A 230686-nucleotide genomic window follows, 5' to 3' on the forward strand; every position below is an offset into this window, starting at 1 on the left:
TTGTTGGTCTGGTTGCATTACCTGGAACAGCCTTTAAAGGCCGACCTCCAAAATCACCACTTATTATTCGCATCACAATTCCTCTTCATCAACAGGTTCATCTGATAATTCATCAGGATCAATCATTAATTCAAATGACTCACCATCACCACCAACAGTTGTATCAACCTCTGGCCAATGCGACAAACTAACAGAGGAAACAAAACCCAATCTTTCAATCAATTTTGTTTTTGTTTCAATATCTTGCTCATCCATGTAAATCACAGCGTATTTCATTTTCTCAGATATATAGTTAACAACACCAAAACGACGCAATTGACGAGCTTGTCGAACATTTTTTAAATAGACAATCACACTGCGCCTTGGCTTTACAACAAATGTCATTTAATCTACCTCTTCCAATTCCGTTTCGTATTTTATTTGACCAATAATATTTAGTGCAACACCAAACGTTATTCCCCAAGAAAGCAAAGAGGAACCACCGTAAGAAACCATTGGGAAAGTAACCCCAGTAATTGGTAAAATACCAACCACACCACCTAAGTTAATTAGAATTTGGACCACAACATACGTTGCAATACCATAGAGTACTAATCTTTGTTGCATACGATGGGCACGGATCCCCATAATTATTAATCGACAAATGATAACCGCAAAAACGATTAAGACAATACAAATTGTTATAGCTCCGAGTTCTTCACCAACAATAGCCATAATAAAATCAGTATTTGGCTCTGGTAAATAGCCCGTTTTTTGGATACTATTACCCAAGCCACGACCAAACAAACCACCATTACTAATCGCATAATATGAGTTAATTAGTTGATGTCCAGAATCGCCAGCGACCCATGGATTAACGTAGGCTTCAAATCTAGCAATTTGATAATGAAAAAAAGGTAACTTCTCAAGCAATGGCAACGAAAATGGAATGGCAATATAAATTGCGAGCACACCTGCCATTAACACTAAAAGACTACGCATTCTAACACCAGCCATCATTAAAACGATTAGAAATATTAGCAGCAGAATAACAATTCCACCAAAATCTGGCATCAAAAAAACCATCGTCATTCCCAAAAAAGGAATAAACAGATCCTGCATTTTAATCTTGGGAAACCAACCATTTTTATCTGGTTTCTTTCTGGAGAAACGATGAGCAATATACAAAATCATACTAATTTTAAAATACTCAACAGGTTGGATTCCAAAAGAACCGATATATATCCAACCTTTTGCCCCTGAAGTAACTTGTCCAAACAGCAAAGCATAAGCCAAACTTATCAATAAAATAATATTGATTCCTAAAATCGTTCTAATAATAAATTTTGACTGCCAATTTATTTTTAGCGTAAAAATAAAGAGCATTATTATTAAACTCATGAAACCAAATACAGCTTGTTTAATTAGAAAGCTACTGGCAGATCCAATGGCCATGTTAGTACTTGATGTATAAACCATTGCGTCACCAAAAATCATTATTGCGATAATTGGAATTAACAACCATAAATCTAAATAACGAAACTTATTTTTTATTCGTCCCATTAAGCTCAGATGTCTTTTCTCATCACTATGTTGATGAGTCATTTTTACTTCCATATCAATGAGCTCCTTTTATAAATAGCTTTTTCTATTTTATCACATCTGATAACGCCCAACCTTTATTCTTCAAATAGATAACTCATTTCTATCAAAAAATTCATTAAAAAGCGGTTGCTTCCTATCACTAGGTAACAACCGCTTCTTTAATACTATTTTAACTAACCTTGTTGTGACATCTTACGACGCTTTGCCGCCTTTTCACGTTCGTTTGTAACCAAAATTTGCTTACGGATACGAACATTTTCTGGTGTTACCTCAGCGTACTCATCATCATCCAAGAACTCCAATGACTCTTCAAGAGTCATATCACGTGGTGTCTTGATTGAGGCCGTTTGATCCTTATTAGATGAACGGACGTTAGTTTGATTCTTAGCCTTAGTAACGTTAACAGAGATATCGTTGTCACGGCTGTTCATACCAACAACCATACCTTCATAGATATCATCACCTGGGTGAATGAACATCGTTCCACGATCTTCCACACCCATGATTGCATAAGTTGTTGCCTGACCTTGGTTGATTGAAACCAACGTTCCATTACGGCGACCAGGGTTCCAGTTTTTAACAACTGGTGCATATGTCTCAAATGTGTGGTTGTAAATACCATATCCACGAGTCAATGACATGAATTCAGTTGAATATCCAATCAAACCACGTGATGGAACAAGGAACTCCATACGAGTTGTTCCTGTACCAGTTGGCTCCATGTTACGCATTTCACCCTTACGTTGGTTCAATGAGTCGATAACTGCACCAGAATATTCATCAGGTGTATCAACTTGAACTGCTTCAAATGGTTCTGATTGAACACCATCAACATCTTTGATAATAACTTGTGGACGTGATACTTGAAGCTCAAAGCCTTCACGACGCAAAGTTTCGATCAAAATTGAAAGGTGTAACTCACCACGGCCTGAAACCAACCATGCACCAGCTTCATCAGTGTCTTCAACACGCAATGAAACGTCAGTGTGTAATTCACGGTTCAAACGATCTTCAATTTGACGGGCAGTCACAAACTTACCTTCTCTTCCGGCAAATGGTGAATCATTTGTACGGAAAGTCATTTGTAATGTTGGCTCGTCAATGTGAAGTAATGGCAAAGCTTCAGGGTGAGCAGGATCAACAACAGTTTCACCAACGGAAATCTCATCCATTCCTGAAATAGCAATCAAATCACCAGCTTGTGCTTCATCAATTTCAATACGATCTAGACCAATGTAACCAAACAACTTTGTAACACGGAAGTTTTGAACTGATCCATCAACCTTCATAACGGCAACTGAATCACCAACTTTGATTGTTCCGTTAAATACACGACCAATTCCAATACGACCAACGAAATCATTGTAGTCCAAAAGTGACACTTGGAACTGTAATGGTTGATCTGAAGTATCCTGAGGAGCAGGAATTGTCTTGAAGACAGTTTCAAAGATTGGTGCCATTGTGTGTTCTTGCGTTTCAACATCTGGATCATATGAAGATGTTCCGTTCATTGCTGAAGCATAAACAACCGGGAAGTCCAATTGTTCTTCATCAGCACCAAGTTCGATGAACAAGTCCAAGACTTCGTCAACAACTTCTGATGGGCGAGCACCCGGACGGTCCACCTTGTTCACAACAACAATTGGTGTCAAGTTTTGTTCGAAAGCTTTCTTCAAAACAAAACGAGTTTGTGGCATTGTTCCTTCAAAGGCATCAACTACAAGCAAAACTCCATCAACCATACCCATAATACGCTCAACTTCGCCACCGAAATCCGCGTGTCCTGGCGTATCCATGATGTTAATTTGCTTATCTCCAACCTTGACAGCCGTATTTTTTGACAAGATTGTGATACCACGTTCCTTTTCAAGATCGTTTGTGTCCATCGCACGGTCGCTTAATTCTGTACGCAAATCTAGCGTATCAGACTGCTTTAGTAATTCATTAACCAACGTTGTCTTTCCGTGATCGACGTGAGCAATAATTGCAATATTGCGGATATTTTCGCGTTTTGCCAAAATCCTATTCTCCTTGACGCATACGTCACTTTTTTCTGTAATCGGTGTAACAATCGAAAAACAAACCTAATAAATCTAAGTCCATTCCTTTTGAATTAACTTGATATCATCAAATGTTTTCTCTGTTGCCACAAGTACTGAACCTGATACTAACATATTCAAAGGGTGTTCGTCAATCGTTCCAACCTTCAAACCCAAAGATTTTGCAAGTGCAACACCAGCAGCAAAGTCCCACGGACGCATACGGCTAAGATATGCAACCGTTTTCCCTGTCAATACATGTAAATACGAAATTCCTGCTGATCCATACACACGATAACCAAGTGCTGATTTTGCTAGCTCTGTAAATCCCTTTTCTTCATATAACAACCGTGCACCTGATAAAATAATCAATCCATCTTTTAGTGCAGTATCTGTTGGCGCATGAAGCGGTTCATCATTATGAAAGACACCAAAATCAGGACCTCCGTGGACCACATCGTGTTTGGTAATGTCCATGATCCATGCCATCACCGGCTCACCATCTTCATAAACGGCGACCATTGTCGCAAACTCATCTTGTTGCTTTACAAAATTCATTGTGCCATCGATTGGATCAACATACCAAATACGACCTTCTGTTGACTTTACAGCATCCCCAAAACCTTCTTCACCTAAAATTTGAGCTTCAGGATCAAACGTCCGTATATGCTGTACATAGTACTGTTCGACTTCTCGATCAACATTGGTTACTAAATCACGATGACTTGATTTTGTCTCAATCTGCATTCTTTGCTGAACTCGTTTCATGACAAGGTGACTAATATCATCTAGCCAATCCAGCACCGTTTCATCCATCTTTTGTAGTTGTGTCTGATCCATAAAGGCTAGTCCTCCATTTTGAGACGATGACTAGTTGTCTGATGAGCTAATTTTATAGTCTGGTAGATACTGTAGCCAGAGGTTCTTTCAAATTCACGTCCAATTTGTTTTTCTTCACTTTTACTAGGAACAACTAGCTTAAATGCATTATACGCATTTAGAAGTGTATCCCGTTCAATTCCAACTTCATAAGCATTGGCCACTGCTGAATACAGATTACTTGCTGTAATAATGTCTTCTTTATCCCAGCCAGGTAAAATTGGATAGGTGAAATTTTTATCAGAATTTGACATATTCATCACCCTAAGTAACGCGTATTTTCTGTCTCTGCCCATGGTTCAGTTTTATTAATGTGATCATAATATAACGTACCATGTAAATGATCGATTTCATGTTGAAAGACAATTGCTGGGTACCCTTCCAAACGTAATTCTTGTTTATCTCCATTCTCATCTTGGAACTTTACAGTGATTCGATATGAACGTGCAACATACCCAGGCAAATCATTATCAACTGATAAACAACCTTCACCCATTGATAAGGCACCCTTTTTAACAGATTGGCGAGTAATTACTGGATTATAAATTGTCCCTTTGAAGAAGTAATCACTATCCGTTGTTTTTTTATCTTGTAATTCTTCTACGTCATCTGATGGAATTAAGATTGACGTAAACTGTTGTGAAATACCTACTTGTGGAGCTGCCAAGCCAACGCCTGGGCGTAATCCATATTTTTCATTTTCTTTTTCATCCTGGCTGACCACAAGATACTCCATCATATTCTTTGAAGCTTCTTTCACTTCATCAGACAAAGGAAATTCAACCTTAGCAGCACGCTCACGCAAAACCTTATCACCATCACGTACAATTTCATTCATCAAATACATCTTCAGAATCTCCTATTTTTTAAGTTAATTTTAGTATACCAAATTCTAAACGGGTTGATTTAATTTCCTTAAATCTCTTATATACGCAGCAGTTTCCTGATTAACAATATGCGCAATATCAATATGTAATTCTGAAACTCGTGTATCATACCAAACATCTGTTACCAATAAAGCCATGTCTGTCTCAGATGCACTCTTTAAATTATTTTTTTCTGCATATTCTTTTAGTGCATTATTAACTGCCTGCCTCACCACGACAACTTCCTGCATATCCGATACAGGTAACACAAATTCAAAAGCCATCACTTCATGCCCCCAAATGTTTGCGACCAAAGTAGAAGAAATACGTCGTTCAGGAACTAAATACAGTGCATCACCCAAATCACTCAATGCATACGTTAAACCTTTGTTCACTACTTGCTGAGATGCAATAATTTGTCGTTCTGTTAGTCGGCGACCATAGCGTCGATAAATTGTGACTGCGATAATAATACTTATTATAACTACCAGCATCCATAGAATCCACATTATAGGCTCCTCTCAAAAAATTATGTATTATTTTAATTATTAATCATTACTATATTTAGTGTACCTGAATTCAAAGTAAAAAACGATTTATTAAGTATCTGTAACTCAGTATTTAAAGAAACTGATTTAAAACGTACGGATTATGTATCTTATGTATATTTTTGTAAATAGGAAATTTTGCCTTAGTAGCAGACAATGCCTTTTTCTGCTAAACTAACTGTATACGAATAATCGGAATAAAAAATAAGGAGATACTTTATTACTATGATTTTTAAAGTTTACTATCAACCAAATAATTTTCAAAGTCCTGAACGTGAAAACACACATTCTCTATATTTAGATGCACAAGATTTACCAGCTGCTCGTTTAGCTGTTGAATCAAATACTGACTATAACGTCGAGCATATCGAACAATTATCAGAAAAGGCCCTTGCCTACGAGCAACAAGGTCCAGACTTTAAGTTGACGGAGTTTTAATATATGACAACTGATTTAACTATTCGGCCCGATGAAACAGCGGTTTATGCTTTGGGTGGATTAGGTGAAATCGGGAAAAACACGTATGGTATTGAATATGGCGATGAAATCATCGTCGTCGATGCTGGTGTCAAATTTCCAGAGGACGATCTCCTAGGAATTGATTACGTTATCCCTGATTATACCTATCTAAAAGAAAACAAAGATAAAATCAAAGCACTCGTTATCACTCATGGGCACGAAGATCACATTGGTGCCATTCATTTCTTCTTGAATGCTGTCAATGTACCCGTATATGCTGGACCACTAGCAATCGCCCTTATCAAAAACAAATTAGATGAGCATGGTCTTTTAAATAGTACGGAACTTCATGAGATTAATGAAGATACTGTCCTAAAATTCGACAAAATGAGTGTTGAATTTTTCCGCACAACCCACTCAATTCCTGATACATTTGGTGTAGCTGTTCATACTCCTTCTGGAACCATTGTTGAAACGGGTGATTTTAAATTTGACCTGACACCAACAACAAAACAGCCGCCTAATTTACAGAAAATGGCACGTATTGGTTCAGAAGGTGTCTTATTATTGATGTCTGACTCAACCAACGCCGAACGTCCAGAATTCTCAAAATCTGAACGTTGGGTTGGTAAAACAATTGACAAATTGTTTAATGAAATTGATGGTCGAATTATCTTTGCAACTTTTGCATCAAATATGTCAAGAATTCAAATGGCAACAAAAGCTGCTATTGAACACGGTCGTAAAATTGCTATTTTTGGTCGTTCAATGGAGAGTGCTGTAACCAATGGTCTAGCTCTTGGCTACCTGGATATTCCAGAAGACATGCTAGTAGATGCCCATGAAATCAATCGCTTACCACCAGAAGAAGTACTCATTATGTCTACTGGTTCTCAAGGTGAGCCAATGGCTGCTCTAGCACGTATCGCTAATGGTACGCATCGACAGATCTCTATCCAACCAAATGACACCGTCATCTTTTCTAGTTCTCCAATTCCTGGTAATACACAATCTGTTAACCGTGTTATCAACGAACTAGAAGAAGCCGGTGCGAATGTTATTCATGGCAAAATTAATAACATCCACGCTTCTGGTCACGGGGGTCAAGAAGAGCAAAAGTTAATGCTTTCACTTATGAAGCCAAAATTCTTTATGCCCATCCACGGTGAGTACAGAATGTTAAAAGTTCATGAAGGACTTGGCCATGATATTGGTGTCCCTGAAGAGAATACTTTTGTTTTAGACAATGGTGATGTTCTCGCAGTCTCTCCAGATGAAGCTAGAATTGCTGGACATATTCCAGCCCAAGATACTTACGTTGATGGTAATGGTATTGGTGATGTTGGTACAGCTGTATTACGTGACCGACAGATGTTATCTGAAGATGGCTTAGTTGTCGTCGTTGCAACAATTGATTTAAAGAATAAAGAAATTACTGCCGGACCGGATATCTTATCACGTGGATTCATCTATATGCGTGAATCTGAAGATTTAATAAATGAGGGGCGTAAGGTTATCTTCCACGCTATCCTCTCTGCAATGCATGAGCCAACTGCTAACGAACATATTATTCGAAATGCCGTTGTCTCACAATTACAGCGATTCCTATTTGAACAAACGAAGCGTCGGCCACTAATCTTACCGATGTTTATCATGATTTAAAAAATAAAATAAGGCCTCACCTAACACTGACTGTCATAGTCAAAAGTTAGGCGAGGCCTTATTTCATATATAAAACGGATATTTCTTCGAAGTTAAACGCAAACTATTTTTTCTAGCAGGTACAACTTCACCATCCAGATGACTATACTCATCATTTTCAGATTGTAGACCAATCTGTGAAGATTTAAAATGATGCACCTCAGAATATTGATAGTGATTCCCTCGTAGTAAGGCACCAATCAACCAAATTAAACGGCCTAAATTTTTTGGCCGATCAACTAAAATAATATCAAACAAGCCATCCACTGAACTCGCATCGGGCAGTATCTTGATTCCCCCACCGAAGTATGGCTGATTAGATACAGTTATCAAAAAAGCTTTCTCCGTATGAAAGTTTTTCTGCTGATCTTTTAGAGTAAATACAACATCAAAAGCATCTTGCTTAGTAAGGCTCTGAAAAATCGCTAAAAAATAACTCAGGCCACCTAAATGATATTTATTCAACCAACGCTTGATTTTTGATTGGTTTGCAAAAGCCACTGTAGTTGCATCAATTCCAATACCAATGTTATTTACAAAATAACGAACCGTGCCAGTGGACTCATTGATGTATTCACCAACATCTAATAAAGTCACATCTTGATTATTTATTTGCTGATGAATACGTTTAAATGCGGTAATAGGATCGCCTGCTAAATGATGGCTCCTAGCAAAATCATTACCCGAACCTGCTGAAATATATGCAAGTGTTCTTTGTATCCCTTGTGCTCTATTTTTCATCAAACCATTAATGGCTTCATGCAGCGTCCCATCCCCACCAATAATCACAAACTGTGATTGATCTTGATTCAACTGACCCATTTGTTCTTCAATAGCCCCTGATGTTTTAGAAAAAAACACACTATAAGCGATTACCTGCTCATCTAAATAAATTTGTAAATTTCGCCATTTCTTCTCAGCAATGCCATTACCTGCAGTTGGATTAACAAAAAAACGATATACCATGTCGATAGCTACTCCTTCGTAAAATCGCTAACTACTAGTATAACGAATTCTGCAATGTTTGCCTATTAACTCATTATTTCGTGTGAGTACCCCAAAATTTTGTCTTGTACGCATCACGTTCTTGCTTCTCATCAGCATAAATATCTGCATGCTTCTTATAAAATTGTTGATGTTCATCCTCAGCATCCCAAAAAATGTCAGCTTTTTCAATTTGTGTCACAATTGCATCATCACCAAATATACCAGATGCTGCCAATAATGCTTTAGACTTATTAGCAATCTCCTCTTGTTCATCAGAATTCACAAAAATTACTGGTCGATAATTATCACCACGATCTTGAAACTGCCCCATAGCATCTGTGGGATCAGCTGTTTGCCAATATAGTTCAACAAGATCCTGGTATGTAACAACGTTGTTATCAAACCAAACTTTTACCGCTTCAGTGTGCCCCGTTTCATGAGCCTTCACCTGCTCATAAGTTGGATTCTCCAAAAAACCACCAGTATATCCTGAACGAACCTTTAAAATACCTGGCAGCGTTTCAAAGGGTTCAACCATACACCAAAAACATCCACCTGCAAAAATTGCTGTCTCTTCTGCCATTATCTTTTCTCCTTATTTTAGTTTAATATCCCAAGCTGCCTTTTCAGCAGAACCATATAGATCCTTCATGTGAGCTTTTGTTTTGTCCGTTTGATAGGCTTTAACGACTTCACGATATATTTTTTTGTGCTGATTATCCTTACGGGAAACAATTATATTGATGTAACCCTTATTCGCTTTATTAATTGGTTCTGTGTAGAGCGCTTTGTTAATATCGAGTTTTGCATCCAGTGCATAATTTGTGTTAACCACGCCAGCATCAACACCTTTCAATGCTGATGCTGTTTGTTCAGAATTAACTTCTTTAATCTTAAAGTGCTTTTTATTGGTGGTAATATCCTCAACACCTGGTATTTTTTTAGAATGATCATATTTTATTAGTTTTGCTGCTTCTAATACGTCTAATGCTCTTTTCTCGTTGGAACCATCATTTGGGACCACAATTGTTGCATTTTTCGGTAAATCAGCCAAACTCTTATATTTTTCAGAATAAATTCTTATCGGTGTAACATAAGTTTTACCAATTGGCACCAATTTATTACCTAAATGTTTATTCTGTTCTTTGAAATAATTAATTGTTTGCATCGCATTTAAATCAATTGACTTATCAACTAGAGCCTGATTTGGTTTTACATAATCAGTAAATACCTTTAGCTTTACATTAATATGATATTTTTTTGCTGCATTCTTTTTTACATATTCCCAAAGTTGTCTGTCAGAATCGCCCACAAGACCAACAGTTACTGTCTTCTCTTGACTATTTGCAGAAACTGATTGACTAGCCGTGTTTATCATCAAAATAGAAACGCCTAGTGCGCCAACTATTGCTGATACAGTACGTACTTTACCAATATACATATCTTCCTCCATAAAAAAAGTCGTTTCCAGGATATACCTAGAAACGACAAATCGTGTTACCATTCTATTTTTTTCTAATGATTGCTCAATAAAAACTCCGAACGTGCAAGCAGGGTGCGATATGATGCAATGCCTATACGTGTGTCTAATAACGAAGACCAACCCGTGTCTTACTCATGGACTTGCCATTTATAAAACCCAATCACAGGCCATTTTCCATTATCTCCCTCAGACTGCATTTCAGCCAATTGCAGCTCTCTAAACATCGGACGATGATGTACTTTCCTGATCAATTTGTTTCAAAAATATTTTGTGTACGTCAAATATATTAGACGATTCTAATTTTTTAGTCAACAGTTTTATAAACATCAATTTAATTTTTCATTTCATCAATCGCCTTTAAAGCCGTTGCACCAACAAAATTGACGGGCTGAGTAAAATTAGGTTGAAAAAATAAATCAGCCATTGCTAAATCATCAATCGTCATATTATTTTGAATTGCCAAAGATACAACATTTGCTGCTTGCGAAATATCATGTTTTGATATAAATGCTGCACCCACAATTCGATGAGTTTGTTTTTCCCAAGTTAAAGTTGATAGTACTGGCGTTGTTGACAACATAAAATCAGGTCGATAGTTTTCTTCATGGATTGTTTCCTCAACTTCCAAACCATGGTGTTCAGCTGTTGCCTTAGTCATGCCAGTTGCCGACAAGGCAAAGCCATATAATTCAACAGCTGAAGTACCCTGTGTACCTGTATATGCTAATTGATGACCATTTATATTTTGGCCAACCAACATTCCCTGTCGAATTGCGTTTGTTGCAAGTGGCAAATAATCATAAGACTGTGTTGGATTATAGTATACAGTAGTTGCATCGCCAGCAGCATATACATCCGGTACACTAGTCTCCATATACTCATTAGTAATGATTGCACCATTCTTTAACATATCAACTTGACCATTAAAAAGCTGCGTATTTGGCAAAAAACCAATACCTAAGACTGCAATATCCGCCTCATAGCTTCCCTTATCTGTATTGACTCGAATACCTTCATTAGGTAATTCATCAAATGATGAAACCATCTGATTTAGCGCAAGTTCAACTTTGTGTTCTTTAAATGATTTTTCTAAACGCTCTGAAATAACGGGACTAAAATTTTTGGGTAAAACATGATCACAACCATCAATTAATGTAACCTGCTTGTTCGTTACTGAAAATTGTTCTGCAATTTCAGCACCAATATATCCAGCGCCAATAACAATTACACGTTTTACATCATTAGCAATGGCCTTAATAGCCTTTGCATCTTCCCATGATTTAACCATGTAGATACGGTCGCTATCAATCCCGCTAATATTGGGCTTCAACGGCTTTGAGCCAGTTGTAATGACAATCTTATCAAATGTTTCTGACAGCAATTCTCCAGTTAATAGATTTTTAGCCTGTATATTCTTTTTAGCTAAATTAACAGCTACCACTTCATGCTGCATTTTCATTTCTATGCCTTGTGCCGTCATCGAAGTTGGTGTTTCATAGAACATCCGTTGTTCATCTGATACATGATTCCCCAGCCAAAGTGCAATGCCACATGATAAAAATGAAACTGTTGAATATTGTTCAAACACTGTTACCTCAGCATTTGGATGTTGTTTTTTCACCTGAATTGCTGAAAATGTTCCCGCATGAGTGCTACCAATAATTGCAACTTTCATAAGTCTTTCACCAAAAATTCCTTTCAAAATACATTTGTTAATCGTCAAACTATTATTTGTTTTTTTATTCACAATATAAAATCACTGTAAAAACAGTATATATAGGTAAATGTGTGAAAATATAAATTAAAAAGTTATTTATTTCACAAATATATTGTATCTTATTTCACAATAAAGTCAAGAAATATTCAAATCTAAGACACAAAAAAACCATGATGACTTTTAATCATCATGGTTACAACCTCATTAATTGTTTCGCCACTGCCTTACTAACATGACTGCACCAGTAATTGAACCTAGCGTCATCATGATTTGGGCAAATAGTGACTTGTCTGCCATAATAGTCATACTAACAACAAGCGCTAGTACAAGGACCATAAAATAAATACAGGCATCTTCAATCTGTTCGGTTAACATATAATATATTTTCTCCCTTACTTGAACCAAGAATCAACCTTTGATTGATTATTCTTAATCCAAGTGTTTGCGGCTTGCTTTGGTGATTTACCATTTTGAATATCAAGCATGACCTTACCCATATCTTCCTTAGTCCACTTAAACTTCTTTAAGACCTTGTATGCGTCCGGCTTATCTTGCTTCAAATCTTTACGAGTCATTGTATTAATAGACTCAGCACCACCAAATGATTTCTTTGGATCCTTTAGATACTTCAAATCATACTTTTGGAACATCCAATGTGGTTCCCAACCAGTAACAACAATATCTTGCTTTGCCTTAATGGCTTTACCTAGGGCAACTGCCATTGCACCTGATGATGATGGTGTAACTTGCCATCCTTGACTATTTAGACCGTAATCTTTAATAGCCTTCTCAGCGTTCTTAGTAACACCTGCACCTGGCTCAATAGCTGTTACCTTCTTACCGGCTTCATTCTTCAAATCAGCAATTGAATCAACCTTCATGTACTTAGGTACAACTAATCCAGTTGTCGCACCCTTCAAGTTAGGTCCAAGAAGGTCAATATCGTTCTTATACTTCTTATATTGTGCCTTATGCGTATTTGGTAACCAAGCTGATACAGAGGCATCTGCTTGTCCATTCGCAATCGACTGCCACATAATTGAGTTATCTAGTGGTGTTAAATCGACTTGGTATCCATGCTGACGCATTGCTTGCGCCAAGACATTACTTGATGCAACTTCTGAATCCCATTGCACATAAACCAATTTAACTGACTCTTTATGTGAACTTGCAGAAGTTAATGAGGTCACAACACCACCACCAATCATAGCGACTGCAACTGCAAGAGCAGTCCAACCTTTCCAATGGTGCTTTGATGGTGTTGACTTGTCTGCTGGTGTTCGATTAAGTTTTTGTGTAAATCGATCAATAATAATTGCCAATACAACTAGTGAGAATCCATTAACAAACCCTTTACCAATGTCAGCATTTTGTACGGCTGATAGAACACCACGCCCCAATCCTGGCGCACCAATCATAGATGCAATAACCACCATTGAAAGAGCTAACATCAATGTTTGATTAATTCCAGAAAAAATGGTTCCTTGAGCCAGTGGCAATTCAACCTTAAACAACTTTTGTTTTCCAGTTGATCCAAAAGAATCCGCTGCTTCAACTAAGTCGGTCGGTACCTGACGAATACCAAGATTTGACATACGAACTGTTGGTGGTAATGCGAAAATAACAGACGCAAACACACCTGGAACAACACCAATACCAAAGAATGCAACTGCTGGAATCAAATAAACAAAGGCAGGCATTGTTTGCATAAAGTCTAAGATTGGCTGCACGATTTTATTAACCGTTTCATTTTTAGCCATCCAAATTCCAAGTGGCACACCAATAATCACAGATATCAAACTAGAAATAATGACCAAGGTAAACGTGCTCATCAAATCAGACCACAGGCCCTGATTCTCAACAATAATTAACCCAATAAACGTGAAAAATGGGATCCCCCACTTTTTACCAAACATTAGGATTGCAAAGATGGTCATTCCTATAATAAATAACCAAACTGGAATTGCTGATAACGCACCAGTCATTGTATCCATGACGGCGTTACCACCTTTTTGAATCGCATCAAAGAGACCACTCAAATGCGCCGTTAACCAATCAATTCCTGAATCAACCCAAGGACCTAAAGGTATTTTAGGAAATAAACTTGCTAAAACAAACATTTTATACTTCCTCCTTCGTCTCTACTTGATTCGACCCAGATTCAGCATATTTCTTTTCGATTTCTTCTTCAACTGCTTCAGCTTCGTCTGACTGACCATTTTCAGCCAATGCTTCAAGAACACGACCACGAATCAAAATACCACGCAATCGTCCATTTTCTACAACAGCTAATGGCGTTGGCGAATCATAAATAATTGGCATAATGTCCATCACCAACATATCTGGTTCAACAGTCGGAATCTGTGTTGCAACATCAGCCAACGATAGTCCCTCCGTACGAGCTCGGATCGCATCCTCACTAGTAATATAACCGCGGAACTGACGGCGACGGTCAACAGCAATTAGACCAGAAACCTCTTCTGTACGCATCTTCTTTAGGGCAACATTAGGACCATCGACCTCAATATTTGTAAAGAAAGGTGCAATCATAATGTTTTCAGCCGTTAATACCTTTGACCGATCCACATCTTCAACGAAGGCACGAACATAATCGTTAGCAGGTTGTGTAACAATTTCTTCTCCAGTACCCACTTGAACGACTTCCCCGTCTTTCATAATCGCAATACGATCACCAATACGAAGTGCTTCATTCAAATCGTGAGAAATAAAGATAATCGTCTTTTGATATTGCTCTTGCAAATCTAACAATTCATCTTGCATATCACGACGAATCAACGGATCCAAGGCTGAGAAGGCCTCATCCATTAGTAGAATCTCAGGGTCATTAGCTAACGCACGAGCTAATCCGACACGTTGCTGCATACCTCCAGATAATTGATTGGGATATTGATCCTTAAAAGCCAACAAATTTGCATTTTCTAAAGCTTTTTCAGCTTTTTCACGTCGTTCGGCCTTTGGTACACCCTTTACTTCAAGACCATACTCCGTGTTTTGCAAAATCGTACGATGTGGGAATAATCCAAAGCTTTGGAAAACCATACTCATTTTTTTCCGTCGCACATCCAACAGTTTTTCTTTATTTAATTTTGAAACATCTTCATCATCAATATAGATATGACCTGATGTTGGCTCAATTAATCGATTCAATAATCGAATCAATGTTGATTTACCTGATCCAGACAGACCCATGATAACAAAAATTTCACCTTCTTCGACAGATAAGTTAGCGTCATATACACCAACAGTTGCTCCTGTCTTCTTTAAGATTTCAGTTTTTGATTCATGTTGTTCAACCAACTGTAATGCTGGCTTAACACGCTTTCCGAAAATCTTAGTCAGGTGTTCAATTTTTACCTTTGACATATATTTTCTCCTCCTACTTGCTCGAAAGGCTAGTTGCTTTCGCTAAGTGACAATTCTATTGTAAACATAAGGTTGTCACTTTGGTCAAATTGTATCAGCTATACCAATCATATGCAAATATTAAGTATTAATAATAAACAAGTAAATTAAAAACCGTACCAATTATTTTTTTATAATTTTTAATAGCATACGTTTTCTGAAATATATGGTATTCTTTATTTATATGACTAATTTTAGGAGGATATTATGCCAGCAATTAAGCAACCTCGTTATCGGACAATCGCTTTACGAATTGCTGAACAGATTAGTAATGGTCAATTACAAGTAGGTACAAAAATTCATGCGCGATCAACCCTAGCAACCAGTTATGGTGTGTCTTCAGAAACAGCACGCCGTGCAATTAGTATTTTAGAAGACTTAGGTATCGTTGAAACTCATCATGGCAGCGGTGCGATTATCATTTCGCGTGATAAAGCCCAAGAATTTATTAACTCTGAAAGTGATGCACAGAATCTGCAAAACTTACAGACGGATCTGGCGAAACAAATTGAAACGCAACAAGCTGGTCTGGTCACATTAACGCAATCGCTAAACGCGTTTATTGAACAAACACAGTATTACAAGAAACACAATCCATTTCGACCATATGAATTAAAGTTAATTGATGACTCACCTATGTTTGATAAGACAGTCAGTGAATTGAATTTTTGGCATCGAACTGGCACCACACTAGTTGGTATTATACATGAAAATCGCTTAACCCTATCCCCTGGACCATATGCCAAAATACAGAGAAACGATACACTCTACTTTGTTGGTGATGAATTAAGCGTACAAAATGTCTATAATCTCTTTTATGAATAACTGTTCAGTTTACCGCAAACAAAAAATTGCTGGTTAAAATCCCTAATAAGGATTTTAACCAGCAATTCTTTTTTATCCTTCAAACGCAGTGGTAAGTGGTGGTACAACTTGCTTCTTACGAGAAACAACTCCTGGCAATGAAGCGCGACCATCAACTAACTTTACGCCAAATGCAGCTGCAACTTTTTCTTGATCCTCTCCCAGTACAAGAATATCTGAGTCTGAATCCAAGATATTGGTAACAACAAACACGAAAGTATCGTAGCCATCATCTGCTAACTCTGATTCAATTGCGGAAACAATTTCGTCACGACGAGCAAAGACATCATTGACATCAACGGTATTAACTTGACCAATACGGATAGTCTTACCAGCTAACTCAAATGACTTCGCATCACCATCAATTAGCTCTTTTGCTGTCTTAGTTGATAAATCTGTACCAGCTTTTAACATTTCCAAACCATAGGCTTCATAGTCATCCAAGCCCGCAATCTTTGCTAAATCTTCCAATGCTGGCTTATCTAACGGTGTCGTTGTTGGACTCTTTAACAAAAGCGTATCAGAAATAATCGCTGAAAGCATCAACCCAGCAATTTTTGCTGGAATCTCAATATCTGCATTTTTGTACTCATAATAAAGTACAGTCGCAACAGATCCAAGAGGCTTGTTGATGAACCATAATGGTGCAGCTGAAGTAAAATTAATTTTATGATGATCATATACACCGGTCACGGTCACATCAGCCAAATTTGCAACTGATTGACTTGCTTCATTATGATCAACCAAAATTACTTCGTCAGTATCAGCTTTTTCAATGATACGTGGTGCATCTACTTTAAAATAGTTTAATGCATACTCAGTCTCTGCGTTAGGTGTACCTAAGGCGGCGGCTTCAGTCTCAACTTGATATGCTTTATTTAAAAAGTATGCTGCAGAAACAGCAGATGCAATTGTGTCTGTGTCAGGATTTTGGTGTCCAAAAACCAATGTTTTAGTCATCAGATAATTCTCCAATTCATTATTTCTTTATTATTCTAATAATACACCATTTTTAATTGCGAAACATCTAGAAAACATTAATTTTCAACTTTTGTTTCATCATATAATTTGATAGTCGTTGGCTGTCCATCTGTATCCGTATCAATAATGAAGCTGCCATTACTATAACGTTGACTTAACGCATGATCTTTCGGCGACACATCAAATCTTTTGCCTCGACTGGTATAAATTGACAATGCTGATGGCACTTGCTGATCTATGACAATCGTTGCAATAATCTCGTGAGAGTCTTTCTTTAACTCACGCATGATTGCCACACCTTTACGAGCACGACTAGTAATTGGAATCTCACTCACTGGCATCCATTTAAAAGCACCCCGATGGGTAATAATCGCCAACGCTTGTTTTTCTGTAGCAGTAGACATGTTGATAATATTGTCACTATCTGCGAGATTCATTGCCTTTACTCCGGCTGTCCGATTACCAGAAAGTGGCACTTCAGTAACATCGTAACGTAATCCAACAGCATGTTTCGTCGTTAGAATCACTGTCCGATCACTTGCTGCACCAATTGATAGATACTCCAAACCAATGATTGATGAATCATCAGCCTTTAACTTCATATAGACTGTACTACGCTTTTTATACGTACTTCTAGGAGTTAAATCTTCAAAATTAAACTGCTTAATGTAACCATCATTGGTTGCACTCAACCAAGTTCCTTCAAGTGAATTTATATCATTCACAATCTCAACATGAATAATTTCTTCATCAGAAATAAATCCGCTAACCGTCTGTGATAAATGTTCACCAGGTTCTTTCCATTTAAATTCTGGCAACTCATGTATAGGTCGGTAAATCACATGACCTTTATTTGTAAAAATAAACATGTGTTGTAAAGTATTTACACGTTCAATAAATAGCGGTTCATCATCATCACGCAGCCCATTTTCATCCCCTGAAGCCTTAAATGACCGTAATGAGGACCGTTTAACGTAACCCATTTTTGAAACGAGTACTGCAACATCCTCATCGGCTACTGTCACCGTTGAATCATACTTTAATTCCTGAACATCTGCCTCGATTGTCGTTAATCGAGGTGAATTATATTCCTTCTTAATTGACTTCAATTCTTGGCGTAATTCTTGACGTAATACTTTTGGTTCAGACAAAATAGCATTAAAATGCATGATTCTGTCGGAAAGTTCTTCAAACTCCGCCTGCAATTGAGTCACATCTGTATTCGTTAACCGATACAATTGTAAAGTAACGATTGCTTCAGCCTGTTCTAGTGTAAAGTCATATTTATCAACCAAATTTTGTTTGGCATTTTTACGATCTTCAGAACTACGAATCGTTGCAATCACTTCATCAAGAATTGAAAGCGCTTTGATTAACCCGGTAACTATATGTTGTCGTTCTTTCGCTTTACGTAAATCATACTCAGTTCGTTTTGTAATAATTTCAACTTGATGATCTAAAAATGCTTGTAAAGCCGTCTTTAACCCAACTCGTTCTGGACGTAAATTGTGAATTGCCACCATATTAAAATTATAAGTTACCTGCAAATCAGTCTTCTTTAACAAATATGCTAAGATTCCTTGAACATTTGCATCTTTACTTAACTCAATGGCAATTGACAAACCATCACGATCAGATTCATCTCGTACTTCAACAATACCTGATACATCCTTATTTAAACGAATTTCATCAATTTTTTTAACTAAGGTTGCTTTATTTACTTCGTATGGAATTTCACTAATTTGAATCTGTGATTTACCACCCTTTAAGGCTATTATTTCAGTTTTTGATCGCACGACGATTCGTCCACGACCATTTTTATAAGCCGACTTAATACCGTCAACCCCTTGAATAATACCGCCGGTTGGGAAGTCAGGTCCTTGAACAAAGCCCATTAGATCTTCCAAGCTAGCATTAGGATGTGCTAATAAATAGATCAAAGCATCAATCACTTCACCTAAATTGTGCGGTGGAATATCTGTTGCATATCCGGCCGAAATACCCGTAGCCCCATTTACTAATAGGTTAGGAAAGTGAGCTGGTAAAACGGTTGGTTCATATTCGGTATCGTCAAAGTTCAATACCATATCAACAGTTTCTTTATCCAAGTCACGTAACATTTCCCCCGCTAGCTTAGATAAACGTGCTTCTGTATAACGCATTGCTGCAGGCGGATCATTATCAATAGAACCATTGTTTCCATGCATTTCAATTAGTGGTGCACGCAATTTCCAATCTTGCGACATTCGTACTAACGCCTCATAAATTGAAGAATCACCATGTGGGTGGAAATTACCCATAACATTTCCAACTGACTTCGCAGATTTACGGAATTGTTTATCAAAAGTATTGCCATCCTTATTCATAGCGTACAAAATACGACGCTGTACAGGTTTTAACCCATCACGAATATCTGGTAATGCACGCTCTTGAATGATGTACTTTGAATATCGTCCAAAACGGTCACCCATTACCGCTTCTAGACTTAATTCTTGAATATTTCCAGTTTCTACCATTCAGATTACTCCTTTTTGTCTTGCCAGCTTTCTATAATTGGCGCAACAAATTCTTTACTTTGTGAATCAAGTTCTTCGCCTTGAGCAGCTTCGTCAAGCAAGGTATCACCCTCTTCGACTAAATTAAAGGCTACGTTACTTTCAATCCATTTACGACGTGGTTCTACCTTATCACCCATCAATGTTGTCACCCTTTTTTCAGCTAACATCGCATCATCAATTTTAACTCGAATCAATGTACGTTGCGTTGGGTCCATTGTTGTTGCCCAAAGTTGCTCGGCATTCATTTCTCCAAGCCCCTTAAAGCGTTGTAGTGTATAACCGCGACCAACCGTTTCTTCTGCCGTAGCTAACTGACTATCTGTCCACGCATATTCAATTTTTTGTTGTTTTCCTTTACCCTTACGTAACATATACAACGGCGGTAAGGCAATGTATACTTTACCAGCATCAATTAATGGACGCATATACTTATAAAAGAATGTTAGTAATAGCGTCTGAATATGTGCACCGTCATCATCCGCATCTGTCATGATAATGATCTTATCATAATTTGCATCAGCTACTTTAAATTCTGGGCCAACTCCAGCACCAATGGTATAAATAATCGTCGATATCTCTTCATTTTTCATGATATCTTGTAACTTGGCTTTTTCAGTATTTAACACTTTACCTCGTAAAGGTAAAATGGCTTGGAATTTACGATTTCGTCCTTGCTTAGCAGAACCACCGGCAGAATCACCCTCAACTAGGAAAAGCTCATTTTGATTAGCATTTTTCGATTGTGCTGGGGTCAATTTTCCAGATAATAAACGCTCACTTTTACCCTTCTTTTTTCCAGATCGGGCTTCATCACGCGCCTTTCTAGCAGCCTCTCGAGCCTCTCGAGCACGAAGCGACTTTCGAATTAAACTCTGGGAAAACTCACCATTTTCCATTAGATAGAAACCAAGCTGTTCCGTAATGATATTATCAACAATTGTTCTAGCTTCCGGCGTCCCCAATTTTTCTTTTGTTTGGCCTTCAAACTGAAGAATATTCTCTGGAATTCGTAAAGAAATAACTGCAGATAATCCTTCACGAACATCTGATCCTTCAAGATTCTTATCTTTTTCTTTCAAAAGGTTTACTCGTCGGGCATATTCATTAAATGCTTTTGTCCATGCTGATCTTAACCCAGCTTCGTGGGTCCCACCATCTGGGGTACGCACATTATTCACGAAAGACATCATTGTCTCAGAGAAACCATCATTATACTGTGCTGATACTTCAACTTCGACCCCTTGCGCGGTACCTTCAAAATACATGATATCGCCTAGTGTATCCTTATCTTCGTTTAGATAATCAACAAACGCCTTGATACCTTCTGGGAAATGATAAGTTTCTGTTTGTTCTTGTCCTGGTCGTTCATCAGTCAAGGTAATTTTTACATTTCTAAGTAGGAACGCAGATTCACGTAACCTTTCAGCTAATGTATTAAAATTATAAATCGTTGTTGAAAAAATCTTTGGATCTGGTTTAAAAGTAACGGTAGTACCCGACGTTTCTTTTGTTTTACCGATTTTCTTTAGGGTACCATCAGGATGCCCGCCATTTATAAAATGTTCCTGATATTTTACCCCATCACGTACAATTGTGACAACTAAGTCACTAGATAATGCATTAACGACTGATGAGCCAACACCATGCAGCCCACCGGATGTTTTATAACCACCCTGACCAAATTTTCCACCAGCGTGTAAAACCGTCAAGATAACCTCTGGTGTTGGTTTACCAGACGAATGCATCCCCACAGGCATACCACGGCCATGATCTACCACTGTAATGGCATTGTTTTCATGAATGGTTACATTGATTTCATCACCATAACCGGCCAATGCCTCATCAACAGCATTATCAAAGATCTCATACACTAAGTGATGAAGGCCTTTACCATCTGTCGAACCAATATACATTCCCGGTCGTTTGCGAACTGCTTCCAGTCCTTCTAAAACTGTAATGGAATCATCCGAATAATCATTTTTCTTTGTCATGGACGTTTCCCTTTCATATAATTTAACGTGCGTTTTAACGCGTTTCAAATTTCATAATAGCTCAAAACTGACCTCTGACGCAATACTATTAAAAAAATTTAAAGTCTCAAACGTTAGAAACATGCTAGAATAGATAACGTTCTTTAATAAAATAGAACCATGCAATTATTAAAATACATTTAAGGAGATATCGTCGTGACGATTTTTCATTTTATTATTAGTTTTGTGTTGGCTTATTTATTTGGATCAATTCCATCAGGATATTGGATTGGAAAAATTTTTTATAAAAAGAATATATTGGAGTTGGGATCTGGAAATATCGGCACAACGAATACTTTTAGAACACTTGGCACATTTCCTGGTGTAGTGGTCTTGATTTTAGATTTATGTAAAGGAATCTTAGGTGCTTCAATGGCAACTATCTGGGGATCTGCACCACATTGGATGTTTATGGTAGTCGGATTAGGTGCCATTTCGGGACATACATTCTCTATATGGATTGGATTTAAGGGTGGCAAGGCCGTTGCTACTTCTGTTGGGGTGTTATTACTCTATAGTCCAGTTATGTTCCTCGCCGCTGTGATTGCCTTTATAACAGCAATTTTGCTCACTAGTATGGTCTCTGTTGGCTCAATGCTTGGTTTTACAGTCGTTACCCTACTATCAGCATTCTGGCTTCACGATTGGTTTTTAGCAACTATAGCGCTTGTATTAACCGTATTTGTATTCTACCGACACCGTAGCAATGTTAAACGAATTTTAAATGGTACAGAATCAAAAGTACCCTTTGGACTCATCTATTGGTTATCAAAAAAATCATAAAAAAACTCTCTCAAAGCTAGTTAATTGAAATACACATTTTAATGTGTTTTCATTCTAGCCTTTGAGAGAGCTTTTTTATTTAATAATTTTAGAAAAATGATAGTGAGTATGACCCTGTAAATGTTTGTGCAGGCGCCAAACTATTGATTGCATATTTATGATTTATTAGTCCATCAGCGTCAACAGTGTCCGCAATTCCCCACCATGGTTCCAAGCAAACAAAAGGTGCATCCTTACCATAAGGCGTCCAAATACCCAAATACTTGGCATCCTGGACATGCATTGTTATCCCATGTGACTCTCGTAATTTAGCCAATATAATGGATACAGGATTACCATCTAGTCGTAAAATAATGGCATCATCTTTGTAATCATCATATCGTAAACGAAGTGGAATATCTGAATTAAACGTGGTATCTAAATTATTGTCTAAATAAGGACCCACAAGCTTTGAGCGCGCATATTTACGTTTTGGATCGACATTGACATAATAATCTGTAAATTTATCACCTGCTTCAAGTGGTACACGGAAACCTGGGTGACCACCTACTGAAAAGTAAATATCATGAGTATCAGTATTCGTAACAACATAAGTAATTCCCAGCATATCTTGATCAGTTAATCTAAAAATGATATCAAACTGAAAATGAAATGGATAAATTGACTGAGTTTCTTCTGTATCTACTAAACGAAGTCTAGCCATTGTACTGGTTTTTTCCACTAAATCGAATTCATTATCACGAGCAAAACCATGTTGTGTCATAAAGTATGTCTTATCTCGATATTTATAGCGGTCTCCTTTCAGACGACCAACAATCGGAAATAGATTTGGTGCATGTCGACCCCAAAAATTAGGATCCGCTGTCCACATATATTCCATACCAGAGCCCCGTCGCTTAACGCTTGTAAGTTCTGCACCCATTTCTGATATTTTTACAATTATATTTTCATTTTCAAGTTTGACTGACATAACCCCTCCAAAATAACTAGATAATACCATAATGATACCAAATAAAATTGGTCTTTACCAATTTATTATCTGCTTACTCTGAAGCCCTGGGAAAAAAGTTACGATAACTCTTTTGTAAAGCATCTGTCGTCACATGCGTATATATTTGTGTTGTACTTAGACTACTATGTCCTAATAATTGTTGAACAGTTCTCAAATCAGCTTGGTTATTTAAAAGGTCAGTTGCAAAAGTGTGCCTAAACATATGCGCAGTTACTTCTTGTGTCAGTCCTGCCTTTTTCCCAATTTGCTTTAAAATATATTCGATACCTGCCGTAGTAACTGGTGCACCACGTTGGTTCAAAAATAATTTATTGGACGTATCAGCTTGCTTACTTGCTAATACAGGGCGCCCCGTTTTCAAATATTTTGCTAACGCATCGGCCGCATAACGACCAAAAGGCACAATTCGTGTTTTATTTCCTTTTCCAGTAATGGTTACAACACGTGCATGACTATCAACATTCTGTAAAGTCATATTTGCGATTTCTGATACTCGTGCCCCTGTACCATAAAGCATTTCTAACAATAAATGATTTCTAAGTCCTAGTGCGGATTGATCTGTCATCACCACATCGAACATTTTCGTTAATTCTTTTTGATAAAAATAGCGTGGTAAATGTTGTCCTGGCTTTTTTAAAACAATACCAACAAAAGGGTTTTCAGCCACCATTTCATTGTTAATTAAAAATCGATAAAAACTACGCAAAGAGCTAACTTTTCGAGCAATTGTCCTTGAGCCATCCCCTTTTTCGTAAAGTTCAGATAAAAATACACGTACATCAAATGACGTAATATTTGATAAAACGATACTTTTAGTAGCTTGTGTTCCTGACAAAAATGTCAAAAATTCGGCAATATCGCCCTCATAAGCTTTTTGTGTTTCAAGTGAATATTGTCTCTCAATACGTAAATAATCTAAAAAAAGTTGCTTTGCACGCTCAGCTTCATTTACAGTCATAACTTCAACCCCTCACTAAATATGAATGCTATTTCGAAGTTTTTGATGTCTCTACTGAATTTTCTTTATCATTGGTTTCATCTTTAGGTGTTGTACCATCTGGTAACGTTTTTTCCGTTGGCTTGTCCCATGAGACAAAGTCACATTCAGGATAACGTGAGCATCCATAAAACTTGCGACCACGTTTTGTCTTTCGCTCAACGATTTGTCCCATCTTACACTTAGGACAAAGTAGCCCGATCTCTTCCACAATTGTTTTAGTATTGCGACAATCCGGGAAGCGAGAGCAAGCATAAAACTTACCATATCTACCTAATTTCTTAAGCATTGGTGCACCACAAATATCACAATCAAAACCTGCCAGCTCATCCTTTAGGACAATCTTTTCCATCTCTTTTTCAGCTGTCTCTAATTCTTTTGAGAAAGGTGTAAAGAAATCGTCAACTACTTTCACCCAATATTTTTGACCAGCTTCCACATTATCTAAGTCTGTCTCAACTTGAGCCGTAAATTTAATGTTGGTCACATCTGGGAAAAACTCTTGAACAGTATTTTGAACCAGTTCTCCCAGTTCAGTTGGCACAAATTTTTTGGTGTCTAACCGAACATAGGCTCGACGTTGAATTGTTTCTATCGTTGCCGCATATGTAGATGGGCGTCCAACACCATTCTCTTCCAACGCTCTCACCAAGGTTGCTTCAGTGTATCGGGCTGGTGGCTGTGTAAAGTGCTGCTCAGGTGACATTGACACCATATCCACAGCATCGCCAGTTGCCAAGCTAGGTAATTTATTATCTTTATTTTTTGCAGCTGGGTATGCCTTTGTAAATCCAGCAAACTTAGTTTGTGAACCATTAGCACGGAAAGTTACACCATTTTGTTCAATGGTTACTGCCATCGTAGCTAAAATTTCTGGTGTCATTTGACTGGCAACAAATCGTGACCAAATCAACTGATATAACTTAAATTGATCATTCGTTAATTTATCTTTTACAGATGATGGCGTACGGAAAACTGATGTTGGTCGAATAGCCTCATGCGCATCTTGCGCACCTTCTTGTTGCTTTCCCTCGACTGGCTTAGTAGCCGCATACTCTGAACCATACTCATCATTAATAAATGATGCTGCTTCTGTTTTGGCAGTATCAGATAATCGAACCGAATCAGTACGCATATAAGTAATTAATCCAACCGTGCCATTTTTACCACCCAAATTAATTCCTTCATACAGCTGTTGGGCTGCCATCATGGTTTTACGAGTTTTAAAATTCAACTGCGTATTAGCTGCTTGTTGCATTGTTGAAGTGGTAAAAGGTGGTTGTGGATTGCGCTTGCGATCCTTCGTAACAACATTAGTAATATTAAATGGTGCTGTTCGATCTAGCTTTTTCAAAACCTCTTGAACAGCATCGTTATCTGGTAAAGCTGCCTTTTTACCATCAAGGCCATAAAACACAGCCTTAAATTTTGTACGATCTTTTTTGAACATTGTATCCAATGACCAATATTCATCTGGTTGGAATGTCTGAATTTCTTGCTCACGTTTAATGACAAGCCCTAAAGCTATTGATTGTACACGACCTGCAGACAATCCTTTTTTAACTTTCTTCCATAGAATAGGTGATAATGAATACCCAACCAAACGATCTAAGACACGTCGAGCTTGTTGTGCATCGACAAGATCCATATTAATTTTTCTAGGATGTTTAAAAGCGTCTTTCACTGCATCTTTAGTGATTTCATTAAATACCACACGGTTATCGCTTGCATCTACATCAAGATCTAGAATATGTGATAAATGCCAAGCAATCGCTTCCCCTTCTCGATCCGGATCGGATGCCAGATAGACATGTTTAGAAGCCTTTGCTTCTTTCTTTAAAGATTTAATAATATCGCCCTTACCGCGTATATTAATGTACTTTGGCTGGTAATCGTTTTCGATATCCACACCCATAGTTGACTTAGGTAAATCACGAATATGACCAATACTTGCGACTACTTTATAGTTTCGTCCCAGATATTTTTCAATTGTTTTTGCTTTTGATGGTGATTCAACAATCACTAAATTCTTTTTTTGCTTTGCCTTTGTCTTCGCTCGAGATTTAGTTTTTGTCGTCGTTGATTTCACCGCACGCGCCTTTTTTTCTTTAACAGCAGTCTGTGAAGCCATTTGCGTGCACCTCTTTTCTTGTAGTTTAATTTATTATTTTCATTAGTCTAAGTTCCTAACAATATTGTACTATACACTATACAACGAAACTTTGCCAAATACTCATTGTATGATACATACAAAAATTAGTAAAAATTTGCAAATTCTAAAACGATTTGATCAACCGACAAAACCGGTGTCGCACCAGCTAAAATCAGTTCGTTTGTTCCGACAGAATATTGTCCGTCAATCCGTCCAGGTAATGCCATAACTGTGCGATTCTGTTCTAACGCTAACATAGCTGTAATAAGTGATCCAGACCTTTTTTTAGCCTCAATGACCAAACAAACTTGGCATAAACCTGAAATAATTCGATTTCTTTCTGGAAAATGATGTCTTTTTGGTCCTTGCCACGGTAAATATTCAGATAATAATAACCCTAACTGACTAATCGTATTTTGAAGATCTTCACAATGTTTTGGATAGGCATAATCAAATCCCGTACCTATAATTGCAATTGTTTGACCATTTGCTTTGATGGTTTCACGATGCGTCAACTCATCAATCCCTGCTGCCAGCCCCGAAACTGTGGTTAGTCCTGCCGCAGTTAAACCTGGTATCCATGATTTTAAAACACTTATACCATATGTTGTGGCCTGCCTAGATCCTACAATAGCAACTAATGGTTGTACCAATAATGATAAATCGCCTTTATAGAATAAACAAATAGGTGCATCAATACACTCAGATAACGTTATTGGATACGCCGCATCACAAATTGCAATATACGTCTGGTCTTGCAATTTATGCCACTCGACCTGCCAATTCGTTTCTTTAAACCAGTAAGTTGCCTCATTTCGCTGTGATTGCCGCATTTTACTAATAGTTAATATCTGTTGCCAAGATAATTTTGATAATTTATTTTCTTTTAAGTAAATCCAAATGCGGTAACGTCCTTTTATGCTTAATCCTGGAATCATTAATAACCATAATAAAAAATCACGTTGTGCCATTATACGTCTCCTTTATAAAAAGGACACTTGGCAACGTGATTTGTTCATTAATTCAAAAATTTTTTGACTGGCGCAAATGATTTGCGATGAATTGGTGTAATACCTAATGTATTTAATCCCGCTAAATGTTCAGCAGTACCATACCCTGCATTGTGCTCAAATCCATAACCTGGAAATTGCTGTGCAAAATCTTTCATTAAATTATCTCGATAATTTTTAGCCAAAATTGATGCAGCGCCAATCGAAATACTTCGATCATCACCTTTAATTAATTTTTCTTGTGGGATTTCTAAATCAACTGTCATCGCATCAATAAGTAACCCATCAATTGGAACACTCAAGGCTTCTACAGATTGAAGCATGGCCACTCTAGAAGCTTCATAAATATTTAATCGATCAATATCTTTTGCATCTACCACCCCAAATGCAAAATCCACAACTTTTTCACGTATTTCTGTATCAATGGATTGGCGTGTTTTTTCAGAAAGTTGTTTAGAGTCATGAACGATTGTCATATCAAAACTATCATCAATGACAACAGCTGCCGCAACAACTGGGCCTGCCAGTGGACCTCTCCCAACTTCATCGATACCAGCTACAACTTTCCCCTGTTGCCATGCTTTTCTTTCAAAGTTTAATCGCTTATTAAACGCTCTTTGTTGGAATAAAATTTTTTCTTGTTTTTTTTCATATTGACGCAACAACTTTTGTACACCAATGCGCTCATCAGCTTGCCATCGGGCAATATCTTCAGAAGATGGTTGCTGAAATAATAACCGTTTAATTTCAATAATTGTCTCTGTTTTAGTCATCCACTACCTCACCAATATGATCGCTTGGTAATTCTAATGTATATCGCCCTAATTTACCACGTCTTAAGTCAATCAATAATCTTTCAGATGCTCGATCATAATCATCTTTAAATCCTAATTTTTCAGTTATCGTAAGTAAAATATCTACATCAGATTTTTCTTCCCAAATTGATGAATTTAGGTGGTAACGTGTCGTAATCGCCTCTGCATTATAGTCTCTAAAGAATTTTAATGCCGCCAAAGCAATATCATCCAAATTAATTAACTGATCTTTAATTGCACCAGTCATGGCTAGATGTTGGCCAACCCGTTGATCAACAAATTTTGGCCATAAAACACCTGGTGTATCTAGCAGTTCAAGATTGGTTGGTGTCTTTAACCATTGTAGTTTTTTAGTGACACCAGGGCGATCGCCAGTTATTGCAATATTTTTGGTCACCAAATGATTCAGTAACGTTGATTTACCAACATTTGGAATTCCTGCTACTAATGCACGGATTGCTTTATCTTGAACACCCTTTTCTTCCAAATTTTGCCACTTATCTGCCAGTACAACACGTGCTGCTTTCGTAATAATCTGAGGTGTTTTATGTCCTCGCGTATCCAAAGATACAACTGTTAATCCCTGTGATTCAAAATAACTCCGCCAAATACTTGTCCGTTCAGGATCTGCCAAATCCGTTTTTGTCATGATTAATAATCGAGGTTTATCTCCAAGTACATCATCTAACTCTGGATTACGAGATGACAATGGGATACGTGCATCAACCAATTCAAAAACAATATCCACATGCTTTAAATTCTCACGCATAAGGCGAAAGGCTTTGGCCATATGTCCTGGAAACCATTGTATAATTTGAGACATGTTATTCTCCTTTAAATTCTTTTATTCTTCTGACGCTTTATATTCTGACCAGGCTTGATCAAATATTGACATATTGTATAAATAAGTGGCATTTTCTTCCAAATATCTTGAAATTAAGTCAAAGTCATCAGATTGTTTTGGAAACTGTGTATCATAAAAAGCTGCATTGGCAAAATTTTCAACTTCATCACTCGTCACTGGATTACGCTGAGTCATTAGCCATTGGAAAAATGGGCGTCTCATTTGTCCGAAAATCCTCCTCTGAACACAAACTTATCCTTTTCGGGATTAATTTGAACTGCCTTCACATGGACACCTTGTACCTTTGGTGCCTTACCTAAATCAATTAACAACGTTTTTTTCTGTGCATCCAATGTCAACCAATTAGGTAGATCGACTTTTTTACCAAAATAATCCATCACATATTTCATAGGCAAAGGTAATTGTCCCACAGCAACTGAATCTGCATGAAGTAATATCCCACCATGCTTTGTAACTTCTGGTGTCATTCTCATACCGAAATCAACAGATTGACCAAAAAGCTTATATGTACCGTACAACATCATACCTTTCTTTTGCATTTCAAAGCGAAATTGATGACGTAAAGATGGATCAGCGTTAATGTATTTTTCAACAAGAGCATTCAACTCCTTGCGACTAACACTAACCTCAAACGATGCCTGACCAATTTCTGGTCGTGAATCCGTTACATGTTGATGGCTCTGTGGCAGGAATAACAGAACTGTACTTAAAATAACTAATACAAGTATCGTTCCTAATATTCCTTTTAAAAAGCCTCTTTTTTGTGACTGACGAATAATCTCATCTATATTTGACCGTACATTGTCTTGTTTCATCTTATTTTTTCAACCAATCTTGTTCACTTAATGACATTTTTTTTACCAATAAAGCACTCATCTTATCATAACCTAAATTATTTGGATGGTAGTGATCCTGCGTTGTTATATATTGATTTAGTTCTTCATTTTTTCCCGAAGTTAGTGTTTCCGTTACCATTTTATTATTTAATGATCCGCGATTAGCAGCTTCAGATTTCTTTTGTAATTTTTCACGTGATGCTTTGGTTTTATATTGACCAAACGTTAATGTTCTAAATGTAGATACATAATATACACGATCATCTACAGATGCTAAATTTGCATTTATATCATTATATATTTTTACATCATCGTTTAAATCATTCCGGTTAGCTAAATAAACATACAGTGGATTATAATTACCAAATAGATAAATAGGCGCTTGTTTATTTTGTTTCTTTAGGTAATTAATCAACCTCGTTAAATTTTCAGTATAATCTGGCATTGCTTTTTCAACTTGCCTTGTAACAGCAGATTCAGACCTAGCTAATACTGCCTTAAATAAGGTTTGTTGCAAATCATTGCCACCAACTGTCAGAGTGATAACATCTGCATTTTTTATATCTTTTTTAGCCTGGGCATTTGCTTTAATACGCGCTAAAATTTGATCAGAACGATCGCCAGCTTTTCCATAATTTGATGTATCAACTTTCACATTGTATTTTTTTGAAATTTGCTTTGCCGTTCGCTTGGTGTACCCCTGTTGTTTTGTTGTATCACCAACTCCTTCAGTTAGTGAATCGCCAACTGCAACAAAGTTAATGCTATCTTTACTATCTGCATGTACTGTTGTGACCTCGATTAGGAAAAAAGCCAATAAACTGGTCAATACTAAATACATCTTTCTTGGCATAACAGGTGGCTCCTTTCTATCGTTCAATAACAATAACCTAATTAATAATTTTACCATATTTTATGGCAACACGAAAAAAGCGAGATTAACACATCTCGCTAGTTCACATTAATATTACTTATTAATTTAACTGATAACTAAACCCAATTGCGCCATCACCAGTGTGTGTCGCAACAATCGGCGTAGTCTGTTGCAATACCACTTCTACCCCTGGGAAAAGCATTCGTAATTGTTCGCCTAATGTTTCTCTTTCATCTGGAATACCGGCAGTTGAAATTCCAATTGCATGTACACCCTTTGGTGCTGCTTGAAGTACTTCTATAATTTTTTGTATATAGGCTTTAGTTGATTTGGCACCACGACCCTTAGTCTCAACATTAATATTTCCCTCAACAACATGTGCACCGATGCGAATATTTAACATACCTGCTAACAAACCTGCTGTTTTTGACAAACGACCACCGGCAACAAGATTGTCAAGTTTTGAGACCGTCAAATATTGTTCCGTTTTTTCTTTTACTGATTTAATTTCGGCCAATACTTCATCTCGCGATGCACCATTAGCGGCCTTTTCAGCTGCTGCTAAAACAACCATACCAAGTGAGCGATCAATTAAACCAGAATCTATAACCGTTACATCTCCATCAACCATCATTGCAGCTTGACGTGCTGCATCTACAGAACCAGATAGCCCTTTTGTTAAGTGAATTGAAATAACAGATGAGCCATCAGCAACTAATGGTTCGTAAATTTCTGTAAAAACACCTAATGCTGGTTGAGAAGTTTGTGGCAAACTTTTAGATGCAGCCATTTTGTCCATAAATTCAACTGGTGATATGGTAATACCATCTTGATAGGTTACACCATCAACCGTAATTGTTAGTGGAATAATTTTTATATCATATTTTTCAATCTCATGTGGTAATAACATTGCTGTTGAATCAGTAACAATTTTTACTTGGGCCATAATATTTAATTCCCCGTTTTCTTGTAATTCATTATGTTTAATTATCTCATTTTTTTTAGAATTTTTCAATTATCTGATATATAAAAACCGATAATCTGGTTTTTATAACTAAATGACGTTCCTGCTACAAAAAAAGTTGCAGTATTCTATTTTAAAGATTACAACAACTTTCGTGACATTTCTTATAAGGAATCTGGGTCTCGTAGCCAAGCTAAAGCTAATGCACCCTTGCCTAAGTGTGCACCAATAACTGGTCCGATATAACTAAATTCGATACGCATATCTGGATATTCTTTTTGTAGTTTATCATGCCAAGCCTGACCGGCCTCTTTATCATTTCCCTGAATAACCATTGCACGTAGCGGATAATCTGCTGCCTCTTTCGCCTGTGCAAATAAAATTTCTGCACGTTGCATGGCTTTTTTCATTGAACGCACTTTTTCAAATGGCACAATTTGATTGGTCTCGTCGTCAAAAGTTAATAAAGGTTTAATCTTCAACATTGTCCCAATAAATGCAGAAGCATTTGATAGACGACCACCTCGAACTAGATTTTGTAAATCATCAACAATAAAACACTCATCAATTGTTGCTGAAAGTTCATCCAATACTTTAATGATGTTGTCGATAGATTCACCTTTTTTAACTAATTGTGCGGCCTTCATTACTAGGTGTCCCATCAAACGGACCGTTATCTTTGAGTCATAACCATAAACCTTAAAATCATCTATCATGCTATCTAAGCCAGCAACTGTATTAACTGTTCCTGAAATTGTTGATGCTAAGTTTATGACAATTGCACCATCATAACCTTCTTGTTTTAGTGATTCAAATAACGATAGCCAATCGCCAATTGCTGGCTGAGAAGTTGTTGGAAATTCTGAAGCATTAGCTAATTTTTCATAAAATTCTTCTGTTGTAATATCAATACCTTCATGATACGTTGTCCCATCAATGATAACCGGTAATGACATGACCCTAATATCATATTTATCAATTTCTTCTTGATCCAAATATGCTGTTGAATCAGTGACGACTGCAAGTTTCATTTTAATAAAATCCTTTCAAAGTCATTTAACGTGTAGACGCACGCCTAATTTGTTCTTACGTAATTTTTGTGTATGTAATTAACTATTCTAAGAACTTATTCTTGTATATATAATGACTTAATCACTCGATATTAAATCATAACACAAATTAGTAATGTTTTCAGTTCGATTAAATTATTCGCAGTCTAAAAAGGTTTTGTCATTGATTTATTCAAACGATTTAATAGAATTTGTAACATACTAGTTTCTTCTTCTGACCATACTTTAAAAACATTTTCTTGAAAAAATCGATGTTTTTCATTAATTGCCATTAAAGTATCTGATCCGAGAATTGTGAGTTTATATATCAGTTGTCTATGATCCTTGCCAATAGCTTCACTGGCTACCAACTCTTTTTTAACTAATGAGTGTAGTTGTCGTGATAAAGTTGAATTATCAAGGCCCGTATCAACTGATAGTTTATCTTGCGTATCAATTTCATCATCTAAATGCTGTAAGAGCTGCCATTCTGCAATGGTTACGCCATTGTCTTTGGTAATTTTTGTTAAAGCCGTTTTATATTGTTTTTCAGTCTGCCGAAGCGCTTCAAGAATTGTTTTCATTTCAACCTCCACATGATTGCACGCTTGCCAATAACCACCAATTTATAAATCATGATAGTCTTACAATTTTAGATCCATGAACGTCATTTACGCCAAGAACAGCTGCCACCCGAGACGCGTTCATATACGTCACACCACCGCCAGGCATGATGGTCAGCCCTTTGGGGGCCATTGCAATAATTTCCTGTAAATGAGGAATTGTTTCTTCGATACCCGTACGTAATGTCCCCCCATGCGTCAAGACACGAACAACACCATATTGATATAGCCATTGTAAAGCTTGTGACTGACAACTCACGTCAATCGCATCAAAAGCCATGTGGTAAACAACTTTCATTGGTTTCGCCGCTTCAAGTAGTTTTAACATATAGTGACGAGCTAAACGGCCCTTAGCATCAACCACACCAAAGGTAACCATTTTAACACCCAAACTTTTAAAAGTTAGAATAGATTGTCGCATCATTTCAATCTCGGAATAAGTATAATTAAAATCACCTGATCGAGGCCGAATCATCACAACTAAATCAACTTGAGATTTCTCAGCAAGCTGAACTGCCATTGCGACTGTCTTTGGGTCTGGTGTTAAACCACCTAACTCAAGATTAGCATTTAATTCAACACGATTTACCCCAGCAGAGATTGCGGCTTTCATTGTTGGTATATCAGCCAATGCAATTTCTTTTTCCATATATGATCCCTCCAATCTACTCGCCCAGAACACGACCTACCAATTTTAAAAAATGTGATGAAATTCTTTTTATACATAAGATACTAAAAAAGACAGATTAATACACGTTATTAACCTGACTTTAAAGTTTTTTTTAATTATTTTGTCGTAATTTCTGCACTAATTGTGCCTCTGGGGTAACAGTCATTGTTGTTTGTCCTTCAAAAATAACAAAGCCTGGTTTAGAACCATTTGGCTTTCTCAATCGTCCAACCGGTAAATAATCTACTGGAACGTTGGCCGATTCACGTGCTTTTGAAAAATAAGCTGCTAACATTGCCCCTTCAAACAAAGTTTGATCTGTCGGCTCATTATCGTGAATAATAACATGTGAACCCGGAATATCTTTTGTATGCAACCAAATATCAGACTTTGCCGCAGTCTTCATCGATAATCGTTCATTCTGCAAATTATTTTTCCCTACTTCAATCAATGTACCATCAGTGGCATAGAATTTTTCAGGTTGGCTAACTTTTGGTTTCTGTTTCTTTTTACGCTGTACCCGAAGATAACCCTCTTGTGTTAGTTCCTCTCTGATTTCAGCAATATCTTTTGGTGAAGCAATGTCTATCTGTGCTAGTAGTGTTTCAAAGTAATCAACTTCCTGCTGTGCTAAAGCAATCTGTGAATGCAAATATTTTACTGAATTCTTTAATTTGTTGTACTTTGTGAAATACTTTTGTGCATTTTGAGATGGACCAATTTGGTTAGACAAGGTTATTTTCATTAACCTATTGTCATCATAATAATTTGGTAATTCAATCTCTGTCATACCACGTTTAATCTGAGACATATACGTGGTTAACAACTCACCTTTTACACGATATTCGTCAGCATGGTCAGCATTAGCTAGTTCATTCTTTTGTTTTTGAATTTTTTTCTTATTCTTTTTTAATTCATTACGAACAGTTCGCAAAACAATTACCGCTTGTTGCTGTACCCGATCACGCTCAGATTTCTCCGCAAAATAAGCGTCTAAAAGTTCACTTAAAGACTCGTAAGGTGCTTTAATGCCATCAATCGTTACCCAATTAAATGGTGTAAAAGCTACCCCTTTATCCGTACTGATTAACTCTGGTTCAGGTTTGTTAAAATGGTTTAACCACGAAGTTGTGATTGCTAGTGAATCACCCGATTGTTGCAAAACATGTGCCAACTCATTGGCAGAGTCATGGGCGAAACCTTGGAAATGTTGTTGAATTTCCTTTGCCAAGTCATTAGTTTTAGGATTATCTAAAATAATATTGGCCAACCCATCCAAGCTTTCGAATGGATTGATAACATTTTGCTTAGGGGGCAAAATATAAGTTCCTCCAGGCATCAAAGTTCGAACTCGATTTTGATCTGCAGGTACATGTTTAATTAAGTCAATAATTCGTTGCGTTGCCTCGTCTACTAAAAACAAGTTTGAATGACGGCCCATCATCTCTAAAATCAATGTTGTTTGCTCTTCATCACCAAGTTCATCGCGTCCTGACGTCACAAATCGAATAATACGATCATTTTCAACTTGTTCAATTTTAATTAGTTTTGATCCTTCAAGATGCTTACGTAGCATCATTGCAAAATTTGGTGCAGTTTGCGGATTGGTATATTTTATTTTGGAAATCTGTGCACGAGCAAATGCTGGATGGGCACTCAATAAAACTGGAAAATTTTGTCGATTATGTCGAATAATCAAAAAAATTTCATTCGCATATGGTTGATGAATTTTCATGATTCGTCCACCAGCTAATTTATCATTTAACTCATGCACCATTGCATGTGTAAAAAGTCCATCGAATGACATATTATTTATCACTTTCCTTTCTGACTAAAGGTTTAGTAGAAATGCCTGCGCCTCTTTTTCGTCTTCGGCCAATTGATCAATTAGCTCCTGTACATTATTAAATTTCACCTCACCACGTAAGTAATGATGCCATTTAATTTGTACATTTTCACCATAAATAGCACGACTAAAATTAAATAAGTTAATTTCAACTGTTTTGGGTCTATTTTCACCAAAAGTGACGTTATATCCAATTGAAGCCATACCCGGATACCAAGTTTGGTCAATTTTCATTTCTACAACATACACACCAATACCTGGTAATCTCTCACCCGGCGTCGTTTCGATATTGGCAGTTGGATATCCTAATTCTCGTCCTCTCGCCTCACCATGTACAATTAAACCTGTTGTCTCATATGGCCGCATCAATAGGTGTGTTAATGTATCTAAACGACCTTCATCAACCATCTTCCGTGCTGTAGTTGATGCACTCTCTTTCCCATCCACATTTACTTGCTGGACCTCAATCACATCAAAGCGACTTTGTGCATATTGAGGTAAATGTTTCATATCAGCGTTTTTAGGACCATAAGTATGGTCGAATCCAGCAACAACAGCCTCAGCATGTAGTCCAAACATATATTGATCGACAAAAATCTGTGGCGTTAATTGTGCAAACTCAGATGTGAAATTAACAACATAGGTTAAATCAACCCCCAATTCAGCCAATAAAGCCAATTTTTTAGGTAATCTAGTTAAATAAGTAAGTGGCTTATTATATGTTTTAAATACGATTGATGGGTGATGATCATATGTTAAAACAGCTAGCTTGATACCCCTTTTTTTTGCTTCCTCTGCAGCTCGTTTAATAACCATACGATGCCCAGCATGCACGCCATCAAAAAATCCCATTGCTAAAACAACTGGCTCTTTTTTTATTTGATTAACCGCATATGGATGATGCAAATAAATAACTTCCATCAGTAAGCCCTTCTTCTCTTTTTTTGTGTATTAGTGTATTAATCATAACACATGTTATTCTAAGAACATTTCATTCTATTGAAAAAGTACGATAAGTTCGATATTGATTTTTATCAGGTCGCCAAGCAAAAACTGATTTCACATCACCCTTATATGTTAAAACAATTTTTTCTGTCGTTGGTTCATGCAGACTTGCCGGTTGCCCAATCCCATGTTTTACCTTTTCCCATTGTTCATCATTTAATTCGACGTGCGGATATTGTGCGACCGCTGTCTCAAGTGGCATCAGCCAATCACCTAATGACCCTTTTTCTGTCATACGTTGCGCAATTTCATCTAAACGATGTGCTTGAGTAATATCATATCCGCCAGCGCTAATTCTTGTTAACTGGCTCATAACTGAGGGTACTTGTAACTGCCTACCTAAATCAACAGCAAGCGTTCTAATATACGTACCCTTAGATACTCTAGCTAAAAATGAAAATGTTTGTGTGCCTTTTTTTTCATCAAACGTTGTAGCGGATGTCATTTTAAATTCATAAATTACCGCTTCACGCTTTGGCCGTTCAACAGTTTCACCAGCGCGTGCATAATCATACAAGCGACGACCGTTAACTTTAACCGCAGAATACATTGGCGGAATTTGAGTGATATGTCCTGTCAACGTGTGCATTCCCTTATTTATTTCATCGTTTGAGAATGGTTTAACAAGATGCTGAGTTTGTATCACATCTCCATCCATATCTTCTGTCGTTGTTGCAATACCGAGTGTGATTGAACCCGTATATATTTTCCCGGTTTCTTGCAAAAATTCAATCGTCTTTGTCGCTTTACCAAGTGCCACAGGTAAAACACCGTCAACATTAGGATCAAGCGTGCCAGCATGTCCAATCTTTTTCATTTTTAAAATACGTCGTAATTTAAAAACAACATCATGGGAAGTCATCCCTTTATCTTTATAAATTGGTATAATTCCGTCCATACTTCTCACCTTCGATTTTTGTGTAATTATATGTATATAAAAAGGGCTTTTATACCAAAATAAGCTGGTAAAAAATGCCCTTTCATTAATTATTCTCATGCCTATTAATAATAAGTATGATTAGTCTTGGTGTAATTGACGAATTAAATCATCAATTTTATTACCATATTGAACAGATTCATCCTTAACAAATTTTAACTCTGGTGTTTTATAGATACGCAAACGTGAACCTAATTCTTTACGAATTAATCCAGTTGCTGCATCAAGACCTTCTGCAGCCTTTTTGTTAACTGATGCTAATTCTGATAACACACTATAAAAGATTTTTGCTTGTTGCAAATCTCCAGTGACTTCTACACCAGTGACTGTGACACCCTCAATACGAGGATCACGAATTCGCTTTAACAATAAATCATTAATTTCTCGTTGAATTTCTTGTTCTAAGCGACCAACTCGAAAATTCTGTTGTGCCATATTAATTTCCTCCCATCAATATATATACATTGTGAAATTAATTAGCGTGGAATTTCAACCATTTCATACGCTTCGATCATATCGCCAACTTTTTCGTCATTGTATTTTTCAATTGTTAGACCAAAGTCATATCCGTTCTTAACTTCCTTAACGTCATCCTTATAACGACGTAGTGAGCCAATCTTACCATCAAAAATAACGATACCATCACGGATTAGACGAACTGATGAATTGCGCGTGATTTTACCTGACATTACCATACCACCAACAATTGTACCAACCTTTGATACCTTGAATAAGTCACGAACTTCCGCAGTTCCAACAACTTTTTCTTCAAATTCAGGATCTAGTTGACCCTTCATGGCAGCTTCAATTTCATCGATGGCATTGTAAATAACACTGTGCAAACGAATTTCAACCTTATCAGTATCAGCTTGTTGTTTTGCTTGTGGTGTTGGTCGTACATTAAATCCAACAATAATTGCGCCAGAAGCTTCCGCAAGTGTTACGTCTGATTCGTTGATAGCTCCAACGGCTGTATGAATAATATCAACCTTAACACCCTCAACATCAATCTTACGGAATGAACCAGCTAGGGCTTCAACAGAACCTTGAACATCTGCCTTAATAATAACAGGAACAGACTTCATTTGCTTCTCAGCCATCTTATTAAACAAGTCAGACACGGAAACAATATTATTACGATTACGTTCTGCAATCACAGCACGCTTTGCACGTTCCTCACCAGCTGCACGAGCCGTTTTTTCATCTTCAAAGACAACAAAACGATCACCAGCAGAAGGCACATCATTTAATCCCGTAATTTCCACAGGTGTAGATGGCAAAGCTTCTTTAACACGACGACCACGATCATTAGTCATCGTTCGAACACGTCCGTATGTATTACCTACAACAATTGGATCTCCAACATGCATTGTTCCCTGTTGAACCAATACAGTTGCGACAGTACCACGACCTTTATCTAATCGAGCTTCAACAACAGATCCGGCGGCTCTTTTGTTAGGATTTGCCTTTAATTCCAAAACATCAGCAGTCAAAAGAATCATTTCTAATAGCTCATCAATATTTTGTCCAAACTTTGCAGAAATATTAACGAAGATTGTATCTCCACCATATTCTTCAGGCACTAATTCGTATTGCATTAATTGATTGATAACATTTTCTGGATTAGCACCTGGCTTATCAATCTTATTAACAGCAACAATAATTGGTGTTCCTGCAGCCTTAGCGTGATTAATCGCCTCAATCGTTTGTGGCATAACACCATCGTCAGCTGCAACAACCAAAACAGTAATATCGGTAATATCTGCTCCACGCGCACGCATTGCTGTAAAGGCTGCGTGACCTGGTGTATCTAAGAAGGTTACAACGCGATCATTTAACTTTGTCTGGTAGGCCCCAATATGCTGTGTAATACCACCAGCTTCACCTTCTGTAACGTGTGAATTACGTAGGTAATCTAGCAAAGTCGTCTTACCATGATCAACGTGACCCATGATAGTGACAACCGGTGCACGTGGTTCCATGTTTTCGCTGTCTTCACCATCATCTTCAAAGAATTTATCCAAGTCAGCAATGTCTACTTCAACTTTTTGTTCAGCATTGATACCATAATCAGCTGCTAATAATTCAATCGTGTCAGCATCCAATGATTGGTTCTGGTTAACCATAACACCCAACATGAACAACTTCTTAATAATTTCAGTTGCGTCACGGTGGATTAATTTAGCAATATCCTGAACATTCATACCAACAGAATATACTAGCGTTTCTGGAAGTGGCTGATCCTTACGCACTGTTGGTGCTGGACGGTGTTCATTATTGTTATGATTACGCCCTGGGCCTTTCTTACCACGTCGATTATTACGGTTATTATTGTTGTTATTATTAAAACGACGATTTTTATTTTGAGAATTACGGGTATTATTACGTCCAGCATTACCTTCATTATTGCTTTGTTGTTGCGTCTTTTGCTTTGTATGCTGTGGACGAGAAGGTTTACTTTCTTCCTTCTTATTATCCTTGGTATGGTTCACATTTTTTTTCGGTGCTTTTTGCTCAGCTGCTTGGGTCTTTGCTGAGTTATTATTTTTCTTCACAGCGTTAGTCAAAGTTTGAATTGCTTTATCATCTAATGTAGACATGTGATTTTTAACCGACATGTTCGCTTTATTTGCAATTGACACTAAATCCTTTGATGAAACATTCAAATCTTTCGCCAACTCATAAATTCGCTTGGTCATATAACTTCCTCCTAATTATCTAAGTATTCTCGCATTTTTTTAGCAAATCCTTGATCAGCTACTCCAATTACCGTTCGTGCTAATCCAGTTGCATCTGCCAACTCTTGTCGAGTTAATGCTGTCGAAAACGAAACTTTGTAACTCGTTGTTTTATCTGTAAATTTCTTTTTGCTCGTTTGACCACCATCTGATGCAAAAAAAACTAAACTCACTTTGCCAGAACGAATTGCATTCAGAACTAATGATTCACCAGTAACTAACTTGCCCGCACGCCTAGCAAGGCCTAATAAGTTTAATAATTTTTGTTTATTTTGCATCGCCAAAAAGCTCCTTACGTGCTGCTTGATGATCAACATAAGCAATTAACTCATCATAAAACTGCTCTTCAAGTTTTGTTTCAAATACTTTATCAAAGATACGCTTTTTCTTAGCGGTTTCTGCCACATCAACAGATAGAGAGATGTACGCACCACGCCCATTTGCTCGATTTGATGGATCTAAAATGACATTACCTTCTGGTGTTCGTACAATACGCACGAGTTCTTTTTTAGGCACCATTTCTCCGGTAACAATATCTTTACGCATTGGAATTTTACGTGGCTTCATATGCGACCTCCTATTCTTCTGAATTATCGTCTAATTCAACTTCTTCAATATTTTCAGCAACAGAACTATCTGTTGATTGATTTTCTAGTTCAGCGATAACCTCTTCACGTGCTGATTCAGGTTTGATGTCAATTTTAAATCCTGTCAAACGTGCAGCTAAACGTGCATTTTGACCGCGTTTACCGATAGCCAATGATAATTGATAATCAGGCACCAAGACTGTTGCTGCGCGATCATTCGTTGGATCAAAAATCACTTCAACAACTTCCGCTGGGTTCAATGAATTTTTTATAAACTCAGCTGGATCTTCTGTCCACTCAACAATGTCCATGTTCTCACCTGATAATTCAGTAACAACCGATTGCACTCGTGCACCGCGTTGACCAACCATTGTTCCAACGGCATCCAGATTTTCATTATGTGAGTAGACAGCAATTTTTGAGCGATCTCCTGCTTCACGGGCAATAGACTTAATTTCAACAGTACCATCAAAAACCTCAGGTACTTCTGCTTCGAATAGTCGTTTAACCAAATCAGGATGAGTACGAGAGACAAAAACCTGTGGGCCTTTTTGCTCATTTTGTACTTGTGAAACCAAAACTTTGATTTTATCACCCATTTGATAATTTTCACTAGGCATCTGGTCATTTGGCTTCATCGCTGCCATTTGATTACCTGGCAAAATGATATACAGGTAACGTGAGTCTTCCCGTTCAACTTCTCCAGTGATAATTTCATCTTCGTAACCGACAAAGTTATCATAAACAACGCCACGTTCAGCTTCACGTACTTTTTGCATAATAATTTGCTTTGCTGTTTGTGCTGCTAAACGGCCAAAATCTTTTGGTGTGACTTCAAAACGAATTTCATCACCAACTTCGTAAGCCTTATTTAATTCTAAGGCCTCTTCTAAACTAATTTGTTCATAGGGTTCTTCAATTTCGTCTACGACTGTCTTAACCGCATATACCTTAATACTACCCTTTTTCTTGTCGAATTGAACTTCGACGTTTTCAGATTCGTCATAGTTTTTTTCGTACGCCTTTTTTAAGGCCTCTTCCAGTGCTGCAATTAAAACTTCGGCTTTAATACCCTTTTCTTCTTCAAGTGCATCAAGGGCTGATACTAATTCCTTACTCATTTTTTGTTTCTCCGTATTTTTAAAAATCATTTGATTGTCGTGCTTGTGCAACCGCGCGACGTGGGATCAGCAATTCATCATTGGACTCATCAGTAATGATTAGATCTTCTGGTGTAAAATTATTTAATTCACCTAAAAATTCTTTGCGACCATTAATTTTTTGATAAGTTGAGATGTGCACTAATTTATGACGTGCCCATTCATAATCCTCTTCAGTAGTCAAAATACGATCTTGGCTGACAGATAAATTGGCTTTCTGAATATTATCTAAATCAATCTCAATCAATTGGTGCTTTGTTTTTAATGCGACATCTATAGTCAATTTGTCATCTAAAAATGATACCAACTGGCCAGTAAATTTTTCTAAACCTGCAACTGGATTATTTAAAATCACCTCAATAAATTTTCCAACTGCCCAAACAAAGTTTCCTGGTTGCTGTAATTCACGATCAGCACCTGGAGATGAAACATCAAGAAGATAAGCCTGTGGGAATGGATCAGGAGTAATCATATCTAGCTCGTCGCTGATAACTTCCGTTAGCATCACGAGATCATCCATATTAATTTCTCCATCAACACGGTCTACAAGTACTCGAAGAACAAAATCGCTGTCTTGTTTTTCATACAAAACATCCCAAAGATCAAAACCCTTTTTAGCCAATATAGGTTTTAAAATTGCTTGAACATTTTCTGTAACTTTTGCCATTCTAACCCTCCCTTCATGCATCAATATTCGCTCGATTTAATAAACTCCTTAAAAAAATGAGCGGCCGAGAAGAAATCCGGCCACTCAATTAAGAGCATATTCATTAACAAACTTTATAGTATCACGAATTTATCCTGTAGGCAAGTAACAGCTCTTCATATTTCAATGCATCATGAAATGATCAATGAATGCTTTTGCCACATTAAAGTAAATAATAACGGATGTTAAATCAGATAGCGTTGAAATAAATGGTCCAGATGCCACTGCAGGATCAACGCCAACTTTATCCATAATTAACGGAATAAATGCCCCGGCAACATTAGCAACCAAAATAGCAACACTCATTGCTAAACCAACCGCAATTCCCAATAACAGATTGTTTTTCCAAAATAAGATGACTAGGAAAATCGTTACGCCTGCAAGTACACCAATCATTACACCAATCAAAATTTCAATTAACAATGATTTAAAGATTGATTTCTTTTCCTGTAAAGCAATGCGACGAACTGCAACCGCCAACGATTGCGTACCTGCATTTCCTGCTGTACCAGTTATTAAAGAAATAAAAACCGCTAGAATTGATGTCTCTGCTACTAAATAATTGTAGCCATCAATCACTGACGCAGTTCCCATCCCCAAAAAAATCAATCCAATTAACCAAGGTAAACGTTTCATTGCTGACTTAATTGGATTATCTTCTAAAGTGACAACGTCCACACCAGCCAGTCGTGAATAATCTTCTGCAGCTTCTTCATCAATAACATCAACAATATCATCGACAGTAATCATTCCAACCATCTTTTGTTCGGCAACAACAGGAATTGCAACAAAATTATAATCAGCCATAATTTTGGCAACTTCCTCTTGATCATCTGCAGGACTGACAGTAATCAAATTTGTATCCATTACCTCAGCAACTTTTGCTGCATCTGGCCACACAATCAATGATTTCAGTGAGATAACCCCCACCAACACACCGTTGTCGTCTAAAATATAAATATAATTGATTTGTTCTGCTTCTTGGGCGGCTTGCTTAACCTCTACCATGGCTTGACCAATTGATAGCTGTTGGTTAATAGCAATGAACTCGGTACTCATCAGAGATCCCGCAGTATCATCATCGTATTTCAAAAAGCGTTTAATTTCTTCAGCACTTTTTTTCGGCATTAATGATAAATAAAGCGCTAATTGTTTACTGTCTAAGTCAGACATCAAATCAACCGCATTATCGGTGTACATTTCAGCTAACATTTCTGCCGCATAGTGCGGAGACATTTCAGATAAGAGATCATTAAAATCAACGTCTTCAGGCTCAATCTCGTCAAAAATATCCGCAAGCTCCACTGGTTTTAACCAGTCAATAATTTGATGTCTTAACTGCGCTGTTAATGAAACATAAAAGATCGCTTGATCAAATGTATGCAATTCATCAAAACTATTTAAAAAGGCATTTTTGTCGTTATTTTCAATATATTGAACTAAATAATGGGCCTGTTCTGATAACTCATCACGCATTTCTTCCGTCAATTCTTGTAATGTTTCTTTCATTATTCACCACGTCATTTTTTATTTATCTAAGATTTGCTCACCATATCTTCTGTAGAATTATCTGTCAAAATTTGCTTTAAATCTTCAGGCAACGGACTCTGAATATGGCGCTTTATTTCACTAAAAGGATCGTAGAACTCCAACCAATAGGCATGTAATGCTTGTCGTTCGATTCCTCGATCCATAGGACCACCATATATTTCATCCCCAATTAATGGATGTCCGATATATTTAAAATGCACACGAATTTGATGTGTGCGTCCGGTATGTAACTGAACCTTCACTAATGTTTGATTAGGCATCCGATTCACTACCCAATATTCTGTTTGTGATGGTCGACCGTCAGCACGTACCTCACGTCTAATAAAATCATTATCCATCCGACCTATTGGTGCATCAATAAAGCCATGATCATCTGGGACAATGCCATCAACAATTGCATAATAGCGCTTATCTACTGTATGTGTTTGCAACTGCTTATCTAACAGACCGTGTGCAAATCGGTGCTTAGCTAGTAAGGCGACACCAGATGTAAATCTATCTAATCGAGTCACAACATGTGGTACAAGATCTTCTGCCCCTTCTGAAATCAAATAACCTTTGACACGATTAACCATGGTTGTCTCTCGATCAGCTTTTCCAGGAACTGAAGTGACACCTGCCACCTTATCTACCACTAACCAATTTTCATCTTCATACAAAATCTTAATTGGTAAGTCAGAAGCAGCCACAATTGCATTGGATTCTTCTGCTGGCATTTTCACCTCAACCAAGTCACCAGGCGCAACATCATCTAATGTTCTAACTGGTCTATGATTGAGTAGTACTTGGCCACCACCACGTTTAATAATCGCAAACATACGATGTGAAACACCACGCTGTGCTAAAAAGGTTTTGATGCGTAATGTACTATCACTTTGATTTTTCCAACTAAAATGAGCCACTTATCTCACCTCCGTTCCAATAAAACTAGCTTGTACACGGTGCCAAAAATGCATATGCCGATATTCAGCAAATTGAATTTTTTGATCAGCTACCTGGAAAGAAATCCAATCTATATTCGAAGATATTTTATTTAAATGATCATAACTAAACGTCACAGCAGAACCATCGTTTTCTAGTTGTACCTTCACAACCTCGTGACTACCAATAATCAAAGGAGACCCTAATGTACGAAAAACCCTGCTATTTATTGAAGCAATTTCAGCTAATTGAATTGCTTGTAAACTCGGATGCATAACTGCTCCACCAATTGCTTTGTTATAAGCTGTCGACCCAGTTGGTGTCGAAGCTGTCAAACCATCTCCTCGAAATCGTTCAAACAATTCATTTTGAATATATACGTCAGCAACCAATGTACCAAGAGGGCGTTTGATAGCTGCCTCATTTAAAGCTAAAATGTTTTCCTCATGTCCATCTGTGTAATGAATTTTAGCATGCAGGAGAGGATATTTAACTGTTTTAGCGGTTGTTTCTTGATTAACCAAGCTCTCAACCAGCTCATCTAATTCAAAATATTGCCAATCTGCATAAAATCCCAGATGCCCAGTATGCACACCAATAAAACGAATTTTATCCAATTGATCAGTATAATGATGAAAAGCCCCCAACAATGTCCCGTCACCACCAACCGTAATGACAACTTCTGGATTTTCATTGTCAAATATGACTCGCCCCTCACTCCGAGCAATGAGTTTTTCTTTCAGTAAGGAAACTACTGCCCTAGAATGAGGTACATTATTACTATAAACAGCGATCTTCATTTAGCAGCCTTCCTTTTTGCTTTTATAAATTACCATTCGTTTCATTTTCTGATAGCCCATTATGGAGTTCAGAAAATAATTCATCAACTTTTATGCTAAGCTCTGCAGCATTTTTTAATTTTTCTTGCATTTCTTCGGTATATTCACCGTCGTATTTATAATTGATGGCATGTTCAATGGTCGCCCACACATTCATTTGCATCGTTCGAACTTGAATTTCTGCTAATACTTTCTTCTCACCAGTAACTAACTGAACAGGATATTCAATGACAATATGATATGAACGATACCCTGATGGTTTTTCATTCGTCACGTAATCACGTTCTTCCAAAATAACCATATCCTTGCGTTTACGTAACAAGTCAACCACACGATAAATATCCTCGGTAAACTGTGTCATGATTCGAACACCAGCCAAATCTTCCATATCTTGCTCAATACGATCTATGCTAATATGACGTCGAATAAGTTTTTCTTCAATAGCCGGGATTGTTTTCACCCTTCCCGTCACAAATTCAACTGGTGTTTGTATACCTTGTAATTCAAATTCTTGGCGCATGCCACGCAATTTAACCTTTAATTCATCAACTGTTTGAACATAAGGTTGCAGTAATTTTTCCCACTCATCTTGTGTCATTTTTACTCCCCCAAAAAATTTCATAAGTCTCACTATTATTTGTGTCCTGCTATTAAAACTTCAAACTAACACGCTAAAATAACTAACCACTGAGTATCTATAATAGGTTATACAAGCGGAATATTATCGTATTCGTTGTGAAAATTATATAATTAAGTCAGCTTATTATAACAAATAACACAATGCTTTAATTTTACAATTACTAAGGAGTTCTTACCAGTGTTATTTAATAAATAATCCGTATTTGAAAACTTATATTATGCATTTTTTCACTAAAAGGGTTATCCTTAATTCTGTTATAAAAAGAAAGATCATATAGACACACTAGCAATGATAGCGTACTATTGATGGGTATGCATAAAAACGTTTTTGGAGGTTGTCGCTTGTTATGTTAGAAGTGTACCACTTCGTCACTCCCCTCTCAGCTGAAAGTATAGCATCAGAGGAAATGATTATGAGTTATTTTGAAGAAATGAATCAATTTGTTTCCTACAAGCTGATTCCAATTGTCACGATGCAGTCAGTACGAGATACGTACCACGAATTAAAGCGTAATTACAAAAACATTGATTACGCAACTGTTGCAAATAATTTATCACAATTAGTATTAGATACAAAAGCTGTCCAATCTCAAGGAAGAAAAGCTGCCAGGGCATTTTACTTTAAAATGCAGACGCAATTATTAGCAAATAAAACTTACTCTAAAAATTTAGTTTTGTCGACCATTGCTGAATTGAATTTAGATGAAAATATTTTTTTGGAAGATTATAATACACTTTCAACCTTAAATGCTTTGAGAGATGATCAAAATATTGCGGCAAATATGGGTATTGTAACCTACCCTACCATGGTCGTATATAATTCAACTGAAAACAGATACGCCTTTCAAACAACAGATTTTTCATCTCAAGGTTTAGCACACGTCTTCAATTCATCCATGAGTCAAAAAACGACCAATGCGTCACTTCATTTAGTTAACTATGAAGAAAGTACTAATTAAGACAATCAAAAAGTAGATCGCAATAAACAATTTACGATAAATTGTTTATTGCGATCTACTTTTTTAATTTAATTTAAATTAACACACATTCTATCTATCAAACTCAAATTTCAGTCCTGGTACCGGCTGTAAATCACGTGTGTAAAATTGCACAATGAACTTTTTAGGCTCTACTGAAAGGATTGCATATGTTCCCTTGAGGTATGCATATGGTCCTTTAGGAAGGGAAATTGACCCTGGATTAATAAATAACTTGCCATCAATCTTTTCAGCGCCCAACATATGTGTGTGACCTGATGTGACAACATCCACATCTTTATGCGATGCTACTTCTCTCAATTGATTAAGAGAAATTTCAGTATGCACTAAGTGACCATGAGTTTGATAAATTTTAACAGATTCGTCTTCATAGTTACGATCATCAGGAAACATCGGGTCATCATCCATATTACCAATTACTGGAAGTAATGTGTCAAAAAGTTCATCGGACCGTTGTAATTCCGAATCACCATTATAAAACATTGCCCGAACTTTTCCCTTGTAATGCGCAACAATATCAGTCAAAATTTGTCGATCACCATGTGTATCAGATACAATTAAATAATCCATAATTAATCTCCCCACCAATCTTTAAATAACACGATAAATTGTCTTAAAGCATTTCCTCTATGTGAAACACTGTTTTTTTCTGTGGCTGTCAATTCAGCAAAGCTTTTATGCAATGGTTCATAATAGAACAATGGGTCATATCCAAACCCATCGGTTCCTTGTTCTTCAAATAAAATACTACCATTAACTGAGCCATCTGCCACAATTTTTTCTCCTGTTGGCTTTAATCCAACAATTACTGTATGAAATGTCGCTGTGCGATCTGTTTTTTTTACATTAGTTAATTCTGATAGTAACTTTTTATTATTTGCGAGATCATCATGATCACCTGCGTAACGTGCAGAATGGACACCAGGCGCACCATTTAAAGCATCAACACTCAATCCAGAATCATCTGCTACCACCGGCAAGTGATAAGTGTCTGAAATCGTCTTCGCTTTGATAGTCGCATTGTCTAAAAAAGTAGACCCATTTTCATCAATCTCTGGTACATCTTCCAAATCGTTTAATGAAATAACTTCTACACCAAAAGGCGACAAAAATTCACGAAACTCACGTATTTTACCATTATTTTTTGATGCAAAAATTAATTTAGTCATTATCTTGTTCTCCCAAAAATTTTATTTTACAGATATTAGCCGTTCACCTACAATACTTACGTGTTGTACATTCAAATTTGAAATCTGGAGCCAATTTTCTGCAAGAAGATCAAAAGTTTTCTGATCGCCAGTTGTAAAATACTTGTCCAGATTTCTTTTCTGACCATTTGTACTCTCATGTCTAATTTTAAAATCATCCAAAATTTGTGCGACAGCCGTAATTGTGGACGTTCCTGGATCAACCAGTTTTACCTGTTCGCCCACAGCTTCTTGTATAAATTTTGCCAACAAGGGAAAATGGGTACATCCTAATACTAATGTATCAATCCCACTTGCTTTAATCGGTAATAAAACTTTTGTAACTACCTGGTTAACAGTTAGTTCATTCTTTTCCGGTTGCTCTGCAATTTTAACTAAGGTTGGTGTGGCTAATTGCAAAACATGAAAATCAGAATTAATCTTCTTCAAACCATCATAGTAAGCCATTGAATTGACTGTTCCCTGGGTTGCAATAATACCAATATTATTTGACTCTGTTACCTGACTAGCTGCATCCACTCCTGGTTGGATAACGCCAACAACCGGAATTGGTAAGTACTTGATTAAATCATCCAAAGTCGCTGCCGTAGCTGTATTGCAGGCAACAACTAATAGTTTTATGTCTTTTTCCATTAAAAAATCTACCAACTGCCAAGTAAATTTTTTAACTTCATCTGATGTTCTTGGTCCATACGGCATTCGTGCAGTATCGCCAATATAATAGACTTGCTCATCTGGTAATTGTTTTAGAGCTTGTTTGACGACGGACAAACCACCTATACCTGAATCTAAATATCCGATTGCACGATTATCCATATTTTTCACTTCTTTCAAAAAGTTATTTTAAATTATAAAATTCCCGTATCCTTCAATAATATCTACTTATCATTCAGCATATAAGCTAACAGGTCAGACGGTGTTTCAAAAACCATATCTGCCTGATTGTTAAAGACAGATTGATCACGAACTCCCCAAGCAGCCATGCCAAACTTAATGCCTGCATTATGCGCAGCTTGCATATCATGAACAGAATCACCAATATACATTGCCATTGCTTTATCTGCTTTTAGATTATCCAATGATTTTAAAATTGGATCCGCTGCAGGTTTCATATGAGGTGTCTGTCCTGCAAACACAAAGTCATCAAAATATTTCTTGAAATCAAAACTATCACTATGACTATCAAATTCTTCTGGTGTATTTGAAGTCACTATGCCAAGTTTTTTACCGCTTAATTTAAGTTTGGAAAGCATCTCAGTAATACCATCAAATAGTTTAACCTCATGCCAAAAATCATGATAATGGCTTTGCCAAGCTAATTGCATTTCTTCTGGATTTTCAACACCCATTCTAATTAATCCATCTAATGATGGTAATCCAAAAATTTTATACACTTCCTCGTAAGATTTTTCAACCCCGCGGTCACGAAATGTTTGAATAAGTGACTGCATATACATACTTTCTGTACTTAATAACGTACCATCAACATCAAAAATAACCGTATTCATAATTTTCCCCTAAAAATATTTATACTGTATAGTATATAACACTCACAAATTTCATGCATCAACCTAACCTAAACATTGAAAATTATTCAAAATATGAAATTGTTAATATATGATTAATTAGTAGATAGACATGGCTGCTTTTTACGATGCATTTGAGACAAATTTATAATGACACAAGAAAGTATATACATAAAAAAACTCCAATAAACACTTGATAATAAATGTTTATCGGAGTTTCAAAGCGGACGACGGGAATCGAACCCGCATTCCCAGCTTGGAAGGCTGGAGCACTAGCCATTGTACTACATCCGCATTGTGCTAATCGCGGCGGGGGGAATCGAACCCTCGACCTCCCGGGTATGAACCGGACGCTCTAGCCAGCTGAGCTACACCGCGAATGAATATCGGGACGACAGGATTCGAACCTGCGACCCCCTGGTCCCAAACCAGGTGCTCTACCAAACTGAGCTACGTCCCGAAATAATAACAAGTATTAATTTGTTAAATGCACCTAGAAGGATTCGAACCTTCAACCTTCTGATTCGTAGTCAGACACTCTATCCAGTTGCGCTATAGGTGCAATTTCCATATTAGTAATATGGGTCGTCTGGGGCTCGAACCCAGGACCCATGGATTAAAAGTCCACTGCTCTGCCAACTGAGCTAACGACCCAATGGACGTTACAGGGATCGAACCTGTGACCCCCTGCTTGTAAGGCAGGTGCTCTCCCAGCTGAGCTAAACGTCCATTATAATGCATCGCGATGTCCTATCCTCGCAGGAGGCGATCCTCCAACTACTTTTGGCGCTACTGAGCTTAACTACTGTGTTCGGTATGGGAACAGGTGTGACCTCAGTGCCATCATCACGACACGTTTTTTTATTGAGTGAACTTAGTTCCCTCAAAACTGAATCATAATTGCTATTTTTTGCCTTACACCACTTGCTACTTGGTTAAGTCCTCGAACCATTAGTACTAGTCCGCTCCATGCGTCACCGCACGTCCACTTCTAGCCTATCTACCTCATCATCTCTGAGGGGTCTTACTTCATTGCTGAATGGGAAATCTCATCTCGAGGCGAGTTTCACACTTAGATGCTTTCAGCGTTTATCTCATCCGTACATAGCTACTCAGCGATGCTCCTGGCGGAACAACTGATACACCAGTGGTACGTCCACCCCGGTCCTCTCGTACTAAGGGCAGCTCCTCTCAAATTTCCTACGCCCGCGACGGATAGGGACCGAACTGTCTCACGACGTTCTGAACCCAGCTCGCGTACCGCTTTAATGGGCGAACAGCCCAACCCTTGGGACCGACTACAGCCCCAGGATGCGATGAGCCGACATCGAGGTGCCAAACCTCCCCGTCGATGTGGACTCTTGGGGGAGATAAGCCTGTTATCCCCAGGGTAGCTTTTGTCCGTTGAGCGATGGCCCTTCCATGCGGAACCACCGGATCACTAAGCCCTACTTTCGTACCTGCTCGACTGGTAAGTCTCACAGTCAAGCTCCCTTGTGCCTTTACACTCTGCGAATGATTTCCAACCATTCTGAGGGAACCTTTGGGCGCCTCCGTTACCTTTTAGGAGGCGACCGCCCCAGTCAAACTGCCTGCCAGACACTGTCTTCCACCACGCTGAGTGGTGTGAGTTAGAGTGTTCATACAACGAGGGTAGTATCCCACGTTTGCCTCCATCGAAACTAGCGTCCCGATTTCTACGGCTCCTACCTATGCTGTACAAGCTGCACAAACACTCAATATCAAGCTACAGTAAAGCTCCATGGGGTCTTTCCGTCCTGTCGCGGGTAACCCGCATCTTCACGGGTCTTTAAATTTCACCGAGTCTCTCGTTGAGACAGCGCCCAGATCGTTACGCCTTTCGTGCGGGTCGGAACTTACCCGACAAGGAATTTCGCTACCTTAGGACCGTTATAGTTACGGCCGCCGTTTACTGGGGCTTCAATTCGTACCTTCGCCGAAGCTAAGCACTCCTTTTAACCTTCCAGCACCGGGCAGGCGTCAGCCCCTATACGTCATCTTACGATTTTGCAGAAACCTGTGTTTTTGATAAACAGTCGCCTGGGCCTATTCACTGCGGCTCAGCTTGCGCTGAGCACCCCTTCTCCCGAAGTTACGGGGTCATTTTGCCGAGTTCCTTAACGAGAGTTCACTCGCTCACCTTAGGATGCTCTCCTCGACTACCTGTGTCGGTTTGCGGTACGGGCAGGTAAACACTAACTAGAAGCTTTTCTCGGCAGCGTGACATCACAGACTTCCCTACTTTATTTCGGTCCCCATCACAACTTGTCCGTATAAGTGCAAGCATTTGACTCACACTAAGACTTGTTGCTTGGCCCAGCATTTCCAGCCGCTGGGTTCTGTTAGCCTTCTGCGTCCCTCCATCGTTCAAACATGTTCACCTGGTACAGGAATCTCAACCTGTTAGCCATCGACTACGCCTTTCGGCCTCGCCTTAGGTCCCGACTAACCCTGGGAGGACGAGCCTTCCCCAGGAAACCTTAGTCATACGGTGGACAGGATTCTCACCTGTCTTTCGCTACTCATACCGGCATTCTCACTTCTAAGCGCTCCACCAGTCCTCACGGTCTGACTTCATTGCCCTTAGAACGCTCTCCTATCGCGCCACTGATGTGGCACCCGTAGTTTCGGTGGTGTGTTTAGCCCCGGTACATTTTCGGCGCAGAATCACTCGACTAGTGAGCTATTACGCACTCTTTAAATGGTGGCTGCTTCTGAGCCAACATCCTAGTTGTCTATGCAACTTCACATCCTTTTCCACTTAACACACACTTAGGGACCTTAACTGACGATCTGGGCTGTTCCCCTTTCGACAATGGATCTTATCACTCACTGTCTGACTCCCGGACATACGTGATTGGCATTCGGAGTTTATCTTAATTTAGTAACCCGAGATGGGCCCCGCACCAAAACAGTGCTCTACCTCCAACACGCTATCTTCCGAGGCTAGCCCTAAAGCTATTTCGGAGAGAACCAGCTATCTCCAAGTTCGATTGGAATTTCACCGCTACCCACACCTCATCCCAACATTTTTCAACATGTACGGGTTCGGGCCTCCAGTGCGTTTTACCGCACCTTCACCCTGGACATGGGTAGGTCACCTGGTTTCGGGTCTACAACAACATACTAAAACGCCCATTTCAGACTCGCTTTCGCTACGGCTCCGGTCTTTCCACCTTAACCTTGCATGGTATCGTAACTCGCCGGTTCATTCTACAAAAGGCACGCTATCACCCATTAACGGGCTCTAACTTGTTGTAGGCACATGGTTTCAGGAACTTTTTCACTCCCCTTCCGGGGTGCTTTTCACCTTTCCCTCACGGTACTGGTTCACTATCGGTCACTAGGGAGTATTTAGCCTTACGAGATGGTCCTCGCAGTTTCCGACCGGATTTCACGTGTCCGGCCGTACTCAGGATCCTACACGGGAGTTTGCTTACTTTCGCATACGGGGCTATCACCCTGTTTCGCTCAGCTTCCCAGCTGATTCTGCTAATAAACAAATTTGTAACTCCACAACGGTAGTCCTACAACCCCAGAGTGCAAGCACTCTGGTTTGGGCTCCTCCGCGTTCGCTCGCCGCTACTGACGGAATCGATTTTTCTTTCTTCTCCTGTTGCTAATGAGATGTTTCAGTTCACAACGTCTACCTTCGTTTAACTATGTATTCATTAAACGATAACTTGCATCACAAGTTGGGTTCCCCCATTCGGAAATCCCCGGATCACAGCTTACTTACAGCTTCCCGAGGCATATCGGTGTTAGTCCCGTCCTTCATCGGCTCCTAGTGCCAAGGCATTCACCATGCGCCCTTAATAACTTAACCGATCAACTATCGTTGATGATTTCGTTTGAGTATTGTGACTCAATGGTCACAAGCGATTTTAAACTTATTTAAAAAACTCAAAAAATTACGCGGTGTATTTTTTCGGCTCAATTTAATTGATATGATCAATTATAATGAATTTAAAAATTTACAATTATGATTCAGTTTTCAAAGAACTAATTAACAACCAGATGGTTGTTATGGAGAATATCGGGTTCGAACCGATGACCCCCTGCTTGCAAAGCAGGTGCTCTCCCAGCTGAGCTAATTCCCCATGTTTGAATGTTAACCACTCAAAACTAAATATCGTTTCGTTGAATGTGTAGGTTTCCGATTTTCCTTAGAAAGGAGGTGATCCAGCCGCAGGTTCTCCTACGGCTACCTTGTTACGACTTCACCCTAATCATCTGTCCCACCTTAGACGGCTGGCTCCTAAAAGGTTACCCCACCGGCTTTGGGTGTTACAAACTCTCATGGTGTGACGGGCGGTGTGTACAAGACCCGGGAACGTATTCACCGCGGCGTGCTGATCCGCGATTACTAGCGATTCCGACTTCATGTAGGCGAGTTGCAGCCTACAATCCGAACTGAGACATACTTTAAGAGATTAGCGCACCCTCGCGGGTTGGCGACTCGTTGTATATGCCATTGTAGCACGTGTGTAGCCCAGGTCATAAGGGGCATGATGATTTGACGTCATCCCCACCTTCCTCCGGTTTGTCACCGGCAGTCTCACTAGAGTGCCCAACTGAATGCTGGCAACTAATAATAAGGGTTGCGCTCGTTGCGGGACTTAACCCAACATCTCACGACACGAGCTGACGACAACCATGCACCACCTGTCACCTTGTCCCCGAAGGGAACGTCCTATTTCTAGGATTAGCAAGGGATGTCAAGACCTGGTAAGGTTCTTCGCGTTGCTTCGAATTAAACCACATGCTCCACCGCTTGTGCGGGTCCCCGTCAATTCCTTTGAGTTTCAACCTTGCGGTCGTACTCCCCAGGCGGAGTGCTTAATGCGTTAGCTGCGACACTCAAGGGCGGAAACCCTCAAACATCTAGCACTCATCGTTTACGGTGTGGACTACCAGGGTATCTAATCCTGTTTGCTACCCACACTTTCGAGCCTCAACGTCAGTTACAGTCCAGAAAGCCGCCTTCGCCACTGGTGTTCTTCCATATATCTACGCATTTCACCGCTACACATGGAGTTCCACTTTCCTCTACTGCACTCAAGTCATCCAGTTTCCAAAGCCATTCCTCAGTTGAGCTGAGGGCTTTCACTTCAGACTTAAATAACCGTCTGCGCTCACTTTACGCCCAATAAATCCGGATAACGCTTGGAACATACGTATTACCGCGGCTGCTGGCACGTATTTAGCCGTTCCTTTCTGGTAAGATACCGTCACACACTGAACAGTTACTCTCAGTGCCGTTCTTCTCTTATAACAGTGTTTTACGAGCCGAAACCCTTCATCACACACGCGGCGTTGCTCCATCAGGCTTGCGCCCATTGTGGAAGATTCCCTACTGCTGCCTCCCGTAGGAGTATGGGCCGTGTCTCAGTCCCATTGTGGCCGATCAGTCTCTCAACTCGGCTATGCATCATTGCCTTGGTAAGCCATTACCTTACCAACTAGCTAATGCACCGCGGGTCCATCTCTTAGTGATAGCAGAACCATCTTTCAACCAACAACCATGCGGTTGTTGGTATTATACGGTATTAGCACTTGTTTCCAAATGTTATCCCCTGCTAAGAGGTAGGTTACCCACGTGTTACTCACCCGTTCGCCACTCTTTGTCAGATAAAATCACTTCAGAGCAAGCTCGTCAGATCAATTAAAGACAAAGCGTTCGACTTGCATGTATTAGGCACGCCGCCAGCGTTCATCCTGAGCCAGGATCAAACTCTCATTTTAAAAGTTTGAGTATAACTCAATTTTGTTATTTGTTTAACAGAAGTTAAACGAATTTATTAGCGAATTGACTTCGCAAATGTTTTTGTATCAAGTAAATTACTTGATGACCCTACACATTTGTTTCATCGAAACGATATTCAGTTTTCAATGATCAACAGTTGTTGTCTCGCTGACAACTTAATCTATATTACAGACTTAAGATTGATTTGTCAATAACTTTTTTATTTAAATTTATTAGAACTATATTTTAAATAATATAAGCGACAACTTGATAAATAATACACATATTTTTAGGGAAAGTCAATAAAATTTTAGATTATAAATTAATTCCTAAATTAAATATTAGCGCGTCTTAAAAACAGTGCTTTACTAATATACTGCTAACAACATCAGCCGTCAACAATTTTATGAAACCACCCATCAATAATTAGCCACTAAAAAAGCTACCAATCAGCGTTATTAAATGCCAATTGATAGCTATACATTAATGTAATTTATAATTAGTCTACGTGCTTAGCCAAAATGGCTTCAAGCTGATGAGCTGGTGTGAAACCAGTCAAACGCTCAACAACCTCACCATCCTTTTTAACTAGTAAAGTGGGAATTGCCATGATTCCAAATTCTTGAGCTGTCGCTGGATTTTCGTCAACATCCATCTTTGTAAATTTCACGTTATCCATCTTTTCTGACACCGTTTCAACAACCGGTGACTGCATGCGACAAGGACCACACCAAGTAGCCCAAAAATCAGTAATTGTCACGCCTGAGCTTGTTTCTGATACGAAATTATCATCATTTATATCTATTACAGCCATTAAATTTTCTCCCTCTTAACACTTATTTATTGTTAGTATAAACCGTCGTGAGCAATTTGTCGATAGATGTGTCCTAACTAAATTGTACATAAGTTGCTCCTTGATCAGGGCCAGTAAACTTAAATGATTGCACTTGACGATGTGAACGAAGATACTCTTGGACGCCCTGGCGAATAGCACCAGTACCCTTTCCATGAATAATTTCAACGGAAGATAAATTATTTAACAATGCCTTGTCAATAAAACGATCTAATTCAGCCATTGCAGGTTCATAACGAACACCACGTAAGTCTAACTTTGCAGAGGCCTTGGCACGATTTATTGCTTTATTAGTATTGACACTTGAACTATTACGACGCTTCTTTTTGGTTGACTTGGGTTCATTAGTTGACTGGTTAGTTTGCTTTTCAATTTCTTCACTAGTCAACACCATTTTCAGAATACCCATTTGAACCTCAAATTTATGATCTTTCAACTTACGTACAATGGTCCCCTGTTGTCCATATTCACGAACAAGCACCGTATCCCCTACCAAAAGTGGCACTTGCTTTGCTTGTTTAGCTTTACGTAAAATTCGATTGTTTGTGGCAGAAGGTTCTTGATGCATAGCGTTCAATGCACCTTTTGCGTCTATCAACTTATTTTCTTTAATTGTTGCACCATCACGTGCCATCTTATGTAAATCGGCAATAATTTTATCAGTTTTACGACGGGCATCAGCAACAATATGATTAGCCTCTTTTTTTGCCTCTTCAACTGCTTTAGCACGCTCTTTATCGATAGACTCAAGTTTTGACTCATAGTCATTCTTTAATTGACGATTTTCAATGACTTTTTGTGTCAATTCAACTTGCTGTGTCAAAACTGCATTTCTTCTTGCCACTAAATCAGCAATCATGTCGTTTAATTCTTGTGAATCTTCAGTTGTCAATGCAGATGCACTATCAATTATGTTTTTATCTAAGCCTAATTTTTTAGCAATTTCAAGTGCATTTGAACGCCCTGGAACACCAATCAAAAACTTATATGTTGGTCGTAGTGAATCAATATCAAATTCCATCGAGGCATTGATTGTATCCGCTCGATTATAGCCATATACTTTTAGCTCTGGGTAGTGTGTCGTAGCAACAGAATAGGCTCCCGTTTCACCCACAGCATCTAAAATAGCCATTGCAAGAGCAGCTCCTTCTTGTGGATCTGTTCCTGCACCCAACTCATCAAACAAAACCAAGGAATCTTTATCTGTTCCCGATAGAATATCAATTATATTTACCATGTGCGCAGAGAATGTTGATAGTGACTGTTCAATTGACTGCTCATCACCAATATCAGCAAAGATTTCTTTAAATATACCAACACTAGAATATTCAGCCGCAGGAATAAATAGACCTGATTGCGCCATTATTTGCAATAAGCCTAGCGTTTTTAGCGTGATTGTCTTTCCACCCGTATTCGGCCCAGTCACAATAATTGCACTGTAATCTTCACCAATTATAATGTCATTGGGGACAACTTTATCTGGATTTAATAATGGATGACGCGCCTTTAATAAACGTACATGATTTTCTGGACTAAATTCAGGTTCAATCGCTTTTATCACCACCGCATATCGTGCCTTTGCATTCAAAAAATCCAAATGACCAAGGAGCTGTGCATTATTTTCAATACTATCTGCCTCAGGCTCGAGTTGAGCTGACAATTCAATCAGTACTCGTTCCTCTTCTCGACGTTCCTTTAACGTGTATTCTCTCAGCCGATTATTCATATCAACCACATCTGCAGGCTCAATATATAACGTCTGCCCTGTTTGTGATTGATCATGAACCACCCCGCCAAATTTTTGACGATACGTTGCCTTAACTGGCAAAACATACCGATCATTACGAATGGTCACAATTGGATCTGACAAATATTGTGCTGTTTTACCTCGCGTATAATCCTGCATTTTTTGTCTGATTGCATTCTCTGTACCCGTAATTGCTTGTCTAATACGATGAAGCTCAGCTGACGCCTCATCATTTAAACGACCGTCACCATCAATTGCAACATTCACACGTCTTGTCAATTCAGGTAAGATAACTAGTTCATTATAATAGACCGCTAATGCTGGCAAAGCTTCACCACGATCAGCAACTAAATTTTCAAAAAAACTTCGAATTTGTCCTGTCGTAAACAATACACGGCCAACTTGTGCAAGCTCCGTACCACTCAATGCTGCGTGAATTCGTAGGCGTTGCATATGGGGCTTAACATCTGCAAGTTTTGGAATACTGATTCCTCCTTGCCAACGAAGCACACGAGATGCATCAGCGGTTTCAGCTAACCATTGTTGCATTTTTTGTGCATTCGATGTGGGCAGAAGATCTCGCAATTCTTTTTCACCAGCCACAGTTGATAAGAATGGCTTAATTTGTGTCTTAACTGCGTCGTATTCTAGCGTTTTTAAAATTTTTTTATTCATTTTATATTTTTACTACCAACTTTCATGATTAAACTAATTCACTTACAATAACCACCAATCATAAACAGCCTCTGAAAGATAAGGTGTATTATTCATTATTCCCTGGGCAATAGACGAATTTGCCATTTCTTGTGTATACCAAGGAATATTTAATGTTTGTGTTATTTGCAAAACGAAAAAAATTTCAACATATACCACCAACCCCAGAACAATCAAACCACCTAAGCGGTTTAAAGTGCTCAATATTGGAATTTTATTAATAAAGCGTAAACTTCTCTCAATCGCTTTAACGATTGACATACCAATTAAAATAATTATTGTGAAAGCAAACCCTGATGCCAAAAATTCTGCTGGTTGATTGGCTGCTGTCGTTGGTACATTAGTTGCAGTCCAATTGGCAGAAATACTATTAAAAAAGGCACTATACAACCAACTACCTAGTTTGTGCGCTAAAAGAATGGCAAATGTGTAGACAATAAGTCTACCAACAAGCATTGTTAGACTACGAACCATCCCTAATCGATAACCATGGACCATTGCTAAAAAGATTAGGATAACAATAATTAAAGAAACCCATGTCATTACTTTTCTTCATCCCTTTTAATTTGCATATTTAATTGGTCAGATAAAGCGTTAATTGCTAACAATGTTAATAATTGATTATCATCCAGCTTTGGAGCTGCTTGATGCATATGATCCAATTGTTCATTTGCCAGTTCAAACACTGCCTTCATATGTGCTTGAGACTCACTAGATGTAATTGTTAATTCTTTACCTAAAATAGTTCCTTTAAAACGTGTTTTCTCAGCCATGTCATTAGCCTCCATTAATTTATCATTAGTTATTAGTATATCAAAAAACTAACCAGGATACAGCTTAGGGTAAAGACACAATATAAGGTACGAAAAAAGAGAACTAGCTTAATCAACTAGTTCCCTGCTTTCAAATTATTCAAAATCTGATGGATCAAACTCACTGCCGTCTAACATTCGTGCTTCCAGCCAATCCCAAATATTGTCTTTACCATATTTGGTTTCCGCAGAAAAAATTTCAAAATCTGATAACTCTTCATTAAACTGCAAACTCCGCTTGATATCAGCTTCAACTTTATTCCATTTGCCACGAGATATTTTATCAGCTTTCGTTGCAACAACCAATACAGGCAAACCAATATCATCTGAAATTAACCAATTATACATTTCAATATCTTCTCGTGAAGGTAAATGACGTGCATCTACTAATTGAACAATTCCCTTTAATGGCACTCGTTTACGAAGATATTCACCAATCATGATGGCAAAGTCTTCACGTGCTTTTTTTGATACTTTTGCATACCCATAACCAGGAACGTCCACAAAGAAAACTTGATTTTCAACTTTATAAAAATTTAGCGTCTGCGTTTTTCCAGGTTGTGAAGAGGTTCGTGCAAAAGATTTACGGTTAATTAACACATTAGTCAATGATGACTTACCAACATTTGATCGTCCAACAAAGGCAACCTCTGGTAAACCACCTGTTGGGTATTGTGATTCACGAACCGCAGACATCACCATTTCAACTTGATGAACTTCCATCGTCGCACCCCACTATTCTGTAACTAATTCAGGCTCATCTTGGCGTAATACGGCACCTTCTGTGATTACCACACCCGTAACATCTTCACGAGATGGCACATCGAACATAACATCACGCATAACTTCTTCAATAATTGACCGCAATCCACGAGCACCAGTTTCGCGTTCAATAGCTAAATGTGCCATTGCTTTCAGCGCATCATCTGTAAATTTGAGATCAACATCCTCTAGAGCCAACAGAGCTTGGTATTGCTTAACTAAAGCGTTCTTAGGCTCAGTCAAAATACGAACCAAGTCTGACTCAGTTAGTTCTTCTAGTGCTGTTAATATTGGTAATCGACCAATAAATTCTGGAATCAATCCGAAATTCATCAAGTCTTCAGGTAACACTTGCTGCATAATTGATTTATCTGAACTTTGCAATTGTTGTGTTTTGGCATCGGTACCAAAGCCAATAACCTTCGCCCCAAGACGCTCTTTAACCATCTGTTCAATACCAGCAAAAGCTCCACCAACTATGAAGAGAATATTCGTCGTATCAATTTGAATAAATTCTTGATTTGGGTGCTTACGGCCGCCTTGAGGTGGAACATTAGCAATTGTTCCTTCTAGCATCTTTAACAATGCTTGCTGCACACCTTCACCAGACACATCACGAGTAATTGATACATTCTCAGCCTTCTTAGCGATCTTATCAATCTCATCGATGTAGATAATACCAGTTTCGGCACGCTCAACATCATAGTCCGCTGCTTGAATTAACTTTAACAAAATGTTCTCAACATCTTCACCAACATAACCTGCTTCAGTCAATGTCGTTGCATCTGCAATAGCAAAAGGTACATTCAATAATTTAGCCATTGACTGTGCAATATAAGTTTTTCCAGAACCAGTTGGTCCAATCACAGCGATATTTGATTTTTGAAGATCAACACCCTCTATCCCCGTTTCACCCGTTAATTTTGCATTAACACGCTTGTAATGGTTATAGACAGCAACTGCCAAAGTATGTTTAGCATCGTCTTGACCGATAACATATTCATTTAAATTATCAACGATTTCACGCGGTGTCTTCAATGTTAGCGTCCGTGCCATTGCATCCTGTTGTAAATCTTCGTTAATAATGTCTTGGGCTAAAGCAACACATTCATTACAAATGTAAACCCCTGGGCCAGCAATCAACTTTTTGACCTCAGTAGAGGGTTTACCACAGAATGAACAGTATGCAACCCCATTTGAGCTGTCAGTCGTATTAAACACTGTCCAACCTCCTATAACTTCTATCCATTAAATTATAATACTGTAAGTATTGTATCAAACTTCGCTTACCGGAAAAAGACAAAAAAGGTCAGACTTCTACAAAAGTCTAACCTTTTTATTAAAACCAATATTTAGGCTTCAACTGCTTCGGCAACAATTAAGTCAACAACTGACTTAATTGCAATGTCATGTGACAACATGTCATCTGACAATGCATTGCGGACAGCATCTTCTTCCATATTGTAAGCTTCAGCCAATGACTTCACTTCTGCAGCGATTTCTTCATCAGATGGCTTAATGTCTTCAGCTTTAACAATAGCTTCCAATACTAAGTTTGTCTTTACACGACGCTCAGCACCTTCTTCATATTGCTTGTGAAGATCATCTTCAGATGTACCAGTAATTTGGTAATAAAGCTCTGGTGAAATACCTTGTTGTTGCATTGATGCAAACATTTGGTTCATTTGACGATGAACATCTTCATCAATCATTGAAGCAGGAATTTCATCACCAACAACCTTGGCATTGTCAACAGCTGCAGCAACGGCGGCATCTTCCTTAGCTTCCTTAGCTGCTGAAGCCTTTTGATCTGCCAAGCGAGCCTTAACTTTTTCTTTCAATTCAGCTAAAGTCTCAACTTCTTCATCAACATCCTTAGCAAATTCATCATCAAGTGCAGGAATTTCCTTAGTCTTAACTTCGTGAACAGTTACTTCGAAAACGGCTTCCTTACCAGCTAAGTCAGCTGCTTGATAATCTTCTGGGAAAGTAACCTTAACGTCAACTTTGTCTTCAGCCTTTGCACCAACCAATTGTTCTTCAAATCCAGGAATAAATGAACCTGAGCCCAATTCTAATGAATAGTTATCAGCTTGTCCACCATCGAAGTGAACACCATCAACTGAACCATCAAAATCGATGACAACAGTATCACCATTCTTAGCAGCTTCTTCAACTAAGACAAGTTCAGATTGACCTTGTTGCATGTTTGCAAGTTCTTCATCAACATCTGCATCAGAAACTGATGTATCAGAAGCAGGAACTTCAACACCCTTGTATTGACCAAGTTCGATTTCAGGAGCCAATTCAACCTCAGCAGTCAAAACCCAAGTCTCACCCTTGTTCATTGATTCTGCTTCAATTTTTGGTTGTCCAACTGTCATTGCGCCTGTTTCTGAAACGGCTTCTCCATAAACGTCTGGTAGAATCTTGTTCAAGGCATCTTGATACAATGATTCTTCACCATACATTTGGAAAAATACCTGCTTTGGCATCTTTCCCTTACGGAAACCAGGAACACTGATTTGCTTCTTTACTTCGTTGAATGCTGCATCAATTCCCTTTGCGTATACATCAACAGGAACTTCAAACTTAATTGTTCCCTTATTGCCTTCACCCTTAGTGAAAACTGCATTTGCCATGTTTTTTCCTCCAATAGTCGCTAGCTTTACACTATTTACGACATAAATTATCTTTACATACCTAATCAGTATATCGGAAACGCATTATTTTGACAATATTATGCCATAAAACATTCCACTCACCGTAAAGTACTTCATTATAGATTATATAAGATTTTCTCTTAAAATTCAAAAAGAGAGTCATCACATCATTGATGCAATAACTCTCTTTTTATAACCATTAACTAAACGACAAATTGTAGATTAGTCAAGGATTTCTGAAACAGTTCCGGCACCAACAGTACGGCCACCTTCACGAACAGTAAACTTCAATCCCTTTTCAATGGCAACTGGTGCGATCAATTCGATATCGAATGTTACGTTATCACCAGGCATAACCATTTCAACACCTTCTGGCAATTCAACTACACCAGTAACATCAGTTGTGTGGAAGTAGAATTGTGGACGGTAGTTAGTAAAGAATGGTGTGTGACGTCCACCTTCTTCTTTGGTCAAAACATAAACTTCGGCCAAGAACTTAGTGTGCGTTTGAATTGAACCAGGCTTAGCCAAAACTTGACCACGCTCGATTTCCTTACGGTCAACACCACGCAACAATGCACCAATGTTATCACCGGCTTCACCTTGTTGCATAGTCTTACGGAACATTTCGATACCAGTAACAACTGTCTTACGAACATCTTCCTTCAAACCAACAATTTCAACTTCTTCGTTCAACTTGATAGTTCCACGATCGATACGACCTGAAGCAACAGTACCACGACCAGTGATCGTAAATACGTCTTCGACTGGCATCAAGAATGGCTTGTCAGTATCACGAACTGGTGTTGGAATGTATGAGTCAACAGTATCCATCAACTCTTCGATAACCTTAACTTGTTCTGGATCACCTTCCAAAGCCTTCAAAGCTGAACCGCGGATAACTGGAATATCATCCCCAGGGAAATCGTATTCTGACAACAATTCACGAACTTCCATCTCAACTAGGTCAACCAATTCATCATCATCAACCAAGTCAGTCTTGTTCAAGAATACTACAAGGTAGTCAACACCAACTTGACGAGCCAACAAAATGTGCTCACGAGTTTGTGGCATAGGACCATCAGTTGCAGCAACAACCAAGATAGCACCGTCCATTTGAGCGGCACCAGTGATCATGTTCTTAACGTAGTCCGCGTGACCTGGGGCATCGATGTGGGCGTAGTGACGTGCTTCCGTCTCGTACTCGATGTGAGCAGTGTTGATCGTGATTCCACGCTCACGCTCTTCAGGAGCGGCATCGATTGAAGCAAAGTCTTCTTGCTTAGCCAAACCCTTATCTGATAGTACCTTTGAGATAGCGGCAGTCAACGTAGTCTTACCGTGGTCGACGTGTCCAATAGTTCCAATATTAACGTGCGGCTTAGTGCGCTCGTAATTTTCCTTAGCCAAAAGCTTGTCCTCCTATTATTCGCATGTTGATTAGAATCAACCTTATTGCTTAGTATAAGTATACTACACATACCTCATAACTGAAACAATAAGATACGAAAATCTTTTTAATTCTCTATATGAGACTGAAATTATTATATATAACTTCCCTATTTTTGTAAATATTTTTTACTTATTTTTCTCTATATATTCTTGTTTTTTCTAATTAATTAAATTCATTAAACTATTTTGCAATTTATTACGCCAAATAACTTGGTTATCAGGCTCATCGGGCATAGCATATTCAAATGTTTCCGCAACCAATCCAGCGACCCAACTCGTGACGTCTTGAACAATGATTGACAATTGTGGATAAGCGATCATCAACAGTAGATGTACTTGTTCTCTCAGTCCATGAACCATATCTGGTCCAAGTTTTTTAGTATACTTATCTAATTCTTTCAAAATATTAACATACGTTTGGTCTTGTTCTAGTGATTTTAATTCTGCAGGAATGTATGTGTTTAAGTTACCTTTCAAATCCATAAATTCCACTGAATCCGATGTCTTAACTCGCCTTAATTCATCTAGTACAGTAGTTCGTGAAATTTGTGATAAAAAAGGATCACGTAATACAAACTTCGCCCCAATTTCATATTCGCTTAAAGGCAACTTATTCGCGGCTAATAAACGTTTTTGTTGCTCAATCATATCGCCATCACTAAGATGATAAAATTGTCTTACAATTGTTTGAATTGTTTTTTCTTGATTTAATCGATAATGATTCTCCTCTTCAACAACCATGAAGCGAAACTTGTCTTGCAGTCGTTCTGGTAACCAAGTTAAAAATTCCCATGCATTTAGAAAATAATGATTATGAAGGGCCAGGTTTAAATAAGTTTTTGCACTTTGTTCCTCTTTGGCATACGAAGTTAAATATTCATCTGCAATAATCTGTGCTTCCTGATATTGTCCTTGTGCAATTAACGTGGTTACCAAAAGATGATTCACTTCCACAGTTTGTCTTAATTGATACGCCAAAGTCAAAGTATCTAGCGCACGACTTAATGATCCATTGTTAATTTCTTCTTTTGCTTCCAAAACTAATGATGAGTATCGTTCATTGGTATTTTGTTCACTTGTCATATTAAAATTCCTTCTAACTAGTTGGATCTTAAATTCCCTAAAACTAAAAGATTCTTAATCATTTAACTATATTGTTAAACAAAAAAGAATCTCTTCATCTAAATCACAGAATGATTTTTTATTTACTCGGCATCAACAGTTTGCTTTGACTGTTTGCGTTGATTATTATTTTTTCTTTGTCGGCGAGCCTTATTAGGCTTACGATTAAGCGGTTTTGAAGCCGACTTTTTATCAGTATTATTGGCCGTATTCTTTTTATTAGTTTGTTTTTTAACTAATTTTGCACTAACGGCCTTATTTTTGTTACCTTGATGTGCTGATGTTCGTCTGCGACGACGGCCATTCTGATTTGCCTCCATAATAACTGGCAAAATGACTGGCTTCCGTCTTGTCTTTTCATACAAAAACTTTCCCAAAGCATCTCGTACAGAGTTTTTTAAGTTACCCCAGTCAAAGTCCTTTGTATTCTTGACACCTTCTGCGACAGTCTGTTCAACCAGTTCTGCAGCTTCATGCATTAAATCACGCGAAGTTTTGACGTAGACAAATCCGCGAGAATCAATTTTAGCTGGTGCAATCACTTTTTTCTTTTTACGGTCAATCGTGATAACTGCGATAAAGACACCATCCTCTGACAGAATGCGTCGGTCATTTAAAACAATCGAACCTATGTCACCAACCCCTGACCCATCAATCATAGTTGATGTGACTTGAATTGATCCACCAAGATAGAACTTCTCACCATTCCATCGTAGCTTATCACCTTTGGCTAGTAAAAATACGTGATCATCATCATATCCAACTTGTTCCGCTGCTCGATACGCCTCATTCAAGACGCGGTACTCTCCTTGAACAGGGATAACATTTTGAGGTTTCAACAAATTTAGCATTAATTGAAAATCGTCTTTTGATGCGTGTCCTGAAGACTTTTTATCAGTAGAGATCTGTTTGACCATGGCTCCTGCTCTAAACAGCATATCACGTGTTTTCGCAACATACCCCTCCATCGCAGTAGATGGCGTCGTAGTTATAAACACCAAATCACCAGGTTGAATTTTAATATTACGATCATCACCATGAGCAATTCTCTGTAAGTGACGAATTGGTTCTCCCATTCGTCCTGTTTCTAAAATAACTGTCTCATCTGCTGGCAGTTTAGAAAGATTCTTAAGAGAAACAAACATCTCATTTTCAGGTATAGGTAAAATTAACTTTTTTAAACGTAGAGCCGTACGCACAACTTTTTCCAAGTCATTCCCTGAAATGACAATTTTTCGACCCACTTTATATGCAGCATCAATTACCTGTTGAATACGTTGAATATTTGATGCTACCGCAGCAACAATAATTCGGCCAGACTTGTGTAAGTGAAAATTTTCTAAAATATAATCGCCTAGCACTGATTCATGATCTGGCGTCCCAATATGTGCCGTTCCAGCTGCATCAGCTAGCAATGCCACAACACCTTTTTGACCAATTTCTGCTAATCGCAATAAATCCGTTTGATAATATGGTAATGCTGTTGTGTCCAGTTTAAAATCACCTGTGTAGACGACTTGTCCAACCGCGGTTTCAATCACAATTCCCAAAGACTCCGGAATTGTATGTGTTGTCTCAAAAAAAGAAACTGTCACATTTCCAAAACGAACTTCAGAATTACCTCTTACAATATGATAATCATCATAATCTTTCAAACTGGTCTCATTATTAATAGCTAATTTTGCCAATTCAATCGTTAATTCCGAACCAAATACTGGGACTTGTACCTCTGACAATAAGTAAGGTAATGCGCCAATCGCATCAGCATGACCATGTGTCAAAAAAATTCCTGCAATATTATCTGCGTGTTCAACTAAGTATGCATAGTCTGGGATAACAACATCTACCCCTAATAAGTCACTCTCAGGATACTTCAATCCTGCATCTAAAATAAATATATCTTCATCAACCGTCACAGCGTACATGTTCATTCCATTTTCACGCACGCCACCAAACGGCATAATGTCTAATGTAGTTGCCATAATTTTCCTATTCTCGTTTTATTTCACGGGTTTTTATTTTACCCAACGTTAAAATGTTTAATACAATACTACCACATAAGCGCACGCTAGAAAACCTGTAAGTCATCTATCATAATTTTTAAATAGTTTAACTTGAAAATAAAATAGAAAAATATTTAGAAAAGCAGTTAAAGATTATTCTTCATTAAAAAAAGACTAGCAGCGCAAAGCTACTAGTCTTTTTATATTGTCTATTTGTAATATAAATTACTTGTTCAACAATGAAGCCAAACGTGACTTGTCACGTGAAGCTTTGTTCTTAGCAATCAAGCCCTTTGATGCGGCACGATCAATTGCTGATGAAGCTGCAGCGAATAACTCTTGTAAGTTACCCTCGCCAGATTCAGCAGCAACACGGAACTTCTTAACTTCAGTACGGTATGCACTTAGTTGTGAGATGTTACGCTCGCGTTGCACTTTGTTTAAGCGGGCACGTTGGATTGATGACTCAATAATTGGCATCGCTTTTCCCTCCGATGATAAATGTCAAAATAAAAACGTGATTAATATATTATATATTAACGACGCAAACCAAGCTTTTGGATCAACTCACGGTAACGTTGTACATCATTGTTACGTAGGTAACGTAGCAAGTTACGACGGTGACCGATTTTCTTCATCAAGCCACGTTGTGAGTGAAAGTCATGCTTGTGCTCTGACATGTGTCCGTTTAATTCGTTGATGTCAGCAGTCAATACTGCAACTTGAACTTCAACTGAACCTGTATCACCTTCGTGACGAGCGAACTCATTGATGATTTCATTCTTGCGTTCTGCAGAAATAGCCATTGTTGGATATCCACCTTTCATAATATAATAGTCGCCTCAAACAACGTATGACGACGGTGAACCGTCAAACATAGTAAAAGGTCATGTGCTAATGCACTCTTAGTATCATACTAAATTAGTCAATTATATGCAAGTATTTTATTCAGCCATTTGATTTTTGTATTTTAAAATAAACAGTTCAAATAATAATTCTGGATCCCGCGACGTAGATTTTAGCTGTTCTTCCATACTAACTAAACCAAGATAAGCGCTTGCTAAACGTACATAACTAAATTTTCTGACAACACGTTTTGCCAATTTCACACGGTATGGATGGACTTTTAACTCAGAAGCTATCCCTTTTTCACTTTTTTCACTAGATTTAACTTGTAATAGTAAACGAAATTGTCCTACTAATGCACCATGTAATCGCAATGGCTCTTCACCTGTTGATAACAGCTCATGATACAAATTAACGGCACGTGTTAATTGTCCCTTCAATAAACAGTCAATTAAATCAAAAATATTTTCACTTAATGTATGTGTCACTAATTCTTTTACATCTGACACATTAATTTGCTTTTCACTTAATGTATAAAGCATTAATTTGTCTAATTCGGACATTATTTGAGTTAATGAAGAATTCGTCAATCTAATTAATTCTTGCTTTGCTGCAGAATTAATGAAATAGCCAGCTTCATTTACTCGTTGATCCATAAAACGAGTAATATCCTTATCACTTAAATTCACAAACGAAAGATATCTTGCTTGTTCCTTCAACAATTTTGTAACTTTTTTCCGGTTATCTAACTTATCGTAGGGGGCAAAAATAACGACTGTTGTTTGCGGTTCAGGTTGTTTAATATAGTCTACCAAATCCTCAACGTGATGTTCTAAATTACTTTTTTGCCGTTCACCAGTTAAGAAATATGGATTGTCTAGAATTACGACACGCTGATTACCAAAAAAGGGCACTGATTTAGCATCGTCAATTGCCAGACTTAAAGGTACTTCAGTTAAATCAAATTGTGCTAAGTTTAATGCACGATCATCAGGATGAATTATAGTTAAAAACTTTTCTCTGACCAGATTTATTAAATATTGATCCTGGCCTTGGACAAAGTAAATTGGATATAGTTGTCCTGTCTGTACATCGTTAAAAACGTCTGCTAAAGTTACGGTCAAAACAACATCCCCTCTCATTTTTATCTATATTATAAGATAGCACGTCTACCAAGTTCTGCCTACTAATGTTTTAACTTATGTCGGTAGTATATTTGATAACAGTTTAGTAGCCCCCACTTCGCCTTAATCATTCCCTGCTTGGCAGTACTATAGACTTTCAAATGATGATTTTTTGCTGTCATCATCGTTTCTTTGTTTGGATGCCCATAGCGATTATTAATACCCGCAGAAACAATGCCAATTTTGGGTCTTAACCGTTTCACAAACATTTCATCTGTACTCGTCTTTGATCCATGATGGCCAAACTTAAGGATATCCACTCGTGGCAAGTAAAAGTTGTTGATGATGTCTATCTCTCCCTTTTTAGATAAATCCCCCGTCATCATTAATTTAAGTGTCTTAAAATCAATGTATACTGCTATGGAATCGTCATTTTCACCAATTCCTTTAATAATTGGATGACAAACTTGAATATCTTTCGTCACGTGTAATCCGGCCAACACTGGATATACTTTTCCACCTGACCGTACGTACTTTGCAATGCGCTTTTTAAAGCCGGGCTGATGTTCCATGCCCGCAGGTACATAAATTTTTGTCACATCAATCTGCTCTAGAAAGTCTGATATATTCCCTATATGGTCAATATCCTTATGAGTCAATATTAACTGTTGAATCCTATTAATAGCATGACCTTTTAAAAAATGAATCAATTCTTCTACCTGGTAATTACGTGTATTCTTCTTTGTTTGGTCATGTTTCGAAAATCGCATTCTACCACCAACGTCAATCAAAGTAACTTGATTATGTGAAGGTCGTAATATAGTTGTGTCTCCTTGCCCAACATCAAAAAAAGCAACAAAGCCTCCTGGAAAAAAACGTGGCATACCCCATAGTATCGTATAACAACAAACCATTATCAAAAATAATAATCGTTTCTTACAAGTGATTAGCCATATCAATGGCAATATAGTCAAAACAATGCAAAAAATGATCGATGGCCTACCAAATAAACATTCTCCAGGAATTTTGGTACCAAACTTGATACACAACTGCATTAAATTAATAATCCATTCGCAAATATCTTGAAGCCATGCAAAATGACAAATTGTTGCAAAAATCCCCAAAATAATCACGGGTATAATTAGCCAAAAAAATATGGGGACAATCAATAAATTGGCTAACAAACTAATCGGATGCCAGCTAAACGTATGCCACAATAAAGTGGGTAAAATAAAAGTCGATAACCAAATACTTTGGAGCCATGCGGGTCTGTCTTGAAGCCAAAGTAATCCAAAAGTCAGTAAGTAAGATAATTGGCCCCCGAAGTTATGTAAAACACCAGGTTCAATTATCAAGCCACCAATTAATGCTAATTCCCATGCATCTTTTGCATCAATAACTATCCAATGTAAATCACGCCAAGCTTGACTGATACCTAAAAATATTGGTCGAATCAAAGATTGCACACCACCCGCAAACACCCACAAAACAATTAGCATAAATTGTACAATCACAAGTGAATGTTCCCGTTGAATAAATAATTGTCTTGATAGACTTCGCCATAATTGGTAGACAATGGTTACTTGAAATCCTGAAATACTAAACAGGTGCATCAACCCCAACAGTTGAATACCATCATTCTCAATGTAAAATTCCGATCGTGTATACCCTAATAACAAAGTTTCACCAGTAGGCATTTTGACTAAACGATCAATATTAAACTGCCAATAACCAAAGTAACCAAAAATACATATAATTATACAGGTGCTCAACATATAGTGATTAAATTTACGGTATAACAATAAGATAAACCATATCAAAAACGGTAGTGCCCACCAAAAGCGAAACAGAAATATCATATTAACGCATGCTAAGCACATTCCTAATATCAATAAATATCCTGATTTCATACCGTTACCAACGGCTCTAATTTTGCAAATGTCTTTTCACCAATACCATTAACTTGTTGTAAATCAGAGATTGTTTTAAAGCCACCCATTGTTTCACGTTGCTTAATAATGTCCTGTGCACGTTTTTCACCAATTCCTGGCAAATTCTGCAAAGTGGCACTGTCAGCAGTATTTAGATTAATTTTATCATTCGAATTATCTTGGTCGCTGGCTTGCCCAATATGTTGTTCGTTATGAACTGGGTTTCCTGGTAAAGGATACGCTTCTGGTACCTGTTCATTTTCCACTGGAACATAGAGTACTTGACCATTATTTAATGTTGCTGCCAAATTTATTCGAACATTATCAACATTTGGTAGCGGCCCACCAGCACTTCGTAATACTTCTGCAACGATTGGTTCTTTGGCAAAATAATAAACCCCTGGCCGATAGACGGCACCCTTTACATCAATCACAACTTTTTTTGATTGTTTATCATGCAACATTTTTTTGGACTTTTTACTTTTTTTTGCTATATTTTGATGAGCTGAAATTGTCGTGATATCTTTCGATGACATACTAGAACTACTCTGGGAAACTTGCCACCATATTAAAAAACTGATTCCCACAACCATTAAAACACTACTAAAACATATTTGATGTCGATAACGATAATACATTGCTTTAATTTGAATCATTTTCTACCCCTTTTAATAATAAAGACGCAGAATTAACTAGAGCGTACAAAAAAAGATTGAAAACAAAAATGTTTTCAATCATCATGCTTGCAATATTAGCGTAATTTTGGATCATTGAAGATTGTATTCATAACTTCCTCAACCATCGTAAATTCTTCATCTGTTTCAATCGGCTGCAACATACCTTCTTCAGCGTCTTTTTCATAAATAAATGGTAAAACACCAATTTCTTCAGTTTCAGCTTCATCAACTGGCTCTAAAATGATGTATGACCGTTGAAAATCCTCTGAGTCGAATGAAAAAAGCTCTTGAAATTCATGTTCTTGACCATCTGAGTCTGTCAAAATAAAAATTTCCGCATTATCCATTTAATTTCTCCCTAATTAAAATAACTGCTGGGGACATGAGTAACGGTTATTAAATATTGGAAAGGTCATCAACCCACCAATTTAATTTCGGTAGATTGATGACCTTTAACTAATTTTCTTGCTCATCTAAAAATTGATTTAGATGTTCCTCGACCATTGCCCATTCTGCATCATCTTCAATTGGTGTTAGTCCACCTTCTGTTGCAATCTGTGTTTCCTCTGGGTCAAAGATATAAGCTAACATCTCAACTTCTTCATCCTCACCAGATCCAGCTGGGTAAAGAATAATATAAGACTTACCATACTCTTCAGATTTGAAAGTAAATAATACTTCAAATAATTGTTCATCACCATTATCGTCAACTAATGTAATAATGTCTTGTTCTTCATCCATTTTTTTACCTCTTACTTTACCAACGATCCTTTTCGGTCCAAATAATTTTGCAAAATTAAACCTGCTGCCAATTTATCGATAACTTTTTTACGTTTCTTACGAGATGTATCAGCTTCTTCAATCAGCATACGTTCAGCTTCAACTGTCGTTAAGCGTTCATCTTGAAAATCAATTGGTAGACCAAAAGTCTCCTTCAATAACTCACCATAAGCACGTGAAGCATCAACACGAGGTCCAGAAGTATTGTTCATATTCTTGGGTAATCCCAGAACAAATCCAATTGGCTCATACTTAGCTACGAGTTCTTTCATTCGGTCGATACCAAATTCCTTCTCATCTTCATTTATTGGAATAATTTCTACGCCTTGTGCGGTCCAACCTAATTGATCAGAAACAGCAACACCGACTGTGCGCGAACCTACATCCAAACCTAGAATACGTCCCATATCATTTGACCTCTTCCTACGTTGCTTGATGACATTATTTTGCTAAATAATCCGTTACTAATGCCTCAATAATTTCATCCCGTTCAAATTTACGAATTAAATTACGCGCATCATTAACACGTGGAATATATGCTGGATCGTTTGAAATTAAATAACCAACAATTTGATTAATTGGATTATATCCCTTTGATTCTAATGCTGCATAAACTACTTCCAACATTTTTCGGACATCATGTGATTCATTATTACCAAATTTAAATACTGCTGTATTATCCAATGAACTCATTGTACCCAAACCTCCCTTTAAGGTTTTCTATTAATAATAACTAACTTCTTATTTTTCTTGTAACCAGTCAGCTGCTTGCTTAAAGGCGTCTGCGATACCAGCTGGATTCTTTCCACCAGCTTGAGCCATATCAGGACGGCCACCACCACCACCACCAATTGCTGGTGCGATTGACTTTACAAGATCTCCTGCTTTAATACCCTTTTTAACTGCTTCTGGGGCAACTGCAACCAATAGATTAACCTTCTCACCTAAATTAGCAGCCAAAACTAATACATCAGATGGTGTACTTTGCTTCCACGTATCAGCGGTTGAACGCAATACATCCATTGATTCAACTGCCATTTCTGTAGCAATTAGTGTATAATTATTAATTTTTTGAGGATTTGCAAACGCAGCATCAGCTTCTTGATTAGCCAATTTCTGCTCAAGAGAAGCAGCTTGACGTTCTGCCTCTTTAAGTGCTGTTTGCAATCCAGAAATTTTATCATTAATCTCTGAAAGCTGTGGGGCTTTTACTTGTTCTGCTGCTTTAGCCAACCAGCTATCATGCAATTTGAACAATGCCATGGCTCCAGATCCAGTAACTGCCTCAATACGACGAACGCCAGCTCCTGTACCTTGTTCACCAACTATTTTAAACATCCCCAACTCAGCAGTTGAATTAGCATGTGTTCCACCATCAAATTCAGCATTGTAATCACCAATAGAAACAACACGAACTTTTTCACCATATTTTTCAGTGAAGACGGCAACTGCTCCTAGCTTCTTTGCTGATTCAATATCCGTTTCAATCCAAGAAATTGGTAAATTATCAATTATCTTTTGATTGATAATATCCTCAACTTCTTGCAACTTTTCACTTGGCACTGCACCATTATACGTGAAATCATATCGCAAACCTTCTGCAGTTACAAGTGAACCAGCTTGGGTCGTATGCTCTCCAAGAACATTTCGCAAAGTTTGATCTAGCAAATGAGTTGCTGTATGATTTTTCGATACTGCAACATGGTATGGACGGTCAACATCAAGCTTGTATTGCTTGCCAACGAAAAGCGGTGCAATAATTGACAAAGTATGCAAATGTTGGCCATTTGGTGCATTTTGCACATCAGTTACTTTGGCAACTGCTTGACCAGATTCATCATAAATCATACCAAGATCAGCTACCTGCCCACCCATTTCAGCATAGAAAGGTGTCTTTGCAAATATTGCCTGTACTTGGCCAGCATTAGCTTCTTCGACCAATTTATTATCAACAATCAAATTAACTAACTCAGTTTGTTCAACAGTTAATTCAGACCAACCAACATATTGAGATGGCGTCTTTAGGCCAGTCAATAACTCATTTTGAACACCCATTGATGCTTTGTTTGAACGTGCTGAACGAGCACGTTCTTGTTGGGCCTTCATTTGCTCATCAAAGCCATCACGATCAACCTTTAAGCCTTCATCAGTTGCATATTCTTCAGTTAGTTCATATGGGAATCCATAAGTATCATATAACTTAAAGGCAATTGCACCGTCAATAATTCCCTTTTTACTCTTAGCCTGCTCAATCACGTCATCTAATAGTGATAATCCATCAGTTAATGTTTTATTAAAGCGAATTTCTTCAGCTTCAACAATGGAAGCAATATAGTCAGCATTCTTGGCAATTTCAGGATAATAAGAAATCATAATTTCACCAACTACAGGAACCAAATCCTTTAAAAATACTTGGCTAATACCTAATTTACGACCATGTAAAACAGCACGACGTAATAGGCGACGAATGATGTACCCACGTCCCTCATTTGAAGGCAATGCACCATCTCCAATGGCAAAAGTTACGGCACGAATATGATCGGCAATGACCTTGAATGAAATATCTTTCGTATCATCTTCACCATATTTAAATTGTCCTGAAATATCCTCAGTTTTATGAATAAGTGGTAAAAATAAATCAGTTTCAAAGTTAGTTTTCGCATGCTGGAATACAGAAACCACACGCTCCAATCCCATACCAGTATCAATGTTTTTTGTTGGTAATTCAGGATAATCTTTATTATCTGTTAATCCAGGCAAGTGATTAAACTGTGAGAACACTAGATTCCAGATTTCCAAGTAGCGCTCGTTCTCACCCCCTGGATAATTTTCTGCTTCATCAGGATCATTGAATTCTTCACCCCGATCATAGAAAATTTCAGAATCAGGTCCTGAGGGGCCTTCACCAATATCCCAAAAATTATCTGGTTCTTCATAAAGATGATCTTTAGGCAGACCAACTTTATGCAACCAAATATCTTTTGCTTGATCATCGTTTGGATACACAGTTACATACAATTTATCTGGATCCATGCCAAACCATTCTGGACTTGTTAATAACTCCCAAGCCCATGGAATTGCTTCCTCTTTGAAATAATCACCAATTGAAAAATTACCCATCATTTCAAATAAGGTATGATGACGAGCCGTATGTCCGACATTTTCAATATCATTTGTTCGAATTGATTTTTGTGCATTTGTAATTCGATGGTTTTCAGGAACAACCGAACCATCAAAATACTTTTTCAAAGTTGCAACACCAGAATTAATCCAAAGAAGAGTTGGGTCATTTTGTGGAATCAATGATTGTGATGGTTCAATTTTATGTCCTTTACTTTCAAAGAAACGCAAGAATAAGCTACGAACCTCAGCCGATGATAATTCTTTCATCTTTAATGTAAGCCTCATTTCAAAAAAATATTAAATAAAAACAGACAATCATTGCAATAACAGAGACGCAAATACGCGGTACCACTCCGATTGCAATGATTGTCTGTATCATTACCTCTTTAATCGCTAATATCGCTAGCACGCGGTTCGCTTTCGCAAACAATTTTAATTAGGTAGCGTCAGATGACCCTTAGCGCTGCTCTCATCAACCGCAACGTTTCTGTATGCTCTAAGAAATAATCTGACATGTCCTTGTGGGTATTATATCATATCCATTACTGTTTTTCTTACTTTTTACAACTTGAAATAATTTTGTAAATTTAAAATAACAAATTATTTGTCATGGGCGCGTTTTTTTGCTTTCTTTGCTGCACGTAACGTCTCACGTTCAGCAACCCGCTTCTTATATTTTGCGTCTCGGGCAATATTGTTTTTAATTTGACGTTTATAACCTGGTTTTACTCGCTTTTTCTTCTTCTTCACCATACCAATCATTGTTGGATCTAATTTGGCTGTAGTTTTGGTCCGCTGACGACGGCGACGACGATCATATCCAGACTGTAGTTCACCATGGGCATATGTCATTGGCTCAAATTTCACGCCCATATTTTCAACCATCTGTACGCGATCTTCTTCATCTGGATTATAAATTGTGATAGCCGTTCCAGACATACCATTTCTACCCGTTCGTCCAACTCGATGAATGAAGAACTCTAATTCCGTTGGGATACCATCATTAATAATAAGTGACACGCCTGGAATATCAATTCCTCTAGCAGCCAAATCGGTTGCAACAACATATTGATAATCTAAATGTTGAATTTGTTGCATTGTGCGCTTACGTTCACGAGGTTGGATACCACCATGTATTTCAGCCACTTTTAGACCACGACTACGCAAACTTTTAGTTAACTCACGTGCTCGCGTTTTCGTATTTGTAAAAACTAATGCTAAATAGGGATTACCCATCGTCAATAAGTTATAAACTAACGTATCTTTCGTCTCACCCTTTGTTCCAACCAAAATATTTTTAATGGTTGGTGCAATGACTGTCTCAGATGGAATTTCCTCAATTACCGGGTTTGATAAATACTTTTTTAAGAAGGGTTGTAGCTTTTGTGGAATTGTTGCTGAAAAGACCAGCATTTTCAAATCTTCAGGCATTGCACTAGCGATAGCATCAACATCTGGTAGAAAACCTAAATCAAGTGTCATATCTGCTTCATCCACAACTAGTGTGGTTGCGGTATGAATATCTAATTCACCAGCCTGATATAAGTCCTTGATTCGTCCAGGTGTTCCAATAACAACTTGTGGCTGTTTATTCTGTAATTGATGAATCTGACGACTTTTATCCATTCCACCAACATATAAACTGATTCTTGGTTGAGTATCTTCAGTAAAAGTACTTGCTAATTGCTTTGCTGCTTCATAAATTTGTTGCGCCAATTCGCGAGAGGGTGTCGTAATGACTGCCTGAACCTTTTGATTTGTCGCATCATATTGCTGGAAGATTGGCACCAAGAAGGTGTGTGTCTTACCTGAACCTGTTTGTGATTGTCCAACGACAGAACGTCCCTGCAAGATAACTGGAATCAGTCTTGATTGAACAGTCGTTGGTTGTTTAAAATGTATTGCCGTCAAAGCTTCATATATCTCTGGACGTAAATTGTAATCAGTAAATTTCGCCATTATTTTTCTGCTTGCTCCTTTAATAAATTATCTGTCTCATTAATGATGTCATTGATCTCATCAATATTTTTTGCTCTTGCACCAGCTGCAAATTCATGGCCACCGCCACCGTGTCTCTTTGCAATTTCGTTAATAATTACTTGTCGTGACCGTAATCTCACTCTGAAGTAGCCGTCTTCTTGTTGTTCAAACACTGCCCACGCTTTGACAGTATTTACTTTACCCAGTAAGGGTACAATAAATGCCGTACCAAAATCACCTAGTTTAAAATTCTCAACAATTTCATTAGTTAAAATAATATAGTTAAAACCATATTGTGTTGTTACCATGTTTTCATATACAAAACCTGATGCTTTAGCGGCTGGTAGTGAAATAGTATCCATTTGCTGATTAATCTTCACCCAATCAAAATTAAATTTCATTAATTCAGAAACAATGTTCATTGTATCGGAAGTAGTCCCGTATAAAAAGCGACCCGTATCACCAACTATTCCTGAGTATAAAAATGCAGCACCTTTATCAGATAGTTTTAATTCGTTAGAAAATTCTTGATAAAATGAAAAAATCATTGCTGAAGTTGATGACGCATTCTCTATGACCCAAGTATAATCACCATAGGGCTCATCATTAGGGTGATGATCTATTTTCACCAATACTTTTCCGTATTCAAAACGGCGGTCATCAACTCGTGGTGAATTTGCTGTATCTGTTACAATAACTAACGCATCATCGTATAAACTATTAGGGATTTTTTCCATTTGTCCCATCCAAGCCATACTTGGTACAGATTTACCAACAACATGCACTTTTTTTTCAGGAAATGATGTTTTTATCAGCTCTGCTAATCCAAACTGTGATCCAAAAGCATCTGGATCAGGCCGTTGATGACGATGAATAATAATTGTATGTGCAGCTTTTATTTGCGCTAATATTGCTGTTTGCGCTGTCATAAGTAAGTCTCTATTCTATTAAAAATTTTTATTAACTAATAATCGTATTAACGATAAATTTGAAATGACAATATATGTAAGTATATCAGAAAAATCATATGAGTTCCTACTTATATAGAGGTAACACAACATTTTCAAAAGATAATGCTGCTAAATTTGTCATTGTTAACCCAAGTAGACGAATTGCATGATGATAGCCACCAAGTTCATCTAAAATATCTTGAGCGGCATGATAAATTTCATCTTCATCATTTGGAAAAAAATCAAGTCTTGTTGCGCGATGAGTTGCAGTTTGAAACTCATTATCACGAATTTTTAAAACCAATGTTTTACCATGCAATTGTGATTTAATGAGTGAGGCGGTTAACTTAGCAGCTAAATCCTTTAATTCATCCATTATTGCTTGCTCTGTATCTAAAAACGGACCATACGTTCTTTCTTTACTTATTGATTTACGCTCTCTTTGCCAAACAACTGGGCGATCATCAACACCCCTAATTCGTTCATAGAAGATATATCCACTTTTTCCAAATTCATCCGCAAGTTTATTCTGTGTTGTATCATACAAATCTTTGCCATTACGGATGCCCAAGGAAATCATTTTTTCAGCAGTCTTAGCTCCCACCCCTCGCATTTCATTAATCGGTAAGGTATCTAAAAATGATCGAATATCTTCTGGGTTAATAGTTGTCAGTCCACTTGGCTTATTATGTTCTGAGGCTAATTTTGCCAAGAATTTATTAAAAGAAATGCCCACCGAACTTGTCAACTCAAGTTCCTCATAAATGATTTGCTGCAATTCATGCGCTAATTGTATCGCATTATTTATATTTGGTATGTTCTCAGTAACATCTAAATAGGCCTCATCAAAGGCAACTGGTTCAACCTTATTCGTATAGCGCTTAAATATTTGGTGCAGTTGTTGAGAAACACCACGATATTTGGCAAAATTGGGTGTGACAAAAACTGCTTGTGGTGCAAGTTTTAGCGCCTCAGCAGCACTCATAGCTGAATGAACGCCTAAATTACGAGCTAAATAATTTGCGGTTGCAACCACTCCACGACCACCAGTTTTTCGAGGATCATTAGCTAAAATCAAAGGTATAGATTTGTATTCAGGGTTATCACGCATCTCAATTTGTGCGTAAAAGGCATCCATATCAATATGTAAAATTTTTCTATCAGTATTCAAATGAATAGGTATTTCTAGAAAATTAGACATCATATCCCCCTCTTTACATGATAAGCTTACTTATTTTTATCATAAGACATCATTCTATAATTACATAGAAAAAAGCCTAGAATATGGGTAATTATTATAGACTGAAAAAGTCATCAATCTACCAATTTAAAATTGATGGATTGATGACCCTAAATGTGTGCCAAAAAACTGAAGTCTTTCTGTAATCACAATTAACTTTCACACGTCTTTTATGCCACTTTCAGTTTTCAACAGCTATATTTTACAGATTATTTTTCTTCACTCTTTGATTCATCGTTTGATGCATCAACATCAGTGTTTTCTGATTGCTTTTCAGTAGTTGCCTCAGATTCTGATGTTTCAGGTGTTTCTGTTAGTTCTTCTGTAGTCACTGGTGCATTGGCTTCCTTAACAACCTGACGAATTGCTGATAATTCAAACACCAAGATAACACCTTCTGCATCTAAATCAAAAGTACGTGCTTCTTTGTTAACTGCAGCAATAGTACCGTGCAATCCACCAATGGTGATTACTTCAGCACCAGGTTGCACGTCATTAATCATTGCTTGACGCTTCTTTTGTGCCTTTTGTTGTGGACGAATCATAATAAAGTACATTGCGGCGATAAATACAACTAAAATAAGTATATTTGCGTTCATAATAAATTTAAACTCCTTAAGTATATTGACTAATTTTAAAATAATCTGGCATTTGGTTCAAAATAACCGTACTTACGTAGCGTTTCTTCTCTAAACTCAAGTAGACGGTCTTCAGCGATTGCCTGACGCATATCTTCCATTAATTTTAACAAATAACGTAAATTGTGAACGGAAGCAATTGTTTGACCATATAATTCATTTGTCTTGAAAAGATGATGTAAGTAAGCCTTCGTAAAGTGCTGTGATCCATAATCTTCAGTTTCAGGATCAATTAATGAAAAATCATCTTTATATTTTGCATTCTTTATCACCACTCGACCATTTGAAGTCATTAGTGTTCCCTTACGACCGATACGAGTAGGCAATACACAGTCAAACATATCAATACCACGAATTGCTGCATCAATTAATGAATCTGGAGCAGCCACACCCATTAAGTATCGCGGTTTATTCTCTGGTAAAAATGGTACTGTGAAATCAAGTACACGGTTCATCTCCGGCTTTGACTCTCCAACTGACAAACCACCAATAGCATATCCAGGCAAGTCTAATGAAACTAAATCTTGAGCTGATTGCTTTCGCAATTCTTTGAAACCTGCTCCCTGGACAATACCAAATAGTGCCTGATCTTGCTCACGCTTATGTGCTTTTTGAGCTCGCTCTGCCCATCTAGATGTTCGTTCAACTGAATTTTTAACATAGTCATATGTTTCAAAATATGGAATTGCTTCGTCTAGTTGCATCATAACGTCTGAACCAAGGTTATTCTGAATCCTCATAGCAACTTCTGGAGACAGGAACATCTCATCACCATTTAAGTGATTTCTAAAAGTAACCCCTTCTTCAGTAATATGGTTATGGTCTGATAATGACCAGACTTGAAAGCCACCTGAATCAGTCAATATTGGGCCATCCCAATTCATAAATTTATGCAATCCACCAGCTTGAGCAATCAATTCGTCTCCTGGTCTTAACCATAAATGATATGTATTTGATAAAATGAATTGTGATTTAATTTCTTTTAATTCACGTGGGGACACACCTTTTACGGTTGCTTGTGTACCAACGGGCATAAACATTGGGGTCATAACTTCCCCATGTGGTGTCGTAATTTTTCCCAATCGCGCACCGGTATGTTTTTCGACATGAAGTAATTCATACTTCACTGCGTAATCCGACATATCACATTTCCTTTCACTTCTATATAAACAAACTAGTATACATTATATCAGAAACACGGGTTCCATAACGCTTAGATTTATATTTTGTCTACTTATTTTATTTTTAAAATAAAAAAGCTACCAATAATTTGGTAACTTTCTATAAAAATATGTATTCAATCTTCATTATGGACGTTACAGGGATCGAACCTGTGACCCCCTGCTTGTAAGGCAGGTGCTCTCCCAGCTGAGCTAAACGTCCATTATAATGCATCGCGATGTCCTATCCTCGCAGGAGGCGATCCTCCAACTACTTTTGGCGCTACTGAGCTTAACTACTGTGTTCGGTATGGGAACAGGTGTGACCTCAGTGCCATCATCACGACACGTTTTTTTATTGAGTGAACTTAGTTCCCTCAAAACTGAATCATAATTGCTATTTTTTGCCTTACACCACTTGCTACTTGGTTAAGTCCTCGAACCATTAGTACTAGTCCGCTCCATGCGTCACCGCACGTCCACTTCTAGCCTATCTACCTCATCATCTCTGAGGGGTCTTACTTCATTGCTGAATGGGAAATCTCATCTCGAGGCGAGTTTCACACTTAGATGCTTTCAGCGTTTATCTCATCCGTACATAGCTACTCAGCGATGCTCCTGGCGGAACAACTGATACACCAGTGGTACGTCCACCCCGGTCCTCTCGTACTAAGGGCAGCTCCTCTCAAATTTCCTACGCCCGCGACGGATAGGGACCGAACTGTCTCACGACGTTCTGAACCCAGCTCGCGTACCGCTTTAATGGGCGAACAGCCCAACCCTTGGGACCGACTACAGCCCCAGGATGCGATGAGCCGACATCGAGGTGCCAAACCTCCCCGTCGATGTGGACTCTTGGGGGAGATAAGCCTGTTATCCCCAGGGTAGCTTTTGTCCGTTGAGCGATGGCCCTTCCATGCGGAACCACCGGATCACTAAGCCCTACTTTCGTACCTGCTCGACTGGTAAGTCTCACAGTCAAGCTCCCTTGTGCCTTTACACTCTGCGAATGATTTCCAACCATTCTGAGGGAACCTTTGGGCGCCTCCGTTACCTTTTAGGAGGCGACCGCCCCAGTCAAACTGCCTGCCAGACACTGTCTTCCACCACGCTGAGTGGTGTGAGTTAGAGTGTTCATACAACGAGGGTAGTATCCCACGTTTGCCTCCATCGAAACTAGCGTCCCGATTTCTACGGCTCCTACCTATGCTGTACAAGCTGCACAAACACTCAATATCAAGCTACAGTAAAGCTCCATGGGGTCTTTCCGTCCTGTCGCGGGTAACCCGCATCTTCACGGGTCTTTAAATTTCACCGAGTCTCTCGTTGAGACAGCGCCCAGATCGTTACGCCTTTCGTGCGGGTCGGAACTTACCCGACAAGGAATTTCGCTACCTTAGGACCGTTATAGTTACGGCCGCCGTTTACTGGGGCTTCAATTCGTACCTTCGCCGAAGCTAAGCACTCCTTTTAACCTTCCAGCACCGGGCAGGCGTCAGCCCCTATACGTCATCTTACGATTTTGCAGAAACCTGTGTTTTTGATAAACAGTCGCCTGGGCCTATTCACTGCGGCTCAGCTTGCGCTGAGCACCCCTTCTCCCGAAGTTACGGAGTCATTTTGCCGAGTTCCTTAACGAGAGTTCACTCGCTCACCTTAGGATGCTCTCCTCGACTACCTGTGTCGGTTTGCGGTACGGGCAGGTAAACACTAACTAGAAGCTTTTCTCGGCAGCGTGACATCACAGACTTCCCTACTTTATTTCGGTCCCCATCACAACTTGTCCGTATAAGTGCAAGCATTTGACTCACACTAAGACTTGTTGCTTGGCCCAGCATTTCCAGCCGCTGGGTTCTGTTAGCCTTCTGCGTCCCTCCATCGTTCAAACATGTTCACCTGGTACAGGAATCTCAACCTGTTAGCCATCGACTACGCCTTTCGGCCTCGCCTTAGGTCCCGACTAACCCTGGGAGGACGAGCCTTCCCCAGGAAACCTTAGTCATACGGTGGACAGGATTCTCACCTGTCTTTCGCTACTCATACCGGCATTCTCACTTCTAAGCGCTCCACCAGTCCTCACGGTCTGACTTCATTGCCCTTAGAACGCTCTCCTATCGCGCCACTGATGTGGCACCCGTAGTTTCGGTGGTGTGTTTAGCCCCGGTACATTTTCGGCGCAGAATCACTCGACTAGTGAGCTATTACGCACTCTTTAAATGGTGGCTGCTTCTGAGCCAACATCCTAGTTGTCTATGCAACTTCACATCCTTTTCCACTTAACACACACTTAGGGACCTTAACTGACGATCTGGGCTGTTCCCCTTTCGACAATGGATCTTATCACTCACTGTCTGACTCCCGGACATACGTGATTGGCATTCGGAGTTTATCTTAATTTAGTAACCCGAGATGGGCCCCGCACCAAAACAGTGCTCTACCTCCAACACGCTATCTTCCGAGGCTAGCCCTAAAGCTATTTCGGAGAGAACCAGCTATCTCCAAGTTCGATTGGAATTTCACCGCTACCCACACCTCATCCCAACATTTTTCAACATGTACGGGTTCGGGCCTCCAGTGCGTTTTACCGCACCTTCACCCTGGACATGGGTAGGTCACCTGGTTTCGGGTCTACAACAACATACTAAAACGCCCATTTCAGACTCGCTTTCGCTACGGCTCCGGTCTTTCCACCTTAACCTTGCATGGTATCGTAACTCGCCGGTTCATTCTACAAAAGGCACGCTATCACCCATTAACGGGCTCTAACTTGTTGTAGGCACATGGTTTCAGGAACTTTTTCACTCCCCTTCCGGGGTGCTTTTCACCTTTCCCTCACGGTACTGGTTCACTATCGGTCACTAGGGAGTATTTAGCCTTACGAGATGGTCCTCGCAGTTTCCGACCGGATTTCACGTGTCCGGCCGTACTCAGGATCCTACACGGGAGTTTGCTTACTTTCGCATACGGGGCTATCACCCTGTTTCGCTCAGCTTCCCAGCTGATTCTGCTAATAAACAAATTTGTAACTCCACAACGGTAGTCCTACAACCCCAGAGTGCAAGCACTCTGGTTTGGGCTCCTCCGCGTTCGCTCGCCGCTACTGACGGAATCGATTTTTCTTTCTTCTCCTGTTGCTAATGAGATGTTTCAGTTCACAACGTCTACCTTCGTTTAACTATGTATTCATTAAATGATAACTTGCATCACAAGTTGGGTTCCCCCATTCGGAAATCCCCGGATCACAGCTTACTTACAGCTTCCCGAGGCATATCGGTGTTAGTCCCGTCCTTCATCGGCTCCTAGTGCCAAGGCATTCACCATGCGCCCTTAATAACTTAACCGATCAACTATCGTTGATGATTTCGTTTGAGTATTGTGACTCAATGGTCACAAGCGATTTTAAACTTATTTAAAAAACTCAAAAAATTACGCGGTGTATTTTTTCGGCTCAATTTAATTGATATGATCAATTATAATGAATTTAAAAATTTACAATTATGATTCAGTTTTCAAAGAACTAATTAACAACCAGATGGTTGTTATGGAGAATATCGGGTTCGAACCGATGACCCCCTGCTTGCAAAGCAGGTGCTCTCCCAGCTGAGCTAATTCCCCATGTTTGAATGTTAACCACTCAAAACTAAATATCGTTTCGTTGAATGTGTAGGTTTCCGATTTTCCTTAGAAAGGAGGTGATCCAGCCGCAGGTTCTCCTACGGCTACCTTGTTACGACTTCACCCTAATCATCTGTCCCACCTTAGACGGCTGGCTCCTAAAAGGTTACCCCACCGGCTTTGGGTGTTACAAACTCTCATGGTGTGACGGGCGGTGTGTACAAGACCCGGGAACGTATTCACCGCGGCGTGCTGATCCGCGATTACTAGCGATTCCGACTTCATGTAGGCGAGTTGCAGCCTACAATCCGAACTGAGACATACTTTAAGAGATTAGCGCACCCTCGCGGGTTGGCGACTCGTTGTATATGCCATTGTAGCACGTGTGTAGCCCAGGTCATAAGGGGCATGATGATTTGACGTCATCCCCACCTTCCTCCGGTTTGTCACCGGCAGTCTCACTAGAGTGCCCAACTGAATGCTGGCAACTAATAATAAGGGTTGCGCTCGTTGCGGGACTTAACCCAACATCTCACGACACGAGCTGACGACAACCATGCACCACCTGTCACCTTGTCCCCGAAGGGAACGTCCTATTTCTAGGATTAGCAAGGGATGTCAAGACCTGGTAAGGTTCTTCGCGTTGCTTCGAATTAAACCACATGCTCCACCGCTTGTGCGGGTCCCCGTCAATTCCTTTGAGTTTCAACCTTGCGGTCGTACTCCCCAGGCGGAGTGCTTAATGCGTTAGCTGCGACACTCAAGGGCGGAAACCCTCGAACATCTAGCACTCATCGTTTACGGTGTGGACTACCAGGGTATCTAATCCTGTTTGCTACCCACACTTTCGAGCCTCAACGTCAGTTACAGTCCAGAAAGCCGCCTTCGCCACTGGTGTTCTTCCATATATCTACGCATTTCACCGCTACACATGGAGTTCCACTTTCCTCTACTGCACTCAAGTCATCCAGTTTCCAAAGCCATTCCTCAGTTGAGCTGAGGGCTTTCACTTCAGACTTAAATAACCGTCTGCGCTCGCTTTACGCCCAATAAATCCGGATAACGCTTGGAACATACGTATTACCGCGGCTGCTGGCACGTATTTAGCCGTTCCTTTCTGGTAAGATACCGTCACACACTGAACAGTTACTCTCAGTGCCGTTCTTCTCTTATAACAGTGTTTTACGAGCCGAAACCCTTCATCACACACGCGGCGTTGCTCCATCAGGCTTGCGCCCATTGTGGAAGATTCCCTACTGCTGCCTCCCGTAGGAGTATGGGCCGTGTCTCAGTCCCATTGTGGCCGATCAGTCTCTCAACTCGGCTATGCATCATTGCCTTGGTAAGCCATTACCTTACCAACTAGCTAATGCACCGCGGGTCCATCTCTTAGTGATAGCAGAACCATCTTTCAACCAACAACCATGCGGTTGTTGGTATTATACGGTATTAGCACTTGTTTCCAAATGTTATCCCCTGCTAAGAGGTAGGTTACCCACGTGTTACTCACCCGTTCGCCACTCTTTGTCAGATAAAATCACTTCAGAGCAAGCTCGTCAGATCAATTAAAGACAAAGCGTTCGACTTGCATGTATTAGGCACGCCGCCAGCGTTCATCCTGAGCCAGGATCAAACTCTCATTTTAAAAGTTTGAGTATAACTCAATTTTGTTATTTGTTTAACAGAAGTTAAACGAATTTATTAGCGAATTGACTTCGCAAATGTTTTTGTATCAAGTAAATTACTTGATGACCCTACACATTTGTTTCATCGAAACGATATTCAGTTTTCAATGATCAACTTAACATCATTAATGATGTTAAGCGGACGACGGGAATCGAACCCGCATTCCCAGCTTGGAAGGCTGGAGCACTAGCCATTGTACTACATCCGCAAAGTGTTTCTCTGTATCAACAACAATATATATAATACACACTTGTTCTGACAAAGTCAACACTTTTGTTATTTAACTTACCTTTATATCTATTTCTTAATGATGAATAAACATTGCATCACCAAAACTGAAGAAACGATACTTTTCAGCAACCGCATGCTTATAGGCATTTAGAATATTATCACGACCTGTAAATGCGGCAACTAACATTACTAAAGTTGATTTAGGTAAATGAAAATTAGTAATAAAAGCATCAACTACTCGCCACTCAAATCCTGGTTTAATAAATATATCTGTCCACCCAGAATCAGCGTGTAATTCACCATCAAATTTGGCACCAATCGTTTCCAGTGTACGAATTGAGGTTGTCCCAGTAGCCACAATACGGCCACCGTTAGTGCGAACTTCATTCAATGTTTGCGCAGCTTCTTCACTCAATTGATAAAATTCTGAATGCATCTTATGATCGTCAATATTATCTTCCTCAACTGGCCTAAATGTGCCTAACCCAACATGTAACGTTAGCTCAACCAATTTAATTCCCTTGTCAGCAACTTTTTGCAAAAGCTCTGGTGTCCAATGCAAACCAGCTGTTGGCGCAGCTGCTGATCCATTAACTTTTGAATAGACAGTTTGATATCTTTCCTGATCTGCCAACTTTTCCTTAATATATGGTGGTAATGGCATTTCACCCAGTTCTTCTAATATTTCTAAAAAGATGCCATCATAATGGAACTTAATCATACGTCCACCATGTTCTAATTCTTCAATTACCTCAGCCGTTAATTGGCCGTCACCAAACACTATTTTTTGGCCAACTGGATACTTACGTGCAGGTTTAACAAGCGTTTCCCAGACATCATCTTTTTCTTGACGAAGTAATAATACTTCAACATGACCGCCAGTTTCTGGCCGAACACCATAAAGACGTGCTGGTAACACACGCGAATTATTCATCACTAATGCATCACCTGGATTCAGATAGTCTATAATATCGTAAAAATGGCGATCATGAAGTTCACCAGTATCCGCATTCAACTCTAATAATCGCGAACCATCACGCCTTTCTAGAGGTGTTTGCGCAATCAATTCGTGTGGTAATTCATAATCAAAATCATTTAAACTTGTATAATTTTCAGTCATTTATTTGTACTCCTAATTATTTTTATCGGGTAAAGGCAAGTGCAGATGCTCATACGCTGCCAAAGTAACAACACGTCCTCGTGGTGTTCGTTGTAAAAAGCCAATTTGTAATAAATATGGTTCATACACTGATTCAATCGTATCAACTTCTTCACCAATATTAGCAGCGATTGTACCAACACCAACTGGCCCACCTTGATAAAATTTAATCATTGTTTCTAAAATCTTGTGGTCTACTTCATCCAGTCCCATGCCATCTATTTGCAATAAAGCAAGCGAAAAATTGACCATTTCGTCAGTAATTGTTTGTAATCCCTTAACAGTTGTAAAATCACGGACGCGTCGCAACAGGCGATTTGCTATACGAGGTGTTCCTCGCGATCGTCTCGCAAGTTCATACGCACCTTCATCCGCAACCTCAATATTAAAGATATCGGCCGAACGCTTAATTATCTTTGAAAGTTCACCCGGCGTATAGTATGCCATATGTTCAACAATACCAAACCGATCACGTAATGGTTGCGACAACATACCTGCCCTTGTTGTCGCACCAACCAATGTAAATGGCGGTAATGGAAAATGAATTGGATGCGCAGTTGGACCTTCTCCAGCTATAATATCGACATAAAAATCTTCCATTGCAGAATATAACATTTCTTCAACTTGCTTAGGTAAACGATGAATTTCATCGATAAAAAGAACATCACCCGGTGCCAGTTCGTTTAACAACGCCAATAGATCACCTGATTTTTCAATTGCAGGGCCAGACGTTGTTCTCAAACCAACGCCCATTTCATGAGCTACAACCATTGCCAAGGTTGTTTTTCCTAACCCTGGCGGTCCATATAACAAAATATGGTCTAAAGGTTCTGAACGTTGTTTTGCTGCCTCAATATAGACATGCAATCTTTGTTTTAAATCTTCTTGGCCAATATACTGCTGTAATGTACTGGGTCGCAATGTTTGTTCAATCGACTGTTCACCAGTGTCAGTAGACATATCATGTAAAAAGTCCTCTGCCATTTATTTCTCCCCAAAAATTACTGCAACAATCTCAAGCCAGAACTAACATAGGCTGCAGTAGATAAGTTTGTCTGTTTTGTTAACTCTTTTTCAACACGCTTAATATCTTTTTTAGCATATCCCAACGCCTCTAGTGCTAGTAACGCATCAGCTAATTCTGAATCCGTTGCTTCTTCTTGTACCGACATGTTTCTATCGTCAATTGATAGCGTCAAATCCGAAAGTTTATTTTGCAAATCTAACACAATTTGTTGCGCCGTTTTTTTACCAATGCCTGGGAATTTTGTCAAAAAGCCAATATCATTTTGCGTGATAGCGTTAATTAACCCGGTATGATCACTGTTTGCTAAAATTGCTAATGCAGATTTGGGTCCAATTCCTGAAACATTCAGCAGTTTCTGAAATAGATCTTTATCTTCTTTAGTTAAAAATCCATATAAATTCTGATCATTATCGCGAATTATCTGCTCAACATAAACAGTCATTGTACTGTTCAAAGAAAATGTATATGGATTAGCAACTAACACACGATACCCAACTCCCTGTATATCAATCACGATATAGCTTGGTAATATTGCGGTTATCGTACCTTTTAGATATTCGTACATGTTTTTCTCCACTTCTACAAGTCACTGTTTACATTATAGCAGAAAAAAATCACTAACCTTCGATTTACAAAATGATGGCATTTTTAAAATGTGAAATTTTGTACAATAATATTCACATTTTGTTCACATTTCCTGGTTAGTATGTACTTATCGACTTAAAGATAAGTAATGAGCAAGCCTACACTCATCACTTGGTCGTTTCGTCACCCACATGACGAAGAGTTTTTACTTTCCTAGTAAATCTACTCAATTAACATATCTCTTATTAAACCTACAACAAAAAAGAACTGGTTAGTAGCCAGTTCTTTTTTGTTGTTTAATGAAAATATTAATAACGTGCACGAATATCACAAAACGAGTAGAATAAATGGTTATAAAAAACAATTTAATTAGGAGACAATAATCATGTTGAAAGAAAAATTGTCAGAAATGCCTACCTGGCGGCGAAATCTATTCGTACTTTGGTTTGGTGTATTCATGACTGGCATAGGTTTTAGTGAGGTCATGCCTTTTTTGTCTCTCTACGTAGACACTCTAGGTAACTTTACCAAAGACCAATTAACACTTTATAGTGGCATAACTTTTTCCATTACCTTTTTAATGACTGCAATCATATCACCTTTTTGGGGTAAATTAGCTGATAGCAAGGGACGTAAACTCATGCTATTACGTGCATCATTAGGCATGGCTGTTGTGTTCTTCTTAATGGGCGCTGCTCAAAATATTTGGCAACTTATTTTCTTCCGAGCATTGCAAGGGCTATTTGGTGGTTTCATTTCAAATGCGAATGCAATGATTGCTACACAAACACCAAAAGAAAAAGCCGGCTACGCGTTAGGAACCTTAGTAACTGGTGTAACTGGTGGTCAATTACTTGGCCCATTTATTGGTGGTATATTAGCTTCAATTGTAAGTTATCGTTTATCTTTCATTATTACAGGTATCATATTTTTACTAGTATTTGTACTTGTATTAACACTAGTAAAAGAAGAATTCACGCCCGTTGCGCGTGGTGAATCTCTGTCACGCAAAGAAGTATTTAAACAACTAAAACACCCACAATTAACTATCAGTTTATTTCTAACCACTTTTATCATTCAAATTGTTAATCAATCAATCAGTCCTATCGTGGCGCTCTTTGTCCGCGAACTAAATCATGGTGCAGTTGGTACAACATTTTGGGCTGGTGTTGTGGCTGCCATGCCTGGTATAGCAACAATGCTGGCAGCCCCTAGATTTGGTCAATTGGGTGACCGAATTGGTACACATCGGATTATGTTGATTGGCTTTACACTTGCCTTTTCATTTATGCTACCAACAGGATTTGTAACTGCAGTCTGGCAATTAGCCATCTTACGTTTCATGATTGGTATCTCTGACGCAACCATGTTACCTGCTGTACAAACATTACTAACAAAAACGACACCAACACAAGTTACCTCACGCATATTTGCTTACAATCAATCATTTCAATCACTAGGTTCTGTGGCTGGACCAGCTATGGGAACTGTCGTTGCAATGTTCTTTGATTATCGAGGCATATTTATTGCCAGTGCAATGCTCATTGTTGTTAATGCTGGTTTATTCTTTTATCGCACAAATTCGTTAAAAAATGATGATTCACTTAATCTTTAAATTAAAGACCTTGATATACTTTAGCAAGCTGGGACTACCAACTAATATTTAAAGTATATCAAGGTCTATTTTTAATCTATATTTATACGACGAACCATATGATAAAGCACTAACAAGGCAAATTGCAATGCGCCAAATGAAATAACAAACACTAAACTGTGCATTGATATGGAAGCCATAAAAAGTTTTATGACTTTTTGTGGATCACTGACTATTTCCCACGAGTTAATGCGCAAAAATCTACCCAAATAAATACCATATGCAGAAACAAATGATAAAACAACATAAAACATAATTGTCCAAACGGTTGATAATTTCTGGCAGTATACCCGACCAACAATATGGGCTGAAGAAATCCCCAATATTAATCCGGTCAATACACCTACTGCTAAAATGGCATAATTGAAAAACTGTGTCTCCGTCATTAATCCGGTACCGATTGATGATAAATGACTAAAATCAGTTACCATATACATGGCATTCGGGAAGAACACTAACCAAACAATTGTTATTAAAATCTGTACTAGGTGGTACTTTTTAAAATAACGAATCAATAAGGCCAAGTCAAATGGGATCAGTGCTAAAATTATATTCCAAATTAAAAAATTGTAATTGGTTGGTACCAACCAAATAATCAAAAGTAAACCTAAAATAACTAAGTGTACTCTTACAATATCTGTTTTCATCTTTTTCTTCCAATACTCTGTTATTAATCTGACACGAATATCCCATATCATACAGTAACCAAAATAAATGCATCATAAAAACTTACTTTAGTGTTTCCGTTTTAGCATTTACTTTATTGATATACGGTATTTCATACCAATTAATTCCACCCAACTCAATTTGTACTTGTCCAGCCATTTCATTTGTCAGCGATTGCTTAAATACCGTCATTTCCGAATCGGCAACAGCAATCGTAACAGTCACATCAGCAGCAAATAATGTATCCAAAATTTGATAATTTTTTTGCTCTAACCAATATTTTAGCGGATCAAATTGCTTATACGCAATTTTTAAATTGACTTCATGTCGTTGAATGCGTTCAATCAACCCACTTGCCTCAATACCACCAACAACAGTTCCAGCATAAGCTCTAACAAGGCCACCCGCTCCAAGTTTAATGCCTCCAAAATAACGTGTCACAACGACAGCAACATCACGAATAGCATTGTTTTTCAAAACCTCTAAAATAGGTACGCCAGCAGTTCCAGCCGGTTCACCATTATCAGAGTAACGTTGAATTTCATTACGATTTCCTAACAGATATGCCCAAACATTATGCGTCGCCTTTCGGTGGGTCAGACTAATATCGTCAATGAACTGTTTGGCTTCTTCTTCATTGGCTATTCGAGCGATATTCACAATAAATCGTGACTTTTTAATCACTTGTTCCCAAGTATTTTGTTTATCCGCAATTGTAATATATTTTCCTAACTGACTAACATGTTCGGCTTGATTTCCTGCCATGGTTCCTCCTTCCATTTCAATAAATGAATAAAACTCGCTTATTCTCAGCATTACCGAAAACAAACGAGCTATAAACTTGTCAAATTAACAATCAATCTTACTCTTCATATTCAAATTGGAAATCTAAAATTTGTACAACGTCACCATTTTCTGCACCTGCTTCATGAAGGGCTTCATCTACACCCATAAACCTGATTTGTCGTGCAAAACGCATCAATGACTCAGTAAAGTTCGTATTTGTACGTTTGAACAATCGTTCAATTTCATTACCAGATAGAATCCAAGTGCCATCTTCATCTCGTGATAACTCAAATGGTTGTTCTCGTTCTTCAAATTCATAATTTGCTTGCTCATCGTCAGCATCCACCATACCCTTAGGTATAAAGACTGGTGTCTCGTCTAGCAAGTCAGCTGTTCGACGTAACAACGGCTCCAACCCTTCACGCGACAATGATGAAATTGGCATAATTTCAATGTCATCTGGCACATTATCATCGTTTCGTAATTGCTCTTCAAACATCTCAAGAGCCGTTTGTGCATCGGGCATATCCATCTTAGTTGGCACAATAATTTGTGGTCGTTCCAATAGTGCTGGGTCATAGGCTGCTAATTCTTGATTAATTTTTAAATAATTGTCATAGGGATCTTGTTCGGGATCAACCCCTGACATATCAATCATATGTAAAATTACTCGCGTACGCTCAACATGGCGGAGGAATTGAATACCTAAGCCAACTCCTTCAGAAGCCCCTTCAATCAATCCAGGTAAGTCCGCCATAACAAAGTCACGACCGTCATCTAAACGAACCATCCCCAAATTAGGTACTAATGTGGTGAAGTGATAAGCTGCCACCTTTGGCTTTGCTGCTGTTACAACTGACAGCAAGGTTGATTTTCCAACAGAAGGAAAACCAACTAACCCAACATCCGCCAAAACCTTTAACTCTAAGGAAATGTCTAATTCTTCACCTGGCTCACCATTTTCAGCAATTTCTGGCGCCGGATTTTTCGATGAGGCAAACCGGATGTTACCACGGCCACCACGACCACCTTGCGCAATGACTAACCGTTGACCTTTTTCAGTCAAATCACCAATCACTGCGCCAGTCTTTGCATTTGTAATGGTCGTTCCTTGTGGTACCTTAATGATCAGGTCTTCTGCCGATTTTCCAGTCATCCCTTTGGTTGCACCATTACCACCCACTTGTGCTTTAAAGTGACGCTTATACCGAAAATCCATCAGCGTACGTAGTCCTTCATCTACGACCATAACGACTGAGCCACCATGACCACCATCGCCACCGAATGGACCTCCCATATTAATATATTTTTCATGACGGAATGAAACTGCACCATCCCCGCCTTTTCCTGCTTTAACAAAAATTTTTACTTGGTCGACAAACGCCATCGTTCATGACCTCACTTTCTTTTTAGCTTTCTTGTAGCCAACTGTAAACTGTCGACTTACATTTTACAGTACTTTTTCAGGTTTGACCACCTTTAGTCATCGTGATTTTGCATTGCTGCCAATGATATTCGAATATTATTGGCAACCCTCTCAGATATACCTAGCTTTTTCAAATCGTCTAATGAAGCAGAGGCCATTTTGTTCATTGAACCATAGGTCGTTAGTAATTTTTGGCGTGTTTTGGGTCCCACACCAGCGATGCCATCCAGTCTTGATCCTAACGAACTTTTAGAATGTAGCTGTCGATGAAATGTAATCACAAATCGGTGAACCTCATCTTGGATGCGCTGTAGCAAATAAAAGCCTTGCGAATTAGGATCAAGGTGGACATGTGCCGCCCCCTCTTCTTTTAACAAATCAGCTGTTTTGTGCTGATCATTTTTAACCATAGCTGCAACTGGTATTGAAAGACCTAACTCATCTTCAATGACTTCTCGAGCAGCATTTAGTTGAATAACACCCCCATCCATTAGAATGAGATCAGGCATTTCACTATGTTCTTTCAACAATCTTGTATAGCGTCTACGAATAACTTCCATTGTTTCTGCACGTTCATCTGCATTTTCAACGGTTTTATTTTTATACTTACGATATTTATTTTTATTTGGTACACCATCTTCAAAGACAACCATGGCAGAAACCATATCTGAACCCTGTAAATGAGAATGATCAAATGCTTCAATGCGGTGAATTTCAGGAATATTTAATGCATCAGCAATTTCTTGCATCGCGCCACTTGTTTTTGATTCATTCATCTCTAGTAAACGAAACTTCTCATCTAAGACAATCTTGGCATTTTTACCTGCTAGTTCTAGTAAAGCACGTTTTTCACCTCGTTGTGGTGTTCGTACTGGAATATTTAATACTTGGGAAATGGCCTCTTTATCTACCCCCGTTGGTACCAAAATTTCCTTAGGTAACACGGCATTCTGTCGATTATAAAATTGAAGAATGAAACTGGTTAATTCTTCTTGAGCAGAACCAACGATAGCAAACAAACGTTTTTCTCTTTTCATTAAACGTGCTTGCCTAATAAAGAAAACTTGAACAGATAACCAACCTCTATTCATATAGAAATTAAATATATCTCTTGGTGTACCATCACGTGAGATAATTTTTTGCTTTTCAACAGTTGCTTCAATAAACTTCAATTGATCTCTCAAGTCTGCTGCTCGCTCATAGGCTAAGTTTGCTGCAGCTTCTGCCATTTTTTTCTGTAACATTTTCGTGACAACTTTAGTATCACCGTCTAAGAAGCGTTTAATTTTTTTTATTTGCTCGTTATAGACCTCTTCAGGAACCTCTTTATAACATGCTCCCAAACATTGCCCAATGTTAGCATATAAGCAGGGACGCCCTTGGTAACCATTGCAACGACGTAATGGATACACTTTTTGTAAAAAGTGTAACGTTTCCTGAGCAGCATAAACATTAGGATACGGTCCAAAATAATGACCACCATCATCTGCAACTTCGTTTGCTAATAGAATTTGTGGATCCCGCTCATTAGTTATCTTGATATATGGATACCCTGTACCACGTTTTAACCTAATATTGTAATACGGTTGGTATTTCTGAATCAGGGTAATTTCTAAAAGCAATGATTCTTTTTCGGAGCTGGTGACAATAAAATCAAAATCTGCGATATTTGCCACCAGTTGCTCTGTTTTTCCTGTATGTTCACTTTTAAAGTAAGAGCGAACTCTATTTTTTAAATTTTTAGCTTTCCCGACATAGATTATCTTCCCATCCTTATCTTTCATCTGATAAGAACCTGGTAATTCAGGTAGTAAAGCTAGTTTTTGCTCAATATGTTCTGATGCCATCTATTTGCCTTCCCTAATTATTAGCTGACAATCTAATATGTTATGTTTATCCCAATTTTTCTCATTTAACCAAATTTTAATTAAACATGCTATAATGATGCTAATTATTAAATAGGAGGTCCTTTACATGCCACTACAAACCAAAAGAAATGATGAATTATCTCGCCAAATTGACGAAGTATTTGATATTCCTGATTTGAAAGACAAGAACAAAGATCGTTTCCTCGGAAATAATAAAGACGAGGAAGAAGAAAAATAGTGATAACCAAACGCCGTATTTTTCGGCGTTTTTCTTTATTGATAAGTATCATACCAATAATAACTGTCAATAATCACTTCTACATCATAACAACCCTATGCTACTTTCTCAATAGCATAGGGTTGTTATGGTTAATCTTCAATTGTTTTTTTACTGAATAATCCTTTTAAGCTTAGTAATGCTGCTTTAGTAATATTACCATCTGTATATGTCAACACATTTTTCTTATAAACACGCAATCCGTATCTGGCAAGGAAAATCAACACAACTACTTCCAATAATAGTGCAATTAATGCATCTGTCATATTGGCATATTGTAGTCCTAATCGTGCTGGCATTAAAGTTTGCGAAATGAATGGTACATATGACAATACATTGATCAAAAGATTATGTGGTTGCCCTTCCAATACAAATGATAAAATATAACCAATCATTGCTACATAAGTAATTGGCGATACAGCCTGTTGCACTTGACTTAAATCATTAATCATTGCTGAGATAATTGCAGTTAAAATCATATACAAGAATATCCCAACAATCGCTAATAAACCAGTCATTATGGCGAAGTTAATATCAACACCAGCTAGCATCTCCCTAACCATATCAATATACTGATTTTTAGGCATAAAGATTGCAAGAATTCCGCCAGCTAAAACATAAACAAGACCATGTGTGATTGCAAGACCAGCCACTCCTAAAAGTTTACCGAAAAATTGTACACCTGGTGAAGTGACCGCTAACAAAATTTCCATAATCCTAGAAGACTTTTCATTGGCAATTTCTTGAGCTATCATGCCAACATATGCCGTTAGAAAAATAAATATAAAAATACCTAATCCCCCAGCCAGCATACTGTTGGCAGTATTAGAGGTTGCACCACCTGCAGATGATTTACCATTTTTATTATAAACAGTCGAATCAAATGCTGGTGGATCCATCAGCGTCTGTAACTGATTCGCGTTTAAATGCAATTTTGTCGCTTGATTAAGCATATAATACTGATTAATTGTTGATTGTAATGTATCTTCAGATAATGAATCTGCATCAGTAGACATCGTCAGATGATATTGCTCATTAGCAGAGGTTAAATAGCCATCAATTTTATCTCGTTTCAAAGCTTGCTTCGCTTTAGCGGCTGATGGCATATTTTTATATCTTGCACCCACAGCCTTATTTTGTTTTAGATAGGTGGTTAATGATGCATTATTTACAACCGCAACCGTTGGTTTCTCAGTACTTTTAGTGGCGTCCATAACAAATACGATGCCACCAATGACTAACAAGATCAATATTGGTGCTAAGACAATTGACCAAAATCCAAATGTCTTTAGGCGATTAGTGTATGTTTGTCGGGCAACCAAAAATAATTGATGTTTAGTCATTTGTATCACCTCCAGCCACTTCACGACGGAAAATCTCATCTAAAGTTGGTGGTTGTTGTGCAAATACTGGCACATAACCATCTTTAGAAACCGTTCGAAACACTTCTTTTCCCGCACCATCATTAGATAACTTCAAATGTCGACCACGACCATCTTGTTCAACTGATAACACCCCAGGTATTGCCAATAATTCAGCATCAGGAACTGTTGACTCTAAATAAATTTCACTACGTCCAAATGACTCTCTAATCTCTACTAATCCACCACTTAGAACTGTCCGTCCGTGCTTTAACATTAATAATTCATCGGATAATTTTTCTACCCCACTCATATTATGCGAACTAAAGATAATCATGGCGCCATTTTTCTTTAATCGTGAAATTTCATTCATCATTAATTGTGTGTTAACTGGATCAAGACCGGTAAACGGTTCGTCTAGTATAAGTAATGATGGCTCAGTAATAACTGTAGCAATTAATTGTACCTTTTGTGCATTACCTTTTGACAAACTTTGTACCTTGTCAGTGACTTTACCCACCACATCTAATCGTTTCATCCAATGTTTTAATTTTTGTTTTGCATCAGCCTTAGTCATTCCATGAAGTTCAGCAAAATAAATCACCTGCTGCTCAATGCTTAATTTTTGGTATAAACCACGCTCCTCAGGTAAAAATCCAATATTCTGTTTATCATGGTTGGTTATTGCGTGATTATCCCAAGTAATCGTACCGTGAGTTGGCTTAATGAAGTCTAACATCATGCGAAAAGTTGTTGTTTTCCCCGCACCATTTTGTCCAATTAAGCCAATAACATGCCCTTCTTCTAACCGCATATTCATATTATCAACTGCAATCTTATCACCAAATTTTTTGGTTAAATTTTTTAATTCTATCATTTAGAAAACTCCTAACATAGTAGTTTTTAATTTATTGGCAGTTAACACACTATTAGGATAGCATACTTTACCTAGCCCTTTTGGTTTTAAATTAAATGCAATATGACATAATGACTCCTTATAAATAAATAGAGCTGCTAATCCACCAAATTAATTGGTTTGATTAGCAGCTCTTAAACTCACTTTAAAAAGTGAAGTTGATTCAAAATATTAATTCACATTGTCCATATAACACTTATTGTGCGTTCTTTTTAAAACGATCCATCATTTCTGGCGTGAATTTTAATTCACGAGGTTTTGATCCATTTGCCGGACCAATCAACCCCCGATTCTCTAATGAATCAATGATACGACCAGCACGATTATATCCCATACCAAAATGTCGTTGAATAGATGATGTTGATGCACCACCTGCTCTAAGAATGAATTCCAATACTTCATCCCATTTTTCATCTAATTCATCAGTCCCCGAATTGTTGCCATTTTCTAATGCCTGTACCTCAGCATCTGATACTGACATTGACTCATCATACTGTGCACTACCTTGTTGCTTGATAAAATCAGTAATTGCAGCAACATCATCGTCAGATATAAAGGCACCTTGCACACGCTGTGGCCCGTTTGAACCAATCGGAGCAAATAGCATATCACCTCGACCTAACAATTTTTCAGCACCATTACCATCTAAGATAGTACGAGAATCAACACCTGAAGAAACCGCAAAAGCCATTCGTGAAGGCACATTCGCTTTTATCAAACCAGTAATGATATCAACAGATGGTCGTTGTGTAGCAACAATCATATGAATACCAGCCGCACGACCCAACTGGGCAATGCGCACAATGGCATTTTCAACATCTCCAGAAACTGCAGAGGTCATCATTAAGTCAGCCAACTCATCAATGATAACAACTAAATATGGCATTTTCTGAGAAACAACACCTTTTTCTGTTTCGTCACGTTTTGCCACTAATTTGTTATAACCATCAATATTACGGACGCCTTCTTCAGCAAGTAACTTAAACCGTCGATCCATCTCTGCGACAACCTTCTTTAATCCTAGTGCCGCCTTTTTAGGATCTGAAACGACTGGTGTAATCAAATGTGGAATATCGTTATATACTGACAATTCCACTTTTTTGGGATCAACCAGCATCAATCGGACTTGAGATGGTTTTGCCTGCAATAGAATTGACGCTAAAATGCCATTAATAGCAACTGACTTTCCTGACCCTGTTGAACCAGCAATCAATAAGTGCGGCATTTTAGTTAGATCAACTTTTACAACACCACTGGTAACACCTCTTCCAATAGGAACAATCAATGGTTTATCTGTGTCAACACCAGCCTCTTCAACCATGTCTCGAAAACCAACTGTTGCTTGTTGATCATTTGCAACTTCAATACCCACAACATTTTTACCAGGAATTGGTGCTTCAATACGTAATGACTTTGCTGCCAATGCTAATGCCAAATCATCCGCCAAGTTTTGAATTTTTGACACCTTGACACCAACCGCTGGTTTAATTTCATACTGAGTAACTGTTGGTCCCAATACAACCTTTTCGACCGTCGCATTAATTTTGAAACTCTGCAATGTTTGATGAAGAATTCGCGCTTTTTCACTTAATGCATCACGTTCTTGCGACTGATCAGTAGAGCCAATATGTTGCAATAACTGTGTTGTGGGCAAACGGTAATTTTTATCACTAACTATCGTTCCTAATCCACTCGCATCAACATCTGATGTTGGTTCAGTCATTGCTGATGGTGTCACATGTCGATTGGCATGATGTGTTACCTTGTTAGCAGCTTCTTTTTCTGCACGATCTAAAATATCTACATGTGATAATGGCACATCCTGACCAGGTAATAATTCATCATCCGCCAAGTCTTCACCATAAACAACTGGTTCTACTGGATCAGCTGATTGGATCACCCGTTGAGAATCAAAATTTGTTGTCGCTTGTTGTGATGCACTTGGTGCCACAGGAGCAGAAACATTTTTTGTCCGATCAGCAGTTTTTGGCACACGACTAGCTTCACTGTTCTTCATTAATGTTGAATCAACAGACATTGTGGCTTGTTGTTCATGTTGGGAAGTTGGGGCCACAATTTCGGGTACCACAAACTTCGTTACGATAGCCTCTGAATCGTCATCAGTTAGCGATTGTTTTTTATTGAAATGAACCTCGCCAGACGAAGAGGCCTCGGGTAGAGGTTTTTCCTTCTTTCCCTTTCGTGGACTAAAAGGTTCTTCATTAAAGAATTCATTCATCGCCTCTTGTTGCCGGTCTTTTTGTTTGGTACGGAAAGTATTGATAGACTCCGTCACCTTTTCATGAGCAGTGGTTGCTTGTGTTTGGACTAAATCCCCTGCCCCTTCGGCAAATGTAAAGAAATTATCGAATACACCGCGTAATGGCAATCGAAACATAATAACCGTGCCGACAATCAATAAAATAATTGCAATTAACCACGAACCAAAATTACTCATGGTCAAATAAGTATATTGATAGATAATTGCTCCAATAATTCCGCCACCAACAGGTGTTGTTACTGCATGATTATTTAAATCTTGGTTGATCAATTGTTGAATGGTTGCAACATAATCACTATGCAAATTCATTTTGTTAAACAATAGGATTGATCCTATCAACATTATACCAACATAAAACAATGTAAACCCTAGATAATGATGCCATTTCAATCGAGGTGGCCATGTTCCATATGCCATGACGACTAAGAATGGTACCAACAAAACAATCAACAATAGTTGATATGATCCGCCAACCAATAATCGAATTAAGTTTGCAACTAACTTCCCGATTAGACCAACTTTTGCAATAGCCAATACGGTTAAGATGACTGCAATTAACCCCGAAATCTGTGGTAATCGCGAAATAAACCAGGCTAATGTATCATTATTGCTCTTTTTCTTCCGACTAGATGTCTTCCTTGGTCGCCGATTTGTCGTGCTTTTTCTAGTTGTCGTTTTTTTATATGCCATATGATCCTCCTTTCTTAAAAAGTTTAACCTAAAAACTACTTAAGCTTATCGTAATCATATTCATGCGTCAGATCAAGATTAGGGAAACTCTGCTGACGTAAGACCTCATAAATAATAATTGCTGCTGTATTTGATAGGTTTAATGAGCGAATATGCTCGTCATTCTGGGGAATACGCAATGCTTGATCTGGATGCTCTTTCATAAAAGGTTCTGGCAGACCAGTCGTCTCCTTACCAAATAGAAAATAGTAGTCATGATCAGTATTTGTGTAGTCAGCCTGATGGTATGATTTTTTTGCAAACTTTGAAATCAGGAACAATTCATCAGTATCCTTTAAAGTTGCCATAAAAGCAGGCAAATTTTTGTGAACTGTAATATCGACGTTATCCCAATAATCCAAACCAGCACGCTTAACATGCTTATCATCTAATTTAAATCCCAAGGGCTCAATTAAGTCTAATTTCGTATTAGTTCCTGTTGCCGTTCTAGCAATATTTCCCGTATTTGCTGGCATCAATGGTTCAAATAAAACAATATGATTTGTACTCATAATTAACTTCTCCTATTTTCTCTAGGTTATTTTAACCTACACGTGATTAATGCATACAAAAACAAGTATAGCACGTACACTCAGTACCTTGTGCTATACTTGTCAAAATTTATTAATGTCTTAATTCTGATCCGTTTCTTTAAACAAATCCGAACTCGTCTGCCACCAATTATAAAAACGATAAATCAATACCTTTAGAATAGCATATCCAGGTACACCAAAGATAACTCCTAAGATACCAAAAATATTACCCGCAGATAGTAAGACAATCAAAACTGTTACAGGATGAATTTTCATAGAAGATCCTAACAATTTTGGTGAAATAATTCGTCCTTCTAACGTTTGTTCGATCATAAAGACGACTAGCACTGAAATTAGCATCACTGGTGACACAAAAATTCCGACAACAACAGCTGGTACCATCGCTAAAAATGAGCCAAGAAAAGGAATAATATTCAAAATTCCTGCAACAATTGCAATTAACCAACCATATGGTAAGCCAATAATCGTATAACCAATTGCAAACATTATCATGACTGCAAAGGCAACTGAAATCTGTCCTCGAATGTAGTTTGAAATTTGAGTACTAATTTCCTTTAGCGTTTCCAAAAATGAGCGACGCGCTTTTACTGGTAAAAACTTTGCAATATATGCTGGCATTTGATGCCCATCTTTAAGCAAATAGAAGAGGACAAACGGAAATGTGATAATTGCAATAACAACGCTAGTTACTGTGCCAACAACTGAAGAAACGCCATGTAATCCCTTTTTAGCATATTCAGCTGAGTAGTCTTTCAACCAAGTTGATATTTCACTATTCGTTGTATTGAACCACTTATTAACCGCATTAAATTGTTTATTAGAGGTGAAATGATTAATCATCGTCACAATTTTATGCCAATATGTTGGCCATTCATTAACCAGGCTAATAATTTGACTACTCATCCAAGGGATAAATACAGCTAATCCCCAAATAATCAGCACTGCCAAGACAATAAATTGCATTGAAATCGTTGCAATTCTTGGAAAGTTAAAGCGTCGTTCAGCCCAGTCAACCATCGGATTTAGTAAGAAATAAAACACACCAGCAATAATTATTGGTGCACCAACTGCACTAAAAAATTCTGCAACCGGATCAAAAATAAAGGCCACCTTATGAATCATGAAGACAATAATTAAGAACAACAAAATCATAAACATGGCGGATACGATTTTATTATCCAGCAACCAGCGGTGAAAAATTGATTGGCCATTTGACTTTTCTTTCATGTGTTTGCTCCTTTACATATAACATTTAAATAAATCAGTCTTTTTATAAAAAAGCCCCCATTTGGATGTTCATACATCTTATGTACATCACCATAAGGGGGTTATCATTCAAGATTGGTAATAAAAACTATTAGACAAACAAAACACGAATTGCTTCTGGCACAGCAAAATCCTTTTGAACCAGACGAAGCTTCCCTGTCTCGCTATCACGTGCATAGACTGAAACATTGTCTGTATTTTGATTAGCTGCAACCAAGAATTTCTCATCTGGACTTAAGGCAAAATCTCTTGGAAAATCTCCTTCAGTCGAAATCCATTGTATATGTTCAACCGTTGCGCCATTTTCTTTAACAGCAAATACTGCAATTGAATTATGACCACGATTTGACGTGTAAATAAAGCGTCCGTCATTTGAAACATAAATGGCAGCACCACCATTATGTGCATCCCAATCTTCTGGAATCATCAACACAGTTTGTAATAAAGTGAATGAGCCATCTGCATTATACTTTAATACTGATAGTTTTGATGACAATTCTCCTAATAAATAGGCATATTGACCATCAGGACTAAAGCGAATATGACGAGGTCCAAAGCCAGCTTCAGTAGTAAAAGTAGCAACTAATTTTAGTTTTCCTGAATCAGAAACATCAAAAGTCAAGACCTTATCAGCACCCAAATCAACAACGACCACACGATTATCCGGCGTTAAATTGCTAAAATGTACATGCGTGCTTTCTTGCTCAGGACGTGGCCCCTTACCTTCGGATTGATATGAGTCCGTCAATGTCAAATCACCATTTTCGGCGATTGCATATACGTCTAACGTTCCCTTATGATAGTTTCCTGTGTATACTAATTGGCGAGATTCATCGACTGCAACATAGGCAGGTGAAGCCCCTTCACTAAGCACTTCCTGTTGTAATGTTGCATGGCCATCTTTATAATCATAGACAGCAACGCCACCTTCACCATTGCCCTTATCAACTGCGTACAATTTATTGGCATTGCTTAAGGCCAAATATGTTGGTGACCCAAGTTCTGCTACAAGGTTGGCATTAGATAGTTGACCTGTTTTTGAATCAAAATCCGCAGCATAAATTCCCTTTGACACACGTTTTGTATAAGTTCCAAATAAAATATGTTCTGTTGCCATTTATTTGCTCACTTTCTTAGTCATATTGTATTTTAAATCGCTTACATTATATCATAATTTGAATATATAATTAACTAACATCCTCACAGTCTAAAACCTACGACGTTTTTCTACACGACCAACTATAACCGAAGCAACAATTGCAATAGTTAATAGACTAATAATAATAACTAATGAAACTATATTAGAAATATGCAACGAACTACCCAGCGCTTTCATCCCTTCGTTGAAAATCATTTTTACACCGATGAATGATAATATACCAGCTAAGGCATACTTGATGTAACGAAACATTGGTAAAATACTTGATAATGCAAAGTACAACGATCGCAACCCCATAATTGCAAATACATTCGATGTTACCACAATAAATGTATTTTGCGTCACGGCTAATACTGCTGGAATTGAATCTACGGCAAATAATAAGTCTGTCCCCTCAATGAATAATAGTGCGATTAAAAACTGAGTTGCATAGCGTTTACCATTCTCTTTGACTATAAAATGTGGCTCAATAACATCTTCTTTCATTGGCAAAATTTTCCTTAATAACTTTATCAAACGATTATCATTAAGATCCTGTTGCTCTTCCTTTTCAAAGAGCATTTTTATTCCCGTAATGATTAAGAAAATACCGAACAAATACATTAACCAAACGAAGCGTTCTAACAATGCCGCCCCACCAAAAATAAATAGCACACGCATAATCAAAGCGCCAAAAACACCCCAAAATAATAATCTATGTTGGTATTTTATATCAATATTGAAAAAGCCAAAAACCAATATAAAAATAAATAAATTATCGATACTTAATGATTTTTCCAATAAATAAGCCGTAATAAAGTCTAACGCATGACCGCTCCCCATTGTCCACCAAATGATGCCACTGAAAATGAATGCTAACATTATCCAAAAAGCACTCCATAGCAACGAAGACCTCATCGTTGGTGCGTGATTTCCCCTATGAAAGACCCCTAAATCCAATGCTAGCATGATAATAACAAAGACAAAAAACAAAACCCAATAACCTAAACTAACCGCCATCGATATCTCAACTTTCTTTTTGGTACTGATAGTGTGACATTGTATACGATTTACAATGTGTCAAATATACCTGACGAAGCCTTAAACATAATTAAAAAAGCTGAGACTTAATTAGTTATTATAAATAAAATCCAACAATCTACCAATTTGATGTTGGTAGATTGTTGGATTTAAACGTGTTACAAAGACTGAAGTCAATTGTAGCAATAATTTTTAATTTGATTTAACATCAAGCGCCATAAAGTTAGCCACTTTTTCTGCTTCATTAGAAACAATCTGCAAAGTTGCCAAACGGTTTTGTTTGACAGCTTCATCTTCAACCATGACCATTGTTTGATCAAAGTATGCAGCAATTGCCGGTTGCAAACCTAATAATGATGAAACTAAATCATCAGTTGTCAACGACTCATTTACCAATGATGATGTTTCTGAATAGAGTTGTTTCTCAGCATCGTTTTCAAATAATGCTGGATTTACAGTAGCCTCTGTTGGGTTTTTAGAAGTTAGACGCATTACTCGAGTTAGTGATTCCACACCCTCACGGAATGTTTGATCATTACTATGAGCTAACAAAGCATTAGCTGAAGTAAACATTTGTGTGGTATCGGTCAATTTACCAGTTGTCACCGCATTAATGACATCATAACGAATTTTTTCGGTCTGCATCGCCTTGACAACACGATCTGTTAAGAAAGTAATTACATCATTAATAACTGACTTCAAATTATTAGCAGCTTCTTCAGGCAGTCCAAAATGTCCATCATCAGCCAGTACTTCATCAACTAATTCTGAAAGAATGATATTGATTGGCAAATGCCAGTCATTTGCGTGCAAAATATTAACAACTCCAGATGCAGCACGACGTAGTGCATATGGGTCATTAGATCCTGATGGCATCATACCACCCGCAAAGAATGACAATAAACTATCTAATTTATCAGCTAATGCTAATACTTTACCAAGCACTGATTCTGGTAGAGCACCATCCGCAGAAATTGGCATGTAGTGTTCACGAATAGCTTGCGCAACAGCTGGATCTTCGCCAAATAGTAACGCATACTTTTCACCCATAATCCCCTGCAACTCGTCAAATTCTCCGACCATCCCAGTCATCAAATCAAACTTATATATTTCTGCAGCTCGAGCTAGTTGCACTTGTTGATCTGAAGTTAGTGAAATTTGTTGACCAATAATAGCTGCTAGTGCTTGCGCACGTTTTGTATGATTGGCAACGGAGCCTAACTTTGCATGGAATGATACCACTTGTAACTTATCATTATAGAAATCAATGTCATTCTTTTGGTCTTCATGATAAAAGAATTTTGCATCTTCTAAACGAGCAATTAATACTTTCTCATTTCCAGCAATCACGTTATCTAAGTGCTCGCTGTTTCCATTACGAACAGAAACAAAATAAGGTAATAATGCCCCTGAATCATCAATAACATGGAAGAAACGCTGGTGTTCACGCATTGAAGTGATCAAAACCTCTTCCGGAAGTTCTAGGTACTCAGAATCAAAACGGCCAACGAAAGCGGTTGGATATTCAACAATGTTATTGACTTCCTCCAATAAATCGGCATCCTTTTCAACATGCCAATTATTTTCAGCTGCAAGTTTATCAATTTGAGAAACAATGTTAGCCTTGCGCACACTGGCAACCGCTTGAACATATACTTTTTCTAGATCATTAACATAATCACTAGCCTGAGCAATATTAATTGATTGACCTAAGAAACGATGTCCACGTGTTTCACGTCCTGAAGCTACGTCGACTACGTTAAATGGCACAACCATATCATCTAATAAGGCAACAATCCAACGAATAGGTCGTACATATTCAAACGTATGGCGAGCCCACTTCATTGTCGTTGTAAAGGTCATACTCATAATAACCTCTTTAAAGCCACTTAACACTTCTATGGCTGGCTTTCCAGCTTCAAATTTTGTGACATAAATATACTCATTGCCTTTGAACTCTTTAAAAGTAATATCATCGGTCGTTACTCCTTGGCCACGAGCAAATCCCTGTGCAGCTTTTGAATAATTTCCTTCTTTGTCAAAGGCGGCCTTTTTTGCGGGTCCTTTAACTTCTTGTGTTAAATCATCGGCCTTATCTGCAACCTCTGAAATCAAGATAGCTAAACGACGAGGAGTTGAGAATGGCTTGATATCACCATATTGTAATCGATTCCCCTTCATGAAAGTTGCTGCACGTTCAACCAGTTGGTTAATTGCTGGTGTAACCAAATGTGCTGGCATTTCTTCCAAACCAATTTCTAGTAAAAAGTTTGCCATATTAGTTTTCCTCCTCATCAACTGGTAGATACTTTGCACGCAATGCCTCGTCCTTCAATAGTGGGAATCCAAGCTTTTTGCGCTCATCAATAAATGCACGAGCAACTGAACGAGCCATGTTTCGGATACGTGACAGATACTTTGCACGCTCCGTAACAGAAACCGTTCCCCGAGCATCTAGCAAATTAAATGTATGTGATGATTTCAAAATATAATCATATGCTGGATGAACAAGTCCTTCAGCCAACAATTTCTTAGCTTCTGCTTCGTACTCATTAAAATGACGTAATAACATCTCTGAATCTGACTTTTCAAATGAGTAAACTGAATGCTCGTACTCTGGCTCCTTAAAAATATCACCGTATAATACGCCATTTCCCCATTCCAAATCGTAAACTGTTGGGACATCTTGAATATATGATGCAAGACGTTCCAAACCGTAGGTAATTTCAGATGTCACTGCATCAACTTGAATACCACCTACTTGTTGGAAATATGTAAATTGGGTAACTTCCATACCATCAAGCCATATTTCCCAACCAATACCGGCAGCACCCATTGATGGGTTCTCCCAATTATCTTCAACAAAACGAATATCATGTGCTAAGGGGTCAATACCTAGTGCCTTTAATGAATCCAAATATAACTCTTGGATGTTATCAGGTGATGGCTTCATAACCACTTGGAATTGGTGATGCTGATAAAGACGATTTGGATTATCACCATAGCGACCATCGGCAGGTCGACGTGAAGGCTCAACATATGCTGCATGCCATGGCTCCGGACCATTTGCACGTAAAAAGGTATATGGGCTCATGGTACCCGCACCCTTTTCAGTATCATAAGCCTCCATCAACATGGCCCCTTGATCAGCCCAAAACTTTTGTAACGTCAAAATAATATCTTGCACACTCATTTTTGCGCTCATTATGACAAATTCCTTTCTTTTGACTGGATAAAACCATAAAAAAGCCCCACATCAACCATAAAACAATGGTTAATGTAGGGACGATAGTTTCGCGGTTCCACCCTACTTCTAGCATCGAAACACTAGCAGCTTTTTTAATTGAGTTTATTAATTAATAGTGCCCCTTAACCATTGATAGACCACCCTCACATTAACGATGGCTCGCTGAGCTAACAACAAGTTAATTTTTCTATTAATTTCTGTAATCATTACAACTTATAAGTTTAGCACGCCTTACTTACTTGTCAATAAGGATATTTCATGACGTTTGGTCACCATTATGCGTCTCTCGTGGCATCACTCGATTTTGCCAAGACGATAATTGCTGAATGAACGATTTTGATTTTAAATGAATCCCTACTTGATCATCATACAATTTATCCATAACCCGTGCCATTTCTTGTTTTGTCTGTGCTTTTAAACTCAAGGTACCAATCATTTTTAAATCAATGTGCGCTAACTTTGATAGAATACGTACAGCTTTAGTATCTGCATGTAATCGATGTTCGTCAGCTGACCAATGCTGTTGACACAAAGTCCCATTGAACTCTTCGGAAAAATCTAATGGTAAATCACTACGACCACAAATCACACACTTTCCCCAAGTTGGTTGCATACCAAAAACTGGTAATAATTGTATTTCAAAGTAATTTGCAATACCTTGTGGATCAAGACCACTATTTAATTTATTCAGCGCTTCTATTACCAAATCATACCATCTCGGAATCGGTTGATTGTCCACAAAGGCTGCGTCAATTAATCCAAGAATATAAGTCATATATGCATTTAAGACAATATCCATCATTAAAAAAGATGTGTCTTTGGTTGCTTTCACATCATTAATAAAACTCATTCCCGTTGGATTAATTGTGCCTTCAAATGTTGCCGTACGCAATGGTTGGATTTCGGCAGAAAATTGATATCTCTGGCTTTTACCATGACGAATATAGAACATTCGTTTACCAGCTTGACGAGTTAACATTTTGACCATCAAATCTTTTTCTTTATGATCACGTTGATACATGACAATTGCATCAAAAACTTCTGTCATTTTATTCACCTACTAAAAAAGAGTGAGACAAACATGTAAGATGTCAAACTCTAATTTTTACTATATATCTGAATCTTCCTTATAACCATATGATTGTATGGCTTGTGGCTTATCACGCCAACGATCTTCTACCTTTACCCAGGTCTCAAGAAAAATTTTATCTCCAAGTAAACGTTCAATATCCTTACGAGCACGTGTACCAATTTCTTTAATCATTGCGCCACGTTTACCAATAATAATATTCTTTTGACTTGGTCGTTCAACAACAATTGTCGCTTGAACATGCAATCGTTGTTCATCTTCTCGTTCAATCTTATCAATGACTACTGCAACAGAGTGTGGCACCTCTTGACGAGTTAATTCTAAAACTTTTTCACGAATCAATTCACTCATAATAAAGCGTTCTGGATGATCAGTTAATTGATCTGCCGGGTAATACTGTGGTCCAGCCGCCATGTGATCCATCGTAAACGCTAATAATTCTGGCACACCCTCACCCGTTAGCGCAGAAATTGGGAAAATTTCGGCAAAGTCCATTTGTGCACTATAATCAGCAATTTGGTTTAGAACCTCTGCACGGTTGATTAGATCAACTTTATTGATAATTAAATAAACAGGCGTATTTGATTCCTTTAAGCGTTTAATAATGAAATCATCACCGACTCCACGCTCTTGATCCGCATTCACCAATAACCAAACCATATCAGACTCACGTAAAGCTGACATGGCTGTTTTCACCATGAAATCTCCAAGTGAGTTGTGAGGCTTATGAATACCTGGCGTGTCCATAAAAATCATTTGACCTTCATTTGTCGTATAAATCCCCTGAATTTTATTCCGAGTAGTTTGTGCTTTAGGTGACATGATGGCAATTTTTTCACCAATCATTTTATTTAAAAGTGTAGATTTTCCAACATTTGGTCGACCAACCAAGGCAATAAACCCCGATTTAAATTCTTGTTCGCTCATTAAAATTCTCTCTATTTTCTTTGTTTATTATCATCTAAAAATCATTTGTAGGTTAGGTAGTAAATAAGGTTGAAATATCAATATACCAACGATAATCGCAAAAGCAACTGCCGCTAATACACCACCTGATGCAACATCCTTGGCCACCTTAGCTAGTGGATGATACTTCTCACCAACTATCAAATCAACAATTGCTTCCACAACTGTATTCAAAAATTCAGCACTTATCACCGTAAAGACTGCCACCGATATCCACAACCAATCTGAACGCCCTAAATCTACATAAATACCAACTATCAGAACAACACAGGCAGCAAATATGTGAAAGCGCATGTTACGTTCACGTACCAGCAATTCACCAATTCCAGCAATGGCATGCCCAAAGGCTTGGACAAAATGGGAATTTTTGTGAACTTGGTGAGTCTCTTCAGTTTTTTTATTATCTTTTGAGTCCATAACTATCTAATATTTCACGCTGCAAGTCAAACATGATCTTTTCATCTGCTTCACTTCGCATGTGGTCGTATCCGTTTAAGTGTAAGAATCCATGTACAACCAGAAAACCTAATTCTCGTTCATAAGAGTGTTCGAGATATTCAGCTTGCTCACCAATTTTATCAACCGAAACAATGATATCACCAATATTCTTCGCAATATCATCTGCCATCTCGTCATCTATCAACAATGGTAAGTCATCACCATCATCTTCAATAGCAAAAGAAATCACATCAGTTGCTTTATCTAAGCCCCGATACTCACGATTATATCTCTGAATTTCATCATTATTAACAAAAGTTACCGACATTTCGGTATTTTCAGGCAATGACAAATATTTACCAGCATAATTTAAAACATCATTAACTAATTTTATTTGTTCCTCTGGCACGCCTGGTTTTGATTGATCAATTATTGCTAAATCCATTTTTAATCCTTTTCAACTGTTTGTTTTTTTACATCATATGCTTCATAAGCGTTAATAATTGCGCCAACAACTGGATGACGAACAACATCATCAGCATTAAATGTTACAAAAGCGATATGATTGACTTCCGCAAGAACTCTTTGCGCCTGAATTAACCCAGACCGTGTCTTAGTTGGTAAATCTATTTGTGAAATATCACCATTAACTAACATTGTTGACCCAAATCCCAGACGTGTTAAAAACATCTTCATTTGTTGCGGCGTTGTGTTTTGTGCCTCATCTAAAATAATAAAAGCATTGTCCAATGTTCGACCACGCATATAGGCCAATGGCGCAATTTCAATCGTTTCACGTTCCATTAGACGTTCAGTATGTTCTTTACCTAAAATAGCATACAAAGCATCATAGATAGGTCTTAGATAGGGGTCGACTTTTTCTTTCAGATCACCAGGTAGAAATCCAAGACTTTCTCCCGCTTCAACTGCTGGACGTGTGATGATGATGCGTTCAACATCCCCTCGTTTTAATGCCGCAACAGCCATAACAACAGCTAAATATGTTTTACCTGTTCCTGCCGGTCCAATTCCGAAAGTAATATCATTCTGACGAATAGCATGAATATAACGTCGTTGCCCATAATTTTTAACTCTTACTGGGCGACCTTTAACATCACGCAAAAGTGTCTCAGTATACATATCTTCAAAATACTCGATTGTACCACGTTCAGCCATATTTATAGCAGATACAATATCAGCAGGGCTCACCTTAATACCACGTTTTATCAGCGAAGTTAATGCTGTTACAACTGAATGCGTCGCCTCAACTTTGTCTTCATCACCCTTTATCGTTAATTGATCACCAAAAACCGATAAATTAACTGCTAACCCCTCTTCAATCAATTTTAGCTGACTATCTTGCGGACCAACTAAACCAATTTCCTGTTCTGCATTTTCAAAATGATAAATTTTTTCAACTTGAGTTGCCAACCGTTAAATCCCTCGCATTTCAAAGTTTTTTGCTTAAGTATAGTATACCGCAATTATCTATGTATCGGGGAGAACCCCGTTTTTGAATTTATAACAATGATTGCACTTTTTGGCTAACTAGCTTACCATCAGCTTTTCCTTTAACTTTTGGCATCAATGCTCCCATTACTTTTCCCATATCAGCTTTGCTAGTTGCACCGACTTCACTGATTGTCGCCTTAACAATCTCTTCAACCTCTGATTCAGATAGCTGCTTAGGCATATACTTGTTTAGAACAGCAATTTGTTGTTGAATACCCTCTGCCAAATCTTCACGGTTAGCTTCTTGATAAGAAGTTAATTCTTCAACACGCTGCTTCATTTCACGTGACAATACTGTCATTTCATCATCAGCCGTTAAATCATGTCCCAACTTAATTTGCTCATTCGATAATGCTGATTTGACCATACGGATAACACTAAGCGTTTCTTTATCCTTTGCCTTCATTGCTGTTTTCATATCTTCTGTTAATTGTGCTAATAGTCCCATGTCTAACTCCCGTTTTTTCTACATTATACAACAAAACCGGACTATCAACGAGGATAGCCCGGTACGAACCGTTTTACCGGCCCTTCTTGTTCTTACGCTTACGTGCAGCCTCAGCCTTCAACTTACGTTGTACTGATGGCTTGATGTAAAATTCACGCTTACGGTATTCTTGTAGAGTACCGTCCTTTGATACACCACGCTTAAAGCGACGGAGAGCATCATCAAGAGACTCATTCTTACGAACAACAGTCTTTGCCATAATGTTTACCCTCCCTTCACGTGTGAAGATTTCAACTTATATGTAATATATGTCGCACACTTTGTTCTTTACTATTTTACCAAAACAGGCTTTTTTGTCAATGTTTACTTTTAAACATTATCTATAATTTTGGCTCGTAGAAACCGCCAAAAATACGATCAATACGCCATAATGAAGCCCATGCCGTTGGATCTACACGATATATCGCCTCGTGGAGTTCAAATTGTTCATACATTGAAATAACTGTAAACAGAATTTCTTTTTTATGATGATTATAACCACCTTCAGCATGGTGAACGATGGTAATACCACGACGTAATCCCTCTTGAATCTCAGCAATCACTTTTTCTGGTTCCTCTGTGACAATCATCACTTGCATTTTTTGCTGTCTAGTATAGACTAAATCAATCACGCGGGCGTTAACCACTAGTCCAATTGCGGTGAATAAAGCATATTGGATACCAAACATAATGCCAGATGCAACTAAAATAAAGAAATTAAAGGTTAGATTAACTGCCCCCATTTTGGCACCAGTCTTACGTCGAACAAGAATTCCAATAATATCTAATCCACCCGTAGATAAACCATTACGTAAGGCAAATCCAGTTCCAAATCCATTAACTGCCCCACCAAAAATAGCCATTGCTAGTGGATCATCTGTCCACAAATGCGTCGGCTGTTTTATCCAATTCATCGCCATGGCTGCTAATAAGATAGCCACGCCAGTAAAGAATGCAAATCGCTTACCAATTTTACGATAGGCTAAAATGAATAACGGTAAATTAAGCAATATCAGCCAAATACCAACTGGTACTTGAACACCAATCAGTCTAAATATAAGTGTATTCAATAATTGCGCTAACCCAGTAAATCCTGATGAATAGATGTGCCCGGGTGTCCAAAAGAAGTTCAACGCAACTGCTGATGCCAAAGCATAAACCATGGCACTACCAAAACGACTTGAATATTGATGATGATTAAAATACTGTTCTAACTGCTCCATTTTTCCTGTTCTTTCATAATACGGTGCGATAAGTCTGTTTATGATTTTATCATGTGCTGTGAATTTATCCAAATAATAAAAAATGTTTGTCAAAATAGTTTGAACTTTTAAACAACCTATCAAGAAACTGATAAGTCACCAATCATTATAAATTGGAACAGGGCCCCAATCTACCCATCCGGTAGATTGACGCCCTGTAAATGTGTTCCAAAAACTGAATCCTCACTATAATAACTATTTATAATTGGACTTTTACTCTTCGGCCATATTTGGTGCCGTTACATCAGCGTAGACTGGTGCCGTCAACTTTAAATCTCCAATAACTTGTGCCTTAGCAACAGGTGTTGGTGCCTCAGTCATTGGTTCTGTAGCCTTTGAATTCTTAGGGAATGCAATCACTTCACGAATATTATCTTGACCCGCTAATAACATTGCCAATCGATCAAGTCCCAAAGCAATACCACCCATGGGTGGGAAACCATATTCCATTCCTTCCAATAAGAAGCCAAATGCTTCATGAGCTGCTTCTTTTGTAAATCCTAGCGCAGCCAACATTTTTTCTTGAACATCCATTTGATGAATACGGATTGAACCAGATCCTAATTCATAACCATTCAAAACCAAATCATAAGATTGTGCATGTGCTTGATGTGCACCTTCAGTCGTTGCCAACAATGGTAAATCTTCTTCATTTGGCATTGTGAATGGATGATGTGCGGCAATCCAACGATCTTCTTCTGGTTGGTAATCGAATAATGGCCAGTTAACAACCCAAGCAAAAGCCCAATTATTTTCATCGATTAATTCAAGTTCTTGTGCTGTTCGACGGCGAAGAGCGTCCAAAGTTGCTGCGACAACATTTGCATTATCCGCCGCAAACAGTAACAAATCACCAGACTTGGCATTTGTTGTTTCTAGTAAAGCTGCTTCCTTAGCCTTAAGGAACTTTGCAATTGGTCCAGAAACTCCCTCATCGCCAACTTTTAGCCAGGCAAGTCCTTTTGCACCAAAGCGGGTCACGTATTGTGCCATCTTATCAATATCTTTACGAGAGTAATGATTTGCACCACCTGGCACAACAATAGCCTTTACCTCGCCACCATTCTTAATTGCATTTGCAAAAACACCAAATTCTGCATCAGCCATCAATGCTGACAGATCTTGAAGCTCCATGCCAAACCGCATATCTGGCTTATCTGTTCCAAAGCGACGCATTGAATCGGCGTAATCAAGAACTGGAATAGTTGCTTTATCCAAATCATAGTTCACAGTTCGCTTCATAATAGCAGCTACCCAATCAGAAACCAAATCCATAATTTCATCTTGGTTCATAAATGACATTTCAACATCTAACTGAGTGAACTCAGGTTGACGATCACCACGTAAATCTTCATCACGAAAGGCCCGCGCAACTTGATAGTAACGATCAAAACCAGCACCCATCAATAATTGCTTAAATAACTGTGGTGACTGTGGTAATGCATAAAACGAACCCGGATAAACACGTGATGGTACCAAATAATCTCGAGCACCTTCAGGAGTAGACTTTGCAAGATATGGTGTTTCAATATCAATAAATCCATTGGCGTCTAAGAATTCATGCGTAGCTGCCGTTATCTTTGAACGAATCCGTAAATTACGTTGCATTTCAGGACGACGTAAATCTAAATAACGATATTTTAAGCGCAATTCATCGGAAACATTAATGTCGTCTTCAATATAGAACGGTGTTGTTTTTGATGCTGATAAAATTTTAGCACTTGTTACATGAACTTCAATCTTACCTGAATGCAAATGTTCATTAACAGCACCCTCACCACGTGATTTAACATCCCCGACAATTTCGATAACATATTCTGTTCGCATATCTTCAGCGACTTTTAGAGCTTCTTCACCAAATTCATTTGAAAAAGCCAATTGTACAATCCCCTCACGGTCACGTAAGTCAACGAAAATTAAGCCACCTAAATCACGTCGCTTTCGTACCCAGCCTTGGAGCGTTACCGTTTGGTCTAAATATTTTTCATCAATTAGACCTGCATAATTTGTTCGTTTCATTATCAACTATTCTCCTTCATTCTCAGGTGACTCTACGTATTCTGGTAAGTTCGTATATAGCTCAGCAAGTTTAACGGCTGTTTCCTTACCTGTTTGCATATTTTTTAAGTTTGCAGATTGTTCTGCCAGTTCACGTTCACCAATCGTAATCATGTAACGTGCATTTAATCGATTGGCCGTCTTAAATTGTGCTTTCAACTTACGATCTTCATAATCCCTGTCCGCACTATAGCCAAACGAACGAATGGCTTGTATCATTTGCATCGCTGCGATGTCAGTATCTTGACCTTGATTAGCCACATAAATATCAAGCTTATTTTCATCTGGTAGCGGTGCATTTTCAGATTCAAGCAATAACATCAGTCGTTCTAGCCCAATTCCAAAACCGACCCCAGCCATCTCTGGCCCACCAAATTCTGATACTAAGCCATTGTAACGACCGCCACCAGTAATTGTTGACCACCCATGGCCCAACGCCTTAGCTTGGGTCATAACCTCGAAAATTGTATGGTTGTAATAATCAAGGCCTCGAACAACAGTTGCATCAACTTCATAGTCAATTCCCAAAGCATCTAAATATTGTTGAACTTTCTGCCAGTGTTGTTGTGCATCATCAGATAAATAGTCCAAAATCGATGGCGCATTAGCAACAATTTCTTGATCCTTGGCATCTTTTGAATCCAAAACACGCAATGGATTCTTTTCCAAACGTTCTTGAGAATCATGCGATAACTCTTCAAAATGAGGCTTTAAGAAATCAATCAAAGCTTGACGATAATTTTCGCGAGATTCTTTGTCCCCCAATGAATTCACTTTAACTTTTAAATTGGCAATTCCTAATGTCTGGAAAAAATCAACAGCCATTGCAATAACTTCGGCATCTAGTGCTGGTGACTCTGATCCTAGTGCTTCGACCCCAATTTGATGGAATTGGCGCATCCGCCCTGCTTGTGGTCGCTCATAACGGAACATAGGCCCAATATAAAATAGCTTATATGGCTTTGCATGTTCTGGTCCAAATAATTTATTCTCAACAAACGCCCGTACAACACCAGCTGTTCCTTCAGGACGCAACGCAATATGGCGGTCACCTTTATCCTTAAAGTCATACATTTCTTTTGTTACAACATCTGAGGTATCTCCAGCAGAACGTGCAAAAATATCAAAATTTTCAAAAATTGGTGTACGAACCTCTGCATATTGATAGTCGCTGAATAATAACCTAGCAGTTTCTTCTACATAGTGCCACTTAAGAGACTCATTAGGTAGTAAATCAGCGGTCCCCTTTGGCTTTTGAAATAGTTGCTTTGCCATAAAACTTTTCTCCTATTCATTTTCAAAAATAAAAAACACCCCCAACGATATCAAACATCGTCAAGGGTGCTAATCACAACAGCACGGTACCACCTTGTTTTTTGGCTAATAGCCGTAACGTGGCTCTACGCACAAAATTGTGACCTTAAAAGTGTCCCCTCAAAAACAACAACACGGACTTTCACCAATCACCGCTCGCTTTGCTTGTTCTAAATGAGTTTTCTTTCTCATTGGTTTTATTTATTACATCTCATTATCTTATAGTTCTAAAATGCCGTCAAGTAAACATTCTATTGCGCCGTTTTCGTTTGATTCGTTAAATAATTTTGAATACCAATTGGTATCGCCTTAGCAATTTTTTCTTGATATGCCTTTGATTTAATGTATTTAAAATCATGATTAGAATTCATATAACCATTTTCAAGTAAGATTGCTGGCACCGAATTATCACGAATAACTAAGAAATTACCATATTCGACACCTTTATTAAGTAACGGCAATGCTAATTTAGCATTGATACTCTTAGCAAGTGCATAAGAACCATTATCTTTATGGTAGTAGTAAGATGTGTATCCTGTTGCTGTATTTGGATCAGGGGATGAATCAAAGTGAAATGAAATAAACATATCTGCATGATTATCTTCAGCCACTTTTGGTATCTTAGCCAAATAAACAATTTTATCTGTGTTACGCGTCATAATCACCCGGGCGCCTGTCTTACGTAATTGTTTGGCAACTCGTTTCGCTAATTGCAATGTATAAGTTTTTTCATATTTGTTATTCGTTGATAGCGAACCAACATCAGAACCACCATGACCTGGATCAAGTACGATTGTCGTTTCTGATAAAAGCGTAACTGACTTTAGTGGTTGTTGTCGATGTAATAGCCATCCTGCAACCCAGCCAGTTGATTCATCCTCGCGTCGAACTTCATACCAGCCTTCTGACTTTTTTAAAATCTGTAAGTGCTCACCTTTTTTAAGTACTGAAATCGGCGCACTTTTAACACCCTTTTGCTTTCGCAATGTCAAATTAGGTATTTGCACGGTTATTTGCTGTTTATGCAACAACACAACCGTCAATGAGACCGCTGTCCCAAGCATAACAATCACAATTGTTAATGGCACCCAGAATTTCATTAACCAAAGTCGCATTAATTGTACTAACTTTTTCATGATCTGACCTCATATTTTGGTTATATATACCAATTAGTTTACCCTTTTTTATATTAAATAGCGATACAAACAAATAAAAAATGAGGATGCGACAAAAAATAATTTAAAATACTTGATAATGGTATCTGCATAGTACAAAAGCTATCTCCGTAATTATTTAATTTTTTTGAGGGATATTTAAAAGCCATCAATCTCCCAGTTTTAAACTGGTCGGATCGACGGCCTTAGTAAGTAAGCTAATATTAAAAGGTCTTACCTGTCCACTTATTCGCAGGTAATTTATCAAAATCATAAGTCGCAATATCTGCAACATCTGTCACGACGGCATGCGCCGGTGCAGACATCATCAAATTAATGGCACCTTCTTTTTCCTTCACTAGAATAACCGGTTTCTTAGTTGCTTCTGAATACCCGATTTCCCATGCAGTACCTGGGTCAACGTGTTCATTATCATAATCGATAACTGCAACAACTACTTCAGCTGGATCCAAATGATCCTTATCACCTTTATAAATTGCTTCAGCCCATTCTGGAGATCCAAATTCAAACTCATCATGCACTTCTGTACGTGGACTAAAAAAATCAGAGACTGTTTGATTCTCTGTTAATGCTTTTTCTAAACGCTCAATACGATCAATTTGTTCATCATCAAAAAATGGACCAGCAAGGTAAACACGCTTCATATAATTATCCTCTTTTATTATTCATTTCACTATATTTTATCGAATAAACAACGAACAATCAATTAAAAATAGTGCATTTTAAGGATAATTTGTGAACAAAAATAGATTTTACCAACATTTTATAAACTTTTAATTGCAAACATACTGACGTTGTTCATTTTTTTGACCATGAAGGGTAAATTTAGCACCATCATCTTTTATATCAATTACACGATCCTCTGGACCACGTAATTGGTTATTAAATATTTTTTCATAATCTGGAATTGATACATATTGCCGATTAGCTAATAATGATTCAATCTGACCAGTTACTAATCCAGAATTAAAATGTGGTTGCAAAGTCAGTGAGTAAAACTCACCTTCTGCACCAGAACCATACGAGAACATACCAATTCGATCACCAGCTTCAAGCGATTGTGAATTTTCCAATAACGAATACAAACTCAAATATAAAGAACCTGTATATAGATTACCAATGCGCTTATTGTAGACACGGCTAGCTTCAAATTCATCTAATAATGCTGCTTGTTGCTCATCATTAGCCTCGGGTAACACGTCACGCAAGGCTTTTAACCCCATTTTCGTAAATGGCAAATGGAACGCTAACGCTTTAAAATCAGAAATATCACGACCAGATTTTTCCTTATAGCGTTGCCAAACTGCTTTGAAAAAATCCTGATAAACATTCGATGAATATTTACCATCCACTCTGGCGGTATCAGCATAAATTGGTCGCCAGAAATCCATGATATCACGTGACAAAAATTGATTATCTTGATTAATTTCAGCAATCATTGGATTAGCAGAAACTAGCATCGCCACAGCACCACCACCTTGAGTTACTTCACCACTGGTTTGTAGTCCATATCGTGCGATATCTGATGCAACCACAAGTACCTTTTCTTTCGGGTGCAATGTGACATAATCTCTCGCTTGCATTAGTGCGAAAGTTCCTGCATAACAAGCTTGCTTCAACTCAATCGTTCGGGCATATGGATTGATTCCCAATAAGCGTTGTAAATAAACAGCACCCGACTTTGAATTATCAATTCCTGATTCAGTCGCAAATAAAATCATCGTAATTTCCTTACGATCTGAAGCCGTCAACATTTCATCAGCAGCATTGGCGGCCATTGTCACAACATCCTGTGTTGCAGGAATCACGGCTTGCTCTGTTTGACCAATGCCAATTAAATACTTGTTTGGTTCTTCACCACGTGCATTAGCTAATTCAACCATATCAATATACTGATGTGGTGAAAAGAAACTCATTTTATCAATTCCAATAACTGTCATTTTTCTACCTGTCCATTGATTGCAATACTAATTTTCTTCATAATTTCACGAGCCAACGTGATTTTACTTTGTAAGGGTAACATCTCTGGCTCTTTATCTTTTGTCAAAATTGTGACCTGATTCGTATCATAACCAAACCCAACTTGATCCTTTGATACATCATTTGCGATTAACATATCAGCATTCTTCTTTTTTAACTTATTTTGTGCGTAAGTCATCAGGTTCTGTGTTTCAGCAGCAAAACCCACCAAATACTGTCCTGTCTTCGCTGAGCCCAACTGAGCCAAAATGTCAGGATTTTCAACTAAGGTCAAGTTAAGCTCACCGGAATCTTGCTTTTTTATCTTGTTTTGAGCCGTTTGCGCCATACGGTAATCCGAAACTGCTGCTGCCATAATGATAACGTCTGCATGCGGTAAAGCCGTAAACATTTGTTCTGACAACTCCTGAGCAGATTGTATATGGATGGTCCGTACACCGACTGGGTCCGGTAATTGAGAAGTTGCTGATATTAAGGTAACATCTGCCCCCTGTTCAACTGCTGCACGAGCCAATGCATATCCCATTTTACCGGATGAACGATTTGAAATATAACGTACGGGATCAATTGCTTCCACGGTACCACCCGCAGAGATAACGACATGTCTACCCTTTAATTGACCGTTTTTTTGGTAAAGTGCAAGTTCACTATACGCTAAAATTTCATTTGGTTCAGGTAACCTGCCTTTTCCAGTATATCCTTCTGCTAATAGACCATCCACGGGATCAATAACTATATCACCATCGTCTTTAATTTGTTTTAGATTTCTTTGAATAGCTGGTTGCAAGTACATATTCTCATTCATTGCTGGGACGACAATCAGTGGTGAATGCCTTGCAGCCAAAACCGTACTACCCGCATCATCAGCCACGCCATTCGCTATTTTAGCAATAATGTTTGCGGTCGCTGGGACAACAAAAAAATAATCTGCCCAATCAGCAAGAGTTATATGATCAATTGATTCTCCAGTCTTCTCCGCAAATAAATCAGTCAGAACTGGTTGATTCGTTAGTACAGCCATCGTCTTCGCTGTAATAAATTCTGTTGCGGCAGACGTCATGACAACTTTAACATTCGCATCCATCTTTATTAATAACCGCGCAAATATTGCTGCTTTATATGCTGCAACACCACCACTAATGACTAATACAATGTTTTTTTTTGAAAACATATGCTGTTCTCCTTAGTTTAAAAAATCCAGATACAATTAGTTTACCATGAACGACAAGACTTAAATTAAAAACAAATTGCTACCCGTCATTTTAACGAGAACAACCATAAATAGCAATATTCTAGTTTTTTTTAAATAAAGTCTTGCATCAATTTAATTCATCTGGTATATTATTATCTGTTGTTGAAACAGAAACATTCCGATCAACATTTACATGGCTCATTGGTCAAGCGGTTAAGACTCCGGTTTTTCACACCGGCATCCAGGGTTCGACTCCCTGATGAGCTATTGGTTTCGACCATCAAACTTCATAATTTTGGCTCATTGGTCAAGCGGTTAAGACTCCGGTTTTTCACACCGGCATCCAGGGTTCGACTCCCTGATGAGCTATTGATGTTACTAGGATACTTGTTATCCTAGTTTTTTTGTACTTGAAACATACAAATGATATCGGTATAATGATTAATTGTGATGGAGCTATGGCAGAGTGGTAATGCAGCGGACTCGAAATCCGCCGAACCGGTGTCGAACCGGCGCACGGGTTCAAATCCCGTTGGCTCCTTAATAGATTTTTAATCAATGATTAACACCCTTCTATATGGGGTGTTTTTTTGTTCTATCAATTAACCTTATTCTTCAAAATCGCCATAATTCTTTTATTAAAAGTAGCTACTAAGCTCTTTTTAAGTTAACAAGCGTAATAATTACTTATTAAATATACTCACATTAAGTAAGGATTTTATCTTAAAAAAGTTGGAGGTAGTAATGAATAAAATTTTTCAACACGGCACCCTTGAATTAATTATGGCTGGTTTATACGATGGTACCCTTACCTTTTCAGAGTTACTTGAAAATGGTGATACTGGGATTGGTACTACCCATGGTTTAGATGGCGAAGTAACCATTATTAATGGTCATGCCTATCAAACAAAGTCTTCAGGTGAGACAGTAGAAATTGTCGACTTAAACACCACCACGCCATTCGCATCAGCTCATAAGTCATCAACAAACAGTTTAAAGATCAAGTCGTCTCCATTAACCTTTAATTTATTAGATGAATTAATTAATCAACAAAAGTTAACTAACTCATTTTTATCAATCAAAGCTCATGGTACGATTAAAAACCTTCAAGTTCGCGTAGCTCCCAAACAAAATAAGCCTTACCCAGATTTTAGCACTGTAGCAGCAAGTCAACCGGTATTCAATTACGAAAACGTTACTGGTACATTGGTTGGCGACTTCAGCAACGATTTATATACTGGTGTAATGGCTGGTGGCTGGCATATCCATTTCATTAGCGATGATCGAACAATAGGTGGTCATGTGCTATATTTCGATACGGATAACGTTGATCTAGAAATAGACGTATTCGATACACTAAACTTACATTTGCCAACTAACAATACAGACTTTACTGAACACGATGTTAATTTTGCTGATTTACAGGCAGCTATCGCCCAAGCCGAAAAATAACAATTTTATCTAATACAAAACGACGAACCAAGCAGCCCCATGTTCATGCTTAGTTCGTCGTTTTTTAGTTACCAACCAATGTGATGACGTCCACTTGGTTCAAGTAACTCACCAGCTTGATAGCCGGCAAACACCTTATGGATAACATCAAATGCTTGTTGTAATTCTTCTTTTTTAATGACTAGTGGCGGTTGAAACCTTAGCGTATTACCACGTAATGAGATCATCAGCACACCGTTTTTAAATAGGTTATAGATAATGGTATTGGTTCCTTGCTCATCTCCCAAACCAGTTTCAGGATCAATAATATCAATACCACCATTTAGACCATACAATCGGACATCGCCAATAAAATCAAATGTTGCTTGCTCTTTTTCAAAAAATTGCTTTGCAAAATCACCAAGCTCAGCAGATCTTTCAACCAATTTTTCAGACTTAATCACGTCCAATGTTGCTAATGCTGAAGCAGCACTGACAACATTACCAGCAGTTGTATAAACATTTGCAGGTGCATCAAGACTTTGCATGATCTCCCGTCTACCTAAGACAGCACTTAACGGCAAACCTGAAGCCATTGATTTTCCCATCGCAATCAAATCTGGATGGATGCCAAAATGTTCAAATGCCCAGAACTTACCTGTACGCCCATAACCCTGGTTAACCTCATCAACAGCTAACAGGATACCATGATCATGCGCAAAGTCTGCTACCTTTTGCCAATAACCCGCTGGCGGAGCCATAATACCACCATCTCCTTGAATTGCTTCAATCATGATGACTGCTGTTTCTTCAGCTGGCAAATAATTTTCGAATGGTTCTTTAAAAGCAGCAAACATACGCTCAGAAAAAGCTTCATCATTCTCACCAGGTAAGCGTTTATCAGGGGATGGAAATGGTACTTTATAAAATCCAGGCAATAGTGGTCCAATTTTACGACTCATGTTTAAGCTGACTGCTGATGCAGAAATCGAACCATAAGTTGAACCATGATATGCCCCGACAAATGAGACAACATTCGTCCTACCTGTATATCCGCGAGCAAACTTAATGACTGCATCATTAGCATCGGAACCTGAATTACCAAAAACAACCATCCAATCTTTTTCATCACCGGGTGCTAATTTTACCAATTCTGAAGCCAATTTAGCCTCCGTTGATGTGGCAAAATATGCAGCAGTATAATGAACTAACTTTTCAGACTGATCCTGGATAGCTTTCACAATCTTTGGATGTGCATGCCCCGTATTTGTTGCACTAGCACTTGCTAACAAATCAATGTACTCATTCCCAGCAACATCTTTTAAAATTGCCCCTTTACCTGAGTCAAGAACCACATCAAAATAATAAACGCGCCCAGCGCCAGCAAAATGCTGTTCTTCTTGATTTAAAACATCATTATTTTCAACCATTTTTGATATCTTACTCCCCCTACCAAGTACTATTTACTTACCTGATTTACTTCTCAATACTGAATGTTTTGCTCCATAAAGGAAATACACAACAATTCCGATAATAAACCAAATTAAAGCATAAATCTTTGCCTCGGCACTAAGTCCCCAAAATACCCATGCTGACAAAATTGCACCAATTGCTGGAGTGACAGGATAACCTGGCATTTTAAACCCAGCTTCTGGCAAGTCTTTGCCTTCTCGCTTATGCAGTGAATACATAGCTAGTGAAACAAAAATAAACGCAATCAGAGTTCCTGCAGAAATCAATTCTGAAAGGAACGAAAATGGGAAGAATGATCCAACCAGAACCGCAACAACAGTCAAGACTAACAAGCCACGATTTGGCAATCCTTTGTTTTCAGTAACTTGACCCAACCATTTTGGTAACATACCATCACGTCCAAATGAGTAAAGCAACCGTGACCCAGCCATCATCATACCAATCAATGCTGTCAACATTCCGACAACAGCAATAGTTGAAACTGTAGCCGCAACGATTGGATGACCAGCTTGTCGCAATGCCCAACCAACAGGTTCAGCGTTATCAACATACTTGGTGTACTTAAACATACCAACAAGAACCAGTGAAACACCAACAAACAAGACAACGGCAATTAGTAATGATCCTAAAATACCACGAGGCATTGTTTTTTGTGGATTAACGGCTTCTGCGGAATTTGAAGCAATTGAGTCAAAACCAATATATGCTAGGAAAATACCAGACACACCAGCCCAAATTCCTTGGAACCCACCTAACGTCGTGCCATTTGGGTTATATGCAGGAACAAATGGTGAATAATTTTCTGGATGAATGGCTGTTAAACCAACCACAATAAATAGCAAAACGGCGAGTACTTTGATAACAACTAGTGTCACTTCAACACGAGATGCTTCATGTACACCATGTGATAATAGCCATGCGACTAAGATAATTGCTATAAAGGCCACGATATCAACAAAACCGCCATTAGGACCACTGACAGATGAGGCCCACCCAAATAGTGAATGCGTATCTAATGCACCAGATAATGCTGGTGGCAAATTAATACCAATTTGAGAAATTAATCCTCTAAAATTCGCTGATAAACCAGAACCAACGAATGCAACTGCAATGATGTATTCAGCTAACAAAGCCCAGCCGGCAATCCAACCGAAGCCTTCACCAAACAAAACATTAATCCATGAATACGCTGAACCAGCAACAGGTAAAGTAGATGCCATTTCGGCATATGCCAAGGCAACAAAGCCCGCAACAACTGCTGCCAATAAGAATGAAAATACAACTCCAGGGCCAGCATAATTAGCCGCCACAACGCCCGGTAAAGTAAAAATAGCCGTTGAAACAATTGTTCCAACACCTAATGCTAAAAAGTCCTTCGTATGTAAGATACGTGGCATATCCGCATCTTTGCTAATATATGTGGAAGCATCCTCGCGCTCCAAAAATTTTGACCATAGCCCCATATAAAAATTCTCCTAACTTGGGTGACTTTATCAAGCATGATTTCAAAAACTTAAGCTTAAAAAATTAAAATATTTTTTATTTTAAGTAAAAAAATCACCTATTATAATATTACTGGATGAAATTCATATTACTAACCCATGACTAAAAATTAAAAAAATAATAGCTTTATAATATAGTGCTAGCAATGTATCAACCAATTATTTCAATGATACCGCGCTGATTATAAAAGTCAATATTTTTCTAATTTTTTTATCATTTTTTGACTAAATCAGTTATAAGATTAACGTTCTTAAATAAAAAAGAACGGTTTTTTTGAAGTCACTCAAAAAAGCCATCCTATTTTTCTTATTCCATCACTTAATAAGACTACTGTTTATGAATTCCAAAACAGATTTAAAATCTTATCGTACACCTACATATTGTCATGCTTAGTTGATCCACGATCTACATAACCATGTGGGAGAACAATATTATTAACTGCCAGTTCTTCATGGTTCATCAACTTTGTTAACATGCGCATGGCAACTGCACCAATATCATAAATTGGTTGTGTAATTGATGACAATTGTGGTCGTGTAATCACCGCAACCTTTGAATCATTGCCTGTAATGATTTCAAAGTCGTCTGGTACATTAACACCTGCATCTGTTAGACCGTTAATCACACCAGCGGCCATTTCGTCATTGGCAACAATTGCTGCAGTAGCCTCTGAATCTTTAATTTCTTGAGCGAGTTGATAACCTGACTGATAGTCATATGTTCCTTGGAAAACTAGCTTCTCATCGTAAGCCACATCGTACGCAGCCAAAGCATCTTGATAACCAAGTAGTTTATGTGCCTTGTTCATATAATGATCTAAATCGCCAGTGACGAAAGCAATTTTGGTATGACCCGCTTGCAGCAATCTTGTTGTTGCATCACTCATTGCTGATCTATATTCGATATTAACTGATGGCTGTTCTTCATACTCATCTAACAAGCCAGCCAAAACTACAGGTACATCAGCTTTCTTAAATTCATCACGAATATCATCATTTAAAATGTTACCCATAAATACAATACCATCAACTTGCTTACCAAGAAGATTTTCCATCACTTGAATTTCTTTAGTATTTGACTCATCGGAATTCGCTAAAATAATTTGATAATGATACATTGCCGCAACATCATCAATTCCACGAGCTAATTCAGCAAAATAATGGTTGGTAACATCAGGGATAACGACACCAATTGTCGTTGTCCGCCGTGAGGCCAATCCTCGAGCAACTGCATTTGGACGGTACCCCAATTTAGCAATCACCGCATTGACTTTTTCTTTTGTTTCAGCTTTAACATTTGCATTACCATTCACGACACGTGAAACAGTTGCCATTGACACTTTTGCTTCTCGCGCCACATCATAAATTGTGACAGTTTGTTTATCCATTACTATTCTCCTAAAAATACAAATTTTTAATTCAGACTCGAGCGCTAGACAAATTTATTTAATCTAACAGCCATTAACTGATTTTATTTTATGGGAACGCTTACAATGTGATTGTAACATGTTTTCATAATTTGTTTCATCATTTAATAATAATTTCACACAATGGTTAATTGTAACATAACTTTTTATCATAGATGGGCATTTTTTAAAAATGAGCGTACAATTAATCATATATTTCAATTAAAGGAGAATTTTTAATGACCAATAAACTTTCATCAATACAAAGTTGGCTAGAAGAACAACAACTAGATGTTGCTTACTTCTCAGATTTTCATTCAATTGATTACCTAACGGGTTTCAATTCTGACCCTATTGAGCGTGTACTCGCTCTAGTGGTTTTCCCACAAGATGAACCATTTATCTTTGCGCCAGCCCTTGAGGTTGAAGCTGTTAAAAGCTCAGGCTGGTCTCATCCTGTTTATGGTTATCAGGACCAAGAAAATCCATGGGCACTAATTAATGAACATTTGCACGCCCATACACAACATACAGAAAAATGGGCAGTTGAACAAGAGCAACTCACACTAAAACGTGCTTCCCTTATTCAAACGGCTGTTCCAGAAGCAAAGTTTATCGGTAATTTATCACCATTAATGACCAAATTGCACTTGATTAAAACTCCTGATGAAATTATTAAATTACACAAAGCTGGTGAAGATGCAGACCGCGCGTTTGAGTTTGCCTTTAATGCTTTGAAGGCTGGTGTTTCTGAACTCCAAGTAATGGCAAAATTAGAGTATGATTTAAAGTCTTCAGGTGTTGTTGGCATGTCATTTGATACACTGGTTCAATTTGGTGCTCATGCTGCCGAACCACATGGTGACACAGGTAACAATACATTGAAGCCTGGTGATCTTGCCTTATTTGATCTTGGTACCATCTATGATGGTTACGTATCTGACGCAACACGTACGGTTGCCTTCCAATCAGTATCAGATCATCAACGAGAAGTTTATGATGTTGTCTTAGAGGCTGAACTAACTGCCCAAGCTGCCGCCAAGCCAGGAATGACTGCTGGTGAATTGGATGGCATTGCACGAGATATCATCACAAAGGCTGGTTATGGCGAATACTTCGTACATCGACTTGGACACGGAATCGGTTCATCTGTGCACGAATCAATTCAAATTGCACAAGGAAATGACTTAGTTCTACAACCAGGCATGTCATTTTCAATCGAACCAGGAATTTATATTCCTGGCGATTTAGGTATTCGTATCGAAGACTCAGTTATTGTCACAGAATCTGGTGTTGATCCATACACGCACTCACCTAAAGAATTACGTATTATTGAATAATTTTAAAATTAATATATGTTACAAAAAACGTTAGCTCAAACCAATCTGGTTGGGCTAACGTTTTTCATTTATTTAATATAGAACTGAAGAACTATTTATCAGCTTCCTCAGATAAACCTTTTTTATCGGTTTCTGATAGTCCAGTTGTTGGCTCCAATACTTCAGGCTCAACCTCATCCTCAAAGCTTTCAAAGGTTTCTGATGCAACTGCATCATCCGTTGGTGAAAGAACAATATCCTCTTCTGTCTGTTCAGCAACATCAGCTTTAATCTGTTCTCTAAAATCATCGGCCTTTGCTTTAGCTTGATTAGATAAGTCTTGTGCTTGATTTCGTAAATCCGTTGCCTTTGCTTGCGCTGAGGCCAACAATTCATCAGCCTTTGCACGTAAATCAGCAGACTTTTCTTCAGCTGACTCCTTAAGGTCTGTCACCTTGGTATCAAAGGCATAGCTCTTATCAGAAACAAAATCATCGGCCTTATCACGAACTGATGCAACGGCATCAGTCGCAGCATAACTGTAATCCACTACTTTATCACGAAAATCTGCTACAACATCATCAAACTTTTCTTTTAAGTCATCTTGTTGTTCAACAGTCAACATCTTGTAGTAACCGTATCCTGCAGCGGCAACTAAACTACCAAATGCGACACCAGCTAAAAATCCTTTTGTCTTTGACATGAATATATCCTCCGTTTTATTAACCAATGGCTATTTTTGCGCAGCTTCAGCTTTTTTTGCATTCTTACGATTCTTTCTAGCTGCATTAGCCGCAAAAAGTGCTGACGCTACTTTCGTCTTGTTTGAACTAGACGATGATCGTACTTTGTCTGTTAAATTATGCGTCGCATCATTTAATTCTGATACTGAGGTCCCCAAATCAGCAATTGCCTGAAAGGCAGGATCAATTGTTGCCACCTTTCCATTCACATCATCTAACAACGTGTCTACATTAGCTAATATATCATTAGCCTCACGTGCAATAATGTCAACATCTTTCGTCACAACACCTAGTGTTTGCGTCAATCTCACTAAGAATAATCCAATAAATAGAACTAATAATAATACTGCAATAGCTAAAATTATTAGAGCAATTTGTCCACCTGACATATTTTCCCTCCTAGCATTTCTGTGTATACCCACTATTTTAACGTTTTATACCTGTACTGGCAATTGTAAGAATTTTATAGATAAAAGTATACACCAGATATGATATCATCATTACTTTCTAAAATTACCTAACTTGACGTTACTCAAGACCTAATTCATTAACTAATTGCTCGAATTCATTTAAGCGCTGCTCAAAGACATTGAATGTCTCTCGTAGATAGTCAGGCTTCGTCATATCGACACCTGCTTTTTTCATGACATCAATTGGAAATGCTGATGCACCAGCTTTTAGATACTCCTTATATGCATCAACCGCTGTCTGTCCCCCATGTAAAATTTTATCTGCCAGTGCCGTAGCGGCAGCAAAACCGGTACTATATTGGAAGACATAAAAGTTATAGTAAAAGTGTGGAATACGCTCCCACTCGTGTGCAATTTCTTCATCTACAGTCAATGCTGGACCATAATAACGTTGGTTCAACTCGCCATAAGCCTCATTCAATACTTCAGCAGTTAGTGGTGTACCACTAGCATCAGTTTCATGCATCCACTGTTCAAATTCAGCAAATTGTGTTTGTCTGAATAAAGTACCCTTGACACCATCGAGATACTGATTTAACACGTATGCCTTTAATTTTTTATCAGTAATGGTACGTAATAGGTAGTCTGTTAACAAATTTTCATTCGTCGTCGATGCAATTTCTGCAAGGAAAATTGGATAATCACCATATTGGTAAGGCTGACTCGTTCTTGTTAAGTAAGAGTGCACAGAATGGCCCATTTCATGTACTAATGTACTTAAATTATTCAAATTATCGACCCAATTTAGTAGAATGAATGGGTTTGTATCATAAGAACCACCAGAATAGGCACCCGAACGTTTACCTTTATTCTCAATAACATCAATCCAGCGATTATCAAATGCTTTTTGGACAATTGCCAGATAATCTTCACCCAAAGGAGCTAATGCTTTTAATGCTTCAGCTTGAGCACGTGGATAATCAATTTCATAGTCTGGTTCACCAAGAATCGGCGTATACAAATCATAAGAATGTAGCTCTGAAAGTTTCAATAATCGTTTACGTAAATTCATATAGCGATGCAATAAAGGTAACGCCTTATTTACTTCAGCGACAAGCGTATCATAAACTATCTCAGGCACATTATTAGCGGCCAAAGCAGCTTGACGAGCTGAGTCAAAATGGTGCACCTGGGCTAAATAATTATGTCCCTTGACGTGACTACCAATCAACGAAGCAAACGTATTATCTAGTGCCATGTATGATGCGTAAAATGTTTTAAACGCATTTCTACGTACATCCGGATTAACAGATTCTAATAATCGTGAATAAACCCCGTCTGATAAGGTTTCTAATTCACCTTCATCATTTTCTACAGCCTCAAACTGGATGTCAGCATTATCCAACATACCAAATGCCCGTTCTGAAGCACCAAAAACATCCCCTGCGGCAGCTAATAATTTTTCTTCATTTTCAGGAAGAACATGACCTTTTTGTGTCAAAATATCATCAAAGTAGTGTTGGTAATCATTTAGACGTGGCTCAGCTGCAAAAAATGCTGCAAGCTGCTCCGCAGAAAGTGAGAGAACCGTTGGGTCAAAAAATGCAATTGCGGCAGAAACCTTAGCGGCAATTGTTTTGGCCTTATTACTTAATCCCTGATAAAAACCATTAGCTGTATCTTGATCTGATTTCATTGATGCATAGACATATAATTTCTCTAAGTCACGCATTAACCCTAAGCCGTATTGCAGTGCATTGTACAATGACGTGCCCGATTCTGTTGCACTGGTGGCAAAAAAATCTGCAGTGTTTAGACGCTCTGCTAATTCATCATAGGCATCTTGCCAAGCTTCATCACTAGCAAAAATTGTACTAAGATCCCATGTTGCTGATTCTGGTAGTTCTTCACGTAAAGGTAGTTCTTTAACCATTATTGTCCCTCATTTCAGTCTAATATAATCTTCATTTTATCATAGTTTGTTTGTCTATTCAGTGCTAGTTCGATAGTTTCCTTCTTGATAGGATATGAGAATCAATAAAATAAGCTTCTCGGAATGCTTCGAGTTTATCTTGATAAGTGTCAAACCATTTCACTAAGTTGGCTAGTTTAAATTTTCCATTTGTATATTCAATTTGATTCGCCTTAAGAGCATCATTTAAAAAATGATAAAGCCATAGTTTTTGTACATCCCTTACCATTACACAACCAAATTGCTGCCAATCTTGAACAATACATCGTTGCAGCATTTCATCCATACTAACCGACTTGTTCTCTAAAACCATAATAATACGAACAGCAACTTGCCAATGTGGTATCTTAAGCCCACCTGGGAGTGAATATTGCGCATGGCAAATCCAAGGAATGCCAACAATATTTCTATTTTGTTTATAAAGATACTCTTGTATCTCACGGATTTTTGGCTTTGCAAGTATAACTGACTGTTGTATCTTTAACAATTGTTGCAACTGATTATTTACTCGGGTTTTGCGAGTTACTAAACCACCATTATCAATTTGCCACCATCCCTGATAGTAAATATTATGCTTATAATTCCAAAAAAATATTTTTAGTTCAAAATTATGGATAACTGCAAATTTCGCCATCGTTGTCGCTAATAATCGCTTTTTTTGATAAGTTTCACCTAGAATCCACAATGTCTGTAAATGTAATTTTCGATAACCAGCCATCCGCTTTCGAACCTGATCAAGCGTAATGGGAGCACACTGAAACTCAATTGCCGTCCATTTATCGCCTCTTCTTATCATTAGGTCTGGTCGCTGCTGGATTTCACTAAGCCAATGTTCCAGCTTCACTTCATCATATTTTTTACTAAAGTATTGAAATAGCGCTAATTTTCCTTGAAGGTGCAATGCCAATTCGCCTTCACTACTAGCATCACAGTTTGCAAGAATTTTATGTGCGTAGTGGGCTATCTTGATTTTGCCTTTTTTTAAACAAACGAGCTCACCACACCCTGGACATACATACTCATCATTTAATCTTGCCAAATTAGCATCCATATACTCTTTTGTATGTGCATGTCGCGCAATTAACATCATTCGACCTCCATAAATAGAGACGAAAACTAATGTATTTTTTACAAAAAAACTGAGACAGAGATTTCTGTCCCAGTTCCACTGGATTATATTACTTAAAGTAGCTTAATACTTGTTCAAGCGCATTATCATTAAAAACAATTTGCCCGTGTTCCACCAAAACCTCAGCAGATACTTCTGAGACTTTGGCAAATTCTCTAGCAACGCCTGTCAAATCCTTAATATCATAATTATTTTGCAGTGCTTGACCATCTATACCTAAGATATAGTAAAACTTGCTGTGATACTTTACTAATTTTGTGCTGAAAGCAAAATCTTGTTTTTGCATCATTAGTGAAAATTGAATGATATTCTCAAAATCATCAAATTGCAGTACCAACTCCTGATCATTAATGTTTTCTGAAGTTAATAATCTATCGACTAAATGGTTCTGCTTATCAGATGTAGAAACATCTTTCATCTGTGATTGCTTTATAATTGATTGGTCTGCTACGTTCTGACTATCCTTACTGTCGCTAGCAAGCAATTTATCTAATAAGTCATCAGAAACATCATCATTAGACTCACCGGCATCTCGCTTACCAAGTACAGAATTCAGCATCCCCTCCATCATTGTTTTGTCATCAATATTTTTAGAAATAAATAGTTCTAAACCATTTCGATTAGGCAATACTTGGAAGGTTACGGCTTCGTTATCTTCAAAATCACCATCAACATCGACTTCTTCTAAAATACTATAGAAGAACTCTTCAATTTCATCTTGGTTGCCCAGCAAATCAACAATTGAAATACTACGCTCCGCTAAATCATCATTTGTGACAACAACGCGAATGGTATCATCATTTATTCGTTCCATTTCCATAATGGGCACCCCTTTCTTCTCAACTAAATATGAGAAATCGTTCTAACAATATATTATAACAAATTCTTGGTTTATTCGTCGAATACATTGTAAAAAAGTTGATGCCATATTAGAACATCAACTTTAAATAACTTATTTTGACAAAAATTAATTCTATAAATCAACCATAGCGGTGACGCGAGCCAACTCTGCCTGACGCATTTCATGAGGTAAGAATCGTCGAATTTCATCTTCATTATAACCAACCTGCATACGTTTTTCATCCATAATCAATGGGCGCTTCAATAGTGCTGGTTGATTATGCAACAAATCAATCAATGAACTTAACGACATATCGTCTAATTTAATGTCTAATTCTGTAAATAGTTTTGACCTTGTTGAGATAATTTCTTCGGTACCATCCTCAGTCATACGCAAAATATTTTTAATCTCTTCACGAGTTAATGGTTCTTTAAATATATTTCGTTCTTGATAAGAAATCTCATTCTCCTCGAGCCATGCACGCGCTTTTCGGCATGATGTACAACTTGGTGATGTATATAACGTTACCATAATGGGCCTCCTCTCGGCACTACAATGATACGACTATTCATACTAATGTTTCTTATAGTGTCCATTATAACGGTATCGGCCAAAACATGTAACCCTTTTTTGTCAAATAATTGTAATAAATTAAAAAAATCTCATTTTTTAGTCAATCTCAGTTAAGCTATACGTTTTATATTGTTTTTTTATCTGATTCTGTTGCCATCGAAATTAGTGTCTCTTTCAGTTCTGATTCCATATCTTTCATTTGCTGTTCTGCTTCAACACGTTTGTCCCGACCTTCTTTTTGAATAATCATTGTTTCTTTGATAGTTTTAATCAATTGATCCTGTGTGTGTTGCAATGTTTCGATATCGACAATGCCACGTTCATTTTCCTTGGCTGCTTCAATTGTATTTTGTTGTAACATATCCGCATTTGACTGCAGTAATTGATTCGTTGTATCAGACACAGCTCGTTGGGCATTTACTGCTTTCTTTTGTTTCAACAATGTTAGGGCAATCGTAACTTGATTTTTCCACAGCGGAATCGCAGAGTTAACTGATGTTTGAATTTTTTCAGCCAGAACTTGGTTAGTTGTTTGAATCAGTCTAATTTGTGGTGCTTGTTGCAATGCCATTTGTTGCGTCAACTTTAAATCGTTCACACGCTTTTCAAGCCGGTGTTGGAATTGTATTAAATCTTGCACTTTTTGGGCTAATAATTGATTTTCTGACTGCTGTGCCAGCTTTTGTGCAGCTGGTAATTCTCTTTTTTCAATATCTGTTAATTTCATTTCTGCCCCAACAATGTGGACATTTAGCTGATTGAAAAAAGACATATTTTCACTGTACAAATCATCAAGCATACGATTATCAGCCATTAATTCCGTTTGAAAATGTTGTAACTGTCCGGCAACATGATCAACTTGTGCGCCGATTTTTTGATATTTTGCTGTTAGTTCATAAATGGATTTTTGCATATTTTTAAATATACGTGCAAAGAATCCCTGTTTAACAGGTATTAATTCAGTTGGATTAGCTTGAGAAAGATTGAACATCAACTCTGTCAATGTGTCTCCAATTGGTCCAACATCTTGTGACTGTACCTTTTCCAGTACTTCTTGCGAAAAATCAGTCAGGTCTTTCTGGGTATCTTCACCATATGAAATAATTGAATCCAAATGTTCCACATCAAGTTGTTGTGCAAGTTTTAAAGCTTCTGATCGATCCTTTGACGTTAACTGACCCACTCTATCAATTCTACTATTTGTCAAATCTTTTTGTGATTGTTGCTCTTCATTCATGCCTGTCTCCCAATGTATCCTTTGTTGTATTCATCCGACTATTTAAATTATTCATATCCTCACTGATTACTAACCGGTAATCTTTACATATATTCGTCGATAATTCTTTAATCAATTGTCGTGCCGTTTTTAACTGTTTTTTATCTTCATCGCTAATAACAGAATGATTTGCAATTTCTACATAACTCACTAACAATTGTTCTAAATTAGGTAATCTACGATATGCAAAGTCGTTCACCGTGAGCAATTGAGTTGGTTTCTCTGCTAACTTATTTAAAATAGCCTCAATATACGTGACAACTTTTGTTTCTATTGCAATCCTTCTAAGTCCCACAGTTTGCTGAAACAAAACTTTTACGTGCCATGCCGATTTCTGCATAGGCTTAAATGTTTGTTTAAAAACGCGGCTATCACGTCGTGTTAAGCCACTCTTATTGATTTTTAAACGAGGATGTTGTTTTAATTGCGTGAGCTTAGCATGTGGCATGACAAATAATTCCCGTAACCCAACGACCAACATAATTAATAGTCCCTGTGACATTAATCCTAATTGTGGACTGCCCGCAACCAATAAAATAAGTACAATTGGTAGGACCCATCGAAAGCTCTTTTTGATTGATACACCTAATACAGCAAGGCTACCTATAAAAAGCCAAGCTGCTGCATTTGTATAATGACTAAAAATGATGGCCAAAATGAATAATCCCCAAAATAATGTCCATCTTATTTTGCGAAAATATTGCTTTGGAATATGGTCCAAATCCATCATACTGTTCCTCCAACCTTCCTTTTTTTCATTATACAATATTCAATCATTAAATTAGTAACAAAGCCCCGTGATACCTAATGTTCATCAGTTGCTTGTTGCAGTTGATGTTCTTCAGCAAATATCACTTCTTCTCTCGCTTCTTTTTGTTCCAAATCCGCCAAATATCGTCGTGACCAACGATAAACAATCAAAACTAAAATCATTATTGCAATAGAAATTGATTGAATCAATATTCCCATCGTGTCATCATGATAAACTAGCAAATTACGGAGCATTGCTGTAATTCCAATATACATGAAGTTTTGTAGTGAAATATGCTTTTGTAAAAAATATTCTTGTGTTAATACTACAAACTCAAAGAATAAAAACGTTTCTAAAATCAATCGCGCAATGCTATAAAAATTTTTCTGAAGATCTGTTTGCCAAACCATTTGTACCAAAATCCACAAATCCTTGACAAAAAAACCAAACATAATTATTCCTAAGTTAAGCATGCCTACGCCTAAAAAAATGTTATATCCTTTTTCAAGATGCTTATAACCCATATAAGATCCTCCATTCATTTACTATCTCAATAGTACCAAACCGGCATCTGAAGTGATAGTTTTTTAAATAACCGAACAAAAATAAAATTGTACATACCATAATACTTAATTTATGAGTGCTACAAAAATGTTACCAGTGCAAAATAAAAGCCCTAAAAATCCTAAAAATGAAGGATTCTTAGAGCTATTTTGAGTGCCGTCGACAGGCATTCACTTTCCTATTATATAGGTGTCTACGAGGTGTGTGTAGCAAACTTGTAGCAAATATGCTGTTTCAAATAATGCAAAAAGCCCCACCAGATAGAGTAACCACTCTACCCAGTGGGGCTTTTTTACATGCTTTATCCTAGTTTTAACAAACTAATAAGATGAGATAAAACAAAATGAAAATTGTAGACGTGAAAGCCAACAAACCTAGTATTAGTACTACAATAAAAATAATTAAATTTATTGATGAGTAGAATGATTGTTAATCATGGCACTTTCGATATATAATGATTAAACATATTAATTCATACTAAATGATGACATTAAAAAATGATATATTTGGAGTTATTAAGATATGAAAAGCTATGTTTTAAATTAAAAGAACAAGTTAAATGCGAATTTTAAAGTCACATTTAATATCTACTCACGAATAATAATAGAGGGGTAAATATTTTGTCTAGTATAAAAAAATTATTAATGCAACATTCTAACTTGCGAACCAAACGTTTGACCTTACGTCCTGTGCTGCTAGAAGATTTTAATAGTATGTATAGTTATAGTAGTGATCCAGAAAATACGAGGTATTTAGATACATTTTCGTCAGAAGAAGTATTTTTAGAAGTCATGGCAAATTTTTGGATTGGAGACCCTATAGGAAAATATGCTATTGTTCTGAATGATAATAAGGCTATGATTGGTACCATTGAAGTACACTTGAATGAAAAAAATAAATCAGCTGAAATTGGGTATATAATAGATAAACATTATTGGGGAAACGGGTACCTTCCCGAGGCCTATTCAGAAATAATGGCCTTAGCCTTTGAAAAATTAAATTTAGTTCGGATCTATTCCATGACAGATAGTTTAAATGTGAACTCTAGAAGAGTACTAGATAAGTTAGGTTTAAAATTAGAGGGGGTTTTACAAGGAGACAGGTATGTTGACGGTAAATACTATGGCGATACTGCGATTTATGGTATGACCAAACAATTATACAATAAAAATGATGTATTGAAGAATAATGGCTAGTGACCAAATAGTGACCACATAACATATAGTAGAAAACACAAAAAAGCCCCACCGGATAGAGTGACCGCTCTACCCAGTGGGGCTTTTTGACATGCTTTATCCTAGTTTAAAAAACTAATAAGATGAGATAAAACAAAATGAAAATTGTAGACGTAAAGCCAACGAACTTTGTAGGAATAAGTAAGATAACCAGTAGACGATTATATCCACCAAATATCTACACAATTATTTTAACACGAAATATTAAAATAAGATAAAAAACCACCAGTCGCATAAACTGGTGGTTTAACCATGAATATAAACTGGTAAGTTAATCACGGTTTTATAGCTACGTGACTCGATCAACACGTAACTACTTGTAGAGTGATCCAAGAGTAGTCAATAAAATAAATATTACACTCTACATGCAAATTATAGCACATAACAAAAAAGCCACCAGTCACATGAACTGGCGGCTTAAAACCCTGACAAAGAGCAAGCATAAAACGGTAAGATATCACGGTTTTAATGGTTATGTGACTGGATCAACACATAACTATTTGTGGAGTGTCTAGAGAGCAACTATGATAGATGTCAAACTCCACATTGGAATTATAACACACAGCAAAAATCCCACCAAGCTATTCAATCGAATAACCTGGTGGAATTTTAACTTGATAACTGTTTGTTTAATGCAATGAATTATCACTTTTACTTTCTTGGAGGAAAGCTATCAAGTTAACTAGATTATAGTTTGTTGATAGCTATTTTACAATTCAAAAAAATTAACTACTTAACTTCGGTTAGCGTATCTGCCGCTACCCAAACATTGCCATAACGAGTACCAAATGCCAAGCTGTTAGTTGCTGGGTCATTTGCCACTACCTCAATGCGGTCTGAATGCCAACGGAAGTGACACCAACAGCCAGTGTTTGATTAGCTGTCTTGTTTCCTTTGCTATCTACTTTACCAACTGATTATCGCCTATAACATTAAAATTTCAGTTGCTTGTTTTGCCATTAGCGAATGCGTACATAATGTCTTTACCAGGCACTTAATTTACTATAGTATAGTCGTTTATAAGTTATATGTAGTAAATATATTGTTTCAAATAATGCAAAAGTCTCACCAGATAGACTGACTACTCTAACCAGTGAGGCTTTTTAAATGTTCTATCCTAGTTACAAAGAACTAATAAGATGAGATAAAACACAACGAAAATTGTTGTAAAACAAAGAAATTTAGGAGAACCTAATCGAGATAATTAGTAGATGATTAACTCTGCCAATTACCTGTGCTACTATTTTAGCACAATACTTTTAATAACTCGTAAAAAACCACCAGTCGCATAAACTGGTGGTATAAACCATGCATTTTTAACTGAGATAGGTGTGAAAAACATGGTTTTTATAGTCGTGTGACTCGATCAACACATAACTACTTGTAGAGCAGCTGGAAGAGATAGCAAGCTCTACCTAATAATCATAACACACAACAAAAAAGCCCACTAGTCGCAATGACTAGTGGGCTAAACCATGACAAAGGACAAATACAAAATGGTAAATTGAACATGGTTTTTATAGTCATGTGACTTGATCAACACATAACTACTTGTAGAGCAGTTCAAGAGTAGTCAGTTAAATAGCTATTACACTCTACGTGTAGATTATAGCACATAATGAATAGCCCACCAAGATATTCAATCGAATAGCCTGGTGGACCCTTAACTTGATAACTGTTTGTTTAATGCAACTAATTATCACTTTTTACTTCTGGAGATAGCTATCAAGTTAACTAGATTATAGTTTATTGATAGTCATTTTACAATTACTTATTCAGTAATGAATCGGCATTGTACCAAATGTTACCATATTGTCCTTCAACAATACCAGCACCATTTGAGTTGTTGTCGTATTGGTCAATTGTACCATAGCTGTAACCAGCTTTGAACTTAACCGTGTCACCTACACGAGTTGCTGCATAGTTACCACGAGTGATGTTATCTAGCATTGCTAGTGGAATACCATTGGCAGTCCATGAGGCATCCTTACCACCAGCAAGGTCGTAATTGATTGCTTGCCACATACCATTAACGTATGCGATTTTATCAACACGGAATGACTTGTATGCAGTAAAGCGGTTACCAGCGTTCTTAAACTGCTTGATAGCTGACGTATCATTGTTCACAACCGGTTTTGATGGCGTCACATTTGGTACAACAGCATTCTTATCAGTCCCAGCTGTAAAGAAGTTGTCGTACAAAATTGAGGCGTCAAAACGACCTAGTGAGCTCGCAAATCTTTGGTTTGACGTCCATTGCCAAGCATGTTCGGTATTGTAAAGCTTCATGGCTGATGTTGGCACGTATGGATATTGCGCTAACCACGATTTTTCACCAGCCGGGCTCACACTTGATGAGTAGCCACCAGTGTAAGTTGTTGAGCGGTAACCATACGCCCGCACACGATTCTCAAAGGCTGTCGCAACTGGTTGCATAGCTGAACCCATCGACAATTGATAGGAGTTCTCAACATCAACTGCCAAGACAGCACCAACAGGTAAGCCATCAGCCTTTGCCATACGTACTGCATAATCAGCTTCGGCAATTGCTCCAGCTACTGTCGTTGATGACAGGAAATGATACCCGTTGATGTAAACACCAGCAGCCTTAGCAGCTGCGATGTTACCTGGTGCGGTGTAATCATGAAAGGTTGTTCCTTCTGAAATTTTAGTTGCGACAGCTTTCATACCATAATTATTTCGCATATACACGAACTCTGGCGCTGTCATTTGTCCGTTGTGGTTAGACACGTCCACCATATCCACACGAGGTGTATCGGCATGGGCAGTATCAGATGATACATAGCCAACACCTGCGAATGCTAAAAAAGCACCTGCCAGAACAAGTGCTTGCTTTAATTTATTCATAACATCTCCCTTATTTTAATTGTTCAGTCGTATCGGGTACTTGAGTGACTTTGACTGGATCTTCTAACTTAACAGTTGTTGGTGCTTCAACCACACCACCACCAGACAGCACACCTAATGCTCCCAAGATGGTCAGCACGGTATTAACTACCGCAATAATAGCAGTCCAGTCACCAGTAAATTTGATACCAAACACTGCAAATACTTGTTGAACAAGTACAATTAACAAAGAAACCAGACCTGCAATTACTTTTCCTGAGTAACTACCGTCTGGGTTCTTAAGTGCATTATTTATTTTTTGTAACATGTGTCATCCTTTCTGATTAATCACCAAACTTGTTATGTTTCCACACTTCAAGTCTAAGTAAACGTTCGCCATGGTCTTGAGCCACTTTATTAGCGTCCTTCAATTGCTCTTTAATTTCTTGTAAATCTTCACGCAATTCGTTAATTGACGCAACAATTGTGTTCTTTAACACCCACCAAAGCCCACCCAACAGTGTCGCTCCCGCTCCAATTACTCCGAATGATATTTCCAATACTTTAAAGACGTCCATTAAAGTACCTCGTTAATTTGCAGGTGCTTCTGATTGAGCAGGTTCGTCATCTGGTACAGGTTCTGGTTCTGGATCTGGAACAACAACTTGTGATTCAGCAATCAATTTCTTTGCCTTAGTAATTGCCAAAGTTGCTAAGTCTTCAGTGGTCGTTTGAAATGAGATACCGTCCTCTTCTGCAGTTAATCGAATTTGTCCACCAAAATAATTATCTGGTTCGACAAAATTAACCACCAAGTCAATAAAGTCGATGACCAGCCCTTTGTCTGAGTTTTTAAGACTGGTATTTGTGATTGATGTTGTTATGTTCATTGCGTCCTCCTTTAATCAATTGGGTAAGAAACTTCAAATGAAGACTTTGTGCCTGAGTCAGTACCTGGTGTGGTTGATGACGCACGCGATACCTCACCATTGTCACCAATTAAAAAGTTTCCTGATTTATTAGCTGAAAAATATGACTCCCAAATCCAGTGTGGAGGCCTGTAACCAGCCGGCAACGTTGCGAACACTTTACCAACATCGGCAATAACATCCAGCACTTGAATGTAAACAACACCATTCAGTAAGCGGTAACGAGCAACAGTTGCTTTCACACCACTGGCAAGAGACATATTTTTCCAACCAGAATCGGTCATCAAGGTACCACCAATCGTGGTATTACCAGAAAACGTCTTGTTACCCGCAACGGTTTCATTACCTGTATTGTGAACAACAGATGAGTCTTGTGCCAGTACTCCAGATGTATTAGGGATTACGTTAATCCATTTACTTGAAGAGACATCATATCTATCCCAATAACCATTGCCATTTAATCGCCAGATATTATCATAACTGATACCAGATTGTTGGTTAGTCATAAAGTAAATTCCACCATCAGAGGCAGCAATTAAGTGCTCTGAATTCATGGTTGTGAAAGGTAGAGCAGTAGAATCAGATGTTCCATTTTGTATTGCTATAAATAGATTATTAATAGACTCACCACCACCAATACCTGTCAAACCATTTCCAGTAATCGTAACACCAGAACCGTCTGATTTCCCCGTAAAGTAAGTTCCTAATGAATGAGGTTTATTATCACCATAGCTGTCATCAATTACCTCTAGAAAATTAGCATAACTATTATTAGTTGCTACATGCTTGTATAACCAGTCTGCCTTCAAAATATGGCTGACATTTACATCAGTAAAACTTTTTGTTCCTGTTGCCGATTGGTCTCCTGTGGTATTAACGGTCATATTGTAGTCCACAACCCCATCTTTACCAGCAGGACCAGTAGGACCAGTATCCCCTTTATCACCCTTAGGGCCTGTTGCCCCCGTGGTACCTTTTGGACCCTGTGGGCCAGTTGCTCCAGTGTCCCCTTTATCACCTTTTGGTCCTTGGATACCTTGTTTTCCCTGTATTCCTTGCGGACCTTGTGGACCAGTATCACCCTTATCACCTTTTGCAATCGTGCTGGTGTAATCGGCAACTTTTTTATCAACTGCCTTTTTGACATCTGCCAAGACAGTGTCAAAGGTTATTTGCGGGACTAACGCACCTTCTGTGGCATGTAAGTTCTTATTGATAGTGAATGTGGCATACCCTTCCGTTGGAAATACTGAGACATCACCATCTTTATCTGTAACTTTAATTTCAAGGAAATACGTATCAGGAGTTAACTTTTGCAATTGGCTGTCCTTAAAGTCCAAGTCAATTTCAGTTCCATTACTTACCAAATCGATGTCAAATAAAAAGCCACCTGCGTTCGCAATGGTAGCTGTAATCTGTTTATTGGTTAAGTCTTGGGCAACACCGTAATCCCATGCCTGTAATTTCATGATGCCATTGGTGTCGGCAACTTTATTTTGGTTATCATTTAACCGTTTTAATAATTTCGACATGTGTCCTCCTTTTAAACGTAATACACGACTTCACCAGATACCCAGTAAAATGCATCGGCATTGTTAATGCTGTCCCAGTTAAGTCCAACACTGACTGATGCCTGATTGACATAGTTAGAATTTTGGTGGTCAATATCAAATGAACCCAGTGTAATATTATTGGTGGTACGTAACACAGCTGAAGCCCATACCTCGGAATTAGGACTTGCCCAGTCTGGAAGCTTGGCAATAATCGTGTGATGAGTTCGGTCACCACCATAAATGCTGAAACGTACCAAGATTTTACCTGGTGCAATCTCAGTCACGTATGAATACAGTGCTGTTTGACCAGTGTTGTTCTTCCAACCATTTTGTAACGTTAATTCGGCGTATCGCAATTCACCAGATAGGCTGTTGGTTGTAATGAAATCAACCCCCATGGCTAACAATGCATCACGCTTTGAGTCATCTGCTGTCGTCCATGCCCCAACTTTCAAGCCAGCATCGTGTGCCAATTGGACATTGCGAGCATTGAAGTTTGTGTTCGTGTAATCAGCGTCAATTCCTGAATTAACACCCAAGGCAGAAGCTTGGTCGATTAAGTCTTGCGTGAAATCACTGGTTAAGTAAGAGACTTCCACCAATGGCAAACGCTTCTTAACCTCAACCAATGAGTTGTAATCGAATGAAATGAAAATCATTTCCTTTTCAACGTTAAACTTCTTGATGATTGCCACCAAACTGTCATATGAAGCTGAGGTGTAATTATCGGTGCTGTCCTTTTTAATCTCGATGACAGGGGTTAATCGCTTATCCTTGGCAACGGTCAAAGCCTCTTCCAATGATGGGATAACCAATTCAGATGCTGTGTATCGTGAGGCTGAGCTTCCCTTGCTGATTGGGATTTTACGCAATTGGTCAAAGGTATAACTTGAAATGGCACCAGTTTTTGCCGTCATACGGTCAATGTTTCCATCGTGCATAACCACCCATCGTCCATCCGATGTTTGGTGAATGTCAATTTCGTATCCCGAGTGATTGCTGATTTTCTTCAAAGCAGGCAATGAGTTTTCTGGGGCAATTGCTTGCGCACCTCGATGAGCAAAGAAACGAGTTCCTCGCCTAAAGGCTTCATGACCCAATGCATCTGCGTATGAGTGTCCCGCAAAGTTATCGGTGTCACCTGCACTCTTAGCTTTATCAGCTGTACCGTGCAAATCTGCTGTGATACCACCCTTAACGGTTAATGACTTGCTGAATGTGTTATCACTGTTCAACAAAGCCACTTGGTTCTTGTTTACGGCGTCCGTTAAGACTTGAATTTTATCTTCCAGCGTATCGTAATAAGCGGTTAAGTCGTCAATCTTTTGCTCAACATCTGCAATCATCTTATCCACACTCGATAAGTAATCTTGTGACGCATTGGCTGAGATAATAATGCCATTCTCAAAGACTGTAAACGCAATGGGAATGGACGTAATCTTAACGCCGTTATCATCAACCACTGCAAGGTAAGCCTCTTGTACGTCACCCGAAGCTTGGTACACTTCGGCGGGAATAATCAAGTTAAACAAACCACCTTCATCGGATACACGGTCGTTAATGCCGTGAATAACCTTAATCTTACCTGCTGAATCTTTGACTTCCAATTGTACGTCTTGACCAGTTAAATCATGTGGGAATTGTCCATCCTTCAAAGCGAAGTATACGATACGTCCATTGTCCCCTTGACGTCCACTTAACTCATCAATCAGCGTTGCATCAGTTTTTGCTAACGTTGTATCAAGAATAACGAAACGTCCTTGTTTGTCTGCCATTTATTGCTCCTTAATACCGTTCAAATTGAACAGTTCTTTTAATTGTTTTGTTGCTGATGAAAGTCCTGCAATGGCATTATCATAGCCAGTCACAGCTTCATCAATACTGCCCTTGTCGATTGGAATATAACCATAACCACGAGCGTGATTACCTGAAATATCAACCAGATTGTAACTGTTGGCAATATCAGCCAAATCATTAAGTTTTGCAGTTAAGACCACCAACCGCTCATTCAAGTTTTCAAAGCTGGTGGCATCATATTGGTTGCCAACTTCTACCACAGGTAACTTACTTGGCGTCAGAATAACCATTTGGAACTTAAGCAAGCCCGCATATAATCCCGACAAGGTTTCATCAATTGCCGTTAATCGTGTTGCTAAATCCTTAAGCATCTTTCACCTCCACTGCTGACAAGACCCCTTTATCATCAACTGCCAATTGATACTGGGTACCATTTGGACTCGTTAAGACAAAGGGGTCTGCTTTTTGTTGATATTTCGTTAAGTCACTCTTCACGGCAACATCTGGCTTACCTGTCACTGCTTGCCAATGGGTGTACGCATAAGCTCGATTACCTTTGGCATCGGAGTATTGCACGATTGGTGTTTTGGTACTTGGTTCAGGGTCGGTGTTATCCTCATCGGACGTTACATAACTTTGCCAATCGTCCTTATCACCATAAAATAAGTCCAAATCCAAGTCGCCAGCATAACCAGCCAAACGTCCATATCCTGTGTATTGGCGGATAACAGGCTTACCAAAACTGCCCCATGCCGTACCGTCTTCCCATGGTTCTGCTTGATAACCAGTATGGGCAGTCGAAGCATACTGTGCGCCCCACAAGTCGTATTCGTTGGATACTGCTGACCAGTCGTATTGGTTAATCACACTCTTCGAGGTGTACAGCAAAGGACGTATCCCTGTTGCTTGGTAAACTGTGTCCAAAAATGTTTTGGCATAAGTTGGACCACTGGCAATTGCTTCACCTTCAAAGTCCAGCACCAATAAGGCTTTACCCATGTAACCTTTGATGTTACTCAAAAAGAACTTGGCTTCATCAATTGATCCAGCTCCTGTTGCATAATGGTAAATACCCACCAACTTATTCAGTTTCAAGGCTTGTTGAATTTGTGTATCTGCAACAGGTGAGACATAATCGGTGCCTTCAGTGGTTTTTACAATGACAAAATCACTCTCGACTGCTGATAAATCAATATCAGGTTGCCAGTTGCTGATGTCAATTCCATTTAATGACATGTCTTACACCTCCCCGATAGTCCACATGTTGCCGACTGCTGAATTCTTTGCGTTTGTTTGTGCTTGTTTTAATTGATTTAACTGTGCCCGCTGGACGTCCAAGAAATTAACTCGTGTATTGTTCAACGTAACTTGTTGTGGTGTAGTTGGACTTAACGGAAAATCAACCACTGAAATAACTTCAACCTTGGTGGTTATTTGTTGTGCAGGTATTTGCACCGTCCATTTTTCGCCAATAGTAACTGCTTCATTAACAGCAGTCGTCACGGTTAAACTGATAGTCGGTTCAAGCACAAATGATTGTGATGCCAACGTTTTCATAGCGTTCGTGTCGGTAATTGTATCACTCTCCACCCGAGCACCTTGTTTCAAGCCCCATTTGGCAATCGAAGCGTCATCTTGAACGATAAAAGCCTTGAATGCAGGTGTCTCAGCTGTGGAAACTGCTTGAACAGCATTAACCATCGTACTGCTATCGAATTGCAATTGTACCTGTGCTGTGTCGTACAGATAACGGAACACCTTGTTGGTATCTGTGACGTACGACTTTTCATCATATAAGTGAATGGTCATTCCATCTGGCACAATCGCATAAATACCAAAGGTACTCTTCAATGTGGACAAACCTTCGACAATTGGTGTATTACCAAAATCGGTTAAGGTTTTATTACCATTGAATGTGCCATGAATCTGATAAGCATACCCACCAGCCACGCCATCAAACAAGTATTTCAATGCTTGGGTCAACGTGAAAATGTTATCACCAGTTTTCACATTGTACTGGTATAACTGATTGAGTTGATAAAAGATGTGCATGGCTGTGATATTGATTGAATGGATACCACCAGCGTTATCATCGGTGGCTTGCTTAATCACGTACATTTGCCCATTGAAGATAATCAGGTTCTCAATTGTGAGTAAGTTGAATGCAATACTGCTATCATCATAAGCAGTTAAGTCCAATTGGTAAGCTTCGTTTTTCGTGCGTGTAATCTGCAAGGTATTAAAGTCAAAGGTTGTTAAGACTTGAGTGGTTGACTTGTCTCGTGATTGCACGACAACTTTATTCTTTTGGTATGCCATTAGAAGTAAAGGAATGGGAAGCTGAACGTGGTAACAGGGTTATTCAAGCCACTCACTTGAATGTTGTTGTATCCCTTTGCCAGTTCAATGTGTCCAAAGTCTGATGGAATATTGGTATCACCGTCAATACTTGGTACCACACCGTTTAATTGAAAGGTCTGCCCATCTCGTATGGGTGACGTGATGTTAATGCTGGTGCCATTCGTTTTGTTGCTAATGCTAAAACTTGACCCGACACCCGTTACTGAGATAACCAAATCATGATGCTGGATATATGGGTCGATTTCAATGTCGCTTGGATTGTAAATCTTGAAGTTACCCCCACGGTTTTGATACGTTAAATCTTCAACAGGAATACCTTGCCCAATGCCCAACGCACCCACTTTATCTGGTAATTCATCACTTCTTACAGCAGATTGTGCCATACCAGAAGGGTTCGTGAATACAAGGTCGACAGTGGCTTGTGTGGTGCCTTGTATAGGTGTTATATCGGTTGGTTGACCAATTACCCAATAAGCACGAGAAGGCTCCAGAGAACTTCTTAAGCGCATTAAATGACGTTGGTAAAAAGCTGATTGTACCTCTGCCTTTAAAGCCCGCAAGTCTGCCATGGACTTCCCTTTTAAGAATAGCGAAACCGTCACCGTGCTTGGATTGTAATTGCTGGAAATTAAGGCTTCCCCATCAGAACCTGCAATCTGTAAAAAGTTACCTGATAATTGTGGTGCGCTTGACTTCATATCCAGAAGTACCACTGAGGGTAATCTGGCAGTCAAGTCATATTCTTTTTCACCATAAGGCTGTACAAATAAATGACGCATTGACTGTTATGTCCTTTCGATTAAATTGATTGGAAATTGTGTTGTTGCTGTTGTAATCCCATCTGGTTCATTAACTGTGTTAAGCCCATTGATTGATTGCCAGCTTTGGTACTGGTTAATGCCTGTAATTGATCTTTGTTGACACCAAGGACAAGCGTTAATAACGTAATCAAGTTATCCAGCTTGCTCTCCACCTTCGATAAGTCGGTTTGTGAAGCAGTTGGTGTTTCATTACCATGGATACGTGCTGTTGTTTCAGCAAGTAATTCAGATGCACGAGGCTTCTTAGCTGGGTCAAGTGGAATAACCACTTCAGGCATATTCCGCTCAGCGATTTCATAAAAGCCGTGACTTGAAATGAAACCACCATTTTCGTAACCATGACCCTGTCCCAAGTAAGATAAGTCGTTACCATAACGATGCTTGGCGTAATTCAACCCAGCTAAAATGTTGTCATAGCCATTGAAAATATCGTGGTGACCGGGCAAGGCATAAGCGTTAAATGTTGGCGGAATGACCTGCATAAGCCCCTTAGCCAAGTTACCTGTCTTGTTGTTGATGTCACCAATGTTTCCCTGAACAGCTTTCGGATTACCGCCTGACTCAGTTTGAATTTGACGTAAGACTTTTTGCACCATTGAAGCAGATGTCGACAAACCAAGCTTACGCAAAGCCTTCTTAACATCATCCGCCCATGAGTGTACGTCACCATCGACACCAGTTGATGAGTCGTTTAATGGGGCAATGAACTTTTGTATCCAGCCCAACATGCCACCAGTTTGCTTCTTAATCAGCTTTGCCAGTGGACTGTCTGCTTTAACATCAGACTTTGACGAACCACTGCTCAAACCAAAGTCCAAGAATGTCGTTGCACCAGAAGCATTACGTCCATGATACGTGTGGTACTTGTGGTCACCATTCCAGTTGTATTCTTCACCAGAAATCTTATTCCCTTGCACACCTGTAACCATCGCAACGTGATTACCAAATTCAGAACCTTGTCCGTATACCGCAACAGAACCAACCTTTGGCTTGCTCATGTGTGGTACTTTTGCATTGACCCAGTCCATTCCATTACCAAGATGTGAGAACTTGGCTGTTGAAACACCTAAGTTTGCAAGGCGAGAGGCTACGAACGAAACACATTCTTTAAAAAAGTAACCCCAAGGGTCTGCACCACTGTCGGCAACTTTACCTTTGTAGCGATAATCATCGCCCTTCATGCCACCATCTGCACCAGCACTTGATGCATCATTAGCCATGTTCCAAAGAGTTGACCACCAGTCCTTAGCTTGACCTTTAACCTTGCTAAAGAATGCCCCACCAAAGTCCTTATAAACTGAGTCAAGTCCAGCAGTCTTCAAGCTCAATTTGCTCTCCAGTGTCTTAACTGGGTGGGCAACCGCATTCGTGATGAATTCCAACATCTTGGTGAATTTGGCAACACCATTCTTCAAACCTGACCAAGCATTGCCAGCAACATCGGTAACACCGCCCCATAGGCGTGACCAGAAGCCAGTACCAGAGGCAAAATGTGTAATACCTTGCATACGCATGAGCATGGCTGTTTCAGAAGCATTCAATACTTCTGTACCAGGTAACAACAAACGTTCCGTATTACGTCCCTGAACAAGCTCCGTGGCTCCATTTGGATGGATTAACATCTCCTTGTTACCAGTTGCTGGGGAGTCGTTTCCATCGTTTAGGACAGCGTGTGTCAGGTTCTTAATAGCACCAGTACCATTGGCGAACTTAACCTTAGGAATTTGACCGATGGCGTGTTTTGGACCACCAAAGTCATGGATTAACCCATTGATTCCAGAAATACCAGCGTTTGGTATTTTTATAACAGCGTTAATTCCGTCACCAGCAAGTTGTTTCATTCCTTCCCACATGTCAGAAAAGCCTGATTTGATGCCTTTCCATGTGTTACTGAATGCTGAACCAATCTTACCTAAGACATCATCAAAGGTATTCTTGATTGACCAGATTGCATCATGACCAAATTTCTTCATGCCATTCCAAGTATCACTAAAGAAGTTGGAAATACTTTGCCAACCCTTTGACCAGATTTTGCCGATGTCGTTAGTGGTGTCCCTGATGAACTTCAGAATACTGTTGTAAACCTTGGTAATATTACGCCACATGCCAGTGAAAATATTTGCAATACCTTTACCCATGTTGGTAAAGAACTTCAACACGTCCTTAACCAAATCGTTAATGGCTTTGCGGAACTTGGCGTTGTGCTTATACGTTAGGGCAAATGCACCAGAAATTGGGTTCACGATAAGTAACAGGATTTCCTTCCAGTCCTTTTTCATGAACTTCAAGATAGCCTTGAAAATGCTCAAGACCTTCTTGTAGGCTTCACCAAACCATTTGGCAATACCTTTAAAGAAATCCTGTGCTGATTTCACTAAGCCATTAACAAAATCACGGAACTTCTTATTGTGCTTGTACAACGTTGTTAAAGCAACAACCGTGGCTGTAATCCCTGTGATAAGCAAGATAAGTGGGTTCGCTTTTAAGAAGTTAAAGGCAAGTTTTATTCCACTACCTGTTACCTTGGCGGTCTTAACCAGACCAGCCATGGCAATACTGTAAGCTTTTGTGGCAACATTTGCTGTAAACTTCAACGACTTGGTAACAGCTTTACCAGTAGCAGAACCAGCCGTTTTGATTGCGGATAAGCTCTTCGTGAATGCCTTCTTACCTAAGTTGGCACTCCAGCTAAAGGCAGATTTGCCCCATTTCTTAGCTGTTGAACCAGTTGCCTTAATTGCACCCCATGACTTATCAAAGGACTTTTTACCCAATTTGGCTGACCATTTGAATGCTTTGCTATCCTTTGCCTTTTTAGCAACATTAACTGTTGAGCCAATGGCACCAGATACCTTGGACAACCCTGATATGGTCTTGGTGAATACAGTTAAGCCAGCCAATGTCGTTAAGATACCAACAATCAACTTACCGTGTTTACTGATATATTCAAGGGCTGGTGTAATGACTGCCATGAGCTTTGGCAAGTTATTAACTGCTGTTTCGATTAAGTCCTTCAATGCCTTTTGAAGTGGTTTCAAAGAGGCTTTAAGCTTCTCTGTTTCACCAGCATTTAAGGAAATACTCTTAACAGATGCTTCAGCAGAACGTTGCATGAGTTCAAATGGGTTGGACTCTTTTAATTGCTTTGATGTCTTATCAGCTGTCCCTTTAACGTCATCAAATTTCTTATTGGTTTTACCCAGTGACTCAATGACCTTCAAGGAATTATCTTCACCAAGTGCTGACCACAAGTTAGAAGCAATCGTGGCTTCCTTTTGCTTGTCGGTCATCTTACCCATTTCACCAGTGATTTGCTTGAACATATCACCAGCAGAAACCTTGCCCTCTTTGTAGCCCTTGAACATATCTTGGGACTTCTTTGAGAAGTTACCAATGGCTTGGTCCATTCGTCCATCAGTTAAACTGATTTGGAACTCTTTGGTGAAGTCGAGTAGCTTATCTCCGTTGTAAGCACCAGATTTCACACCATTATCAATCAATGCCATGGAGTCCTTCATGCTAAGCCCCATCTGGCTCAACTTTTGTGAATACTCCGCCATGTTGTCGGAAATATCACCAGCTTGGTCGTCACCTAACTTCTGGAGTTGGGTCATGTTATCGAAGTATTCTTGATAAGAAATACCCCAATTGCGAGTGGCTTTATCAGCACCCTGCATGACTTCATCAACATCAGCACCTGATTGCTTGGCATACGTGGATACCAGTTTGGTATTTTCACCAAGCTCTTTTACGGAAGCGTTGGGATTTAATTGAGCAAGTTTTGCGTATGTTTCTTGCAACTCATCAATGGAGTCACCATAACCTTGCGCATACAGCTTATTGATTTCAGCAATACCTGATTTGGCTTGCTTATAAGACAAGGTGGTCTTACCTTGCAGGGTGGATACTTCTGCTTGTGAGTCGTAAATCGACTTGACACCTTTGGCAACAGTAGCAAGTACCGCTGTTGCTGTTGCACCCATTGCAATCAACGCTTCTTTTGATTTACCAACTTTGCCCTTGAAGCCTTCCATTTTCGAACCAGCCTCTTCGGCACCGTTGTTCTTACCAATAGCTGATTGGGCACCGTCTAACTCAGCGAGTGATTGCTTTGATTTGGCAATACTGGTACCAGTCTTATCGAGTGCAATCTTTTGCTTACTGATTGAGTCAGCAGAGGCTTCACCAGATTCTGTTAATCGCTTTAATTCCTGCGATTGGGCTTCGTACAGCTTTGTTTGCTTCTCAAGAGTTGCCGACAATCCCTTCTTCTGGGCTTCATTGGCTTCGGTTTCTTTACCTTCCGCACGTAAGCGTTCAACCTGTGCATCAGTTTCTTGAATATTCTGGCGTATCTCTTTATTCAGTGAGGCAATACCTGACTCTTGTAAGTGGTAAGCCTGTTCTGCTTTGGCTTGTTGGGCAGTTAATGACGTCAACTTACGTTCAGCTTGTGCAATTTGATTCTCATACTTTTGATAAGTCTGCTCACCTGCCTCAGTTGATCGATTAACTTCACCTTGTTGACGCTTTAATTCATCAAGAACGGTGGATTGCTTACCAACTGCATCAGAAAGTCCCTTATAGCGTGCCTCAGAAGCACCAAGTTCATCACCTGAACGCTTTAATGAGCTTTCCATTTGCTTCCACTCGTTCGTGGCACCAGCAACGGACTGCTTCAATTGGTTAATTGACTGAACAGCTCCAGTTGTATCAAGCCCAATACCAGTTGACATTAAATTAGCCACTTTTTCTTTTGCCATTTAATTACCTCCTTTCTTTTAAGATAATGATTGCCATTGCTTGAACATATCATCTGGGTTCTGCATCTTATCCTCTTCTGATGTATTCAAAATTTCCATGAGAGTTTGATAATCAGCCTCTTCAATATCGTCCAAAGACCAATGCAAGTTCTGCATCGTATCTTTTTCGAATAAGTTTAAGTCTGCCAGATGATTGGTGTAAGCAATTTGACGTTCAGTTATGCTAAACCCTCACCGTCTTCATCAGCCTCGGCTTGTGCCTTCTCAATATCTGCATCAGACATTCCCATTAAGCGCATATTCAAGTATTGGGTAATTCGCATTAAATCATCTTGTGATAAATCTTCCAGCTTCTCTTGTTGTGGCTTTGATAGGTGCAACATGTCGACAATGTAGGCACTTAATTCGTCAAGCGCTTGCATCATACTCTTAAGTGAGTCAATAGGATTTTCTTGTTGGGCAATTTCTTGCATGTTAGCCAATTTCAATTGAATGCTGTATGTCTTTTTTAAATTTTTAACAGAGCCTTTTACTTCAAAAGGTTTTGCTGATAATTCCTTGAATAAAATCTTCATTTGGTACACTCCTTAAGTGTGGTGTGATGTATGTAGCGGGCTTCTCACCCCATTTGGATTGGTATTTATTCAGCTTCAATCGTTGCTGTGGTTAATTTATTCGCCAGTACCTGCTGGTGCTGATGATGGAGCACCAAACACGTCAGCTTCCATGGCTGTCTTATCGAACTTTGCGTCAAGGTCTGAATATACCTTCATGGCTTCGTTGTTCCACTCTTCAACACCAAATGAAGTGAATGTCAAAGAGTCATCAACACGCACTTCGTTGTTTGTATCAGTTTGGACATTAGCGGCTGTCTCCTGAACTTCACCATTGGCAAAACCAAAGTAAACAGAGTTTGTACGCTTAAGGTTTTGCGTCTCAATAGTCATGGCTACTCGTGGACGGTCTCCTTGTAGATAACCACCTTTGCCGTCTGATGCACGCCCCAAAAGCTTTTGCTTAATGTCGAATGGTAAATCATTGAAGTCAAGAGCGACACTTGGTTCACCCTTGGTTTGCGTTTGGTCAACCTTAGAGTTGTTACCATAAACAGCGGTACCATTTGCTGAAATGTTTGAAATGTTGGCTGACTTAGCACCTAACATCTTGGTGGTAACTGGGAATAAACCATTTTCAGATAGTCCAGCGTCACCTGTTAAAAGGTCGCCTGTTTCTTTGTCACGTAATGCAAGTGTAATAAGTTTTAATCCTGCGATTGCCATATAATTAAATCCTTTCAAATAAAAAGATGAGGTCAACCATTACAGGTCAATCTCATCAAGTGTTAGTGTTTTATTCACATCAATATTTTTAATCATCTGTTGCTCATCTGTTTGGCTTATATCCAAGTACCGTGGTTGGCTGTCTGTAATACGCCATTCCTTCGCTTCTAAGGCTTTGTACAGCATGATTTCCTTACCAATCAGGTTCTGTTCATCAAGTCCATAAAAGACTTGCAAACGATAACCAAAGTCCATGCCATTGAATGTGCTGTTACCATAATCTGATGCAGAGGAATTGTTCTCTGTAACCAAGACTTGCGTCACATGCTTATCGTCAATCACCTCTTCTGGAATGGCATAAAGGTATACTTGCCAATCAGGGAATACGTCATGAACCACGTTCTTAATTTCAACCACTGGTGTCATTAGTTATCTCCCTTCTTTTCAAGAATTTTATTGTATGCCTTTGCTTCAGCTTTCAACATTTTTGTCTTAACATTCGGGTTATCCCACAAATCAGCAATAGCATGGTCAGCAGTAACCGCCACTTGACCTGGATGTTTATACTTGCGCCCTTTTCTGGAGTACATCGGAAATTTGGTTCCATTCTCGATAAAGTTTACAATATAAGCTTTATTCTCTGGAAATCCAACGGTAGAAGTACCATCTTTCATGCCATCAACATTGGTATTTTGCATAATCACAGAGTCGGCTAAGTGTGGATCTTTACCTGTTTCACGTTCCCGGTAATGATTGGCTTTATACTCAGCTTCAAGCTCTTTTTGAAATACCTCTGCGCCTGCTTTGGTAACTTTTGCTTTGTCTTCAACTGGTAAATTGATGGTCAAGTCTTCAGCCTGTTTAACAAAGTCCTCAAAGAACGCCTCGAATGATTGTTCTGCCATACGCTATGCCCTCCGCTTCAATGTCACGAAGTCATACGTGTTGTAATTGTTTGACTCATCTGGGCTGTAGCTCACCAAGTCATACATGACATCATCAATCTGAACAACTTTGATTGCTTCAACTTTTGGGTTATGACGAACAATAATCACCTTGGTGTTTTCTAATGCTGTTCCTTGGATTTGATACTGTTGGTTCAACGTACGTGTCTTAGACGCGTACCATAAACTAAATGCTTTAACGAATGTTTTTTTCATTGAACCGTTGTCAGGATTTTGAACCGTCTGAACTGTTCCAAAATCGGCACGTCTATTAAGCTCAAATGGAGTTATCGTCATCAAATACCCCCTTATCTGCTAAATATTTGGCATATACGCCACGTAATTGAGCAATGATAGAATTAGTCGCTAAATCAACCGGAAACGCCGCAACTAATGACAATGATGTTCTGAATGTATAATAACCGCTTGCCAAAGCAATAATAGCGACATCCATTAGTGTAGTAACTGATTTATCTTGATAAAACTCATCTTCATCAACACCAATGGCGTTTTTGATATAGTTTTCAGCTGCTACTAAATAACCATCTAACAAGGTATCATCAGCTGTTCCATCAATTCGCAATGAAGTTTTTAAATCTTCTTTTGAAACTGCCATATCGCCTCCTCTCTAAAACCCGCTCATGCTTCCATGTACTGTTTATTTATTAGGCGAGTTTTAAATTATTAGCCTGCAGCAGGGGCAGATGCTGCAAAGTTGGCTGTTTGATCAGCAATTTCCTTGAATGAACTAGCCACCCATGCTTCAGTATCTGTTGCTTCAACATCAAAGCGGTCAATGACACGAATCTTAGTTAAGTCCTTCTCAAAGGCACCAGCCCCAATATTAGTTGATAGCAATGACATTTGTTGACGGTCAAATAAGGTTACAGCTTGCTTCAAGTCACCAAAATAGAATGGATGTGAACCTGATACGTCTGGTAACCAACGATCAGCTACTACAACAATATTCTTACCGTCAATTTGCTTAGTATCAGGTTGCGTTGGATTTGGTTGCAACAAGTAATTTCCCATCGCATCTTTAACCTTGCTTAATACAGCCAATCCTGAAACGTTAGTCATAAAGAATGAAGTTGTAACAATAGCTGGATCAACACCCGTAATCGCAATGTCCTTAATGTCGTCAAACTTAGCAACCGTTGGCTTCTTTGGTACGGTATTCATAGCCTTAATAATCTCTTGGTTACGAGTAACAACAACCTTCTTAGCAATCCATGATGATAACCAAGCCAAAATATTTTCAGCAGTATCATTTAACAACGTATTAGTTACTGTTGAAATACCTGCATAACGCTTAATCAAGTACTTAACGATAGCCAACTTAGGGTCGTCATTATCACCAATCGTGGCATCATCAGCATCTAAATTAGCTAATGGTGTTACATCTGACCACTTTTCATAAACTCGTGAACCTGACAACGTTGAAACGTTCTCGACATTAACATATTGTTCCAATGAATCGTATTGACGAACCAAAGTATGGATAGCTGTTTGAATATCCTCTGGAATTGTCAAACCGATTTGATTACCATTTGGATCAACTGATGAATCTAATTGATTAACAACCTTTGGATTTCCCTTGATCATGCCTTTGAATTCGTCAACGAACTTCTTCTTCAAATCATTCTCTGGTTGTGCCAAAGGTTCTGTTTGAGCCGATGGATCAGCAATGACATTTTCTGCTTGTGCTTGCACTAGATTTTCATGTGCCAAATCACGCTTTGCAATCGCATTTTTGATTTGGTTTTGGATGTTTGCCACATCTTCTGCAGATGCTGTTTCATCATCAACCATCAATTGTGCCTTGTTTTGCAAATCAGAGACTGTTTGACCTGATGCAACCCACCGTTCATTCAATTCATTAATATTTGCTGTCATTATTTAAATTTCCTTCCTTATTTTCCTAATAAAATAGCCAACTTACGTTGTTTTAAATCATCCGTAGGTTGGCTATCATTAATTTTATTGTCTAGTTTTGAAATCGTTTCGGACTTGTTGATTAGATTAAGTAGCTTATTGACTGCCGACTTTGGAACAAAATTGGAAGCTGAATTGGCGAATGCTGGTTGCTTTTCATCAACGAACATTACTTCATCAGCAAATCCTTTATCAACGGCATCCTGTGCACTAATCCATGTCTCATTGGACATCATATTGAGCAATTCGGCTTGTGGTAAGCCTGTTTTAGCTTCATAGGCATTAGCAATTGACTTGTCGATACCATCTAAAACACCAATTTCATGAGCCAAATCATCCTTATTTCCGCCCATATTAGACGCTGCTTGATGAATCATAATCTGTGCGGTTGGCGAAATTTTAACAGTATCACCAGCCATAGCAATGACACTGGCTGCGCTTGCTGCTAATCCTTGGATGTTAACCGTGACCTTGGCATTTGCTTGGCGCAACATGGTGTAAATTTCACTAGCTGCGAACACGTCTCCACCATTTGAAGCGATGTTTACTTCAACATCTGAATCTGGTTCATCTGGTAATTCCTCATCATCGTTTAAAATTTGTGCAACAGCACTTGGCGATGAACTTGGAATGCCAAAAAAACTATAAAACGCTGCCGTTTCATCATCAACAATGGTTCCTTTAATATTAATTACTTTCGACAATAGGTTCACTCCCTTCTGTATTATTTTCTGGAATATCTGGCATGTCAGGTGGCAGATACCCTGTTTGCTTGAGTAACCACTTACTTTCGCCAGATGTGAGCAATTGGCTTTGTTTGAATGAATTAATGTTGGTTGTGAAGTCGTCATTAACTGGGTCAATGGCTGGCTTAATGTCAATTTCAACTTGAGATGATTGTTTATTTGATAATTCACTGGTGATTGCTCGACCAAAACGCATAAGTGCTTTAGCATAATCGCCACCTATCATCTTTAGTGAACTTTGCTGATCACCCTGACCATTCAATACTGAATCAGGAATGCCGTAAGCTTTCGCAATCTGCTTAGAAGTCCAATCAGTTTGAGCTAACAACTTAGAAACATCTCCCTTAATTTCAAGAGGTGTATATGTTTCCAATTTATCAATAACCACCGGCCCACCATTTGAACTATTAACCTGGTTCATAAATTGCCGTGACAATGCTGATTTTTGTTTAGCATTAAGTAGTCCACCACCGTCAACTTCTAAAATACCTGGTGTCAGAACTGACTTGGCCAAAGCATTAATCGTCAACTTGTTGGATGAATCTTTAATTTTCAATTCACTGGCCAATGAACGTAGTGGACTAATTCCAGTGGCCCCACCATTCTGACTAAGCAGTCTAAAATGAATCATGTCATTAGATGGAATACTATTGACCACACCTACTAATGGTGAGTCAAACGTTACATTGTAGTACAGCCCCGAATAATCATTAAGAGGAAACACACTGACCTGGCTAGGTCTCAAATACTCCCATCTCATATCAATACCGTTACGATTACGCCAGCGATAAATGAATGCTTCACCCCCTAACAATAGTTGAGCATAAACCGATTGCCAGAAACTATAAGCGTTCGTCCAAGTTGTTGGATTATTTAGCATGACTTGATTACGGGAATTATTCGTAATTAATCGAGACGAAGCTAAATCAGCACTCAACTGGAAAACCGCTGAATAAATATCTGAATTACGCAACGCAACATCAGCACTCACATAATCATCCTGACCATCAGGCTTTAAAAAATTAACAATATCTGCATCATCAAAACCAATTTGACTTCCACCGCCCACATCAAGACTATTTTTGAAACGTGGACTAAATATTGGCAATATCAATCACCTCCTTTCGGTGTGTTATTGGTAATCAGTTCACTAATTAACCCTGTAACGGCAAATGACACAGCTAATGTAATGCCACCTACTATCTGATTCCAGCTAAACATTGCCCAATTCAGCGCAATTAACGCTGCCAAATAGCACATTAAGTCAAATACTTGCCAAATTAACGGCAATAATTTCTTAAAAATCATAGTTCATCTCCTATCAATCCAGCTTCAGGACTAAGCAACCAATCTAATTTTTGTTGTGGTGTCATTCGTTCGATTTGTTTTTCAGGATCATTCACATCTGAATAATCTTCAAAATGTATCATTCCCTGATATAAGGCATCAATAATGGCATCAACCACGTCAATTTTTAGTGTAGCTTTAGCTTTATCAACCTGAATACCAATTTTATCTTCATAGATTTGCGCATTTAGTAATGCCTTTTCCATGATTTTGTCGTTCAAGCGAGTGATGGAACTTTCAACAAATGCTTTTTGTAAAAACTTTGTTGGGTCTTTTAGCTCACCAGTTCGCTGACGAATTGCCATTAAATTCCATGATGTATTCAACTCTAATTGCTTAATAACTGCCGTAACACCCATGGCATCATAACCAAAAAAGACAACGTCCAATGCGTTGTCCTCAACATAACTTAATAACCATTCATATACCTGATCATCATTAATCATGCCCTGTTCATGGGCTGTAATCGTGCAAAAACCTTGTTTGGCCAATTCACGATAATTGATACCGTCTTGCTTTTCTTTGGCTTCAATCGACCCGGCTTTATGCCAAGGAATAAATGAATGTTGTTCAACGTGCCACCGTTTTTCACCTTTAGCATTTAAGTAAGGATAAACAAATGCAATCGCTGTATTATCGCTAAACATGGAATAATCAAACCCGATATACACTTGCTTGCCATGAATATCAAAATCAGGAACAATTGCACGTTCAACATCGGCTAATTTTAAATAACTATTAGTTGATTCTTGTAGCCACATATTCAAATTTTTATTTTGAAAGTCGCTAATCGTGCCAGCTAACATGTCGCTGTCTCTTTTATCAATTAATCCTTGCATCAAGACTTCTCTTTCAGTCTCTAAATTGAGCAATGGATTACTTTTAGTCCATGTTTCTGGCTTAAACGTTTCATCAAGACTATCCTGTGCCCAAATTAAGCCAAGATAACTATCGGCATCTCGATTCCAATCTTGTTCCATGGCCTGTTGAATCATCTTTTGATCCTCATGAAATGGTACGGTTGGGTCAGGGTATGATGTTGATATTTGAATAAACTGACGATTTTTAACTTTAACTTGTCCTGAAATGATTTTAGAAATTTTTTCTCGACTAGCAATTTCGCCAATTTCATCGACAACCGCAGTCGTGAAGTGGAATGAATCATATTGACCGGACTCATGTGAAATAGCACGCATAACATTATTCTTTTGCTTCATGATAATCTGATCAGTTTGAATGCTTAGGTCAATTTCCTTGGCATAAGATTTAAACGGTTCAAATTCAACAATTTTGCGAAGCATACTTTTGACATAACCAAATAATTTATTGGTTTGTTTGAAGTTTATTGAAGCAACTAAAAAGTCTTGATTTTCAAGTCCTAGTGTTTCCATCAAATATGAATAAGACATGATAATTGCCATGAGGTATGTTTTCCCTTGCCCACGAGCGACAGAAACAATTGCTCGACTGAACCGCTTACCACCATCTAAACTGCGCCACCCAATTAACTGTGTCATGATAAACTCTTGCCATGGCATTAGTTTAGTTGGTTCACCAGTATCGACATTTGGTGCAATTTTAGCGAATTTCAAAATATTATTTGCTTGTTTAACAGAATACTTGAATGGAAAATCATTATCACCTTGACGTTGTAAATCCCGCAAATGGCGAAACGCTGCTAACTTAATCAAATAACCACTTTCAGTCTGTCCTTCTAATACTGAAACAGCATATTGTGTCCCTTTGTCTTGGTACTTATTAATCACTTCTGAAAAATTAATGCTTTTATATTCTTCAATCACATTATGTTTTTGCGTTAGATCAATATTAATATGATCACCCCTTTTCTTTATTCATCATCTGCAAAGAAATTTTTCATCTGGTTAGTAGAGCTTTCTTCATTTGAAGTTGCATTATCACTAATTTCCATTAGCTCTGCTCGACTTTTTGGTGATAGTCCTAGCTCGCTACCAATCTTGGCTAAATTCTTAATGGCATCACTGTAAATGCTAGTCATTGGATTTCGTTTATACCCGATAAAATCTTTACCAACAACTTCTCCTTCATAATTTTGAACTGATTTATAAATTGCCTGAACTTCACCATTTTCCCTAATGTGCTTATAGGCGTTGCGATAAATTTCGTACTGCGTGCAGTAAATTTCAACTAAACCAGCATCTATTCTAATAACACTGCTTTGTGTTTCTAAAAAAGGTACTACTTTACGCCAAATCACCTTTGCTTGCCTACCTAGATAGGTTGGAGGCGTACTCGATAAACGCCCGCCATTAACATCTTTGTCAGCTTTTTTAACCAACGTTTATCACCTCCTTATTTTCATGACCCCCCCTACCCTAAAATTTTCAAAATTCATCATTTTTATAAGAAAAGGGTATGTGTGTGCTCTTTATTGTGAGCAACTGTGGGGGGCTATGTTCAATTTTAAAACGTTAATCGACTAATTACATGAATAGACTAAAACGTCTTAGAAACGATTTTAGAGCCTATTTATTTTTCATAAGCTTGTTAATCATTGTGATACTTCTAATCGGACTGACTTGCTTCAATTGATTGTCTTTTCCTGTACCGTAATATTTTTGTTCCCACTTGGTCTTTAATGTATGACACGAACTGCATATCACGGCTAAGTTACTCATATCAGCCTTGTCATTTTGGGATGCTTCAATAGGTACGATGTGATCGACTGTCTTGCCTTGCTTAACTATCCCATCACACTTGCAGTACTGACATAGGTAGTGCTGTTCATCTAACACTCGTTGCCGAAGGTTGACCCATTGCTTGGTGCGATAGAAATTATATTGCGTTCGCTTGTTATTATTACGTTTACGAGTAACTGTATTGTAGCGATGCATATCTCTTGGCACATACTCATGTTCTTGATCTGCATGTTTATCACAGTAACGCTTAGGCAATGCCACCATGTTAAAACAACCACTGGCTTTGCATCTTCTAACTCGCGGCATCACTAACTCCGATACATATTGCTAATAGTTTGTCTAACAACCTGCATTGCTTTCAAGTCATAGTACTCTACATCTAATGACTTACGGACTTCCTGGCCTTCATCAGTGTGCCAATCATATACCAGGCTTGCCAACGGCTCATCAGTATCGATACTAAAGCGTCTCTTACCGTCGACATAGACGACTGGTACATCACGGATGTCATCTATCTCAATACGAATGTGTGGCTGATATATTCGCCGACACTTTGATTGATTAGCGTTGCGCATCTTTCTTATCAGGTTTGCGTGCATGGTTCATCTCCTTATCCAATCTCCTTAGCATCCTTAGCTCTTCCCAACTAGATACTAACCCATACTCTTCATCTCTAATCATCTACATCGTCTGACCTCCATCTTCTAATCGGCGATACCATTGGCTACTCATCTACATACCGTACTCCTTTGTATAATTTATTTGTGCTATACTCTTCATAGTTAAATGGAGGCAGGTAATGTTTGAAATTATTATTGATATTTTAGAACTTGTTATGTTCATTTCTGCTATTGGTACTTTTGTTGTTTTAAAGCCATTATTTAGAACGTTTACAAAGACCCAAAAAGTATGGACAATTATTTTCGTTACATCATCGGTTATCTTATTCTTAATGACAAATATTCCTGATTCTATTAAAGGTTTTACAGATGGCATTAACGGTAAATATTGGTAACTCACACCATCATTGAAGATGGTGTTTTTTATATTCTCATATCAACACTCCTTTTCAGTGCAAAATAAAAAGGCAACAGACAAAGTCTGCTACCTTAATTGGGTAATTAATTTTTAAATTTTTTCTTGATATCTTCAGCTACATCTTCTACTGATTCCTTAGCATCAGAAAGTTTGTCTTTCGCCTTGCCTAAAATTCCCTGGGCCTTACCCTCAGCCTCGCGCGATTCATTTCCGGTAACTTTGCCTTCTACTTCTTTAGCTTTGCCCGCAACTTTGTCCTTGGTACTATCAAACTTATCTTCTAAAGCCATATTATGTTCCTCCTTATGAAACCTTACTAGTGCCAAATTGTCACTATATGCATATTTTATATACTATCGTTCCAATAATCAAATAAAAGGCTACCCGACTGGATAACCTTTAATAACTAATGTATCTGATGAGTTTCGAACTCATTTATTACTAAACCTGAATCTTTCATCTCACAGAATGGAGATCAACAATTTACTGCATTACCTAATATGCTACAAATACGTGCCTATTTGCTCAACCTAATCAACATTAATATATGGACTATCTTATAACAATCATATAATTAATCGTTAGTAGCCTCTCTAAGCAAATAAGCTTAATAAAGTTAACTATATCATAATGAACATGATAATACAAATATTTTCAAGTTTATGCAAACGGTTAGGATTTGCACCTAACATGATGATACCGCCTGTACCAACTTTTATCGTCTACCTATTCCGCCATGCTTGCTAGCTTCACAAAGTGAAATTACTATTGATGAACCGGATGAGTTAATTGATGAAGAAGTAATAGTTCCTACCACCATATAAACTAAAACTAAACATTTAATACTTAAAAGTTCATGCAATACTTTGTTAAAAACCTTTTGGAAATTTGTGTCGTAATAGAGGAAATTCATCATCTAGCCAACTGTTCCACAATACATATTATGCGCCTATTTAGACAGTATTCATGCCACCTAATTGGTACGAAAATGACATAGGAAACGTACTCATCAAATGCCCTTCAATTCCGCTTTTGAAATCATCACGCCACCTTATAACCGTTCTAACATCAACATGCTCATCAAGCGCAATCTCTATCCAACTCTTGCGCATGCCATATCTAGCTTTCAGTACTCTTTGTTGATAATCAACTGCTGTCGGATAAAACATATCAATGATGTTCTTCTGCAATGTCCAGTTTTGTAATTGCTCATCCTGCTGCTCTTTAATCATGCGCAACTCAATCGGATTATTGTAGTCGTTTTGTTTGCGCCCACCACCGATATTTTCATCAGGCGTACGATTAACGTTGTATTGTATTTCCATTTTGCGTAACTTGATATTTGATTCTAATCGCCCTGTAAAATAATCACTTAACACTTTATCCAACACATCCGCCATGGCGCACCTCTCTTACGATTTACTATTCCATAATTATACCATATAAATCATGTATTCTAAAATGGAATATTATTGTAAATGCTTATTTATCAATACTTTCACGCCTTTCAAAAATCAATTATTCTAGCTCATCCAAGTCATCTTCAGTAGCCAACTTCTGAATAAATGAGCGTGCTGTACTCCGACAACTTTAAATACTTAGCGTGTTCTTTATTTTTCTCGCCAACGATTGTTAGCATTTACTCAAAAAAGCACTAACAACTTAATGCTAGTGCTTAAAATTATATAATATTATATTTTTATTGGTATCGCCATCCAGCCCACTGAAAATTACGAGAATAGAGGATTCTTCCCGCCTTAAATTTTGACCCACCATTCACAATCATTGTTGAAATAGTTTTCTTTATAGCCCATGACACTGCTACTCCAACGCCTGGAAATGCTCCTGTAACAGCCGCAATAATAGAAATACCAACGCCAATGCCAGCCTTTTTAATCTTATTTAGCATACTTGCTGATAAATAAAGATCAAAATTACCGTTTTTCTTTGCTCCATGGAAAACAATCTTAGTCGATCCTGCTTTTCTCAGCAACATTTTATTTGGACTTTGTTGTCCCATATCAGCTAATTGACTATCCGTATAACCATATGCTTCTTTTAATGCCTGATCAACTTGATAATCGGAAATAGTTCTAACGGTATCGTTGCCCTCTTGAGTTGTTGACACTTCTTGTGAAACTAACTCATAGAATTTTTCATCTTGATCACTTATTAAATTTTGCCTATTTTGTTGCTGTGCCTCTTGCTGTAAACTTGTAGATGCGCTTGCTACTGGTGTAGTTAGCAAACTAAATACAAATAAAAATAAAATTGCTATAATTGTTTTTTTCAGTGTAGTCCCAATACACATAAATACTCCTGCCCATTCTTTCTGAATAATTAAAAAATATAAAAAAATGCAAAAACTGATGAAATTATTTTAGCTTTTCTATTACTCATACCCGCATCAGTTAACTCAATATAAGCCCTTCTATACCCATCTCTATATGGAATTGATAACAATGCCATAACTAGTACTATAATAATCAAAATAATAGATAGATTAACCCACATATACGTATTACCCCTCTCTCTTTAAATTTATACATTAAGCAAAACATAGAAATATTAATTTCATAAAATTGTTTATGCTTGAATTATACTGCTAAAACACATTCATTTTTCATATAACAAAATCATCATTAATATATTGAAATTTATATTCCATTAAAGAATTTATCATACTTTATATTCCATATAGAAATACTTATATAAGCAAATTTAAAATCACTTGCTCTATTTCTTTACAAGCAAATTATAACAAAAACCACTGAACAGCAACATGTAACGGCGTTTTATACACAAAAAAAGTCGCCACATTTCTGCAACGACTAATCATTTTAATATTTACTTTTAAACTAATGGTATCAAAACCAGATTCGTTAGACGTGTTCTGATAATACTACAGCTAATTCTTCAATTTCTTCTTGTTCAACACTGCTAAAACGATCTAATGACGGTGAATCAATATCAATAACACCATAAATTTCGTCATTTTTAAAAAGGGGAACTACTAACTCTGACTTGCTATTTGCATCACACGCAATATGACCAGCAAACTCATGAACATCCGGAACAATGATACTTGCTTTTTTCTCAAAAGCTGTTCCTACTACTCCTGATCCTGGTTTAATATGCATGCATGCAACATTACCTTGAAATGGTCCTAAATCTAACTCGTTAGTTTCAGAATTATAGATATAAAATCCTGCCCAATTAACATTTTCATAACTCTGAAAAATCAAGGCAGATGCATTGGCAAGGTTGGTAATGACATTCTTTTCTTCTTCTAGAAGTGACTCTAGTTGCTTGGCTACTAAACTTTCAACATTAATCATAAAAATCCTCTTTCTCATTTATACGAAAATTCTAACATACATTGATAATTTGCATATCAACTATTCATCACTTATTGCCTCGCCAAATACTCCAAAAGCGTCCGTATACAGCCGTTGCTAGGTAGAAACTCATAGTTAGTAACATAGGCAAAGAGCTTGCTGAATAGCCTGCAAATAGTGCTGACACCCATAAGGCAATATTAACAAAGTCAGACAACAACCAAAGCGTGTAACTATCTCCGTATCCTTTGAAAACATACAAACTAGCAGTTGCTCCAATAATTAACACAATACTGTCCCATAGTGGATTGCTGTCTCCTAGCGCTGTATATGCCATCATCATTGGATACCAAGCGATTAAGATAAAACCTAATGTCAATATCCAACCTGTCTTGCTTAAGAACTTCACACCGTTCTCAATCTTATGTCCCCATGTTTTCCAAGTGAATATAAGTGGCAAATCAATTAATGCAATAAATACCAACTGATCTAAGACACTAGCATAATGTCCTGCCGTCCAATTGATATAGATGAATCCAATTGCACTGATTAGTCCTAGCAGTCCATTAATTGGCTTACCAATCATCATGTAAACTGTACATGCTGAACCTACCAGTGTTGCGACCAGTGTAATTGTTGATAGTCCTGTAATAGGTGCCGATAAATAGAACGCCAACTGTACTCCAATAATGAATGCCAGCATGATTCCACCAGCTGTATTAATACTTCTTAACTCTGTCCCTAACCACTTTAAATAACTCATTGATCCATCCTCTTTTTCAATTAATTTAACTATAACTAATTTTTAAACCGCACCTACCACAATACCTTAATTGTTACTAATTTTTCAAGAAATATTTTTAAGAGTTACTATGCTTTATCCACCATTAGCCTTCCTCCTGACCGTTTGCAGCTAAATCAAACGCTACTGGTACAAATCCGTAATTATCGCCATAAATTATCGTACGTTTGTCTAACAAATTTGTTGCTTCTTCAGCTGTCATGTGTACATCTTGATGAATTGAATGTAACTGACCATGTTCCACGAAAGCTGCACTATAAAATCTAATCATTAGTCCACCTCTACTTGAATCACTTCCTGATGAGCATTAGCCCAACTCTCAGCTTCTTCACGGGTATCAAAATAGGTAGCCCAACTATAGTCAAATTCTACAGATGCATTTGTTAGTTCAGCTGAACTGATAACCAATCGAACATAGGAATGCCTGTTATTATTGCCTACCTCTTTACTCCTCACAATCCACTTCTTAGACTTCTCGACTTCGAATACATCTTCGCCGTTTACCCAACGAAGGATTGCGATTAGGCGGTTATTGTTTTCCTCATCTGGCACTTCATCATCTCCCCACCACATAGATACAGTTTCTGGTAGGTTTTTGAGATTGACCCAACCGACTAAAGGCTTATATTCGTAATCATTTGAATCTAAAGTATCTTTCCACTCCTTTAATTCATTCATAAACTCCTGTGACACCACATATTTCTCGCTCATCTGCTCTTCCTTTCGTACGTCATATACGATTTCTTCATTTTTCTCCACCTCTACATTTTCTTTTTTTGAATATTTTTCAAGTTGTTTTACTGGTATCCTTAAGAATTCCTTCTCATTAAACAACACATATCTTTTCCCAACGATAAAAGATACATTATCTGGTAAATCAATTACATATTTAGTCATTAGTAGCCTCTCTCAATCATCTTGCGTGCCTCTTGCACTGTTTCAGGCTCTTCATACGCTTTAAATTCAATCCAGTCACGATAGCCACGACTTTGAGCGAATTCATTCAGCTGTTTCATCTTTGTCATTAGCTTCAACTCCTAAAAAATCCCAAATTTCATTAAACATTGTTTGCCGTTGCGATTTAAAATTATCTTTTTGATGCGTTATAGCTTCCATGAGCTCAAAATCGCTTTGAATGAGTTGCAAATTTCTAGTGACAGCAATTATGTCATCAATTTCATGTTTCATTTTCATACGGGCTCACAGTCTTTCCACCCTCGGCTGTTTGTTGTTAGTTCTCCCAATTTATTTCGACTCGGGGGTTATCTTTATCAATGCCTCTAAAATCGTCATACGTCGCCACCACGAAATTTAAATTGTCGTTTGGCATAAATACTTGCCCACGTACTGAACTCGCCTGAAAGGCGTCAAAAATAAACTTATGCGTAAATGTCCAGTTGTCTAAGTCCGTGCGTCTGTCTGGCAAGTACCAGTCAAACTTAAATTTAGTATTTGCTCCAACCGGAGCTAGTCCATCGACCATGGCTTGGTCAACTAACGGCATGATTTTCGCTTGAATTTGATGCTTGCGCTTGTTGGCAATCATTCGTCCAGCACGCATACCATGGATCATGATCCAATTGTTTAAAGTCATTTTGACTAACCGCATCTTGCCTTGCTTTTTCATTGGGATAATAAATGCTGTTAGTGGAATGATTAACTTTGCCATTAAAACCTCTTTAATACCTGATTACCATTGGCTGTTAATCCTGTTTTAGGTTTATTAGCCAATCGTTCTGCACGAGTTTTTCTTAAATTAACCAATATGTCATGGGTGCCTTTTGCCATATCTTCAGCGTTTTTATACCCTAACTTCTTTGCTAATTGTCTATTTTGTTGTAAAACTTCATCGCTGTTTGGTTGTAATAGTTTGCTTTCCTGTTTCAGTGGACGGCCATAATAACTTTTAGGTTGTGTCTGTTGGGATTCTTGTTCATACTTCCCTACTGCTTCAACAGTTGTTAAACCTAATTGGATCCATTGATTAACAGTATTACTAACGGCCTATTGTGTTTTAGCTCCGTTCATTGCAGCTTTACGAATGGCTAAAATAAATATGCCGTTAGCTTCTTTTTCATCGTCCGCATTATGTGCTAATTGATTATAAATATCTTGAATGTCGTTATACGTAAAGCCATTAATTTTAATACCTGCTTTTTGCCATTCCGTCATAATTTGTTTCTGATTAATCATTTTATTCACCATTTTTGCTTGCTTGAGCGGCTAAAATCAGTTCTCCACTGAGATGATAGCGGATGCAAGCAAGCAAGCGCCCTTACCTTACCTAACCTAACTCTTACCTATCCTTACCTAACCTAACCTTACCTGTGTCAACTATTCGTGGACGCTCCGTCGACGGTTCGGTGACGTGATATTTACCATTATCATCAATACCCAATCTATCAAGCTCCTGAGTGTATATTGTTCGATTGTAAGTATCTTTTCTAATGTAATTATGGATACGCCAATCACGAACAACGACAATCCCTGATTTTTCAAAAGGTATGATTAACTGTTTGGCAATTAACAACTTTTCATCATCGTTAGAAGCACCAACCATGCGCTTAATTGTGTTGATATTTCCAATAAACCCATCATCATCTGCATGCATATTCAAGTGAAAATACAACGCTTGCGCTGATAACGGCATATCCAAAAATATATCTGTATCAGTTACTTTCTTACTAAACATTCTGCGTTGTGCCATACTGCCCCCTAGAATGGTAATTGATCTTCAAAGTTATTGCCGTTGCCATATCCCTGTGATCCACCAAAATTATTTTGCTGTGGTTGTTGGCGTTGTTGATTGAAGTTTCCTTGTGGTGCTTGCTGTTGGTTGAAATTGTTTTGTCGTTGTGGCTGTTGATTAAAGTTATTTTGCTGCGGTTGACTAACCCCACCTTGCTTACGTTGGTCAGTCACTTCCTTGCTTTCTAATAACGAGAAATTATTAACAACTACTTCGGTAACGAATACTTTTTGCCCTTGCTGGTTATCATAGCTACGTGTTTGCAAACGTCCTTCCAGTCCAATCAATGAACCTTTAGCGGTCATTTTTGCCATATTTTCAGCCGCCTTACGCCAAATAACAAAGTTAATAAAGTCACTACCTCGTTCACCATTACTGTCAGTAAATGAACGTTCAACTGCTACTGTTGCACTGGCTACGGCTGTACCTGACGTGGTATATTTCAACTCCATATCTTTAGTTAGTCTGCCAGTTAGTGTGACGTTGTTTATCATCTATTTCCTCCATTCGTTTGTAGGTCATGATGCCTAGCTGATTTAATGTTTGTGGATCTAACAAAATTCCCTTAATGTGGTATTTTTCTTTGAATGTTGGCCAACCTAGTTTATGTGTCTCTTGATGATGTTCACGACATAAAGCAATAAGATGCTTTTGCCGATGGTCAACTAAGTTACGGTCGTTACCCATGCCAACTGTGTCGAGATGATGAATATCAGCGTGCTTGCCACAAATAACACATGACCGATATTTCAACGATTGATACATATACATATCCAAATCATCTTGATAAGTAAGTCCGCTATGTGACATTGGTATGTGGTTTCTTATCGCATAATCAAGTAAAAATGTGATAAATTCTCTTGCAGTTGTCATATCAGCATTAGCAAAACTGAAATATGGTGTCCCAGTTTCAGCAGTGAAATAGTATTTCAACCATTCCTTACACTCCTCTGGTACATAACCTGACCATCTAGCAATTTCGCCAATAATCGCATAAGCCTTTTTGCGTTGAACGTTGCTCAAATGTCGTTCATCTTGCACATTAACCACAACCTGCGGTTGGTCTTCGGTAGTAAACAGGGACAAGCTTGCCAGCTCTTCACGGCTTTCAAGCGTGACCGCTATTTGATTACCTTTAATCGCTGTAATTCGTCCCCAAAGTTCCATTACTGAATACCTGCGTCATTAATTGCGAATATCGTTGCTCCAGCCAATACGGATGCCTTATCAGCTGATAATTTGTCTAGATCACTAGTGTTATTATTTTTTTCAGTCATACCTGCCGTGGCGAATATTTGCGGTACTTTTTCCTTGGGAGCATTTTTCAATACTTCTTTTAGCTTAGCTATGATTGCTTTACGCATTTGGTCTTGTCTGATTTGTTCTTGTTTCAGAGCTGTGATAGATTGCCCATCGTCGTCATCATCTGCGACAATGCCAAACGCTGACGCCAAACTACCGCGTCGTGCATACGTGGTATTAGCCAACGTTTGTTGCGGTGTAGAACCGGTTTCAACTGGTAGCCCCTCAACCTGCATGAACTCACCAGATGAATGAATAATATTAGTTACAACTTGCATTTCACGTTTACCATTCGCATTAAGGCCCTCAATAATTGATTGGGTATAAGTGATCGGTACGTTTGAAGTTTTGATAGCTAATCTCACCGCATTATCAATATCAGATAAATCTGCATATTTTCCGAAATGTCCGTTTTTTGTCTTAGTCGGTTGGACCATGTTCATTTGCATCTTTGCTAAATCTGCGTTTAGCTCTGGTGTTGGGTTCAACTCATTCCGTGTAATCATTAAATTTTTCCTCCGTGTCAACTTTTTCGCCATATTCAACTAAGTAGTCGACTGCTTTTTCTAGTGGCACATATTCACCATCAATCTTTACGATTTCATCACCCACGATAATTTCATCATCTTGGTAGTCATAACCCCAGATTTCATCTTCTGGTGGGTCTATCCAATCTTCTGGCATGTTGTACCTCCTTGTGTTATTCTTAGAGGGTAATTTTGTCTACCAAACTAATTACCCTAGCGTCTAACTATCCCCAATGGTTAGGCGTTTTTTCGTGTCCGATTAAGTAATCAACTGATACATCAAAGTAATCAGCTAATTTTATTAGTACATCTATACGTGGTTCACGTTCGCCACGTTCATATCCAGCGTATGTAGAACCGGGTATGTTCAGTTCTTTAGCTGCTTCTTGTTGTTGCATTCCCTTACTTTTGCGCAATTCTTTTAATCTCATTTTTCACACCCCTTGTTCTGCTCTCCACTTGTATTCATACATCAACCCCTTGAGCGTAAGTGGTGAAACACCTGTTTTTTCAGATACTTTTTTATACAACTCTTTGAGCTCTTTACCTTTTGCATCGGGTTGCTTATCACGATATGACTTAAAAATTTTGTAATTAGCTTCCCACTTTTGATGTATTTTTTTGTCGTGCTTGCGTGACTTTGCTATGGCGTTTTCTTTCTTCCAACTTGATATTACGTATCCATTTTTAAGTTGCGATTCGCTACTCGCTGGCAAGCTCACTAAGTCTTTTGATTTTAAAAAACCGTGATGTAAGTTACCAACACCTGTTGATCCGATGTCATAATCTGCCATATCATTTCCTTTCTAATAGTCGCTTATCAGCAGCTGCTTTACCGTCAGTGATACATGTCAATCCGTAGCTGATTGCTCGCATAATACCTTTGATAAACCACCAAATTTGAAGCTTGTATGCGTAAGCTAAATAAATCACGCACATCACGATAATCGTTGGCAGAATCGCTGCTAATGTCGCCATACCTAATAACTGAATGAACATTGCTATTTCTGCTAACATGTTATCCTCCCCATTCCTTTAATCGTTTTAAGCTATACCTGTTAGGCATTCGCTCAATATTCATTGCTGTAAACTCTTTTTCGTATCGAATTTTTTCATCGAAATAACTACGTGATACCGACAACAAACCAGCTGCTTCATCTGCCGTGACAAGTATCTTGTCCTTGATTTCAAATTTTGGAACTGGCTTTGCCATGGTTTGTCTCCCTTCTTTATTGCTATGTTATCTGGCATATTTTGCCTACTTTCGTTATTTTGTTATACTGTTCTTAACAATGTTAATGTTTTGTTATCTTGAAAGGAGCTATTATTTATGGGAATCACACCAAACAAGGAATTAGAGCTTCACGATCTTCGCCACCAATTAGATACAGCACTGCGCAATACTGTTAAACATGTAGGTGGTCAAGCCAGCATTCGACTAGCTGACTATCCATCTTTAACTGCTAATGAAATAGTTTCTGAAGTTAAAAATAGTGGTCATACTGTTCAAAATATTGACAACACCTATTTAACTTTTAATTAATCCTCTATCGAAAAGTAACTTTTAGGGAGTTTATTTTTTCGATAGTCTCACTAACCTGTTCGCACTGCTTTGCTAGTATTTCGGACAGGTTTTTTTAGTCCATCTAAACCAGATGCCGACAATTGAATTGGTTGGATAAAACCAAACTGTATTATCAGACTCTTTAGCTGACTCACGTTTAGTTATATAACTTTGCCGAGTGAATCCCTTGCCGGATTCCTTGGCTTTTTTTTACTGCTACATGTAGATACATAACATTTGCTCCTTTCTGTTTATTTATTATCAAGTTGTTATATATTTTTCAGTTAAATAACTTATCATTATCTTTTTGACTGTTAACTCTTTATAATGTACTTATATAATTTGTATTCGTACCTTTCTAAAGTTGATTAAGAAGGAGAAAATTATGAAAGACCATAACTTAAGATTGACCTCTGATGATGGAATTTTAACTAAGAAGGGTTGTGAAATTTCATCTGGATTTTGGAAAATTAGAGAAACAACCAGTAAGGGTGCAATTATAATTTTTGAAATATTTCCTAATGGAAAAAGTACTATTAAATCAAATTTTAAAATCGCATATTTTGAAGACACATTCGAGATAATTTATGATGCACCAAATGCTGAATTTATTGATGAAGCTTTCTAATATTTTGTAAAAATACATTCTGTTAAGCTTTTCTATCTCATACAAACTCCTACACCTCCAATTCAGTTTGTAAGTTCAAATCACGTACTTGTAGCGCTAAGTTAGTCGGTAACTGCCATGCCTTGATGTAACTCATACCCTCATCAAACTTTGATAATGGCAATGCGTCATAACGTGGTACTTCGAAGTAATCTTTAAAGTCGCCACCAATTTGTCGGAATGTCTTGCCCCTAAGATGTTGATAAGCATTTGACTCAAAGCCACCTAGCAAGGTAACGATGTGTCGCTTACGTGCTTGCTCTAAGGATTTAGCTTGTGATGCCGGTAACCCGAAACGGTCTTTCAATTCATCGACTGTGGTTTCAACTTCGTCAATGCGTTTGTTTGTTTCTTCATTGACACTGTTTACTACTTGCAACATCTCTGCGTTGTTTTGTGGCAAGCGCAATGCTGGTTGTGCTTGATAACTTCCAGTTTTGCGAATGCTTGGCAAGACTTCTTTTGTTACCCAATCTTGAAATTTATCAGCAACTGGACTATTTGCTTTAATTACTAACTTGTAAAATTGTGGCTCGGTAATAAAATCACCCTTGCTAATTTTCGACACTTCTGTCGAAAGTCCCAAATACTTATTAACTCTGTTCCAAATTGGATACACTGCACCATTTTTCTTTGTTTCAGAAATTCCAATTCCAATTGCTGCACTTTCTGCATCGAACATTACTTGTCCGTTTACTTCCTTGACTTTTAAGTTGTCAAAAACTTGAATATCATTATTCATTGTCATTCCTACTTTCTTTATTGGTATAATGGGTTGTCTATTTATTAGACAAAAAATTAAAGTGAGGCACCAAAATGACTGATTTATACGTTGAGAAAATCCACATTGATTTCGACCCAAGCACTCCTGATTCAGTAAATAGAATTACTAAATTGATACTTGAAGATAGTTTTCTGCTTGATTACACCCCTGAACAATTGGCTCGCAATCTGCGTATGGGAAATTCATATCATCTCCATTCTCTTGACTATGAAAATGGTAAAACAGACATATCAGTAAAAATGGTAGATGGTAAGCTTCGTTTTTCAGGTACCTCATCAGAAGCTGAGCAAGCCTTGTTGAATTTGCACCGTTTCTAATGCTGCAAGGAATTCATCTTCAGTGATGAGTTCCTTTTCTTTTTTGACTCGTACCTTTATCACCCGATATTCAGAATTATCTTCATTAAAATCAATTTCCGCTTGTGGTTCAGTGTAAAATCCCAACTTCAGCCCACCAACAACTAAATTCAAATCAGCTTCTGGTAATTTTTCTAATTTCTTAATTTTTTCTTCTCGTTCATTTGCCATGTTTTTCTCCTTAATTAACTTGCTTACGACGTTCATTTAACACGCCAGCTACATACATCTCTGAATCATTTAGAACTCGATTAATAGTGTTTTGACCTGCAATACCAGATTTGACGTTCATCCACGTTGTTTTAGAAACACCCACATGCTCATAGACTTCTTTTTCTGTCATTTGAGCTGCATATATTTCTCCAATCAATCGTCCAACTCTGTCTAAATAAGATTGATTAATCGTGATTGCTACCATTGGTTAACCTCCTTTTATCCTTTTGGTGTACTTTTGTTCTTTTCTTTTGTTTACATGTACGCTTTAGCGTGCTATTATATACACATAAATAAACGCACTAAAAATATTGTTATAACGCTGTTTCCTGTCAAAGATTATCGTTATTAACAAATTACTTTTGTGCACCGTTTTTTGTAAAGAACTTTGGTACATAAATAATAATAACACGCTTAAGAGTAATTGCAATAGTTTTGCACTAAAAAGCGTAAATTTTATTTGTGATACCTCCGAGAGGTACTGAAATGACAACATTTGACCGCATTAAAAATATTTCAAAAAAGAAAGGATATAGTAGTTTACGAGTCTTATCAGAGACTGCTGGGCTCGGACCAAATGCTATTTATCAATGGCGTCATAAAACCCCACGAACTGATAACTTGCAAGCCGTCGCTGACGTCCTAGGCGTATCAGTAGACTACCTATTAGGTAACACAGATGATATGCACGCAAATAAAAAAGATGAAAGCACTGCTGATTTAATCGCTGCCCATTGGGGTATCGACCTAGACAACCTTTCACAAGAAGAAAAAGCGATTGTTATGGCTCGTGCTCGTGATTACGTCAAGGGCCTTGTTGACGCTTTTGAAAGTAAATAAAAAAGCCACCCTGCTGATGGGTGGCATACATATACGTGCAACAACTGATCCACGTTAAAAGCTGTAGGAGAAGTAAATGAAGTCTATCAAATTTTTATTAAAAAGAACGCTACACCATCCCAATACTATGCCTTGGGCCTTCATCAGCACTATGGTTGCAATAATGGCTAGTTATAACACAATCATTCGATATGGTTTTTCAGAACGAATGCTTGAAAAAGCTTTCATCATTTACCCCTTTATTGTCATATTTATATATTGTTTGCGTACATACATTACCTTACCAATTGTTCTGAAGATACATAGCTACTTTCCAACTATATTAACTAATAAGATTCCAAGACATATTAGTGTGCCTGTGCTCGTCATTACATTCAACGTTTCAATTATGATGGTTTTGTTTACTGAAATGAATCGTCAACTATATCCACAATTTTTATCTGGCTATTTAGGCAATTGGGTGAAGACTTTTTTTGTCGCCATTCCCGTATTTTTCTTTGTCGTTCGTCCTACTCTAGTTAACATATTCAAAAAATTAAAACAATCGCACCCTCTGTCATTGAAATAACAAAAGCCACCCGCTGAGGTGTCATACATATACGTGCAAACCTGAACCACGTTAAAAGCTGTTAATTTTTAATAAGTAATTTAAGGACCATATAAGAGGTGATAAATATGGCATTTGAAACAAATATTATCAATATACCTGACAAGAAAACGGTGTTAATTAAAGGCGGTGTTGACCAAGGTATAAACATAGGCGATGAATTTAGAATAATTTCTAAAGGAAAAGAAATTGTCGATCCTGATTCGCACGAGCCACTTGGTACCTATGATCGAGTAAAAGAAAAGCTAGAAGTTACTCAAGTTTACGAGAAATTTTCTGAGCTTAAAAAGATTGAAAGACGATCTGCACCTATTTTTGATGCAACATCTATAATGACAAAATCCAGAGTTACTATTGAAGAGTTGTCTATAGATGAATCAGACATAGATTCAGAAAATGAGACATCATCAAATTCTGAAATAAGAATTGGCGATATAGCGCAAAAACTCTAAATTTGACAAGTACAGGTATATATTATAATATATATACAACATTTGGTTGCAATTACCGACGCAGGTAGCGACTAGAAGAAGGACTTGTCTGAAAAGATGAGTCCTTTTTTCTATATAATGTGAGAATAAAAAATGAATAAATTAAATTATGAGTATCACTCTTTTGAAGAGTTAGTAAATATTGCAGATAACAAACACAATATAAAACATTTTACTGATTTAAATACAGCAATCAATATTTTAAAAAATCACCCATACTACACGTTAGTTAACGGTTATCAAAGTGCCCTTGAAGAAACAGGCCACCACGAACACTTCAGAGAAGGCATATCTTTGGAGTTATTAGAAAAATTCCATACTTATGAAACGATCCTATCTTCCAATATATTAGGAATATTGATAGCCTTTGAAACAAAATTAAAAAATATTGTACAGGATACTGTCGCCCAACATTTTGGTTTTTTAGAAAATGATTATCTAGATATAAGCAAATATAGAAATGATAAACATATTAGCCGTACACAATTAATGTCTACATTTAGTTTTATTAGCAAAGAAAAGCGTAAAGTTAATCATTCAACTAAAAAATATCGTAAAAATGGAAACGTTCCACCTTGGATACTGGTTAATGAGTTAACCTTCGGACAAGTTAAAAGATGGTATTTTCTTCTACCTGCCAAACTAAAAGAACAAGTAACTAATGAATTTAACTATTTTAATATACCTAAGGAAAGGTTTTTAGAATTTTTCAAAATATCGTTAGATATATTAAATGATTTTCGTAACGGACTTGCCCATGGAGATGTCTTAAATAAAATTATCATAAAGGACTCTGTACACTATTTTCATTTAAAGTACGCATTTTCTGAAAACATTATTTCAGAACAAGAATTTAACACACAAAGAATTGGAAAGAACGATCTTTTTGGGTCTATACTTCTACTATTTATGTTAGCTCCTACTGTTTATCGTCAAATTTTATACATAGATCTGAAATCAACATTGGGACTATTCAATACTGAAATAGATTTAAACTCATCCCAATCGCGAAGATTACTTGGAATACCTGATAGGATCATAGAAAGACTAGATACTATCAATCAAGAAATTTTGAAAATTCACTTAGCTAATTAATTATAAAAAAACACGTACACCCTGCCGGCAAGCTAGAAGTGTACGTGCATGTGAATATTAACAAGCGTTTTATGCGCCTATTTACATATTCAAGTATATCAGACCTGGATATGTCGGTAAACTATCTATATTTTTTACATGAAAGGTTAGGTTTAAACTAATATGGCAAGTATTTATAAACGTGGCAAAAGTTACACTGCCAGCGTCTCTGTTAAAGATGGACCAAAGTACCGTAAGAAATCTAAATCTGGTTTCAGAACTAAATCTGCTGCAAAAGCATGGGCAGTCGAAATAGAAAATTACAAAGCTAAGGGTTTTGTTTCTTTCGATGAAAGTCAACCGTTGTCAGAATATTTTCATGACTGGTACACCACCTATAAACTAGATATGTCTCGTGCCACACAGATGTGGTATCACACAACTGAATTGTATATCGAAGAACATATGCAAAACGTTACGCTTGGTTCACTAAACCGCCCTACTTTTCAGCGATTTTTGAATACACTAGCTAAAAAATATTCAGATGAGACTGTTAATAAAGTACGTAATATCATGCACCAAGCTATTAAATCAGCCATATATGACGACATCATCTTTAAGGATCCGATTGATGGTATCTATGCCAAAGGTAAGCAAGGTAAATCCAGCGACCTTAAATATCTAGAAGAACCACAGATGAAGGCATTAGTTGATTATATTCAATCTATCGATTTAAATGTTAGAACTGATTCAGATATGATGATATTACTTGCCTTGAATACTGGCGTCCGCTATGAAGAAGCTGCAGCCTTAACTTGGCAAGATATGAATCAAGGTGTTATTTCCATTAACAAAGCCTGGGAACAAGTTGAGCGTGCTATAAAAGAACCAAAGACTAAGTCATCAGTTAGAAAAATTTCGGTGCCTGCAACATTGATTGAACAATTTCATGCATGGAAACGTCCAGAGAGAGCCACAGACTTCGTTTTTGGCATGCCGAGACCAATTACAAGTGCAGCAGTTAATAAACGCTTAAAAGTCGATTTACAAGCGATTAAATCGCCTAAGATAATCACCTTTCACGGACTGCGCCACACACATGCAAGTTGGCTATTATCTCACGGCGTGGATATTCAATACGTATCTGCCAGATTGGGACACAAATCAGTTGGTATGACCTTACGAGTTTACACTCACATGCTGGATAATTTGAAGCGAGAAGAAGATGAAAAGTCAGTTAATCTGTTGGAAAATTTGTAGCAAATTTGTAGCAAATTGTAGCAAAAATGGTGGTAAATCATGGTATCTCATGGTAAAAGTAGATTATTTTTAAACACAAAGAAACCCTGTCATATCAACGGTTTAAGCTGATAAAACGGGGTTCTTAGCGGTTTATTGAATTTTAACCTGAGTGCCGTCGACAGGAATCGAACCTGCACGGGATAAATCCCACACCGACCTGAACGGTGCGCGTCTGCCAGTTCCGCCACGACGGCATACCCATTACATAACACTGATAACTATATCAGAAATTGATGTAATTGGGTAGTTGTTTTATAGACTTTGCTTTGCTAAAGCTGTAAAACTAAGTTGCTTTCTGTGCAAATTATATTGGCTGTGCTCATAGCGACGTAATGGAAAATTCGTCGACGACTGCCAGTCAGTCCAATTCTTTTTTAGTCGCCATGTAGATAAGATAACTAATTCGTGTGAATTTGTTGTACTTTGTAAAATATAAGAACTAATAAAGCCAGGCGCTTCAATATCTATACTTGTTGACTTATATCGGCGAATAAAATTATCACGTTCCAAATCATTTAGCGTGATAAAGGTAAAACTCATCCAACCTCTTAACTCATCAGTGTCCCCGTGACTTGAAATAATTTCATAACTTACTGGTACCGTAAATACAGAATTTTTATCCGTTGTTTTCTCTAGTAACTCATACTTTTCCGGATCAGACTCATCATTCATCAATAGTAATTCTCGTTCTAGATTTTTATTTCGAACCTCTTGTAAAACTGTTCTAGATCCAAATGTTACATGTAAATATTCAGTCATAATATTTTCCCCCGTTCACATTATACGTCACGGTATCTTTACGTCTATCATAATCTAAATTCATTAAAAAACATAGTGAAAAGAATTACAATGCTATGATCCAAATGCCATGCCAATCAAACTAAGCGCTGCGATACTGTTATTCAACATATGTGTTGCCATCGCATATTGAATTTGCTTTGTTTTTTTATAAACAATTGCTAAAACAATTCCCATTAATGAATATTGGATAAAGGCAAAAATTTGAAAATCTTGAAAGACATGGAAATAACCAAACAAAACGCCAGAAATAATCACATTTAACCACCACGGTCCTTCTTTAAAGAAATAATTTAAAATAATTCCTCGAAAAATTAATTCTTCAACCAATGGGGCAACAAAAACTGCCAAAACAACAACAAAAATCAGTGCGGCACCACCTTTTCGAGCCATTTCTTCTAAAGCGACTTGATTACTAGCTGTAATCTGCTGGTGAGAAAAAATAAGCTGCAAGGCAACTGTTAAAATGCCAGCTCCAATAATCATAACGTAGCCATATCCGACCCAAACTAATTTATCACCCCGAAATGGATGTAAAGCTGTTTTAGGCGATTTCCGCTTTACTGCATAGCCTAATATCCAGACAGTCAATGCGGTTAAAATAGCAGCAACAAGTAACATTACTGTAATGCCAATTGGATTATTTTTATCGACATGTAACCATTTTACAATGCCATACTTACTGTATGTGCTTCCAAGTTGGATTGCAAAATCCAAAATAATCCCCACAGTGACCCAAATAACACCTGATATCAGTGTTCCAATTTGATCAGTCTTCTTCATGCTCATCCTCCTGCTTTTTTGGTTGCAGCGCTAATGATAAGAATGTCATCAAAACAGTGAATAGAACAAATAATACAAATAAAGAAACCCCGATAACCCAGGTTGGCCAATTTGCTATTTTGGCAAACCAAATAAAACCAACAAAGATGGTAACGACAATAAAACTTGCACCAATTTGAATTGCAAAACGCATACTATCGTTCACCTGCCAATACAAACTGATCCAATATTTCTGCAATAGCCCCTTCATTATTAGTGCGGTGTGTAACAAAATCCGCGGCTGATTTAACAGCTGGAATACCATTAGCCACACTAACCCCTAGACCTACAGCAGTGATCATCTTTAGGTCATTATTATTGTCACCAGCAGCAATTATCTCAGTTGACTTGATGCCTAACTTTTCTCCTAGGAGCAATGAGGCAGTTCCTTTATCTACACCTTTTAAATTGAATTCAACATAACGGCCAGACGAATAGGTTGCTTCAACACTTTCATTACCTACTGCAGCAATAACTGCATCATGAATTTGTTTTTGAATATCAGAATCTTCATTTTCAAAAATCACTTTCATAATAGGTTGTTCACGATTTAAAAATGATAAATCATCATGCGCGATTTCTTCATATTCTACACCTCGTGTTGCCATATAACGTTTATCTGTCTCATTAATATCGTAAATAAATAATTTATCCACTGTGTAAATATGAACATCAACCTGATTACTAAGATAGCCCGCCGCAAATATCTTTTTGGCCAATGTTATTGGCATGTCCTGTGTCGCCATAATTTGATTATCTTTATTTTCAACAATTGCTGCACCGTTATACGAAATAACATATTGATCTTCTTTATCAAATAGGTCTAACTCTTTTAACATATTTTGTACTGATTTAAATGATCGTCCGGTATTAGGAACAAATTTAAATCCTTTTGCAACGGCACTTTTAATTGCACGTACATTTTCTTTATGAATCGTACCATCATCGTTTAGAAATGTTTCATCTAAGTCTGACACTAACATCTTATAACTCATTAGTTACTCCCTCTACGTCATTTATTTTCTTTATTCTACCAGAAAAAATTAATTTGCCCGTAATTATGTTTAATATATCAAAGAATAGTTTAAAATTTTTTAGCATATTTTACTTATATTTTGACTTAAATAAATCACTATGTCATATTTATTACTAGGTTAATAAAAGGAGACATCTTATGCGTAATTTTATAAATGAATTCAAAGACTTCATCATGCGTGGAAACGTTATGGATCTGGCAGTCGCTTTCATTATGGGGGCAGCTTTCCAAACAGTTGTTAAGTCAGTGGTTGATGACTTAATCATGCCTTTAATTGGAATTATTACAGGTTCAATTTCATTTTCAAGTATTGTTTGGCATGTGGGTTCAGCTGATATTAAAGTTGGATCATTCATCGGTACGTTAATAACATTCTTGTTGACAAGTTTTGCTGTATTCTTAATTTTGAAGGCAATTCGCAAGGCACAATCAATGGCCAAGAAACAAGACGAAGAAGAAGAAATTGCACCTGAAACAGAATTAGTCGTTCTTCAAGAAATTCGTGATGCATTGGCAGCAAAGAAAGATTAATTTTTATTTTAAAATTAGAACGTCCCTATATATCGGCATTTGTCTGTATAAGGGCGTTCTTTTTAATTTGTCAAGATATTGAATTTATTTATTATATTGGCTAATATAGTTATCAGCTGATAAGCTCACTCATGTACTTTATAATATGAGTATTTAGAGAAAATATAATCCTGAAGGAAGAAGGACTACCATGGTGATTATCACAGCTGGTATGATCGGTGTTGGGAAAACCACACTTACTGATTTGATTGCAAAACATCTTAAAACACAAGCCTTTTTTGAGCCTGTAGGTGAAAATCCTGTGTTACCTCTTTATTATGCAGATCCAAAACAATATGGATTTTTACTGCAAATTTATTTTTTGAACAAACGCTTCGCAATGATAAAAAAGGCTTTGTCAGATGACAATAATGTCTTAGATCGTTCTATCTACGAAGATGCTTTATTCACCCAAGAAAACCATCGTGAGGGTAATATTTCGGATGCTGAATTAAACGTTTACATGACACTGCTCAAAAACATGATGGATGAGATTCAAACGATGAAAAAAGGACGTCCTGACTTAATGGTATTTGCGGATGCTGACTTTGATACCATCCTTTATCGTATTAAGAAGCGTGGTCGTGACTATGAGCAATTTGAAGATAATGCTGAATTACGACAATACTACTTCAAGATGTGGTCAGCATATCAAAAATGGTATGCTGATTATGATGCTTCACCAAAGATGAAAATTGATTTGCAAAAATATGATCTTGAAAATAAGGACAGTCAAAAGATTGTTTTACAACAAATTGATGACCGCCTAAAGGAATTAGAAAACATTTAATTTTTTATAGAAAAAGGACCTCAGAAATTTCTGAGGTCCTTTTTCTCAATTTTAAGTATAATTTTATCAATCTTAGTGAAAATTGTAAGTTCCAATAAAGTCAGGTAGAACATCTGTATCTGCTAAATTAGCAACTTGTACCTGTTGTCCTGGTTCAGAAGCAATCACATATTGTCCATTACCAATATAAATCGCAACTTGCCAGGTTGCCCCATGACCACCCCAGAATAATAAATCACCAGGTTGGGCCTTGACCAAAATATCTGAATTGTTTTGTACATCTTGCGTCGCAACATAAGCTTCTTCAGCAACTGTATACGCGGGTATTGAAATACCAGCAGCCCGGTATGCTTTAGCTACTAATCCAGAACAATCCAGTCCAGCAGATGTCTTACCACCCCAAACATACGGAATATTTTGTGAAGCATATGTTAATGCTGCAGAAACAATATCATTTCTTTGTGTTTGCGTTAACGTACTACTATCGGTAGTTTGGGTACTCAAAGCCTGTGTATTTGATGACGTAGAATTGTTGGCATCCTGAGATTCATTAGTTTGCTTAGTAGGCAATGCATCAAGAACAACATCACCATTAGTAAGTGCATGCAATCCATTAGTTGTGTTTGTATCGTTACTTTGTTCGTTTGGTGTTGACTCACTTTCAAGTGATTGTACGTCCACATCCATGTTTGAATTAAATGTTGCTGGTGCTGTATCAACTGTAAAATCACTCACAGATTGTTGCACAGGCTCAGCATATGTGGACTGTGTACCATCATCAGTTGAAGCGGCCGCATAAGTTGTTGTATCAGATGTCGTATCAGATTGTGCTGCATAAGTCGCTGCTTCAGAAGTATCATTTACTCCAGAAACTGGTATATTAAGTGATTGCCCGATTTGTAACATATTGGTATCAGCACCTGGATTAGCAGCCTGCAAATCGGCAATAGAAATACCATTAGCTGCAGCTACTTGTCCTAATGTATCGCCATCTTGAATCGTATAAATACTGTTTGCTTCAGACTGTGTGCTATCGCTATTTGCCTCAGAAACCACTGCATCTTCAGCTGGTGTCGTCGAAACTTCAGTTTCCGTTGTATCTGTTGATGAATCATCATAATATGCTGTTGTTTCGTCTTCTTGATCAGAGGTAATTAAAGCATCTGTCATTGCTTCAGATGCAACATAATCAATATTGTTTGTTGTTTTGTTATCAGCGTGTTTTGACGCACCTTTAAAAGTCACTATCGCTGGATTTTTTGTTCCTTTTTCACGAAGAACATCTGACTTTGTTGTAATTTGACCATGACTTTGCCCAGTTGCCACTTCTTGAATAAAATTTGTCACATTTTTAAATTGGGAAACATGTTCCGAATCAGGGGACAAGTTGACAGCGCCCCTGACCGCAGCTTGTACAACTGGTACTTGTGTGGTTGCCACAACACCTAGCGCACCAACAATTCCAGTTGCAATCACCTTCGTTGAAACCTCTACCATAGGCACAACTCCTCTCAAATTCTAATTGTTAAAGCCAAATTTAAATACACAGACACCAGCATATATTTAAACTTCATTTAACATTTATATCATACCTTAATTTTCCTTAAATTTTTAGGGGAACGTATGTTCTTTTTTATAAGTACCATAAAAAAGAACATAGCACCTAAGACATAACTAATTAGTTACAGACTAAAAAGCCATCAATCCACCTAACAATTAGTGGATTGATGACCTTCTTAAACGTATTTCAAAGAGACTTAAGTTGTGCCAAAAATAGCGCATATCATGTTACACACCAACCAAAACAACTTTTGTCTCGCTCTCAGTCTCTTTAACCTAAATTAATACTACTAATTCGTTGGAAAAAGCCGTGTTGCTTGAACCGCACGTTGCCACCCCTTATATGCAAGTTGGACTTGCTCTTGCCATTCTGTTATAGGTTCTTTTAATTCCAAATGGTTAGTCTTTGGCAAGCTAGTCATATCTTCCCAAAATCCTACACCTAAACCTGCTAGATAGGCTGCACCTAAAGCAGTTGTTTCTAGTTGCTTAGGTCGTTTGACCACCGTGTTGATCAAATCTGCCTGGAACTGATGTAAATAATCATTTGCTGCAGCACCACCATCAATCACTAAGTTAGCTACGGCAATATTCGTATCATCTTGCATGGCATCTAAGACATCACGCGTTTGATAGGCAATTGATTCCAAAGTTGCTCGTACAAGGTCTTCTTTAGTCGTTGCACGCGTCAAACCAAACATAGCACCTCTGGCATTTTGATCCCAGTATGGTGCCCCTAAACCTGTAAAAGCAGGTACTAAATAAATTGGATCAATATGTTGTTCACGAGCAATTTCAGCTAATTCTGAGGTTTCTTTTGCATTTTTAATCAGTTGCAATCCATCTCGCAACCACTGAATTGCTGCTCCAGCAATAAACACAGAACCTTCAAGGGCATAGGTCACTTGACCATCAATACTGTAGGCAATTGTTGACAACAACCCATTCGTTGAAGTTGCAATGTCTTGCCCTGTATTCATGACAATAAACGATCCTGTACCATATGTATTCTTAACGTCACCCTGCTTGAACGCTTGATGGCCAATTAGCGCTGCCTGTTGATCTCCTGCAATTCCCGCAATCGGAACTTGAATACCAAAGAAAGCATACTCAGCTGTATAACCAAATATTCCCGAAGAATCACGAACTTCAGGTAACATTGTGTCCGGAATACGGAATTTTTCAAGTAGCTCTTTATCCCACTCTTTTGAATGAATATTAAACAACATCGTTCGCGATGCATTTGAATAATCGGTTGCATGAACTTGACCATTGGTTAATTTATATAATAGCCAACTATCTATTGTACCAAATAATAAATCGCCTTTTTCAGCACGTTCACGTGCACCAGGGACATTATCTAACAACCACATAATCTTTGTTGCCGAAAAATACGCATCGACCCACAAACCGGTTTTTTGATAAATATAGTCTGTCAATCCTTCAGACTTTAATCTTTCAGCAATTTGAACACTTTGCTTTGATTGCCAAACAACCGCTGGTGCAATTGGCTCACCTGTCAACCGATCCCAAATAACTGTCGTTTCTCGCTGATTCGTTAGTCCAATTCCTGCTATTTTATAGGGTGGTATATTGGCCTTGATAACAACCTCTGCCATTACTTGGCGCGCATCTTCCCAGATACCATTTGCATCATGCTCTACCCAACCTGGATTTTTAAAAATCTGAGGTAATTCTTTTTGCGCCGTGGCAACTACTTGCCCATCTTTATCAAACAACATTGCTCGGGTACTAGTTGTACCTTGATCGAGCGCTAGTATATATTGCTCAGCCATCTATCTCCATAGCTCCTACTCGTATTTTTTCAATAACCAATCAATGGTTATGCCCCTCATAACAAAAAAAAGATGAAACACATGACATGCTTCACCTTCCATTGTACGAAATTATTTCTCAGAACGCAAAACGCCACCGTCCATAAAGCGATTGGGTTGCATTTCATTTACAACCACTTTAACATTTTCGCGTGGTACCCCAATGTGCTTTTCAATAGCGGTGGTGACATCAGTCATCATTGCTTTTAACTGTTCATCACTACGTCCTGCAACCAAATCAATATGAACTAATGGCATTATATATGTTCCTCATTAACTTTCTTATTTGTCTAGGTTAATTTTATCAGCTTCCTCACCGATATTCAACGCATCTGTAATTTGGGCCTTAGCAACTGTTCGTTCACGTCTAATTTGGGATTGTAGATCTTCGTTCCAAAAATTATTAGACACTTCAACCGTGCTGACAATGTTAATAAAGGCATTGACATCCACAGATTTAACCAAATTTTGCATTTCTGTTAACTCGTAACGAGATAATACCATCATTAATGTTGTATTAGGTTCTTGGGTATAGGCACCACGTGAGGGCATAACTGTAATCCCACGAATCAAGGCCTCTTGTAACGCTTTAATAACTTCATCGGGATGACTCGTAACAATAAATGCTGTTAACTTTTGATGACGTGTATGAATAGCATCAACAGAAACAGATGTGGCATAGATACCAATAATTGTATACATCGCGTTTTGCCACCCAATAAATGCACCAGCAACAACAACAATAAAACCGTTGATAAACATATTAATAGATCCAATTGATTTTCCTGTCGTCTTTTGGACAATCATAGCAACAATGTCCATTCCGCCTGTCGAAAAGCCCATCTTAAAGGTTAAGCCAATCGAAACACCTAATAATAAACCACCAAACAAACCAGCCAATATGGGTTCTTGAGTTACAAGGGAAGTCTTTGGCAATACTATTTGCATAAACGAAGCAGTAAAGTTATTCAAAAAAGATAAAATTGTAAACTCTCGTCCGGCATATATCCAACCTGCAATAGCTAATGGAATATTTGTTGCCATAATAATTGCACCAACTTCAATATGTATACCAAATACTGAATCAAAAAATAAACTTATTAGTTGAGCCACACCATTGAATCCACCTGAAAAGATGTTGTTGGGGATGAAAAAACTATTCATTGAGATGGCCACTAAAACGGCTGCTAAAATAAATACAATCGCCTTCATGCCATACTCTCGTACACGTGCCGTTATCACAACAACTGCCTCCTATCTTAAACCAAAATCATTTTTCTATTATCACACAAAAATAGGTATTATTCCATATAGAACAGTGATTTATCGCGTTTTTTTCAGCTATACAAATTAACAGTTAGTAGGTAAAGGCGACATAAGTTCTCGTCAATAAAGAAAAAATCATCAAGCTACCGATTTGAATCCGATAGCTTGATGATCTTGATTTTAATCCAAAAAATTGCGGATTATTTTTACAATTTCTAAACGTTGCTTTATAGTTAATCGTTTAATTTTGCCAAATATGTTATATTTTTCTTTTCGTCAAAATCTTTTTCAGATTTTGAAATAACAATTGATGCTGTTGAGTTACCGACGACATTAACGACAGTACGTCCCATATCAATCAATCGATCAACACCAGCAATAAACGCTAACCCTTGTGCAGGCACACCAATTGAAGAAACTGTGGCCAAAAGAACAACAAACGATGCACCTGGTACACCAGCCATCCCCTTTGAAGTAATCATTAATACGACTAATAAGGTCAATTGCTGCATTACCGATAGATGAATATTATATGCTTGAGCCATAAACAACGCGCCAATGGCCTGATAGATTGCCGAGCCATCTAAATTAAATGAATATCCAGTCGGTACGACAAAAGAAACAATTCCTTGGCTAACACCAAACTTCTCCATTTTAGACACAATTCGTGGCAGTGTCGCTTCTGAAGAAGCAGTTGTAAAAGCTAAAATCATCTCATCACGTAACACCTTAAATAAGTTTAGTATATTAACATTGTAGATTTTTAATACCCCGCCTAGAACGACAATCATGAAAATTATCATTGTGAGGTAGGCCACAAATATGAAATATCCTAATGACTTTAATGAGTTTAATCCCATCTGAGCAACCGTAGCACCAATTAGTGCACCAACACCGATTGGTGCCAATTGCATCACCCAATTCGTTACTTTAAACATCACTTCAGCAACTGCATCCAAGACATCAATAATGATTTGTCCCTTTTGACCAATTGCAGCAGTTCCTAACCCAAAAAATACTGAAAATACAATAACTTGAAGCATCTTACTATCTGCTAATGATGCAAAAAAATTAGTTGGTACGACATCCATCACTGTTGACCAGATACCCCCAGAACTGGCTGATTTTGCTGTGGACAAATAACTACTAATATTAGTTGCTTGCAAATTATGCACATTCACATGGGCTCCTGGTTCAAAAACATTTCCAGCAATCATCCCTAATACAATTGCAATTGTCGACAATATTTCAAAATAAATTAAAGTCTTTAGTCCCACGCGACCTAATTTACGTATATCACCCATTTTTGCAATACCTACTGTTAGACTAGATACCACAATTGGTAAAACAATCATTTGAATGAGGCCAATAAACATTGTACCGATATTTTGCATCGCGGTGATAGCCATTTTATTCTTGAAAAATAAAACGCCCAGAACAATACCAATTATTAGCCCAAAAACAATCCGCCAGCCTAATCCAATATTACGTTTCTCTTTTTTTGTTTTCCTACCAACACTCACAGACTCAATCCCCCTAAAAATATATCTGCAAAAAAAGCCAACCCATGAAGGTTGGCTTTTTCACTAATAGTTTACCCTTATTAGCCGCGGCGTGCTTCTGAAATACGAGCAGCCTTTCCGTGCAATGCACGCAAGTAGTACAACTTAGCACGACGTACACGTCCATGACGAATTACTTCAATTTTGTCAACACGTGGTGAGTGCAATGGGAACGTACGCTCCACACCAACACCACTTGAAATCTTACGAACAGTATAAGTAGCTTGGATACCAGTACCCTTACGCTTAATAACAACACCCTCAAAAATTTGGATACGTTCGCGTGAACCTTCGACGATACGTGCGTGAACACGAACTGAATCTCCGGCACGGAACTCTGGAATGTCTGTACGTAATTGGTCAGCAACCAACTTCTCTAGTAAAGCGTTTTGACGCATAATCAAATCTCCTCTTCGACAATCATTACACCACTCGGCCAGCGGATTATCGGGTTTTATTTTGTGCTAATAAGCACTGAATAGAATATTAACATATTTTTAGTCACTTAACAAGTGCTACTAATTATTTTGCTCTTCCTGCTTGATTTCTTTTAACAGTTTTTGATCTTCAGCTGTTAACACATAATCCGCTAATAAATCTGGTCGTCGTTGATATGTTCTACGCAGGGCCTCTTTATGCTTCCACTTAGCAATATTTGCATGATGACCAGACAAAAGAACATCTGGCACCTTTAACCCCCTAAAATCAGCCGGACGTGTATACTGTGGATATTCAAGTAGTCCAGTTGAGAATGATTCATCAACTGCAGAACGCTCATCCCCTAGTGCTTCATCTAGTAATCGTACTGTCGCATCAATAACAGTCATCGCACCTAATTCACCACCAGTTAGAACAAAATCTCCCAGAGAAATTTCATCATCAACTAAAGTTCGTATGCGTTCATCATATCCTTCATAATGCCCGGCAATAATCGTTAAATGCTCTTCTTTGGCTAATTCTTCAGCAATGCTTTGGTTGAACGTCTTACCCGCAGGATCCATCAAAATCACTCGACCACGATTACCTGCTTCTTTTTCCACTGCATCCATTGCATCAAATAATGGTTGCGGCATTAAAAGCATTCCTTGCCCACCACCATAGATTTCATCATCAACTTTATGATGTTTATTATCTGTATAATTTCTGAAATCGGTCACGTTAAAGTCAACCAAACCACGTTCGACTGTTTTACCAATAATAGATTCTCGCATTGGCGCAAACATGTTTGGAAAAAGGCTTAATACATCAATTCGCATGTTTAAATTTCCTCTAACAAATTTACTTTGGCAGTGCCAGCATCTAAATCAATTGCCGTCACAACATCTTCAATGAATGGCAGCAATAGATCTTCTTTACCCTTTGTATGAACAACCCAAACATCATTTGCGGGCATTGGCATAATTTCACTAACCTTACCAATTATTTCATTAGTTGCATTATCAATAACATCGAGACCAATAATTTCATGATAATAAAATTCATCATCAGGCAATGCCTGTTGTAACTCATCAGCAACAAAGACTTCACAGTCCTTGTATTGCTCAACATCATTAATATTCCCCATACCGACAAAACTAACTAACATAAATTGTTTGTGCTGACGCGAGGTAGCAATTTGAACTGTTAAATTACCTTCTGGTGTTTGAATAATCAAGTTTTTGTTCTTTTTAAAACGTTCTGCAGGAAAATCTGTTGTTGGTACAATACGCACTTCACCACGAATACCATGTGTATTGACAATTTTACCGACTTTATAAAGTGCCATGTTTTCTTCCTTTTCAATAGTTCTATTAATTGTAGTATACCAGTAAAATAAAGCTAACTGAATAGGCAATGTCTGGAATTATCTGATAAACTTTAACTAATAATTGCAGTACAAGGAGACCAACCAATGAGTATTAATCTTTATATTGTCAGACATGGTGAAACGTATATTAATAAGTACAAACGTATACAAGGATGGACAAATGCCCCACTAACAAAAAAAGGAATTCAGGATGGCAAATCTGCTGGTAAACGTCTACAAAATATCAAATTCAATAACGCCTATTCTTCTGATTTAGAGCGTGCCACGACTACTGCCGAGATTGTGTTAAATCAAAATAAACATACTGATTCAGAATTATTGCAACCATTGCCTGAACTCAGAGAACAATTTTTTGGCTATTTTGATGGCATCCCCAACACCATCGCCGCTCAAGCAATTGCCAAAAAACGCTCATTACCCGAAAACTCTACTTTTGCTAATTTAACCAGTGCATTGGGTCCTTTTGAAATCATCAATGCCATTCATGAGGCTGATCCAACTGGGGATGCTGAGACAGCAGACCTTTTTTGGCAGCGGCTAATGACTGGTTTTAGGAAAATTAGTAAAGAAAATAATGATAACGATAACGTGCTTTTAGTCTCACATGGTAGATTGCTTAGTACATTAGGTCAGCATTTTGCTCAACTTGATGGTGATCAAGCAGAACCTGACAATGGTGCAGTGAGTATTTGGCATCTTGACGATAATCAACTAGAGTTGCATGTTTTTAATGACTTAAAAACAATTTGGTAATACGTCGTAGCATCTCACAAAAAAAGGAATCCACTTAATGGATTCCTTTTTTCTATATTACTTTAAATATTCTAGGCAATGAATAATTGCTTGGGTAACCAAAAGTGACCAAAACCCCTATGAATGCCTATATATCAATCCTCAAATTACTTTGAGTACTTAGCATTATGGTACTTTTCCATAATACCAGCGTTTGACAACAAGTTTTTAACAGTGTCTGATGGTTGTGCACCATTGTTCAACCATGACAAAACTAGTTCTTCGTCCAATTTAACTTCTGATGGTTGTACAAGTGGGTTGTAAGTTCCCACAGTTTCAATAAAACGACCATCACGTGGTGAACGTGAGTCAGCAACAACGATACGGTATACAGGGTGCTTCTTTGAACCCATGCGCTTCAAGCGAATTTTAACTGCCATATTTTAATTAATTCCTCCAATTGTTTTCTACATTTACAACTATAACAGACTTAACAAATGCTGTAAAGTGTTTTCCCTTTACACTTTATAATTAACGACGCTTTTTCTTGTTTTTACGAATTTTACGAGCCATTTGCTTCATAGCGATATTAGCCATCTTGCCTTTCATACCACCACCAGCTCCTGGGAAGCCAGCACCGTTTCCGCCGCCACCCATTGCATTCATCATTTGTTCCATACCAGCCATGTTACCGTTCATCACACCGCTCATCATCTTTTTCATTTGGTTAAATTGCTTAACCATTCGATTAACTTCAACAACTGGGCGACCTGCTCCTGCAGCTAAACGACGCTTTCGTGATGGATTCAAAACATCCGGATTTTCTCGCTCTTCGGGTGTCATTGACATCACAATAGCACGGATATGTGCCATATCTTTTGGATCAATTTTTGCATTCTTTAAAGCTGGGTTGTTTGCCATCCCTGGAATCATTTTCATAATGTCTTCAAGCGGACCCATGTTTTGTAACTGGTCCATCTGGTCAATGAAGTCATTGAAATCAAAAGTATTTGATTTCATTTTTTCCATTGTTTCATTCGCTTGCTTTTCATCATAATCTTTTTGGGCTTTTTCAATCAAAGTCAGCAAATCACCCATACCAAGAATACGACTAGCCATACGATCTGGATAGAATATATCCAAATCCGTCATCTTTTCTCCTTGACCGACAAACTTAATTGGTTTTCCAGTCACAGCAAGAATTGATAACGCTGCTCCACCACGGGTGTCTCCATCTAACTTCGTCAAAACAACACCAGTAATGTCCAGACGATCATTAAATCCTTCAGCAGTTTCCACGGCATTTTGACCAGTCATCGCATCAACAACCAGCATAATTTCATCTGGATGTGCAATGTCTTTGACATCTGCCAACTCTTGCATCAGTTCTTCGTCAATCTGTAAACGACCTGCCGCATCAATGAAGACATAATCTGACTTTAGTTCAGCTGCCTTCTCCATTCCGGCTTTTACAATCTCACGTGGATTAACATCAGTCCCCATATCAAATACAGGTACATCAATCTGTTCACCCAAAGTCTTTAATTGTTCGATCGCGGCAGGACGGTAAACGTCGGCCGCAATCATTAATGGGCGTGCGTTCTGTTCATTTTTTAACTTTAGGGCTAACTTTCCTGCTGTTGTCGTTTTACCAGCACCTTGTAACCCAACCATCATAATAACTGTTGGTATTTTGGGTGATTTATTAAGTGCTACGGCTGACTCACCCATCATTGCCGTCAATTCATCGTTAACAATCGAGACAATTTGTTGCGCTGGGTTAAGTCCTTCTAAAACCTTTGCACCAGATGCTTTTTCGCGTACATTACGTACAAAGTCCTTAACAACTTTAAAGTTAACATCGGCTTCCAATAAGGCTAACCGAATTTCACGCATGGTCTCACGTAAGTCTGCGTCTGTAACTTTTCCTTTACGACGTAAGCCACTCAAGGCTTTCTGTAATCGATCTGTTAAACCTTCAAAGGCCATTACTTTACTCCTCTTCTAATGTCAATAATTTTGATGCTAAACGAACCAGTGTCTGATCATCCGGATACTTTTTCTGAATATATGCATTTAAATGATCCGCTGCTTGTTCTCTATTGTGGTAATCATCGTACAAATGTAATTTTTTTTCGTAATTCTCTAGCAGTTGTGTACTTCTTTTAATATTATCATACACAGCTTGTCTAGAAACTTGATATTCATCAGCAATCTCACCCAAAGAGTAATCGTCAGCATAATATAGTTGTAAATAGTCATTTTGCTTTGTCGTAAGTAATGGTTGGTAGAAATCGAATAACATATTTAAGCGCATGCTTTTTTCTAATTCCATTACTTTGACTCCGTTAACAGACTACCAAACAGGCTCTTTGCAAAATCATTTGCTTCAAAAGGTTGGATATCTGTGACTTTTTCGCCCAAGCCAACCCACTTAACCGGTAAATGTAACTCGTTTCGAATTGGCAAGATAATACCACCTTTGGCTGTACCATCTAACTTTGTCAGTACAATACCTGTTACATCTGTCGAATCTTTAAATAGTTTTGCTTGTTGCACTGCATTTTGACCCGTTGTTGCATCAAGTGTCAATAACACTTCTTGTGGTTCATTTGGTAGTTCACGCGTAATAATACGCTTCATCTTTGATAATTCCTGCATTAAATTAACATTATTTTGCAAACGACCTGCCGTATCAACAAATAAAATGTCTGCTTGCGTATCAATAGCTGTCTTTACACCATCAAAAACCACCGATGCGGGATCTGCTTTTGAAGAACCTGTTACGACTGGAATATCATTACGCTCACCCCAAGCAACCAACTGCTCAGTCGCCCCTGCTCTAAAAGTATCGGCTGCAGCTAGAACAACTTTTTTACCAGCATTTTTATAATACGCCGATAATTTTCCAATTGTTGTGGTTTTACCAACACCATTTACACCAACCAACAAAATCACAGTTGGACCTTCTGGTGCAAAATGCATGGATGCGTCTTCATTAACTCCTTGACTACGGTACAAATCAACGAGCTTATCAACAATAACCTTAGAAACATCTTGTTTACTTTTTGCGTTTTGTAGTTTTACTTCATCACGCAATTCATCAGTTAATTGCATCGCCGTTTGTGCACCAACGTCTGCCCCAATAAGTGTTTCTTCTAGGTCATCAAAGAAATCTTCATCAACTGAACGGAAGTTTGCCATAAACGCATTCCATCGTTCAGACCATGTTTTCTTAGTCTTTTTCAAACCAGTATCTAATTTTTCACTAGCATTTTCTGTTTCTGTTTCTGTTTCTGTTTCTGTTTCTGTTTCTGTTTCTGTTTCTGTTTCTGTTTCTGTTTCTGTTTCTGTTTCTGTTTCTGTTTCTGTTTCTGTTTCTGTTTCTGTTTCTGTTTCTGTTTCTGTTTCTAAAGTATCGACTTTAGGTAACGCAATGTCAACTGCTTTACCTGGTGTTGGTTGTAGTATTTCAATGGCGACAACTTTGACTGGTGGCATACCATTCTCCCAACTACTTGGGTATAGAATTTCAACCGCAATTGTTTTTGTCGGCTTCTTTTTAAAAAAATCAAATAATCCCATGATTATTCATATCCCCCTAATTTTCTACCATAGTGTCATCCAAATCAGTCAAACTAACTGAAACCATGGTTGAGACACCTGGCTCTTGCATTGTCACTCCATAAAGTACATCGGTTTCTGTCATTGTACCTTTACGATGGGTGATAACAATAAATTGTGTTCGATGGTTTACTTCATGCAGATAATGCGCAAATCGATCCACATTTGCCTCGTCTAACGCAGCTTCAGTTTCATCAAGAATAGCAAAAGGTACTGGTCTAACGGCAAGAATTGCAAATAATAAACTAATTGCTGTTAAAGCTTTTTCACCACCTGATAATAAGCTCATTTGTTGGAACTTTTTTCCTGGTGGCTGTGCTTTGATATCTATACCTGTTGTTAATAGATGATCTGGATCTGTCAAAATCAATGAGGCTTGTCCGCCACCAAACATCTTGACAAATATTTTAGCGAACTGCTCTGCAATTGCATCAAATGTCGCCCGGAATCTCGTAATGACTTCGGTATCCATTTCAGACATAGTCTCTTGTAAATTATCCTTAGCAGCAATCAAGTCTTGTTGCTGTTGCATTAAGAAGTCATAACGCTCTTTAACTGTTTGATATTCATCAATGGCATTTAGGTTGACATGCCCAATTTCATCTAATCCCTGCTTTAATAACTTCAATTTTGTTCTAATTGTTGATATATCGAGATTTAATAATTCCGACTTAGCAAATTCAAATGAAGTATCATAAGTCGTTTCTAACGTTTGTTCGTTAGTATTAATCGATGATCGCAACTCACCTAGACGTCCATTATATTGCGAAATACTGGTCATCAGTTCACTAACCATATCTTGAATAAGACCAAGCTCACTATTTGTTGTATCATGCTGTTCTTGGACTTGCTCTAGTTCAAATTTTAAAGTTGCCAAACTTTGCTCAGCCGTTGCCTTTTGTCGTTGCACATCTTCTAGTTGTTGTGTCAAACGCTCTTGAACGTCGTTTTCATCCTGTGCCAAATCATTAATTTGCTGTTCAATCAACTTAATTTGACTTTGCTCAGCATTTTTCTGCTCAAGTAAATCATTTTTCCTAGTAACCAATGAGGATACGACGGCTTCAGCCTTAGCTAAAGCTGATTTAAAATCACTAATTTGCTGATCTGCTTGCACAATTTCTGTCTCAATAGTCGACTGTTGCTGTAGATAATCATCTAAAGCTTTTTGTAAGTTTTGCTGTCGTACAGACAAATCTGTGATAGCCTGTTCATTTTGATCAACTGATGTTTTTTTATCTTGCACATCAGCAACTAACTGATAGTCATATTGTAACGCAGCTTGCTCTTTTTTTACCTGTTTAAGTGTTGATTCTGCTAATTGTAAGCTAGCCTGGTCAGTCTGAAATTGTTCATTGGCTTTTAATACCTGTGCCTGTTGTTGATTAAATGCCTCTGTCACTTTTTGTAATTGCTGGTCAATCTGCTTAACCTGCTGTTCTAATGCTAACGTCGCTTGATGTAATTCAGCTTCTTGTAGCGTTAGTTGATCTATCTCTGTCTTTTGCGACAGTAAACCGTTACCGTGTTGCCGTGTTGCACCACCAGTCATTGAACCACCAGCGTTCATAACCTGACCATCCAAAGTAACCAAGCGCACACGATATTGTAATTCCTTAGCAATTTGAATGGCTGCTGACATATCCGTCACAATCACTGTCGTTCCTAATAAATTTGCAATAATATTTTGGTAAGCAGACGCTGTCGTCACTAAATCCGATGCAATTCCGACAAACCCTGTTGATTGTCGCAAAATTGTCATTTGATAATCCGATAAATGACGTGCTTTAAGGGTAGTTTGTGGCAAAAAAGTAACCCGTCCTAAACGATGTTTGGCCAAATACTGAATGGCCGCCTTTCCAACCTGCTCGTTTTTTACAACAACATGTTGTAATGCCGATCCTAATGCTGTTTCAATTGCAATACGATGTTGATCATCAACAGAAATTAAATTTGCAACAACATCTTGAATACCTTCAAATTGTTGCTGTGCCTTCATTAAATTCTTAACACCTTGATAATAGCCATCATAATTTTCTGACAAATGTTGTAATGATTGCAGTCTCGTACTTAAACGTTGTTCCTGCTCCATCTTCGTAAACCAGGCTTGCCGCTCGGTATCACGTTGTTGCTCCAATGCCTGCCCTTTTTTCTTAAGTGTTTCAAATGATTCTTGCGCCGTATTTAATGTTTTCTCAGCCTGTTGTAAATCATTATTTTTTTTATCAACTAAATTATTGGCATCTGATAATCGTTGCTCAATTTTGGCTTTGCGTTGCTGTAATCGTAATGATTCAGCATCACTACGCTCATTTTCTTGAACCAAGTAATTCTGTTTGTTTTTAGCGCTCGTTAAGTCTTGCATGGTTGCAACCAAATCATGACGAACCTGTTCGATTTCAGCACTAACTTTTGCTAGTTTAGTTCGGGGATGATTTTCGTTTGCTTGCTCAATTGATTGTTGATAATGAGTGTATTCAGACTGCTGATCTGCTAATTTTTGTAAACATTGTTGATAATTTGATTCAAGTGATGCCAGACGCTCGGTTGCTACTTTTAATCGGCTACTTAAATCTGTTGTTGTCTCAGTACGATTCTTGCGCCGTTCGGACTGCAAATTTTGTTCACCAGTTAACTTTTCAACCTGTTTAATACTTTCGACCAAGACTTCTTGTAATTTTTGTTGTTGTTCAGTTAATGATAGTTGTTCTTGTCTAAACTTTTGTAACTCTTTTTTCTTGATATTCACAGCCTCTTGCTGCTTATCATACTCAGTTTGGGCTGTTGTCAGCTTCTTGGTCAGTTCGTCTTTTTCTTGATACCAATCTAATAGCTCAAGCACGATTCTTGATTGATCTAATTGATCATAAGAGGCTTTCGTTGTTAAGTAATCTTGTGCCTTCGCTGATTCTTGTGCGAGAGGTTCAACACGTCCCTGTAATTCATATAAAATATCGGCAATACGGGTTAAATTATCATGGACGTCACCCAGTTCTTTTTCTGCCTTATCTTTGTTTTGCTTATATTTATAAACACCCGCAACGTCTTCAATAATACTGCGTCGCTCAACAGGTTTTGCACTAAAAATACTCTCAACACGTCCCTGAGAAATAATCGAGAAACTTTCACGACCAAGTCCCGAATCCATAAATAATTCATGAATGTCTTTAAGTCGTACATGTACACCATTTATTTGATAATTTGAATCACCATTCCGGTATAACGTTCTAGTGATTGTAATTTCTGAATAATCTGAATTTAAATAATGATCAGTATTGTCAAAAGTAATAGCAACTTCAGCTCGGTTTAAAGGCGATCTTTCTGAAGTTCCACCAAAAATGACATCTGCCATTTTGTCACCACGTAATCCTTTGGCAGACTGTTCTCCCATTACCCAGCGAATTGCTTCAATAATATTTGATTTTCCTGAGCCGTTGGGGCCGACAACCCCGGTAATACCTGGCATAAATTCAATTTTGGTTCGTTCAGCAAACGACTTAAAACCAGTTATTTCCAAAGTTTTTAATTTCATTTCATAATCCTAGTTGTTCATTAAAGATTGATAAGCTTTTCGTGCAGCCATTTTTTCGGCATCTTTGGTAGACTTACCTTCACCAGTTGCTAATGGTTTTCCATCAACAGATACTTGTATTGTAAAAACTTGTTCATTGTTAGAAATCGCTTGTTCATCAAGTTTCGTATAAGCAATTTTAACCGTACCATGTCGTTGTAAATATTCTTGTAGCTTAGATTTATAATCCACAAATTGATCATAAAAGCCTTCATCTATTTTAACAAACATCATTTCTTCCAAAAAGTTCATGACAACTTCTTGTCCTTGATCTAAAAACAAAGCACCAATGAATGCTTCCCATAAATCTTCCAATAATGAGTCACGATTTCGTGCACCAGACAGTTCTTCTCCACGACCTAATTGCACATAACGATCTAGATGCAACTCACGTGACAAAGCTGCGAACGCCCTTGTTTGGACCATTGAAATTCTCAACTCTGTCAATCGACCTTCATCCCAGTTTGGAAAACGTTTAAATAAGTAGACCGCTGTCGATTGTTGCATAACAGCATCTCCTAAAAATTCGAGTCGTTGATAATCACCACCCTTATACCCTGGGTGTTCATTGATATAGTTCGCCTGTGTTAGCGCTTCTTCCAATAGCTTTAAATCATTAAAATGAATATGATGATCTGTTGCTAAATCTGCTTGTAATTGTTTAAACATAGTCCTACCTTCTTTTGTATATACACCTTTCTATTATACCAGACCATTAATTATCTATATTATTTTTTAGTAAAAAAGACAAAAAAGCCGAGACAGAATATTTTCTCTCTCAGCTCTACTTTTTGCATTACAAGATGTTCTTTTACTTTGCACGAGATGCAATGTAATCAACTGTATTATTGATTGTAATTAATTTCTCAGCATCTTCGTCTGAAATTTCAGCCCCAAATTCATCTTCCATTTCTAATACTAATTCAACAAAATCAATTGAATCTGCATCAATGTCTTTCATTAGATTAGTCTCACCTGTAAGACTAGCTGGATCCAATTCAAAATGATCAGCAACTAATGTGATTACCTTATTTAAAATTTCTTGTCGTTCCATGATATTTACTTCCTATTCTAAAATCATCTGTCGTAAGCCTATCTCACTTTAAATATACTGTAAACATTTACTTTGCTGATTTTGATAAATCAGTCTTATGTTCTGCCACAAATGCCTCAGTTTTGGCAACAAGGTCAGTTTCCAACATTGTATGTATCTGCACCATTGTATTTGCTACCGCACTTGGTCCAGCTGAACCATGTGTTTTAACAACTGGTGCTTTAACACCAATAACAACAGCACCACCATGTTGTGAATAGTCTAAGCGGGATTGAATGTCCTTCATTGCTGGTTTCAACATTAGCCCAGCTAATTTTGTTTTTACATTACCATCTAAAATTGCATGTTTAATCAAACGTAACATGGCCAAAGCTGTTCCCTCAGTTGCCTTTAGTGCTGCATTACCTGAAAAGCCATCCGCAACAACCACATCAGCTGGTCCCTGCAGAATATCACGAGACTCAACATTGCCCACAAAATTCAAATAAGACTGTGCTGCACCATGCTTTAATAACTGGTGTGCCTCTTTATGAATTGGGTCACCTTTATCTTCTTCAGTACCATTATTAAGCAGTCCAACACGTGGGTTGTCAAAGCCAAGCACTTCTTTAGCATAAAATGAACCTAAAATACCATATTGATACAAATGCGTTGGCCGGTTTTCAGCATTTGCACCAACATCCATCATTGCAAATGCTTCATGAGGACCATCAAGAGCAGGCAAAACAGTCAACAGTGCGGGACGATCAATACCTCGAATTCGACCAACAGTGAAGATTCCTACTGCTAACAAGGCTCCAGTATTTCCTGCTGAAAAAATAGCATCAGCTTCTCCGTCTTTAACAGCTTGAGCTGCCATGACCAGAGAACTTTGCTTTTTACGGCGAATTGCCTTGACTGGTTCCTCACCCATTTCAACTACTTCATCAGATTGTATTAATGTTAGACGTTCTGCATTCTTTACTAAAGGCTTAACTTTATCTAACTGACCAAATAGTAAAAATTCTGTATCTGGCATTTTATCTCGTGCTTGTTCAATACCAGCTACTATCGCTTCAGGTGCATTGTCACCACCCATTGCATCAACAGCAATTTTATACATAATTGACTCCCTCATGGATTTTATTTCTTTTTTATAATTGCAATACTATAAAATGTAACACATTTTAACGGTTTGGTAAAAACATAAATTACCTTTTAATCGAAATTACGATAACGATTCATTGTTTCTGATAACATTTCAGCTAATCCAACCATCTCTGGTGATTTATCCCAATCAGGTTGTGAAACAATTTCAATTGCTTCCTCCTGTGCCACATTCATCATTGCTAAATCTGCAATTGGATCACCAACTCTAAATTCTGGCACACCTGACTGACGATTACCCAAAACATCTCCCGCACCACGTAACTCCAAATCTTTTTGCGCTAACACAAACCCATCTGTTGTTTCTACCATTGCTTCCATACGATCAATACCATATTGTGTTTTAGGATCACTTACTAAAAACGTATATGCTTGTCGTTCACCACGTCCAACCCGGCCACGTAATTGGTGCAACTGTGACAGTCCAAAACGATCCGCATCTAGTACTAACATAACTGTTGCATTCGGCACATCGACCCCAACTTCTATCACGGTTGTTGCGACAAGTACCTGAAATTCATTTGCCTTAAACGCTGTCATAACAGTGTCTTTTTCGTCATTTGATAGCCGCCCATGTAAGAGGCCAACATTAAATTTTGGTGCAAAGTAAGTCGATAATTCTTCATAAACAGCTTGTGCATTTTGGACATCTAAAGTCTCGGATTCCTCAATTAAAGGGGTAACAACATAAGCCTGTGCTCCACTTGCTAATTGTTCTTTAACAAATTGAATCGCCTTTGCTATTTTATTATGTCTTAGCCAGTACGTTTTTATTTTTTTACGGCCAGCAGGTAATTGATCAATGATCGACACATCCATTTCACCATAAGCTGTAATAGCTAATGTTCGCGGAATGGGTGTGGCTGTCATCGCTAAAATATCTGGATTAACACCTACTTTTCTAAGCGTCGCCCGTTGTTGCACACCAAAACGATGTTGCTCATCAATGACTGCTAATCCAAGATTATGAAATGCGATATCTGGTTGGATTAGTGCGTGCGTGCCAATCAAAATATCAATATCACCTTCTGCTAAATCTGCTAATATCTGGCGACGTGCTGCTGCTTTAGTGGCGCCCGTTAATATCTCAACACGCACTTCACTTGGATCAAAATAATTTCCTATTGTTCGTGCGTGTTGCTGTGCTAAGATCTCAGTTGGTGCCATCAAGGTAGCTTGCATGCCTGCAGTAATCGCCGCATACATAGCCAATGCTGCAACCACTGTCTTTCCAGATCCGACATCACCTTGTAGCAACCGATTCATATGTACAGGCCTACGCATATCACGCACAATTTCGTTGACAACCTTTTTTTGTGCTGCTGTTAATTCAAATGGCAATACTTTGATAAAACTTTTTAATTGCTGATTATCAAAGTTCACTGATCGTCCTTGATTATGTCGATCCATTTGTTTAATAACCTGGAGACGCATTTGGAAGACAAAAAATTCCATAAATGAAGCTGTCCGTCGTGCTTCACCTGCCAAAAATTCATTCTCTGGTGCGTGCATGCCAAAAACTGTATCATGATAATTCATTAATCGATATCTTCGTCGTATATCTGATGGAATAATCTCTTGCGTTAGTAAATCACCATATTTACCCAATGCTTGAAAAATTAAATCTTTAATTGTACCAGCTTTAATCTCTTTTGACGAAGGATAGATTGCCTCTAATTCATTCTCGTTATTTTTAGGCATCATTTTAATGGCTGATAAACTTTGGTGTGCTTTATTATAGGTCCCATAAATTGCAACTTCTTCGCCAACAACAATATTTTTACTCAACCATGGTTGATTGAAGAAAGAAATTTGAATTGTATCATGGGACACAGTTAGTCTGAAATTCAGTCGTGTCTTTTTGAAACCTAGTCGACTGACAACTGGTGGAGATGTAACCAGGCCCTTAAAAGTTACTTTCTCGCCATCAAGTGTCTCAGACGGCAATTTTTGTGCTAAATCATTATAACGTCTTGGATAATAAGTTAACAAATCATCAATCGTAAATACACCTAATTTATTCAGTGCTTGTTCACGCTTAGGACCAACACCTGATAATTCTGAAATACTATCAAGTAAGCTTGGCATATTTTCCTCCTTTCTGACTAACTACTAAAAGGTCCTCAGTAACATATGCACCAAAGACCTTCTAAATAAATTCTAACTTTTTGCGTGCATTTAAGCAGGATTCACCTTGGACTACTCAACAGATAATAGAATTGGATATAATGGTTGACCACCATCATGAATTTCAAACTCTAATTCATCATCTAGTGCTTCACCAGCAGTCTGTAGTGCCTCAGCAGCAGAAAGTGATGAATCTTCACCATAATAAATCGTCACTAATTCTGAAACTTCGTCAATCATTTTCGCTAACAATTCTGAAGCTGCCTGGTCAATATTTGCATCAGGAACGGCGACAACAATTTCACCATTTAGTAAGCCAATGGCATCTCCAGCTTGAATGGCCAATCCATTAATTGTTGTATCACGAACAGAAGTTGTCACAGATCCAGACTTAACTTCAGTGATCATTGCAGACATCGCAGCCTCGTTCTCATCAAGTGACTTCAGTTGATCATATCCTAGAACAAGTGCTGTTAACCCCTGTTGAATTGTTTTTGTCTTCACAACTTTAACAGGTACATCAGCAAGTGAAACAGCTTGTTCAGCAGCCATGAAAATATTGCCATCATTCGGCAAAATAATTGCAGCAGCGGCATGACTATCCTTAATTGCTTGCAATAAATCTTGCGTTGATGGTGCCTGCTTACTATCGATGATTACCGTTGCGCCTGCTGAAGCAAAAATTTCCTGTATGCCTTTACCCGCAGCAGTTGTAATGACCGCCAAATCTGGACCAGCTTCATTTTCTTCATCAACCGCATGAGCCTTTTGTTCAGCCGCAACACTAGCAGCTTCAGCCTGTTGGTCACGCATATTATCTACTTTAACTTTACGCAGTGATCCAAAATGCGTACCCCAGTTGATGACGTCACCTGGATCTTCTGTATGCACGTGCACTTTAACAACATCGTCATCGTTAATCACAAGTAATGAATCACCCAAACCAGCTAAGTGATTATAAAAAGTATCATAATCAAACTTTTGATCATAGGTTGTTCCCTTAGCAATATCGACCATGATTTCAGTACAGTAACCATACTCGATATCTTCGGGGTTTAATTCACCCTGTACACCCGCATTGTGCAATGAAAGCACCATTGCATCAAGGTTAGCATTATCCAATTCGGTTTTCACTTCTTGGCCAGACAAAACTGCATAGAATGCACTTAAAACGATTACTAATCCTTGACCACCAGAATCAACAACACCTACTTCTTTTAATACCGGCAACAAATCTGGTGTTGATGCAAGTGCCTTTTCAGCTGCATCGAGTGCATCAGCCATCACTTGGGTTGCATCATCAGTTTTCTTTGCTGTACGATTTGCAGCTGCAGCAGCCTCACGGATAACCGTCAAAATAGTTCCTTCTGTTGGCTTCATAACTGCCTTATACGCTGTCTCAGCTCCACCCATCAAGGCATCTGCTAAATCACGCGCTGATAATGTTTCTTTGTCGGCAATTTTTGCAGCAAAGCCACGGAATATTTGTGACAAAATAACTCCTGAATTACCACGAGCCCCCATTAACAAGCCTTTTGCGGTTGCTTGAGCTAACTTACCAAGATGTGTATCATCTTCATTCCGTTCATACTCTGCCCCACTTGCCATTGACAAGGTCATATTTGTTCCAGTATCTCCATCCGGAACAGGAAAGACATTTAATTTATTTATTTTTTCTGCATTGTTTTTTAACGCATCCGCTGCTGCGTTAATCATTTTACCAAACTCAACATTGGTAATTGTCGTTACAACTTCCACAGTATTCAACTCCTTATAACCAGGCTAATCCCCTAGCATACGTACGCCTTGAACCGTTACATTTACCTCGCTAGCAACAATGCCTAACATAACGTTCAAATCATTTTTAACACGTGCTTGTACACTCTTAGAAATTTCGGAAATTTTCATGCCATACCCAACAATAATATGAACATCTACCGTGACACCACCATCTTGTTGGCGAACAACAACACCCTTTGAGAAGTTATCACCGTTCAATATCTGATTCACACCATCACGCAACGGATTTTGGCTTGCCATACCGACAACACCATAGTTATCAGTAGTTGCACCACCTACAATCGTTGCGATGACGTCGTTTTCAATTTCAATTGCACCTTGTGCTGTTTGGATCTTTACTGCCATTAGAATGACCTCCATATAAAGCTAATACTATTTTACCACAAGCAAGGCATTAGTATTGGCTGGTAATTACTGCAATCATTTTTATGTCATATAAAAGAAAAAAGCTACCAAACGGCAGCTTTATATCTTATACACGCTCAATTGAGCCGTTCTTCAAACCAGCCTTCAAAGTACGAGCTGATAGGTACACCTTCTTAGGTGCTGAACCGTTAATCTTAACCGTCACTTTTTGCAAGTTTGGCTTCCAGCTACGACTACTTGAGTTAAGGGCGTGTGAACGTTGTTTACCAAAACGAGTACGCTTTCCATTGACTGCATCAACTGCCATATGTTTACCCTCCAATCTTAAGCTCTTTTAAATTCAGTGCTTTTATTTACTTGAATAATAATACCAAACCCTTACGCAATAAGCAAGGGTTTTCTGTAAAGTATTTTTACTTTACACATTTTTTATTGATCAGCAGTTTGCCCGATTAAATCACGACTTTGGATAACTGCGACAATGCCACTCTTAAATGAGAAATGATTAACTTCACCCAAAAATTCATTTGAAGAAAATGAGAACGGATTTCCAGACCAATCATCTAAACGATATTTTTCATCCAATAACGAAAGGCCGCTTACTGGAATCAGTGGCATGAATCCCAAATACTTCATTGTGGGTTCTTTTACAATGGTATGCTCACCCGGCAAGAAGAAATCAATACGGTTATTGCGATCAATAATCGCTACTTTCTCAACAATTGATGTAAAACGCGGTTGAGTAAAAATCCAAATATTAGATAACAATTGATCAATTCGGCCACCTGTGGCACCATAGATTTCAATTTTATCCGGATGGTAATTTTTCTCAACTAAACTTAATAACAATTCAGTATCTGTATCATCTTTTTCTGGTTTTACACTAACAATTTTGGGTAATTGACCCATGATTTCTTGTCGCTCTTCAAATGTGACTGAATCAAAATCACCAACTGTCAAAACCGGAACTTGACCTAAATGTAACAAGCGCAGTGAACCTCGGTCTGCGGCTGCCCACGGTCCATCAAGTAACCCTTTTTTTAAATCATCTGGCCATTCTGACATTGGCCCACCAACTAACAAACGCATTCGATTCATTAGTCAGCCGTGACTTCCTTCAACTTCGCAATTTTTGCTGCAGGGTCTACCTTATCGAAAACATAAGAACCTGCTACAGCAACAGTTGCACCAGCATCATAGGCCATTTTAGTTGTTTGATCATTCGCACCGCCATCAATTTCTATATCGAAAGTATAGCCTTTTTCCCGCTTCAATTTATCCAAAATGGCAATTTTTTCAATCATTTCAGGTAGGAATTGTTGACCACCAAATCCTGGATTAACCGTCATAACTAGTACTTGGTCAACCATATATAGAACTGGTTCAATAACAGAAACCGCTGTACCAGGATTAATGACCACTTCCGCTTTAATACCATGTGCCTTAATTTGTTGTAATGCACGATGAATATGATTTGTTGCCTCATAATGTACACCAATAATGTCCGCACCTGCAGCTGCAAATTCATCAATGTAGCGTTCAGGATCCACAGCCATCAAATGAACATCAAGTGTCATCTTACTTACTTTACGCAGTGCCTTTACCCAGTTTGGTCCGTAAGCAATTGCCGGAACAAACGAACCGTCCATCACATCAATGTGTAATAGCTCCGCACCCGCATTCTCAACAACTGACACATCACGTGCCAAATTCAAATAATCTGCAGCTAAAATAGATGGTGCAACCTTAATTGTCATAATTTTTACCCTCTTTAAAAATACTCTTAATGTTTTTTATCATGTTTATTATAAACTGGGCGTCGACCAGCAATCAAATCATAAAATAATTTATAGTTTTCATACCTAGACGTCATAATATTCCCCTCAGCCACGGCCTCTTTAACGGCACAGCCAGGTTCGTTTAAATGAACACATCCCCTAAAACGACACCCATCTGAAAATTGATTAAAATCTCGAAAGTACTGACCTAATTCTCGTGCAGGCATATCAAAGATTTCAAACGCTGAAAAACCTGGTGTATCAGCAACGAATCCGCCGTATAAATTAATTAAGGCAACTTGCCGAGTTGTATGCCGTCCTCGACTCAATGCTTGAGATACTTCACCTGTTGCTAACTGTAGGTCAGGAGAAATATGGTTCAACAATGTACTTTTACCTGCTCCTGTTTGACCCATTAAGACGGTCAATTTATTTGCTAATAGCAGCTTAACTTGGGTCAGGCTTTCTTCATCAAACGCCTTCTCTGGTAGTACGACTTGATAACCAATCCGGCGATATCCCTCAGCAATTGTTTGAAAATCATGTTTTTCTTCAGCAGTCAATAAATCCGTTTTAGTAAAATAAATAACTGGTTCAATATGCTTTTCTTCCAGTGCAACTAGTTGTCGATCCAGTAAATTACTCGACCAATCCGGCATCTTAACTGCTGTAACAATAATCACTTGATCAACATTCGCAACAGGTGGACGGACAATACTGTTTGTCCGTTCATCAATAGAAAGTATATAGCCTTCTTTAGATGTTTCAGCACTAAAGGTCACCCAGTCACCCACAAGTGGTTTTAGATCTTTTTTGCGAAAATTACCTCGAGCACGTGTGCGAAAAACTTCTCCGTCTGCTGTTAGGACATCATAAAAACCTGCTAATGCTAACTGAATTTGTCCATGATATTCTGTCATCTAAACTCCTATCCAATTTAACTAATCTGACTGTGATGATGAACTAGATGATTGTGTACTTTCTGATGCTGGTTGACTTGTTGAATCCGATTCAGTGTCATCTGATGCACTACTTGATGAACTACTTTGTGAAGAGCTACTTTCACGACTTTCACTAGTACTGCTACTACTTGATGATCTTGATGTTTTACTTGATGAATGAGCTGCTTCATTTGGCCCATTAGATATAGTGACAAGCAAAACATCATTTTTAGTCAGTTTACTGCCGGGAGTCATTGATTGAGAAACAACATATCCTGCTGGCACGCTATCTGAGTAAACACTATTAAAATTAACAGCCACACCATTGGTTTGCGCCCACGCACTAACAGTACCTTGTGATTTACCTGTAAAATTAGGCACGTTATAGCTCTTCGGACCAGTTGATACCTTAAATTTCACCTTAGTCTTACTTGGAACGACGCTATCCTCTGCATCCACATTCTGCGATATAATATAACCTTTTGGTACCGTATCACTTGCCACATCTTTTTTAGTTACTTCAAAACCCTTATTCTCTAATTTATTACTTACCGTACTATATTTTTCATTAACATAATCACCAAAACGTACTTTGGCTGGCCCTTTAGATACAACTAAATCAATAACTGAATCCGCTGCAACAGTTTTACCAACTTTTGGATTTGTTTGAATAACTTTGCCACGTTCAATATCATTTGAATGTTTCGTTGTAATATTACCAAGCTTTAAGCCATCTTCTTGCAAAGTCTTTTCAGCATTTGCCTGGGTCATGCCACGCACATCTGAAACATGAACATTATCTGGTTGCATCGCACCATAGATACCAAATCCACCAATTATGAAAACTAAAACTAATAATGCCAACCATAAGTAACGGCGACGTTTTTTCTTCTTTTTAGATTTAAGTGCTAATTTCTGTGAGTTCCCTGCAGAAGAGTCTGCATGTGTTTCTTTTAAAAGAGGTTCCGACTTCGTGGTCTCTCTTGGCCGTTGACTAGCAACCTCTTTAATCTGTGCCAATGGAATAACTTTCGTCTCAGTATTATCTCCATCAACATCATTTGGATCATGCCATTCCGGCTCATTGATTCGATTCGGTGATAATACTGTTGATAGATCATCTGACATCGCTTGTGCTGACGCATATCTACTCATCGGATTTTTGGCTGTCGCTTTAAAAATAACATTTTCTAAAGGCTGTGGTATACGTGGATCAACATCTCTGACAGATGGCATTGGATTTTGAGCGTGTTTAACCGCTATAGCAACAGCCGTTTCCCCATCAAATGGCACATGACCCGTTATCATTTCATACAACATGATTCCTAATGAATAGATATCACTGCGGTTTGATGCAGCTTCACCACGAACTTGTTCAGGAGCCATGTAATGAACAGAACCAATCGCCGTATTTGTCTGCGTCATGCCAAAAGACGTTTGTGCCCTAGCAATACCAAAGTCGGAGATTTTTGCTTCCCCTTCATTACTAATTAAAATATTCTGTGGCTTTAAATCTCGATGAATTATTCCTGCTTGATGGGCCACCGCAATCCCTGCCAGAATGTCTTGCATAATATCAACAATTCGACTAACTGGAATTGGCCAATTTTCGGCAATATACCGTTTTAGATCCATACCGGCAACAAATTCCGTTACCAAATACTGTGAACCACCTTCTTCACCATAGTCATAAACTTGAATGATATTCGGGTGTAAAATTGCTGACGTTGCAGCAATTTCATTATTAAATCGCCGACGAACGTCCTCGTCATCCCGCATATCTAAACGCATTAGTTTTAATGATACGTCTCGATCTAAAATAATATCATGTGCACGATATACATTAGCCATACCACCTTCACCAAGCGGTTCTACAATGCGATATCGTTCACCAATCAATTGATTTATTCGCATTTAGTAGTCCTCGCTTTCCTGGTGACCAATAAGAACTGTCACATTGTCTGATCCACCCGCATCATTTGTACTTGTAATTAACTGTGTCACAGCATCCGCAATATCATTAGCTGCCAAAACGGTTTGTAAGATGGTCTTGTCACTAACATGTTTTGGCATACCATCCGTTGTCATCAAAACATAATCATCCGGATATAAATTAATTGCAAATAAATCTGGTTTTGAATCATCTGTAACCCCTAATTGTCGTGTAATTAAGTGGCGACCAGGATGAGTTACGGCTTCATCCTCAGTAATGGCACCTTCTTGTAGAAGTTCATTTGCTAAATTATGATCGGTTGTTAGTTGCCTAATTTGGCGTTGGCGAATAACATACGCCCGTGAATCACCAATATTAGCAATGACTAATTGATGAGCCAAAATGACTGCAATGACCAAAGTAGTTGCCATACCGTTCAGTGTTCGATATCGTTGCGCCGTCTTAACAATGGTGTCATTTTCGTTATTAATTTGATCAATCAACCATTGTTTAGCAGTGTCAATTGTCGCAATTGCCGACTTTTCCCACTGATTTCCAATATGGGACACTGCCATTGTGGCTGCAACGTCACCACCATTTTGTCCACCAACCCCGTCAGCGACGATTGCTAGTTGTGCACCAGATTGATTGATAAAAACACTGACATAATCTTGATTTTCTGCACGCATACGACCAGTGTCAGATGCATATGCTATTTTCATATTTCATCATCCCTTCATCACTACAACCCTTACTGCTTAACTAATGTTGCTATAAAGAAACCATCTGACCCAAAATCGTCCGGATAGACATGTAACATGCCTTGCTCATCTAAAACATCTAGGTTATTGACTGTCTTAGTCGGAACTAATTTGAAATCATTGTGGGCTGCTAAAAACTCATTGATAACATCTTCATTTTCAGTTGACAAAATGGTACATGTTCCATATACCAGACGCCCACCCTTTTTCAATTTGCTAGCAACTGCATCTAAGATTGAAAGTTGAATTTTCTGCAATTGGTAACTATCTTTTAATGATTTTTCATATCGAATCTCTGGCTTACGTCGCAAAAGCCCAAATCCAGAACATGGTGCATCTACCAAAATACGATCAAATGTTTCATCCTTAAATTTCTCATCAACTTTTCGAGCATCTAAAACTTGCGTTTCGATACGATCAGCAACTTGTAAACGCGTAGCATTTTCTTTAATCAATTTTGCTTTATGATCATGAATATCCAAAGCAACGACATGTCCACCCTGTGTCTTTTCAAGATAAGTTGCAATCTGTGTCGTTTTTCCACCTGGCGCAGCCGCTGCGTCTAATACCTTATCTCCTGGATGCACGTCTAAGCTTGGCACCATTAACATTGCTGACTCATCTTGAAGAGTTAATAACCCATCATGAAAAGCTTGCGAACCTGCGACATGACCGCCAGAAACCAATAATGCATCTGGTGTAACTTCAGAAGGCGTAACCTGATAACCATCATTCTCTAACAACTTAATGAGGTCTGTCGGTGAAATTAGTTCGCGGTTTACGCGCACCGACTGACTTGGTGCTGCGTTAATCGTTGATGCAATCGCAACCGTTTTTGGCCAACCGAGTTGACCATTTAGCGTTTCAATTAGCCACACCGGTAATGAAGTTTTAATTGATAACCGCTTTGTTTCATCTTTAATATCTTCAAAATCAGGAAGGCCTTGTCTTTGAATTGCATGTAATACACCCGTGACAAACTTTCGAGTACCATCATGACCACGACGTTTCGCAATATTAATTGCTTCATCAAAAATTGCATGATCTGGAATTTTATCTAAATATTGCATTTGAAATATTGAAATATAAAGTAACTCACGAACCCAAGATTCTAGCTTCTGTGGTTGCTTAATGGATGGCATCAACCAGTATTCTAAGGTTAATCGATGTTGAATCACACCATAGACCATCGTCGTCATCAAATGAACGTTCTTCTCTGATAAATCAGCTTGCTTAATCATGCTGTCCAACTGCAAGTTAGAATATGCCCCATTTTGAACTTTTTCTAACACACGAACAGACAAAGCACGAGGATTAGTTAATTCCCAATTTGCAATTTTTTGGTTATTTTTCTTAGTCATAGGTAATAACTTGATCTCCCTCTGCAAAATTTGCATGACCATTTAAATAGTCAGTAATTGTCATTTTAGGTTTGCCAGCAGGTTGCAATTCATCAATGGCAATCACTTGGCCATCACCCGTAGCTAACCACAATTCATGTTTTCCTTTTTTAACAACGGTTCCTGGTACCGCATCTGTCTTTTCATCAACAAGATGCGTTTTTTGTATTTTTGTTCGTGTACCCTTAATGGTTGTGTGTGCAATTGGAAATGGAAATAACCCTCTGACATGATTATGTACAACCTGTGCAGGTTGCGTAAAATCAAGTACTTCTTCGTTAGGTTGAATATTTGGTGAAAAACTTACTTGATCAATGTTCTGTGGAATTGGTGTAATATCACCAGAGATTAATTTGGGTAACGTTGATAATAATAGGTCACGACCCAATAGACTCAATTTGTCAAATAATGTCCCCGTATTGTCCTCAGATAAAATTGGTAATTCTTTCTGGGCAATTATATCCCCAGCATCCATTTCTTTAACCATGTACATAATTGTGACGCCTGTTTTTTCATCACCGTTTAAAACAGCATAATGAATTGGTGCCCCACCACGATATTTAGGCAATAATGATGCATGGACATTAATTGCACCCATTTTAGCTGCAGCTAATAATTTAGTTGGTAAAAATTGGCCATAAGCGGCTGTAATAATGAAATCTGGTGCCAATGAAATAATTTGCTTCATTTCATCAGATCCTGACAACTTATTTGGTTGTAATACTGGGATATTTGCCTTAACTGCAACTTCTTTAACCGGTGTTGGTTTAAGTGTATGCTTACGTCCAACCGGACGGTCTGGCTGTGTCAAAACAGCCACAACATCATAAGCTGGATTATCAATCAAACTTTGTAAAATTGGGGCTGAAAAATCTGGTGTACCCATGAAAACAATACTTGTCATTGCTTTTTTTACTCCTTTATCATATGTATGATAACATCGCTTCATTAGTGGTGTTATCTGTAAGACTACATGAAATTAATTGGTTCACGATCAATAATTATTGTAATTCCTTGTTTTTGTAATTGCTGACCTTTTTTCATTAAGCTGCCAAGCGCCTGTATTAATTTTTCGTCATGCCGATACTTAATAACTAACCGATAGTAATATTTATTTTTAATACGTGGAATAGTCCCCGTTGCTGGTCCTAACATGATTGTTTCATTATCAATGATATTCTTCAGCCAGTTAGCAATTTCATATGCGGCTTTTGCCGATTCATCAATTTTCTCATGTGCGAATTTAATCTGAATCGTAAAATAATACGGTGTATATTTCCAAGCGTGTCTCAATGCCATTTCTTGGTAATAAAATGCTTCATAATCTTGTTGTCTAGCTAGCTGAATTGCGTAATGATCAGGATTGAAAGTCTGCATAATGACCTTCCCAGGTTTATCACCTCGACCCGCGCGTCCAGAAACTTGCGTTAATAATTGAAAAGTCCGTTCAGATGCTCTGAAGTCTGGTAATGATAATGTTGTATCAGCATTTAATACACCAACCAAAGTAACATTTGCAAAATCCAATCCCTTGGCAATCATTTGTGTTCCTAACAAGATATCAGCTTCATGATTACCAAAAGCCGTTAATAATTGATCAGTTGATCCCTTTCTACGGGTGGTATCAACATCCATACGTATCACCCGTGCCTGGGGAATTTGTTCACTTAGTTGTTCTGCAACTTTTTGCGTACCAGAACCAAATTGTCTAATTCTGGTAGAACCACAATTTTTGCATTTTGTTGGTATGGTCTCGCTATAACCACAATAATGACAAACTAGACGTGAAATATCTTTATGAACTGTTAGGGCAACATCACAATTAATACAGCGTGGTGTAAAACCACATTCACGACATACCAAAAAATTCGCATATCCACGACGGTTTAACATTAAAACAATTTGTTCTTGCTTTGTAAGACGATTTTGAATAGCTTCAAGCAATTGAGGAGAAAAAACATCATCACCACCATGCTTGATGGCTTCTCTCATATCAACAACTTGCGTTTCTGGTAGCATACCATTCGTTGCACGATGTTCTAATGTCAATAAATGATAGACATTCTTTTGTGCACGCGCTCGGCTTTCTAATGAAGGTGTTGCCGAACCCAATACAAGGGTAGCATGATGAAAATCAGCACGCCACTGTGCAACATCTCGTGCATGATATCGTGGATTCTCATCCTGTTTATATGAGGATTCATGTTCTTCGTCAATTATGATTAGCCCGATGTTTTTCAATGGTGCAAATACAGCCGATCTGGCACCAACAACAACGTGTACCTCTGACCGTTGAATACGTCGCCATTCATCATATCGTTCACCATCTGACAATCCTGAATGCATAACAGCAACATCATCACCAAAACGACTCTTTACGCGTCGAACCATTTGTGGTGTCAATGTAATTTCAGGAACTAACATTAAAGCCGTTTGCCCTTCAGAAAGTGCCTTTGCAATGGTTTGTAGGTATATTTCTGTTTTTCCAGATCCTGTTACACCTTCTAATAAAAATGTCTTTGTATCATTTTCTGAAATATTGTTTGCAATTGCTATATAAGCTTCTTGCTGCTCTGCATTCAAAGTTAACGGTTGGCTATTTTTCACAGGTGTACTGAGTTTGGGAATTCGATAAGACTCTACTGGTTTTTGAACAATCCAACCTTTACCCTCTGCTTGCTTTAATACTGCATAATCTAATTGATACGATTTAATGACCTCTTTCACCGGAACAAATGTTTGCGGTGATTGCATCAAATATGAAAGCAATCGCGCTTGCTTTACCGCAGATGGTCGCAGTTGTTGTCTTTGTTCTTGATAAAAATCAACTGATTTAATAGGCTTAAATGCATTAATTTTTTTGACTTTTGCCCGATTATTAACAACATATCCAATTTCAATTATGCGTTTTTTTTGTAATTTTAGAAGTGTGGGAACTAATGTCATATCAACATTATCAACATCAAAGGGCACTTCATCACGATCAGCAAATAGCGCTTGTATTTGTGGCAAACGCTCGAGTTCATCTGGTTCAATAAGCCGTAAGACCTTACTGTACCTTGCACGCATGACGTTGGGTAACATTGTTTGAAAAACACTAATTCGAAAAGCAAAATTATAATCCGCTACCCATGTTGCTAGTTGTAAAAGTTCATCATTCAAAACTGGCTCTAATTCAACAATCTGCGAAATATCTTTCAGTTTGTCAGGTTGATCTGTTGTGTCACTAATATCTGTTACAAACCCCTGAACCAATCGGTTACCTTTACCGAAAGGAACCACAACGCGCATACCCCGAATAAGTGCTTCAGAAAAGAGACTAGGAATATGATAAGTATAGGGTTGATTCGTTTGCATTGTCGGTACATCAACGATTACTTGTGCATACATAAACTGTCTCCTTTCTTATTTTTAGTCAAAATAACTCGTTACTTAATTCATTTTACCAGAATTAATGCAATCAACCTAATTATGGTTTTATCATTCAATAAATAAAAAGCCAGAACCACAAAAGTTCTAGCTTTAGAATATTTATTATTGAAATTACTTATTTTTGGCTTGCAATGCTTGTATGTCACGAGCAATCATAAGTTCTTCGTTAGTAGCAACCTTCAAAACTGCTGCAGTTGAATCGTCTGTTGACAAAATAACTTCATCATCACGTAATTCATTCTTTTCTGCGTCAATTTTAATGCCCATGAATGCCAAACGGTTAATGATTTCTTCACGAACATTTGCAGCATTTTCACCAATACCGGCAGTAAATGTTAATGCATCTACTCCACCAAGCTCAACGTAATACTGACCAATGTAACGAACAACACGATCAATAAACATTTCCAATGCAAGTGCTGCATGATCATTAGTATCTGCAACAGACTCCAAGTCACGCATATCAGAAGAAATTGTTGATACTCCTAATAATCCAGACTTCTTATTCAAAACATTTAGCATCTCATCATTTGATAGGCCTTCACGATTTTGAATATAGTATACAAGAGAAGGATCAACATCCCCAGTACGAGTAGCCATCATCACACCAGCCAATGGGGAGAATCCCATTGATGTATCGTATGATTTACCATCTTTAATAGCCGTAACCGATGCACCAGCACCTAAGTGTAACGTAATCAACTTCAAATCTTCTAGTTTCTTACCAAGTAAATCTGCTGTACGTTGTGCAACGTACATATGTGAAGTTCCGTGAGCACCATACTTACGTGCCCCATACTTTGTGTAGTATTCATATGGCAAGGCATACAAGTAATTCTTCTTAGGCATTGTTTGGTGGAATGCCGTATCAAATACAGCAACTGACAAGGCGTTTGGCAACAACTTTTGGAACACACGAATTCCCAATGCTTCAGAAGCATTGTGCAACGGTGCATAGTCTGCTAAACGTTCAATTTTGTTAAGGGCTTCATCATCAACAATAACTGACTTATTGAACCACTCCCCACCAGCAACAATACGGTGACCAACACCAGTAATTTCTGTAAGGTCTTTGATAACTTCGTGTGCTTTTAATTGCTCAAGCAACAAATTTATTGCAGCTTCATGATCAGCAATATCTTGCACAAGCTCAGTTTTCTCCCCATTAAATTTCAAAGTAAAGATTGCATCGCTCATACCGATACGTTCTACTTGTCCCTTTGCAATCACTGTTTCTGCTGGCATTTCAAATAATTGAAATTTTAGTGATGATGATCCAGCATTAATCGCCATTGTCTTAGCCATATATACTTATCTCCTCTTTCCATATGGAATTCATTATTAACTCAAAATAGTATATCACAAAAAAATGCAATTCGTGTACATAAAGCCATTAATGTCGTGCTACCATAACTAATTATACAAGTGGTTTGCTGTCATCCAAGCTGTCAATTCTGTCACAAACTTTTTGTTTTCAACTTCATTCGATAATTCAGGAGCTCTTGCCAACATCACTGGTTTTGCTTGTAGGGCATCAGCACCAGAACGCTGTAATATAAGGATTACTTTTCCTAATTTAGAATCTTTAAAGAAGTTACTAGGTAACTGAATCAATGACTGAAAATAGACCTCATCTGTTTGTAAATAACTTAACAATTTTTTGCTCTGATCACTTTCAAATAAATTCGATGGAACAGTTAAAATTGCTAATCCACCTGGCTTTAATGCGGCAACACTTTGTTCAATTAGTAGATGATGTACAAAAGTTAACCCTTCCTCAATACGTGTCATGAAAGATTTTGGCACCTCTTTTGGATAATAGCCAATTGGCAAATCACCAATAATAATATCGGCATCACCAGTCATTGGCGTTGTAACACCATCAGTCAAGGTTAACTGCCATGATTCATTCAATAATGCTGCTACACCACTCGCAACAGTCAACATCGTGTCATCATTCTCAAATCCTTGAATGTGGACTTTTTTTCCTGCAGATTGTAATGCTTGGCTTATTGTTGCTAATAAATTACCTGTTCCAACTGCAATTTCCTTAAGGTGAACTTCAGTTTTCCCCTCTGTAAATTTCTCAGCAATGAACGCAACCCACATGCCAATCGCATCTGGTGTAACTTGATAGTTTGCCTGCAAGCCATCTTGATGAATCGTACTGACTAATAAAAATTGTAAAACTTGACGGCGATCTACTAATTGTAAATCCGAAAATTTTGCTGCCTGGACATCTTTTTTTAAATCTTGTTGTTGTTCATGTGATAATGATTCCCAATCATTATCAGTTTGTCCTAACAAAATTTCAAATAAAATTATTAAAGCTTCGATTGATGCAATATCAAGAAAGGCTACTAATTTCTGCTGTGCCGCTTGTAGATTCTTAACACTGACTTCAATTTTTTCGTACATGTCATTACCTCATCTTTCATACTAGAGACTAGTGTAGCTAGTTTCTGAGTAGCTGACAAGATATATATCATTTATTATTTTTTCGTGGTACCCTGACAGATTGCAGTTCGGTGACTTTAACAATATAGTAATCCTTCGTAATAACCACAACACGAGGTAGAACAAAGAGTCGTTTATCTGCTTTAATTTCTTTACAGCTACGTATATATTGCACAGCCTGATAGCGGCCAAGCCAATATTGATATTCTTGCTTTCGTAAATTTTGTTGTTCTACTTGCCTTTGTAACCACATGGTCAATCCTGCCAACAAGCAGAAACTTAAGGTTACTGTTTGAACTAAAATTATTGCTTTACGCTTTTTGACCATTAATATATATTTCTTCCTTAAAAATTGATCCATTGTCAAATTCTAATGTTATAACGTATAAATATGGTGTTAATTCTTTAAAAGCCACTCTCTTCACCCCTAGCATATAGGATAAAAATTTTCCATCATTTCGATACAAACAAAGACATTTCCCCCATAATCCAAATTGATAAGTTTTGTTAGTTTTCACGTTTTTAATGGTCAGAACACGATCATTTGCGTCAATAATTTGATAATTTAAAGCATCATTCTCTAAACGATCAACTAAACGAGTGACCTGAAACTTTTGTATTTCATAATTGTGGTGCTGTTTAATAATATTTAGTCCCTGTGATGATATAGAAAAGATAAGAAACAAACCACTCAAAATCGTAAAAGCGACAATACACTCAATTAATGTAAATCCGTTCCTGTTAACCATTTTCTTCGTTCCTGATAATATTTTTCTTTAATACTATTGATGGCACGGTCGTTAACCTGGTTTTGACGAGTGATTGTCTCGACTGATTGACAAACAATCGATATGGTTCCCAAAACAACTACAAAACTAATCATTGCCTCCAACAGAATAAATCCCCTACGTTGTGAAACGATACGTGCCTCCTCCTAGTTGAAAAATTAATAAAATATGTTTATTAGTATTGCGATTGACAAAAGAAATCGTATCAGCAGTTACCGCAGTTGGTCGCCAATTAATGTGTACATAATTACCGGCAAACCACCCACTTGGTAATTTAATTTTCTCACTACCAATGACAATCGTATTTTTGTAACCATAAATATTAAAATCCATTTCTTTCCCTAGCACCACTTTTTGTTGCTCTTTAATATATTTTTGCGCAAATTCTTGTTTCACATTTTGCCAATCTTGGTTATTGTCATCCTTTGGTAAGATTACCGGTATTGAAAGTACCAGACAAACCGATAAGACAACCATTGTTTCGAACAATGTGACTCCTTTTCGGTTCATCTTACTTTCCTTGAATTACCTTATCACCCTTAATTTCAAAATGCGCCTTACCCATTTGCTGTACCTGAGAAGTGGTCAAATACCCTGCGTTCATTAAATTGGATATTGTAATCGTTTGTGTATCAGGAACGTCTTGTGCAATATGGAACATATTTACCTGACTTTGAAGAGTCTGCATTAACGCTGCACGTTGCCTGTCTTCAGCTGTTTTACGGATATGTGCAACGTTAGGATAAATCAATGCAACTAATAATCCAATAATAAACAGGGTCGTTACAACTTCAATTAATGTAAATCCTTTACGACGTGATACCTGACGGTTTTTCATTGTACAATCCCTCCCATATTTTTGTACATTGGTACAAGCGTTAAATAGTATAAGCCAATTACGACAACTCCAATAATGGCAAAACATATTGGTTGAATTAAGGTTAAATATTTTTTTATTCGTTCATCTAACAACTCAAATTTACGATTCGCCAAAATTTGAAAGTTTTCACCAATTTGTTGTTGCGTGTGACCCAGATTAAACAATAAGGCACACTCTTTAGGCAAAAAAGCTACCGATAAAATGCAATCACGAATATTTTCACCATTACTTAATGCGTGCCAAGCCTTGTCCCCAACGTATGAGATCAGTCCATTTGTTGTTTTTTTACGCGCCTTTGCGACAATCGTAGCTAATTCAACACCGCTTGATAGTAACAACCCTAATTGCAAGCAAATATAGTACTCTACGCTAAGGGTTAATAACGTACCAATAATTGGACACTTCATGATGATTTTTATCCGTGTTTCCCAACATAGCTTTGCAAACCACCAGATACTAAGTGAAAGACCCAGCATAGGCACTATAATTCCTATAATTAGCCATGAAGGCTTCAAATTTATTTTCAATATTGCTAAGTCTGCGCCTGATTGCCCAAGCTCTGGCAATAAAATAGTCAAATAGCCAATTATTAACACCACTAAAAGTATCATCAAAATTAACGGATATAACAATATTTGACGTAATTTTCTGAACTGTACTAATTTTCCTCGTTCCCGGGCACCTAATTCTTGTAACAATGGTGTCAATTGTCCATGTATAATTGCAAAATCAAGTTGTTGCACAATCTCGGTTCTGATAAATGGAGACATCACTTCAGCCAAGGTAAGTCCTGCGGTTAGGCCAATAATGATATTTTCCACGTCCTTTATAGGTAGTTTAAGTAAAATTTGTAATGTCATTAATGAACTTTCTAAATCAAAACCAACTTTAGATAAATGACATAAATTTTCAAAAAATTCAACTTGTAACTTACGTGACCACTGTGTTTGTTTCTGCATTTTTTAAATCCACCAATAATTTTTTCAAACTTATTCCACTATTTAAATTTAAATGCACATATGAATGATTTTCATGCTGCATCATTTCTTGATAACCCAGACCAACAATCACCTGATTTAATAAATCTACTGGAATGCCAAAAGCCCGTAACCGATACCAAATCCCCGTAATAGACATTGCATGAACTGTACTTAAAATTAAGTGACCACTCAACGCTGCTTGAACAACAATGTGCGCTGTTTCTGCATCACGAATTTCGCCAATAATCATAACATCAGGATGATGCCGTAATGCCAACTTAAGCAGTCGATCATAACTCATTTGAGCAGCATTATTTACCTGTAACTGTAAAAATTGTGGTACGACTAATTCAACAGGATCCTCAATAGTAAGTATCATTTGATCATTTAAATGATTTGCTGCGACATGATAGAGTGTGGTCGTTTTACCAGAACCCATCTGACCAGCAAGCAGAATCAGACCTTGTTTCAATTTTATTAGTTGCGCCAGTTCATTCAATTTTTGAACAGGTCGCCATTCTAAATAGTTATCTTGCATATCATAGATAAGGCGGATTACTATTGATTCTCGATTTAAAAAATCTGCTACACTTGAAATTCGTAAATGAAGGGATTGTGAATCCAAAAAATATTGCCACCGTCCAAGCTGTGGGCGACGAGCCTCACTAATGTCCATATGTGCTGAAAATTTTATATGACGGATAAGTGCTTCCCCAATTTCAGCTTCAAAATGCCTTACTTTTTCCAAACCATTAGCCGAATAGTAAATCATTTGAAAGCCATCAGAACATGGCCAAATATACACGTCACTTGCATGCTGTTTTGATGCCAAATCAATGATATCGTAAAACATTTTCTGTATTTTCATGCTATTTCTCACCTCCTAACCTTTACAAAGACGTCACCCATCCTAAAAAGTCTATTTTTTAATCAAAAAAATCCAGTAACGTTTAACACGTTACTGGATGTCAAATATTCTATAAAACACTAACTAACTGCAATAACAATAAAATTCAAAACGAACAACAATGAAACTATCCACAAAATAACACTGATTTCGCTGAACTTACGCTTCACAGTTTTAATCAACACATAGAAGATAAAGCCGGCTGCAATTCCATATGAAATTGAATATGAGAAGGCCATGAACGCGGAAGTAAAGAATGCCGGTACTGCTACTTCCATGTCATCCCAATCAATTGCTTTAAATTCATTCATCATCATGATACCAACAACAACTAGGATAGGAGCTGTTGCAGCACTTGGAATAACATTAACTAATGGTGCAGCAATAATCGACAACAAGAATCCAATTGCTACAACAACAGCCGTTAATCCGGTACGACCACCTGCTTTAATACCTGTTGAAGCTTCAATAAAAGTTGTCGTATTTGAAGTTCCAAAAATTCCAGCAAACATCGTTGCAAAAGTATCAGCAACCAAGCCACGATCCATTTTTGACTTAAAGCCTTTATTTTCATAGAATTCCTTTTGGTCTGCCTTTGAGAAAATACCACTAGAAATACCTGTTCCAATAAAGGTTCCAATAGCATCAAACAAACCTGAAAGTCCCATTGAGAACACTGTCAAAATGACAATCAAAATATTTTTGGGTGAGTTAAACATTGACCACAAGCCATTAGAACCTAAGGCTTGACCAAAAATAGAACCAAAATCATGGAATGTTGTCGAAAATGATGATAATCCATTAACATGTGTATTTGTCACACCCATTGGAATACCAATAATCGTTGTTACAAAAACAGAAATCAAAAATGCTCCGGGAACATTAGCGACAACCAATAATACCAAGAGTACTAACCCAATCAGCGCTAATAATACTGATGGATCTGTGAATGTTGTTATCTCAGGTGTCGTACCACCATTACCGGTTAACGTTTCAATAGCTTTCGCCCCACCACCATGAAATGGTGAATTATTTAAGGAAATAATATTCTCTGAATTAACTAAATAATTAATAAATCCAGCATTCTTTAAACCAATATAAGCAATAAACAACCCAATACCTGCTGCAATAGCGTGTTTTAGTTGTGCTGGAATTGATTTAACAATCAATGATCGAACTTTTGTTAATGTGATAATGACATCTACCAAACCAACTAAAAATACCATCCCCAGGGCTTGTTGCCAAGTATAACCTAAACCAAAAACAATCGTGTATGTAAACATGGCTTGCATACCAATTGAAGGGGCAAGTGCATATGGCAAATTTGCGAACAAACCTGTAATCAAGGTACCTGTAACAGCTGTCAAAATAGTTGCCAAAAAAACACCTTGACTAGGCATACCTGTCAACGAAAGAACAGCAGGATTTAAAAAGATAATATAAGCCATCGCCACAAAGGTCGTAATACCTGCAATGACCTCAGTCCGTACGGTTGTATGGTTTTCCGATAGCTTAAAGAAACGCTCCAACATAATAAGTTCTTCTCCCTAAAAAAATCATGTTAGCATACTCTGCCAACATGATTAAAGATCAACTATATATTGCTAGCACCCTTATGGTACAACTAAATAACATAATTAATGTTTAAGTCTGTGGCAGAACACGTTAACGACTTCTATTTAAATAAATAATATTTTAACATTATTCCTAATTCAATTATTAGTCAATAATATTTTCAATAAAAAAAGAACTTGTTCAGTAAACAAGTCCTTTTAAAAAGCAAAATAGTAACTATTCAGCTGTTGTAAATACTGCTTGCACGTCGTCATTTTCTTCCAACTCAGCAACCAAATTATCCAATGATTCTTGCTTATCCTCTGGTACAGCCATTGGATTTTGCGCAACCATTGTCACTTCGTCAATACTAAATTGGTAACCCTTTGCTGCCAAAGCATCACGAACTTCAGGGAAAGACTTAGGATCAGTGTAAATTTCAAATTGATCATCAAAAGTCTTCATATCTTCTGCGCCAGCATCTAACATATCTTCAAATAATTGATCTTCATCAATTTCAGTATCTTCATCACGTTCGATTTCAAGGTAACCCTTACGGTCGAATTGGAATGAAACTGATCCTGAAGTTCCAAGCTCACCACCAAAGTGCTTGAATGATGAACGTACAGAAGAAGCTGTACGGTTTGTGTTGTCAGTCAAGGCTTCAACCAAAACTGCAATACCTGCTGGACCATAACCTTCATAAGTTAACTCTTGATAATTAGCACCGTTTGCTCCGGAAGCCTTATCAAGTGCTCGTTGGATATTATCCTTAGGCATGTTAGCAGCCTTTGCCTTGTCGATAACGAGACGCAAACTTGAGTTTGAATCTGGATCAACACCACCAGCTTTTGCTGCCGTATACAAATCACGAGCTAACTTTTGGAAAATCTTACCACGCTTCGCATCTTGGGCGTTCTTACGTCCTTGGATGTTATGCCATTTACTATGTCCTGACATTTTCAGAAACCCCTTTTCTTTCGAAAATTTATCGTCTTATTTTACCATATAATTAGCGCTCTGACTAGTTTATGTCGCTTACACCGACATAAAATCTGCCGGGGTCAAACCATCTAGTCCAATATTTGGACTAATTTTATTACTATTTACCAAATCAACAGTCAAAATATAGTTATCTTTTGCAGCAGTTGCTGTTGGTAAATCTGTATCATCATGGAATAATGGTTGACTTGCCAATGAATCGGCTTCATTTTTTGATTCATCAACTAATTGCTGATTCTCTCGCGAACCTACCTGTTGATTAGCATACTGCATAATACGCGCTTGTAGTGTGGTGTGGCGATTGACACCGGTCGTTAGCACTGCTTGTTGGTATGCACTTTCCTGTCCAAGTAAGACCAACGATTCACTAGCTCTTGTTAAGCCTGTGTAAAGAAGATTTCTTTGTAGCATTCTTGAAAAGGCGTTGACCAAAGGCATAATAACTAATTTATATTCAGTTCCTTGCGATTTATGGATAGTGGTAGCATAGGCCAATGTCAACTGTTGCCAATTTTCACGGGTATAAATAACCTCACCTGTGTCAAATGAAACTGTTATAACATCTTTTTTGTCTGTATTCGCTTTATCCTTAGCTAATAGAATTGTGGAAATATACCCAATATCTCCATTAAAAACATTATTTTCTGGATCATTCGTTGTTTGCATTACTTTATCGCCAACACGAAATGTAAAAGTGAAATCACCATTTTTTACTAAAATCGTTTTCTTTTTATTCGTTATTGGATTAAATATGTTTTGAGCAATTTCATTCAAATGATTAACGCCAGCCTGTGTTCGATACATTGGTGCTAATATTTGCATATCAGCAACCGAATTTCCTTTCTTTTGCCAACTCGTCGCAATTTTTTCGACTAAATTTGGCACCTGTCTTAATTCAGCTGAAAAAAATGAGCGATCAATTTTCTGATCAGTAAAGTCATCAGGTAATCGTCCGTTTTTAACATCATTAGCTAAGGAAATGATTGTTGAGCCTTTACCCTGGCGATGAATTGTCTCAAGCTCTCGATAATTCAAAATACCACTTGCTAATAAATCATAAAATACACGTCCTGGTCCAACAGATGGCAATTGATCCTTATCACCAACCAAGATTACTTGCATATCTGCACGAACAGCGGATAATAAGGTCGCAAATAATTGCGTATCAACCATCGACATTTCATCAACAACTAATAGTTGCCCGGTTAATTCTTCAATATCAACGTCATCTAGATTTGCTTCACGCCCTGTTATACCCAATAAATGATGAATTGTACTGGCCGCCATGCCAGTTGACTCTTGTAATCGTTTTGCTGCACGTCCGGTTGGCGCTACTAAATGAACGCCTTGGTCAATCTCATCAGACCTCATGCCATCTTGTCTTAATAACTTTTTCAGAGTTGCAACAACACCACTAATAATAGTTGTTTTTCCAGTTCCTGGACCACCAGTCAAGATAAATAACTGGTTTGTTAAAGCTGCGATAATTGCTTCGCGTTGCGTTGCATCATATTTAAAATCATTAGCAGATTCAACTTCATCCAAATACTTAACAACGTCTTTTCTCGAATAGGTTTGTTGTTTTCTCTCAGTTAAATCAATAAGTTCTTTAGCAATTTGATTTTCAGATTCATAAATTTCTCTAATATATAAATAACTACCATCTGCAACTACAACACCCTCTTGTGTCAGTGTTAGTAGTGCCTGCTTAATTAAACTTTCATCAACTTCTATGCGTTGGGCATGCTCAAGAAGGTGCTTTGTCGTCGCTAATAAATCCGGTAACACCATATATGTATCCCCGGATTCAAATGTCTTCAAATTAATCGCAGCAATAACACCTGCGCTTACACGGCGATCATCTAGAGCATCAATACCTTGTTGTAGTGCAAACTGGTCAATTCTTTTAAATGAAACGCCATCGATATCAATTACTAATTGGTACGGGTTGTTTTTCAATATTGTTAATGTTTCTTGTTGATATTTTTGATAAATTGTTGTGGCTAAATTAGAGCCAAAGCCAAAATCATTCAATGCAATGATTGCTCGTTCCATACCATCAGATTTTGCTAGTTGGTCAACAATGACAGTCTGAACTTTCTCTGAAAGACCGATATTAGATAAAACTTTACTATTGTCTAAAATTAAATCAATCGCATCTGTTCCCAAAGTGTCCACAATTTTCGTTGCCGTTGCTTTCCCAACGCCTGGAAATTTTTCACTTGAAAAATAAGCGACTAATCCCGATACCGAGCTAGTAGCCTGCCGATGATAATTCATAGCTACAAACTGAACGCCATAACGAGCATGTTCTTTCAGTTGTCCTTTAAATTCATAGCTGGCACCTATTTGAATGTCGCCAAAAT

General features: G+C 38.0%; 228 protein-coding genes, 14 tRNA genes, 6 rRNA genes and 2 pseudogenes (2 of these 250 cut by a window edge). 25 read left to right on the forward strand and 225 right to left on the reverse strand.

The features are described from left to right. The 8 genes from rsmD to QRX23_RS05355 all read right to left on the reverse strand — a co-directional run. On the reverse strand, nucleotides 1-73 hold the 5' portion of the coding sequence (gene rsmD, locus QRX23_RS05320) for a 16S rRNA (guanine(966)-N(2))-methyltransferase RsmD (protein ID WP_330154940.1). It extends 482 nt beyond the left edge of the window; only the first 73 of its 555 coding nucleotides appear in the window; the start codon lies at nucleotides 71-73; its stop codon lies off the left edge, out of view. Next, nucleotides 73-384: a YlbG family protein gene (locus tag QRX23_RS05325; RefSeq protein WP_002827032.1), complete on the reverse strand. Its 312-nt coding sequence runs from the start codon at nucleotides 382-384 to the stop codon at nucleotides 73-75. Before QRX23_RS05325 ends, rsmD begins: the two co-directional genes overlap by 1 nt. After that, on the reverse strand, nucleotides 385-1596 hold the full coding sequence (locus tag QRX23_RS05330; protein WP_330154941.1) for an FtsW/RodA/SpoVE family cell cycle protein: 1212 nt from the start codon (nucleotides 1594-1596) through the stop codon (nucleotides 385-387). A gap of 161 nt (nucleotides 1597-1757) precedes the next feature. After that, nucleotides 1758-3602 (reverse strand): translational GTPase TypA, encoded by a 1845-nt coding sequence (gene typA / locus QRX23_RS05335; RefSeq protein ID WP_002827030.1) that lies wholly within the window; start codon nucleotides 3600-3602, stop codon nucleotides 1758-1760. Between the two features lie 75 nt (nucleotides 3603-3677). After that, entirely contained in the window at nucleotides 3678-4463 is a 786-nt protein-coding gene (locus tag QRX23_RS05340) for an inositol monophosphatase family protein (RefSeq protein ID WP_330154942.1), read from the reverse strand. A gap of 5 nt (nucleotides 4464-4468) precedes the next feature. Beyond that, nucleotides 4469-4762, reverse strand: coding sequence for a UPF0223 family protein (locus QRX23_RS05345; protein ID WP_330154943.1), 294 nt, complete (start codon nucleotides 4760-4762; stop codon nucleotides 4469-4471). Beyond that, entirely contained in the window at nucleotides 4762-5349 is a 588-nt protein-coding gene (gene def / locus QRX23_RS05350) for a peptide deformylase (RefSeq protein ID WP_002827026.1), read from the reverse strand. Before def ends, QRX23_RS05345 begins: the two co-directional genes overlap by 1 nt. Before the next feature lie 45 nt (nucleotides 5350-5394). Continuing rightward, complete coding sequence (locus tag QRX23_RS05355) at nucleotides 5395-5877, reverse strand: hypothetical protein (protein WP_002827024.1); 483 nt, start codon at nucleotides 5875-5877, stop codon at nucleotides 5395-5397. Nucleotides 5878-6141: 264 nt separating this feature from the next. Between QRX23_RS05355 and QRX23_RS05360 the strand changes: the two genes are divergently transcribed. Both QRX23_RS05360 and rnjA read left to right on the forward strand, forming a co-directional pair. Continuing rightward, entirely contained in the window at nucleotides 6142-6354 is a 213-nt protein-coding gene (locus QRX23_RS05360) for a DNA-directed RNA polymerase subunit epsilon (RefSeq protein ID WP_002827023.1), read from the forward strand. A 3-nt stretch (nucleotides 6355-6357) separates the two neighbouring features. Then, nucleotides 6358-8037: a ribonuclease J1 gene (rnjA, locus tag QRX23_RS05365; RefSeq protein WP_330154944.1), complete on the forward strand. Its 1680-nt coding sequence runs from the start codon at nucleotides 6358-6360 to the stop codon at nucleotides 8035-8037. 63 nt (nucleotides 8038-8100) lie between these two features. Here rnjA and QRX23_RS05370 read toward each other — a convergent pair whose 3' ends face one another. The 7 genes from QRX23_RS05370 to QRX23_RS05400 all read right to left on the reverse strand — a co-directional run bounded on the left by QRX23_RS05370 (nucleotide 8101) and on the right by QRX23_RS05400 (nucleotide 15647). Then, a complete protein-coding gene (locus QRX23_RS05370) occupies nucleotides 8101-9042 on the reverse strand; it encodes a diacylglycerol/lipid kinase family protein (RefSeq protein WP_330154945.1) in 942 nt (313 codons plus the stop codon). A gap of 73 nt (nucleotides 9043-9115) precedes the next feature. Further along, on the reverse strand, nucleotides 9116-9646 hold the full coding sequence (gene msrA, locus QRX23_RS05375) for a peptide-methionine (S)-S-oxide reductase MsrA (protein ID WP_330154946.1): 531 nt from the start codon (nucleotides 9644-9646) through the stop codon (nucleotides 9116-9118). A gap of 12 nt (nucleotides 9647-9658) precedes the next feature. Further along, nucleotides 9659-10567, reverse strand: coding sequence for a MetQ/NlpA family ABC transporter substrate-binding protein (locus QRX23_RS05380; RefSeq protein WP_330154947.1), 909 nt, complete (start codon nucleotides 10565-10567; stop codon nucleotides 9659-9661). A gap of 310 nt (nucleotides 10568-10877) precedes the next feature. After that, entirely contained in the window at nucleotides 10878-12221 is a 1344-nt protein-coding gene (locus QRX23_RS05385) for an FAD-dependent oxidoreductase (protein WP_330154948.1), read from the reverse strand. Between the two features lie 246 nt (nucleotides 12222-12467). Further along, entirely contained in the window at nucleotides 12468-12638 is a 171-nt protein-coding gene (locus QRX23_RS05390) for a hypothetical protein (protein WP_330154949.1), read from the reverse strand. Between the two features lie 17 nt (nucleotides 12639-12655). Then, nucleotides 12656-14383, reverse strand: coding sequence for an ABC transporter permease/substrate binding protein (locus tag QRX23_RS05395; protein ID WP_330154950.1), 1728 nt, complete (start codon nucleotides 14381-14383; stop codon nucleotides 12656-12658). A gap of 1 nt (nucleotide 14384) precedes the next feature. After that, nucleotides 14385-15647, reverse strand: coding sequence for a quaternary amine ABC transporter ATP-binding protein (locus QRX23_RS05400; RefSeq protein WP_330154951.1), 1263 nt, complete (start codon nucleotides 15645-15647; stop codon nucleotides 14385-14387). Between the two features lie 246 nt (nucleotides 15648-15893). Between QRX23_RS05400 and QRX23_RS05405 the strand changes: the two genes are divergently transcribed. Continuing rightward, nucleotides 15894-16511, forward strand: coding sequence for a GntR family transcriptional regulator (locus QRX23_RS05405; protein WP_330154952.1), 618 nt, complete (start codon nucleotides 15894-15896; stop codon nucleotides 16509-16511). Nucleotides 16512-16583: 72 nt separating this feature from the next. Here the strand turns inward: QRX23_RS05405 and QRX23_RS05410 are convergent, their stop codons facing one another. The 3 genes from QRX23_RS05410 to parE all read right to left on the reverse strand — a co-directional run bounded on the left by QRX23_RS05410 (nucleotide 16584) and on the right by parE (nucleotide 22080). Next, nucleotides 16584-17510, reverse strand: coding sequence for a manganese-dependent inorganic pyrophosphatase (locus QRX23_RS05410; RefSeq protein ID WP_330154953.1), 927 nt, complete (start codon nucleotides 17508-17510; stop codon nucleotides 16584-16586). Between the two features lie 77 nt (nucleotides 17511-17587). Then, nucleotides 17588-20047 carry a DNA topoisomerase IV subunit A gene (gene parC / locus QRX23_RS05415; protein WP_330154954.1) on the reverse strand — a complete coding sequence of 820 codons (2460 nt, stop codon included), beginning with the start codon at nucleotides 20045-20047 and terminating at the stop codon, nucleotides 17588-17590. A gap of 5 nt (nucleotides 20048-20052) precedes the next feature. Continuing rightward, the gene (gene parE, locus QRX23_RS05420) at nucleotides 20053-22080 is read right to left on the reverse strand and encodes a DNA topoisomerase IV subunit B (protein WP_277362392.1); all 2028 of its coding nucleotides are present in this window, start codon (nucleotides 22078-22080) and stop codon (nucleotides 20053-20055) included. A gap of 195 nt (nucleotides 22081-22275) precedes the next feature. Between parE and plsY the strand changes: the two genes are divergently transcribed. Further along, nucleotides 22276-22902, forward strand: a complete 627-nt coding sequence (gene plsY / locus QRX23_RS05425; RefSeq protein WP_330154955.1) for a glycerol-3-phosphate 1-O-acyltransferase PlsY — start codon at nucleotides 22276-22278, stop codon at nucleotides 22900-22902. 88 nt (nucleotides 22903-22990) lie between these two features. On the opposite strand, the gene QRX23_RS05430 is transcribed toward plsY, so the two are convergent. From QRX23_RS05430 to QRX23_RS05555, 26 genes are all read right to left on the reverse strand, one after another. Further along, complete coding sequence (locus tag QRX23_RS05430) at nucleotides 22991-23872, reverse strand: aldose 1-epimerase family protein (protein WP_330154956.1); 882 nt, start codon at nucleotides 23870-23872, stop codon at nucleotides 22991-22993. 73 nt (nucleotides 23873-23945) lie between these two features. Continuing rightward, on the reverse strand, nucleotides 23946-24872 hold the full coding sequence (gene xerC, locus QRX23_RS05435; protein WP_150222254.1) for a tyrosine recombinase XerC: 927 nt from the start codon (nucleotides 24870-24872) through the stop codon (nucleotides 23946-23948). A 28-nt stretch (nucleotides 24873-24900) separates the two neighbouring features. Next, nucleotides 24901-27042 carry a type I DNA topoisomerase gene (topA, locus tag QRX23_RS05440; protein ID WP_330154957.1) on the reverse strand — a complete coding sequence of 714 codons (2142 nt, stop codon included), beginning with the start codon at nucleotides 27040-27042 and terminating at the stop codon, nucleotides 24901-24903. A gap of 125 nt (nucleotides 27043-27167) precedes the next feature. Then, nucleotides 27168-28034 carry a DNA-processing protein DprA gene (dprA, locus tag QRX23_RS05445; RefSeq protein WP_330154958.1) on the reverse strand — a complete coding sequence of 289 codons (867 nt, stop codon included), beginning with the start codon at nucleotides 28032-28034 and terminating at the stop codon, nucleotides 27168-27170. Between the two features lie 47 nt (nucleotides 28035-28081). After that, nucleotides 28082-28846: a ribonuclease HII gene (locus tag QRX23_RS05450; protein WP_330154959.1), complete on the reverse strand. Its 765-nt coding sequence runs from the start codon at nucleotides 28844-28846 to the stop codon at nucleotides 28082-28084. After that, nucleotides 28839-29711: a ribosome biogenesis GTPase YlqF gene (gene ylqF, locus QRX23_RS05455; RefSeq protein WP_330154960.1), complete on the reverse strand. Its 873-nt coding sequence runs from the start codon at nucleotides 29709-29711 to the stop codon at nucleotides 28839-28841. Before ylqF ends, QRX23_RS05450 begins: the two co-directional genes overlap by 8 nt. 21 nt (nucleotides 29712-29732) lie before the next feature. Next, complete coding sequence (locus tag QRX23_RS05460) at nucleotides 29733-29954, reverse strand: YozE family protein (RefSeq protein WP_002826999.1); 222 nt, start codon at nucleotides 29952-29954, stop codon at nucleotides 29733-29735. Next, nucleotides 29951-30568 carry a YpmS family protein gene (locus tag QRX23_RS05465; RefSeq protein WP_330154961.1) on the reverse strand — a complete coding sequence of 206 codons (618 nt, stop codon included), beginning with the start codon at nucleotides 30566-30568 and terminating at the stop codon, nucleotides 29951-29953. The genes QRX23_RS05460 and QRX23_RS05465 overlap by 4 nt, the downstream gene beginning before the upstream one ends. A 1-nt stretch (nucleotide 30569) precedes the next feature. Continuing rightward, complete coding sequence (locus QRX23_RS05470) at nucleotides 30570-31442, reverse strand: GDSL-type esterase/lipase family protein (RefSeq protein ID WP_277362398.1); 873 nt, start codon at nucleotides 31440-31442, stop codon at nucleotides 30570-30572. A 121-nt stretch (nucleotides 31443-31563) separates the two neighbouring features. Beyond that, nucleotides 31564-32409, reverse strand: coding sequence for a DegV family protein (locus tag QRX23_RS05475; protein WP_330154962.1), 846 nt, complete (start codon nucleotides 32407-32409; stop codon nucleotides 31564-31566). Nucleotides 32410-32591: 182 nt separating this feature from the next. Next, nucleotides 32592-33458 (reverse strand): DegV family protein, encoded by an 867-nt coding sequence (locus QRX23_RS05480; protein WP_131473483.1) that lies wholly within the window; start codon nucleotides 33456-33458, stop codon nucleotides 32592-32594. Nucleotides 33459-33643: 185 nt separating this feature from the next. Further along, on the reverse strand, nucleotides 33644-34060 hold the full coding sequence (locus QRX23_RS05485) for a MarR family winged helix-turn-helix transcriptional regulator (RefSeq protein WP_040760037.1): 417 nt from the start codon (nucleotides 34058-34060) through the stop codon (nucleotides 33644-33646). Between the two features lie 49 nt (nucleotides 34061-34109). Then, nucleotides 34110-34748: a copper homeostasis protein CutC gene (locus tag QRX23_RS05490; protein ID WP_277362400.1), complete on the reverse strand. Its 639-nt coding sequence runs from the start codon at nucleotides 34746-34748 to the stop codon at nucleotides 34110-34112. Between the two features lie 133 nt (nucleotides 34749-34881). Beyond that, nucleotides 34882-36576 (reverse strand): NFACT RNA binding domain-containing protein, encoded by a 1695-nt coding sequence (locus QRX23_RS05495; RefSeq protein WP_330154963.1) that lies wholly within the window; start codon nucleotides 36574-36576, stop codon nucleotides 34882-34884. Nucleotides 36577-36600: 24 nt separating this feature from the next. Then, a complete protein-coding gene (gene ribF / locus QRX23_RS05500) occupies nucleotides 36601-37536 on the reverse strand; it encodes a riboflavin biosynthesis protein RibF (RefSeq protein ID WP_277362402.1) in 936 nt (311 codons plus the stop codon). A 70-nt stretch (nucleotides 37537-37606) separates the two neighbouring features. Further along, nucleotides 37607-38518 (reverse strand): tRNA pseudouridine(55) synthase TruB, encoded by a 912-nt coding sequence (truB, locus tag QRX23_RS05505; protein ID WP_330154964.1) that lies wholly within the window; start codon nucleotides 38516-38518, stop codon nucleotides 37607-37609. Nucleotides 38519-38638: 120 nt separating this feature from the next. Next, nucleotides 38639-38992, reverse strand: coding sequence for a 30S ribosome-binding factor RbfA (gene rbfA, locus QRX23_RS05510; RefSeq protein ID WP_002826987.1), 354 nt, complete (start codon nucleotides 38990-38992; stop codon nucleotides 38639-38641). 41 nt (nucleotides 38993-39033) lie between these two features. Continuing rightward, nucleotides 39034-41256, reverse strand: coding sequence for a translation initiation factor IF-2 (infB, locus tag QRX23_RS05515; protein WP_330154965.1), 2223 nt, complete (start codon nucleotides 41254-41256; stop codon nucleotides 39034-39036). Between the two features lie 11 nt (nucleotides 41257-41267). Next, nucleotides 41268-41573, reverse strand: coding sequence for a YlxQ-related RNA-binding protein (locus QRX23_RS05520; RefSeq protein ID WP_277362405.1), 306 nt, complete (start codon nucleotides 41571-41573; stop codon nucleotides 41268-41270). Next, a complete protein-coding gene (gene rnpM / locus QRX23_RS05525; protein ID WP_002826984.1) occupies nucleotides 41563-41862 on the reverse strand; it encodes an RNase P modulator RnpM in 300 nt (99 codons plus the stop codon). The genes QRX23_RS05520 and rnpM overlap by 11 nt, the downstream gene beginning before the upstream one ends. 10 nt (nucleotides 41863-41872) lie before the next feature. Further along, nucleotides 41873-43003: a transcription termination factor NusA gene (gene nusA, locus QRX23_RS05530; RefSeq protein WP_131473479.1), complete on the reverse strand. Its 1131-nt coding sequence runs from the start codon at nucleotides 43001-43003 to the stop codon at nucleotides 41873-41875. Nucleotides 43004-43022: 19 nt separating this feature from the next. Then, nucleotides 43023-43709 (reverse strand): hypothetical protein, encoded by a 687-nt coding sequence (locus tag QRX23_RS05535; RefSeq protein WP_040760030.1) that lies wholly within the window; start codon nucleotides 43707-43709, stop codon nucleotides 43023-43025. 162 nt (nucleotides 43710-43871) lie between these two features. Then, nucleotides 43872-45257, reverse strand: a complete 1386-nt coding sequence (gene mgtE, locus QRX23_RS05540; protein WP_408068645.1) for a magnesium transporter — start codon at nucleotides 45255-45257, stop codon at nucleotides 43872-43874. 26 nt (nucleotides 45258-45283) lie between these two features. Next, complete coding sequence (locus tag QRX23_RS05545) at nucleotides 45284-46201, reverse strand: RluA family pseudouridine synthase (protein ID WP_277362406.1); 918 nt, start codon at nucleotides 46199-46201, stop codon at nucleotides 45284-45286. After that, nucleotides 46202-47020, reverse strand: a complete 819-nt coding sequence (locus tag QRX23_RS05550; RefSeq protein ID WP_002826979.1) for an NAD kinase — start codon at nucleotides 47018-47020, stop codon at nucleotides 46202-46204. A gap of 22 nt (nucleotides 47021-47042) precedes the next feature. Further along, on the reverse strand, nucleotides 47043-47657 hold the full coding sequence (locus tag QRX23_RS05555; protein WP_002826978.1) for a GTP pyrophosphokinase: 615 nt from the start codon (nucleotides 47655-47657) through the stop codon (nucleotides 47043-47045). Nucleotides 47658-48045: 388 nt separating this feature from the next. On the opposite strand from QRX23_RS05555, the gene QRX23_RS05560 reads away from it, so the two are divergent. Then, on the forward strand, nucleotides 48046-48657 hold the full coding sequence (locus tag QRX23_RS05560) for a DsbA family protein (RefSeq protein ID WP_002826977.1): 612 nt from the start codon (nucleotides 48046-48048) through the stop codon (nucleotides 48655-48657). Between the two features lie 90 nt (nucleotides 48658-48747). On the opposite strand, the gene QRX23_RS05565 is transcribed toward QRX23_RS05560, so the two are convergent. The 48 genes from QRX23_RS05565 to ruvA all read right to left on the reverse strand — a co-directional run bounded on the left by QRX23_RS05565 (nucleotide 48748) and on the right by ruvA (nucleotide 92057). Further along, a complete protein-coding gene (locus QRX23_RS05565; protein ID WP_330154966.1) occupies nucleotides 48748-49266 on the reverse strand; it encodes a YfcE family phosphodiesterase in 519 nt (172 codons plus the stop codon). Between the two features lie 2 nt (nucleotides 49267-49268). Further along, nucleotides 49269-49865 (reverse strand): XTP/dITP diphosphatase, encoded by a 597-nt coding sequence (locus QRX23_RS05570; protein ID WP_330154967.1) that lies wholly within the window; start codon nucleotides 49863-49865, stop codon nucleotides 49269-49271. A gap of 21 nt (nucleotides 49866-49886) precedes the next feature. Next, entirely contained in the window at nucleotides 49887-50720 is an 834-nt protein-coding gene (gene murI, locus QRX23_RS05575; RefSeq protein ID WP_330154968.1) for a glutamate racemase, read from the reverse strand. 62 nt (nucleotides 50721-50782) lie between these two features. Continuing rightward, nucleotides 50783-51412, reverse strand: coding sequence for an HAD family hydrolase (locus QRX23_RS05580; protein WP_277362410.1), 630 nt, complete (start codon nucleotides 51410-51412; stop codon nucleotides 50783-50785). A gap of 240 nt (nucleotides 51413-51652) precedes the next feature. Then, nucleotides 51653-51724: transfer RNA gene (locus QRX23_RS05585), tRNA-Gly, on the reverse strand. 10 nt (nucleotides 51725-51734) lie between these two features. Continuing rightward, nucleotides 51735-51808 (reverse strand) — tRNA-Met (locus QRX23_RS05590). An 8-nt stretch (nucleotides 51809-51816) separates the two neighbouring features. After that, nucleotides 51817-51890, reverse strand: a tRNA-Pro gene (locus QRX23_RS05595). Nucleotides 51891-51918: 28 nt separating this feature from the next. Then, nucleotides 51919-51992, reverse strand: a tRNA-Arg gene (locus QRX23_RS05600). Nucleotides 51993-52011: 19 nt separating this feature from the next. Beyond that, nucleotides 52012-52084 (reverse strand) — tRNA-Lys (locus QRX23_RS05605). 2 nt (nucleotides 52085-52086) lie between these two features. Beyond that, a tRNA-Val gene (locus QRX23_RS05610) sits at nucleotides 52087-52159 on the reverse strand. 8 nt (nucleotides 52160-52167) lie between these two features. Further along, nucleotides 52168-52284: ribosomal RNA gene (gene rrf, locus QRX23_RS05615) — 5S ribosomal RNA — on the reverse strand. A gap of 77 nt (nucleotides 52285-52361) precedes the next feature. After that, nucleotides 52362-55277, reverse strand: a 23S ribosomal RNA gene (locus QRX23_RS05620). Nucleotides 55278-55478: 201 nt separating this feature from the next. Continuing rightward, a tRNA-Ala gene (locus QRX23_RS05625) sits at nucleotides 55479-55551 on the reverse strand. Nucleotides 55552-55621: 70 nt separating this feature from the next. After that, nucleotides 55622-57196: ribosomal RNA gene (locus tag QRX23_RS05630) — 16S ribosomal RNA — on the reverse strand. The 16S, 23S and 5S rRNA genes sit together here with 7 tRNA genes alongside, the layout of an rRNA operon. Before the next feature lie 500 nt (nucleotides 57197-57696). Then, nucleotides 57697-58011 (reverse strand): thioredoxin, encoded by a 315-nt coding sequence (gene trxA / locus QRX23_RS05635; RefSeq protein ID WP_002828982.1) that lies wholly within the window; start codon nucleotides 58009-58011, stop codon nucleotides 57697-57699. 73 nt (nucleotides 58012-58084) lie between these two features. After that, on the reverse strand, nucleotides 58085-60472 hold the full coding sequence (locus tag QRX23_RS05640) for an endonuclease MutS2 (protein ID WP_330154969.1): 2388 nt from the start codon (nucleotides 60470-60472) through the stop codon (nucleotides 58085-58087). Nucleotides 60473-60514: 42 nt separating this feature from the next. Then, nucleotides 60515-61054, reverse strand: a complete 540-nt coding sequence (locus tag QRX23_RS05645) for a CvpA family protein (protein WP_330154970.1) — start codon at nucleotides 61052-61054, stop codon at nucleotides 60515-60517. After that, nucleotides 61054-61284, reverse strand: a complete 231-nt coding sequence (zapA, locus tag QRX23_RS05650) for a cell division protein ZapA (RefSeq protein WP_040761147.1) — start codon at nucleotides 61282-61284, stop codon at nucleotides 61054-61056. The genes QRX23_RS05645 and zapA overlap by 1 nt, the downstream gene beginning before the upstream one ends. 135 nt (nucleotides 61285-61419) lie before the next feature. Further along, entirely contained in the window at nucleotides 61420-62046 is a 627-nt protein-coding gene (gene yihA / locus QRX23_RS05655) for a ribosome biogenesis GTP-binding protein YihA/YsxC (RefSeq protein WP_330154971.1), read from the reverse strand. Nucleotides 62047-62058: 12 nt separating this feature from the next. Further along, nucleotides 62059-63306 (reverse strand): ATP-dependent Clp protease ATP-binding subunit ClpX, encoded by a 1248-nt coding sequence (clpX, locus tag QRX23_RS05660; protein WP_002828988.1) that lies wholly within the window; start codon nucleotides 63304-63306, stop codon nucleotides 62059-62061. A gap of 131 nt (nucleotides 63307-63437) precedes the next feature. Further along, a complete protein-coding gene (tig, locus tag QRX23_RS05665) occupies nucleotides 63438-64727 on the reverse strand; it encodes a trigger factor (protein ID WP_330154972.1) in 1290 nt (429 codons plus the stop codon). A 243-nt stretch (nucleotides 64728-64970) separates the two neighbouring features. Then, nucleotides 64971-66158 carry an elongation factor Tu gene (gene tuf, locus QRX23_RS05670; RefSeq protein ID WP_002828990.1) on the reverse strand — a complete coding sequence of 396 codons (1188 nt, stop codon included), beginning with the start codon at nucleotides 66156-66158 and terminating at the stop codon, nucleotides 64971-64973. Between the two features lie 201 nt (nucleotides 66159-66359). Then, entirely contained in the window at nucleotides 66360-67283 is a 924-nt protein-coding gene (locus QRX23_RS05675; RefSeq protein WP_330154973.1) for a hypothetical protein, read from the reverse strand. Nucleotides 67284-67405: 122 nt separating this feature from the next. Continuing rightward, complete coding sequence (locus QRX23_RS05680) at nucleotides 67406-69304, reverse strand: ribonuclease J (protein ID WP_330154974.1); 1899 nt, start codon at nucleotides 69302-69304, stop codon at nucleotides 67406-67408. Between the two features lie 246 nt (nucleotides 69305-69550). Next, nucleotides 69551-69805 (reverse strand): 30S ribosomal protein S20, encoded by a 255-nt coding sequence (rpsT, locus tag QRX23_RS05685; RefSeq protein WP_002828993.1) that lies wholly within the window; start codon nucleotides 69803-69805, stop codon nucleotides 69551-69553. Between the two features lie 56 nt (nucleotides 69806-69861). Further along, the gene (gene rpsO, locus QRX23_RS05690) at nucleotides 69862-70131 is read right to left on the reverse strand and encodes a 30S ribosomal protein S15 (RefSeq protein WP_040761154.1); all 270 of its coding nucleotides are present in this window, start codon (nucleotides 70129-70131) and stop codon (nucleotides 69862-69864) included. 138 nt (nucleotides 70132-70269) lie between these two features. After that, nucleotides 70270-71313: a DNA polymerase III subunit delta gene (gene holA, locus QRX23_RS05695; RefSeq protein ID WP_330154975.1), complete on the reverse strand. Its 1044-nt coding sequence runs from the start codon at nucleotides 71311-71313 to the stop codon at nucleotides 70270-70272. Nucleotides 71314-71357: 44 nt separating this feature from the next. Beyond that, on the reverse strand, nucleotides 71358-72992 hold the full coding sequence (locus tag QRX23_RS05700; RefSeq protein ID WP_330154976.1) for a ComEC/Rec2 family competence protein: 1635 nt from the start codon (nucleotides 72990-72992) through the stop codon (nucleotides 71358-71360). A gap of 209 nt (nucleotides 72993-73201) precedes the next feature. Then, the gene (locus QRX23_RS05705) at nucleotides 73202-73882 is read right to left on the reverse strand and encodes a ComEA family DNA-binding protein (RefSeq protein WP_330154977.1); all 681 of its coding nucleotides are present in this window, start codon (nucleotides 73880-73882) and stop codon (nucleotides 73202-73204) included. A gap of 95 nt (nucleotides 73883-73977) precedes the next feature. After that, entirely contained in the window at nucleotides 73978-74250 is a 273-nt protein-coding gene (locus tag QRX23_RS05710; RefSeq protein ID WP_330154978.1) for a DUF1292 domain-containing protein, read from the reverse strand. A 109-nt stretch (nucleotides 74251-74359) separates the two neighbouring features. Further along, nucleotides 74360-74644 carry a DUF1292 domain-containing protein gene (locus tag QRX23_RS05715; protein WP_002828999.1) on the reverse strand — a complete coding sequence of 95 codons (285 nt, stop codon included), beginning with the start codon at nucleotides 74642-74644 and terminating at the stop codon, nucleotides 74360-74362. 11 nt (nucleotides 74645-74655) lie between these two features. Beyond that, nucleotides 74656-75090 (reverse strand): Holliday junction resolvase RuvX, encoded by a 435-nt coding sequence (gene ruvX / locus QRX23_RS05720; protein WP_002829000.1) that lies wholly within the window; start codon nucleotides 75088-75090, stop codon nucleotides 74656-74658. Between the two features lie 34 nt (nucleotides 75091-75124). Then, on the reverse strand, nucleotides 75125-75376 hold the full coding sequence (locus tag QRX23_RS05725) for an IreB family regulatory phosphoprotein (protein ID WP_002829001.1): 252 nt from the start codon (nucleotides 75374-75376) through the stop codon (nucleotides 75125-75127). Nucleotides 75377-75424: 48 nt separating this feature from the next. Then, nucleotides 75425-78073, reverse strand: coding sequence for an alanine--tRNA ligase (gene alaS, locus QRX23_RS05730; protein WP_150191051.1), 2649 nt, complete (start codon nucleotides 78071-78073; stop codon nucleotides 75425-75427). 333 nt (nucleotides 78074-78406) lie between these two features. Then, entirely contained in the window at nucleotides 78407-79765 is a 1359-nt protein-coding gene (locus QRX23_RS05735; RefSeq protein ID WP_330154979.1) for a DEAD/DEAH box helicase, read from the reverse strand. Next, entirely contained in the window at nucleotides 79765-80715 is a 951-nt protein-coding gene (locus QRX23_RS05740; protein ID WP_150191053.1) for a DHH family phosphoesterase, read from the reverse strand. The genes QRX23_RS05735 and QRX23_RS05740 overlap by 1 nt, the downstream gene beginning before the upstream one ends. 106 nt (nucleotides 80716-80821) lie before the next feature. Beyond that, a complete protein-coding gene (gene dinB, locus QRX23_RS05745; RefSeq protein ID WP_456294457.1) occupies nucleotides 80822-81940 on the reverse strand; it encodes a DNA polymerase IV in 1119 nt (372 codons plus the stop codon). A gap of 245 nt (nucleotides 81941-82185) precedes the next feature. Next, entirely contained in the window at nucleotides 82186-82575 is a 390-nt protein-coding gene (yajC, locus tag QRX23_RS05750; RefSeq protein WP_330154981.1) for a preprotein translocase subunit YajC, read from the reverse strand. Nucleotides 82576-82610: 35 nt separating this feature from the next. Then, nucleotides 82611-83756 carry a tRNA guanosine(34) transglycosylase Tgt gene (tgt, locus tag QRX23_RS05755; protein WP_277361755.1) on the reverse strand — a complete coding sequence of 382 codons (1146 nt, stop codon included), beginning with the start codon at nucleotides 83754-83756 and terminating at the stop codon, nucleotides 82611-82613. 168 nt (nucleotides 83757-83924) lie between these two features. Then, nucleotides 83925-83997, reverse strand: a tRNA-Val gene (locus tag QRX23_RS05760). An 8-nt stretch (nucleotides 83998-84005) separates the two neighbouring features. Next, nucleotides 84006-84122: ribosomal RNA gene (gene rrf, locus QRX23_RS05765) — 5S ribosomal RNA — on the reverse strand. A gap of 77 nt (nucleotides 84123-84199) precedes the next feature. Beyond that, nucleotides 84200-87115, reverse strand: a 23S ribosomal RNA gene (locus tag QRX23_RS05770). Nucleotides 87116-87316: 201 nt separating this feature from the next. Next, nucleotides 87317-87389: transfer RNA gene (locus QRX23_RS05775), tRNA-Ala, on the reverse strand. Between the two features lie 70 nt (nucleotides 87390-87459). Next, a 16S ribosomal RNA gene (locus QRX23_RS05780) occupies nucleotides 87460-89034 on the reverse strand. A 177-nt stretch (nucleotides 89035-89211) separates the two neighbouring features. Next, a tRNA-Gly gene (locus QRX23_RS05785) sits at nucleotides 89212-89283 on the reverse strand. Nucleotides 89284-89379: 96 nt separating this feature from the next. Next, on the reverse strand, nucleotides 89380-90426 hold the full coding sequence (queA, locus tag QRX23_RS05790) for a tRNA preQ1(34) S-adenosylmethionine ribosyltransferase-isomerase QueA (protein ID WP_330154982.1): 1047 nt from the start codon (nucleotides 90424-90426) through the stop codon (nucleotides 89380-89382). Nucleotides 90427-90438: 12 nt separating this feature from the next. Continuing rightward, nucleotides 90439-91449, reverse strand: a complete 1011-nt coding sequence (gene ruvB, locus QRX23_RS05795; protein ID WP_330154983.1) for a Holliday junction branch migration DNA helicase RuvB — start codon at nucleotides 91447-91449, stop codon at nucleotides 90439-90441. A 17-nt stretch (nucleotides 91450-91466) separates the two neighbouring features. Beyond that, nucleotides 91467-92057: a Holliday junction branch migration protein RuvA gene (gene ruvA, locus QRX23_RS05800; protein WP_330154984.1), complete on the reverse strand. Its 591-nt coding sequence runs from the start codon at nucleotides 92055-92057 to the stop codon at nucleotides 91467-91469. Between the two features lie 405 nt (nucleotides 92058-92462). Between ruvA and QRX23_RS05805 the strand changes: the two genes are divergently transcribed. After that, nucleotides 92463-93692 carry a multidrug efflux MFS transporter gene (locus tag QRX23_RS05805; RefSeq protein ID WP_002828367.1) on the forward strand — a complete coding sequence of 410 codons (1230 nt, stop codon included), beginning with the start codon at nucleotides 92463-92465 and terminating at the stop codon, nucleotides 93690-93692. A 71-nt stretch (nucleotides 93693-93763) separates the two neighbouring features. Here QRX23_RS05805 and QRX23_RS05810 read toward each other — a convergent pair whose 3' ends face one another. From QRX23_RS05810 to uvrC, 4 genes are all read right to left on the reverse strand, one after another. Further along, nucleotides 93764-94378: a DUF1361 domain-containing protein gene (locus QRX23_RS05810; protein ID WP_330154985.1), complete on the reverse strand. Its 615-nt coding sequence runs from the start codon at nucleotides 94376-94378 to the stop codon at nucleotides 93764-93766. 82 nt (nucleotides 94379-94460) lie between these two features. Continuing rightward, nucleotides 94461-95162 carry a YigZ family protein gene (locus QRX23_RS05815; RefSeq protein WP_330154986.1) on the reverse strand — a complete coding sequence of 234 codons (702 nt, stop codon included), beginning with the start codon at nucleotides 95160-95162 and terminating at the stop codon, nucleotides 94461-94463. A 97-nt stretch (nucleotides 95163-95259) separates the two neighbouring features. After that, nucleotides 95260-96570, reverse strand: coding sequence for a GTPase ObgE (obgE, locus tag QRX23_RS05820; protein WP_330154987.1), 1311 nt, complete (start codon nucleotides 96568-96570; stop codon nucleotides 95260-95262). Nucleotides 96571-96662: 92 nt separating this feature from the next. Further along, entirely contained in the window at nucleotides 96663-98456 is a 1794-nt protein-coding gene (gene uvrC / locus QRX23_RS05825; RefSeq protein WP_330154988.1) for an excinuclease ABC subunit UvrC, read from the reverse strand. Between the two features lie 127 nt (nucleotides 98457-98583). On the opposite strand from uvrC, the gene QRX23_RS05830 reads away from it, so the two are divergent. Beyond that, on the forward strand, nucleotides 98584-98715 hold the full coding sequence (locus QRX23_RS05830; RefSeq protein ID WP_002828375.1) for a hypothetical protein: 132 nt from the start codon (nucleotides 98584-98586) through the stop codon (nucleotides 98713-98715). A gap of 131 nt (nucleotides 98716-98846) precedes the next feature. On the opposite strand, the gene QRX23_RS05835 is transcribed toward QRX23_RS05830, so the two are convergent. The 23 genes from QRX23_RS05835 to coaBC all read right to left on the reverse strand — a co-directional run bounded on the left by QRX23_RS05835 (nucleotide 98847) and on the right by coaBC (nucleotide 124740). Then, the gene (locus QRX23_RS05835; RefSeq protein WP_330154989.1) at nucleotides 98847-100097 is read right to left on the reverse strand and encodes an ABC transporter permease; all 1251 of its coding nucleotides are present in this window, start codon (nucleotides 100095-100097) and stop codon (nucleotides 98847-98849) included. After that, complete coding sequence (locus tag QRX23_RS05840; RefSeq protein WP_330154990.1) at nucleotides 100090-100992, reverse strand: ABC transporter ATP-binding protein; 903 nt, start codon at nucleotides 100990-100992, stop codon at nucleotides 100090-100092. The genes QRX23_RS05835 and QRX23_RS05840 overlap by 8 nt, the downstream gene beginning before the upstream one ends. A 235-nt stretch (nucleotides 100993-101227) precedes the next feature. Further along, on the reverse strand, nucleotides 101228-104002 hold the full coding sequence (locus tag QRX23_RS05845) for a DNA translocase FtsK (protein ID WP_330154991.1): 2775 nt from the start codon (nucleotides 104000-104002) through the stop codon (nucleotides 101228-101230). A gap of 35 nt (nucleotides 104003-104037) precedes the next feature. Continuing rightward, nucleotides 104038-104553 (reverse strand): tRNA (cytidine(34)-2'-O)-methyltransferase, encoded by a 516-nt coding sequence (locus tag QRX23_RS05850; RefSeq protein ID WP_002828380.1) that lies wholly within the window; start codon nucleotides 104551-104553, stop codon nucleotides 104038-104040. Between the two features lie 120 nt (nucleotides 104554-104673). Beyond that, entirely contained in the window at nucleotides 104674-105822 is a 1149-nt protein-coding gene (locus QRX23_RS05855) for an AI-2E family transporter (protein WP_330154992.1), read from the reverse strand. Nucleotides 105823-105952: 130 nt separating this feature from the next. Further along, nucleotides 105953-106978, reverse strand: coding sequence for a lactonase family protein (locus QRX23_RS05860; protein ID WP_259705153.1), 1026 nt, complete (start codon nucleotides 106976-106978; stop codon nucleotides 105953-105955). 90 nt (nucleotides 106979-107068) lie between these two features. After that, nucleotides 107069-108019 carry a TerC family protein gene (locus QRX23_RS05865; RefSeq protein ID WP_330154993.1) on the reverse strand — a complete coding sequence of 317 codons (951 nt, stop codon included), beginning with the start codon at nucleotides 108017-108019 and terminating at the stop codon, nucleotides 107069-107071. A gap of 213 nt (nucleotides 108020-108232) precedes the next feature. Next, nucleotides 108233-110317 carry a glycine--tRNA ligase subunit beta gene (gene glyS, locus QRX23_RS05870; protein WP_330154994.1) on the reverse strand — a complete coding sequence of 695 codons (2085 nt, stop codon included), beginning with the start codon at nucleotides 110315-110317 and terminating at the stop codon, nucleotides 108233-108235. 1 nt (nucleotide 110318) lies between these two features. Then, nucleotides 110319-111245, reverse strand: coding sequence for a glycine--tRNA ligase subunit alpha (glyQ, locus tag QRX23_RS05875; protein ID WP_150191199.1), 927 nt, complete (start codon nucleotides 111243-111245; stop codon nucleotides 110319-110321). Nucleotides 111246-111543: 298 nt separating this feature from the next. Continuing rightward, nucleotides 111544-112335 carry a DNA repair protein RecO gene (gene recO / locus QRX23_RS05880; protein ID WP_330154995.1) on the reverse strand — a complete coding sequence of 264 codons (792 nt, stop codon included), beginning with the start codon at nucleotides 112333-112335 and terminating at the stop codon, nucleotides 111544-111546. 60 nt (nucleotides 112336-112395) lie between these two features. Beyond that, a complete protein-coding gene (era, locus tag QRX23_RS05885) occupies nucleotides 112396-113304 on the reverse strand; it encodes a GTPase Era (protein ID WP_330154996.1) in 909 nt (302 codons plus the stop codon). A gap of 30 nt (nucleotides 113305-113334) precedes the next feature. Next, complete coding sequence (locus QRX23_RS05890; protein WP_002828388.1) at nucleotides 113335-113760, reverse strand: diacylglycerol kinase family protein; 426 nt, start codon at nucleotides 113758-113760, stop codon at nucleotides 113335-113337. Further along, nucleotides 113744-114226, reverse strand: a complete 483-nt coding sequence (gene ybeY / locus QRX23_RS05895) for an rRNA maturation RNase YbeY (RefSeq protein ID WP_131473462.1) — start codon at nucleotides 114224-114226, stop codon at nucleotides 113744-113746. The genes QRX23_RS05890 and ybeY overlap by 17 nt, the downstream gene beginning before the upstream one ends. Before the next feature lie 2 nt (nucleotides 114227-114228). Beyond that, nucleotides 114229-115212 (reverse strand): PhoH family protein, encoded by a 984-nt coding sequence (locus QRX23_RS05900; protein ID WP_002828390.1) that lies wholly within the window; start codon nucleotides 115210-115212, stop codon nucleotides 114229-114231. An 88-nt stretch (nucleotides 115213-115300) separates the two neighbouring features. Further along, nucleotides 115301-115741 carry a GatB/YqeY domain-containing protein gene (locus QRX23_RS05905; RefSeq protein WP_002828391.1) on the reverse strand — a complete coding sequence of 147 codons (441 nt, stop codon included), beginning with the start codon at nucleotides 115739-115741 and terminating at the stop codon, nucleotides 115301-115303. Nucleotides 115742-115814: 73 nt separating this feature from the next. Next, nucleotides 115815-116000, reverse strand: coding sequence for a 30S ribosomal protein S21 (rpsU, locus tag QRX23_RS05910; RefSeq protein ID WP_002828392.1), 186 nt, complete (start codon nucleotides 115998-116000; stop codon nucleotides 115815-115817). A 121-nt stretch (nucleotides 116001-116121) separates the two neighbouring features. Further along, a complete protein-coding gene (locus QRX23_RS05915; protein WP_330154997.1) occupies nucleotides 116122-117003 on the reverse strand; it encodes a YitT family protein in 882 nt (293 codons plus the stop codon). A gap of 252 nt (nucleotides 117004-117255) precedes the next feature. Continuing rightward, on the reverse strand, nucleotides 117256-119061 hold the full coding sequence (aspS, locus tag QRX23_RS05920) for an aspartate--tRNA ligase (protein WP_330154998.1): 1806 nt from the start codon (nucleotides 119059-119061) through the stop codon (nucleotides 117256-117258). A gap of 6 nt (nucleotides 119062-119067) precedes the next feature. Beyond that, nucleotides 119068-120375 carry a histidine--tRNA ligase gene (gene hisS / locus QRX23_RS05925; RefSeq protein ID WP_330154999.1) on the reverse strand — a complete coding sequence of 436 codons (1308 nt, stop codon included), beginning with the start codon at nucleotides 120373-120375 and terminating at the stop codon, nucleotides 119068-119070. Nucleotides 120376-120665: 290 nt separating this feature from the next. After that, nucleotides 120666-121550, reverse strand: coding sequence for an N-acetylmuramoyl-L-alanine amidase (locus tag QRX23_RS05930; protein ID WP_330155000.1), 885 nt, complete (start codon nucleotides 121548-121550; stop codon nucleotides 120666-120668). A 242-nt stretch (nucleotides 121551-121792) separates the two neighbouring features. Further along, the gene (locus tag QRX23_RS05935; RefSeq protein ID WP_002828398.1) at nucleotides 121793-122233 is read right to left on the reverse strand and encodes a nucleoside 2-deoxyribosyltransferase; all 441 of its coding nucleotides are present in this window, start codon (nucleotides 122231-122233) and stop codon (nucleotides 121793-121795) included. A 129-nt stretch (nucleotides 122234-122362) separates the two neighbouring features. Continuing rightward, on the reverse strand, nucleotides 122363-123529 hold the full coding sequence (locus QRX23_RS05940; RefSeq protein ID WP_002828399.1) for a hydroxymethylglutaryl-CoA synthase: 1167 nt from the start codon (nucleotides 123527-123529) through the stop codon (nucleotides 122363-122365). After that, entirely contained in the window at nucleotides 123526-124740 is a 1215-nt protein-coding gene (gene coaBC, locus QRX23_RS05945) for a bifunctional phosphopantothenoylcysteine decarboxylase/phosphopantothenate--cysteine ligase CoaBC (protein WP_330155001.1), read from the reverse strand. The genes QRX23_RS05940 and coaBC overlap by 4 nt, the downstream gene beginning before the upstream one ends. Nucleotides 124741-124956: 216 nt before the next feature. On the opposite strand from coaBC, the gene QRX23_RS05950 reads away from it, so the two are divergent. The 4 genes from QRX23_RS05950 (at nucleotide 124957) to budA (ending at nucleotide 126213) form a co-directional block, all read left to right on the forward strand. Then, a tRNA-Glu gene (locus QRX23_RS05950) sits at nucleotides 124957-125028 on the forward strand. A 30-nt stretch (nucleotides 125029-125058) separates the two neighbouring features. Next, nucleotides 125059-125130, forward strand: a tRNA-Glu gene (locus tag QRX23_RS05955). Nucleotides 125131-125213: 83 nt separating this feature from the next. After that, a tRNA-Ser gene (locus tag QRX23_RS05960) sits at nucleotides 125214-125302 on the forward strand. A 203-nt stretch (nucleotides 125303-125505) separates the two neighbouring features. Next, entirely contained in the window at nucleotides 125506-126213 is a 708-nt protein-coding gene (gene budA, locus QRX23_RS05965; protein ID WP_330155002.1) for an acetolactate decarboxylase, read from the forward strand. Between the two features lie 68 nt (nucleotides 126214-126281). Here the strand turns inward: budA and QRX23_RS05970 are convergent, their stop codons facing one another. The 3 genes from QRX23_RS05970 to ccpA form a co-directional block, all read right to left on the reverse strand. Further along, complete coding sequence (locus QRX23_RS05970) at nucleotides 126282-127622, reverse strand: aspartate aminotransferase family protein (RefSeq protein ID WP_330155003.1); 1341 nt, start codon at nucleotides 127620-127622, stop codon at nucleotides 126282-126284. Between the two features lie 33 nt (nucleotides 127623-127655). After that, a complete protein-coding gene (locus QRX23_RS05975) occupies nucleotides 127656-129128 on the reverse strand; it encodes an APC family permease (RefSeq protein ID WP_330155004.1) in 1473 nt (490 codons plus the stop codon). A 413-nt stretch (nucleotides 129129-129541) separates the two neighbouring features. Beyond that, the gene (ccpA, locus tag QRX23_RS05980; protein ID WP_002828405.1) at nucleotides 129542-130555 is read right to left on the reverse strand and encodes a catabolite control protein A; all 1014 of its coding nucleotides are present in this window, start codon (nucleotides 130553-130555) and stop codon (nucleotides 129542-129544) included. A 257-nt stretch (nucleotides 130556-130812) separates the two neighbouring features. Between ccpA and QRX23_RS05985 the strand changes: the two genes are divergently transcribed. Further along, on the forward strand, nucleotides 130813-131913 hold the full coding sequence (locus QRX23_RS05985; RefSeq protein WP_330155005.1) for a M24 family metallopeptidase: 1101 nt from the start codon (nucleotides 130813-130815) through the stop codon (nucleotides 131911-131913). A gap of 91 nt (nucleotides 131914-132004) precedes the next feature. On the opposite strand, the gene QRX23_RS05990 is transcribed toward QRX23_RS05985, so the two are convergent. From QRX23_RS05990 to QRX23_RS06030, 9 genes are all read right to left on the reverse strand, one after another. Continuing rightward, nucleotides 132005-132595, reverse strand: coding sequence for an ATP synthase subunit B family protein (locus tag QRX23_RS05990; RefSeq protein WP_002828407.1), 591 nt, complete (start codon nucleotides 132593-132595; stop codon nucleotides 132005-132007). Nucleotides 132596-132625: 30 nt separating this feature from the next. Beyond that, nucleotides 132626-133024: a DUF948 domain-containing protein gene (locus tag QRX23_RS05995; RefSeq protein WP_330155006.1), complete on the reverse strand. Its 399-nt coding sequence runs from the start codon at nucleotides 133022-133024 to the stop codon at nucleotides 132626-132628. 139 nt (nucleotides 133025-133163) lie between these two features. Beyond that, on the reverse strand, nucleotides 133164-134978 hold the full coding sequence (pepF, locus tag QRX23_RS06000) for an oligoendopeptidase F (RefSeq protein WP_330155007.1): 1815 nt from the start codon (nucleotides 134976-134978) through the stop codon (nucleotides 133164-133166). A gap of 64 nt (nucleotides 134979-135042) precedes the next feature. After that, nucleotides 135043-136107 (reverse strand): competence protein CoiA, encoded by a 1065-nt coding sequence (locus QRX23_RS06005; protein ID WP_330155008.1) that lies wholly within the window; start codon nucleotides 136105-136107, stop codon nucleotides 135043-135045. An 88-nt stretch (nucleotides 136108-136195) separates the two neighbouring features. Then, nucleotides 136196-136966 carry an adaptor protein MecA gene (locus QRX23_RS06010; RefSeq protein ID WP_002828411.1) on the reverse strand — a complete coding sequence of 257 codons (771 nt, stop codon included), beginning with the start codon at nucleotides 136964-136966 and terminating at the stop codon, nucleotides 136196-136198. A gap of 153 nt (nucleotides 136967-137119) precedes the next feature. Then, nucleotides 137120-137518 (reverse strand): transcriptional regulator Spx, encoded by a 399-nt coding sequence (gene spx / locus QRX23_RS06015; protein ID WP_002828412.1) that lies wholly within the window; start codon nucleotides 137516-137518, stop codon nucleotides 137120-137122. A 166-nt stretch (nucleotides 137519-137684) separates the two neighbouring features. After that, nucleotides 137685-138797, reverse strand: a complete 1113-nt coding sequence (locus tag QRX23_RS06020; RefSeq protein WP_330155009.1) for a toxic anion resistance protein — start codon at nucleotides 138795-138797, stop codon at nucleotides 137685-137687. Further along, nucleotides 138790-139566: a 5-bromo-4-chloroindolyl phosphate hydrolysis family protein gene (locus tag QRX23_RS06025; RefSeq protein WP_330155010.1), complete on the reverse strand. Its 777-nt coding sequence runs from the start codon at nucleotides 139564-139566 to the stop codon at nucleotides 138790-138792. Before QRX23_RS06025 ends, QRX23_RS06020 begins: the two co-directional genes overlap by 8 nt. A 74-nt stretch (nucleotides 139567-139640) precedes the next feature. Beyond that, complete coding sequence (locus QRX23_RS06030) at nucleotides 139641-140111, reverse strand: phosphate-starvation-inducible PsiE family protein (RefSeq protein ID WP_330155011.1); 471 nt, start codon at nucleotides 140109-140111, stop codon at nucleotides 139641-139643. 660 nt (nucleotides 140112-140771) lie between these two features. On the opposite strand from QRX23_RS06030, the gene QRX23_RS06035 reads away from it, so the two are divergent. Beyond that, on the forward strand, nucleotides 140772-141347 hold the full coding sequence (locus QRX23_RS06035) for a GNAT family N-acetyltransferase (protein WP_330155012.1): 576 nt from the start codon (nucleotides 140772-140774) through the stop codon (nucleotides 141345-141347). Nucleotides 141348-143153: 1806 nt separating this feature from the next. On the opposite strand, the gene QRX23_RS06040 is transcribed toward QRX23_RS06035, so the two are convergent. From QRX23_RS06040 to QRX23_RS06165, 26 genes and pseudogenes are all read right to left on the reverse strand, one after another. Continuing rightward, nucleotides 143154-144254 (reverse strand): GH25 family lysozyme, encoded by a 1101-nt coding sequence (locus QRX23_RS06040; protein ID WP_330155013.1) that lies wholly within the window; start codon nucleotides 144252-144254, stop codon nucleotides 143154-143156. 58 nt (nucleotides 144255-144312) lie between these two features. After that, a pseudogene (locus QRX23_RS06045) lies at nucleotides 144313-144561 on the reverse strand (phage holin); the annotation flags it as partial. A gap of 16 nt (nucleotides 144562-144577) precedes the next feature. Further along, nucleotides 144578-144811 carry a hypothetical protein gene (locus tag QRX23_RS06050; RefSeq protein ID WP_140837506.1) on the reverse strand — a complete coding sequence of 78 codons (234 nt, stop codon included), beginning with the start codon at nucleotides 144809-144811 and terminating at the stop codon, nucleotides 144578-144580. Between the two features lie 12 nt (nucleotides 144812-144823). Next, the gene (locus QRX23_RS06055; RefSeq protein WP_140837504.1) at nucleotides 144824-145123 is read right to left on the reverse strand and encodes a hypothetical protein; all 300 of its coding nucleotides are present in this window, start codon (nucleotides 145121-145123) and stop codon (nucleotides 144824-144826) included. Nucleotides 145124-145134: 11 nt separating this feature from the next. Beyond that, on the reverse strand, nucleotides 145135-146694 hold the full coding sequence (locus tag QRX23_RS06060) for a hypothetical protein (RefSeq protein ID WP_330155014.1): 1560 nt from the start codon (nucleotides 146692-146694) through the stop codon (nucleotides 145135-145137). A gap of 11 nt (nucleotides 146695-146705) precedes the next feature. Beyond that, the gene (locus QRX23_RS06065; RefSeq protein WP_330155015.1) at nucleotides 146706-148490 is read right to left on the reverse strand and encodes a glycerophosphodiester phosphodiesterase family protein; all 1785 of its coding nucleotides are present in this window, start codon (nucleotides 148488-148490) and stop codon (nucleotides 146706-146708) included. Further along, nucleotides 148491-148883 carry a hypothetical protein gene (locus tag QRX23_RS06070; protein WP_131473441.1) on the reverse strand — a complete coding sequence of 131 codons (393 nt, stop codon included), beginning with the start codon at nucleotides 148881-148883 and terminating at the stop codon, nucleotides 148491-148493. It lies immediately after the preceding gene. Beyond that, nucleotides 148876-149748: a GH25 family lysozyme gene (locus tag QRX23_RS06075; RefSeq protein WP_131473440.1), complete on the reverse strand. Its 873-nt coding sequence runs from the start codon at nucleotides 149746-149748 to the stop codon at nucleotides 148876-148878. Before QRX23_RS06075 ends, QRX23_RS06070 begins: the two co-directional genes overlap by 8 nt. Before the next feature lie 3 nt (nucleotides 149749-149751). Further along, nucleotides 149752-150804, reverse strand: coding sequence for a prophage endopeptidase tail family protein (locus tag QRX23_RS06080; protein ID WP_330155016.1), 1053 nt, complete (start codon nucleotides 150802-150804; stop codon nucleotides 149752-149754). A gap of 26 nt (nucleotides 150805-150830) precedes the next feature. Beyond that, a complete protein-coding gene (locus QRX23_RS06085) occupies nucleotides 150831-151652 on the reverse strand; it encodes a phage tail domain-containing protein (protein WP_330155017.1) in 822 nt (273 codons plus the stop codon). Nucleotides 151653-151672: 20 nt separating this feature from the next. Next, on the reverse strand, nucleotides 151673-156457 hold the full coding sequence (locus tag QRX23_RS06090; RefSeq protein WP_330155018.1) for a phage tail tape measure protein: 4785 nt from the start codon (nucleotides 156455-156457) through the stop codon (nucleotides 151673-151675). 18 nt (nucleotides 156458-156475) lie between these two features. After that, entirely contained in the window at nucleotides 156476-156613 is a 138-nt protein-coding gene (locus QRX23_RS06095) for a hypothetical protein (protein ID WP_330155019.1), read from the reverse strand. A 62-nt stretch (nucleotides 156614-156675) separates the two neighbouring features. Beyond that, nucleotides 156676-157032: a phage tail tube assembly chaperone gene (locus QRX23_RS06100; RefSeq protein ID WP_330155020.1), complete on the reverse strand. Its 357-nt coding sequence runs from the start codon at nucleotides 157030-157032 to the stop codon at nucleotides 156676-156678. A 96-nt stretch (nucleotides 157033-157128) separates the two neighbouring features. Continuing rightward, nucleotides 157129-157737 carry a phage tail protein gene (locus tag QRX23_RS06105; RefSeq protein WP_330155021.1) on the reverse strand — a complete coding sequence of 203 codons (609 nt, stop codon included), beginning with the start codon at nucleotides 157735-157737 and terminating at the stop codon, nucleotides 157129-157131. A 39-nt stretch (nucleotides 157738-157776) separates the two neighbouring features. Then, entirely contained in the window at nucleotides 157777-158163 is a 387-nt protein-coding gene (locus QRX23_RS06110; protein ID WP_330155022.1) for a DUF806 family protein, read from the reverse strand. Further along, on the reverse strand, nucleotides 158163-158642 hold the full coding sequence (locus QRX23_RS06115; protein ID WP_330155023.1) for an HK97 gp10 family phage protein: 480 nt from the start codon (nucleotides 158640-158642) through the stop codon (nucleotides 158163-158165). The genes QRX23_RS06110 and QRX23_RS06115 overlap by 1 nt, the downstream gene beginning before the upstream one ends. Nucleotides 158643-158645: 3 nt before the next feature. After that, on the reverse strand, nucleotides 158646-158978 hold the full coding sequence (locus QRX23_RS06120) for a phage head closure protein (protein WP_150222754.1): 333 nt from the start codon (nucleotides 158976-158978) through the stop codon (nucleotides 158646-158648). After that, nucleotides 158959-159297 carry a head-tail connector protein gene (locus QRX23_RS06125; RefSeq protein ID WP_150222753.1) on the reverse strand — a complete coding sequence of 113 codons (339 nt, stop codon included), beginning with the start codon at nucleotides 159295-159297 and terminating at the stop codon, nucleotides 158959-158961. Before QRX23_RS06125 ends, QRX23_RS06120 begins: the two co-directional genes overlap by 20 nt. Before the next feature lie 68 nt (nucleotides 159298-159365). Next, nucleotides 159366-160577: a phage major capsid protein gene (locus QRX23_RS06130; protein WP_330155024.1), complete on the reverse strand. Its 1212-nt coding sequence runs from the start codon at nucleotides 160575-160577 to the stop codon at nucleotides 159366-159368. Between the two features lie 17 nt (nucleotides 160578-160594). After that, nucleotides 160595-161320, reverse strand: coding sequence for a head maturation protease, ClpP-related (locus QRX23_RS06135; protein ID WP_330155025.1), 726 nt, complete (start codon nucleotides 161318-161320; stop codon nucleotides 160595-160597). Beyond that, complete coding sequence (locus QRX23_RS06140) at nucleotides 161304-162470, reverse strand: phage portal protein (RefSeq protein ID WP_330155026.1); 1167 nt, start codon at nucleotides 162468-162470, stop codon at nucleotides 161304-161306. The genes QRX23_RS06135 and QRX23_RS06140 overlap by 17 nt, the downstream gene beginning before the upstream one ends. Nucleotides 162471-162472: 2 nt before the next feature. After that, nucleotides 162473-162670 (reverse strand): DUF1056 family protein, encoded by a 198-nt coding sequence (locus QRX23_RS06145; RefSeq protein WP_330155027.1) that lies wholly within the window; start codon nucleotides 162668-162670, stop codon nucleotides 162473-162475. Then, entirely contained in the window at nucleotides 162667-164541 is a 1875-nt protein-coding gene (locus QRX23_RS06150; RefSeq protein ID WP_330156126.1) for a terminase large subunit, read from the reverse strand. Before QRX23_RS06150 ends, QRX23_RS06145 begins: the two co-directional genes overlap by 4 nt. 17 nt (nucleotides 164542-164558) lie before the next feature. Next, on the reverse strand, nucleotides 164559-165026 hold the full coding sequence (locus QRX23_RS06155) for a phage terminase small subunit P27 family (protein WP_150222747.1): 468 nt from the start codon (nucleotides 165024-165026) through the stop codon (nucleotides 164559-164561). A 187-nt stretch (nucleotides 165027-165213) separates the two neighbouring features. After that, complete coding sequence (locus tag QRX23_RS06160; protein ID WP_408068646.1) at nucleotides 165214-165651, reverse strand: HNH endonuclease; 438 nt, start codon at nucleotides 165649-165651, stop codon at nucleotides 165214-165216. Nucleotides 165652-165695: 44 nt separating this feature from the next. Next, a complete protein-coding gene (locus QRX23_RS06165; protein WP_330155029.1) occupies nucleotides 165696-165986 on the reverse strand; it encodes a hypothetical protein in 291 nt (96 codons plus the stop codon). Nucleotides 165987-166186: 200 nt separating this feature from the next. Here QRX23_RS06165 and QRX23_RS06170 point away from each other — a divergent pair, with 200 nt between their 5' ends. After that, nucleotides 166187-166402 (forward strand): hypothetical protein, encoded by a 216-nt coding sequence (locus QRX23_RS06170; protein WP_330155030.1) that lies wholly within the window; start codon nucleotides 166187-166189, stop codon nucleotides 166400-166402. A 106-nt stretch (nucleotides 166403-166508) separates the two neighbouring features. On the opposite strand, the gene QRX23_RS06175 is transcribed toward QRX23_RS06170, so the two are convergent. The 20 genes and pseudogenes from QRX23_RS06175 to QRX23_RS06270 all read right to left on the reverse strand — a co-directional run bounded on the left by QRX23_RS06175 (nucleotide 166509) and on the right by QRX23_RS06270 (nucleotide 176356). Continuing rightward, nucleotides 166509-166715 carry a CsbD family protein gene (locus QRX23_RS06175; RefSeq protein ID WP_330155031.1) on the reverse strand — a complete coding sequence of 69 codons (207 nt, stop codon included), beginning with the start codon at nucleotides 166713-166715 and terminating at the stop codon, nucleotides 166509-166511. Between the two features lie 663 nt (nucleotides 166716-167378). Continuing rightward, nucleotides 167379-167825: a DUF722 domain-containing protein gene (locus QRX23_RS06180; protein ID WP_330155032.1), complete on the reverse strand. Its 447-nt coding sequence runs from the start codon at nucleotides 167823-167825 to the stop codon at nucleotides 167379-167381. Nucleotides 167826-168124: 299 nt separating this feature from the next. After that, a complete protein-coding gene (locus tag QRX23_RS06185) occupies nucleotides 168125-168736 on the reverse strand; it encodes a hypothetical protein (protein WP_330155033.1) in 612 nt (203 codons plus the stop codon). 571 nt (nucleotides 168737-169307) lie between these two features. Continuing rightward, nucleotides 169308-169763, reverse strand: coding sequence for a GAF domain-containing protein (locus QRX23_RS06190; RefSeq protein WP_330156127.1), 456 nt, complete (start codon nucleotides 169761-169763; stop codon nucleotides 169308-169310). A 67-nt stretch (nucleotides 169764-169830) separates the two neighbouring features. After that, complete coding sequence (gene pnuC, locus QRX23_RS06195) at nucleotides 169831-170526, reverse strand: nicotinamide riboside transporter PnuC (protein ID WP_140837475.1); 696 nt, start codon at nucleotides 170524-170526, stop codon at nucleotides 169831-169833. 124 nt (nucleotides 170527-170650) lie between these two features. Further along, nucleotides 170651-170836, reverse strand: coding sequence for a hypothetical protein (locus tag QRX23_RS06200; RefSeq protein ID WP_002828455.1), 186 nt, complete (start codon nucleotides 170834-170836; stop codon nucleotides 170651-170653). After that, nucleotides 170836-171462 (reverse strand): hypothetical protein, encoded by a 627-nt coding sequence (locus tag QRX23_RS06205; protein ID WP_330155034.1) that lies wholly within the window; start codon nucleotides 171460-171462, stop codon nucleotides 170836-170838. Before QRX23_RS06205 ends, QRX23_RS06200 begins: the two co-directional genes overlap by 1 nt. After that, a complete protein-coding gene (locus QRX23_RS06210; protein ID WP_330155035.1) occupies nucleotides 171462-171590 on the reverse strand; it encodes a hypothetical protein in 129 nt (42 codons plus the stop codon). The genes QRX23_RS06205 and QRX23_RS06210 overlap by 1 nt, the downstream gene beginning before the upstream one ends. Then, nucleotides 171565-171759 (reverse strand): hypothetical protein, encoded by a 195-nt coding sequence (locus QRX23_RS06215; protein WP_330155036.1) that lies wholly within the window; start codon nucleotides 171757-171759, stop codon nucleotides 171565-171567. Before QRX23_RS06215 ends, QRX23_RS06210 begins: the two co-directional genes overlap by 26 nt. A gap of 37 nt (nucleotides 171760-171796) precedes the next feature. Then, nucleotides 171797-172234, reverse strand: coding sequence for a dTDP-glucose pyrophosphorylase (locus QRX23_RS06220; protein WP_330155037.1), 438 nt, complete (start codon nucleotides 172232-172234; stop codon nucleotides 171797-171799). Nucleotides 172235-172569: 335 nt separating this feature from the next. Continuing rightward, entirely contained in the window at nucleotides 172570-172737 is a 168-nt protein-coding gene (locus QRX23_RS06225; protein WP_330155038.1) for a hypothetical protein, read from the reverse strand. A 127-nt stretch (nucleotides 172738-172864) separates the two neighbouring features. Beyond that, nucleotides 172865-173272: pseudogene (locus tag QRX23_RS06230) on the reverse strand (DNA replication protein); the annotation flags it as partial. A gap of 8 nt (nucleotides 173273-173280) precedes the next feature. Next, on the reverse strand, nucleotides 173281-173808 hold the full coding sequence (gene ssb, locus QRX23_RS06235) for a single-stranded DNA-binding protein (protein WP_330155039.1): 528 nt from the start codon (nucleotides 173806-173808) through the stop codon (nucleotides 173281-173283). After that, nucleotides 173771-174481, reverse strand: coding sequence for a putative HNHc nuclease (locus QRX23_RS06240; RefSeq protein WP_330155040.1), 711 nt, complete (start codon nucleotides 174479-174481; stop codon nucleotides 173771-173773). Before QRX23_RS06240 ends, ssb begins: the two co-directional genes overlap by 38 nt. Continuing rightward, a complete protein-coding gene (locus tag QRX23_RS06245) occupies nucleotides 174481-175122 on the reverse strand; it encodes an ERF family protein (protein ID WP_150191260.1) in 642 nt (213 codons plus the stop codon). The genes QRX23_RS06240 and QRX23_RS06245 overlap by 1 nt, the downstream gene beginning before the upstream one ends. Then, nucleotides 175106-175300 carry a hypothetical protein gene (locus tag QRX23_RS06250; protein WP_277375515.1) on the reverse strand — a complete coding sequence of 65 codons (195 nt, stop codon included), beginning with the start codon at nucleotides 175298-175300 and terminating at the stop codon, nucleotides 175106-175108. The genes QRX23_RS06245 and QRX23_RS06250 overlap by 17 nt, the downstream gene beginning before the upstream one ends. Nucleotides 175301-175367: 67 nt before the next feature. Beyond that, entirely contained in the window at nucleotides 175368-175574 is a 207-nt protein-coding gene (locus QRX23_RS06255; protein WP_330155041.1) for a helix-turn-helix domain-containing protein, read from the reverse strand. A gap of 3 nt (nucleotides 175575-175577) precedes the next feature. Beyond that, on the reverse strand, nucleotides 175578-175937 hold the full coding sequence (locus tag QRX23_RS06260; protein WP_330155042.1) for a hypothetical protein: 360 nt from the start codon (nucleotides 175935-175937) through the stop codon (nucleotides 175578-175580). A gap of 1 nt (nucleotide 175938) precedes the next feature. After that, nucleotides 175939-176160, reverse strand: a complete 222-nt coding sequence (locus QRX23_RS06265; RefSeq protein WP_330155043.1) for a hypothetical protein — start codon at nucleotides 176158-176160, stop codon at nucleotides 175939-175941. A gap of 1 nt (nucleotide 176161) precedes the next feature. Further along, nucleotides 176162-176356, reverse strand: coding sequence for a hypothetical protein (locus QRX23_RS06270; RefSeq protein ID WP_330155044.1), 195 nt, complete (start codon nucleotides 176354-176356; stop codon nucleotides 176162-176164). Nucleotides 176357-176473: 117 nt separating this feature from the next. Between QRX23_RS06270 and QRX23_RS06275 the strand changes: the two genes are divergently transcribed. Both QRX23_RS06275 and QRX23_RS06280 read left to right on the forward strand, forming a co-directional pair. Next, the gene (locus tag QRX23_RS06275; RefSeq protein ID WP_002828473.1) at nucleotides 176474-176686 is read left to right on the forward strand and encodes a hypothetical protein; all 213 of its coding nucleotides are present in this window, start codon (nucleotides 176474-176476) and stop codon (nucleotides 176684-176686) included. 406 nt (nucleotides 176687-177092) lie between these two features. Continuing rightward, on the forward strand, nucleotides 177093-177335 hold the full coding sequence (locus tag QRX23_RS06280; RefSeq protein WP_040760830.1) for a hypothetical protein: 243 nt from the start codon (nucleotides 177093-177095) through the stop codon (nucleotides 177333-177335). A 49-nt stretch (nucleotides 177336-177384) separates the two neighbouring features. Here QRX23_RS06280 and QRX23_RS06285 read toward each other — a convergent pair whose 3' ends face one another. Continuing rightward, on the reverse strand, nucleotides 177385-178122 hold the full coding sequence (locus QRX23_RS06285) for an ORF6C domain-containing protein (protein WP_330155045.1): 738 nt from the start codon (nucleotides 178120-178122) through the stop codon (nucleotides 177385-177387). A 68-nt stretch (nucleotides 178123-178190) separates the two neighbouring features. Between QRX23_RS06285 and QRX23_RS06290 the strand changes: the two genes are divergently transcribed. Then, nucleotides 178191-178475 carry a hypothetical protein gene (locus QRX23_RS06290; RefSeq protein WP_330155046.1) on the forward strand — a complete coding sequence of 95 codons (285 nt, stop codon included), beginning with the start codon at nucleotides 178191-178193 and terminating at the stop codon, nucleotides 178473-178475. Here the strand turns inward: QRX23_RS06290 and QRX23_RS06295 are convergent. Both QRX23_RS06295 and QRX23_RS06300 read right to left on the reverse strand, forming a co-directional pair. Beyond that, nucleotides 178434-178685 carry a hypothetical protein gene (locus QRX23_RS06295; RefSeq protein ID WP_330155047.1) on the reverse strand — a complete coding sequence of 84 codons (252 nt, stop codon included), beginning with the start codon at nucleotides 178683-178685 and terminating at the stop codon, nucleotides 178434-178436. The two genes, QRX23_RS06290 and QRX23_RS06295, sit on opposite strands and share 42 nt — an antisense overlap. A 10-nt stretch (nucleotides 178686-178695) precedes the next feature. After that, nucleotides 178696-178932, reverse strand: a complete 237-nt coding sequence (locus QRX23_RS06300; protein ID WP_115470253.1) for a hypothetical protein — start codon at nucleotides 178930-178932, stop codon at nucleotides 178696-178698. Between the two features lie 281 nt (nucleotides 178933-179213). Between QRX23_RS06300 and QRX23_RS06305 the strand changes: the two genes are divergently transcribed. The 5 genes from QRX23_RS06305 to QRX23_RS06325 all read left to right on the forward strand — a co-directional run bounded on the left by QRX23_RS06305 (nucleotide 179214) and on the right by QRX23_RS06325 (nucleotide 182999). Continuing rightward, nucleotides 179214-179567 (forward strand): helix-turn-helix domain-containing protein, encoded by a 354-nt coding sequence (locus tag QRX23_RS06305; protein WP_330155048.1) that lies wholly within the window; start codon nucleotides 179214-179216, stop codon nucleotides 179565-179567. 76 nt (nucleotides 179568-179643) lie between these two features. Beyond that, entirely contained in the window at nucleotides 179644-180135 is a 492-nt protein-coding gene (locus QRX23_RS06310) for a hypothetical protein (RefSeq protein WP_330155049.1), read from the forward strand. A gap of 107 nt (nucleotides 180136-180242) precedes the next feature. Beyond that, nucleotides 180243-180626, forward strand: a complete 384-nt coding sequence (locus QRX23_RS06315) for a hypothetical protein (RefSeq protein ID WP_330155050.1) — start codon at nucleotides 180243-180245, stop codon at nucleotides 180624-180626. Between the two features lie 132 nt (nucleotides 180627-180758). Beyond that, nucleotides 180759-181760: an Abi family protein gene (locus QRX23_RS06320; protein ID WP_330155051.1), complete on the forward strand. Its 1002-nt coding sequence runs from the start codon at nucleotides 180759-180761 to the stop codon at nucleotides 181758-181760. Nucleotides 181761-181922: 162 nt separating this feature from the next. Next, nucleotides 181923-182999: a tyrosine-type recombinase/integrase gene (locus tag QRX23_RS06325; RefSeq protein ID WP_330155052.1), complete on the forward strand. Its 1077-nt coding sequence runs from the start codon at nucleotides 181923-181925 to the stop codon at nucleotides 182997-182999. 152 nt (nucleotides 183000-183151) lie between these two features. Here the strand turns inward: QRX23_RS06325 and QRX23_RS06330 are convergent. The 5 genes from QRX23_RS06330 to QRX23_RS06350 form a co-directional block, all read right to left on the reverse strand. Then, a tRNA-Leu gene (locus QRX23_RS06330) sits at nucleotides 183152-183235 on the reverse strand. Nucleotides 183236-183293: 58 nt separating this feature from the next. Beyond that, a complete protein-coding gene (locus QRX23_RS06335) occupies nucleotides 183294-183800 on the reverse strand; it encodes an antibiotic biosynthesis monooxygenase family protein (RefSeq protein WP_150177836.1) in 507 nt (168 codons plus the stop codon). A gap of 93 nt (nucleotides 183801-183893) precedes the next feature. Next, nucleotides 183894-184622, reverse strand: a complete 729-nt coding sequence (locus tag QRX23_RS06340) for a CPBP family intramembrane glutamic endopeptidase (protein WP_330155053.1) — start codon at nucleotides 184620-184622, stop codon at nucleotides 183894-183896. Further along, a complete protein-coding gene (locus tag QRX23_RS06345) occupies nucleotides 184609-184815 on the reverse strand; it encodes a hypothetical protein (RefSeq protein ID WP_040760843.1) in 207 nt (68 codons plus the stop codon). The genes QRX23_RS06340 and QRX23_RS06345 overlap by 14 nt, the downstream gene beginning before the upstream one ends. Nucleotide 184816: 1 nt before the next feature. Then, complete coding sequence (locus QRX23_RS06350; protein WP_330155054.1) at nucleotides 184817-185656, reverse strand: Cof-type HAD-IIB family hydrolase; 840 nt, start codon at nucleotides 185654-185656, stop codon at nucleotides 184817-184819. 179 nt (nucleotides 185657-185835) lie between these two features. Here QRX23_RS06350 and mscL point away from each other — a divergent pair, with 179 nt between their 5' ends. Then, complete coding sequence (gene mscL, locus QRX23_RS06355) at nucleotides 185836-186228, forward strand: large conductance mechanosensitive channel protein MscL (protein ID WP_330155055.1); 393 nt, start codon at nucleotides 185836-185838, stop codon at nucleotides 186226-186228. 190 nt (nucleotides 186229-186418) lie between these two features. Then, nucleotides 186419-187057 carry a deoxynucleoside kinase gene (locus tag QRX23_RS06360; RefSeq protein WP_330155056.1) on the forward strand — a complete coding sequence of 213 codons (639 nt, stop codon included), beginning with the start codon at nucleotides 186419-186421 and terminating at the stop codon, nucleotides 187055-187057. Nucleotides 187058-187129: 72 nt separating this feature from the next. Here the strand turns inward: QRX23_RS06360 and QRX23_RS06365 are convergent, their stop codons facing one another. The 8 genes from QRX23_RS06365 to rimM form a co-directional block, all read right to left on the reverse strand. Then, a complete protein-coding gene (locus tag QRX23_RS06365) occupies nucleotides 187130-188554 on the reverse strand; it encodes a C40 family peptidase (protein ID WP_330155057.1) in 1425 nt (474 codons plus the stop codon). A 353-nt stretch (nucleotides 188555-188907) separates the two neighbouring features. After that, a complete protein-coding gene (gene glpK / locus QRX23_RS06370) occupies nucleotides 188908-190413 on the reverse strand; it encodes a glycerol kinase GlpK (RefSeq protein ID WP_330155058.1) in 1506 nt (501 codons plus the stop codon). Nucleotides 190414-190524: 111 nt separating this feature from the next. Continuing rightward, nucleotides 190525-190710, reverse strand: a complete 186-nt coding sequence (locus QRX23_RS06375; RefSeq protein WP_002828492.1) for a 2-hydroxymuconate tautomerase — start codon at nucleotides 190708-190710, stop codon at nucleotides 190525-190527. Between the two features lie 24 nt (nucleotides 190711-190734). Next, complete coding sequence (locus QRX23_RS06380; RefSeq protein WP_002828493.1) at nucleotides 190735-191694, reverse strand: YitT family protein; 960 nt, start codon at nucleotides 191692-191694, stop codon at nucleotides 190735-190737. 257 nt (nucleotides 191695-191951) lie between these two features. Further along, nucleotides 191952-193241 (reverse strand): dicarboxylate/amino acid:cation symporter, encoded by a 1290-nt coding sequence (locus QRX23_RS06385; protein WP_002828494.1) that lies wholly within the window; start codon nucleotides 193239-193241, stop codon nucleotides 191952-191954. 80 nt (nucleotides 193242-193321) lie between these two features. Next, nucleotides 193322-193678: a 50S ribosomal protein L19 gene (gene rplS, locus QRX23_RS06390; RefSeq protein WP_330155059.1), complete on the reverse strand. Its 357-nt coding sequence runs from the start codon at nucleotides 193676-193678 to the stop codon at nucleotides 193322-193324. A 120-nt stretch (nucleotides 193679-193798) separates the two neighbouring features. Continuing rightward, the gene (trmD, locus tag QRX23_RS06395) at nucleotides 193799-194536 is read right to left on the reverse strand and encodes a tRNA (guanosine(37)-N1)-methyltransferase TrmD (RefSeq protein WP_330155060.1); all 738 of its coding nucleotides are present in this window, start codon (nucleotides 194534-194536) and stop codon (nucleotides 193799-193801) included. 2 nt (nucleotides 194537-194538) lie between these two features. Further along, nucleotides 194539-195045 carry a ribosome maturation factor RimM gene (gene rimM, locus QRX23_RS06400; protein ID WP_330155061.1) on the reverse strand — a complete coding sequence of 169 codons (507 nt, stop codon included), beginning with the start codon at nucleotides 195043-195045 and terminating at the stop codon, nucleotides 194539-194541. 126 nt (nucleotides 195046-195171) lie between these two features. On the opposite strand from rimM, the gene QRX23_RS06405 reads away from it, so the two are divergent. Continuing rightward, nucleotides 195172-195840 (forward strand): histidine phosphatase family protein, encoded by a 669-nt coding sequence (locus QRX23_RS06405; RefSeq protein WP_330155062.1) that lies wholly within the window; start codon nucleotides 195172-195174, stop codon nucleotides 195838-195840. 146 nt (nucleotides 195841-195986) lie between these two features. Here the strand turns inward: QRX23_RS06405 and rpsP are convergent, their stop codons facing one another. From rpsP to recD2, 32 genes are all read right to left on the reverse strand, one after another. Beyond that, complete coding sequence (rpsP, locus tag QRX23_RS06410) at nucleotides 195987-196259, reverse strand: 30S ribosomal protein S16 (protein ID WP_002828499.1); 273 nt, start codon at nucleotides 196257-196259, stop codon at nucleotides 195987-195989. 91 nt (nucleotides 196260-196350) lie between these two features. Next, entirely contained in the window at nucleotides 196351-197808 is a 1458-nt protein-coding gene (gene ffh, locus QRX23_RS06415) for a signal recognition particle protein (RefSeq protein WP_330155063.1), read from the reverse strand. Between the two features lie 4 nt (nucleotides 197809-197812). Continuing rightward, on the reverse strand, nucleotides 197813-198154 hold the full coding sequence (locus QRX23_RS06420; protein ID WP_330155064.1) for a putative DNA-binding protein: 342 nt from the start codon (nucleotides 198152-198154) through the stop codon (nucleotides 197813-197815). Beyond that, nucleotides 198154-199404, reverse strand: coding sequence for a signal recognition particle-docking protein FtsY (gene ftsY, locus QRX23_RS06425; protein ID WP_330155065.1), 1251 nt, complete (start codon nucleotides 199402-199404; stop codon nucleotides 198154-198156). The genes QRX23_RS06420 and ftsY overlap by 1 nt, the downstream gene beginning before the upstream one ends. Nucleotides 199405-199420: 16 nt before the next feature. Next, nucleotides 199421-202975, reverse strand: coding sequence for a chromosome segregation protein SMC (smc, locus tag QRX23_RS06430; protein ID WP_330155066.1), 3555 nt, complete (start codon nucleotides 202973-202975; stop codon nucleotides 199421-199423). A 9-nt stretch (nucleotides 202976-202984) separates the two neighbouring features. Continuing rightward, on the reverse strand, nucleotides 202985-203683 hold the full coding sequence (gene rnc, locus QRX23_RS06435) for a ribonuclease III (protein WP_002828506.1): 699 nt from the start codon (nucleotides 203681-203683) through the stop codon (nucleotides 202985-202987). 142 nt (nucleotides 203684-203825) lie between these two features. Continuing rightward, nucleotides 203826-204068, reverse strand: a complete 243-nt coding sequence (gene acpP / locus QRX23_RS06440; protein ID WP_002828508.1) for an acyl carrier protein — start codon at nucleotides 204066-204068, stop codon at nucleotides 203826-203828. A 67-nt stretch (nucleotides 204069-204135) separates the two neighbouring features. Then, nucleotides 204136-205170, reverse strand: a complete 1035-nt coding sequence (gene plsX / locus QRX23_RS06445) for a phosphate acyltransferase PlsX (protein WP_150177860.1) — start codon at nucleotides 205168-205170, stop codon at nucleotides 204136-204138. Between the two features lie 95 nt (nucleotides 205171-205265). Next, complete coding sequence (recG, locus tag QRX23_RS06450) at nucleotides 205266-207302, reverse strand: ATP-dependent DNA helicase RecG (RefSeq protein WP_330155067.1); 2037 nt, start codon at nucleotides 207300-207302, stop codon at nucleotides 205266-205268. 111 nt (nucleotides 207303-207413) lie between these two features. After that, nucleotides 207414-209099 (reverse strand): DAK2 domain-containing protein, encoded by a 1686-nt coding sequence (locus QRX23_RS06455; RefSeq protein WP_330155068.1) that lies wholly within the window; start codon nucleotides 209097-209099, stop codon nucleotides 207414-207416. Between the two features lie 24 nt (nucleotides 209100-209123). After that, complete coding sequence (locus QRX23_RS06460; RefSeq protein ID WP_040760851.1) at nucleotides 209124-209486, reverse strand: Asp23/Gls24 family envelope stress response protein; 363 nt, start codon at nucleotides 209484-209486, stop codon at nucleotides 209124-209126. Nucleotides 209487-209613: 127 nt separating this feature from the next. Then, on the reverse strand, nucleotides 209614-209814 hold the full coding sequence (gene rpmB, locus QRX23_RS06465; protein ID WP_002828513.1) for a 50S ribosomal protein L28: 201 nt from the start codon (nucleotides 209812-209814) through the stop codon (nucleotides 209614-209616). A gap of 122 nt (nucleotides 209815-209936) precedes the next feature. Beyond that, a complete protein-coding gene (locus QRX23_RS06470; RefSeq protein ID WP_330155069.1) occupies nucleotides 209937-210605 on the reverse strand; it encodes a thiamine diphosphokinase in 669 nt (222 codons plus the stop codon). Next, entirely contained in the window at nucleotides 210605-211264 is a 660-nt protein-coding gene (gene rpe, locus QRX23_RS06475; RefSeq protein ID WP_002828515.1) for a ribulose-phosphate 3-epimerase, read from the reverse strand. The genes QRX23_RS06470 and rpe overlap by 1 nt, the downstream gene beginning before the upstream one ends. Before the next feature lie 26 nt (nucleotides 211265-211290). Continuing rightward, nucleotides 211291-212205, reverse strand: a complete 915-nt coding sequence (rsgA, locus tag QRX23_RS06480) for a ribosome small subunit-dependent GTPase A (RefSeq protein ID WP_330155070.1) — start codon at nucleotides 212203-212205, stop codon at nucleotides 211291-211293. Nucleotides 212206-212226: 21 nt separating this feature from the next. Continuing rightward, nucleotides 212227-214140 (reverse strand): Stk1 family PASTA domain-containing Ser/Thr kinase, encoded by a 1914-nt coding sequence (gene pknB, locus QRX23_RS06485; RefSeq protein WP_330155071.1) that lies wholly within the window; start codon nucleotides 214138-214140, stop codon nucleotides 212227-212229. Then, nucleotides 214141-214881 carry a Stp1/IreP family PP2C-type Ser/Thr phosphatase gene (locus QRX23_RS06490; RefSeq protein WP_131473389.1) on the reverse strand — a complete coding sequence of 247 codons (741 nt, stop codon included), beginning with the start codon at nucleotides 214879-214881 and terminating at the stop codon, nucleotides 214141-214143. Nucleotides 214882-214910: 29 nt separating this feature from the next. Then, nucleotides 214911-216281 (reverse strand): 16S rRNA (cytosine(967)-C(5))-methyltransferase RsmB, encoded by a 1371-nt coding sequence (gene rsmB, locus QRX23_RS06495; protein WP_330155072.1) that lies wholly within the window; start codon nucleotides 216279-216281, stop codon nucleotides 214911-214913. Continuing rightward, nucleotides 216274-217224: a methionyl-tRNA formyltransferase gene (fmt, locus tag QRX23_RS06500; RefSeq protein WP_330155073.1), complete on the reverse strand. Its 951-nt coding sequence runs from the start codon at nucleotides 217222-217224 to the stop codon at nucleotides 216274-216276. Before fmt ends, rsmB begins: the two co-directional genes overlap by 8 nt. A 65-nt stretch (nucleotides 217225-217289) precedes the next feature. Further along, on the reverse strand, nucleotides 217290-219710 hold the full coding sequence (gene priA / locus QRX23_RS06505; RefSeq protein WP_330155074.1) for a primosomal protein N': 2421 nt from the start codon (nucleotides 219708-219710) through the stop codon (nucleotides 217290-217292). A 153-nt stretch (nucleotides 219711-219863) separates the two neighbouring features. Further along, complete coding sequence (locus QRX23_RS06510; protein ID WP_330155075.1) at nucleotides 219864-221057, reverse strand: acetate/propionate family kinase; 1194 nt, start codon at nucleotides 221055-221057, stop codon at nucleotides 219864-219866. Between the two features lie 108 nt (nucleotides 221058-221165). Next, the gene (locus QRX23_RS06515) at nucleotides 221166-222170 is read right to left on the reverse strand and encodes a class I SAM-dependent methyltransferase (RefSeq protein WP_330155076.1); all 1005 of its coding nucleotides are present in this window, start codon (nucleotides 222168-222170) and stop codon (nucleotides 221166-221168) included. Nucleotides 222171-222237: 67 nt separating this feature from the next. Beyond that, on the reverse strand, nucleotides 222238-222537 hold the full coding sequence (locus tag QRX23_RS06520) for a hypothetical protein (protein WP_330155077.1): 300 nt from the start codon (nucleotides 222535-222537) through the stop codon (nucleotides 222238-222240). Next, the gene (locus QRX23_RS06525; protein ID WP_330155078.1) at nucleotides 222521-222958 is read right to left on the reverse strand and encodes a prepilin-type N-terminal cleavage/methylation domain-containing protein; all 438 of its coding nucleotides are present in this window, start codon (nucleotides 222956-222958) and stop codon (nucleotides 222521-222523) included. The genes QRX23_RS06520 and QRX23_RS06525 overlap by 17 nt, the downstream gene beginning before the upstream one ends. Continuing rightward, on the reverse strand, nucleotides 222931-223092 hold the full coding sequence (locus tag QRX23_RS06530) for a hypothetical protein (RefSeq protein ID WP_330155079.1): 162 nt from the start codon (nucleotides 223090-223092) through the stop codon (nucleotides 222931-222933). Before QRX23_RS06530 ends, QRX23_RS06525 begins: the two co-directional genes overlap by 28 nt. Before the next feature lie 22 nt (nucleotides 223093-223114). Beyond that, nucleotides 223115-223507, reverse strand: a complete 393-nt coding sequence (locus tag QRX23_RS06535) for a hypothetical protein (RefSeq protein ID WP_330155080.1) — start codon at nucleotides 223505-223507, stop codon at nucleotides 223115-223117. Nucleotide 223508: 1 nt separating this feature from the next. Beyond that, on the reverse strand, nucleotides 223509-223835 hold the full coding sequence (locus QRX23_RS06540; RefSeq protein WP_002828529.1) for a competence type IV pilus major pilin ComGC: 327 nt from the start codon (nucleotides 223833-223835) through the stop codon (nucleotides 223509-223511). Beyond that, nucleotides 223832-224836, reverse strand: a complete 1005-nt coding sequence (locus QRX23_RS06545) for a type II secretion system F family protein (RefSeq protein WP_330155081.1) — start codon at nucleotides 224834-224836, stop codon at nucleotides 223832-223834. The genes QRX23_RS06540 and QRX23_RS06545 overlap by 4 nt, the downstream gene beginning before the upstream one ends. Continuing rightward, a complete protein-coding gene (gene comGA, locus QRX23_RS06550) occupies nucleotides 224808-225725 on the reverse strand; it encodes a competence type IV pilus ATPase ComGA (protein ID WP_330155082.1) in 918 nt (305 codons plus the stop codon). The genes QRX23_RS06545 and comGA overlap by 29 nt, the downstream gene beginning before the upstream one ends. 119 nt (nucleotides 225726-225844) lie before the next feature. Next, nucleotides 225845-227296, reverse strand: a complete 1452-nt coding sequence (locus QRX23_RS06555) for an NCS2 family permease (protein WP_002828531.1) — start codon at nucleotides 227294-227296, stop codon at nucleotides 225845-225847. A gap of 259 nt (nucleotides 227297-227555) precedes the next feature. Then, nucleotides 227556-228278, reverse strand: coding sequence for a YebC/PmpR family DNA-binding transcriptional regulator (locus QRX23_RS06560; protein ID WP_002828532.1), 723 nt, complete (start codon nucleotides 228276-228278; stop codon nucleotides 227556-227558). Between the two features lie 78 nt (nucleotides 228279-228356). Continuing rightward, nucleotides 228357-230686: the 3' portion of an SF1B family DNA helicase RecD2 gene (recD2, locus tag QRX23_RS06565; protein WP_330155083.1), read on the reverse strand. 175 nt of this gene lie beyond the right edge of the window; the window shows 2330 of its 2505 coding nt (coding positions 176-2505); the start codon falls outside the window, past its right edge; its stop codon occupies nucleotides 228357-228359.

The organism is Weissella paramesenteroides (assembly GCF_036327715.1).
GTDB classification, from domain to species: domain Bacteria; phylum Bacillota; class Bacilli; order Lactobacillales; family Lactobacillaceae; genus Weissella; species Weissella paramesenteroides.

What these genes read in the sequence shown, in the direction of transcription:
- QRX23_RS05340 (WP_330154942.1), bottom strand. Translation starts at nt 4,463, where the DNA reads ATGGATCAGACACAACTACAAAAGATGGATGAAACGGTGCTGGATTGG.
- QRX23_RS06115 (WP_330155023.1), bottom strand. Translation starts at nt 158,642, where the DNA reads ATGGCAGAACAATCATTCGAGGCGTTCTTTGAGGACTTTGTTAAACAG.
- QRX23_RS06270 (WP_330155044.1), bottom strand. Translation starts at nt 176,356, where the DNA reads ATGGCAAAGCCAGTTCCAAAATTTGAAATCAAGGACAAGATACTTGTC.
- ruvA (WP_330154984.1), bottom strand. Translation starts at nt 92,057, where the DNA reads ATGTACGAATATCTAAAAGGTACGATAACCGCAATATTACCAAGCTAT.
- QRX23_RS05715 (WP_002828999.1), bottom strand. Translation starts at nt 74,644, where the DNA reads ATGGATGAAGAACAAGACATTATTACATTAGTTGACGATAATGGTGAT.
- QRX23_RS06205 (WP_330155034.1), bottom strand. Translation starts at nt 171,462, where the DNA reads ATGACTAAATATGTAATTGATTTACCAGATAATGTATCTTTTATCGTT.
- uvrC (WP_330154988.1), bottom strand. Translation starts at nt 98,456, where the DNA reads ATGGCATCAGAACATATTGAGCAAAAACTAGCTTTACTACCTGAATTA.
- QRX23_RS05570 (WP_330154967.1), bottom strand. Translation starts at nt 49,865, where the DNA reads ATGACTAAATTAATTTTTGCATCAAAAAATAATGGTAAAATACGTGAG.
- QRX23_RS06350 (WP_330155054.1), bottom strand. Translation starts at nt 185,656, where the DNA reads ATGAGTTATAAGATGTTAGTGTCAGACTTAGATGAAACATTTCTAAAC.
- QRX23_RS05485 (WP_040760037.1), bottom strand. Translation starts at nt 34,060, where the DNA reads ATGAAAACAATTCTTGAAGCGCTTCGGCAGACTGAAAAACAATATAAA.
- QRX23_RS05330 (WP_330154941.1), bottom strand. Translation starts at nt 1,596, where the DNA reads ATGGAAGTAAAAATGACTCATCAACATAGTGATGAGAAAAGACATCTG.
- QRX23_RS05640 (WP_330154969.1), bottom strand. Translation starts at nt 60,472, where the DNA reads ATGAATAAAAAAATTTTAAAAACGCTAGAATACGACGCAGTTAAGACA.
- trmD (WP_330155060.1), bottom strand. Translation starts at nt 194,536, where the DNA reads ATGCGAATTGATGTATTAAGCCTTTTTCCAAACATGTTTGCGCCAATG.
- dprA (WP_330154958.1), bottom strand. Translation starts at nt 28,034, where the DNA reads ATGGCACAACGTGATTTTTTATTATGGTTATTAATGATTCCAGGATTA.
- QRX23_RS05710 (WP_330154978.1), bottom strand. Translation starts at nt 74,250, where the DNA reads ATGGATAATGCGGAAATTTTTATTTTGACAGACTCAGATGGTCAAGAA.
- QRX23_RS06365 (WP_330155057.1), bottom strand. Translation starts at nt 188,554, where the DNA reads ATGGTAGAGGTTTCAACGAAGGTGATTGCAACTGGAATTGTTGGTGCG.
- QRX23_RS06010 (WP_002828411.1), bottom strand. Translation starts at nt 136,966, where the DNA reads ATGGAAATGGAACGAATAAATGATGATACCATTCGCGTTGTTGTCACA.
- QRX23_RS05560 (WP_002826977.1), top strand. Translation starts at nt 48,046, where the DNA reads ATGTTAGAAGTGTACCACTTCGTCACTCCCCTCTCAGCTGAAAGTATA.
- hisS (WP_330154999.1), bottom strand. Translation starts at nt 120,375, where the DNA reads ATGGCAAAGCAACTATTTCAAAAGCCAAAGGGGACCGCTGATTTACTA.
- QRX23_RS05850 (WP_002828380.1), bottom strand. Translation starts at nt 104,553, where the DNA reads ATGAGTACAAATCATATTGTTTTATTTGAACCATTGATGCCAGCAAAT.
- QRX23_RS05390 (WP_330154949.1), bottom strand. Translation starts at nt 12,638, where the DNA reads ATGTTAACCGAACAGATTGAAGATGCCTGTATTTATTTTATGGTCCTT.
- topA (WP_330154957.1), bottom strand. Translation starts at nt 27,042, where the DNA reads ATGGCTTCACAGACTGCTGTTAAAGAAAAAAAGGCGCGTGCGGTGAAA.
- QRX23_RS06420 (WP_330155064.1), bottom strand. Translation starts at nt 198,154, where the DNA reads ATGGAATTAGAAAAAAGCATGCGCTTAAATATGTTATTCGATTTCTAC.
- ruvB (WP_330154983.1), bottom strand. Translation starts at nt 91,449, where the DNA reads ATGGCAGAGGACTTTTTACATGATATGTCTACTGACACTGGTGAACAG.
- QRX23_RS06085 (WP_330155017.1), bottom strand. Translation starts at nt 151,652, where the DNA reads ATGCGTCATTTATTTGTACAGCCTTATGGTGAAAAAGAATATGACTTG.
- QRX23_RS05810 (WP_330154985.1), bottom strand. Translation starts at nt 94,378, where the DNA reads ATGAAAACAGATATTGTAAGAGTACACTTAGTTATTTTAGGTTTACTT.
- QRX23_RS06525 (WP_330155078.1), bottom strand. Translation starts at nt 222,958, where the DNA reads ATGGTTAACAGGAACGGATTTACATTAATTGAGTGTATTGTCGCTTTT.
- QRX23_RS06300 (WP_115470253.1), bottom strand. Translation starts at nt 178,932, where the DNA reads ATGGTAGCAATCACGATTAATCAATCTTATTTAGACAGAGTTGGACGA.
- mscL (WP_330155055.1), top strand. Translation starts at nt 185,836, where the DNA reads ATGCGTAATTTTATAAATGAATTCAAAGACTTCATCATGCGTGGAAAC.
- QRX23_RS06160 (WP_408068646.1), bottom strand. Translation starts at nt 165,651, where the DNA reads ATGGTGGCATTGCCTAAGCGTTACTGTGATAAACATGCAGATCAAGAA.
- QRX23_RS05855 (WP_330154992.1), bottom strand. Translation starts at nt 105,822, where the DNA reads ATGAAAGAAAAGTCAAATGGCCAATCAATTTTTCACCGCTGGTTGCTG.
- rsmB (WP_330155072.1), bottom strand. Translation starts at nt 216,281, where the DNA reads ATGACTAAGAAAAATAACCAAAAAATTGCAAATTGGGAATTAACTAAT.
- fmt (WP_330155073.1), bottom strand. Translation starts at nt 217,224, where the DNA reads ATGACAAGTATTGTTTTCATGGGTACACCAGATTTTTCAGCCCCAATT.
- QRX23_RS05355 (WP_002827024.1), bottom strand. Translation starts at nt 5,877, where the DNA reads ATGTGGATTCTATGGATGCTGGTAGTTATAATAAGTATTATTATCGCA.
- QRX23_RS06260 (WP_330155042.1), bottom strand. Translation starts at nt 175,937, where the DNA reads ATGGCAGATTATGACATCGGATCAACAGGTGTTGGTAACTTACATCAC.
- QRX23_RS05465 (WP_330154961.1), bottom strand. Translation starts at nt 30,568, where the DNA reads ATGAAACAAGACAATGTACGGTCAAATATAGATGAGATTATTCGTCAG.
- queA (WP_330154982.1), bottom strand. Translation starts at nt 90,426, where the DNA reads ATGACTGAAAATTATACAAGTTTAAATGATTTTGATTATGAATTACCA.
- era (WP_330154996.1), bottom strand. Translation starts at nt 113,304, where the DNA reads ATGAGCGAACAAGAATTTAAATCGGGGTTTATTGCCTTGGTTGGTCGA.
- nusA (WP_131473479.1), bottom strand. Translation starts at nt 43,003, where the DNA reads ATGAGTAAGGAATTAGTATCAGCCCTTGATGCACTTGAAGAAGAAAAG.
- zapA (WP_040761147.1), bottom strand. Translation starts at nt 61,284, where the DNA reads ATGGCTGAGAAAACACGTTTTAAAGGAACTATTTTAGGTAAAGAATTA.
- QRX23_RS06225 (WP_330155038.1), bottom strand. Translation starts at nt 172,737, where the DNA reads ATGACGGAATGGCAAAAAGCAGGTATTAAAATTAATGGCTTTACGTAT.
- rpsP (WP_002828499.1), bottom strand. Translation starts at nt 196,259, where the DNA reads ATGGCAGTTAAAATTCGCTTGAAGCGCATGGGTTCAAAGAAGCACCCT.
- QRX23_RS06060 (WP_330155014.1), bottom strand. Translation starts at nt 146,694, where the DNA reads ATGTCGAAATTATTAAAACGGTTAAATGATAACCAAAATAAAGTTGCC.
- QRX23_RS06145 (WP_330155027.1), bottom strand. Translation starts at nt 162,670, where the DNA reads ATGATTTTTAAGAAATTATTGCCGTTAATTTGGCAAGTATTTGACTTA.
- plsX (WP_150177860.1), bottom strand. Translation starts at nt 205,170, where the DNA reads ATGTATAAAATTGCTGTTGATGCAATGGGTGGTGACAATGCACCTGAA.
- mgtE (WP_408068645.1), bottom strand. Translation starts at nt 45,257, where the DNA reads ATGAAAGAAACATTACAAGAATTGACGGAAGAAATGCGTGATGAGTTA.
- QRX23_RS06285 (WP_330155045.1), bottom strand. Translation starts at nt 178,122, where the DNA reads ATGACAATGAATAATGATATTCAAGTTTTTGACAACTTAAAAGTCAAG.
- pknB (WP_330155071.1), bottom strand. Translation starts at nt 214,140, where the DNA reads ATGCGAATAAATCAATTGATTGGTGAACGATATCGCATTGTAGAACCG.
- rpe (WP_002828515.1), bottom strand. Translation starts at nt 211,264, where the DNA reads ATGACAATTAAGGTTGCACCATCTATTTTAGCTGCAGATTATTTGAAT.
- QRX23_RS05475 (WP_330154962.1), bottom strand. Translation starts at nt 32,409, where the DNA reads ATGGCCCAAGTAAAAATTGTTACTGATTCAACAGCAATGTTATTACCA.
- QRX23_RS05565 (WP_330154966.1), bottom strand. Translation starts at nt 49,266, where the DNA reads ATGGATTATTTAATTGTATCTGATACACATGGTGATCGACAAATTTTG.
- glyQ (WP_150191199.1), bottom strand. Translation starts at nt 111,245, where the DNA reads ATGAGCGCAAAAATGAGTGTGCAAGATATTATTTTGACGTTACAAAAG.
- QRX23_RS06055 (WP_140837504.1), bottom strand. Translation starts at nt 145,123, where the DNA reads ATGAACATAACAACATCAATCACAAATACCAGTCTTAAAAACTCAGAC.
- tgt (WP_277361755.1), bottom strand. Translation starts at nt 83,756, where the DNA reads ATGTCGGATTACGCAGTGAAGTATGAATTACTTCATGTCGAAAAACAT.
- QRX23_RS06460 (WP_040760851.1), bottom strand. Translation starts at nt 209,486, where the DNA reads ATGGCAGTAAAGATCCAAACAGCACAAGGTGCAATTGAAATTGAAAAC.
- ybeY (WP_131473462.1), bottom strand. Translation starts at nt 114,226, where the DNA reads ATGGATTTAGCAATAATTGATCAATCAAAACCAGGCGTGCCAGAGGAA.
- QRX23_RS06020 (WP_330155009.1), bottom strand. Translation starts at nt 138,797, where the DNA reads ATGAATGAAGAGCAACAATCACAAAAAGATTTGACAAATAGTAGAATT.
- QRX23_RS05555 (WP_002826978.1), bottom strand. Translation starts at nt 47,657, where the DNA reads ATGACACAAGATGAGTGGGAAAAATTACTGCAACCTTATGTTCAAACA.
- QRX23_RS05495 (WP_330154963.1), bottom strand. Translation starts at nt 36,576, where the DNA reads ATGTCATTCGATGGACTTTTTACACATGCAATGGTGCATGAGTTAAAT.
- tig (WP_330154972.1), bottom strand. Translation starts at nt 64,727, where the DNA reads ATGGCAAATGCAGTTTTCACTAAGGGTGAAGGCAATAAGGGAACAATT.
- ribF (WP_277362402.1), bottom strand. Translation starts at nt 37,536, where the DNA reads ATGGAAGTTATTTATTTGCATCATCCATATGCGGTTAATCAAATAAAA.
- QRX23_RS06515 (WP_330155076.1), bottom strand. Translation starts at nt 222,170, where the DNA reads ATGTACGAAAAAATTGAAGTCAGTGTTAAGAATCTACAAGCGGCACAG.
- QRX23_RS06275 (WP_002828473.1), top strand. Translation starts at nt 176,474, where the DNA reads ATGGGAATCACACCAAACAAGGAATTAGAGCTTCACGATCTTCGCCAC.
- coaBC (WP_330155001.1), bottom strand. Translation starts at nt 124,740, where the DNA reads ATGTTTTCAAAAAAAAACATTGTATTAGTCATTAGTGGTGGTGTTGCA.
- rpsU (WP_002828392.1), bottom strand. Translation starts at nt 116,000, where the DNA reads ATGGCAAAGACTGTTGTTCGTAAGAATGAGTCTCTTGATGATGCTCTC.
- rplS (WP_330155059.1), bottom strand. Translation starts at nt 193,678, where the DNA reads ATGCGTCAAAACGCTTTACTAGAGAAGTTGGTTGCTGACCAATTACGT.
- QRX23_RS05995 (WP_330155006.1), bottom strand. Translation starts at nt 133,024, where the DNA reads ATGTCAGGTGGACAAATTGCTCTAATAATTTTAGCTATTGCAGTATTA.
- ylqF (WP_330154960.1), bottom strand. Translation starts at nt 29,711, where the DNA reads ATGTCTCAAATTATACAATGGTTTCCAGGACATATGGCCAAAGCCTTT.
- infB (WP_330154965.1), bottom strand. Translation starts at nt 41,256, where the DNA reads ATGACCAAGCGAATTTATGAGTTGGCGAAAGATTTGAATGTTTCATCA.
- QRX23_RS05535 (WP_040760030.1), bottom strand. Translation starts at nt 43,709, where the DNA reads ATGGCAAAAGTTACAGAAAATGTTCAAGCAATTTTAAAACCTATATTG.
- truB (WP_330154964.1), bottom strand. Translation starts at nt 38,518, where the DNA reads ATGGACGGAATTATACCAATTTATAAAGATAAAGGGATGACTTCCCAT.
- QRX23_RS05735 (WP_330154979.1), bottom strand. Translation starts at nt 79,765, where the DNA reads ATGGCGAAATTTACTGATTACAATTTACGTCCAGAGATATATGAAGCT.
- QRX23_RS05990 (WP_002828407.1), bottom strand. Translation starts at nt 132,595, where the DNA reads ATGTCAAAGACAAAAGGATTTTTAGCTGGTGTCGCATTTGGTAGTTTA.
- rpmB (WP_002828513.1), bottom strand. Translation starts at nt 209,814, where the DNA reads ATGGCAGTTGATGCAGTCAATGGAAAGCGTACTCGTTTTGGTAAACAA.
- QRX23_RS05865 (WP_330154993.1), bottom strand. Translation starts at nt 108,019, where the DNA reads ATGGCGGTTAGTTTAGGTTATTGGGTTTTGTTTTTTGTCTTTGTTATT.
- QRX23_RS06095 (WP_330155019.1), bottom strand. Translation starts at nt 156,613, where the DNA reads ATGCAGAACTTGCATTGGTCTTTGGACGATATTGAAGAGGCTGATTAT.
- rpsO (WP_040761154.1), bottom strand. Translation starts at nt 70,131, where the DNA reads ATGGCTATTTCTGCAGAACGCAAGAATGAAATCATCAATGAGTTCGCT.
- QRX23_RS06490 (WP_131473389.1), bottom strand. Translation starts at nt 214,881, where the DNA reads ATGAAAATAGCATATGCATCTGACACTGGTCGTATGCGTGCAGAAAAT.
- holA (WP_330154975.1), bottom strand. Translation starts at nt 71,313, where the DNA reads ATGAGAGGGGATGTTGTTTTGACCGTAACTTTAGCAGACGTTTTTAAC.
- glyS (WP_330154994.1), bottom strand. Translation starts at nt 110,317, where the DNA reads ATGGCAAACTTTTTACTAGAAATTGGTTTGGAAGAAATGCCAGCACAT.
- QRX23_RS06170 (WP_330155030.1), top strand. Translation starts at nt 166,187, where the DNA reads ATGTTTGAAATTATTATTGATATTTTAGAACTTGTTATGTTCATTTCT.
- QRX23_RS06120 (WP_150222754.1), bottom strand. Translation starts at nt 158,978, where the DNA reads ATGACGATAACTCCATTTGAGCTTAATAGACGTGCCGATTTTGGAACA.
- QRX23_RS06125 (WP_150222753.1), bottom strand. Translation starts at nt 159,297, where the DNA reads ATGGCAGTTTCAAAAGAAGATTTAAAAACTTCATTGCGAATTGATGGA.
- smc (WP_330155066.1), bottom strand. Translation starts at nt 202,975, where the DNA reads ATGAAATTAAAAACTTTGGAAATAACTGGTTTTAAGTCGTTTGCTGAA.
- QRX23_RS06165 (WP_330155029.1), bottom strand. Translation starts at nt 165,986, where the DNA reads ATGCACGCAAACCTGATAAGAAAGATGCGCAACGCTAATCAATCAAAG.
- QRX23_RS06405 (WP_330155062.1), top strand. Translation starts at nt 195,172, where the DNA reads ATGAGTATTAATCTTTATATTGTCAGACATGGTGAAACGTATATTAAT.
- QRX23_RS06130 (WP_330155024.1), bottom strand. Translation starts at nt 160,577, where the DNA reads ATGACAGCAAATATTAATGAATTGAATGAACGGTGGGTTGCATCAGGT.
- rpsT (WP_002828993.1), bottom strand. Translation starts at nt 69,805, where the DNA reads ATGCCAATTATTGAGTCATCAATCCAACGTGCCCGCTTAAACAAAGTG.
- QRX23_RS06555 (WP_002828531.1), bottom strand. Translation starts at nt 227,296, where the DNA reads ATGTTGGAGCGTTTCTTTAAGCTATCGGAAAACCATACAACCGTACGG.
- QRX23_RS05380 (WP_330154947.1), bottom strand. Translation starts at nt 10,567, where the DNA reads ATGGTAACACGATTTGTCGTTTCTAGGTATATCCTGGAAACGACTTTT.
- QRX23_RS05675 (WP_330154973.1), bottom strand. Translation starts at nt 67,283, where the DNA reads ATGACAAGTGAACAAAATACCAATGAACGATACTCATCATTAGTTTTG.
- QRX23_RS06250 (WP_277375515.1), bottom strand. Translation starts at nt 175,300, where the DNA reads ATGCCAGAAGATTGGATAGACCCACCAGAAGATGAAATCTGGGGTTAT.
- QRX23_RS06220 (WP_330155037.1), bottom strand. Translation starts at nt 172,234, where the DNA reads ATGGCAAAGTTAATCATTCCACTAACAGCATTTATTATCCCAATGAAA.
- QRX23_RS06345 (WP_040760843.1), bottom strand. Translation starts at nt 184,815, where the DNA reads ATGCGTTTTGCAATTCAAATTGGTGCAAGTTTTATTGTCGTTACCATC.
- murI (WP_330154968.1), bottom strand. Translation starts at nt 50,720, where the DNA reads ATGGATAATCGTGCAATCGGATATTTAGATTCAGGTATAGGTGGTTTG.
- dinB (WP_456294457.1), bottom strand. Translation starts at nt 81,940, where the DNA reads ATGATGTCTAATTTTCTAGAAATACCTATTCATTTGAATACTGATAGA.
- QRX23_RS06070 (WP_131473441.1), bottom strand. Translation starts at nt 148,883, where the DNA reads ATGCTTAAGGATTTAGCAACACGATTAACGGCAATTGATGAAACCTTG.
- QRX23_RS05905 (WP_002828391.1), bottom strand. Translation starts at nt 115,741, where the DNA reads ATGGGACTATTAGCACAATTAACAGAAGATATGAAAACAGCAATGAAG.
- obgE (WP_330154987.1), bottom strand. Translation starts at nt 96,570, where the DNA reads ATGGCGTTTGTCGACCAAGTAAAAATTTTTGTTAAAGCAGGAAAAGGC.
- QRX23_RS05430 (WP_330154956.1), bottom strand. Translation starts at nt 23,872, where the DNA reads ATGTCAGTCAAACTTGAAAATGAAAATATAATTGTAAAAATATCAGAA.
- QRX23_RS06280 (WP_040760830.1), top strand. Translation starts at nt 177,093, where the DNA reads ATGAAAGACCATAACTTAAGATTGACCTCTGATGATGGAATTTTAACT.
- ssb (WP_330155039.1), bottom strand. Translation starts at nt 173,808, where the DNA reads ATGATAAACAACGTCACACTAACTGGCAGACTAACTAAAGATATGGAG.
- priA (WP_330155074.1), bottom strand. Translation starts at nt 219,710, where the DNA reads ATGTATGCACAAGTAATCGTTGATGTACCGACAATGCAAACGAATCAA.
- QRX23_RS05580 (WP_277362410.1), bottom strand. Translation starts at nt 51,412, where the DNA reads ATGAATACGGTTATTTTTGATGTTGATGGTACGTTATTAAGTACAGAA.
- QRX23_RS06540 (WP_002828529.1), bottom strand. Translation starts at nt 223,835, where the DNA reads ATGAAAAACCGTCAGGTATCACGTCGTAAAGGATTTACATTAATTGAA.
- QRX23_RS05935 (WP_002828398.1), bottom strand. Translation starts at nt 122,233, where the DNA reads ATGAAGCGTGTTTACCTTGCTGGTCCATTTTTTGATGATGAACAAATT.
- QRX23_RS06065 (WP_330155015.1), bottom strand. Translation starts at nt 148,490, where the DNA reads ATGGCAGACAAACAAGGACGTTTCGTTATTCTTGATACAACGTTAGCA.
- acpP (WP_002828508.1), bottom strand. Translation starts at nt 204,068, where the DNA reads ATGGAACGACAAGAAATTTTAAATAAGGTAATCACATTAGTTGCTGAT.
- QRX23_RS05860 (WP_259705153.1), bottom strand. Translation starts at nt 106,978, where the DNA reads ATGGCAACAGAACATATTTTATTTGGAACTTATACAAAACGTGTGTCA.
- xerC (WP_150222254.1), bottom strand. Translation starts at nt 24,872, where the DNA reads ATGACTGTAAATGAAGCTGAGCGTGCAAAGCAACTTTTTTTAGATTAT.
- parE (WP_277362392.1), bottom strand. Translation starts at nt 22,080, where the DNA reads ATGACAAAGAAAAATGATTATTCGGATGATTCCATTACAGTTTTAGAA.
- QRX23_RS05490 (WP_277362400.1), bottom strand. Translation starts at nt 34,748, where the DNA reads ATGGAAAAAGAAATTGCATTGGCTGATATACCAACAATGAAAGCCGCA.
- QRX23_RS06245 (WP_150191260.1), bottom strand. Translation starts at nt 175,122, where the DNA reads ATGATTACACGGAATGAGTTGAACCCAACACCAGAGCTAAACGCAGAT.
- QRX23_RS05470 (WP_277362398.1), bottom strand. Translation starts at nt 31,442, where the DNA reads ATGCCAAGAAAGATGTATTTAGTATTGACCAGTTTATTGGCTTTTTTC.
- QRX23_RS06175 (WP_330155031.1), bottom strand. Translation starts at nt 166,715, where the DNA reads ATGGCTTTAGAAGATAAGTTTGATAGTACCAAGGACAAAGTTGCGGGC.
- QRX23_RS05645 (WP_330154970.1), bottom strand. Translation starts at nt 61,054, where the DNA reads ATGACATGGGTTTCTTTAATTATTGTTATCCTAATCTTTTTAGCAATG.
- QRX23_RS05975 (WP_330155004.1), bottom strand. Translation starts at nt 129,128, where the DNA reads ATGGGGCTATGGTCAAAATTTTTGGAGCGCGAGGATGCTTCCACATAT.
- recG (WP_330155067.1), bottom strand. Translation starts at nt 207,302, where the DNA reads ATGCCAAGCTTACTTGATAGTATTTCAGAATTATCAGGTGTTGGTCCT.
- ccpA (WP_002828405.1), bottom strand. Translation starts at nt 130,555, where the DNA reads ATGGATAAACAAACTGTCACAATTTATGATGTGGCGCGAGAAGCAAAA.
- aspS (WP_330154998.1), bottom strand. Translation starts at nt 119,061, where the DNA reads ATGAAACGAACAAATTATGCAGGTCTAATTGATGAAAAATATTTAGAC.
- QRX23_RS05680 (WP_330154974.1), bottom strand. Translation starts at nt 69,304, where the DNA reads ATGGCAACTACATTAGACATTATGCCGTTTGGTGGCGTGCGTGAAAAT.
- glpK (WP_330155058.1), bottom strand. Translation starts at nt 190,413, where the DNA reads ATGGCTGAGCAATATATACTAGCGCTCGATCAAGGTACAACTAGTACC.
- QRX23_RS06190 (WP_330156127.1), bottom strand. Translation starts at nt 169,763, where the DNA reads ATGATTAATGTTGAAAGTTTAGTAGCCAAGCAACTAGAGTCACTTCTA.
- QRX23_RS06110 (WP_330155022.1), bottom strand. Translation starts at nt 158,163, where the DNA reads ATGACACCAGTGGTTGAAATTAAGAACGTGGTTCATGACGTATTCCCT.
- QRX23_RS05890 (WP_002828388.1), bottom strand. Translation starts at nt 113,760, where the DNA reads ATGGACTCAAAAGATAATAAAAAAACTGAAGAGACTCACCAAGTTCAC.
- QRX23_RS06510 (WP_330155075.1), bottom strand. Translation starts at nt 221,057, where the DNA reads ATGGCTAAGACAATGGCGATTAATGCTGGATCATCATCACTAAAATTT.
- QRX23_RS05835 (WP_330154989.1), bottom strand. Translation starts at nt 100,097, where the DNA reads ATGACTAAACATCAATTATTTTTGGTTGCCCGACAAACATACACTAAT.
- QRX23_RS06535 (WP_330155080.1), bottom strand. Translation starts at nt 223,507, where the DNA reads ATGAACCGAAAAGGAGTCACATTGTTCGAAACAATGGTTGTCTTATCG.
- QRX23_RS05815 (WP_330154986.1), bottom strand. Translation starts at nt 95,162, where the DNA reads ATGGCAGGAAATCAAGCCGAACATGTTAGTCAGTTAGGAAAATATATT.
- QRX23_RS05930 (WP_330155000.1), bottom strand. Translation starts at nt 121,550, where the DNA reads ATGAAAAAGTTAGTACAATTAATGCGACTTTGGTTAATGAAATTCTGG.
- rnjA (WP_330154944.1), top strand. Translation starts at nt 6,358, where the DNA reads ATGACAACTGATTTAACTATTCGGCCCGATGAAACAGCGGTTTATGCT.
- yajC (WP_330154981.1), bottom strand. Translation starts at nt 82,575, where the DNA reads ATGAACGCAAATATACTTATTTTAGTTGTATTTATCGCCGCAATGTAC.
- yihA (WP_330154971.1), bottom strand. Translation starts at nt 62,046, where the DNA reads ATGGAAGTTCATCAAGTTGAAATGGTGATGTCTGCGGTTCGTGAATCA.
- QRX23_RS06185 (WP_330155033.1), bottom strand. Translation starts at nt 168,736, where the DNA reads ATGTGTATTGGGACTACACTGAAAAAAACAATTATAGCAATTTTATTT.
- pnuC (WP_140837475.1), bottom strand. Translation starts at nt 170,526, where the DNA reads ATGAGTTATTTAAAGTGGTTAGGGACAGAGTTAAGAAGTATTAATACA.
- QRX23_RS06470 (WP_330155069.1), bottom strand. Translation starts at nt 210,605, where the DNA reads ATGAATCGAATGCGTTTGTTAGTTGGTGGGCCAATGTCAGAATGGCCA.
- msrA (WP_330154946.1), bottom strand. Translation starts at nt 9,646, where the DNA reads ATGGCAGAAGAGACAGCAATTTTTGCAGGTGGATGTTTTTGGTGTATG.
- QRX23_RS06530 (WP_330155079.1), bottom strand. Translation starts at nt 223,092, where the DNA reads ATGATTAGTTTTGTAGTTGTTTTGGGAACCATATCGATTGTTTGTCAA.
- QRX23_RS05395 (WP_330154950.1), bottom strand. Translation starts at nt 14,383, where the DNA reads ATGTTTGTTTTAGCAAGTTTATTTCCTAAAATACCTTTAGGTCCTTGG.
- QRX23_RS05985 (WP_330155005.1), top strand. Translation starts at nt 130,813, where the DNA reads ATGACCAATAAACTTTCATCAATACAAAGTTGGCTAGAAGAACAACAA.
- QRX23_RS06255 (WP_330155041.1), bottom strand. Translation starts at nt 175,574, where the DNA reads ATGAGATTAAAAGAATTGCGCAAAAGTAAGGGAATGCAACAACAAGAA.
- QRX23_RS06030 (WP_330155011.1), bottom strand. Translation starts at nt 140,111, where the DNA reads ATGGGTTATAAGCATCTTGAAAAAGGATATAACATTTTTTTAGGCGTA.
- alaS (WP_150191051.1), bottom strand. Translation starts at nt 78,073, where the DNA reads ATGAAAGAATTATCATCGGCTGAGGTTCGTAGCTTATTCTTGCGTTTC.
- rsgA (WP_330155070.1), bottom strand. Translation starts at nt 212,205, where the DNA reads ATGACAGAATATCATGGACAAATTCAGTTAGCATTAGCAGGTTTTTAT.
- QRX23_RS06545 (WP_330155081.1), bottom strand. Translation starts at nt 224,836, where the DNA reads ATGCAGAAACAAACACAGTGGTCACGTAAGTTACAAGTTGAATTTTTT.
- rnpM (WP_002826984.1), bottom strand. Translation starts at nt 41,862, where the DNA reads ATGAAGCCACGTAAAATTCCAATGCGTAAAGATATTGTTACCGGAGAA.
- QRX23_RS06200 (WP_002828455.1), bottom strand. Translation starts at nt 170,836, where the DNA reads ATGATTAGATTTTATAGTGCAGCTTTCGTGGAACATGGTCAGTTACAT.
- recO (WP_330154995.1), bottom strand. Translation starts at nt 112,335, where the DNA reads ATGACAGAAGTTTTTGATGCAATTGTCATGTATCAACGTGATCATAAA.
- trxA (WP_002828982.1), bottom strand. Translation starts at nt 58,011, where the DNA reads ATGGCTGTAATAGATATAAATGATGATAATTTCGTATCAGAAACAAGC.
- QRX23_RS05480 (WP_131473483.1), bottom strand. Translation starts at nt 33,458, where the DNA reads ATGAAACTTGCAGTCGTCACTGATTCAACAGCATATTTGGATCAAGAA.
- QRX23_RS06105 (WP_330155021.1), bottom strand. Translation starts at nt 157,737, where the DNA reads ATGGCAATCGCAGGATTAAAACTTATTACACTTGCATTACGTGACAAA.
- QRX23_RS06335 (WP_150177836.1), bottom strand. Translation starts at nt 183,800, where the DNA reads ATGACTGAATATTTACATGTAACATTTGGATCTAGAACAGTTTTACAA.
- QRX23_RS06310 (WP_330155049.1), top strand. Translation starts at nt 179,644, where the DNA reads ATGAAGTCTATCAAATTTTTATTAAAAAGAACGCTACACCATCCCAAT.
- QRX23_RS05360 (WP_002827023.1), top strand. Translation starts at nt 6,142, where the DNA reads ATGATTTTTAAAGTTTACTATCAACCAAATAATTTTCAAAGTCCTGAA.
- QRX23_RS06295 (WP_330155047.1), bottom strand. Translation starts at nt 178,685, where the DNA reads ATGGCAAATGAACGAGAAGAAAAAATTAAGAAATTAGAAAAATTACCA.
- ftsY (WP_330155065.1), bottom strand. Translation starts at nt 199,404, where the DNA reads ATGGGATTATTTGATTTTTTTAAAAAGAAGCCGACAAAAACAATTGCG.
- QRX23_RS06360 (WP_330155056.1), top strand. Translation starts at nt 186,419, where the DNA reads ATGGTGATTATCACAGCTGGTATGATCGGTGTTGGGAAAACCACACTT.
- QRX23_RS06375 (WP_002828492.1), bottom strand. Translation starts at nt 190,710, where the DNA reads ATGCCATTAGTTCATATTGATTTGGTTGCAGGACGTAGTGATGAACAG.
- QRX23_RS05450 (WP_330154959.1), bottom strand. Translation starts at nt 28,846, where the DNA reads ATGACTAAAACAGAGACAATTATTGAAATTAAACGGTTATTATTTCAG.
- QRX23_RS06040 (WP_330155013.1), bottom strand. Translation starts at nt 144,254, where the DNA reads ATGAATAAATTAAAGCAAGCACTTGTTCTGGCAGGTGCTTTTTTAGCA.
- QRX23_RS06320 (WP_330155051.1), top strand. Translation starts at nt 180,759, where the DNA reads ATGAATAAATTAAATTATGAGTATCACTCTTTTGAAGAGTTAGTAAAT.
- QRX23_RS05805 (WP_002828367.1), top strand. Translation starts at nt 92,463, where the DNA reads ATGTTGAAAGAAAAATTGTCAGAAATGCCTACCTGGCGGCGAAATCTA.
- QRX23_RS05405 (WP_330154952.1), top strand. Translation starts at nt 15,894, where the DNA reads ATGCCAGCAATTAAGCAACCTCGTTATCGGACAATCGCTTTACGAATT.
- QRX23_RS05400 (WP_330154951.1), bottom strand. Translation starts at nt 15,647, where the DNA reads ATGTCAAAGGTAAAAATTGAACACCTGACTAAGATTTTCGGAAAGCGT.
- QRX23_RS05845 (WP_330154991.1), bottom strand. Translation starts at nt 104,002, where the DNA reads ATGGCATATAAAAAAACGACAACTAGAAAAAGCACGACAAATCGGCGA.
- QRX23_RS06315 (WP_330155050.1), top strand. Translation starts at nt 180,243, where the DNA reads ATGGCATTTGAAACAAATATTATCAATATACCTGACAAGAAAACGGTG.
- comGA (WP_330155082.1), bottom strand. Translation starts at nt 225,725, where the DNA reads ATGAAAATACAGAAAATGTTTTACGATATCATTGATTTGGCATCAAAA.
- parC (WP_330154954.1), bottom strand. Translation starts at nt 20,047, where the DNA reads ATGGTAGAAACTGGAAATATTCAAGAATTAAGTCTAGAAGCGGTAATG.
- QRX23_RS06210 (WP_330155035.1), bottom strand. Translation starts at nt 171,590, where the DNA reads ATGACAAAGATGAAACAGCTGAATGAATTCGCTCAAAGTCGTGGCTAT.
- QRX23_RS06305 (WP_330155048.1), top strand. Translation starts at nt 179,214, where the DNA reads ATGACAACATTTGACCGCATTAAAAATATTTCAAAAAAGAAAGGATAT.
- QRX23_RS06240 (WP_330155040.1), bottom strand. Translation starts at nt 174,481, where the DNA reads ATGGAACTTTGGGGACGAATTACAGCGATTAAAGGTAATCAAATAGCG.
- rnc (WP_002828506.1), bottom strand. Translation starts at nt 203,683, where the DNA reads ATGTTTAAACAATTACAAGCAGATTTAGCAACAGATCATCATATTCAT.
- QRX23_RS05705 (WP_330154977.1), bottom strand. Translation starts at nt 73,882, where the DNA reads ATGATTCAAATTAAAGCAATGTATTATCGTTATCGACATCAAATATGT.
- QRX23_RS05385 (WP_330154948.1), bottom strand. Translation starts at nt 12,221, where the DNA reads ATGAAAGTTGCAATTATTGGTAGCACTCATGCGGGAACATTTTCAGCA.
- ruvX (WP_002829000.1), bottom strand. Translation starts at nt 75,090, where the DNA reads ATGGGACGTATTCTAGGTTTGGATGTAGGTTCGCGCACAGTCGGTGTT.
- QRX23_RS06290 (WP_330155046.1), top strand. Translation starts at nt 178,191, where the DNA reads ATGACTGATTTATACGTTGAGAAAATCCACATTGATTTCGACCCAAGC.
- rbfA (WP_002826987.1), bottom strand. Translation starts at nt 38,992, where the DNA reads ATGGCACAACAGAATTTTCGAGTTGGTCGCTTAGAACAAGAAATTCAA.
- def (WP_002827026.1), bottom strand. Translation starts at nt 5,349, where the DNA reads ATGTATTTGATGAATGAAATTGTACGTGATGGTGATAAGGTTTTGCGT.
- QRX23_RS05550 (WP_002826979.1), bottom strand. Translation starts at nt 47,020, where the DNA reads ATGAAGATCGCTGTTTATAGTAATAATGTACCTCATTCTAGGGCAGTA.
- QRX23_RS06340 (WP_330155053.1), bottom strand. Translation starts at nt 184,622, where the DNA reads ATGAAGAAGACTGATCAAATTGGAACACTGATATCAGGTGTTATTTGG.
- QRX23_RS06265 (WP_330155043.1), bottom strand. Translation starts at nt 176,160, where the DNA reads ATGTTAGCAGAAATAGCAATGTTCATTCAGTTATTAGGTATGGCGACA.
- QRX23_RS05370 (WP_330154945.1), bottom strand. Translation starts at nt 9,042, where the DNA reads ATGGTATATCGTTTTTTTGTTAATCCAACTGCAGGTAATGGCATTGCT.
- budA (WP_330155002.1), top strand. Translation starts at nt 125,506, where the DNA reads ATGAATAAAATTTTTCAACACGGCACCCTTGAATTAATTATGGCTGGT.
- spx (WP_002828412.1), bottom strand. Translation starts at nt 137,518, where the DNA reads ATGGTAACGTTATATACATCACCAAGTTGTACATCATGCCGAAAAGCG.
- QRX23_RS05700 (WP_330154976.1), bottom strand. Translation starts at nt 72,992, where the DNA reads ATGCCTACTGGTGAAACTTTGTTATTAGGGTATACACGATCGGAATTT.
- QRX23_RS05970 (WP_330155003.1), bottom strand. Translation starts at nt 127,622, where the DNA reads ATGGTTGAAAATAATGATGTTTTAAATCAAGAAGAACAGCATTTTGCT.
- QRX23_RS06180 (WP_330155032.1), bottom strand. Translation starts at nt 167,825, where the DNA reads ATGGCGGATGTGTTGGATAAAGTGTTAAGTGATTATTTTACAGGGCGA.
- QRX23_RS05915 (WP_330154997.1), bottom strand. Translation starts at nt 117,003, where the DNA reads ATGGAGCAGTTAGAACAGTATTTTAATCATCATCAATATTCAAGTCGT.
- QRX23_RS06075 (WP_131473440.1), bottom strand. Translation starts at nt 149,748, where the DNA reads ATGTCATTAAATGGAATTGACATCAGCAACTGGCAACCTGATATTGAT.
- QRX23_RS05840 (WP_330154990.1), bottom strand. Translation starts at nt 100,992, where the DNA reads ATGATAGAATTAAAAAATTTAACCAAAAAATTTGGTGATAAGATTGCA.
- QRX23_RS06005 (WP_330155008.1), bottom strand. Translation starts at nt 136,107, where the DNA reads ATGATGTTAATTGCGCGACATGCACATACAAAAGAGTATATGGATGCT.
- QRX23_RS06025 (WP_330155010.1), bottom strand. Translation starts at nt 139,566, where the DNA reads ATGATGGATTTGGACCATATTCCAAAGCAATATTTTCGCAAAATAAGA.
- QRX23_RS05460 (WP_002826999.1), bottom strand. Translation starts at nt 29,954, where the DNA reads ATGAGACGCCCATTTTTCCAATGGCTAATGACTCAGCGTAATCCAGTG.
- QRX23_RS05940 (WP_002828399.1), bottom strand. Translation starts at nt 123,529, where the DNA reads ATGACAGTTATTGGAATTGATAAAATGAGTTTCTTTTCACCACATCAG.
- QRX23_RS05520 (WP_277362405.1), bottom strand. Translation starts at nt 41,573, where the DNA reads ATGCAAAATAAACAAAAATTATTAAACTTATTAGGCCTTGCTAGGCGT.
- QRX23_RS06100 (WP_330155020.1), bottom strand. Translation starts at nt 157,032, where the DNA reads ATGAAGATTTTATTCAAGGAATTATCAGCAAAACCTTTTGAAGTAAAA.
- QRX23_RS05830 (WP_002828375.1), top strand. Translation starts at nt 98,584, where the DNA reads ATGCCACTACAAACCAAAAGAAATGATGAATTATCTCGCCAAATTGAC.
- QRX23_RS05410 (WP_330154953.1), bottom strand. Translation starts at nt 17,510, where the DNA reads ATGACTAAAACATTGGTTTTTGGACACCAAAATCCTGACACAGACACA.
- QRX23_RS06215 (WP_330155036.1), bottom strand. Translation starts at nt 171,759, where the DNA reads ATGAAAATGAAACATGAAATTGATGACATAATTGCTGTCACTAGAAAT.
- QRX23_RS06090 (WP_330155018.1), bottom strand. Translation starts at nt 156,457, where the DNA reads ATGGCAAAAGAAAAAGTGGCTAATTTAATGTCAACTGGTATTGGGCTT.
- pepF (WP_330155007.1), bottom strand. Translation starts at nt 134,978, where the DNA reads ATGGTTAAAGAACTACCTTTACGTGAAGAACTACCAGAATCAGCAACA.
- QRX23_RS06520 (WP_330155077.1), bottom strand. Translation starts at nt 222,537, where the DNA reads ATGGTCAAAAAGCGTAAAGCAATAATTTTAGTTCAAACAGTAACCTTA.
- QRX23_RS05345 (WP_330154943.1), bottom strand. Translation starts at nt 4,762, where the DNA reads ATGAATATGTCAAATTCTGATAAAAATTTCACCTATCCAATTTTACCT.
- QRX23_RS05725 (WP_002829001.1), bottom strand. Translation starts at nt 75,376, where the DNA reads ATGAGTTCATTGGATAATACAGCAGTATTTAAATTTGGTAATAATGAA.
- QRX23_RS05740 (WP_150191053.1), bottom strand. Translation starts at nt 80,715, where the DNA reads ATGACAGCGCAAACAGCAATATTAGCGCAAATAAAAGCTGCACATACA.
- ffh (WP_330155063.1), bottom strand. Translation starts at nt 197,808, where the DNA reads ATGGCCTTTGAAGGTTTAACAGATCGATTACAGAAAGCCTTGAGTGGC.
- QRX23_RS06050 (WP_140837506.1), bottom strand. Translation starts at nt 144,811, where the DNA reads ATGGACGTCTTTAAAGTATTGGAAATATCATTCGGAGTAATTGGAGCG.
- rimM (WP_330155061.1), bottom strand. Translation starts at nt 195,045, where the DNA reads ATGGCACTTTATAAAGTCGGTAAAATTGTCAATACACATGGTATTCGT.
- QRX23_RS06325 (WP_330155052.1), top strand. Translation starts at nt 181,923, where the DNA reads ATGGCAAGTATTTATAAACGTGGCAAAAGTTACACTGCCAGCGTCTCT.
- QRX23_RS06560 (WP_002828532.1), bottom strand. Translation starts at nt 228,278, where the DNA reads ATGTCAGGACATAGTAAATGGCATAACATCCAAGGACGTAAGAACGCC.
- QRX23_RS05325 (WP_002827032.1), bottom strand. Translation starts at nt 384, where the DNA reads ATGACATTTGTTGTAAAGCCAAGGCGCAGTGTGATTGTCTATTTAAAA.